The sequence below is a fragment of the Streptomyces sp. NPDC002467 genome, from assembly GCF_042889825.1.
Taxonomy (GTDB): domain Bacteria; phylum Actinomycetota; class Actinomycetes; order Streptomycetales; family Streptomycetaceae; genus Streptomyces.
The window spans coordinates 1-180,892 of record NZ_JBIARJ010000004.1 but is presented as its reverse complement, the minus strand read 5'-3'; the positions used below and the strand labels follow the sequence as shown (position 1 = coordinate 180,892).

The 180,892-nt window shown below is 73.3% G+C and carries 154 protein-coding genes, 3 tRNA genes, 5 pseudogenes and 1 riboswitch; of the genes and pseudogenes, 82 read left to right on the top strand and 80 right to left on the bottom strand.

Translation table 11 applies throughout. The features are described 5' to 3' along the window. The first annotated feature begins 574 nt into the window (after positions 1-574). The 4 genes from shc to ACFYYJ_RS10485 are packed head-to-tail and all read left to right on the top strand — an operon-like array spanning position 575 to position 5,785. On the top strand, positions 575-2,677 hold the full coding sequence (gene shc / locus ACFYYJ_RS10500) for a squalene--hopene cyclase (RefSeq protein ID WP_389131338.1): 2,103 nt from the start codon (positions 575-577) through the stop codon (positions 2,675-2,677). Beyond that, positions 2,677-3,348, top strand: coding sequence for a 1-hydroxy-2-methyl-2-butenyl 4-diphosphate reductase (locus ACFYYJ_RS10495; RefSeq protein ID WP_385126947.1), 672 nt, complete (start codon positions 2,677-2,679; stop codon positions 3,346-3,348). Before shc ends, ACFYYJ_RS10495 begins: the two co-directional genes overlap by 1 nt. A 5-nt stretch (positions 3,349-3,353) precedes the next feature. Next, positions 3,354-4,385 (top strand): adenosyl-hopene transferase HpnH, encoded by a 1,032-nt coding sequence (hpnH, locus tag ACFYYJ_RS10490; protein ID WP_385363542.1) that lies wholly within the window; start codon positions 3,354-3,356, stop codon positions 4,383-4,385. After that, positions 4,382-5,785 carry an aspartate aminotransferase family protein gene (locus ACFYYJ_RS10485; RefSeq protein WP_389130827.1) on the top strand — a complete coding sequence of 468 codons (1,404 nt, stop codon included), beginning with the start codon at positions 4,382-4,384 and terminating at the stop codon, positions 5,783-5,785. Before hpnH ends, ACFYYJ_RS10485 begins: the two co-directional genes overlap by 4 nt. A 78-nt stretch (positions 5,786-5,863) precedes the next feature. Here the strand turns inward: ACFYYJ_RS10485 and ACFYYJ_RS10480 are convergent, their stop codons facing one another. Beyond that, on the bottom strand, positions 5,864-6,655 hold the full coding sequence (locus tag ACFYYJ_RS10480; RefSeq protein WP_389130824.1) for a tyrosine-protein phosphatase: 792 nt from the start codon (positions 6,653-6,655) through the stop codon (positions 5,864-5,866). A gap of 324 nt (positions 6,656-6,979) precedes the next feature. Then, positions 6,980-7,152, top strand: a riboswitch (cyclic di-AMP (ydaO/yuaA leader). Positions 7,153-7,156: 4 nt separating this feature from the next. Here ACFYYJ_RS10480 and ACFYYJ_RS10475 point away from each other — a divergent pair. From ACFYYJ_RS10475 to ACFYYJ_RS10400, 16 genes are all read left to right on the top strand, one after another. Beyond that, positions 7,157-8,149 (top strand): peptidoglycan DD-metalloendopeptidase family protein, encoded by a 993-nt coding sequence (locus ACFYYJ_RS10475; protein ID WP_389130821.1) that lies wholly within the window; start codon positions 7,157-7,159, stop codon positions 8,147-8,149. 163 nt (positions 8,150-8,312) lie between these two features. Next, the gene (locus ACFYYJ_RS10470) at positions 8,313-9,098 is read left to right on the top strand and encodes an SGNH/GDSL hydrolase family protein (RefSeq protein WP_389130818.1); all 786 of its coding nucleotides are present in this window, start codon (positions 8,313-8,315) and stop codon (positions 9,096-9,098) included. 127 nt (positions 9,099-9,225) lie between these two features. After that, entirely contained in the window at positions 9,226-10,419 is a 1,194-nt protein-coding gene (locus tag ACFYYJ_RS10465; RefSeq protein ID WP_389130815.1) for an MBL fold metallo-hydrolase, read from the top strand. 48 nt (positions 10,420-10,467) lie between these two features. Next, a complete protein-coding gene (locus tag ACFYYJ_RS10460; protein WP_389130812.1) occupies positions 10,468-10,776 on the top strand; it encodes a hypothetical protein in 309 nt (102 codons plus the stop codon). A 201-nt stretch (positions 10,777-10,977) separates the two neighbouring features. Beyond that, the gene (locus ACFYYJ_RS10455) at positions 10,978-12,726 is read left to right on the top strand and encodes an ATP-binding protein (protein WP_389130809.1); all 1,749 of its coding nucleotides are present in this window, start codon (positions 10,978-10,980) and stop codon (positions 12,724-12,726) included. Between the two features lie 59 nt (positions 12,727-12,785). After that, the gene (locus ACFYYJ_RS10450) at positions 12,786-13,220 is read left to right on the top strand and encodes a roadblock/LC7 domain-containing protein (protein WP_385126986.1); all 435 of its coding nucleotides are present in this window, start codon (positions 12,786-12,788) and stop codon (positions 13,218-13,220) included. An 80-nt stretch (positions 13,221-13,300) separates the two neighbouring features. After that, positions 13,301-13,684, top strand: coding sequence for a DUF742 domain-containing protein (locus tag ACFYYJ_RS10445; protein WP_385126929.1), 384 nt, complete (start codon positions 13,301-13,303; stop codon positions 13,682-13,684). After that, positions 13,662-14,270 (top strand): ATP/GTP-binding protein, encoded by a 609-nt coding sequence (locus tag ACFYYJ_RS10440; protein WP_389130806.1) that lies wholly within the window; start codon positions 13,662-13,664, stop codon positions 14,268-14,270. Before ACFYYJ_RS10445 ends, ACFYYJ_RS10440 begins: the two co-directional genes overlap by 23 nt. Next, on the top strand, positions 14,267-14,812 hold the full coding sequence (locus ACFYYJ_RS10435) for a GAF domain-containing protein (RefSeq protein ID WP_385126925.1): 546 nt from the start codon (positions 14,267-14,269) through the stop codon (positions 14,810-14,812). The genes ACFYYJ_RS10440 and ACFYYJ_RS10435 overlap by 4 nt, the downstream gene beginning before the upstream one ends. Before the next feature lie 84 nt (positions 14,813-14,896). Beyond that, a complete protein-coding gene (locus tag ACFYYJ_RS10430) occupies positions 14,897-15,262 on the top strand; it encodes an MmcQ/YjbR family DNA-binding protein (protein ID WP_385363530.1) in 366 nt (121 codons plus the stop codon). Between the two features lie 94 nt (positions 15,263-15,356). Beyond that, positions 15,357-15,433: transfer RNA gene (locus ACFYYJ_RS10425), tRNA-Pro, on the top strand. 335 nt (positions 15,434-15,768) lie between these two features. Beyond that, positions 15,769-16,041, top strand: coding sequence for a hypothetical protein (locus ACFYYJ_RS10420; RefSeq protein ID WP_385363528.1), 273 nt, complete (start codon positions 15,769-15,771; stop codon positions 16,039-16,041). A gap of 58 nt (positions 16,042-16,099) precedes the next feature. Continuing rightward, entirely contained in the window at positions 16,100-16,375 is a 276-nt protein-coding gene (locus ACFYYJ_RS10415) for a hypothetical protein (RefSeq protein WP_384751910.1), read from the top strand. Between the two features lie 141 nt (positions 16,376-16,516). Continuing rightward, a complete protein-coding gene (locus tag ACFYYJ_RS10410) occupies positions 16,517-16,723 on the top strand; it encodes a hypothetical protein (protein WP_389130800.1) in 207 nt (68 codons plus the stop codon). Between the two features lie 316 nt (positions 16,724-17,039). Beyond that, entirely contained in the window at positions 17,040-18,512 is a 1,473-nt protein-coding gene (locus ACFYYJ_RS10405; RefSeq protein ID WP_389130797.1) for a sialidase family protein, read from the top strand. 21 nt (positions 18,513-18,533) lie between these two features. After that, a complete protein-coding gene (locus tag ACFYYJ_RS10400) occupies positions 18,534-18,776 on the top strand; it encodes a hypothetical protein (RefSeq protein ID WP_389130794.1) in 243 nt (80 codons plus the stop codon). A 25-nt stretch (positions 18,777-18,801) separates the two neighbouring features. Here ACFYYJ_RS10400 and ACFYYJ_RS10395 read toward each other — a convergent pair whose 3' ends face one another. The 4 genes from ACFYYJ_RS10395 to ACFYYJ_RS10380 form a co-directional block, all read right to left on the bottom strand. Next, positions 18,802-19,512, bottom strand: a complete 711-nt coding sequence (locus tag ACFYYJ_RS10395; RefSeq protein WP_389130791.1) for a M24 family metallopeptidase — start codon at positions 19,510-19,512, stop codon at positions 18,802-18,804. Positions 19,513-19,541: 29 nt separating this feature from the next. Further along, positions 19,542-20,774, bottom strand: coding sequence for a methyltransferase domain-containing protein (locus ACFYYJ_RS10390; protein WP_389130787.1), 1,233 nt, complete (start codon positions 20,772-20,774; stop codon positions 19,542-19,544). A gap of 118 nt (positions 20,775-20,892) precedes the next feature. Further along, on the bottom strand, positions 20,893-21,966 hold the full coding sequence (locus ACFYYJ_RS10385) for an NUDIX domain-containing protein (protein ID WP_389130784.1): 1,074 nt from the start codon (positions 21,964-21,966) through the stop codon (positions 20,893-20,895). Positions 21,967-22,037: 71 nt separating this feature from the next. Then, entirely contained in the window at positions 22,038-22,661 is a 624-nt protein-coding gene (locus tag ACFYYJ_RS10380; protein WP_389130782.1) for a LysE/ArgO family amino acid transporter, read from the bottom strand. Positions 22,662-22,730: 69 nt separating this feature from the next. Here ACFYYJ_RS10380 and ACFYYJ_RS10375 point away from each other — a divergent pair, with 69 nt between their 5' ends. The 7 genes from ACFYYJ_RS10375 (at position 22,731) to ACFYYJ_RS10345 (ending at position 29,735) form a co-directional block, all read left to right on the top strand. Next, entirely contained in the window at positions 22,731-23,648 is a 918-nt protein-coding gene (locus ACFYYJ_RS10375; RefSeq protein ID WP_389130780.1) for a LysR family transcriptional regulator ArgP, read from the top strand. 10 nt (positions 23,649-23,658) lie between these two features. Further along, positions 23,659-24,051, top strand: coding sequence for a molybdopterin-binding protein (locus ACFYYJ_RS10370; RefSeq protein WP_384580467.1), 393 nt, complete (start codon positions 23,659-23,661; stop codon positions 24,049-24,051). Between the two features lie 120 nt (positions 24,052-24,171). After that, entirely contained in the window at positions 24,172-25,254 is a 1,083-nt protein-coding gene (gene corA, locus ACFYYJ_RS10365) for a magnesium/cobalt transporter CorA (protein ID WP_385126911.1), read from the top strand. A gap of 87 nt (positions 25,255-25,341) precedes the next feature. Continuing rightward, positions 25,342-25,944, top strand: coding sequence for a GNAT family N-acetyltransferase (locus ACFYYJ_RS10360; RefSeq protein WP_385126910.1), 603 nt, complete (start codon positions 25,342-25,344; stop codon positions 25,942-25,944). Between the two features lie 69 nt (positions 25,945-26,013). Beyond that, the gene (locus ACFYYJ_RS10355; RefSeq protein ID WP_385363516.1) at positions 26,014-26,859 is read left to right on the top strand and encodes a chitosanase; all 846 of its coding nucleotides are present in this window, start codon (positions 26,014-26,016) and stop codon (positions 26,857-26,859) included. A 98-nt stretch (positions 26,860-26,957) separates the two neighbouring features. Then, complete coding sequence (locus ACFYYJ_RS10350) at positions 26,958-27,317, top strand: DUF805 domain-containing protein (protein ID WP_385126982.1); 360 nt, start codon at positions 26,958-26,960, stop codon at positions 27,315-27,317. 198 nt (positions 27,318-27,515) lie between these two features. After that, a complete protein-coding gene (locus ACFYYJ_RS10345; protein ID WP_385363514.1) occupies positions 27,516-29,735 on the top strand; it encodes an NADP-dependent isocitrate dehydrogenase in 2,220 nt (739 codons plus the stop codon). A 57-nt stretch (positions 29,736-29,792) separates the two neighbouring features. Here ACFYYJ_RS10345 and ACFYYJ_RS10340 read toward each other — a convergent pair whose 3' ends face one another. From ACFYYJ_RS10340 to ACFYYJ_RS10325, 4 genes are all read right to left on the bottom strand, one after another. Continuing rightward, a complete protein-coding gene (locus tag ACFYYJ_RS10340; protein WP_389130773.1) occupies positions 29,793-30,728 on the bottom strand; it encodes a formylglycine-generating enzyme family protein in 936 nt (311 codons plus the stop codon). Between the two features lie 31 nt (positions 30,729-30,759). After that, complete coding sequence (locus ACFYYJ_RS10335) at positions 30,760-32,172, bottom strand: sulfatase (RefSeq protein ID WP_385126904.1); 1,413 nt, start codon at positions 32,170-32,172, stop codon at positions 30,760-30,762. 227 nt (positions 32,173-32,399) lie between these two features. Next, a complete protein-coding gene (locus ACFYYJ_RS10330) occupies positions 32,400-32,816 on the bottom strand; it encodes a hypothetical protein (RefSeq protein ID WP_385363700.1) in 417 nt (138 codons plus the stop codon). A 253-nt stretch (positions 32,817-33,069) separates the two neighbouring features. Then, positions 33,070-34,479 carry an MFS transporter gene (locus ACFYYJ_RS10325; RefSeq protein ID WP_389130769.1) on the bottom strand — a complete coding sequence of 470 codons (1,410 nt, stop codon included), beginning with the start codon at positions 34,477-34,479 and terminating at the stop codon, positions 33,070-33,072. Positions 34,480-34,620: 141 nt separating this feature from the next. Here ACFYYJ_RS10325 and ACFYYJ_RS10320 point away from each other — a divergent pair, with 141 nt between their 5' ends. The 4 genes from ACFYYJ_RS10320 to ACFYYJ_RS10305 all read left to right on the top strand — a co-directional run bounded on the left by ACFYYJ_RS10320 (position 34,621) and on the right by ACFYYJ_RS10305 (position 39,197). Further along, positions 34,621-35,442, top strand: a complete 822-nt coding sequence (locus tag ACFYYJ_RS10320) for a helix-turn-helix transcriptional regulator (RefSeq protein ID WP_389131333.1) — start codon at positions 34,621-34,623, stop codon at positions 35,440-35,442. A 33-nt stretch (positions 35,443-35,475) separates the two neighbouring features. Continuing rightward, positions 35,476-37,473 carry an endo-1,3-alpha-glucanase family glycosylhydrolase gene (locus ACFYYJ_RS10315; RefSeq protein ID WP_389130767.1) on the top strand — a complete coding sequence of 666 codons (1,998 nt, stop codon included), beginning with the start codon at positions 35,476-35,478 and terminating at the stop codon, positions 37,471-37,473. 171 nt (positions 37,474-37,644) lie between these two features. Continuing rightward, the gene (locus tag ACFYYJ_RS10310; RefSeq protein ID WP_389130764.1) at positions 37,645-37,974 is read left to right on the top strand and encodes a LysR substrate-binding domain-containing protein; all 330 of its coding nucleotides are present in this window, start codon (positions 37,645-37,647) and stop codon (positions 37,972-37,974) included. Between the two features lie 38 nt (positions 37,975-38,012). Continuing rightward, positions 38,013-39,197, top strand: coding sequence for an aminotransferase class V-fold PLP-dependent enzyme (locus tag ACFYYJ_RS10305; protein ID WP_389130762.1), 1,185 nt, complete (start codon positions 38,013-38,015; stop codon positions 39,195-39,197). Here the strand turns inward: ACFYYJ_RS10305 and cobF are convergent. Then, a complete protein-coding gene (cobF, locus tag ACFYYJ_RS10300; protein ID WP_384750348.1) occupies positions 39,184-39,936 on the bottom strand; it encodes a precorrin-6A synthase (deacetylating) in 753 nt (250 codons plus the stop codon). The genes ACFYYJ_RS10305 and cobF overlap by 14 nt on opposite strands. 18 nt (positions 39,937-39,954) lie before the next feature. On the opposite strand from cobF, the gene ACFYYJ_RS10295 reads away from it, so the two are divergent. From ACFYYJ_RS10295 to ACFYYJ_RS10280, 4 genes are all read left to right on the top strand, one after another. Further along, positions 39,955-40,710, top strand: a complete 756-nt coding sequence (locus tag ACFYYJ_RS10295) for a (Fe-S)-binding protein (RefSeq protein ID WP_389130758.1) — start codon at positions 39,955-39,957, stop codon at positions 40,708-40,710. Further along, entirely contained in the window at positions 40,707-42,200 is a 1,494-nt protein-coding gene (locus ACFYYJ_RS10290; protein WP_389130756.1) for a lactate utilization protein B, read from the top strand. Before ACFYYJ_RS10295 ends, ACFYYJ_RS10290 begins: the two co-directional genes overlap by 4 nt. 266 nt (positions 42,201-42,466) lie before the next feature. Next, positions 42,467-43,030, top strand: coding sequence for a lactate utilization protein C (locus ACFYYJ_RS10285; RefSeq protein ID WP_389131331.1), 564 nt, complete (start codon positions 42,467-42,469; stop codon positions 43,028-43,030). 4 nt (positions 43,031-43,034) lie between these two features. After that, positions 43,035-43,427, top strand: a complete 393-nt coding sequence (locus tag ACFYYJ_RS10280; protein ID WP_385126891.1) for a VOC family protein — start codon at positions 43,035-43,037, stop codon at positions 43,425-43,427. Positions 43,428-43,432: 5 nt separating this feature from the next. On the opposite strand, the gene ACFYYJ_RS10275 is transcribed toward ACFYYJ_RS10280, so the two are convergent. After that, a complete protein-coding gene (locus ACFYYJ_RS10275) occupies positions 43,433-43,915 on the bottom strand; it encodes a DUF309 domain-containing protein (protein ID WP_389130753.1) in 483 nt (160 codons plus the stop codon). 114 nt (positions 43,916-44,029) lie between these two features. On the opposite strand from ACFYYJ_RS10275, the gene ACFYYJ_RS10270 reads away from it, so the two are divergent. Further along, positions 44,030-44,103 (top strand) — tRNA-Pro (locus tag ACFYYJ_RS10270). Positions 44,104-44,272: 169 nt separating this feature from the next. On the opposite strand, the gene ACFYYJ_RS10265 is transcribed toward ACFYYJ_RS10270, so the two are convergent. The 5 genes from ACFYYJ_RS10265 to ACFYYJ_RS10245 are packed head-to-tail and all read right to left on the bottom strand — an operon-like array spanning position 44,273 to position 49,578. After that, the gene (locus ACFYYJ_RS10265) at positions 44,273-45,079 is read right to left on the bottom strand and encodes an ABC transporter ATP-binding protein (protein WP_389130751.1); all 807 of its coding nucleotides are present in this window, start codon (positions 45,077-45,079) and stop codon (positions 44,273-44,275) included. Continuing rightward, the gene (locus ACFYYJ_RS10260; RefSeq protein WP_389130749.1) at positions 45,076-46,113 is read right to left on the bottom strand and encodes an ABC transporter ATP-binding protein; all 1,038 of its coding nucleotides are present in this window, start codon (positions 46,111-46,113) and stop codon (positions 45,076-45,078) included. Before ACFYYJ_RS10260 ends, ACFYYJ_RS10265 begins: the two co-directional genes overlap by 4 nt. Before the next feature lie 5 nt (positions 46,114-46,118). Continuing rightward, on the bottom strand, positions 46,119-46,997 hold the full coding sequence (locus ACFYYJ_RS10255; protein WP_389130746.1) for an ABC transporter permease: 879 nt from the start codon (positions 46,995-46,997) through the stop codon (positions 46,119-46,121). After that, entirely contained in the window at positions 46,994-47,947 is a 954-nt protein-coding gene (locus tag ACFYYJ_RS10250) for an ABC transporter permease (RefSeq protein WP_385363708.1), read from the bottom strand. The genes ACFYYJ_RS10255 and ACFYYJ_RS10250 overlap by 4 nt, the downstream gene beginning before the upstream one ends. Further along, positions 47,944-49,578: an ABC transporter substrate-binding protein gene (locus ACFYYJ_RS10245; protein WP_389130743.1), complete on the bottom strand. Its 1,635-nt coding sequence runs from the start codon at positions 49,576-49,578 to the stop codon at positions 47,944-47,946. Before ACFYYJ_RS10245 ends, ACFYYJ_RS10250 begins: the two co-directional genes overlap by 4 nt. 131 nt (positions 49,579-49,709) lie before the next feature. Here ACFYYJ_RS10245 and ACFYYJ_RS10240 point away from each other — a divergent pair, with 131 nt between their 5' ends. Next, positions 49,710-50,801 (top strand): LacI family DNA-binding transcriptional regulator, encoded by a 1,092-nt coding sequence (locus ACFYYJ_RS10240; protein WP_385126879.1) that lies wholly within the window; start codon positions 49,710-49,712, stop codon positions 50,799-50,801. Here ACFYYJ_RS10240 and ACFYYJ_RS10235 read toward each other — a convergent pair. After that, entirely contained in the window at positions 50,768-52,402 is a 1,635-nt protein-coding gene (locus tag ACFYYJ_RS10235) for an amidohydrolase (protein WP_389130740.1), read from the bottom strand. The genes ACFYYJ_RS10240 and ACFYYJ_RS10235 overlap by 34 nt on opposite strands. Positions 52,403-52,495: 93 nt before the next feature. Here ACFYYJ_RS10235 and ACFYYJ_RS10230 point away from each other — a divergent pair, with 93 nt between their 5' ends. Beyond that, positions 52,496-53,206, top strand: coding sequence for a TetR/AcrR family transcriptional regulator (locus ACFYYJ_RS10230; protein ID WP_389130737.1), 711 nt, complete (start codon positions 52,496-52,498; stop codon positions 53,204-53,206). A gap of 28 nt (positions 53,207-53,234) precedes the next feature. On the opposite strand, the gene ACFYYJ_RS10225 is transcribed toward ACFYYJ_RS10230, so the two are convergent. After that, complete coding sequence (locus tag ACFYYJ_RS10225; RefSeq protein ID WP_385363714.1) at positions 53,235-53,654, bottom strand: MarR family winged helix-turn-helix transcriptional regulator; 420 nt, start codon at positions 53,652-53,654, stop codon at positions 53,235-53,237. A 216-nt stretch (positions 53,655-53,870) separates the two neighbouring features. Between ACFYYJ_RS10225 and ACFYYJ_RS10220 the strand changes: the two genes are divergently transcribed. The 4 genes from ACFYYJ_RS10220 (at position 53,871) to ACFYYJ_RS10205 (ending at position 57,778) form a co-directional block, all read left to right on the top strand. Then, positions 53,871-54,782 carry an SDR family oxidoreductase gene (locus ACFYYJ_RS10220; protein ID WP_389130734.1) on the top strand — a complete coding sequence of 304 codons (912 nt, stop codon included), beginning with the start codon at positions 53,871-53,873 and terminating at the stop codon, positions 54,780-54,782. 1 nt (position 54,783) lies between these two features. Further along, on the top strand, positions 54,784-55,683 hold the full coding sequence (locus tag ACFYYJ_RS10215; protein WP_385363716.1) for an amidohydrolase family protein: 900 nt from the start codon (positions 54,784-54,786) through the stop codon (positions 55,681-55,683). A gap of 11 nt (positions 55,684-55,694) precedes the next feature. After that, on the top strand, positions 55,695-57,248 hold the full coding sequence (locus ACFYYJ_RS10210; protein WP_389130732.1) for a long-chain fatty acid--CoA ligase: 1,554 nt from the start codon (positions 55,695-55,697) through the stop codon (positions 57,246-57,248). Between the two features lie 68 nt (positions 57,249-57,316). Next, complete coding sequence (locus tag ACFYYJ_RS10205; protein WP_389130729.1) at positions 57,317-57,778, top strand: MaoC family dehydratase; 462 nt, start codon at positions 57,317-57,319, stop codon at positions 57,776-57,778. 197 nt (positions 57,779-57,975) lie between these two features. On the opposite strand, the gene ACFYYJ_RS10200 is transcribed toward ACFYYJ_RS10205, so the two are convergent. From ACFYYJ_RS10200 to ACFYYJ_RS10175, 6 genes are read right to left on the bottom strand one after another with little or no spacing between them, the layout of a single operon-like run. Further along, complete coding sequence (locus ACFYYJ_RS10200) at positions 57,976-58,950, bottom strand: Gfo/Idh/MocA family oxidoreductase (RefSeq protein WP_385364638.1); 975 nt, start codon at positions 58,948-58,950, stop codon at positions 57,976-57,978. A 1-nt stretch (position 58,951) separates the two neighbouring features. Next, positions 58,952-60,262 carry a protocatechuate 4,5-dioxygenase subunit alpha gene (gene ligA, locus ACFYYJ_RS10195; RefSeq protein ID WP_385364639.1) on the bottom strand — a complete coding sequence of 437 codons (1,311 nt, stop codon included), beginning with the start codon at positions 60,260-60,262 and terminating at the stop codon, positions 58,952-58,954. Between the two features lie 25 nt (positions 60,263-60,287). Next, positions 60,288-61,208 carry an amidohydrolase family protein gene (locus ACFYYJ_RS10190; RefSeq protein ID WP_389130726.1) on the bottom strand — a complete coding sequence of 307 codons (921 nt, stop codon included), beginning with the start codon at positions 61,206-61,208 and terminating at the stop codon, positions 60,288-60,290. A 2-nt stretch (positions 61,209-61,210) separates the two neighbouring features. After that, the gene (gene ligK, locus ACFYYJ_RS10185) at positions 61,211-61,900 is read right to left on the bottom strand and encodes a 4-carboxy-4-hydroxy-2-oxoadipate aldolase/oxaloacetate decarboxylase (RefSeq protein WP_385121698.1); all 690 of its coding nucleotides are present in this window, start codon (positions 61,898-61,900) and stop codon (positions 61,211-61,213) included. 14 nt (positions 61,901-61,914) lie between these two features. Beyond that, the gene (locus ACFYYJ_RS10180; RefSeq protein ID WP_389130722.1) at positions 61,915-62,940 is read right to left on the bottom strand and encodes an amidohydrolase family protein; all 1,026 of its coding nucleotides are present in this window, start codon (positions 62,938-62,940) and stop codon (positions 61,915-61,917) included. 30 nt (positions 62,941-62,970) lie between these two features. Beyond that, positions 62,971-64,182 carry a 4-hydroxybenzoate 3-monooxygenase gene (locus tag ACFYYJ_RS10175; protein WP_385364642.1) on the bottom strand — a complete coding sequence of 404 codons (1,212 nt, stop codon included), beginning with the start codon at positions 64,180-64,182 and terminating at the stop codon, positions 62,971-62,973. A gap of 233 nt (positions 64,183-64,415) precedes the next feature. Between ACFYYJ_RS10175 and ACFYYJ_RS10170 the strand changes: the two genes are divergently transcribed. Next, positions 64,416-65,123 (top strand): substrate-binding domain-containing protein, encoded by a 708-nt coding sequence (locus ACFYYJ_RS10170; protein WP_389130719.1) that lies wholly within the window; start codon positions 64,416-64,418, stop codon positions 65,121-65,123. Positions 65,124-65,247: 124 nt separating this feature from the next. Here the strand turns inward: ACFYYJ_RS10170 and ACFYYJ_RS10165 are convergent. From ACFYYJ_RS10165 to ACFYYJ_RS10155, 3 genes and pseudogenes are all read right to left on the bottom strand, one after another. Beyond that, positions 65,248-65,298: pseudogene (locus ACFYYJ_RS10165) on the bottom strand (hypothetical protein); the annotation flags it as partial. Between the two features lie 210 nt (positions 65,299-65,508). After that, positions 65,509-66,453 carry a glycoside hydrolase family 16 protein gene (locus ACFYYJ_RS10160; protein WP_389130716.1) on the bottom strand — a complete coding sequence of 315 codons (945 nt, stop codon included), beginning with the start codon at positions 66,451-66,453 and terminating at the stop codon, positions 65,509-65,511. A 412-nt stretch (positions 66,454-66,865) separates the two neighbouring features. Continuing rightward, positions 66,866-67,384 (bottom strand): hypothetical protein, encoded by a 519-nt coding sequence (locus ACFYYJ_RS10155; protein WP_389130713.1) that lies wholly within the window; start codon positions 67,382-67,384, stop codon positions 66,866-66,868. On the opposite strand from ACFYYJ_RS10155, the gene ACFYYJ_RS10150 reads away from it, so the two are divergent. The 3 genes from ACFYYJ_RS10150 to ACFYYJ_RS10140 all read left to right on the top strand — a co-directional run bounded on the left by ACFYYJ_RS10150 (position 67,384) and on the right by ACFYYJ_RS10140 (position 72,305). Continuing rightward, entirely contained in the window at positions 67,384-69,543 is a 2,160-nt protein-coding gene (locus ACFYYJ_RS10150; protein WP_385121747.1) for a bifunctional polysaccharide deacetylase/glycosyltransferase family 2 protein, read from the top strand. The two genes, ACFYYJ_RS10155 and ACFYYJ_RS10150, sit on opposite strands and share 1 nt — an antisense overlap. Before the next feature lie 2 nt (positions 69,544-69,545). Beyond that, positions 69,546-70,808, top strand: coding sequence for an acyltransferase (locus tag ACFYYJ_RS10145; RefSeq protein ID WP_389130709.1), 1,263 nt, complete (start codon positions 69,546-69,548; stop codon positions 70,806-70,808). A 219-nt stretch (positions 70,809-71,027) separates the two neighbouring features. Further along, positions 71,028-72,305 carry a SpoIIE family protein phosphatase gene (locus ACFYYJ_RS10140; protein WP_389130706.1) on the top strand — a complete coding sequence of 426 codons (1,278 nt, stop codon included), beginning with the start codon at positions 71,028-71,030 and terminating at the stop codon, positions 72,303-72,305. A 13-nt stretch (positions 72,306-72,318) separates the two neighbouring features. Here the strand turns inward: ACFYYJ_RS10140 and ACFYYJ_RS10135 are convergent, their stop codons facing one another. The 3 genes from ACFYYJ_RS10135 to ACFYYJ_RS10125 form a co-directional block, all read right to left on the bottom strand. Next, positions 72,319-72,645 carry a carboxymuconolactone decarboxylase family protein gene (locus ACFYYJ_RS10135; RefSeq protein WP_385121753.1) on the bottom strand — a complete coding sequence of 109 codons (327 nt, stop codon included), beginning with the start codon at positions 72,643-72,645 and terminating at the stop codon, positions 72,319-72,321. A 208-nt stretch (positions 72,646-72,853) separates the two neighbouring features. Beyond that, positions 72,854-74,392, bottom strand: a complete 1,539-nt coding sequence (locus tag ACFYYJ_RS10130) for an amino acid permease (protein ID WP_385357553.1) — start codon at positions 74,390-74,392, stop codon at positions 72,854-72,856. Positions 74,393-74,483: 91 nt separating this feature from the next. Next, on the bottom strand, positions 74,484-75,464 hold the full coding sequence (locus tag ACFYYJ_RS10125) for a hypothetical protein (RefSeq protein ID WP_385121757.1): 981 nt from the start codon (positions 75,462-75,464) through the stop codon (positions 74,484-74,486). A 304-nt stretch (positions 75,465-75,768) separates the two neighbouring features. Between ACFYYJ_RS10125 and ACFYYJ_RS10120 the strand changes: the two genes are divergently transcribed. Genes ACFYYJ_RS10120 through ACFYYJ_RS10110 form a run of 3 tightly spaced genes read left to right on the top strand, consistent with a single transcriptional unit; the run spans position 75,769 to position 79,810 of the window. Continuing rightward, on the top strand, positions 75,769-77,205 hold the full coding sequence (locus ACFYYJ_RS10120) for an FGGY family carbohydrate kinase (RefSeq protein ID WP_389131329.1): 1,437 nt from the start codon (positions 75,769-75,771) through the stop codon (positions 77,203-77,205). Continuing rightward, complete coding sequence (locus ACFYYJ_RS10115) at positions 77,202-78,602, top strand: FAD-dependent oxidoreductase (protein WP_385121759.1); 1,401 nt, start codon at positions 77,202-77,204, stop codon at positions 78,600-78,602. The genes ACFYYJ_RS10120 and ACFYYJ_RS10115 overlap by 4 nt, the downstream gene beginning before the upstream one ends. Further along, positions 78,599-79,810: an NAD(P)/FAD-dependent oxidoreductase gene (locus ACFYYJ_RS10110; protein WP_389130702.1), complete on the top strand. Its 1,212-nt coding sequence runs from the start codon at positions 78,599-78,601 to the stop codon at positions 79,808-79,810. The genes ACFYYJ_RS10115 and ACFYYJ_RS10110 overlap by 4 nt, the downstream gene beginning before the upstream one ends. A 12-nt stretch (positions 79,811-79,822) precedes the next feature. On the opposite strand, the gene hypE is transcribed toward ACFYYJ_RS10110, so the two are convergent. The 15 genes from hypE to ACFYYJ_RS10035 all read right to left on the bottom strand — a co-directional run bounded on the left by hypE (position 79,823) and on the right by ACFYYJ_RS10035 (position 94,868). After that, positions 79,823-80,812: a hydrogenase expression/formation protein HypE gene (hypE, locus tag ACFYYJ_RS10105; RefSeq protein WP_385122052.1), complete on the bottom strand. Its 990-nt coding sequence runs from the start codon at positions 80,810-80,812 to the stop codon at positions 79,823-79,825. 64 nt (positions 80,813-80,876) lie between these two features. Then, positions 80,877-82,010: a hydrogenase formation protein HypD gene (gene hypD, locus ACFYYJ_RS10100; protein ID WP_389130699.1), complete on the bottom strand. Its 1,134-nt coding sequence runs from the start codon at positions 82,008-82,010 to the stop codon at positions 80,877-80,879. Continuing rightward, on the bottom strand, positions 82,007-82,342 hold the full coding sequence (locus ACFYYJ_RS10095) for a HypC/HybG/HupF family hydrogenase formation chaperone (RefSeq protein WP_389130697.1): 336 nt from the start codon (positions 82,340-82,342) through the stop codon (positions 82,007-82,009). Before ACFYYJ_RS10095 ends, hypD begins: the two co-directional genes overlap by 4 nt. Beyond that, positions 82,311-84,731 carry a carbamoyltransferase HypF gene (gene hypF, locus ACFYYJ_RS10090; RefSeq protein ID WP_389130694.1) on the bottom strand — a complete coding sequence of 807 codons (2,421 nt, stop codon included), beginning with the start codon at positions 84,729-84,731 and terminating at the stop codon, positions 82,311-82,313. Before hypF ends, ACFYYJ_RS10095 begins: the two co-directional genes overlap by 32 nt. Beyond that, the gene (hypB, locus tag ACFYYJ_RS10085) at positions 84,731-85,564 is read right to left on the bottom strand and encodes a hydrogenase nickel incorporation protein HypB (RefSeq protein ID WP_385357563.1); all 834 of its coding nucleotides are present in this window, start codon (positions 85,562-85,564) and stop codon (positions 84,731-84,733) included. The genes hypF and hypB overlap by 1 nt, the downstream gene beginning before the upstream one ends. Positions 85,565-85,567: 3 nt before the next feature. Then, positions 85,568-85,963, bottom strand: a complete 396-nt coding sequence (locus ACFYYJ_RS10080) for a hydrogenase maturation nickel metallochaperone HypA (RefSeq protein WP_389130691.1) — start codon at positions 85,961-85,963, stop codon at positions 85,568-85,570. Between the two features lie 154 nt (positions 85,964-86,117). Further along, the gene (locus ACFYYJ_RS10075) at positions 86,118-86,219 is read right to left on the bottom strand and encodes a DUF6893 family small protein (protein WP_384726882.1); all 102 of its coding nucleotides are present in this window, start codon (positions 86,217-86,219) and stop codon (positions 86,118-86,120) included. A gap of 10 nt (positions 86,220-86,229) precedes the next feature. Continuing rightward, positions 86,230-86,736 (bottom strand): hydrogenase maturation protease, encoded by a 507-nt coding sequence (locus ACFYYJ_RS10070; RefSeq protein WP_385121774.1) that lies wholly within the window; start codon positions 86,734-86,736, stop codon positions 86,230-86,232. Next, positions 86,733-88,163, bottom strand: a complete 1,431-nt coding sequence (locus ACFYYJ_RS10065; protein ID WP_389130687.1) for a hypothetical protein — start codon at positions 88,161-88,163, stop codon at positions 86,733-86,735. The genes ACFYYJ_RS10070 and ACFYYJ_RS10065 overlap by 4 nt, the downstream gene beginning before the upstream one ends. Further along, positions 88,160-88,894 carry a DUF6084 family protein gene (locus ACFYYJ_RS10060; RefSeq protein ID WP_389130685.1) on the bottom strand — a complete coding sequence of 245 codons (735 nt, stop codon included), beginning with the start codon at positions 88,892-88,894 and terminating at the stop codon, positions 88,160-88,162. The genes ACFYYJ_RS10065 and ACFYYJ_RS10060 overlap by 4 nt, the downstream gene beginning before the upstream one ends. After that, a complete protein-coding gene (locus ACFYYJ_RS10055; RefSeq protein WP_389130682.1) occupies positions 88,891-89,553 on the bottom strand; it encodes a DUF5947 family protein in 663 nt (220 codons plus the stop codon). The genes ACFYYJ_RS10060 and ACFYYJ_RS10055 overlap by 4 nt, the downstream gene beginning before the upstream one ends. After that, complete coding sequence (locus ACFYYJ_RS10050) at positions 89,550-90,089, bottom strand: hypothetical protein (RefSeq protein ID WP_389130680.1); 540 nt, start codon at positions 90,087-90,089, stop codon at positions 89,550-89,552. The genes ACFYYJ_RS10055 and ACFYYJ_RS10050 overlap by 4 nt, the downstream gene beginning before the upstream one ends. Continuing rightward, positions 90,086-91,870, bottom strand: a complete 1,785-nt coding sequence (locus ACFYYJ_RS10045; RefSeq protein WP_385121784.1) for a nickel-dependent hydrogenase large subunit — start codon at positions 91,868-91,870, stop codon at positions 90,086-90,088. Before ACFYYJ_RS10045 ends, ACFYYJ_RS10050 begins: the two co-directional genes overlap by 4 nt. Before the next feature lie 77 nt (positions 91,871-91,947). Further along, positions 91,948-93,003, bottom strand: a complete 1,056-nt coding sequence (locus ACFYYJ_RS10040; protein WP_389130676.1) for a hydrogenase expression protein HypE — start codon at positions 93,001-93,003, stop codon at positions 91,948-91,950. A gap of 92 nt (positions 93,004-93,095) precedes the next feature. Beyond that, complete coding sequence (locus ACFYYJ_RS10035) at positions 93,096-94,868, bottom strand: hydrogenase maturation protein (RefSeq protein ID WP_389130673.1); 1,773 nt, start codon at positions 94,866-94,868, stop codon at positions 93,096-93,098. A 228-nt stretch (positions 94,869-95,096) separates the two neighbouring features. Here ACFYYJ_RS10035 and ACFYYJ_RS10030 point away from each other — a divergent pair, with 228 nt between their 5' ends. Then, on the top strand, positions 95,097-95,252 hold the full coding sequence (locus tag ACFYYJ_RS10030; protein WP_376656129.1) for a DUF6131 family protein: 156 nt from the start codon (positions 95,097-95,099) through the stop codon (positions 95,250-95,252). A gap of 89 nt (positions 95,253-95,341) precedes the next feature. Here ACFYYJ_RS10030 and ACFYYJ_RS10025 read toward each other — a convergent pair whose 3' ends face one another. Both ACFYYJ_RS10025 and ACFYYJ_RS10020 read right to left on the bottom strand, forming a co-directional pair. Further along, positions 95,342-96,829, bottom strand: a complete 1,488-nt coding sequence (locus tag ACFYYJ_RS10025) for a bifunctional phosphatase PAP2/diacylglycerol kinase family protein (RefSeq protein WP_389130670.1) — start codon at positions 96,827-96,829, stop codon at positions 95,342-95,344. A gap of 156 nt (positions 96,830-96,985) precedes the next feature. Further along, the gene (locus ACFYYJ_RS10020; protein WP_385357583.1) at positions 96,986-97,738 is read right to left on the bottom strand and encodes a BTAD domain-containing putative transcriptional regulator; all 753 of its coding nucleotides are present in this window, start codon (positions 97,736-97,738) and stop codon (positions 96,986-96,988) included. 335 nt (positions 97,739-98,073) lie between these two features. On the opposite strand from ACFYYJ_RS10020, the gene ACFYYJ_RS10015 reads away from it, so the two are divergent. The 5 genes from ACFYYJ_RS10015 to ACFYYJ_RS09995 all read left to right on the top strand — a co-directional run bounded on the left by ACFYYJ_RS10015 (position 98,074) and on the right by ACFYYJ_RS09995 (position 103,477). Further along, positions 98,074-98,340, top strand: coding sequence for a StsA-related sactipeptide RiPP (locus ACFYYJ_RS10015; protein ID WP_384580682.1), 267 nt, complete (start codon positions 98,074-98,076; stop codon positions 98,338-98,340). 75 nt (positions 98,341-98,415) lie between these two features. Continuing rightward, entirely contained in the window at positions 98,416-99,909 is a 1,494-nt protein-coding gene (stsB, locus tag ACFYYJ_RS10010) for a StsB family radical SAM/SPASM domain sactipeptide maturase (RefSeq protein ID WP_385357587.1), read from the top strand. Next, positions 99,890-100,183 carry a PqqD family protein gene (locus ACFYYJ_RS10005; protein WP_385121796.1) on the top strand — a complete coding sequence of 98 codons (294 nt, stop codon included), beginning with the start codon at positions 99,890-99,892 and terminating at the stop codon, positions 100,181-100,183. The genes stsB and ACFYYJ_RS10005 overlap by 20 nt, the downstream gene beginning before the upstream one ends. Continuing rightward, on the top strand, positions 100,180-101,625 hold the full coding sequence (locus ACFYYJ_RS10000; RefSeq protein ID WP_389130664.1) for an NAD(P)/FAD-dependent oxidoreductase: 1,446 nt from the start codon (positions 100,180-100,182) through the stop codon (positions 101,623-101,625). The genes ACFYYJ_RS10005 and ACFYYJ_RS10000 overlap by 4 nt, the downstream gene beginning before the upstream one ends. Next, positions 101,615-103,477, top strand: coding sequence for a S9 family peptidase (locus ACFYYJ_RS09995; RefSeq protein ID WP_389130661.1), 1,863 nt, complete (start codon positions 101,615-101,617; stop codon positions 103,475-103,477). Before ACFYYJ_RS10000 ends, ACFYYJ_RS09995 begins: the two co-directional genes overlap by 11 nt. A gap of 22 nt (positions 103,478-103,499) precedes the next feature. Here the strand turns inward: ACFYYJ_RS09995 and ACFYYJ_RS09990 are convergent, their stop codons facing one another. From ACFYYJ_RS09990 to ACFYYJ_RS09965, 6 genes are all read right to left on the bottom strand, one after another. Next, a complete protein-coding gene (locus ACFYYJ_RS09990; protein ID WP_385121803.1) occupies positions 103,500-104,807 on the bottom strand; it encodes a helix-turn-helix domain-containing protein in 1,308 nt (435 codons plus the stop codon). An 81-nt stretch (positions 104,808-104,888) separates the two neighbouring features. Beyond that, positions 104,889-105,527 carry a GAF domain-containing protein gene (locus tag ACFYYJ_RS09985; protein ID WP_385121805.1) on the bottom strand — a complete coding sequence of 213 codons (639 nt, stop codon included), beginning with the start codon at positions 105,525-105,527 and terminating at the stop codon, positions 104,889-104,891. Beyond that, the gene (locus ACFYYJ_RS09980) at positions 105,524-106,393 is read right to left on the bottom strand and encodes a S8 family serine peptidase (RefSeq protein WP_389130656.1); all 870 of its coding nucleotides are present in this window, start codon (positions 106,391-106,393) and stop codon (positions 105,524-105,526) included. Before ACFYYJ_RS09980 ends, ACFYYJ_RS09985 begins: the two co-directional genes overlap by 4 nt. Then, entirely contained in the window at positions 106,384-109,320 is a 2,937-nt protein-coding gene (locus ACFYYJ_RS09975; protein WP_389130653.1) for an AAA family ATPase, read from the bottom strand. Before ACFYYJ_RS09975 ends, ACFYYJ_RS09980 begins: the two co-directional genes overlap by 10 nt. A gap of 57 nt (positions 109,321-109,377) precedes the next feature. Further along, positions 109,378-109,827: an aroma-sacti cluster domain-containing protein gene (locus ACFYYJ_RS09970; RefSeq protein WP_389130650.1), complete on the bottom strand. Its 450-nt coding sequence runs from the start codon at positions 109,825-109,827 to the stop codon at positions 109,378-109,380. 13 nt (positions 109,828-109,840) lie between these two features. Then, positions 109,841-110,683: a hypothetical protein gene (locus ACFYYJ_RS09965; RefSeq protein ID WP_385121816.1), complete on the bottom strand. Its 843-nt coding sequence runs from the start codon at positions 110,681-110,683 to the stop codon at positions 109,841-109,843. Between the two features lie 302 nt (positions 110,684-110,985). Between ACFYYJ_RS09965 and ACFYYJ_RS09960 the strand changes: the two genes are divergently transcribed. The 5 genes and pseudogenes from ACFYYJ_RS09960 to ACFYYJ_RS09940 all read left to right on the top strand — a co-directional run bounded on the left by ACFYYJ_RS09960 (position 110,986) and on the right by ACFYYJ_RS09940 (position 117,284). Continuing rightward, entirely contained in the window at positions 110,986-111,927 is a 942-nt protein-coding gene (locus ACFYYJ_RS09960) for an ABC transporter ATP-binding protein (RefSeq protein ID WP_385121818.1), read from the top strand. A gap of 4 nt (positions 111,928-111,931) precedes the next feature. Next, the gene (locus ACFYYJ_RS09955; protein ID WP_389130646.1) at positions 111,932-112,741 is read left to right on the top strand and encodes an ABC transporter permease; all 810 of its coding nucleotides are present in this window, start codon (positions 111,932-111,934) and stop codon (positions 112,739-112,741) included. A 20-nt stretch (positions 112,742-112,761) separates the two neighbouring features. Continuing rightward, positions 112,762-113,937: a YcaO-like family protein gene (locus ACFYYJ_RS09950; protein ID WP_385121822.1), complete on the top strand. Its 1,176-nt coding sequence runs from the start codon at positions 112,762-112,764 to the stop codon at positions 113,935-113,937. Then, on the top strand, positions 113,937-115,307 hold the full coding sequence (locus tag ACFYYJ_RS09945; protein WP_389130643.1) for a TfuA-like protein: 1,371 nt from the start codon (positions 113,937-113,939) through the stop codon (positions 115,305-115,307). The genes ACFYYJ_RS09950 and ACFYYJ_RS09945 overlap by 1 nt, the downstream gene beginning before the upstream one ends. Before the next feature lie 137 nt (positions 115,308-115,444). Further along, positions 115,445-117,284: pseudogene (locus tag ACFYYJ_RS09940) on the top strand (ABC transporter ATP-binding protein). A 34-nt stretch (positions 117,285-117,318) separates the two neighbouring features. On the opposite strand, the gene ACFYYJ_RS09935 reads toward ACFYYJ_RS09940, so the two are convergent. Then, positions 117,319-117,633 carry a hypothetical protein gene (locus ACFYYJ_RS09935; protein ID WP_389130641.1) on the bottom strand — a complete coding sequence of 105 codons (315 nt, stop codon included), beginning with the start codon at positions 117,631-117,633 and terminating at the stop codon, positions 117,319-117,321. Positions 117,634-118,043: 410 nt separating this feature from the next. Here ACFYYJ_RS09935 and ACFYYJ_RS09930 point away from each other — a divergent pair, with 410 nt between their 5' ends. The 3 genes from ACFYYJ_RS09930 to ACFYYJ_RS09920 all read left to right on the top strand — a co-directional run bounded on the left by ACFYYJ_RS09930 (position 118,044) and on the right by ACFYYJ_RS09920 (position 119,667). After that, positions 118,044-118,364 carry a hypothetical protein gene (locus tag ACFYYJ_RS09930; RefSeq protein ID WP_389130638.1) on the top strand — a complete coding sequence of 107 codons (321 nt, stop codon included), beginning with the start codon at positions 118,044-118,046 and terminating at the stop codon, positions 118,362-118,364. 147 nt (positions 118,365-118,511) lie between these two features. After that, on the top strand, positions 118,512-119,360 hold the full coding sequence (locus ACFYYJ_RS09925; RefSeq protein ID WP_385122054.1) for an EamA family transporter: 849 nt from the start codon (positions 118,512-118,514) through the stop codon (positions 119,358-119,360). Between the two features lie 49 nt (positions 119,361-119,409). After that, positions 119,410-119,667: a hypothetical protein gene (locus ACFYYJ_RS09920; protein ID WP_389130634.1), complete on the top strand. Its 258-nt coding sequence runs from the start codon at positions 119,410-119,412 to the stop codon at positions 119,665-119,667. 158 nt (positions 119,668-119,825) lie between these two features. On the opposite strand, the gene ACFYYJ_RS09915 is transcribed toward ACFYYJ_RS09920, so the two are convergent. Both ACFYYJ_RS09915 and ACFYYJ_RS09910 read right to left on the bottom strand, forming a co-directional pair. Beyond that, positions 119,826-120,410: a hydrolase gene (locus ACFYYJ_RS09915; protein ID WP_385121836.1), complete on the bottom strand. Its 585-nt coding sequence runs from the start codon at positions 120,408-120,410 to the stop codon at positions 119,826-119,828. Between the two features lie 52 nt (positions 120,411-120,462). Then, on the bottom strand, positions 120,463-120,897 hold the full coding sequence (locus ACFYYJ_RS09910; RefSeq protein WP_389130629.1) for a MarR family winged helix-turn-helix transcriptional regulator: 435 nt from the start codon (positions 120,895-120,897) through the stop codon (positions 120,463-120,465). A gap of 91 nt (positions 120,898-120,988) precedes the next feature. Between ACFYYJ_RS09910 and ACFYYJ_RS09905 the strand changes: the two genes are divergently transcribed. After that, entirely contained in the window at positions 120,989-121,597 is a 609-nt protein-coding gene (locus ACFYYJ_RS09905) for a DUF6434 domain-containing protein (RefSeq protein WP_389130627.1), read from the top strand. A 2-nt stretch (positions 121,598-121,599) separates the two neighbouring features. Here ACFYYJ_RS09905 and ACFYYJ_RS09900 read toward each other — a convergent pair. After that, a pseudogene (locus tag ACFYYJ_RS09900) lies at positions 121,600-121,842 on the bottom strand (MFS transporter); the annotation flags it as partial. 109 nt (positions 121,843-121,951) lie between these two features. On the opposite strand from ACFYYJ_RS09900, the pseudogene ACFYYJ_RS09895 reads away from it, so the two are divergent. After that, a pseudogene (locus ACFYYJ_RS09895) lies at positions 121,952-122,260 on the top strand (helix-turn-helix domain-containing protein); the annotation flags it as partial. Here the strand turns inward: ACFYYJ_RS09895 and ACFYYJ_RS09890 are convergent. Then, a complete protein-coding gene (locus ACFYYJ_RS09890; protein ID WP_389130625.1) occupies positions 122,245-122,811 on the bottom strand; it encodes a dihydrofolate reductase family protein in 567 nt (188 codons plus the stop codon). The pseudogene ACFYYJ_RS09895 and the gene ACFYYJ_RS09890 sit on opposite strands and share 16 nt — an antisense overlap. A 27-nt stretch (positions 122,812-122,838) precedes the next feature. On the opposite strand from ACFYYJ_RS09890, the gene ACFYYJ_RS09885 reads away from it, so the two are divergent. After that, on the top strand, positions 122,839-123,918 hold the full coding sequence (locus tag ACFYYJ_RS09885; RefSeq protein ID WP_389130622.1) for an enoyl-CoA hydratase/isomerase family protein: 1,080 nt from the start codon (positions 122,839-122,841) through the stop codon (positions 123,916-123,918). Here the strand turns inward: ACFYYJ_RS09885 and ACFYYJ_RS09880 are convergent. After that, positions 123,905-124,084 (bottom strand): annotated as a pseudogene (locus ACFYYJ_RS09880) (hypothetical protein); the annotation flags it as partial. The gene ACFYYJ_RS09885 and the pseudogene ACFYYJ_RS09880 overlap by 14 nt on opposite strands. A 33-nt stretch (positions 124,085-124,117) precedes the next feature. On the opposite strand from ACFYYJ_RS09880, the gene ACFYYJ_RS09875 reads away from it, so the two are divergent. Next, the gene (locus ACFYYJ_RS09875) at positions 124,118-124,603 is read left to right on the top strand and encodes a DUF6924 domain-containing protein (RefSeq protein ID WP_389130619.1); all 486 of its coding nucleotides are present in this window, start codon (positions 124,118-124,120) and stop codon (positions 124,601-124,603) included. A 66-nt stretch (positions 124,604-124,669) separates the two neighbouring features. On the opposite strand, the gene ACFYYJ_RS09870 is transcribed toward ACFYYJ_RS09875, so the two are convergent. The 10 genes from ACFYYJ_RS09870 to ACFYYJ_RS09825 form a co-directional block, all read right to left on the bottom strand. After that, on the bottom strand, positions 124,670-125,578 hold the full coding sequence (locus ACFYYJ_RS09870) for an SDR family oxidoreductase (RefSeq protein ID WP_389130616.1): 909 nt from the start codon (positions 125,576-125,578) through the stop codon (positions 124,670-124,672). A 9-nt stretch (positions 125,579-125,587) separates the two neighbouring features. After that, positions 125,588-126,892: an MFS transporter gene (locus ACFYYJ_RS09865; protein WP_389130613.1), complete on the bottom strand. Its 1,305-nt coding sequence runs from the start codon at positions 126,890-126,892 to the stop codon at positions 125,588-125,590. Between the two features lie 11 nt (positions 126,893-126,903). Further along, positions 126,904-128,190, bottom strand: a complete 1,287-nt coding sequence (locus tag ACFYYJ_RS09860; protein WP_389130611.1) for an alkaline phosphatase family protein — start codon at positions 128,188-128,190, stop codon at positions 126,904-126,906. Between the two features lie 73 nt (positions 128,191-128,263). Next, positions 128,264-129,412 (bottom strand): galactokinase, encoded by a 1,149-nt coding sequence (locus ACFYYJ_RS09855; RefSeq protein WP_389130609.1) that lies wholly within the window; start codon positions 129,410-129,412, stop codon positions 128,264-128,266. Then, on the bottom strand, positions 129,409-131,268 hold the full coding sequence (locus ACFYYJ_RS09850; protein WP_389130606.1) for a methyltransferase domain-containing protein: 1,860 nt from the start codon (positions 131,266-131,268) through the stop codon (positions 129,409-129,411). The genes ACFYYJ_RS09855 and ACFYYJ_RS09850 overlap by 4 nt, the downstream gene beginning before the upstream one ends. Then, on the bottom strand, positions 131,265-132,458 hold the full coding sequence (locus tag ACFYYJ_RS09845; RefSeq protein ID WP_389130603.1) for a glycosyltransferase: 1,194 nt from the start codon (positions 132,456-132,458) through the stop codon (positions 131,265-131,267). Before ACFYYJ_RS09845 ends, ACFYYJ_RS09850 begins: the two co-directional genes overlap by 4 nt. Further along, entirely contained in the window at positions 132,455-133,291 is an 837-nt protein-coding gene (locus ACFYYJ_RS09840; protein WP_389130600.1) for an alpha/beta fold hydrolase, read from the bottom strand. The genes ACFYYJ_RS09845 and ACFYYJ_RS09840 overlap by 4 nt, the downstream gene beginning before the upstream one ends. Positions 133,292-133,298: 7 nt before the next feature. Continuing rightward, entirely contained in the window at positions 133,299-133,688 is a 390-nt protein-coding gene (locus tag ACFYYJ_RS09835; protein ID WP_389130597.1) for an acyl carrier protein, read from the bottom strand. Beyond that, on the bottom strand, positions 133,678-138,351 hold the full coding sequence (locus ACFYYJ_RS09830) for a beta-ketoacyl synthase N-terminal-like domain-containing protein (RefSeq protein ID WP_389130594.1): 4,674 nt from the start codon (positions 138,349-138,351) through the stop codon (positions 133,678-133,680). Before ACFYYJ_RS09830 ends, ACFYYJ_RS09835 begins: the two co-directional genes overlap by 11 nt. Further along, entirely contained in the window at positions 138,344-145,750 is a 7,407-nt protein-coding gene (locus ACFYYJ_RS09825) for an SDR family NAD(P)-dependent oxidoreductase (protein ID WP_389130591.1), read from the bottom strand. Before ACFYYJ_RS09825 ends, ACFYYJ_RS09830 begins: the two co-directional genes overlap by 8 nt. 495 nt (positions 145,751-146,245) lie before the next feature. On the opposite strand from ACFYYJ_RS09825, the gene ACFYYJ_RS09820 reads away from it, so the two are divergent. The 3 genes from ACFYYJ_RS09820 (at position 146,246) to ACFYYJ_RS09810 (ending at position 149,822) form a co-directional block, all read left to right on the top strand. After that, on the top strand, positions 146,246-147,139 hold the full coding sequence (locus tag ACFYYJ_RS09820) for a LysR family transcriptional regulator (protein WP_385121877.1): 894 nt from the start codon (positions 146,246-146,248) through the stop codon (positions 147,137-147,139). An 88-nt stretch (positions 147,140-147,227) separates the two neighbouring features. Beyond that, positions 147,228-148,487, top strand: a complete 1,260-nt coding sequence (locus ACFYYJ_RS09815; protein ID WP_389130587.1) for an Ig domain-containing protein — start codon at positions 147,228-147,230, stop codon at positions 148,485-148,487. Between the two features lie 84 nt (positions 148,488-148,571). Continuing rightward, positions 148,572-149,822, top strand: a complete 1,251-nt coding sequence (locus tag ACFYYJ_RS09810) for a cytochrome P450 (protein WP_389130584.1) — start codon at positions 148,572-148,574, stop codon at positions 149,820-149,822. Between the two features lie 49 nt (positions 149,823-149,871). On the opposite strand, the gene ACFYYJ_RS09805 is transcribed toward ACFYYJ_RS09810, so the two are convergent. Both ACFYYJ_RS09805 and ACFYYJ_RS09800 read right to left on the bottom strand, forming a co-directional pair. Next, entirely contained in the window at positions 149,872-151,272 is a 1,401-nt protein-coding gene (locus tag ACFYYJ_RS09805; RefSeq protein WP_389130582.1) for a hypothetical protein, read from the bottom strand. 60 nt (positions 151,273-151,332) lie between these two features. Further along, a complete protein-coding gene (locus ACFYYJ_RS09800; RefSeq protein WP_389130580.1) occupies positions 151,333-152,931 on the bottom strand; it encodes a protein kinase in 1,599 nt (532 codons plus the stop codon). 121 nt (positions 152,932-153,052) lie between these two features. On the opposite strand from ACFYYJ_RS09800, the gene ACFYYJ_RS09795 reads away from it, so the two are divergent. Then, positions 153,053-154,036, top strand: a complete 984-nt coding sequence (locus ACFYYJ_RS09795) for a GlxA family transcriptional regulator (RefSeq protein ID WP_385357660.1) — start codon at positions 153,053-153,055, stop codon at positions 154,034-154,036. 59 nt (positions 154,037-154,095) lie between these two features. Further along, positions 154,096-154,683 carry an isochorismatase family protein gene (locus ACFYYJ_RS09790; protein ID WP_385357663.1) on the top strand — a complete coding sequence of 196 codons (588 nt, stop codon included), beginning with the start codon at positions 154,096-154,098 and terminating at the stop codon, positions 154,681-154,683. On the opposite strand, the gene ACFYYJ_RS09785 is transcribed toward ACFYYJ_RS09790, so the two are convergent. The 5 genes from ACFYYJ_RS09785 to ACFYYJ_RS09765 all read right to left on the bottom strand — a co-directional run bounded on the left by ACFYYJ_RS09785 (position 154,673) and on the right by ACFYYJ_RS09765 (position 161,689). Next, complete coding sequence (locus tag ACFYYJ_RS09785; protein WP_385357666.1) at positions 154,673-155,755, bottom strand: alpha/beta hydrolase; 1,083 nt, start codon at positions 155,753-155,755, stop codon at positions 154,673-154,675. The two genes, ACFYYJ_RS09790 and ACFYYJ_RS09785, sit on opposite strands and share 11 nt — an antisense overlap. Further along, positions 155,746-157,401, bottom strand: a complete 1,656-nt coding sequence (locus ACFYYJ_RS09780) for a molybdopterin-dependent oxidoreductase (RefSeq protein ID WP_385357669.1) — start codon at positions 157,399-157,401, stop codon at positions 155,746-155,748. Before ACFYYJ_RS09780 ends, ACFYYJ_RS09785 begins: the two co-directional genes overlap by 10 nt. Next, positions 157,358-157,546 (bottom strand): hypothetical protein, encoded by a 189-nt coding sequence (locus ACFYYJ_RS09775; protein WP_385121903.1) that lies wholly within the window; start codon positions 157,544-157,546, stop codon positions 157,358-157,360. Before ACFYYJ_RS09775 ends, ACFYYJ_RS09780 begins: the two co-directional genes overlap by 44 nt. A gap of 90 nt (positions 157,547-157,636) precedes the next feature. Beyond that, positions 157,637-159,958: an alpha-N-acetylglucosaminidase gene (locus tag ACFYYJ_RS09770; RefSeq protein ID WP_389130573.1), complete on the bottom strand. Its 2,322-nt coding sequence runs from the start codon at positions 159,956-159,958 to the stop codon at positions 157,637-157,639. Between the two features lie 27 nt (positions 159,959-159,985). Beyond that, entirely contained in the window at positions 159,986-161,689 is a 1,704-nt protein-coding gene (locus ACFYYJ_RS09765; RefSeq protein WP_389130570.1) for a ricin-type beta-trefoil lectin domain protein, read from the bottom strand. Positions 161,690-161,893: 204 nt separating this feature from the next. Here ACFYYJ_RS09765 and ACFYYJ_RS09760 point away from each other — a divergent pair, with 204 nt between their 5' ends. Together ACFYYJ_RS09760 and ACFYYJ_RS09755 are read left to right on the top strand one after the other, a co-directional pair. Further along, positions 161,894-162,553 carry a TetR/AcrR family transcriptional regulator gene (locus ACFYYJ_RS09760; RefSeq protein WP_389130567.1) on the top strand — a complete coding sequence of 220 codons (660 nt, stop codon included), beginning with the start codon at positions 161,894-161,896 and terminating at the stop codon, positions 162,551-162,553. Positions 162,554-162,567: 14 nt separating this feature from the next. Then, the gene (locus tag ACFYYJ_RS09755; RefSeq protein ID WP_385357680.1) at positions 162,568-163,509 is read left to right on the top strand and encodes a serine/threonine dehydratase; all 942 of its coding nucleotides are present in this window, start codon (positions 162,568-162,570) and stop codon (positions 163,507-163,509) included. On the opposite strand, the gene ACFYYJ_RS09750 is transcribed toward ACFYYJ_RS09755, so the two are convergent. Next, positions 163,506-165,311, bottom strand: coding sequence for a hypothetical protein (locus ACFYYJ_RS09750; RefSeq protein WP_389130563.1), 1,806 nt, complete (start codon positions 165,309-165,311; stop codon positions 163,506-163,508). The genes ACFYYJ_RS09755 and ACFYYJ_RS09750 overlap by 4 nt on opposite strands. Then, a tRNA-Ser gene (locus tag ACFYYJ_RS09745) sits at positions 165,311-165,386 on the bottom strand. Before ACFYYJ_RS09745 ends, ACFYYJ_RS09750 begins: the two co-directional genes overlap by 1 nt. Before the next feature lie 123 nt (positions 165,387-165,509). Here ACFYYJ_RS09745 and ACFYYJ_RS09740 point away from each other — a divergent pair. Continuing rightward, on the top strand, positions 165,510-168,536 hold the full coding sequence (locus tag ACFYYJ_RS09740) for an alpha-mannosidase (RefSeq protein WP_389130560.1): 3,027 nt from the start codon (positions 165,510-165,512) through the stop codon (positions 168,534-168,536). A gap of 8 nt (positions 168,537-168,544) precedes the next feature. Here ACFYYJ_RS09740 and ACFYYJ_RS09735 read toward each other — a convergent pair whose 3' ends face one another. Further along, positions 168,545-169,981: an alpha/beta fold hydrolase gene (locus ACFYYJ_RS09735; RefSeq protein ID WP_385357686.1), complete on the bottom strand. Its 1,437-nt coding sequence runs from the start codon at positions 169,979-169,981 to the stop codon at positions 168,545-168,547. Positions 169,982-170,189: 208 nt separating this feature from the next. Here ACFYYJ_RS09735 and ACFYYJ_RS09730 point away from each other — a divergent pair, with 208 nt between their 5' ends. From ACFYYJ_RS09730 to ACFYYJ_RS09720, 3 genes are all read left to right on the top strand, one after another. Continuing rightward, a complete protein-coding gene (locus tag ACFYYJ_RS09730) occupies positions 170,190-172,214 on the top strand; it encodes an FAD-dependent oxidoreductase (protein WP_389130557.1) in 2,025 nt (674 codons plus the stop codon). 56 nt (positions 172,215-172,270) lie between these two features. Continuing rightward, entirely contained in the window at positions 172,271-172,684 is a 414-nt protein-coding gene (locus ACFYYJ_RS09725; RefSeq protein ID WP_385121925.1) for a PaaI family thioesterase, read from the top strand. Positions 172,685-172,769: 85 nt separating this feature from the next. Beyond that, positions 172,770-174,092: an MFS transporter gene (locus tag ACFYYJ_RS09720; protein ID WP_389130554.1), complete on the top strand. Its 1,323-nt coding sequence runs from the start codon at positions 172,770-172,772 to the stop codon at positions 174,090-174,092. Here ACFYYJ_RS09720 and ACFYYJ_RS09715 read toward each other — a convergent pair. Then, the gene (locus ACFYYJ_RS09715; RefSeq protein WP_389131325.1) at positions 174,022-175,608 is read right to left on the bottom strand and encodes an alpha/beta hydrolase; all 1,587 of its coding nucleotides are present in this window, start codon (positions 175,606-175,608) and stop codon (positions 174,022-174,024) included. The genes ACFYYJ_RS09720 and ACFYYJ_RS09715 overlap by 71 nt on opposite strands. A gap of 268 nt (positions 175,609-175,876) precedes the next feature. Between ACFYYJ_RS09715 and ACFYYJ_RS09710 the strand changes: the two genes are divergently transcribed. The 4 genes from ACFYYJ_RS09710 to ACFYYJ_RS09695 all read left to right on the top strand — a co-directional run bounded on the left by ACFYYJ_RS09710 (position 175,877) and on the right by ACFYYJ_RS09695 (position 180,708). Continuing rightward, positions 175,877-177,211, top strand: a complete 1,335-nt coding sequence (locus tag ACFYYJ_RS09710) for a cation:proton antiporter (RefSeq protein ID WP_389130552.1) — start codon at positions 175,877-175,879, stop codon at positions 177,209-177,211. 131 nt (positions 177,212-177,342) lie between these two features. Further along, positions 177,343-177,924, top strand: a complete 582-nt coding sequence (locus tag ACFYYJ_RS09705; protein WP_385121933.1) for a helix-turn-helix transcriptional regulator — start codon at positions 177,343-177,345, stop codon at positions 177,922-177,924. 145 nt (positions 177,925-178,069) lie between these two features. Then, positions 178,070-179,278: an MAB_1171c family putative transporter gene (locus ACFYYJ_RS09700; RefSeq protein ID WP_385357696.1), complete on the top strand. Its 1,209-nt coding sequence runs from the start codon at positions 178,070-178,072 to the stop codon at positions 179,276-179,278. Then, positions 179,275-180,708: an NAD(P)/FAD-dependent oxidoreductase gene (locus ACFYYJ_RS09695; RefSeq protein WP_385121937.1), complete on the top strand. Its 1,434-nt coding sequence runs from the start codon at positions 179,275-179,277 to the stop codon at positions 180,706-180,708. Before ACFYYJ_RS09700 ends, ACFYYJ_RS09695 begins: the two co-directional genes overlap by 4 nt. Positions 180,709-180,892 lie beyond the last annotated feature (184 nt).

The following is a 180,892-nucleotide window of genomic DNA, read 5'->3' as shown; positions in this document are numbered from 1 at the left end:
CGTTGGGGGCCCCCGCCGCGGCGTGGGGGGGGGGGCGCCCGGGCCCCCCCCCCCGGGGGGGGGCCCCGGCGGGGCGGGGGGGGGGGCGCCGGCCCCCCCCCCCCCGACGGCGGACCCCAGCACAGCAGAGGACCGACTGCACGAAGGGGAAGCCATGACAGCGACGACCGACGGCAGCGCGGACAGCGCCGGCGCCGGCAGCGAATACGAACCGGGCCCGGCCGCGCCCGCCGCAGGCGGTGATACGGGGCCGGGCGCCCCGGAACCCGCCCCCACGGGGCCCGGTTCCCCGCGCCCCGGCGCGCTCGCGGACGCCCTGACCGGCCCGAGGCCGGACCGGAGGCAGCAGTCCGACGCGCAGCCCCCGGACACGTCCGGGCCCCCGGCCCGGCCGGCCGGTGTGCCGACGGCGCACCCGCACGCGCCGTCCGCGAGCGCGGAGCCCCCGGTCCAGGCCGGGCCCACGGCTCGCCCGGCGGGCGGCGTCGGCGGAGCGGCTCAGCCGGCCGTCGGCCACGGCCCCGGCACGGATGCGGAGCCGTTCGGCTCGCGGGTGGGGCCGGAGCCCACGGAGGTGACCGGGCACCCGGCCCGTACGCCCGGCGGCGGCGTCGCCGGGCCGGGCGCGACGACGGCGGACGCGCTCGCACCGCACGCGGGCCCACCGGTCACGGACGTCACCGGGGCCGAGGCGGCGGAGCCGGCGCTCGCACCGGGAGCCGGGCGGAGCCCCGCGGGGGCCGGGCCCCGGGCCGCCGGGCCGGGCGAGCCGCAGGACGCGGGCACCGTCGCCGCGCAGGAGGCCGCCGCGCGGGCGACGCGGCACCTGCTGGAGCGGCAGGACCCCGCCGGTTGGTGGAAGGGCGACCTGGAGACCAACGTCACCATGGACGCCGAGGACCTCCTGCTGCGGCAGTTCCTCGGGATCCGCGACGAGGCCACCACGCACGCCGCCGCCCTCTTCATCCGGGGCGAGCAGAACGAGGACGGCACCTGGGCCACCTTCCACGGCGGGCCGCCCGAACTCTCCGCCACCATCGAGGCGTACGTCGCGCTGCGCCTTGCCGGGGACGCCCCCGACGCTCCCCACATGGTCCGGGCCTCCGCCTGGATCCGGGCCCGCGGCGGGATCGCCGCCGCCCGCGTCTTCACCCGGATCTGGCTCGCCCTCTTCGGCTGGTGGAGCTGGGACCACCTGCCCGAACTCCCGCCCGAGCTGGTGTTCCTGCCGTCCTGGGTGCCGCTGAACATCTACGACTTCGGCTGCTGGGCCCGCCAGACCATCGTCCCGCTCACCGTGGTCTCCGCGATGCGCCCGGTCCGCCCGGCCCCCTTCGCGCTGGACGAGCTGCACACCGACGCCCGCGCGCCCTACCCCGCCGAGCGGCTCGCCCCGGCCACGACCTGGGACGGCGCCTTCCAGCGGATGGACAAGGCCCTCCACGTCTACCGGCGCTTCGCCCCCCGCCGACTGCGCAAGGCGGCCATGGCCGCCGCCGGCCGGTGGATCGTCGAACGCCAGGAGAACGACGGCTGTTGGGGCGGCATCCAGCCCCCCGCCGTGTACTCGGTCATCGCCCTCCACCTGCTCGGCTACGACCTCGGCCACCCCGTGATGCGCGCCGGGCTGGAGTCCCTGGACCGCTTCGCGGTGTGGCGCGAGGACGGCGCCCGGATGATCGAGGCCTGCCAGTCCCCGGTCTGGGACACCTGCCTCGCCGCGATCGCGCTGGCCGACGCCGGCCTGCGCCCCGACCACCCGGCGCTGGTGAAGGCCGCCGACTGGATGCTCGACGAGGAGATCGTCCGCAGCGGCGACTGGTCGGTGCGCAGGCCCGGACTGGCCCCGGGAGGCTGGGCGTTCGAGTTCCACAACGACACCTATCCCGACATCGACGACACCGCCGAGGTCGTCCTCGCGCTGCGCCGGATCCACCACCCGGACCCGGCCCGCGTCGAGGCCGCCATCGCCCGGGGCGTCTCCTGGACCCTCGGCATGCAGTCCAGGAACGGCGCCTGGGCCGCCTTCGACGCCGACAACACCAGCGTCCTGCCCAACCGGCTGCCCTTCTGCGACTTCGGCGAGGTCGTCGACCCGCCCTCCGCCGACGTCACCGCGCACGTCGTGGAGATGCTCGCCTTCGAGGGCAAGGCGGGCCTCGCCCGCACCCGGCGCGGCATCGCCTGGCTGCTCGCCGAACAGGAGCCGGAGGGCTGCTGGTTCGGCCGCTGGGGCACGAACTACGTCTACGGGACGGGATCGGTGGTCCCGGCGCTGACCGCCGCCGGCATCGCCCCGTCGCACTCCGCGATCAGGCGGGCCGTGCGCTGGCTGGAATCCGTACAGAACGAGGACGGCGGGTGGGGCGAGGACCAGCGCTCCTACAAGGACCGCGCCTGGGCCGGCAAGGGCGACTCCACCGCCTCGCAGACCGCGTGGGCGCTGATGGCGCTGATGGCGGCCGGCGAGCGGGAGGGCAAGGCCGTGGAGCGCGGCGTCGCCCACCTCGTACGGACGCAGGGCGAGGACGGCTCCTGGGACGAGCCGCACTTCACCGGCACCGGCTTCCCCTGGGACTTCTCCATCAACTACCACCTGTACCGGCAGGTCTTCCCGCTCACCGCGCTCGGCCGCTACCTGCACGGAGAACCGTTCACCGCGGCCGGGGAGCCCTGATGTCCGCCGCCGGAGCGGACCGGGCCGAGAACCCGGACCCGCTGCTCGTCGCCTGCGCGCTGCGCATCGAGCAGACCGCCCTGCGCAGCGCGGGCCGGGGCGCCCCGCAGGCGTACGAACTCCTGCGCACCGGCATGGGCCCGCGCGCCGCAGAGCGGGCCGTCGGCCGGGCCTTGGAGAGACCGGGGATGGACCGGGCGGCCGTCCTCGCGACCGGGTTCTGTGCCGGACTGGTACCCGGCATGCACCCCGGCGACCTGGTCGTCGCCGAGGAGACCCGGGACCCGCAGGGCACCGTCACCTGCACCGGCAGCGCCCTGCTCGCCGAGGCACTGGCCCGGGCCGCCCCCGGCCGGACCGTGCACACCGGCGCACTGACCGGATCGGACCACGTCGTCCGCGGCCAGGAGCGCGCGCAGCTGCGCGCGACCGGCGCGATCGCGGTCGACATGGAGTCGGCGTCCACCCTGTGGACAGCGACCCGCGGCCACGGCCCTCCGTCGGAAGGGGGACGTCCCGTTGCGGCCGTCCGGGTGATCGTGGACGCTCCGGAACACGAGCTCGTCCGTATCGGCACGGTTCGCGGTGGAATATCGGCCTTCCGTGTTCTCCGTGCCGTGCTACCCGCGTTCTACGACTGGCACCGTTCTTTGCTGCTCCCCAGGAGGTGAGCCAGATGGCCATGCCGCTGCGACAGTCCGTCAGGGTCGGGACCTATCTTCTCGAACAGAAGCTCCGCAGGCGTGAGAAGTTCCCGCTGATCGTCGAACTCGAACCGCTCTACGCCTGCAACCTGGCCTGCGAGGGCTGCGGGAAGATCCAGCACCCCGCGGGAGTGCTCAAGCAGCGCATGCCGGTAGCCCAGGCGGTCGGCGCCGTGCTGGAGTCCGGGGCGCCCATGGTGTCCATCGCGGGCGGCGAGCCCTTGATGCACCCGCAGATCCACGAGATCGTCCGACAGTTGGTGGCGAAGCGGAAGTACGTCTTCCTCTGCACCAACGCGATGCTGCTGCGCAAGAAGATCGAGAAGTTCACGCCCTCGCCCTATTTCGCCTTCGCCGTGCACATCGACGGCCTGCGCGAGCGGCACGACGAGTCCGTGGCCAAGGAAGGCGTCTTCGACGAGGCGGTCGCGGCCATCAAGGAGGCGAAGAGGCGCGGATTCCGGGTGACCACGAACTCCACGTTCTTCAACACCGACACCCCGCAGACGATCATCGAGGTCCTGAACTACCTCAATGACGACCTCCAGGTCGACGAGATGATGATCTCGCCCGCCTACGCGTACGAAAAGGCGCCCGACCAGGAGCACTTCCTGGGCGTCGAACAGACCCGCGAACTCTTCAGGAAGGCCTTCGCGGGCGGCAACCGTCGGCGGTGGCGGCTCAACCACTCCCCGCTCTTCCTGGACTTCCTCGAAGGAAAGGCCGATTTCCCCTGCACGGCCTGGGCCATTCCGAATTACTCCCTCTTCGGCTGGCAGCGACCCTGCTATCTGATGAGCGACGGCTACGTTCCCACCTACCGGGAACTGATCGAGGACACCGACTGGAGCAAGTACGGCCGCGGCAAGGACCCGCGCTGCGCCAACTGCATGGCGCACTGCGGTTACGAGCCCACCGCCGTCCTCGCCACCATGGGTTCGCTCAAGGAATCCCTCCGCGCGGCCCGCGAGACGGTCGGCGGCAACCGGGACCGGTCGGCATGACGACGGAGGCGCGAGGGGGGAAGGGCTTCGACCTCGGCGCCCTGCTGGCGGCGCGCGGGGCGGAGCGGTACGAACTGCACGCGAGGCACCTCAACCACCAACTGCCCCGGATGCTGCACACCATCGGCTTCGACAAGGTCTACGAGCGGGCCGAGGGCGCCCACTTCTGGGACGCCGAGGGCAACGACTACCTGGACATGCTGGCGGGCTTCGGGGTGATGGGCCTGGGCCGCCACCACCCCGTCGTGCGGCAGGCCCTGCACGACGTCCTGGACGCCCAGCTCGCCGACCTGACCCGCTTCGACTGCCAGCCGCTGCCCGGGCTGCTGGCCGAGAAGCTGCTCTCGTACAGCCCCCACCTGGACCGGGTCTTCTTCGGCAACAGCGGCACCGAGGCCGTGGAGACCGCCCTGAAGTTCGCCCGGTACGCCACCGGGCGGCCGAGGATCCTCTACTGCGACCACGCCTTCCACGGGCTGACCACGGGCTCGCTGTCGGTCAACGGGGAGAGCGGCTTCCGGGACGGCTTCGCCCCGCTGCTCCCCGACACGAGGATCGCGCTGGGGGACCTGGCCGCCCTGGAGCGCGAGCTCCGCAAGGGCGACGTGGCCGCCCTCGTCGTCGAACCGATCCAGGGCAAGGGGGTCCTCGCGGCCCCGCCCGGCTTCCTGCCCGCCGCGCAGGAACTGCTGCACCGGCACAAGGCGCTGCTGATCGCGGACGAGGTGCAGACCGGGCTGGGGCGCACCGGCGACTTCTACGCCTACCAGCACGAGCCGGGCGTGGAACCGGACCTGGTCTGCGTGGCCAAGGCGCTGTCGGGCGGCTACGTGCCGGTCGGCGCGACCCTGGGCAAGGACTGGATCTTCAAGAAGGTCTACTCCTCCATGGACCGGGTGCTCGTGCACTCCGCGAGCTTCGGCTCGAACGCGCAGGCGATGGCCGCCGGGCTGGCGGTGCTCTCGGTCATGGAGGACGAGGAGGTCGTGGCCAACGCCCGGGCGATGGGCGACCTGCTGCGCGGGCGGCTGGCCGCGCTCGTGGACGAGTACGAACTGCTCCACGAGGTCCGCGGGCGCGGGCTGATGATCGGCATCGAGTTCGGCCGGCCGTCCTCGCTCGGGCTGCGCAGCCGCTGGACGATGCTCCAGGCGGCCCGCAAGGGGCTCTTCGCGCAGATGGTCGTGGTGCCGCTGCTCCAGAAGCACCGGATCCTCACGCAGGTCTCCGGGGACCACCTGGAGGTGATCAAGCTCATCCCGCCGCTGATCGTGGACGAGCACGACGTCGACCGGTTCGTCGGGGCCTTCCGCGCGGTCATGGACGAGGCGCACGGCGGGTCGGGACTCATGTGGGACTTCGGCAGGACCCTGGTCAAGCAGGCGGTCGGCAACCGCTGACCGCGGGACGTGGGGCCGACGGGGAGGGTGACCGACGGGGAGGGGAGCGCGCGGGCGCGCTCCCCTCCGGCCCGCACGTCAGTCGAGCAGCCGCTCGCGCAGCCGGCTCCGGGTCTCGGGCGTGAGTCCGAGCCCCTGCTCCAGGTAGCGGTCCACGCCGCCCCAGGTCTCCTCGATGGTGTCGAAGGCGCCGAGCAGGTACTCGGCGCGGGCGTCGAAGAGCGGGGCGAGCAGCTCCGTCACCTCGGGGGAGCGGGCCTCGGCGGAGTCGTCGCTCCGGCGGACCCGGTAGCGGCGGTGCGGGGCGTTCGACTCCAGGTAGTCCGCGACGATCGCCTCGCGCTCGACGCCCAGGGCGAGCAGGGTGACGGCGATCGACAGACCGGCCCGGTCCTTGCCGGCGGCGCAGTGCATGAGCGCCGGGACGCTGTCCTCGGCGAGGGCGTGCAGGACCCGGCCGTGCTCGGCCGTGCGGCTCTTGATCATCGATCGGTACGAGTTCGCCATCCGGGCCGCCCCCTTCCCGTCGCCCAGGATCCCGCGGAGCTGTTCGAGGTCGCCGTCGCGGACCATCTTCCAGAACTCCCGGCCGTCGGCCGGATCCGAGAGGGGGATGTTCACGTTCCGCACGCCGGGCAGTTCCACGTCCGGGCCCTCCAGCGCGTGGTCGGCGCCGTTGCGGAAGTCGAAGACGGTGTGGAGGCCGAGTGAACCGAGGAACTCTGTATCGGTTTCAGTGGCATGCGCCAGATGTCCGCTTCGGAACAGTCGTCCCGTCCTGACCCTTCGTCCATCAGAAGTCGGCAATCCGCCCACATCGCGGAAATTGCGCACTCCGGACAGTTCCGGCTCCTGTATCTGCTGGGTCAAGGGAACTCCTCCGCTTCGTGATGCTGCTCGTGGGTGCTCTGTCCGAATTACACTACTTGGCGACAACTTGCCATAAGCGGAGGCGAGATCGGGCGCGTCCCCGTGAGCCAGATCATACGGTGACCGTGAGTGCCTGATCGCGAAAGTCGAATGCCTTCGCAGGACCGGTTGTTGACGGACCGGAATGGACGGAGGGTGACCGGCATTCCCCCGGTTTCCCGTCCCTGTGATTCCGTCAGGAAATTCACGGCTTGTTCGGTGCGGCCTTTTGGGATTACGTTCGCGACCGATCCGGGTGGATCGCCGAATCCTGCCGCCGCCCGGAAACCGCACCCGACCATTCACGCGCGGCAGGAGCGGGGGAACCAGGTAAGCCGCTGTCCCGGAACTCGACCCCGGGACGGCTAGGGGTGAAGCCGAACATGTTCCGTTCATGTGCGGCCGGACATCTCCAGTCCGAACCCGACAGCTCACCTCGCAGGCGCCGGAGAGGAATTCGCCATGCCTGCAAAGGGTAAGCACCGCCGCCCCAAGTCCCTTTCGATATCGCGCGGCTTCGCCGTCGCCGGCACCGGTGGCGCGGCCCTCGCGCTGCCGCTGATGGGTGCTGCCGGTGCCCACGCTGCCGGCGCCCCGGCCACCGCGACGACGGCCACGACCACCGTGGCCCCCGCGGCTGCCCCGCAGGTCCCCGCCGCGCTCAGGGCGGAGTCCGCCGCGCCGACCGTCTACACGGTCGTTCCCGGCGACTGCCTCTCCAAGATCGCCGCCGAGAGCCGGCTGTCCGGAGGCTGGCAGCAGCTCTACGCAGACAACCGCGAGGCGGTCGGCGGCGACCCCGATCTGATCCACCCCGGCCTGAAGCTGAACCTCGGCGGTGCGGGCGAGGCGGCGGCTCCGGCGGCTCCGGCGGAATCCGCCCCCGAGGAATCCGCCCCGGAGGAATCCGCTCCGGAGACCGCGCCCCGGACCGCGCACAAGGCCGCCCCCAAGGCCGCCGAGCAGAGCGCTCCGGAGGCGGCCGAGCAGGCCGCTCCGGCGCAGCGCGAGTCCGCGGCCGAGGCCCCCGCGGCCAAGACGTCGGCCTCCGGGTTCGTCGCCCCGCTCGCCAGTACCGGCATCTCCACCCAGTACAAGGTCGCGGGCAGCATGTGGTCCTCCGGCTACCACACCGGTGTCGACTTCGTCGCGAGCTCCGGCACCACGGTCCGCGCGGTCGGCGCGGGCACCGTCGTCTCCGCCGGCTGGGGCGGCGCGTACGGCAACGAGGTCGTCATCCGACACGCGGACGGCAACTACTCGCAGTACGGCCACCTCTCCTCGCTGTCCGTCTCGGTCGGCCAGAGCGTCACCGCCGGCCAGACCATCGGCCTGTCCGGTTCCACCGGCAATTCGACCGGCCCGCACCTGCACTTCGAGATCCGCACGGGCCCGTCCTACGGTTCCGACATCGACCCGCTGGCCTACCTCCGGGCGAAGGGCGTCAGCGTCTGACGGCAGCCGCCGTCGGAGCACGGACACGCGTGAGGCCGGGACCCGAGGGGGGTCCCGGCCTCACGTGTACGTGTTCCTTATCTCCCGGGTGGTAAAGATCACGGCCCGTCAACCCCTCATTACGTTGGCGTAGGTTGGTTACGAGAGTGAAGGATGTCGTCTCGTGGCAGCGACGACGACGAAAATCAAGACCATCGGCTCGTACGCGGCGATCGGGGACAGCTTCACCGAGGGCGTGGGGGACCCGGGACCCGGGGACACTTATCTCGGCTGGGCGGACCGGCTCGCCGTGCTCTTGGCCGACCAGCATCCGGAGGGCGAATTCCGGTACGCGAACCTGGCCGTGCGCGGCAAACTGCTCGACCAGATCGTGGCCGACCAGGTCCCGCGGGCCAAGGCGCTCGCGCCGGACCTCGTGACCTTCTGCGCGGGCGGCAACGACATCATCCGCCCCGGCACCGACCCCGACGACGTGGCGGAGCGCTTCGAGGCGGCCGTCGCCGACCTCACCGGAGCCGTCGGCCGGGTCGTGATCACCACCGGCTTCGACACCCGGGGCGTACCGGTACTCAAGCACCTCCGGGGCAAGGTGGCGACGTACAGCGTCCACGTCCGCGCCATCGCCGACCGGTACGACTGCCCGGTGCTCGACCTCTGGTCCCTGAGGTCCGTACAGGACCGCAGAGCGTGGGACACCGACCGGCTGCACCTGTCGCCCGAGGGGCACACCCGGGTCGCGCTGCGCGCCGCGCAGGTGCTCGGACTGGACGTGCCGGCCGACCCCGACCAGCCCTGGCCGCCGGAGCGCCCGCGCGGCTCGGTCGACGTGACCCGGGACAACATCCACTGGGCGCGCGAGCACCTGGTGCCCTGGATCGGCCGCCGGCTGCGCGGCGAGTCCTCCGGGGACCACGTCGAGGCGAAGCGGCCCGACCTGCTGCCGCTGTAGGAGAGCAGGGGGAACGACACGCAGGGGGAATGCGGAATCCTTCGGGGCCGGTGTGCGTTGGGATGCTCGTAGACCGACGGACGTCCCGACCGCGCCGTCATCCGACCGCACCGCCCCTGGAGGCGCCTTGACCGGCTCTCGTCCCCTGCGTCCCCGGCTGCGCGCCCTGCGGCCCGAAGCCTTCGGCGCGGACCCCTCGGGGGCCCGGCTGGAGCGGATCCGCCGCTCGCCGAACTTCGCCGACGGCGTCTTCCAGAACCCGGTCGGCGCCCGGAACAGGCCCTCCGGGTCGATGGCGGAATTCGCGAAGATCTACTTCCACCGTGAGCAGCGGATCCGGCGGGCGCCCGCCGCCCCGATCCCGGTCTACCCGACCACCCTCGCCGAACTGGCGAAACCGCCGGTCAGCGGGTTGCGCCTGACCTGGATGGGCCATTCCAGCGTGCTCGCCGAGATCGACGGCCGCCGGGTCCTCTTCGACCCCGTGTGGGGCCAGAGGTGCTCCCCCTTCCCCTTCGCCGGTCCCAAGCGGCTGCACCCCGTACCGGTCCCGCCGGCCTCGCTGGGCACCGTCGACGTCGTGGTCATCTCGCACGACCACTACGACCACCTGGACCTGCCGACGATCAAGGCGCTGGCCGGTACGGACACGGTCTTCGCCGTCCCGCTGGGCGTCGGCGCCCACCTGGAGCACTGGGGCGTCCCGGCCGACCGGCTGCGCGAGCTGGACTGGAACGAGAGCACCAAGATCGCGGGCCTCACGCTCACCGCGACCCCCGCCCGGCACTTCTGCGGCCGCGGCCTGCGCAACCAGCAGCACACCCTGTGGGCCTCCTGGGTCGTCGCGGGCGACGAGCACCGGATCTACCACAGCGGCGACACCGGCTACTTCCCCGGCTTCCGGGAGATCGGCGCCGAGCACGGCCCCTTCGACGCCACGATGATCCAGATCGGCGCGTACTCCGAGTACTGGCCCGACATCCACATGACGCCCGAGGAAGGCGTGCGCGCCCACCTCGACCTCCAGGGCGGCGCCCCGCACGGCGTGTTCCTGCCGATCCACTGGGGCACCTTCAACCTGGCCCTGCACCCGTGGGCCGAGCCGGGCGAGTGGACGGTCGACGCCGCGGAGGAGGCCGGCCAGCCGGTGGCACTCCCGCGCCCGGGCGAGCCTTTCGAGCCTGCGGGAACGCTGCCCTCGGATCCCTGGTGGCGCCCGATCGCCCGCCCGATCAGCCGTACGTGGCGCCGCCCGGAGCAGGTGGAACCGGAGGCGAGCGAGCCCAGGGCGGGTGATCTCGACCTGGCGGGAGAGCGCTGACGCCGGATGCGGATCTGATGCGGGCAGCTCGTTCACGGCCGGCCGCAGATGATCGACTCGACTCCGGCGTCCCACGTACTCGCTGATCACGAGCGCCCGGGGCTACGGCACCCGGGCGCTCGGCGTGCGTCGGCGGGTGGCCGCCGCGGCCAGGGCCTCTCGACGAGGCCGGCGTCGGACCCGGTTCCGACAGCGTTCTCCCTCGACAACTCCTGGGACGCGCCGGGCCGGCCCATCGCCCTCGCCATCGCCCTGCTCTTCGGGTTCTCCGGCACCCTCTTCTCACGGCTGGCCCTGACCGCCACCGGTCAGCTCGTCTCCGGTCCCGGGGCTCCGGCCACCGGGCAGCAGCCGTAGGCCGCCCCGGGGCGCGGTCCCGGAGCGCGCGCCGCATATTCGGGCTGTCGTACGAGCGCTCCACCGGGAGCGGGAAGCACCCCCGTGAAGTTCCCCAACTGGCGCTCAGGGGCGGGATGGTGCGGTCTAGCGTGGGTATCCGGTGATCAACACCGGGCCCCGGGAACGCCGGTGGCCGGGCCCCACGTACCGAGGACGCAGATGTCCGGACTCCGCGCAGCCCGCCACGCCCCGTCGAGACACGCCGCCACCGGTCCCGGCCGGCAGATAAGGCCCCAGCTGTTCCGCACCGCCCTGCTGCCCACCCTCGCCGCCGCGCTGAGCGGGGCCGCCGCGGTGATTTTCACGCTGCAGCTCGGCGGGGGAGCGGGGGAGCGGGACGCCCGGCTGTGGCCGGTGCTCACCGGCTGCGCCCTGCTGGTGCTCGGCGCCCTCGCCGCGGCGCTGCTCGGGGCCCAACGCGCCGCCAAGGCGGTCCGGGACCGGTGCGAGGCGCTGCGCCGCTCCAGCGTGCGCGGCCGCCAGGAACTGCGCACCACGGCCGAGCGGCTGGAGCGGGGCGAGAGCGCGCCCCGTCCGCTGCGGGGTGGCGGTGGCGGTGGCGGCCCGACCGGGCCGCGCCCCGGTGCGGACCCCGCGGGCATCGACGAGTTCTGGCTGCTCTCGCAGGAGCTTCGCGGCGCCCGGGAGCACGCGTACACGACCCTCGTACGACTGGCCGGCCCGGTGGCGCCCTCCGACAGCGACCGCAAGGTCGAGGTCTTCGTCAACCTCGCGCGTCGCCTCCAGTCCCTCGTGCACCGGGAGATCTCGCTGCTCGACGACCTGGAGGACACGGTCGAGGATCCTGACCTCCTCAAGGAGCTCTTCCACGTCGACCACCTCGCCACCCGCATCCGCCGGCACGCCGAGAACCTGGCGGTGCTCGGGGGCGCCGCGTCCCGCCGCCAGTGGACACGGCCCATCGACCTGAGCGAGGTGCTGCGCTCCTCCGTCGCGGAGGTCGAGCAGTACACCCGGGTCAAGGTGGTGCCCCCGGCGGGCGGCAGCGTACGCGGCCACGCGGTCGCGGACGTGGTGCACCTGCTGGCCGAACTGGTCGAGAACGCCACGGTGTTCTCCGCCCCCGACACCGATGTGGTGGTGCGGGCGGAGCGGGTCACCGCCGGGATCGCGATCGAGGTGGAGGACCGCGGGCTGGGCATGCCGGCGGAGGAGCAGCACCGGATGAACGCGCTGCTCGACGACCCCGACCAGGTCAGCGTCCGGCACCTGCTCGCCGACGGGCGGATCGGCCTGTACGTGGTCTCGGCGCTGGCCCGCCGGCACGGCATCGCGGTCGAGCTGAAGTCGAACATCTACGGCGGCGTACTCGCGGTGCTGGTGCTCCCGAAGGAACTCCTGGGCGCCCCCGACGCGGCCCCGATCCCCCACCTGGAACCGGCCCGGGTCCCCACCCCGCCCCGGCCGTCCGTCCCCGACCCGCGCACCGTCCCCGACCCGCGCACCGCCCCCGCCGACCACGTCGCGGCCGGCCGCGTGCCGGCTGCCGCACCCACCCTCGCCGACCACGTCCCGGCTGCCGCGCAGGTCCCGGACACCCACCAGGTCCCCGCCGCCGAGCCGGCCCCCACCCCGCTCCTCCGTGTCGACGCCGGGCAGGCCCCGGCCCCCGACCCGGGGGGCGGGCCCGTGGTGCCCTCGCCCCGTACGGAGGTCCCGCCGTTGCCCGTGCGGCGGACCGCCGAGGCGGGGGAGCCCGCCGCGGGCGGGATCGGGCGGCCCGAGCTGCCCCGGCGGCGGGCCCAGGAGCACCTCGCACCGCAGCTCCGCGAAGCCCCCGCGCCCCGGCCGGCGGCCGACGACGCCGAGCGGCCCGTCCACGACCCCGGCCTGATGGCCGCCTTCCAGCGCGGCTTCGGCCTCGCGCAGTCGGAGAACCAGGCATGACCCCGATCACCCCGAGCACCCCGATCCCCACCCCTCGCAACGGCAAGGAGCACACCCCCATGGGCGGCGAAGTGGCGACCAAGACCGGCAGCCGGCTCTCGGACCTCGACTGGCTGCTCAGCGGCCTGGTGCAGCGCGTGCCCTACACGCGCAGTGCCGTACTGCTCACCGCCGACGGGCTCGTGACCTGCGTACACGGCCTGGACGCGGACAGCGCCGACCACCTGGCCGCCCTCGCCTCCGGGCTGTACTCGCTCGGCCGCAGCGCCGGCGCCCGCTTCGGCGAGGGCGCGGAGGTGCGGCAGGTCGTGGTCGAGCTCGACACCGCACTCGTCTTCGTCTCGGCGGCCGGCTCCGGCACCTGCCTGGCCGTGCTCGCCGACCGTGAGGCCGACGCCGGCGTACTCGGCTACGAGATGGCGATGCTCGTCAAGAGCGTACGACCGTACCTGGCGGCCCCGCCGCGTCGGCCCGTCGCCGACCCGGAGCGATGAGGGCCGGCGCGAGGGGGGCGTACGGAAACGGAACGTCGTACCGGGACACACCCTGGCTCGACGACTCGGCGGGCCGGGTGATGCGCCCGTACACCGCCAGCGGCGGCCGCACCCGGCCGGGCGTCGCGCTCGACCTGCTCTCCATGGTCACGGCGACCGGGGTGCGGCCCCGCGTCCCGCTCGGGGCCGAGCACATCCTCGCCCTGCGGACCTGCGCCGGCGCGGGGGCCGCCACGGTCACGGTCGCCGAGGTGGCCGGGCAGCTGCGGCTGCCCGCGGCAGTGGTGAAGGTGCTGCTGGCCGACCTGATGGAACACGGGGCCGTCGTGGCGCAGGCCCCCCGCTTCCCCGGCACCGGCACCGCGACCCGCGCCGGGACCGGCGGCGACCCCTTCGGCGCGTTCGCCGCAGCCGACCAGGACCTGCTCAGGGCGGTGCTCGATGGCCTACGCGCACGACTGTGACGCCGACGCGGCGGCCCGGTCGGCCGTCCCGGCGACCCTGAAGGTCCTGGTCGCGGGCGGCTTTGGCGCGGGCAAGACCACCTTCGTCGGCGCGGTGAGCGAGATCGAGCCGCTGAGCACCGAGGAGCTGCTCAGCGACCTCGGCGCGGCCGACGACCCGCTGGACGGCGTCGAGGCCAAGGCCACGACCACCGTCGCGCTCGACTTCGGCCGGATCACCCTGGACGGTCGCCACGTCCTGTACCTGTTCGGCATGCCCGGCCAGCACCGCTTCTGGTTCCTGTGGGAGGAGCTGTGCGCGGGCGCGCTCGGGGCGGTGGTGCTCGCCGACACCCGCCGGCTCGCCGACTGCTTCCCCGCCGTGGACTTCTTCGAGCGGCGCGGGATCGCCTTCGTCGTCGCCGTCAACGAGTTCGACGAGGCCCACCGCTACGCGCCCGACGAGGTTCGCGCGGCGGTGGGCCTCGGGCCGGAGGTGCCCGTCGTACGGTGCGACGCGCGCCTGACCGGTTCCGGGACGGGCGCGCTCGCCGCCCTCGTCCGCCATCTGCTGTGCCTGTCCAACGAGTCGGGGGGACTGCCATGACGTACTACGAATCGACCGGACACCTGCTGCTGACGCCCGTGGACCGGGAGGCCCCGGCACGCGCCGTCCGGCTGCGCGAGCTGGGGCTCGGGGAGCGCACGGATCCCGAACTGGACGCCTTCGCCCGCCGCGTGGCCGACGCGCTCGAAGCGCCGTACTCGGGCGTCAACTTCGTCGGCGAGGAGCGGCAGTTCTTCGCCGGTCTGCACCACGCGGCGGACGCCCCGGCGAGCGGTTACCCGGACCGGGTCCTGCCCCGCGACCACGGGTACTGCCCGCACGTGGTCGTCCGCAGGCGGGCACTGGTGCTGGAGGACGTGCGCGACTTCGCGCGCTTCGCCGGCAACGCGGTCGTGGACGGGAGCGGGGTGCGCTCCTACGTGGGCGCGCCGTTGACGGACCGGCGCGGGATCGTCCTGGGCACGGTGTGCGCGGTGGACGTGGTCCCGCGGCGATGGGGCACGGAGGGCCTGGTCACGGCGAAGGAGCTGGCGGCCGAGCTGGTGGGGCTGCTGCACGAGAGGGAGGACCGGGGCGCGTGAGCCCCGTACGGGACGCGACTGTCAGTGGTGGGTCCTACGGTCGGGGGACGAGGGTTCGCCGGTGGCTGGAGAGGAGCCGCGAAGATGGCCACAACCGCGCGGGACGTCCGCATGATCGCGCTGTCGCTCCCGGACAGCACCGAAAAGCTCGCCTGGGGCATGCCGACCTTCCGGGTCGGCGGGAAGATCTTCGTGTCGCTGGCCGACGACGACACCTCGATCGGGGTGAAGTGCCCGAAGGAGGACCGGGCCGAGCTGATCGCCGCGGAGCCGGAGAAGTTCTTCGTGCGCGAGGGCCACGACGACAACTACGCCTGGCTCCGGGTCCGCCTCTCGGCGGTGCAGGACGTGGAGGAGCTGCGCGCCATCCTGACCGACTCGTGGCTCCAGGCGGCCCCGAAACGGCTGGCCGCCGCCCACCCGGAACTGGCCGCCGAAGACACCGTCTGACCGGACGGACGGAAAGGTGCGCGCGACGACCCTGGGAAGTGCGGTATTGTTCTCCTGCGCCTGCAACCGGGGGAAACCCCAGGTCAGCGGGTATCGGGACGTGGCGCAGCTTGGTAGCGCACTTGACTGGGGGTCAAGGGGTCGCAGGTTCAAATCCTGTCGTCCCGACCATGCGGAAACGCAGGTCGGAGGCCGTTCTCTCATCCGTGGGAGGGCGGCCTTTCGTGCGTCCCGGATTCCCTGCCCGTCGCCGTGGGGGCACACGCCCGAGCCGGGCACGGCGCCCCCGGTGCCCAGGACGGGCGGGGGAGAGGGTGCGACGCTGGAGTGAGGGCCCGCGAGTGGAGGTCCGAGTGCGTCCCATTCGGTCCGGTCAAAGGGCAAGGACAAGGGCGAAAGCAGGGGCAGGGGCATCACTCGTCGGGCGTCGCCAGGAGGCGTTACCGCGTGGATCCGGTCCACCGGGGACAGGACCGCGCGACCGACCCGGAAGGCAGGTGCGTCCCATGCGCACGTCGAACCGTATCGCCGGTGTCCTCACCGGCCTGACCCTCGCCCTCGGCGGTGTGGCCTTCCTCGCGCCGGCCGCCCACGCGGACGTCACGGCCTGCATCAACCAGGTCGAGCGCGAGCTGCGGGGCGGTGAGGCCCCGGACTACGTCCGCACGGCGTGCTACGTCGGCCTGACCGGCGACAACGCACAGTGCGTGTCCGGCCTGACCGGTGGCGGTGTGACCAACGGGACGGCCGTGAGCGCCTGCCGGGTGGCCCCCGACTAGCAGGCGGGGCGAATTCCGTTCCCTGACCGAGCGAACATCTGGAGAGCAGGTGTCTGCCATGCGCAGTCCGATCCGTACAGCCGGCGTCCTCAGCGCGCTGGCCCTCACCCTCGGCGGTGCGGTGATCGCCGCCCCCACGGTCCGGGCGGACATTCCCGCCTGTACGCAGATGGCCATGCAGGCCGGTGCCACCGACTCCGGCTCCGTCTCGGCCGCCTGCAGCCGTGGCGTGGTCGGAGACCTGGACAGCTGTGTGAGCGGGCTGTCCGCGGCCGGAGTGGCGGGCGGCGCCGCCACCGGCGCCTGCCGGATGGCGGCCTACGAGCCGCGCTAGGCCCCTGGGGGGACCGCGCGGCCCCCGGGCCCGCCTCGCGGGCCCCGCGCGAAGCGCCCATCCTGAGAAGGAGGGCGCGGTCGTCCTGAGACTTGTCCTTCCCGAGGGCCGAACGAAGGCGCCCGAGAGGAGGAGGAAGTCATGCGCGTCCGAAGAATCCTGGGCCTCGCCCTGGCCGCGGCAACCCTGGCCGGCATGAGCGCCGTCGGCGCCGTCAGCGCCCAGGCCGCCTCGTCTCCGAACATCAGCAGGGACGACTGCACGGCCGCCGGCGGACAGATCACGGCACGCCCCTACGCCGGCTACTCGTGCGTGCTGCCCGACGGGACCTTGCAGCCGATCACTTGACCACCGTTCGGGCACGGCCGGGCAGCCGGTCCGGCCGGAGCCCCCGTCCCGTCGCCGCCGTGATTTCCCGCTGAGTCCGCGACAAGCGCCACGACCGCGCAACCGCACGACCGCACGACCACACGACCGAGGAGCCGGCCGTCACGACGCACCGTGACGGCCGGCTCCGTCGTGCTGCCCGACGCCCCCGGGGGGACTCCGTCGTTCGGCCCATCAAGGGCACCGGGCACCACGCCGAAGAGGATCAGGCGGAGTCGCCCCACCCCCCGTTCCGGTACTCCTCCGCGCCCCAGGCCGCCCCGGAGGAGATTCCCGCATGCGCGTCGTCCTGCCCCTGACCGCCGTCACCGGTGCAGCGCTCCTGCTCGTCGCGTTCACCGGTGCGACCCCGGCCGCGGCCGACCGGAACCCCGACGGCGGAGCGCTGGTCAGGGTGTCCGAGGGCGACCCGTACGCGAACTGCACCATCGGCGCCAGATCCCCCGACAGCGTCGTCTATCCGGGTACCGAGGTCGAGCCGTACCTGGCCGTGGATCCGCGCGACCCCCAGCGCGTGGTCACCGTGTTCCAGCAGGACCGCTGGAACGACGGCGCCGCCCGCGGCCTGGCCGCCTCCTGGAGCGAGGACGGTCGCACCTTCCACCGGAGCACGCTCCCGTTCAGCCTGTGCGCCTCCGGCGGCGCGGACTTCGAACGGGCCTCCGACCCCTGGGTGAGCACCGGACCGGACGGCACCGTCTACGCGAGCGGGGAGGGCGTCGACTTCACGAAGAGCACGCGCAGCGCCCTCCTGGCCGTCACCTCCCGCGACGGCGGCCGTACCTGGCGGAACCTCACCACCACGCACGTCGACGAGCAGCCGTTCTTCAACGACAAGCCCTCCCTCACCGCCGACCCGATCCGCGAGGGCACCGCCTACCAGGTCTGGGACCGCCTCGACAACGACCCGCCCGGCCCGAGCTCCCTCGACGGTCCGGGCTACATCTCGATCACCCGGGACGGCGGCCGCACCTGGAGCAAGGCCAGGCCGTTCGTCGAGACCGGCTCCGTGCCCAACACCCAGACCATCGGCCACCTGATCGTCGTCGACCGTCGCACCGGCACCCTGTACGACTTCTACGACCGGATCACCGCCTCCCCGGACCTCGGCACCGTCGTCGAGGCCCGGTACGAGATGGTCACCTCGACCGATGCCGGAGAGACCTGGAGCGCCCCGGTCGTCGTGGCCCGGGACACCTCCGTACCGGAGGTCGATCCGAACGACCCCGCCAAACCGCTGCGCTCCGCGGCCACCCTGCCCAGCCCCGCCGTCGACCCGAAGACGGGCGCGCTGTACATGGCCTACGAGGGCTCGGACTTCTCCGGCGGCGCCTTCGACTCCGTCCAGCTCGTGCGCTCCACCGACGGCGGACGCACCTGGGGGAACCCCGAGCTGATCAGCCCGGAGGGGGTGCCGGCCTTCTCGCCGTCGATCGCGGTCGACGAGCGCGGCACGGTCGCGCTCACCTACAACGACCTGCGCCACCTCGAACCGGGCGACACCACCACGCTGCCCACCGCCTGGCAGCTGACCACCCTGCCGCACGGAGACCTGGAGCACCGGACCGAACGACGGATCTCACGGGTCTTCGACTGGCTGGAGGCGCCGTTCGCGGGGGGCTACTTCCTCGGCGACTACCAGGGCCTGGTGGCCGACGGCAAGGGAGTGCGGGCGGTGGTCACCGAGACCCACTCCGACGCGCCCCGGAACCGTACGGACGTGTACACGGGCCGTTTCCGCACCGGATGACCGGTCTCCCGCCGTGTTCGGGTGAATCTCGGCCCGGTCGGCGGCGCGGGGGCGGACCGACGGGCGTGCCGTGATCCCGGCCACGGAATACAAGGCGCACCCCTCCCCCACGGAGAGGAGACCGCCGTCCCCAATGACGGCTACCTGTTCGACGCCTGGGCGGTCGACGGCATCGAGCAGGAGGGCAACGACCCGAGCTGCCGGCTCACCATGGACGCCAACCGCGCCATCAACGCCATCTTCGCGCGGATCGAGCAGCCGTAGGCACAGGCTCGACACCACCCGCGGGTCAGATCAGGGCGAGGAGCTGCTTGAACGAGCCGCCGAACCCGCGGTGTTCGTCGACCAGGTGGACCTCCAGGAGCCAGTGCGCCTGCCACCCTCCCTGGACGGTGCGGCGCAGCGGCCGGCCGTTGTCCGGGCCGATGTACGCCTCGGCCCGCGCGCCGCGCGGATGTGGGGCGGGCACCTCTCCCACGAGGTGCCCGGCCTGCCAACCGCCCAACGACCAGCCCGCCTTGGCGGCGAGTGCCCGGAGCACCTCGTGCAGCTCCCGGCCGCTGATGCCGGCGTCCGCCTGGTACGCCTCGCGCGCGGCGGCGAAGACCTTCGGCAGGTCCTCGTGGAGCCGCAGCCTGTCCGGGTCGTCGCCCAGGACCAGGGTGCGGGCGAAGTCGGTGCCGTGGCCGCCCAGGAGGAGCGGGCCGAGGCGGGCTATGACGATGTCGTCCACGTCGATGACCCGGTCCGCGCGGGGCTCCTGCCCGCACGGGAGCAGCGTGTGCCGGCCGGAGAGCACGAGACGCCCCGGCCACGGAGCCCCCGCCACGGACGACTCCCTGTGCAGGGCCCCGATCCGGTCGGTCACCTCGTACTCGCTGCGCCCGGGAGCGATCAGACCGCGGGCCGTGACCCCGGCGAACAGCGCCTCGGCCGTCCGCTGGGCCTCCACCAGCCCGAGGGCGCGCAGCCGTTCGTCCATCCGGTCGGGTGCCGGCATCGTGCCGTTCCTCTCCCTCGTGTGTCGTTCTACCGGGTCGCGCGCGGGCTCCGCAGTGTGGCGAGGGCGATGAAGGAGTGCGGGTCGTCCTCGTACTCGGTCAGCCGCCAGCCCGCGGAGCGCAGGGCCGGTCGGAGGTTGGGCTCAGCCAGGAGGTCGTCCGGGCTCGGCGCCAAGCCGTGCCGCGCGGCCCGTTCGGCGCGGCTGGAGGGGTGGAACAGGAGCAGCTCCCCGTCGGGCGCGCTGACGCGGGCCCATTCCCGCAGGGCCGCGCGGGGTGCCGGGAGGTGGTCGAGGAGCCCGGCGGAGAAGATCCCGTGGATCGAAGCCGTCGGCAGGGGCAGCCGTGTGCAGTCTGCGGTGAGGAGACCTCCGTGGCGGGTCCGGCCGTGGCGGGCGGCCGCGACCAGCATCGCGTGCGTGACGTCGACGCCGAGGACGCTCCCCGTCGGGCCGACCAGGGCCCGCAGCGCCGGCATGGCCCGTCCGGTGCCGCAGCCGAGGTCGAGGGCGCGCCGTCCCGGCCCGAGCCGCATCCGGGCGACGGCCGCCTCGTACGCGGGGGTCTGGTAGGCGAAGCGCTCCTCCCAGGCATCGGCCCGCCGGGTGAAGAAGGTGCGGGTGGCGGTGCGTTCGGCGCGAGCCGCGACCAGTGCCGCGAAACGCCCCAGTACGTGCTCCTGCCAGGCGTCGGCGCGGAACCGGATCCCCCACGCGCTGCCGCCGACCCGGAACGCCCGCACCGGATCGCGGTCGCACGAAGCCAGGACCACCGCACCGTCCGGCAGTCGCAGGGAGGCCAGGGGGGTGCGCGGAACCCGCTGCCGCCCGGCGGCCCCCGCGAACAGCGGGTCGGAGTCGGCGGCCGGGGTCACGCCGACATCGTCCCAGCCGGAGCCCTCCTCCGGGCCGGGCGCGGCGGAGCCGCCGGCGGCCACCGCCAGCAGCTCCGCGCCCTCGCGGACACCGAGTACGGGCACCTCGGCGACGAGCGCCGCCCGCAGCAGCCCGACCTCGGCACCCCGCACACCCACGTCCGGGCCGGAGAGGCCGGAGAGGCCGGAAGGTCCGGAGGGGCCGGAAGAGCCGCCCTCCGGGGCGCCGCCGATGACGACCAGCCCGTCGACGCCGCTGAGATCACCGGGGACGCAGCCCCCGTCCGAGGCCGTCACGGCCCGCGTGACCAGCCCTTCCGCGGCGAACGCGGCTTCGGCCCCGGAGAGGTCCTCTCCTCGTGCGTGCCGCAGGATGAAGACCGCCATCGCCGCCCCCTTGGGATTCGAGCCATCAGGCTCGCTTGAGCCGCGTCTGCGTAAGAATGCATCCAATCTTGCCGCATATGCCAGGCCTGGTCAGTGCTTGAGACGGCAGACGCGGCGTTCAGTCCGCCGGACGGCCCGCGTGGAGTTCCAGGGGGCCCGTGCGTGTGGTGCGGGCCGTGAGGGAGGCATCGATCTGGCGGCGCAGGGCACCCTTGACGAGGTCGCGGAGTTCCGTGCGGGGGACGGTGCGCCACGCGAGGAGTTCGGCGGGGTCCAGTCGGATCCGCGCGAGGGTCCGGGCGTCGAGGACGCCGCCGTCGTAGAGGAAGCGGATGCGGGCCGGGCGGCCCGCCTTGTGGGACCAGTTCACGGCGAGCAGGCGGCCCGGCGGGAGGTCGAGGCCGAGTTCTTCCTGGACCTCCCGGCGGGCGGCGGCGCGCGGGGTTTCGCCCAGGTCGCTGTCGATGCCGCCGCCGGGGAGCTGCCAGCGGCGGGTGCTGCCGTAGGAGGGGCGGACGAGCAGGATCCGGTCCTCGGCGTCCGTGAAGAGCACGCTCGCGGCCGTCAGGGCCTTGGGGCGGTTGGCCCGGTGGCTGGCGGCGTCCAGGACACCCGAGTGGCCCAGCGCGGCCCGGCGGGCCGGGTCCAGGCCGGCCGGGGAGCCGGGCTGGGGCACGCCGTCCACGAGGTGGGCGAACGAGCCGGCGTGCAGGGCTGCCAGGCCGGCGCGCAGCCGGGGCGCGATCCGGGCCGGGAGGGCCTCGCAGGCCTCCTCGGGCGGCAGCCAGCGGGCCTCGGTGATCTCCCCGTCGGGGAAGGAGAACCCGGAGGCCTGCTCGGCCGTCAGCGGTCCCACGAGGTGCACGTGGACGATGAGGGAGCGGCCGAGCGTCCCCGGGGGCCGGGAGTCCACGGCCAGCAGCCGCCCGACGGGCGCGTGGAGATCCAGCTCCTCCCCCAGCTCACGGGCCAGACCCTGTTCCGGGGTCTCGGTGTCCTCGACCGTGCCGCCGGGGAGTTCGAGATCGGGCTTGTAGGAGGTGGTCAGTACGAGGACCCGTCCGCGGCTGTCGAGGACGATCCCGGTGGCGGCCACGAGCGGGGCCGGCTGGGCGGCGTAGTACGCGCGCACCTCGTCGGGGGAGGGGCGGTCGGGCACGGCGGGCTCCAGCTCCACGGGGGCGGTCTCCACGGGGTCGGTCCACCGCACTATGCCACGAGGGGTGCCGGGGCCCGGCGGACCCCGGCCGGGCCGCGCGGAACTCAGGCGCGGGCCAGGAGCAGACCGCCCATGGTGACCATCGTCGCGGCCACCAGGCCGTCCAGGACCCGCCAGGCCGAGGGGCGGGAGAGCAGGCCGCTCAGCAGCCGGGCCCCGTACCCCAGGGTGGAGAACCAGGTCAGGCTGGCCAAGCCCGCGCCGATGCCGAAGGCCCAGCGCAGGTCGCCGCGGTCGGCGGCGAGGGAGCCGAGCAGCAGGACGGTGTCCAGGTAGACGTGCGGGTTGAGCCAGGTCATGGCCAGGCAGGTCAGCACGGCGGCTCGGCGACCGGTACGGGTGCCGCCCTCCGTGGTGAGCGCGGCGCCCGGGACGGGGCGCAGGACACGGCGGGCCGCGAGGATCCCGTAGCAGATCAGGAAGCCGCCGCCGGCGATCCCGACGGCCGTGAGGGCGGCCGGCCAGGTGGTGACGAAGGCACCGACCCCGGCGACTCCGAGGGCGATGAGCGCCGCGTCGGAGACGGCGCAGATGGCGACCACGGCGAGGACCGCGTGCCGGCGCGCGCCCTGGCGGAGGACGAAGGCGTTCTGCGCGCCGATGGCGACGATGAGGGAGAGACCGGTGCCGAAGCCGGCGAGGGCCGCCGTGATGATGCCGTGTGTCATGCCCTCGACCGTAGGCAGTCGGATCGGTTCAGTACAGCTAAAGATTTTTACGTATCATTAGCGTTCGTGATGGACGAGCTTCCCCTGGACCAGGTACGGACCCTGCTCGCCGTGGTGGACGAGGGCACCTTCGACGCCGCGGCGGCGGCCCTGCACGTGACGCCCTCGGCGGTCAGCCAGCGGGTCAAGGCCCTGGAGCAGCGGACCGGGCGGGTCCTGCTGATGCGCACGAAACCGGTGCGGGCGACCGCGTCCGGGGAGGTCGTGGTCCGCTTCGCCCGCCGGCTGGCCCGCCTGGAGCGGGACGCGCGGGCCGAGCTGGGCATGGCCGACGGGACGGGCCCGGCGCGGCTGCCGATCGCGGTGAACGCGGACTCGCTGGCGACCTGGTTCCTGCCGGCGCTGGCGCGGCTGCCGCAGGACCCGCCGATCTGCGTCGAGCTGCACCGCGAGGACGAGGCGCACACGACGGAACTGCTGCGGGAGGGGCAGGTGATGGCGTCCGTGACCTCCTCGCCCGACCCGGTGGCCGGGTGCGCGTCCCGATTGCTGGGACTGGCTCGGTACCTGCCGGTGGCGAGCCCGGATTTCGTGGCCCGGCACCTGACGGGGGCGCCGGAGCGGGACCTGGCGGTGGCGCCGACCATCGTGTTCGACCGCAAGGACGAGCTCCAGGACGTGTTCGTGCGCGAGCTGACCGGCGACCCGGAGGCCGCCGCGGGGACGGTGCGGCACTACATCCCGACCTCGGAGGGGTTCCGCGACGCGGTGGTAGCCGGGCTCGGCTGGGGATTGGTGACGGAGCAGCAGTCGGGGCCGCTGGTGCGGGCGGGGCGGCTGGTGCTGCTGGCGCCCGGCCGGCCGATGGACGTACCGCTGTACTGGCAGCAGTGGAAGCTGGACTCCCCGGCGCTGTCGGCGGTGGCCGGGGTGGTCGCGGCCGCTGCCCGCGAGGCCCTGCGTCGTCCGCCTGCCGGCGGGTCGTAGGCTGCGGGTCATGGAGTCCTACACGATCGGTCAGGCGGCACGACTGCTTGGCGTCAGCGTCGACACGGCGCGGCGCTGGGCGGATGCGGAACGGTTCCCCACCCGCAGGGAAGGCACACGGCGGATGGTGGACGGGCCGGACCTGGCCGCGTTCTGCGTGGAGGCCGCGCAGGAGGGCGCCGACGGCGAGGAGGCTCCGTACAGCTCGGTGCGCAACTCCTTCCCCGGGATCGTCACCGGGGTGAAGCTCGGGTCGGTCACCGCGCAGGTGGAGATCCAGGCCGGCCCGCACCGCATCGTCTCGCTGCTGACGCGGGAGGCGGTGGAGGAGCTCGGGCTGGAGGTGGGCGCGAGGGCCACGGCGCGGGTGAAGTCGACGAGCGTGTTCGTGGACCGCACCTGACCGGTGGGTCGGGGGCCGGTGGGTCGCCGGCCGGCGAGGTGGCGGGGCAGGCGGTTCGGTGCGGCGGCGGGCGGTGGCAGACTGGCCGGTGATCCGCCGAAGGGGAGTACGACGTTGTCCATGTTCAGCAACCTGCGAAGGGCCGTGCGCCGTGGCTACCGGCGGGCCGTCGACCTCAGTCACCCCGCCCGCTCCCCGCTCGGCAGCGCCGTCGTCAACTGCGTGGTCTACCAGGACGGCGTACGGCAGGACGGCTGCGCCGAGGTCGAGGAGGCGCTGCGCCGGGTCCGCAAGACGGGCGAGAGCTTCGTCTGGATCGGCCTGCACGAGCCCTCACAGGAGGAACTCGCCGGGCTCGCCCAGCTCTTCGACCTGCACCCGCTCGCCGTCGCGGACGCGGTCAACGCGCACCAGCGCCCCAAGATCGAGCGCTACGACGACACCCTCTTCGCCGTCTTCAAGACGGTGCGCTACGTCGAGCACGAGGAGCTGACCGCGACCAGCGAGGTGGTGGAGACCGGCGAGCTGATGGCCTTCACCGGCCAGGACTTCGTCATCACCATCCGGCACGGCGGCCGGGGCACCCTCGGCCCGGTCCGCGAGGCCTTGGAGGCCGACCCGGAGCAGCTGGCCAAGGGTCCGGCGACGGTCCTGCACGCCATGGCCGACCACGTCGTCGACGACTACGTGGCCGTCACGGACGCCGTGCAGAACGACATCGACGCCGTGGAGACGGCGGTGTTCAGCGAGCACGGGGGCCGCGGCGACGCCGGCCGCATCTACCAGCTCAAGCGCGAACTCCTGGAGCTGCGGCGGGCGGTGGGCCCGCTGAGCCGGCCGCTCCAGCAGCTGGCCACGCAGCCGATACCGGTCATCCCGCCGGAGATCCGCGCCTACTTCCGGGACGTCGCGGACCATCTGACCCGGGCCACCGAGCAGATCGGCGCCTACGACAACCTGCTCGACTCCATCCTCCAGGCGCACCTCGCCCAGGTGACCGTCGCCCAGAACGAGGACATGCGCAAGATCACCGCGTGGGCGGCGATCGTCGCCGTCCCGACGATGGTCTGCGGGGTCTACGGCATGAACTTCGACCACATGCCCGAACTGCACTGGACCTACGGATACCCGGTCGTGATCGGTGTCATGGCGGTCGCCTGCCTCGTCATCCACCGGGGCTTCCGCCGCAACGGCTGGCTCTGAGTCCGTCCGAATCCGGATGAGTCCGACCGGGGCCGCCGCATAGGGTCCGCCTGTCACCGATGATCACAGGGAACGGGCAGGTCGGACATGCGGCAGACAACGGGGCAGTCCCACGACGGCGCGCCGGCGGGTGAGCGCGTACGGCTGGAGCCGCTCGGGCACCACCACCACGACGGGCTGTGCGAGGCGATCCGGGACGGGAAGCTCTGGGAGCTCCCGGTGACGATCGTCCCGCACCCGGACCAGGTGCCCGCCTTCATCGACGACGCGCTCGCGGCGCGCGAGGAGGGCACCCAACTCCCTTACGCGACGGTGGACCTCGCCACCGGCCGGATCGCCGGGTCCACCCGGCTCATGGCGATCGACACCCGGTTCCGGCGGCTGGAGATCGGCTTCACCTTCCTCGGCGCGTCCTGGCAGGGCGCGGGGATCAACACCGAGGCCAAGCTGCTCATGCTGACCCACGCCTTCGAGGCGATGGAGATGAACCGGGTCGAGATCCTCACCGACGTGCGCAACGCCCGCTCCAGGGCGGCGATCGAGCGGCTCGGCGCCACGCACGAGGGGGTGCTGCGCCACCACATGCCGATGCGGGACGGCTGGATCCGCGACACCGCCGTCTACAGCGTCATCCGGCCCGAATGGCCGGAGGTGAAGCGCGCGCTCGCCGCCCGTGTGCAGAGGTCTTGAGAAGCCGCGAAGGCTGGTAGTAAAGTTTCCTAACCAACCAGGAAGCCTCAACTACCCCACGGAGGCCTTGTGTTCACCCCCCACCGCAAGACGCTGGTGGTCGGCGCACTGCTCGGCAGCGCGCTGATCGCCTTACCGGTCACGGCCCACGCCACCGCCCCGGCCGCCCCCGCGGCCGGCCTCGCGGCCCCCGCCGCCGCGGCGGCGACCGGGCTCGACGATCCGGCGAAGAAGGAGATCGCCATGAAGATCGTCTCCAGCGCGGAGAACTCCTCGCTGGACTGGCGGGCGCAGTACAAGTACATAGAGGACATAGACGACGGCCGCGGCTACACGGCCGGGATCATCGGATTCTGCTCCGGCACCGGCGACATGCTCGACCTCGTCGAGTACTACACCCAGGTCAAGCCGGGCAACGTCCTCGCCAAGTACCTGCCCGCGCTGCGCAAGGTCGACGGCACGGACTCGCACTCCGGTCTCGACCCGAACTTCACCAAGGACTGGGCCAAGGCCGCCCAGGACGCCGAGTTCAAGAAGGCCCAGGACCACGAGCGCGACCGGGTCTACTTCGACCCGGCCGTCAAGCAGGGCAAGGCCGACGGGGTCGGCGTGCTCGGGCAGTTCATCTACTACGACGCCATCGTGATGCACGGCGACGGAAGCGACTCCACCAGCTTCCGCAACATCCGCAAGCGCGCCCTCGCCAAGGCCAAGCCGCCGTCGCAGGGCGGCAACGAGACCACGTACCTGAACGCCTTCCTCGACGCCCGGGTGTGGGCGATGAAGCAGGAGGAGGCGCACAGCGACACCAGTCGCGTCGACACGGCCCAGCGGGTCTTCCTCAAGAAGGGCAACCTGAACCTGAACACCCCCCTCGACTGGAAGGTCTACGGCGACCCCTTCCACATCGGCTGACGAGGGAAGAGACCTTGACCGGGCAGTAACATCGGCATAAATTCTGCCCCGGCTTGCTCCAGCAGGACTGGCCCACCACCCGTCCTCTGGGGGGACTCGTGCACTACTACACCGACGTCCTGAAGAAGTACGTCGTCTTCTCCGGCCGTGCGCGACGGCAGGAGGTGTGGATGTTCATCCTGTGCAACTGGCTCGTCGAGGCGGTCGTCCTGACCGTGGACCTGGTCATCGGGCTGAACTTCATCCTCTACGGGGTCTACACCCTGGCGATCCTCCTGCCCGTCGTCGGCCTCGCGGTGCGCCGCCTGCACGACCTCGGCAAGTCCGGCTGGTGGTACCTGATCAACTTCGTCCCGATCATCGGCTGGATCTGGATGATCGTCCTGATGGCCACGGAGGGCGACCGCGGGACCAACGCCTACGGCCCCAGCCCCAAGGCGGCCCACGCCCACCTGTAACCACCCCGCGCCCGTGCGCGCGTACCCGAGCGCCGCCGTCGACGGAACCCGTCGGCGGCGGCGCTCCCGCGTGACATGTGCGACACGCCTCACCCGGACCTTGGGGCAGGGGGCTGTCCTGAGCGGCCCGATCACGAGATATCTTGATGTCGAGCAATGTTGCAGACGAGAGACGCAGACTGTGGAGCGGAGCAACCGGTGACTGACTCGACCATCATCTACACGCACACTGACGAGGCCCCGGCCCTCGCGACGTATTCCTTCCTGCCTGTGATCCAGGCCTACGCGTCGACCGCCGGTGTGAATGTCGAGACCCGTGACATCTCCCTGGCCGGTCGCATCATCGCCACCTTCCCCGAGCACCTGGAAGAGGGCCAGCGCATCGCCGACGCCCTCGCCGAGCTCGGCGAGCTGGCGAAGACGCCGGAAGCCAACATCATCAAGCTGCCCAACGTCTCGGCCTCGATCCCGCAGCTGAAGGCCGCGATCGCCGAGCTCCAGGGCCAGGGCTACGCCCTCCCGGACTACCCGGACGACCCGAAGTCGGACGAGGAGCGCGAGATCCGCGCCCGCTACGACAAGATCAAGGGCAGCGCCGTCAACCCGGTCCTGCGCGAGGGCAACTCCGACCGCCGCGCCCCCGGCTCGGTCAAGAACTACGCCAAGACCCACCCGCACCGCATGGGCGCCTGGACCCCCGAGTCCAAGACGAACGTCGCCACCATGGGTCAGAACGACTTCCGCTCCACCGAGAAGTCCGCCACGATCGCCGAGGCCGGCACCCTGCGCATCGAGTACGTGGACGCCGACGGCGCCACCACCGTGCTGCGCGAGTCCGTACCGGTCCTCGCCGGCGAGGTCGTGGACGCGTCCGTCATGCACGTCGACGCGCTGCGCACCTTCCTCAACGACCAGATCGAGCGTGCCAAGGCCGAGGACGTCCTGTTCTCCGTGCACCTCAAGGCCACGATGATGAAGGTCTCCGACCCGATCGTCTTCGGCCACGTGGTCCGCGCCTTCCTCCCGAAGACCTTCGCCCGCTACGGCGAGACCCTCGCCACCGCCGGCCTGTCGCCCAACGACGGCCTCGGCACCATCCTGAACGGCCTGGGCGCCCTGCCCGACGGCGACGCGATCAAGGCCTCCATCGACGCCGAGATCGCCGAGGGCCCGGCCCTCGCGATGGTCGACTCCGACAAGGGCATCACCAACCTGCACGTGCCGTCCGACGTCATCGTCGACGCCTCGATGCCGGCCATGATCCGCACCTCCGGCCACATGTGGGGCCCGGACGGCAACGAGGCCGACACCCTCGCCGTCCTCCCGGACAGCAGCTACGCGGGCGTCTACCAGGCCGTCATCGACGACTGCCGCGCGCACGGCGCGTTCGACCCGTCCACCATGGGCTCGGTGCCGAACGTCGGCCTGATGGCCCAGAAGGCCGAGGAGTACGGCAGCCACGACAAGACCTTCGAGATCGCCGCCGCGGGCACCGTCCGCGTCGTCGACGCCGAGGGCAACGTGGTCATCGAGCAGGAGGTCGCCGCCGGCGACATCTTCCGCGCCTGCCAGACCAAGGACCTGCCGATCCAGGACTGGGTCAAGCTCGCCGTCACCCGCGCCCGCGCCACCGGATCCCCGGCCGTCTTCTGGCTCGACGAGACCCGCGCCCACGACGCGCAGCTGATCGCCAAGGTCAAGACGTACCTGGCCGACCACGACACCGAGGGCCTGGACATCCGCATCCTCGCCCCGGTCGAGGCCACGAAGTTCTCCCTGGAGCGCATCCGCCGCGGCGAGGACACCATCTCGGTGACCGGCAACGTGCTGCGCGACTACCTGACCGACCTCTTCCCGATCCTGGAGCTGGGCACCAGCGCCAAGATGCTGTCGGTCGTCCCGCTGATGGCGGGCGGCGGCCTCTTCGAGACCGGCGCCGGCGGCTCCGCCCCGAAGCACGTCCAGCAGCTGGTCAAGGAGAACTACCTGCGCTGGGACAGCCTCGGCGAGTTCTTCGCCCTGGCCGCGAGCTTCGAGCACCTCGCCGTCACCACCGGCAACGCCCGCGCCCAGGTCCTGGCCGACACCCTGGACCGCGCGACCGGCACCTTCCTCAACGAGGACAAGTCGCCGAGCCGCAAGCTGGGCGGCATCGACAACCGCGGCAGCCACTTCTACCTCGCCCTGTACTGGGCGCAGGAGCTGTCCCGGCAGATCGACGACCCGAAGCTGGCCGCGGCCTTCGAGCCGCTCGCCAAGACCCTCGCCGAGCAGGAGCAGGCCATCGTCGGCGAGCTCATCGCGGTGCAGGGCTCCCCGGCGGAGATCGGCGGCTACTACCAGCCCGACCCCGCCAAGTGCGCTGCGATCATGCGTCCGTCCGCGAGCTTCAACAAGGCGCTGACCCTCCTCGGCTGAGTCCGCGGAGCATGAGTGATCCGCCCCGGTCGGCCGTGCGCCGACCGGGGCGGACCCCTATGCGGGGTCGGCCGCCACGCGGAAGCCGATGTTCCCCGCCGAGCTGTCCGGGGTGTTGCGGGTCCGGGCCGCGACCCGGTAGCGGTTGCAGTACGAGTCGTGGCACATGTGGGAGCCGCCGCGCATGGCCCGCTCCGGGCCGCCCGAGGGCGAGAAGCGGTCCGCGGACCACTCCCACACGTTGCCGACCGCGTTGTACAGCCCGTACCCGTTGGGCCGGAAGGACTTGGCGGGCGCGGTCCCCGCGTACCCGTCGGCCCGGGTGTTGTGGACCGGGAAGTCACCGTTCCAGATGTTGCACATGTGCCGCCCGCCCGGCCGCAGTTCGTCACCCCAGGGATAGCGCTTCCGCTCCAGCCCGCCGCGCGCCGCGAACTCCCACTCGGGCTCGGTGGGCAGCCGCGTCCCGGACCAGGCGCAGTACGCCTGGGCGTCGTTCCAGGAGACGTGGACCACCGGGTGGTCCTGCCGCGCGGCGAAGGAGGAGCCGGGCCCTTCCGGGTGGCGCCAGTCCGCCCCGGACACCGCCCGCCACCACGGCGTGCCGGCCACCGCCGGTGACACGTCCGCGAGTCCGGGCTCCAGGAACCCCGCGAAGACGAAGCTGAAGCCGAAGGACTCCGCCTCCGTGACATGACCGGTGGCCTTCACGAACGACGCGAACCGCGCGTTGGTGACGGTGGTCGGGGCGACACGGAACGCCCCGACCACCGCCTCCCGTACCGGGCCCTCGCCGTCCGCCGCGAACCCGTCCGGGTCTTCCGTCCCCATCAGGAACCTGCCGCCCGCGAGCGGGACGAGGTCCCGGACGGCCCGCGCGGCGGCGGGGTCGGCCGCCCGGACCGCGGCTTCCGGTGCCTCCGGCCGCCGGACCAGGGTCAGCGGACTGTCGGACGGCTCGCGGCCAGGGGTGCAGCAGGGCTTGGGCGGCATGGGGGTTCTCCAGGGGGGGACGGTCGGGGGATCAGGCCGTGCGGTCGGCGGCGAGCGCGGCGGCCAGGGCGGGTATGCCGAGGGCCTGCTCCTGCGCCGGGGTGGCCTGGTGCAGGAGGTTCCGCAGCTGGTACGGGTCGCTCACCAGGTCGTAGTACTCGCGGAAGGTGACCTGCCCGGTACCGGAGACGGCGCCCGTGGCATCGGTGTGCAGGTCGTAGTACTCCACGTACTGCTTGTCCTTGGCCACGTACGAGGCCCAGGTCTTGGGGCCGGCGCCGGCCGTGCCCTGCTTCCACCACTCCACCAGCAGGTGGTCACGGCTCTGGCCGGAGAGCAGCGAACGCCCGTCCTGGGGGGTGTTCGGGGTGATCCCCGCGGCGTCGAGGATGGTCGGCGCGATGTCGATGTTGGCGACGACGCGGTCGTCGACCGTACCCGAACCCAGGCCGCCGGCCGGCCAGGAGAGGTAGAACGGCACCTCGTGCGCGGGGGAGTACGGCACACCCTTCTTGGTCCAGCCGTGGTCGCCCCAGCCGAAGCCGTTGTCCCCGATGTAGATCACCAGGGTGTTGTCCAGCTGCCCGAGGGCGGCCAGCTTGTCGCGGAAGGCCTGCACCGCGTCGTCCACGGTGAGCAGGGTCCGCAGCTGCTCGGCGCGGATCTGCTGCCCGTCGGCCAGGGTCCCGGTCGCGTTCTGGATGTAGGCCGGCTTGTCGCTCCGGTCGGCCTCGGGAACGGAGGGACGCCCGTTCCAGGCCGGGACGGCCACGTTCGCGTACTTGGCCTCGGGGGTGCGAGGCCCGTGCGAGGCGTAGGGGGTGACGTAGGCGAACCAGGGGCGGCTGTCGGTGGCGGCCTTGTCCAGGAAGCTCAGCGTCTTGTTCTTGATGATGTTGGTGGTGTAGCCGTTGATCGTCTGGACGGTGCCGTTCACGTTCCAGTCGGCGTTGGTGTACGCGGGCTGGAGCAGCGCGAACTCCTCGAAGTGCGGCGGGTTGTCGGCAAGCGTCCAGGAGTTGAGGTACTTGCCGAACAGGCCCGTGCGGTAGCCGGCCTGCTTGAGGTAGCGCTGCACGGTGGTGTGCTGATCGAGGCTGTGGGACGCGGCGTTGTTGCGCACGCCGTGGTTGTGGGCGTAGCGGCCGGAGAACACCGACGACCGGGACGGCGCGCACAGCGGGGTGGCGACGTGGCCGTTGGTGAACTTCACACCCTGGTCGGCGATCCAGCCGATGGTCTTCTGGAGGGCCCAGTCGGTGTGCTTGGGCTGGTCGTCCGTGACGATCAGCAGGATGTTCGGGCGGGCGGCGGAAGCGGTGCTCGCCGAGGCCGACCCGGCGAGGGCCGGGGTCGCCGCGGCCGCCGCCACCGCGGCGGCGCCGGCGAGGAAGCCGCGTCGGCCGACGGCGCCGGTCCGGGGCGTGCTGATGTGCTCGCTCACGAGGGTCTCCTGTACGTGCGGGGGAGTGTGACGTACGAACCGGGGGCTCCCGGCAGCGCTTGCGCGCAACCGGAACCTGCAGGTCAGACCCTAGGTTTGAGCGAGCGGCCACTCAATGACCGGGGCATGGCAGTGCTGTTCCATTGCCGTGCCGGGGACGTGCCGGGTGTGTTCCGCGGATGTGGCGCCGTCATGAAGGCGACACGGAAGCGGATGCGGCGGGTCGTTCAGAGCCGGTGGACGCGTTCCCCGTCGAAGCCGAGCGGCGACCGCCCGGCGGCCAGGATCCGCAGTCCCGGGGCCACGGCGAGCAGGTCCCGCAGCCAGGCCAGGGCGTCCGGGGCGAGCTGCTCCGCGCCGTCCACCACGAGCAGCATGTCCCGCTCGGCCAGCCAGGAGGCGACGCCCGCCGTCCGCCCGCACGGCGTCGACGGCATCCCGGGTACGTCGCCCAGTTCGGCCGTCAGCTCGCGCACCCCGAGGAGGCCGCGGACCGGCTCCGCGACGACCACGGCGACCCCGTCGTAGAAGTTCGACACGAGTCGCCGCGCGATCTCCCGTACCAGCACGCTCCGCGGCCCGCGTAATCCGCCGGCCACGGTCAACACCCGCCCCCGCCGGACCGTGGAGAGCAGGCGGGACATCTCGATGGACGTCGCTGGCAGTGTTCCGGACGGCGACCCTGAATCCCTCATCGGCACGATGCCCCCCATTGCATGCGTGACCAAGCGCGGCAACAGGGTTCATTCGAGCCGCGTGACGACGATTATCCGCCACGTGCGGCAGAAGACCAGGGGAATGTCGTATTCCGCTGCCCGCCCCCGGGGCCGCTCGGCATGAGCGGCTCACCGGGGGCCGGGGCGGTGCCTGGGTGGAGCAGGGGCGGTGCGGGGGACGCTACGCGCGGCGGCGCAGGCCGAGGGCGACGAGCAGGGCCGCCGCCAGCACGATCGCGGCGTCGATCGCCAGGACCGTGCGCACCCCGCCGAAGAGCGAGGCCTGCGTGGTGGCCAGCACGCCCAGCAGCGGGATGCCGATGGTCAGACCGACCTGCTGCGTCGTGGTGACCAGGCCGGTCGCCAGTCCCTGCTCCGAGTCGGGCACGCCGCTCGTGACCACCAGTCCGTACGAGATGATCGCGCCGAGGTGGAACATGCTCGCCAGCGACACCAGCACGGTCGCGAGCAGGGCCCCCGACGACGAGCCCGCGGTGAGCAGGGCGCCGGTGAACACGCCCTGACCGGCCAGGGAAACGGCCAGGGTCCGGCGGGCGCCGAGGCGGCCGATGACCCGGGGCGCGTACGAACCGGCGAGGATCGAGGCGACGCCCTGGACGCCGAAGACCAGACCGGTGCGGAAGGCGGACAGCTCCAGCGTCTCCTGGAGGTAGAGGGTCAGCACGAAGACGACCGTGGACATCATCGCGAAGGTGATCAGACCGCCGAGGTTGCCCCAGGCGACCGTGCGCCGCTTCAGCATCGCCGGAGAGACCAGCGGGGCGGGCGACTTGGACTCCACGACCACGAACGCGACGAGCAGTGCCAGGCCGACCACCAACGTGCCCCAGACGTCCACGCCGCCGAAGCCGCGCTGGGCGGCCGTCGTCAGGGCGTAGATCAGCGCCAGCAGTGCGCCGGTGACGGTGATCGCTCCGGGCGTGTCCAGGCGCGGCCGCTCGGTCGTGCGGGACTCCTTCAGCAGTCCCGGGGCGAGGACGAGGACCACCACGGCGGCGACCGCGAGCAGGCCCATCGTCGAACGCCAGCCCAGGGTGTCGGTCAGGACACCGCCGAGCACCATCCCGACGGTGAAGCCCAGGGACAGCAGGGTGCCGGAGATGCCGAGCGCCCTGTCGCGCAGCGGGCCCTCGGGGAAGGTCGTGGTGAGCAGGGACATGCCGGTGGGCACGATCACGGCCGCACCCAACCCCTGCAACGCGCGCCCGGTCAGGAAGGAAGCCGGGTCCCAGGCCAGGGTCGCCAGCACCGAGGCCGCGCCGAAGACCGTGAGACCGGTCAGGAACAGCTTCTTGCGGCCGTACAGGTCCGCGATGCGGCCGAAGAGGAGCAGGAAGCCGCCGGACGGCAGCGCGAACGCGGTGACCGCCCACTGGAGGCCGGCCCGGCTCAGCCCGAGGTCCTCGCCGAGCACGGGGAGGGCCACGTTCAGTACGGAGAAGTCCAGCGCCACCATGAACTGGGCGGCGCAGAGGACGAAGAGGACGAGCAGGGCCCGGCCGGAGAGCCGGCCGTCCTCGGGGGCCGCCGCACGGGGCGGATGGGTCGTGGAGTGAGTGTCTATCGCCATGGCCACTACCTTCGTGGCGCGGGAATGGGCGTGGAGAGTGGGAACTTATCCTGTTGGCGGCACCACCAGGCAGCCGAACAGGGGGACTCCGTGGCGACACCGATCGAAGAGCACCGACGGACCGAGCTGCGCGGGTTCCTGATGAGCAGACGGGCCAGGATCAGCCCGACCGAGGCGGGCCTGCCGGACGGCGGGGCCCGCCGCCGCACGCCGGGCCTGCGCCGCGAGGAGGTCGCCGTGCTCGCCGGCGTCGGGGTCTCCTGGTACCAGTGGCTGGAGCAGGGCCGCGACATCACGGTGTCCTCGCAGGTCCTGGACTCGGTCGGCCGGGTGCTGAAGCTGAGCAGCGCCGAACGCCGGCACCTGTACGTGCTGGCCGGGCTCAACCCGCCCGCCCTGGAAGTCGCCCCGGCCGACCAGGACATGTGCGACGGCCTGCAGCGGCTGATCGACGCGTGGATGCCGTTCCCCGCGCACATCATGGACGCGTACTGGAACACCGTCCTCTACAACGACGCGGCCGCGCTGGTGCTGGGCATGCGTCCGGCGATCGTGCAGAACTGCCTGATCGCCTTCTTCACCGACCCCGTCTACCGGTCCCGTTCCGCGCGCTGGGAGGAGAACGCCGAATCGGTGGTGGCCCAGTTCCGCGCGGCCTGCTCGGAGCACCCGAACGACGAGGGGTTCCGGGCGGTCGTCGACGAAGCGCGGGAACTGAGCCCGGAGTTCGCCGCGTTGTGGGAGCGGAGGGACATCCGTCCCGCCGGGCAGACCAAGAAGCAGCTGGAGCACCCGCTCGTCGGCACCCTGTCCGTGGAGTCGACCCAGCTGCGCGTACCGGCCCGCCCCGACCTGGCGATCGTGCTGCACAACCCGTTGCCGGGCACGGACACCGCCGCGAAGCTGGAGTGGCTGACATCGCCCGAGGGCCGGCGTGGCTCGATGTACCCGATAGCGGGCTGAGCGGGCACACACGGGGTGTGTGGGGAGGCCGGGATGACGGAGCGTCGGAACGCGGACGACAGCACGGGCGGCGGCACGGGCGGGCGGTCCGGGGGCGAAGCCGACCGGGGCACGGAGGCGGGCGCGGACCGCAAGGCGGACCGGCGGCCCGGGCGCGCGGCCCATCGGGCCGGCCGGGGGACCGGCGGCGCCCGGCGGACGGAGATGCCAGGCACCCACGGCGTGGACGGCACCGTCAGGGGGGCCCGGCGAGCGGACGAGCCGGCCAACCGCGATGTGGACGGCACCGCCGGCCGGGGTCGTCGGGAGGAGGTGCCGGGCGACGGTGGCGTGGACGGCGCCACGGGCCGGGCTCGGCGGGGGCATGACGTGCCCTCGCGGCCCCTGCCGCATCGGCACCGGCGCCGGAGCGGGTTCCGGGGGCGTCGGCCGCTGTTGCTGCTGGTCTGCGGTTTCCTCCTCGTCGGCGTGTGCGCCGCCACCGGGATCGCCTGGGATCCCTTCGCCGGCGGCTCCGAGGGCAAGGCACCGGCGGCCGCCATCGGCACCCCCTGGTACGTCGGGCCCGCCGACGGCACGACCGGGACCCCCGAGCAGCCGGCCGGGAGCACACCGCCCACCGGCGACGCGACCCCCACGACCGAGTCCGCGACCGCCGCCCCCGGCGCGGGGCCCCTGCCCTTCGACCTGCCCGGGCCGGCGGCCCTGCGCTCCGGTGCGGCGGGCCGGAAGCTGGTCTTCGCGCACTACTTCACCCCGTACCCGCTCTCCCTCGACAACGAGAGCGCGGACAAGGACTACTACACCCGCAACTACCTCGACCCGGCGGGCGAGAACGGCAAGCACGGGGCGTACGGCGGACTGCTCCGCGACCGACCGCTGCCCGTGCCGCCCCGGGGCGGCGACTGGGAGTACGCCAACCTCCAGCAGGAGGTCCGCACGGCCGCCGCGGCCGGCATCGACGGGTTCACCCTCGACCTGCTCTCACTCACCGGCAAGAACCGGGAACGCGCCGAGAAGCTGATGGCCGCCGCCCACGCGACCGACCCCGGATTCAAGATCATGCTGATGCCGGACATGACCTCGCTCGGGACCGACGACCCCGCCGTGCTGGCCGGGGCGATCGCCGAACTGGGCGCGGCCCCCGCCGCCCACCGGCTCCCGGACGGCAGGCTCGTGGTGTCCCCCTTCAAAGCCGAGGCCAAGAGCGTCGGTTGGTGGAGCCGGACCCTGGAGATCCTGCGCACCCGGCACGGCATCCGCGCCGCCTTCGTCCCGCTCTTCCTCGACTTCGGCGCGCACGGCGCGGAGTTCGCCCCGATCAGCCACGGGTTCTCCGAGTGGGGCAGCCGCAGCTACGTCGGCCAGGAGAGCTCCACCCGCGACGTACGGCGCGCCCACGACATGGGCAAGGTCTGGATGCAGCCGGTGTCCGTGCAGGACGCCCGCCCCAACCAGGGCGTCTACGACGAGGCCGGCAACACCGCCACCCTGCGCGCCACGTGGACGCGGGCCATCGAGGACGGCGCGGACTGGGTGCAGCTCACCACCTGGAACGACTACTCCGAGGGCAGCCAGTTCGCGCCCTCGCTGCACAACGGGCACACCTACCTGGACCTGAGCTCGTACTACCTCACCCGGTTCAAGACCGGAGGCTGGCCGAAGATCGTGCGGGACACGCTCTACCTGACCGCCCGCACCCAGTTCGCCGCCGCCGGCCCGACCGGCCCGCAGTCGCTCGTCATGTCCCTGCGCAAGGGGAGCGCCGCGCCGCGCGACACGGTGGAGGTGCTCAGCTTCCTCGCCGGGCCCGCCTCCGTCCGTACGACCGTCGGTTCCGCGCAGGACACCCACGAGGCCCCCGCCGGGCTCCACTCCGAACTGCTGCCGCTGAAGCCGGGCACCAGTGCGGCGCAGGTGGTGCGGGACGGGAAGCCGGGGGCGGCGGTGGAGCTGCCGTACCGGGCCGACCGCTCGGCCGCGGTGCAGGACCTCCAGTACTACGGGGCGACCAGCGGCCGGAACGACTAGGCCGCCTCTTTCGGATCTCGCCGGTCAGGCCCGCGTCGTCCGGTGCCGTGCCTCGGCGCGTCGGCGGGGCGCCCTTGTGCCGGCCGTACTCGGGTGTCCCGCCAGGGCGGCGAGGCGCGGTGCCGGGCGGCAGGGGGCACCTCCCAGCCCCCTGGGGGCAGGGTCGTGTGCATGCCGCCCGGCACGGGGCTGCGTACGGTGTTCGACCAGGCCTGCGCCGCCCGGGGGATCGATCCGGTGATCGCGCTGCAGGCCGGGGCCGCGGACGCCGTCGCCGACCTCGCCGCCCGCGGGCTCGGCGTCGGCATCCTCAGCGAGTCCATGGCCGCCGGCTACCGGGACCGGCTGACCGCCCGCCTCATCGAGGACGTCGACACCCCGGCCCTGCTCTCCCCCGTCTGGCGCCCCGGGCAGGCCCCCGCCGTACGCGAGCTCGTGGCCCACGCCCGCCGGGCCTTCGGCGGACAAACGCCTGGCGGCGCCGACGGCAGCGGGAGATGATCCGCACGACACACCGTGCCGCAACCACGGAGGAACCCGTGACCGAGCCGATACGACCCGCCGGCACCCCAGCCGGGTCGCCCACCGACCCCCCGGGGGAGTTCCCCGGCGGGCCGGCCCTGTTCCGCCTCGCGCCCAGCGTCTCCCACCTGAACCACGGCTCCTTCGGCGCCGTGCCGGTGCCGGTCCAGGAGGCCCAGGAGGCGCTGCGCGCCGAGGCCCACGCCGACCCCGACGCCTTCTTCATCGGGGTCTCGGACCGGCTGGCCGCCGCCCGAGGCCGGATCGCCGAGCACCTCGGCGCCGACCCCGACCACCTGTCCTTCGTCTCCAACGCCACCGAGGGCGCCAATCTCGCACTCGACGCGATCGGCTTCGCGGACGGCGACGAGATCCTGGTCAGCGACCACGGCTACGGCACCGTCGTCGCGGCCGCCGCCCGCCGCGCCCCGGTCACCACCGTCGCCCTCGACTCCCGGCTGCCCGACGAGGACGCCGTACGGGAGACCGTGCTGGCCGCGCTGACCCCGCGCACCAAGGTGGCCGTCCTCGACCACGTCAGCTCGCCCACCGCCCGGATCATCGCCTCGCCCCGGCTCCTCGCGGACCTGCGCGAGCGCGGGGTCACCACGGTCGTCGACGGCGCCCACGCCCCGGGCATGCTCGCCGACCCGCTCGCCGGCGGCGCCGACTTCTACTTCGGAAACCTGCACAAATGGGGCTACGCCCCCTCCGGCACGGCCTTCCTCACCGTCGCCCCGCAGCACCGCCGCGGCGTCCGTGCCCTCGTCCCCTCCTGGGAGGACGAGCACGGCTTCCCGCGCTCCGTGGAGAACCGCGCCACCGTCGACTACACCGGCTGGCTCGCCGCCCCCGAGGGGCTCGACCTCCTGCACCGGCTCGACGCGACCAAGGTACGGGCCCACAACAGCGCACTCGCCGCCCACGGGGCGGCGCTGCTCGCCGAGATCCCCGGGATCACCCCGCTCCCGTACGACGACGCCCTCGCCATGCGCGCCCTGCGGCTGCCGCCCGGGGTCGCGGAGACCAGGGACGAGGCAGCCTCGCTGCGCGAGCGGATCGCGGCCGAGCAGGGCATCAGGGTGCTGATCTGGCCCTGGCCGGGTGGCGGAGGCATCCGCGTCTGCGGGCAGATCTACAACCGCCCCGCCGAGTACGAACGCCTCGCCGCCGTCCTGCCGTCGTACCTCAGGCGCGCCTGAGCAGGTACGTGTCCATGATCCAGCCCTTGCGGGCCCGGGCCTCGGTGCGCAGTTCCTCGATGCGCCCGGCGACCTCGGCCAGCTTGCCCGAGACCAGGATCTCGTCCGGGGTGCCCACGTAGGCGCCCCAGTAGATGAAGAGGTCCTGGTCCAGGTGGGCCGTGAAGGCGTGCCGCGCGTCCAGCATCACCACCACGTCGTCCACGTCGTCGGGCCAGCCCTCGGCGAGCCGGCGCCCGGTGGTGATCTGGACCGGCCGGCCGACCCGGTTCAGGTTCGTGCGGTGCCTGGCCAGCAGGGCGGAGATGCTGCTGATGCCGGGTACGACCTCGTGCTCGAAGGCCACCCGGCCGCGCTCCAGCACCTCGTCGAGGATCGCGAGCGTCGAGTCGTACAGGGACGGGTCGCCCCACACCAGGAACGCCCCGGTCTCGCCGTCCGCCAGGTCCTCGTCGATGAACCGCTCGAAGAGCTCGGCCCGCGCGCTGCGCCAGCCGTCCACCGTCGGGGTGTAGTCGGAGGGGGTCCGGTCCCGGTCCGGGTCGCGGCCCTCCACCAGACGGTGGCCGGGACGGGCGTGCTCTTCGAGCATCGCGCGCCGCAGCCCGGTCAGGTCCGCCTTCTCCTCGCCCTTCTCCAGGATGAGGAATGCGTCCGCCGCGCCGATCGCCCTGACCGCCTGGAGGGTCAGGTGGTCCGGGTCGCCCGCGCCTATGCCGATCACTGAGAACTTCTTCACCCGGCTATTGTGCCCATCATGCGCGCCGCCCTGTTCGTCACCTGCGTCAACGACGTGCTGTACCCCCGGACCGGCATCGCCGTCGTACGCCTTCTGGAGCGGCTCGGCGTGGAAGTCGACTTCCCGGCCGCCCAGACCTGCTGCGGCCAGCCGCAGTACAACACGGGCTATCGGCACGAAACGGAACCGCTGCTGCGGCGTACGGCCCGGGCCTTCGCCGGACACGAGTACGTGGTCACCCCCTCCGGGTCCTGCGCCGCGATGATCCGCGAGCACTACCCGCGCATCGGCCGCAAGGCCGCGGGGGAGGGGCGCGGCACCGAACTCGCCGAGGCGGCCGACTCCCTCGCCCCGCGCGTGTACGAACTCACCGAGTTCCTCGTCGACGTGCTCGGGGTGACGGACGTCGGCGCGTACTTCCCGCACACCGTCACCTACCACCCCTCCTGCCACGGCCTGCGCGGCCTCGGACTCGGCGACCGGCCCCGCCGCCTGCTGACCGCCGTCAAGGGGCTGGAGCTGGTCGAACTGCCCGGCGCCGAGGAGTGCTGCGGCTTCGGCGGCACCTTCGCCGTCAAGAACCCGGCCGTCTCCACCGCCATGGGCACCGACAAGATCGCGAACGCGGCCGCGAGCGGGGCCGAGGTGCTGTGCGGCGCCGACAACTCCTGCCTCGCCCACCTCGACGGCCTGCTGCGCCGCGCGGACGCCCCGCTGCGGGCCCTGCACCTCGCCGAGATCCTGGCCGCGACCGAGGAGGAACCCCTCTCATGACGCGCACGCACCTCGGCATGCCGGCGTTCCCGCCGACCTTCCCCGCCTTCCCGGAAGCGGCCGGTGAAGCCGTCCGGGACCGGGTGCTGCGCGCCAACCTCCGGCACGCCACCCACACGATCCGCGACAAGCGGGCCCGGGCCGTGGCCGAACTGGAGGACTGGGACCGGCTGCGGGCCGCCGGAAAGGCGATCAAGGACCACACGCTGCGTCACCTCGACCACTACCTCATCCGGTTGGAGGAATCGGTGACGGCCGCCGGCGGCACCGTCCACTGGGCGGCCGACGCCGACGAGGCCAACCGCATCGTGACCGACCTGGTGCGGGCGACCGGGCAGCGGGAGGTCGTCAAGGTCAAGTCCATGGCCACCCAGGAGATCGGCCTCAACGAGGCCCTGGAGGCGGCCGGGATCGCCGCCTACGAGACCGACCTCGCCGAGCTGATCGTGCAGCTCGGCCACGACCGCCCCTCGCACATCCTGGTCCCGGCCATCCATCGCAACCGCGGCGAGATCCGCGACATCTTCCGCGCGGAGATGGGGGAGTGGGGTCGCCCGGCGCCCGAAGGGCTCGGCGACGACCCGCGCGAACTCGCCGAAGCCGCCCGCCTGCACCTGCGCGAGAAGTTCCTGCGCGCCGAAGTCGCCGTCTCCGGCGCCAACTTCATGGTGGCCGAGACCGGCACGATGGTCGTCTTCGAATCAGAGGGAAACGGCCGCATGTGCCTGACCCTGCCCCGGACCCTGATCTCGGTCGTCGGCATCGAGAAGGTCGTCCCGACCTTCCGCGACCTGGAGGTCTTCCTCCAGACGCTGCCGCGCTCCTCGACGGCCGAGCGGATGAACCCGTACACGACGATGTGGACCGGGACCACCGACGGCGACGGACCCTCCGCCTTCCACCTCGTGCTCCTCGACAACGGCCGCACCGACACCCTCGCCGACGAGACCGGCCGCCAGGCCCTGCGGTGCATCCGCTGCTCCGCCTGCCTCAACGTGTGCCCCGTCTACGAACGCGCGGGCGGCCACGCCTACGGCTCCGTCTACCCCGGGCCCATCGGCGCCATCCTCAGCCCCCAACTCCGCGGCACCGCGAGCGAGATCGACGCCACGCTGCCCTACGCCTCCACCCTGTGCGGGGCCTGCTACGAGGTCTGCCCCGTCGCCATCGACATCCCCGAGGTGCTCGTCCACCTGCGCGAGCGGGTGGCCCAGGGCGGCCCCGTGACCCGGGAGGGGATCCGGGTGACCGTCCGCCCCGCGCACGGCCACGCCGCCGAACGGGCCGCCATGCGCGCCGCCCGGCTGCTCCTGGACCGCCCGGCCGCCCTGCGCGCGGGCGAACGGCTGCTGGCCCGGGCCCGCCGACTGGCGCCGCGCCGCCTCCCGGGACCCGGACGGGCCTGGACCGACACGCGCGAACTGCCCGACCTTCCCGCCGAGTCCTTCCGTGACTGGTGGACCAACCGCGAACGGGAGACCCCGCAGTGAGCAGCAGGGACCGCATCCTGGCCCGCATCCGCCGGGCGACCGCCGGCCCGGAGGCCCCGGCCCCGGAGGCCCCGGCCCCGGAGGCCCCGGCCCCGGAGGCCCCGGCCCCGGACGCCCCGGCCCCGGATGCCCCGGCCCCGGATGCCCCGACCCCGGATGCCCCGACCCCGGACGCCCCGGCCCCAGACGCCCCGGCCCCAGACGCCCCGGCCCCGGACGCCCCGGCCCCGGACGCCCGGCCGTTCGCCCCCGGCCCGGACACCGGCATCCCCCGGGACTACCTGCGGGTCCACGGCACCCGCACCCCGTCCGAAAGCGCCGACCTGCTCGCCGCCAACCTCGCCGAGTACCGCGCGAAGGTCCACCGCACCGACGAGGACGGCATCGCCCGGCTGCTGACGCGCCTCCTGGCCGTGCACGGGTCGAGCACGGTCCTCGTACCGCCCGCCCTGCCCCCGCACTGGCTCAAGGAGGCCGACCCGGTCCGCATCCACGACCGGGCCGCGTCGACCCCGGCCGAACTGGACAGGATCGACAGCGTGGTCACCGGCTGCGCCCTGGCCATCGCCGAGACGGGCACGATCGTCCTCGACGGCGGACCCGACCAGGGCCGACGCCGCATCACCCTGATCCCCGACCACCACATCTGCGTGGTCCGCGTCCCCGAGCAGCTCGTGGACTCCGTACCGCAGGCCCTCGAACGCCTCGACCCCGCCCGCCCGATGACCTGGATCTCGGGCCCGTCCGCCACCAGCGACATCGAACTCGACCGGGTGGAGGGCGTACACGGCCCGCGCATCCTGGAAGTGGTCCTCCTCGGCGCACAATGAGGGCATGCCCTCCCACATCGCCCTCACCGCCCTCGTCGTCCACGACTACGACGAGGCCATCGACTTCTACACCCGCGCCGTCGGCTTCGACCTCGCCGAGGACACCGCCCGCCCGGACGGTTCGCGGTGGGTCGTGGTCCGCCCGCCAGGCGCCACCGAATCGGCCCTCCTGCTGGCCCGGGCCAAGGACGACGCCCAGCGCTCCCGCGTCGGGGACCAGACGGGCGGGCGCGTCGGCTTCTTCCTGTACACCGACGACTTCACGCGCGACCACGCCCGGATGACCGCCGAGGGCGTCCGCTTCCTGGAGGAGCCTCGACACGAGCCGTACGGCTCCGTCGCCGTCTTCGAGGACCTGTACGGCAACCGCTGGGACCTCCTCCAGCCGGCCGGATAGCCCCCTCAGCCGAGACCGGGCGCACCGGTGAGCCGGGGCGCCTCGCGGGCCGGGTCGACGGGCCCGCCCGCCTCGACCCGGCCCGCCAGCTCCAGCGCCCACCCGGCCAGCCCCGCCACGTCCATCCCGTACGCCTCCTCCAGCCCGGCCAGCGAGCCGGCCCCGCGGCGCAGCAGCCGTGCCCCGCCTACCGCGTTCCCGCGCGCGGCGTGCGTCAGCCCGACGGCGAGCTGGGCGAGCCCCCGCCACAGCGGGGCCTCCGCCTCGGGCCCCGACTTCCACGCGTCCTCGAACACCTCGTGCGCGTGGAACGGCATCCCGGCGTCCAGCAGCCGCTGCGCCTCGCGCACGGTCTCCGCGGGCGAGCGCACCACCCCCTCGGGCTGCCGCTCCACCCCCGGCGCCCCGTAGGGCAGCGGCCGCCCCAGCCCGTCCCTCGGCCGCGCACTCCGCGCCCGCCCGTCGCCATCCCGATCCCGTACGTTCACCGGCCCATCCTCTCCCGGGGCGATTACCGGTGCATGCACACCCCTCGGCGTGGGGTAATGTTCTGCATGTGCCGCCGGTCAGGGGAAACCCGGAAAGACCGGACAAAGGTGCAACGGGACGTGGCGCAGCTTGGTAGCGCACTTGACTGGGGGTCAAGGGGTCGCAGGTTCAAATCCTGTCGTCCCGACTTCGTTGTTCGAAGTCGGAGGCCGTTCTCTCATTTTGAGAGGACGGCCTTTCGTGCGTCCGCGGGCCACGACGAGGACCCAGGGGCACAACCCGGCCGGGCCCGCGTCGAAAGGCCTCGCGCCGGCATCGGCGGAGGCCCTGGCGCGGGCCCGGGGTGCGGGTGGTGGTCAGCGGTCCGCGGGGGACCGCCTGCGACGGGGGACCGAGTCCAGGAGGAGCCGCGTGTACGGGTGTTCCGGGGCCTCCAGGACCCGTGAGGTCGGGCCCGTCTCCACGACCTGGCCGGACTTGAGCACGAGGACCTCGTCGGCGATGTGCCGGACCACCGCCAGGTCGTGGGTGACGAAGAGGTAGCCGATCCCCGATGCGCTGCGGATCTGCCCGAGGAGTTCGAGTATCTGCGCCTGGATCGACACGTCGAGCGCGGCGACGGCCTCGTCGAGGACGAGGACCCGGGGCTCCACGGCGAGGGCACGGGCGATCGCCACGCGCTGCCGCTGGCCGCCCGAGAGGTCGCGGGGGAGGGCGGCGGCCTCGCGCGGGCCGAGGCCGACCTGGTCCAGGAGTTGGGTGACCCGGGTGCCGCGGCCGGCCGCGTCGAGATCCGTGTGGAGGCGCAACACCTCGTCCAGGCATCCGGAGACGCTCACCCGGGGATCGAGCGAGAGGTACGGATCCTGGAAGACCATCTGGATCTCCCGAGCCCTGGCCAGCCGTTCCGCCCGCCGCCGGGGCAGCGCGGAGCGGTCCCGGCCGTCCAGGCGGACGGTCCCGCCGTCCGGGCGCTCCAGGCCGACCAGCATCCGGACCGTGGTGGTCTTGCCGCTTCCGGACTCCCCGACGATCGCGAGGCAGGCCCCGGGAGCCAGGGAGAAGGAGACGCCGTCGACCGCGGTGTGGTCCCCGTACTGCTTGCGCAGACCTTCGACGACCAGTCCCTCGGCGACCGGTGCCTCTTTCGCTGAGGCGGTCACAGCGTGATCCCTTCGTCCGCGCGGTGGCAGGCGGCGAATCCGTCGCCGTGCCGGGTGAGTACGGGCTTCTCCTCGGAGCAGCGCGCCACCGCGTGCGCGCAGCGCGCGGCGAAGGCGCAGCCCGACGGGGCCTCGGCCAGCGAGACCGGGCGCCCGGGGATGGGGCGCGGCGCGGGGGCGCCGGCTTCGATGCTCGGCGTGCAGGCGAGCAGCCCCGCGGTGTACGGGTGCCGGGGCCGGTCGAACAGTTCGTCGGTGCCCCGCGTTTCCACGATCCGGCCCGCGTACATCACGTACACCCGGTCACAAACGGTGGCCGCCAGTTCGAGGTCGTGGGTGACGAAGAGCAGACCCGTGCCGCGCTCGGCGCGCAGCCGGGCGAGGAGTTCGACGATCTCCGCCTGGGTCGTGACGTCCAGGGCGGTGGTCGGCTCGTCGGCGACGATCAGCGCGGGTTCGGCCGCGAGCGCCGCGGCGATGACCACCCGTTGGAGCATGCCGCCGGAGAACTCGTGGGGACGGCGGCGCAGGGCGCCGCGCGGGTCCCGGATACCGACCGCGTCGAGGAGTTCGAGGGCCCGCGCGTCCGCCGTGGCGGCCGGGGTCCCGGCCGCGCGCAGGCCCTCCGTCAGGAAGTCGCCCACGCGGCGCAGCGGGTTCACGGAGGCACGCGGGTCCTGGAAGACCATCGCGACCTGCCGGGCCCGCAGCTCGGCCAGTTCCGTGCGGTTCATGGTCAGTACGTCCCGGCCCGCGACCCGGACCTCGCCGCTGGTGCTCGCGCCCCCGGGCAGCAGCCCGAGAACGCTGCGGCACGCCACCGACTTCCCGGAGCCGGACTCGCCGACGAGGCCGACGCTCTCCCCGGGGCCCACCCGCAGGTCGACCCCGTCCAGGATCGGGCGTCCGGCCCGGTCGTCGGGCAGCCGGACCCCGAGCCCGTCGATCTCCAGGATCGGACGCCGGCCGCCGGCCGGGACCGGAGTCGCGTCCCGCTGTTCCCGCTGTTCCCGCTGTTCCCGCTGTTCGTTCATGCGGTTCACCGCTTCCGCCTCGCGATCCGGTCGGCGAGGCCCTCGCCGACGATGCCGAACGCCACCACGGCGAGCACGATGCACACGGAAGGCGCGAGGGCGGGCAGCATCGCCCCTTGCTGGACGGCCGCTTGGCCTTCGTTGATCATCGCGCCCCAGTCGGCGGTCGGCGGCTGCACTCCGAAGCCGAGGTAGGAGAGCGCCGCCAGGTCCATCAGCGCGTACCCGAAGTTCATGGCGGACTGGGCGAAGACGGTGGCGGCGATGTTGGGCAGCAGGTGGCGCAGGCAGACGGTCCAGCCGGACCAGCCCTGCACCCGGTAGGACTCGATGTACGGGCGGGCCTTCTCCTGGCGTGCGATGCCGCGTACCAGCCGGCCCACGTACGGGGTGTAGGCCACCGCCATCGCGATCACGGGCGCGGTCATCCCAGCGCCGACGACCGAGACGAGCAGGATGGCGAGCAACAGCCCGGGAATCGCGAAGACCATGTCCATCGAGCGGGACAGGACGGAGTCCGCCCAACCGCCGCGCCAGGCCGCCACCACGCCGAGCAGGGTGCCGAGCAGGGTGGAGACGCCGACGACGAGCAGCGGGCCGAGCAGCCCGGTGCGGGCCCCGTACATCAGCCGGGACAGGACGTCCCGCCCGGACTGGTCGGTGCCGAGCAGGTGCTCGCCGGTGGTTCCGGCCAGGCTCGCCGAGAGGTCGAGGGCCTCGGGGTCGTACGGTGCGAGGACGGGGGCGAGCGCGGCGACCAGGACGAGGACGGCGAGCACCGCGACCGAGGCGGTGAACAACGGCCCCTGGGCGAGGAGGCGCAGGGGGCGCAGGCCGGGCCGGCGGCGCAGGACGGCGGGCTCCGGAGGAGCGGTGGTGGTCATGAGGAGCCTTCCCCGTGGAGCGACAGCCGGGGGTCGATGAGCGGTGCGAGCAGGTCGACCGCGAGGTTGACGAGGACGAACGCGCCGACGCTGAGCAGGGTGATGGCCTGCACGACGGCGAAGTCCTTGGCGGTGACCGACTGCACGAGCAGGGAGCCGAGACCGGGCACGTCGAAGGCGGTCTCGACGATCGAGGTGCTGATGAGGAGTCCTGCGAGCATCGTGCCGCCGACGGTGACGACCGGGCCGAGCGCGTTGCGCAGGACGTGCCGGCGGACCACCGTCCGCCCCTGGACTCCGCGGGCGTGCGCCACCTCGACGTGTTCCCGGCCGAGTTCGTCGAGCATCGCCGAGCGGGTCACCCGGGCGAGCAGACCCGCGAAGGTCAGCGCCAGGGCGAAGGCCGGCAGGGTCAGGTGGTGCAGCCTTTCGGAGAATCCGACGGGCGTGCCGCCCGGGCCGGGGAACCAGCCCAGGCGGACGGAGAAGAGGGACACGAGCGCGATCGCGGTCACGAAGGACGGTGTGGCCGTGGCGACACCGCTGCCGAGCAGCACCGCCCGGTCCAGCGGCCCGGGCCGCAGCGCGGCGAGGACCCCGGCCGCCACGCCGATGACGGCGACGAGCAGCGCCGCGTACCCGACGAGCAGGGCCGTGCCGGGCAGGCGCGATCCGATGAGCGCGGAGACGTCCTGGTGGAACTGGGCGGAGGTGCCGAAGTCGCCCTGGAGGACGCCGCCGAGCCACTTCGCGTACTGCACGGGCAGCGGGTCGTCCAGGTGGTACTGGGAGCGCAGGGCCGCCACCGCCTCGGGGGTCGCGGGCCGGCCGTGGAGCAGGAACGACACCGGGTCGCCGGGCGCCAGGTGGACGCTGCCGAAGACCACGAGGGAGGTCACGAACAGCACTGCCACCAGGCCGATGATGCGTCCGATGAGGTAGCGCGTCATTTCGCCGCGGCCCCGATCGTCGCGGCCCACGGGTAGTACAGCTGGGCGATCCCGGTGGGGGCACCGGTCACGCGCTTGCCGAGGAAGACCATGTAGGGCGCCTCGTAGAGGGGGATGATCGGCAGTTCGCGCATCGCGATCTTCTGGAGTTCGGCGGTCAGGTCGGCGCGCTTGGCGGCGTCGGGTTCCGCGTTGGCCCGGTCGAAGGCGGCGTCGTACTCGGCGTTCGACCAGTTGCCGTAGTTGCCGAAGTCGCCGGTGCGCAGGTACTGGTAGAACTCCAGCGGGTCGGGCGTGTTGTCGTACCCGTTGGTGATGACCAGGTCCAGGCCGGCGCGTGCGGCGGGGTCGACGAAGATGCTGCTGTACGCCTCGGGGGCCACCGACTTCAGCTCGACGTCCAGGCCGATCTCACGGCCGGCGGCCTGCACGGCGTTGGCGACGACGCTGATCTCGGGAGCGAGCGTGCTGGTGACCAGGGTGATCTTGCGGCCGGTGGCACCGGCCTCCTGGACGAGCTTCTTCGCGGCGCCGACGTCGTGACCGGGCTCGGGCAGCGTGTCGTGGAGCGCGGCGGTCTTCTCCGGCGCCAGCGCCCACGCGCCGCGCGCGGCGGGGGCCTTGGCGGGGACGCCGATGCCGCCGGCCGCGGCCTTGATGATGTTCTTCCGGTCGAGAGCCAGGGAGAGGGCCTGGCGCACCTTCGCGTCGCCGAGCGGGCCCTTGAAGTCGAGCACGGCGAGGTTCGACGCGGCGGTGTTGGGGCCGAAGAGGACGGTCCCCTTGGCGCCGGACCGCAGCTGTCCGATCGTCGCGGGGGCCACCATGTAGCCGCCGTCGGCGGTGCCGGACAGGAAGGCGTTGGTGCGGGCCGCCACGTCCTCGATGAAGGTGAACTTCACGGTGTCGGCCTTGGGGACGAGCCGGGAGTCCCAGTACGCGCCGTGCTTCTTCAGGGTGATCTCGGTGCCCTGGGACCAGGTGTCGAGGGAGTACGGACCGGTGCAGTTGACCTTGCCCGAGGGGGTTCCGTAGTCCTTGCCGGCCTTGGCGAGGGTGGCGGCGCTCTCGATGGTGCCGGGAGAGGCGGCCATCAGCTCGTGCAGCAGGACGTCGGGCTTGGTGAGCCGGAGCGTCACCTCCAGCGGGCCGGTCTTCTCGACGGCCTTGACGTTCTTGAACGCCGAGCCCCAGGGGGAGCCGGTCGCCGGGTCCATCTGGCGCTGGAGGGAGGCGACCACGTCGTCGGCGGTCATGGTCGTGCCGTCGTGGAACTTCACGTCGGGGCGCAGGGTGTAGACCAGCGTGAGCGGGTCGGGGCGGTCGTACTTCACCGCGAGGCCCGGCTCGATCTTCATGTCGGGGGTGACCCGCATGAGCTGCTCGCACACGTTGGCGAGCACGGTGTTCGGCGGGTAGTCGTACGCGAGGGCGTAGTCGAGCGTGTACGGCTCGGCGTACAGGGACCAGGTGAAGGAGTCCAGGGGGCCCTGGGCGGGCGGCGAGAGCGGAGTGACCTCGAAGTCCGGGCCGCCGGCGGTCTTGGGCGGGGTGGCGCCGGAACAGGCACCGGTGGCGGCCGCGACGGCGGCGGTACAGACGAGGAGCGCGATGGTTCGGGGCATGCGCATGCAGACCCACCCCTTTACGGGTGTAGTGACGGGCGCTGGGGGATGGAGCGAGTATTGATGCGGGAACGTTCCCGCACAAGGTTGTGCGGGAACGGTTTTGCAAAGGTCACGAGGGTGGCAGCATCAGTCGCATGACCGACGTCCCACCGCATGGCGGGCAGCCCTCGCCGCCCCTCCCGCGCGTCCGCCTCGTCGACGTGGCCCGCGAGGCGGGCCTGTCCAAGACGACCGTCTCGGCGGCGCTGAACGGCACCGGAAGGCTCTCTCCCGAGGTCCGGGAGAAGGCCCGCGAGACCGCGCGCAGAATGGGCTACCGGCCCAACGCCGCCGCGCGCCGGCTGCGCGCGGGACGGGCCAGATTGATCGGATACGTGGTCGGGGAGTTCGCCGACGCCCCCTGGACCTTCCTGGAGTCGCCGTACTTCGCCCGGCTGACCGCGGCCACCGCGGCGACGTCGCTGAAGCGCGGTTACGCCGTGGTGCTGCTGCCCGCCGGGTCCCTGCAGAGCGAGTGGGCCGACCTGTCGCTCGACGCGGTGGTCGTCGCCGACCCGGTCGCCGACGACCCGATCGTCGAGGACCTCCTCGCCGCCCGCATCCCCGTGTTCAGCGACCGCTCCGTCGAGGGGCGGCCCGGGGCGTACTGGGTGGACGTGGACACCGGCCGCGCCGTGCGGGGCGCCCTCGACCACGTCCGCGAGCAGGGAGCCCGCCGGCCCGTCCTCCTGGTGCCGGACAGCACCACCCGCTTCCACACCGAGGTGCTGGCCGCGCACCACGAGTGGTGTGCGGTCCACGGCGTGCCGGAACGGGTCGTACGGGCCGGGAGTCCGGGCAACGGTCCCGTCATCCGTGCCGTCGAGACCGCCCTCGCGGGCGACCCGGCGGCCGGCCCGGGACGGCCCGACGCCCTCCTCGTCGTGGCCGAGGCGAGTCCGCCGCTCGTCCTGGACGCGGCGCGCCGGCTCGGCTACGAGGTCCCCGGCGACCTGCTCCTCGTCTGCGTGAGCGAGGACGTCACCGCCGAGCACACCGAGCCGCCCGTGACCACCCTGAGCCTGCGGCCCGAGGCGATCGCGGAGGCGGGCATCGAGATGCTGGTGGCGGTCCTGGAACACGGCGAACGGGAGACGGCGGGGGTGCTCGTCCCGACCCGACTCGACGTACGGGCGTCATCGGTCCGGTCCGCTCAGACCGAGTGCACGAGCCGGCCGCCGACATAGGTCCGCTCCACCCGGGCCTCCGCTATCTCCTCCGCGGGCGCCGTGAGGATGTCGCGGTCCAGGACGACCAGGTCGGCGAGGTTGCCGACGCGCAGGCTGCCCGCGTCGTCGTGACCGTTCACGTGGGCGGCCCCGGCGGTGTAGGAGGCCAGCGCGGTCGGCAGGTCGAGCCGCTGCTCGGGGTAGAAGATCCGGTCGTGGTCGGCTTCGGGATCCCGGCGGTTCACGGCCACGTGGAGGCCCGCGAGCGGATCGGGGCTGCTCACCGGCCAGTCGCTGCCCGCGACGAGGGTCGCGCCCGCGCGCACCAGGTCGCCGAACGGGTACTGCCAGGCGGCGCGCTCCGGACCCAGGAACGGGATGGTCAGGTCGTCCATCTGGGGCTCGTGGGCCGCCCACAGGGGCTGGATGTTGGCCAGGGCGCCCAGCGCGGCGAAGCGGGTGAGGTCCTCGGGGTGGACGACCTGGAGATGGGCGAGGTGGTGGCGGTTGCCGCGGTGTCCGTTGGCCGCCACCGCCGCCTCGATCGCGTCGAGGGCCTCGCGCACGGCACGGTCGCCGAGGGCGTGGAAGTGCACCTGGAAGCCGAGGGCGTCGAGCTCCGTCACGTATCCGCGCAGCGCCCCGGGCTCGATGAAACTCAGGCCGCTGTTGGCGGTGGCGCAGCCGCAGCCGTCCAGATAGGGGGAGGTCATGGCGGCGGTGAAGTTCTCCGCGATGCCGTCCTGCATGACCTTCACCGAGGTCGCGTGGAACCGCCCGGCCCGCATCTTCTCGCGCCGGGCCACCAGTTCGGGGATCTGCTCGGCGCCCCGCGCCCGGTCCCACCAGAGCGCCCCGGTCACCCGGGCCGTGAGGGTGCCGTCCCCGGCCGCGGTCAGGTAGGCGTCCGAGGGATCGGGTCGGCCGCCGAGCTCGCCGAGCATCGCGTCCTGCCACCCCGTGATGCCGAGGGAGTGCAGCAGCTTCTGGGCCCGCAGCAGCCCGGCGAGGAGCTCGGCCTGCGTGCTCGGCGGCAGCAGCCTGCCGACCAGCGAGGTGGCCCCCTCCTGGAGCACGCCGCTCGGAGTGCCGTCCGGCTCGCGCTCGATCCGGCCGTCGGCGGGATCGGGGGTGGCGGCGGTGATCCCGGCGAGTTCGAGCGCCCGGGTGTTGGCCCAGGCACCGTGGTGGTCCCGGTTGGCCAGGAAGACCGGGCGGTCCGGGACGACGGAGTCGATGAGCTGCCGGGTCGGCAGTCCGCCCTCGAAGCTCTCCATCGACCAGCCGCCACCGGTGATCCACTCGCGGTCGGGGTGCGCGTCGGCGTACGCACGGATCCGGGCCAGGTAGTCGTCCACCGTGACGGTCTCGGTCAGATCGCACTCGGCCATCTCCACCCCGGCGAAGACCGGGTGCACGTGGGAGTCCTGGAAGCCGGGGAGCAGCAGCTTCCCCGTCAGGTCGACCACCTCGGTGCCGGGCCCCACGAGTTCGCGCACCTCGTCGTGGCCGACGGCCGCGATCCGGTCGCCGACGACGGCGAGCGAGGTCGCCCGGGTACGGGCCGGGTCCACCGTGAAGACGGGGCCGCGGGTGAAGACCAGATCGGCCTTGGCCATTCGAAAGCTCCAGAGCGTGAGGCGACGGGGGGTGGCGCCATGGAATCGGCAAGGCCGTTTACACGTCAATGGTGTTGACGTAAGGTCCCGGCCATGTCCGAACGTGTCATCCCCGAAGGCGGGCGCAAGCGCCGCAGACCCACCAAGCAGGGCGCCGTCCTCTCGGAGGAGCTCATCGTCGAGACGGCGCTGCGACTGGTCGCCCAGCACGGTGCCGAGGCGCTCTCCGTACGAAGACTGGGCGCCGCACTCGGCGCCGACCCCAGCGCGCTCTACCGCTACTTCCACAACACCGACGCCCTCCTCCTCGCCCTCGCGGACGAAATGATCGGCAGGGCGCAGGAGGGCTGGCGGGCGACCGGGGACTGGCGGGAGGACCTGCGCTCGATGGGGCTGCGGATCCACGCCTGCTACCTGTCCCACCCGCAGGCGGCCGTCCTCGGGGCGTACCGCACGACGGGACGCCCCCACGAGACCCGGGCCGTCGAGCGGATCCTCGGAATCCTCCGCTCGGCGGGCTTCCCGGACGCCTTCGCCGTCCGCGCCTACCACGCGTTCGTCGACCAGGCCCTGGCCTTCGCCGCCCAGGACGCCGCAGCGCTCGCCCTGCCGAAGACCGCCCGGGAGGCGGACGAGGCGGTCTGGAACTCGGTCTACGGCCGACTGTCGGCCGACACCCATCCGAACATCGCCGCGACCTTCCCGCTGCTCGCCGCCGACATGCGCGACAGCGGCTACCCCTTCGCCCTGGAACTGATGCTCAGCGCGATGGCGGTGGTGCTCCAGACGGCGGCCGAGAGCTGAGCAACGGCCGCTCCGCGGGTGCGCCGGGTCAGGACAGGGCGCGCCAGGACTCGTTCAGCGCGGCTCGGAACGCCTCGGTCTGCTCGGGGCTCAGGCCGGCGGTCATGCGTTCCTCGATGCGGCGCGCGGGCTCGGCGTACTCGGCGAGCAGTCGCCGCCCGGGGTCGGCGAGCAGGATGAGGCGTTCGCGGCGGTTGGCCGGATTGGGCTCGCGTCGGATCAGGCCGCGGGCCTCCAGCGTGCGGACCATGTCGGCCATCGACTGGGCGGTGACGAAGGAGTCGCGGGCGAGCTGCGCCGCGGAGATGCCGTCGTGCCGCTCCAGCACCGTCAGGGCGGTGTACTGCAACGCCGTGACCCCGGCGGGCTTGAGCAGCTCGTCCAGGCGGGCGCGCACCACCAGCTCCGTTCTCTTGACCAGGTAGAGCAGCGACGTGCTCACGTCCATCCTCCCGTCGTGGCGGCCCGCGTGGGGCGGCTCGTACCGCTCCCGGTGCCGTGTGACCGGTACGCGGTGCCGCCTCACCCTAGGGCATTGACAGGAATCCTGCCGATTGCTCAGACTGCATTCATCAGGATTCCTGTCGATCGCGGCTCGGCCGTTGCTTCCGGGATTCCCTCATCGCTCCTTTCACCCCCTTCATCCCTTTCGGGAGGCACCCTCATGGATCTTCAGGGCAAGGTCGCCGTAGTCACCGGCAGCGGACGCGGTCTCGGCCTGGCATACGCCCAGGCCCTCGCCGCCGCGGGTGCCGCCGTCGTCGTCAACGACGTCGACAAGGACACGGTGGACGCCGCCGTCGCATCGATCACGTCCCGCGGAGGCACCGCGACCGGCGTCGCGGCCGCCGTGGGCGACAGCGAAGCGGCCCAGCGGCTCGTGGACGCGGCGGTCGCGGCGTTCGGCCGCCTGGACGTGCTCGTCACCAACGCCGGCATCCTGCGCGACCGCGTGCTGTGGAAGATGACCGACGAGGACTTCGACGACGTCGTACGGGTCCACCTGCGCGGCACGTTCACCTGCGCCCGAGCCGCCGCCGTCCGCATGCGCGAGCAGGGCACCGGCGGTCGCCTCGTCCTGATCTCCTCGCCCGCCGGCCAGCGCGGCAACTTCGGCCAGGGCAACTACGCCGCCGCCAAGGCCGGCATCGTCGCCATGGCCCGCACCTGGGCCATGGAACTGGGCCGCGCCGGCATCACCGTCAACGCCGTCGTGCCCGTCGCCGCCACGGAGATGACCAGGACCATCCCGGCGTTCGCCCCGGTCATCGAGGAGTCCGAGCGCACCGGCGAGCCACTGCCGGACTGGCTGCGCAAGGACGAGGGCCTCGGCACCGTCGAGGACGTCGCCGGTCTGATCACCTTCCTGGCCTCGGACGCCTCCGACGGAGTGACCGGGCAGGCCATCGGCATCGGTGGCGACCGTCTCGCCCTGTGGGCCCACCCGAAGGAGAAGGCGGTCGCCTTCGCCGACGGGGGCTGGAGCGGCGACACCATCGCCGCGTTGTGGCCGGACGGCGTCGGCGCCGAGCCCGAGACCTACGGCATCCCCGCGCCCCAGGCCCCGGAGGCATGAGATGACCGAGCGCCCCCGCACGCCCGCGCTCGACCTCGACGCGCTGACCGCCATCGACGTGCACACCCACGCCGAGGTCTCCAAGGACGGCCACGGGGCCCTCAGCCCCGAGCTGTTCGGCGCCTCCGAGAACTACTTCAAGGCCCACGGCCACCGGCAGCCCACCATCGACGAGATGGCCGCGCACTACCGCGAACGCCGCATGGCGGCCGTCGTCTTCACCGTCGACGCCGAGCACGCCACCGGCCACCCGCGGATCTCCAACGAGGAGATCGCCGAGAGCTGCGCCGCCCATGCCGACGCCCTGATCCCGTTCGCCAGCGTCGACCCGCACAAGGGCCGCGCCGGGGTCCGCGAGGCCCGGCGCCTGGTGGAGGAGTACGGGGTGCGCGGGTTCAAGTTCCACCCCAGCATCCAGGCCTTCTCCCCGGACGACCGCCTCGCCTACCCGCTGTACGAGGCCATCGAGGAACTCGGCGTACCCGCCCTCTTCCACACCGGCCAGACCGGGATCGGCGCAGGTGTCCCGGGCGGCGGCGGCATCCGGCTGAAGTACTCGAACCCCATGGCGGTCGACGACGTCGCCGTCGACTTCCCCGAGCTGAGGATCGTCCTCGCACACCCGTCCTTCCCCTGGCAGGACGAGGCGCTCGCGGTCGCCACCCACAAGCCCCACGTCCACATCGACTTGTCCGGCTGGTCGCCGAAGTACTTCCCGCCGCAGCTCGTGCGCTACGCCAACACCCTGCTCAAGGACAAGGTCCTCTTCGGCTCCGACTATCCGGTCATCACCCCCGACCGGTGGCTCGCCGACTTCGCCGCGCTCGACATCAAGCCCGAGGTCCGGCCGAAGATCCTCAAGGAGAACGCCGCCCGGCTGCTCGGCCTGTCCACCGACTGAAGGAAACGCTCGTGCTGAACCAAGGCATCGGCTCCTGGCCGGCGCGCCGGGCCCGCAAGACACCCGACCGGACCGCCGTCGTCCACGGCGACCGCACCCTGACCTATCGGGAACTCCACCGCCGCGTCCTGCGGCTGGCCCACGGCCTGCGGGCCCTGGGCGTGGTGAGCGGTGACCGGATCGCCTACCTGGGCCCCAACCACCCGGCCCTCCTGGAGACGCTGTTCGCCGCCGGAGCGCTCGGCGCGGTCTTCGTCCCCCTCAACACCCGCCTGACCGCCCCGGAACTGGCGTACAACCTCTCCGACTCGGGCAGCGTCGTCCTCTTCCACGCCCCCGAGCAGGCCGAGGTCGCACGCGCCGCCGCCGACGAGGCCGGGGTGCGCCACCGGATCGCACTCGACGGGCCGGAGGGACCCGGCGACGACGCCCTCGCCTACGAGGAGTTGCCGGCCGGCGCCACGGACGGGCTTCTGGACGTGGCCGTGCGCCCCGAGGACCCGTGCATGATCATGTACACCTCCGGGACCACCGGCCGTCCCAAGGGAGCCGTCCTCTCCCACGCCAACATCACCTGGAACAGCGTCAACGTCCTCGTCGACACCGACCTCACCGCCGACGAGGTCACCCTGGTCGTGGCCCCGCTGTTCCACACCGGCGCCCTCAACATGACGTGCCTGCCCACCCTCCTCAAGGGCGGCCGGGTGGTCCTGCACGCCGCCTTCGACGCCGACCTGGTCCTGGACACCGTCGAACGCCTGAGGGTCACCTACCTGTTCGGCGTCCCCACGATGTACGACGCCATGGCCGCCCGGCCGCGCTGGGCGAGCACCGACCTCTCCAGCCTGCGCACCCTCAACTGCGGCGGAGCACCGGTCCCGGCGCGCACCATCGCCGCGTACACCGACCGCGGCCTCGCCTTCAGTCAGGGCTACGGCATGACGGAGGCCTCTCCCGGCGTCCTCTTCCTCGACAGGGAGCGGACGGTGGACAAGGCGGGCTCCGCCGGAGTCCCGCACTTCTTCACCGACACCCGCATCGTCCGCCCCGACGGCAGCGACACCGCGCCCGGCGAACGCGGCGAGGTCCTCGTCCAGGGACCCCACACCATGACCGGCTACTGGAACCGGCCCGAGGACACCGCCGCGGCCTTCGCCGACGGCGACTGGCTGCGCACCGGCGACATCGCCCGAACCGACGCCGACGGCTACGCCTACATCGTCGACCGGGTCAAGGACATGTACGTTTCCGGCGGCGAGAACGTCTACCCCGCCGAAGTCGAGGACGCGCTCCTCGACCACCCCGCCGTCGCCGAATGCGCGGTCATCGGCATTCCCGACCCGGTCTGGGGCGAGGTCGGCCGCGCCGTAGTCGTCCTCAAGCCCGAGGCCCGCGCCGGCGAGGACGACATCCTCGGCCACCTCCGGGGCCGGCTCGCCAAGTACAAGATCCCGAAGTCGGTCGTCCTCACGGGCGGCCTGCCGCGCACGGCCTCCGGAAAGATCGTGAAGTCCGCCGTGCGCGACGCCTTCGCCACCGCCCCCTCCGCACGCCCCCAGTCGTGAACGGCGTTCGAGCAGGACGTTCCCCCAGGGCGCGCTCGGCGTCGCCCACCCCATCGAAAGGATTCCTCATGCCCATCGCCATCGCCGACGGCCTCGACGCGCTCACCTCCCTCAGCGGAGCCGACCTCGGCCGCACCGAGTGGCTGGAGATCACCCAGGACCGGGTGGACACCTTCGCCGACGCCACCGACGACCACCAGTGGATCCACACCGACCCGGAGAAGGCCAAGGACGGACCTTTCGGCGGCCCGATCGCCCACGGCTACCTGACCCTCTCCCTGATCATCCCGCTCTTCGGCGAGCTGCTCGGCATCACCGGCACCAAGATGAGCGTCAACTACGGCCTGGAAAAGGTCCGTTTCCCCAGCCCCGTCCGGGTCGGCGCGAAGATCCGTCTCCACGGTGCCGTCGGCACGGTGGAGGAGGTCAAGGGCAACGGCGTGCAGATGCCGATCACCTTCACCGTCGAGGTCGAGGGCGGCGACAAGCCGGCCTGCGTCGCCGAGGCCGTGTACCGCCACTACGCCTGACCGGACCGGACCGGACCGGACCGCCTCGGTCTCGGCTTCGGCAGCCGACCCGGACGGCAGGGCGGACAGGACGACAGGACGGGCTCACCGTGCCGCCGGCACGGTGAGCCCGTCCTGTCGTCCTGTCCGCCCGCGGTGTGCCGTTCAGCCCGCCCGCCCGCAGCGTTCGGTGCCGATCTCCGTCACCGGTGCCGTGCTCACGCGCCCGGGGCGGCGTCGAGCTGCTCCTCCAGGCCCGCCAGAGTCCGGTAGCAGGACATGACCTGGGCGATGGAGGAGTTCGGCTCCCGGCCCTCGCGGATGGCGGCGACGAACTCGCGGTCCTGCAGTTCGATGCCGTCCATCGACACGTCGACCCCGCTCACGTCGATCGGCTCGTCCTTGCCGGTGACCAGGTCGTCGTAGCGGGCGATGTAGGTGCCGGTGTCGCCGATGTAGCGGAAGAAGGTGCCGAGCGGGCCGTCGTTGTTGAACGACAGGGACAGGGTGCAGATGGCGCCGTTCGCCGCGCGCAGCTGGACCGACATGTCCATCGCGATGCCGAGCTCGGGGTGGATCGGGCCCTGGACCGCGTTGGCCTGCACGATCGGCGAGCCGGTCTGGTGGGCGAAGAGGTCGACGGTGTGCGCCGCGTGGTGCCACAGCAGGTGGTCGGTCCAGGAGCGCGGAGCGCCCAGCGCGTTGAGGTTCGTGCGGCGGAAGAAGTACGTCTGCACGTCCATCTGCTGGATGTTGAACCGCCCGGCCTGGATCTGCCGCCGCACCCACTGGTGGCTCGGGTTGAAGCGCCGGGTGTGGCCCACCATGGCGACCAGCCCGGTGCGCTCCTGCGCCGCCAGACAGGCCTCGGCGTCGCCGAGGGAGGCGGCCAGCGGAATCTCGACCTGGACGTGCTTGCCCGCGTCGAGGCAGGCCAGCGTCTGCGCGGCGTGCATCGGGGTGGGGGTGGCGAGGACGACGGCGTCGACGTCGTCCATCGCCAGCACCTCGTCCAGGGAGGCCACGGCACGGCCGATCCCTTGCTCCGCGGCGAACTTCCGCGCACGTTCGAGGGTGCTGCTCACGACGGCGGCCACCTCGACGCCCTCGATCCGCCTGAGCGCGGCCGCGTGCTTGGCGCCGAAGGCGCCACCGCCGGCCAGGGCCACCCGGAGGGTCCGGTCGTCGCTCATGTCACTTCACTCCTTCGGCGGGCTCCTGGGCCCGGGTGTGGTTCTCGAGTATCAGGTGGCCGACGGCGGTGTTGGACGCCGGCACGTGGTAGAAGCGGTGCTTGACCTCGATGTCCCCCGACCCGTCGAGGTCGCTCATCGCGCCGCGGGCGATCAGCCACATCACCAGTTCGATGCCCTCCGAGCCCGCCTCCTCGACGTATTCCAGGTGCGGTACCCGCGACAGGCCGACCGGGTCCTCGACGAGCCTGTCGAGGAAGGCGTTGTCCCACGCGCGGTTGATGAGTCCGGCGCGCGGGCCCTGCAGCTGGTGGCTCATGCCACCGGTGCCCCACACCTGGACCTTCAGCGGCCGGTCGTACGACTCGATCGCCTTGCGCAGCGCCCGGCCGAGTGCGAGGCACCGGGCGCCCGAAGGCACGGGGTACTGCACCACGTTGACGTGGAACGGGATCACCTTGCACGGCCACTTCTCGACGTCCCCGAACATCAGTGACAGCGGGACGGTCAGGCCGTGGTCGACGGTCATGTCATTGGCGAGCGTGAGGTCGAAGTCGTCCCTGATCAGCGAATGCGCGATGTGGGCGGCCAGATCGGGGTCGCCCTCGATGCCGGGGACCGGGCGGGGCCCGTAGCCCTCGTCGGCGGTGGCGCAGGCCGCGCCGGTGCCGAGCACGAACGTCGGGATCAGGGACAGGTCGAACGCGGAGGCGTGGTCGTTGTAGACCAGGAAGACCACATCCGGGCGGTTCTCCTCCTCCCAGGCCTTGGAATACTCGTAGCCCTCGAAGACCGGCCTCCAGTAGGGCTCGTCGGTCTTGCCGTGGTCCATCGCCGCACCGATCGCCGGCACGTGCGAGGTGAAGACCGCACCGGTGATCACGGCGTGTTCGGCCGGGGGAGTCCGATCGGCGTGCGCCGCCTCCAGGACGGCGTGATCGATGCGGTTGCCCTCGACGGAGCGGCCGCCGCCGACCATCATCGCGCGGTACTCCTCCTCGGTCATGCCCGTCATCGAACCGGCCATCTGCTGGAACGAGAATCCCAGCGTCGCGCCCCATTTGGCGAGGAAGTAGATGTTGCCGCCCTCGCGCATCGCGGCGTTGAGGTCACGGTCGAGCAGCGCCTGCTTCTGCTCCTCGCGCAGCGGCCACGCGTCCAGGTAGGCACGCTCGTCGGCGAGGTAGAGGGCGCGGTTCTCCGCCGTCATCAGTGACATGCAGAACTGGTTCAGGTGATATCCCCGGGCGGACTGCTCGGCGTCGAAGACGGTGGTCCCCGGCACCAGTTTGTAGGTCTTGTCCAGCGACAAGGTCGGGCTCCGATCGTGAGACGGGTCAGCCGGCTTCCGGCCAGTACAGGCGCATCGGGTTGTCGACGAGGAGCCGCTGCCGCAGCTCCGGCGTCGGCGCGATGCTCGGGACGAAGTCGACGAGCAGGCCGTCGTCGGGCATGTGGGTGGCCAGGTTCGGGTGCGGCCAGTCCGTCCCCCACAGCACCCGGTCGGGGAACTCCTCGACCACGCGGCGTGCGAACGGGACGACGTCGCGGTACGCCGACCGCTCACCGTCGAGAGCCGGCGGGCCGCTCACGGACAGCCGTTCGGGGCAGGTCACCTTGCACCAGATGTCCGGCCCGGCCCGCATGAAGTCGAGGAACGCCTCGAACTCCGGACCGTGCGGGTCCTTGGTCACATCGGGCCGGCCCATGTGGTCGACGACCAGCGGAACCGGGATCGACAGGAAGAAGTCGCGCAGGCCCGCGAGGTCGGCCGCCTCGAAGTAGACGACCACGTGCCACCCGTAGGGCGCGATCCGCCGGGCGACGTCCCACAGGTCCTGCCGCGGAGCCGCGTCGACGAGCCGCTTGACGAAGTTGAACCGCACACCCCGCACCCCGGCCTCGTGCAGCTCCCGCAGCTCGGCGTCCGAGACGTCCGGCCGTACCGTCGCCACGCCCCGGGCCAGTCCCCCCGAGGACCGCAGGGCATCGACCATGGCGCTGTTGTCGGCGCCGTGACAGGTTGCCTGGACCACGACGTTGCGGCTGAAGCCCAGGTGGTCGCGGAGCCCGAAGAGCTGGTCCTTGGACGCGTCGCACGGGGTGTACTTGCGTTCGGGCGCGAACGGGAACGCGGCTCCCGGGCCGAACACGTGGCAGTGCGCGTCGACGGCCCCCTCGGGCATGGGGAACCGCGGCCGGCTCGGGTCGGCGTACCAGTCCAGCCAGCCGGGGGTCTTCTCGTAGTGCATCGTCATCGTCAGTCCTCGTAGCGCAGGCCGAGCTCGGCCAGCGGGCCGCGCATGCCGTACAGGTCCAGGCCGAGCTCGCCCGCGCGGAACCGTGCCCGCTTGCCCTCCTCGCCGGCCTCGCGCCGGGCCGCGGCCGCGGCGACCTCGGCGGCGCGCTCGCGCGGCACCACCACGACGCCGTCGCGGTCCGCCACGACCACGTCCCCGGGGCGGACCAGGGCATTGGCGCAGACGACCGGGACGTTGACCGAACCGAGGGTGGCCTTGACGGTGCCCTTGGCGTTGACCGCCCTGGCGAAGACCGGGAAGTCCATCTCCTCCAGCTCGGCCACGTCGCGCACGCCGCCGTCGATGACCAGGCCCCGGCCGCCGCGGGCGCGGAACGAGGTGGCGAGCAGTTCGCCGAAGAACCCGTCCTCGCTCTCCGTCGTGCAGGCCGCGACGACCACGTCGCCCTCCTCGATCTGCTCGGCGGCGACGTGGAGCATCCAGTTGTCGCCGGGCTGCAGCAGCACGGTCACCGCCGTGCCGCAGAGCCGGGCCCGGGTGTAGGCGGGGCGCAGGTACGGGCGCATCAGCCCCACCCGGCCCATCGCCTCGTGGATGGTCGCGACGCCGAACGCCGAGAGTGCGGCGACGTCCTCCGGGTCGGCGCGGGTGATCGCGGTGTGGACGACACCGAGCCGCGTGTGTTCCATGGGTCCTTCTCCTGTCAGTGGCCGGAGGCGGTGAGCCGGGCGGCGAGGCGGGGGTAGACGCGCAGGGCGTTGCCGCAATGGACGGCGGCCCGTTCGTCGTCGGTGAGGTGCGCGGTGGCGTCGACGTACCGTCGTGTGTCGTCGAAGTGGTGGCCGGTGCGCGGGTCGATGTCGCGGACGGCGCCGATCATCTCGCTGGCGAACAGCACGGACCGGCTGGGGACGACCTGTGTGAGCAGGTCGATGCCGGGCTGGTGGTACACGCAGGTGTCGAAGAAGACGTTGTCCAGCAGGGTCTCGGGGTCCGGTCGGCCCAGCGCCATCGCCAGGCCGCGGAACCGGCCCCAGTGGTAGGGCACCGCGCCCCCGCCGTGGGGGATCACGAACCGCAGCGACGGGAAGTCGGCGAACAGGTCGCCCTGGAGCAGTTGCATGAACGCCGTGGTGTCCGCGTTCAGGTAGTGGGCTCCGGTCGTGTGGAAGGCCGGGTTGCACGAGGTGCTGACGTGGATCATCGCCGGGATGTCGTACTCGACCATCGCCTCGTAGAGCGGGTACCAGCTCCGGTCCGTCAGCGGCGGCGCGGTCCAACTGCCTCCCGACGGATCGGGGTTGAGGTTCACGGCCACCGCGCCGAGTTCCTCGACCGCGCGGCGCAGTTCGGGCAGGCAGGTGGCCGGGTCGACGTCCGGGGACTGCGGCAGCATGGCAGCCGCCGCGAAGCGGTCGGGGTAGAGCCCGGCGACGCGGTGGACGAGGTCGTTGCAGATCCTTGCCCAGGTCTCGGACACCCGGAAGTCGCCGATGTGGTGGGCCATGAAGCTGGCCCGGGGGGAGAAGATCGTCAGGTCGGTGCCGCGCTCGTCCATGAGGCGCAGTTGGTTGCCCTCGATCGCCTGGCGGAGGTCGTCGTCGGTGATGACGAGCTCGTCCGGGTCCGGGGCGTCGGCGGGGGATCCGACCGCCGCGATCTGCCGGTCGCGCCACCGGGCCAGTTGCGGGGGAGCGGTGGTGAAGTGGCCGTGACAGTCGATGATCATGTCGGGATGTCTCCTGGGGGTCTCGTCGGGTCAGCCGCGGGAGGCGGCGGGCCAGCCCGTGTACTGCTCGGCGAGGTACGCACGGCCGGCGCGCGTGCCCACCACGTTGTCGAGTTCGCCGAGTTGGCGCCGCAGGTCGAACGGCGAGGCGCCGGGCGGGGTGTGCAGCAGCCGGGTCATCCAGTGGGAGAAGTTCTGCGCCCGCCAGATCCGCTGCAGCGCGCGCGGCTCGTACTCCGCCAGGGCCGCCTCGCCCTCGGCGCCGAGGGCCCGCGGGAGGACGTCGGCCAGGACCTTCACGTCGTGCAGTGCGAGGTTGAGTCCGCGGGCGCCGGTCGGCGGCACGGTGTGCGCGGCGTCTCCGGCGAGCAGCATCGAGCCCCAGCGCATGGGCTCCTGTACGAACGAGCGGAACCGCAGCACCGTCTTCTCCAGGACCGGGCCCTCCTCGAGGCGGAAGCCGTCCTCCCCCGCCACCCGCGCCCGCAGCGTCTCCCAGACGCGGTCGTCCGGCCAGGCGTCGACGGACTCGTCGGGGGCGCACTGGAAGTACATCCGCTGCACGGTCTCGGTCCGTTGGCTGATCAGCGCGAAGCCGTGCTCGGAATGGGCGTAGACGAGTTCGGGTGCGCTCGGCGGTGCCTCGGCCATGATGCCGAACCACGCGAACGGGTACTCCTTGCCGTACCGCACCCGCCGGTCCTCGGGGACCATGTTGCGGCACGTGCTGCGCGATCCGTCCGCGCCGACCACGTACCGCGCCCGGATCTCGTGCCGGGCACCGTCGGCCGCGGTGTACCGCACCCGCGGGGCACCGGTGGTGATGTCGAGGACCTCGGTGTCCCGGACGCCGAAGTGGACGGTGCCGCCGTCGCGTTCCCGCGCGTCGGCCAGGTCGGTGAACACGTCGGTCTGCGGATAGAGCCACACCGACGCGCCCACCAGCTCCTTGAAGTCGATCCGGTGCGGCCGTCCGCCGAAGCGGAGCTCGGTGCCCTCGTGTTCGTGGCCCTCGCGCAGGATCCGGTCGCCGACACCCGTCTCGACCAGGTCCCGGGCCGCGTCGGCCTCCAGGATTCCGGCGCGCTGCGTCGTCGCGATCTCGTGACGGGTGCGGGTGTCGATCACGATCGTGTCGACTCCGGCCCGCCCCAGCCGGTGAGCGAGCATCAGACCGGCCGGACCGGCCCCGACGACTGCGACGGGAACCGAGGCAACGGTGTCGACGACGGCGTCTGCCATGGCATCTCCTGGGCAACGGTGGACGTGGGGAACACGTCGAACGTTGGCACCCGGGGCCCCGGCCGGTCACCGGTGTTTCCGTCAGGCGGAAGCCCGCTCGGGCCCCGGGGAGTCGGGCGGTACGTTTTCGTGCTCCGGGCCGCACTCACGCCGCCGGTCTCACAGACCCGCGTCGCGCAGCCCCGACGAGCGCCGTACCGCGCCGTACCCTCTTCCGCACACCAAGGAGCGACGTGAACAGAGCGATCTCCGGGCTGTCCTCGATGGCGACGCGGCCCCTGCTGGCCGAGCTGTCCGAGCGGATCCGGCTCGTGCACGGGCTTTCCGTGCGCTTCGAGGCGGCCGGCGGGGTCGAGGTCGCGCGGCGGGTGCGCGAGGGCGCCGGGGCCGACCTGCTCGTACTCGCCGACGGCGCCGTCACCGCGCTGGCGAAGGAGGGCCACCTCGCGGCGGGCACCGTGCGCCCGCTGTGGATCTCCCAGGTCGTCGCCGCCGTTCCGGAGGGATCACCGGTTCCGGAGCTCGCCTCGGAATCCGACCTGCGGTCCGCCCTGGAAGCGGCGCAGGGCATCGCCTACTCCACCGGTCCCAGCGGAACGGCCCTGGTCGAGCTGATCGGCCGGCTGGGCCTCACCGACGCGCTCACCGACCGGCTCGTCCAGGCACCCCCGGGCGTGCCCGCCGGCAGTCTGCTGTCCTCCGGCCGGGCCGACCTGGCGTTCCAACAGCACAGCGAGTTGATGGACCTGCCGGGCGTCGTCATCGCCGGACCGCTGCCGGGTGACACCGCCATCGGCTCGACGTTCAGCGGAGGCGTACTGGCCTCGGCCTCCCGGCCGGGCCCCGCTCTCGAGGTCCTCGACTTCCTCGGCTCCGACACGGGGTCCGAGATCGCCCGTGCCAGGGGCATGCGGGCTCCGGGGGACGGCGACAGCGCATGACGTACGGAATGCCGGGGTGGGCGTCACGCATTCGCCGACGTGGCGCCACCTGATGAGGTGCGGCCGGCCGGATGTGCACCGACCGGTGCGTGTTGACGTGGTCGAGGAGCGCCGCCAGGCTCGTCGACTTCCCCGACCCGGTCGGCCCGGTGACCAGCACGAACCCGCGCGGCATGCCCGCCCACCCGGTGACGACCGGGGGGGAGCCCGAGCTGCGCGGACGACGGTACGTCGAACGGGATGATCCGCAGCGCCAGAGCCGACGCGCCACGCTGTACGAACGCGTTGCCGCGCAGCCTGGCCTTCTCCCCCCAGCCGAACGCGAAGTCGACCTGCTTCTCGCGGCGGAACGGTTCGGTGAGTTCCGTAGCTCGGTCCTGGCCGGTCAGGCCTTCGGCACCGTGTTCACGTAGTTGGTGCCGGCGCTGTAGAAGCCGTCCACCGTCTTCTGTACGTCCGCCAGGGGAACCGCCTGGTCGGCCTTGTAATAGACCCAGTTGACCTTCATGTCCCAGGTGCGCTGCCCGCCCGTGAAGGGGAGGTCGACGAGCCAGTTGCTGAAGTGGATGTCCATCTTCTCGCGCGGGACGTACTTGCCGGAGCTGGTGAACGTCTCCTTGCCGTCCAGGGAGTAGACGACCTTCCCGTCCATGGCGGTGATCATCAGGGTGTGCCAGCCTTCGAGGCGCAGCTTGGTCGTCTTGTTGACCCGGTCCGGCGGGTCGGCCTTGAACCAGCTGACGTTGTCGAGTCGCGGCCCCGCCGAACCCCAGCCGCCGTTCGGCAGGTACTCGAAGTCGAGTTCGCTGTAGTTCGCCGAGGCGTCCGAGGGGGAGATCGGGAAGAAGGTCTGGACGACGTGGTCGCCGCCCCGGCCGCTGGAGGGCTTGTCGCTGAAGTAGACCCGGGCGGCGTAGGTCCCCGTGAAGAGGTTCTTGCCGGTGGTCAGCACCTCGACCTGCTTGGTGCCCTGCTTGGTGCCGTCGGTGGAGGACTGCAACTGCAGGGCCTTGCCGCCCTGGGCGGTCGTGTCCGCGGGGAAGCCGGCTCCGGCGGTGTTCCAGCTGTCCTGGACCCCGGGGCCGCCCCCGCCGGTACGGACCTCCCAGCCGTGGGCGGCGAGCTGGGGGTCGTCGGCGCCGCTGTAGTGGAAGTTGTCGAACAGGGTTCCCGGCGGTCCGGACGGAGTCGGCGAGGCGCTGGGCCGGCCGCCGCCACCCTTGCCGGATGCGGGGCCGCCCCCGGAACACGCGGCGAGCGCGCACAGGAGGACGGGCAGCGTGAGCGCGGTCCACGCGCGGCGACGAGAGGTGCGGCGGGGCTGGCTCACACGGGCTCCTTGGAGGGCAGAGGCGGTACCTGGACACGCCCTCTGCGTGAGGATGTACGACTGATCTGACGAGGGGGTCATCCTAAGGCGCCGGGCGGGCGTCGGGGATGGCCGCCCGGGTGGCTTTTCGCGCCTCCGGAATCCAGGATTCCGGCAAAAGGGACGTGGCCGAAAGTGTACTGTCCGGTATCCGGAGGCTGTACCGCCGTTTTTACCGGTCGGTACTGCCGATCGATATCTCGATCCGATTACAACACCCGGGCGGATAGCGCTAAATCACGACATGGGCCCCAAGTCGATTGACGTCGGTGCACTAGCGTTCGCCCTGCGATCCCGTGGTCTACGTACCCTGCAATGAAAGGCCTCGCAAGGTGCGCGCAACATTCAATTACTTCGAACGCGGGACGACATATCAGGGCGTGCCCGACATGTCCGAGTCGGACTTCGAAGAGCCCGCTCCAGCGCCGGTGTTCGTCGACCAATCGGGCACGCGCGGCCGCTTGCTGCGCGGTCTCGGATGGCCGGTTTCCGTCGTCGGCGCCATCCTCGCGGTGGCCATGGGCAGCAGCCTGGTCGGCGTGCAGGCGGACGCCCCGGCGATGGGCATACCCGCGCAGCCGTCGCTGGCGCCCGCCCCGTCACCGTCCCCCGTGCCGTCGCTGTCGCCCACCTCGTCGTCCCCGTCGTCCTCGCCCCGGACGGCCGCCACGAAGTCCGCGACACCGAAGTCGGCGGAGACGAAGACCCCTGCCGGAACGCCGAAGCCGTCGGCCGGTACGCAGGGCACCTCGACCGGCACCTCGACCGGTACGTCGAAGACGACGACCGGTACGTCGAAGACCACCAACACCGCACCGCGCGGGGCGACGCCCACCGGCCAGCCGGGCAAGCGCAGCTGATCATCCGCACCACCCATCTCCAGGAGCGTCATTGTCCCGGTCCCGGCACCAGCGCCGCCGGCAGTCCCTGCTGAGGCCACGCCGACTGGCCGCGCCCCCGCTGCGCTTCTTCATGCCGCTGTCCCTGCTGGCCTGTCTGCTCGCGCTGCTCGTCCTGCGCGGACTCGCCAACAACGAGGCGTTCCACGACTCCCGGATCGCCATCTCGGTCGACAAGGACACCGTCCCGCAGAACCTGCTCAAGGGCGGGCCGGTCATCGACGCGCGCGGAGACAAGAACGACCACCCGGTCAGCTACCACATACCCGACCGCACCGTGGTCCTCAGCTTCGACGACGGCCCCTCCCCGGAGTGGACCCCGAAGATCCTGGACCTGCTGGAGTCCCGCAACATCAAGGCGGACTTCTTCGTGACCGGCGCCATGACCACGCGCTACCCGGACCTGATCCGGGACATCGTCGCGGACGGCCACGAACTGGGCGTGCACACCTTCACCCACCCCGACCTGGTGTACCAGTCCCACGCCCGGATCAGCTGGGAGCTGGCGCAGACCCAACTGGCGCTGGCCGGCGTCGCGGGCGTGCACAGCGCGCTGTTCCGCCCGCCGTACTCCTCCGACGCCACCGCGCTCGACGACTGGAACTACCCGGTCCTCAAGTACGTCGGCGCGCGCGGCTACCTGACCGCGTTCATCGACAAGGACACCGACGACTGGAAGCGGCCCGGCGTCGAGGAGATCGTCAAGGCCGCGATGCCGTCCAAGCCCGGTGCGGGCGAGATGATCCTGCTGCACGACGCGGGTGGCGACCGTACCCAGACCATCGCCGCGCTGACGCAGATCATCGACAAGCTCCAGGCGCAGGGCTACCGCTTCACCACCATCTCCGAGGCGCTCGGCGCCTCCAGCGCCACCGTGCCGGTGCACGGCTTCCAGTTGTGGGCGGGCAAGGGGTTCATCTGGGCCACCCAGTTCTCCGTGCACACCCTGCCGGTGCTGGTCGCGCTGCTGGCCCTCGTCGGCTTCCTCAACTTCGGCCGGTTCGCGCTGATGATCGTCCTCGCGCCGATCCACGCCCGTCGCAACAAGCGGCCGGACCGGTGGGGGGAACCCGTCACCGAGCCGGTCACCGTGCTCGTCCCGGCCTACAACGAGATCGAGTGCATCGCCAACACCCTGAACTCCCTGGCCGTCAGTGACTACCCCATCGAAGTGATCGTCATCGACGACGGCTCGACGGACGGCACCGCCGACGCCGTCGAGGCGATGGACCTGCCGTTCGTCCGGCTGATCCGCAAGGTCAACGGCGGCAAGCCCAGCGCGCTCAACGCCGGCGTCGCGGCCGCCTCGCACGACATCGTCGTGATGATGGACGGCGACACCGTCTTCGAGCCGTCCACCGTGCGCGAGCTGGTCCAGCCCTTCGCCGACCCGACGATCGGCGCGGTCGCGGGCAACGCCAAGGTCGGCAACCGGGACAGCCTGATCGGCGCCTGGCAGCACATCGAGTACGTCCTCGGCCACAACCTGGACCGCCGGATGTACGACGTGCTGGGCGTCATCCCCACCATCCCCGGCGCGGTGGGTGCCTTCCGCAAGGAAGCCCTGCGGCAGGTCGGCGGGATGAGCGAGGACACCCTCGCCGAGGACACCGACATCACCATCGCGGTGCTCTGCGAAGGATGGCGGGTCGTCTACGCCGAGGAGGCCCGCGCCTGGACCGAGGCTCCCGCCAGCCTCCAGCAGCTCTGGTCCCAGCGCTACCGCTGGAGCTACGGCAGCATGCAGGCGATGTGGAAGCACCGCCGCGCGGTGACCGCCAAGGGCCCGGCCGGGCGCTTCGGCCGGATCGGACTGCCGCTCATCGTGCTCTTCGGCGTGGTCGCCCCGCTGCTGGCGCCGCTGGTCGACATGTTCCTGTTGTACGGCGTGCTGTTCGGGGACGCTCCGATCACCCTGTCCAGCTGGGGCGGCTTCATCCTGCTCCAGGCCGCGCTGTCCTGGTACGCCTTCCGGCTGGACCGGGAGAAGCCCTGGCACCTGATCAGCCTCCCGATCCAGCAGCTGGTCTACCGGCAGCTGATGTACATCGTCCTGCTGCAGTCCGCGATCACGGCGATGACCGGTGGCCGACTGCGCTGGCAGAAGCTGCGGCGCACCGGCGAGGTCGCAACCGCACCCGTGGAGGCCTGACCATGCCCGCATCCGTCGACCACGTGCGCCACGCGGAAACCATGCAGTTGCGGGTCCCGCCGATCCTCATACCGGAGCCCGAGCCGGAGGTGGAGTCGCCGGCTCAGCGCAAGGGCGGCCGAGACCGCTACCTCGACCTGCTGCGCGCGCTGGCGCTCGGCCGAGTGGTGCTCTACCACAACTTCGGCTGGTTCTGGCTGCCCCTCGTCTTCCCGTCGATGGGCGTCATGTTCGCGCTCGCCGGCTCGCTGATGACCCGCTCGCTCAGCCGCCCCGCCCTCGGCGTGATCCGCGGTCGCCTGCGCCGCCTGCTGCCGCCGATGTGGCTGTTCGGCGGCATCATGATCACCCTCCAGATGCTCGACGGCTGGGGCCCCGATTCCGAGGGCCACCCCAACTGGTGGTGGGGCAAGCTGGCGTTCTGGATCCTGCCGCTGAGCACCCCGCCGTACGGGGACGAGCTGGGAGGTTTCTCCGGCTTCGAGCACCACGTGGAACAGACCTGGGCCGCGCAGGTCATCGTCCCGCTCTGGTACCTCCGCGCCTACCTCTGGTACGTGCTGCTGTCCCCGCTGATGCTCTGGGCGCTGCGCAAGTTCCCGGTGGTGACGCTGTTCACGCCGCTGGCGGTGGTCATCGCCATGAACGCCTTCTTCGTGGACCAGGAGTTCGTCTACGGCCGGGTCTGGGAGACCGCCAACGACTTCGCCGTGTTCGGCTCCTGCTGGATCCTCGGCATGGCGCACCAGGAGGGGCTGCTCAAGAAGATCCCCCAGTACGTGGTGCCGTCCATCGCGCCGCTGGTCATGGTGGCCGGCCTCTGGTACCTGAACACCCGGCCGGTCGACCCGTCCCAGCCGACCGACATCGAGGCCTGGCCGATCGCCCAGGCCCTGTGGTCCCTCGGCTTCGTCGCCATGCTGCTGCACGTCAGCCCGTCCTGGGAACAGTGGCCCAGGCCCCTGGAACGCTGGAACGGTCTCGTCAGCCTGCTCAACTCGCGCGCCGTCAGCGTCTATCTGTGGCACCAGGTCGCGCTCGTGGCCGCCATCCCGCTGATCGACCCCCTGTGGAACATCCCCTTCTTCTACACCAACCTCACGTGGCTGCTGTCCAGCCAGTGGTTCACGCTGCTGGTGGCCATCCCGCTGATCGGTCTGCTGGTGCTGACCTTCGGCTGGGTCGAGGACGTGGCCGCCAAGCGCTCGCCACGGCTCTTCCCGTACCCGCGCCGCCAACGGGGCAAGCGCCGGGCCGCGGAGTGACGCGGTTCCGCGCCCACGCCTGGCAGCAGGGGCCGTTCCGGAGCGATCCGGGGCGGCCCCTCCGCCGTCCCCGAGGTCACGCAGGGGCGCGGCCGTTCACCGTACGTGTCCGACCGGGCGAATTCCGTGCGGTGGGCGGTGGCGGTGCCTACCGTGGAAGCTGAAGGACGCGCCGCGGGCGGCGGCCGTCGTCCGGCAGGGCAACCGAAGGCGGCTGTGATGGCTCCGGCGGACGGGCAGACGGACCAGGTCATCGGACGTCCGCGCGACCCCGACCACTCCCAGCGCCGCTTCCAGGACCTGCTGGACGCCGTGATGGCGGTCGGCAGGGAGCTGGAGCTCCCGGTCGTGCTCCGGCGCGTGATCACCACCGCCATGGGCCTGGTCGACGCCCGGTTCGGCGCGCTCGGCGTGCTGAGCGAGGACGGCGAACAGCTGGAGGAGTTCATCCCCGTCGGATTGAGCGAGCAGCAGACGGCGGACCTGGCCGGAGTCGCGTTCCCACACGGGCGCGGACTCCTCGGGCACCTCATCCGGCACCCCGAGCCGCTGCGCGTCGCCGACATCGGCGCCCACCCGGACTCGGTGGGCTTCCCCTCCGGTCACCCGCCGATGAGCTCACTGCTCGGAGTGGCGATCAGCTCCCGCGGACGCGTCTACGGCAACCTCTACCTGACCGAGCGGCGCGACGGTCTGCCCTTCGACCGCAGTGACCAGGAGGTCGTCGTGGCGCTCGCCGGAGCGGCCGGCCTCGCGATCGAGAACGCCCGCCTCTACCGGCAGGTGCGCACCAATGCCGAGTACTTCCAGCGGCTCCTGCTGCCGCGGCTGCCGGACCTCGCCCCGTTCCGCGCCGCCGCCGTCTACCGGCCCGCCGCCGCCCCGGACCACGTGGGCGGCGACTGGTACGACGCCCTGATGCTCACCGACGGCGCCTGCGCCCTGGTCATCGGCGACGTCGTCGGGCACGACCTCCAGGCGGCCGCCACCATGGCCCAGACCCGCAGCATGCTGCGGGCCCTGCTCTACGACCGCCGCACCCCGCCCAGTGCCGTCCTGACCCGGCTCGACCGCACCCTGGAAGCGATCACCGACAACCCGATCACCACGGCCTGCCTGGTGCGCATCGAGCCCGGTGCCGACGGCTGGAGGCTGCACTGGAGCAACGCCGGGCATCCGCCGCCGCTCCTGCTCACGGCCGACGGCGGCGCCCGGTACCTGCGGGCCGAACCGGGCCTGCCGCTCGGTGTGGACTCGGGGATGCCGCGGCCCGACCACAGGCACCCGTTCCCGGGCGGCGCGACCCTGGTCCTGTTCACGGACGGGCTGGTCGAGCACCCCGACCGCGCCCTGGACGACGGCCTCGCCGCCCTCGCCCGGCTCGCCGCCGCTCACGCCGGGGTGCCGCTCGACGACCTGTGCCGCATCCTGGCCGACGCCCGCCTGGGCGACGGCCGCGACGACCTCGCCGTGCTCGCCCTGAGCGCCCCGGCGTGAAGGACGGGTCCGGCTATCCTTCGGCTTCCGCCTCGGCCTCGGCCACGGCGATGACGAACCCCAGGGCCTCGGCGATGTGGGTCGCGGCGGACATGACGCGGGCGGTGCCCACGATCGGGGCGATGGCGACCAGGACGTCCTGTACCTGGGCGGGGGTCAGGTTGGTCTTGATGGCCGGGTCGATGTGCGCGACGTAGGACATCGCGGGTGCGTCCATCGCGGCGAGCGCGGCGAGGCGCGTGAGTATCAGGGTGTCCGCGGGCAGCCCGCACCGTTCGAGGGAGTCCATGGTCATGGCGGCCAGGGTGTCGAGCACGGGGTGGTCGGATGCAGTGGTCATGGTGAGCCATCTCCTGGGTGTCGGGGCGCCGACGCGTGGGAGGCGGGGAGGGAACCCCCTGGGTCGAACGCCTGTATCGACGGTAGGGACATTCCCACCGGGCTGCATCTCCACCGGACGGCGTCTCCGACGAGCCGCGGCTCCACCGGCCCGCACCACCACTGGGCGAGCGGCGCGCGCACCGGGCGGCCGGTGCGCGCGCGGGTGCTCAGACGATGCCTTCGGCGATCTCGGCCTGCTCGCGGGCGTTCCCGTAGGCGGCCGGGGTCCCGTACGAGCGTCGGGCGGCGTACCACCACGCGCTGGCCAGGACCAGGACGACCGCGAGCGCGATCACCGCGTAGTTCATGGAGTCGATGGTGACCGGGGACTTCTGCGGCAGGCAGAACAGGACGGTGACGACGGCGACCCAGCCCACCGCGATCCAGCCGATCGGCTTGCTCCAGCGGCCCAGGCTCCACGGGCCCGGCTGGAAGCGGTTGCCGGCGCGCAGGCGCAGGTAGATCGGGATGGCGTAGGCCGGGGTGATGCCGATGACGTTGATCGCGGTCACGGCACCGTACGCGGTCGCGGACCAGAGCGAGGGGAGCGCCAGGACGCCCGCGACGGCGACGGCGAGCCACACGGCCGGGACCGGGGTCTGGGTGCGGCTGCTGACCTTGCGCCACACGGCCGAGCCGGGCAGCGCGTTGTCACGGCTGAAGGCGAAGACCATGCGGCTGGCGGCGGCGACCTCGGCGTTGCCGCAGAAGAGCTGCGCGACGATCACGACGAGCAGCAGGGCCTTGGCGCCCCCGGCGCCCAGGGCGTCGAGGAAGATCTGGGCGGGCGGGACACCGGTGGCGGTGCCCGCGACGGCCGCGTAGTCCTGGATGGCGAAGGTGAGGCCCGCGAGCAGCGCGAACCCGGCCAGCCACGAGGCCCAGATGGAGCGGACGATGCCCTTGGCGGCGGCCACGGAGGCGTTCGAGGTCTCCTCCGACAGGTGGGCGGAGGCGTCGTAGCCGGAGAAGGTGTACTGGGCGAGCAGCAGACCGACCGCGGCCACGTAGAACGGGTTGGCCCAGCCGGTGTCGTTGACGAACTCGGTGAAGACGAACGAGGCCGACTGGTGGTGGTCGGGGACGAAGGCCAGGGCGCCGACGATCAGGGCGACGCCGCCCAGGTGCCACCACACGCTGATGGAGTTGAGGACGCTGACCAGGCGGACGCCGAAGAGGTTGAGCACGGCGTGCAGCAGCAGGATGGCCAGGAAGATCAGGAAGGTCGCCCCGGGGGTGGGCACGAAGCCGAACTGGAGGTTGAGGAAGGCGCCGGTGAACAGGGCGGCGCCGTAGTCGATGCCGGCGATGGCGCCGAGCAGGCCGAGCAGGTTGAGCCAGCCCGTGTACCAGCCCCAGCGGCGTCCGCCGAGCCGGTCGGCCATGTAGTAGAGCGCCCCGGAGGTGGGGTAGGCGCTGGTCACCTCGGCCAGGGCGAGACCCACGCAGAGCACGAAGAGACCGACGCCGGCCCAGCCCCACAGCATGACGGCCGGACCGCCGGTGCCCAGGCCGAAGCCGTACAGGGTCATGCAGCCGGACAGCACGGATATGACGGAGAAGCTGATGGCGAAGTTGCCGAAGCCGCCCATCCGGCGGGCGAGGACGGGCTGGTAGCCGAGCTCTCTGAGCCGTTCCTCCTCGTCCTGCGCCTGCCGGGGTGGGGCCACGCTGTCCTGGCGGACGGTCGGCGTGGTTCTGGACATGGCGGGGTACCTCCGGGGGTGGGTGGAACACGGGGACGAGCGGGGGGTGGGGGTTTCGGGGGCCGCGGTGAGCGGGTCGCGGGAAGGCGGATCAGCCGTGGTCGGCGAGGCTGCGGGACCTGGCCCGCAGGAAGACCTCCGCGGCCAGTTCCTGGTCGGCCGGGTCGCGCGTCCGGTACGCCCACGGCAGGGTGGTCCAGTACCGGCCGACCGCGTCGAAGACCTGGGCCGCCTCGTCGAACCGGTTGGCTCCCCACAGGGCGTGGGCGAGATGGTTCAGGTCGAGCGGCGAGGCGCGGCGCAGGTCGGCGTGGCGGAACCAGGTGTCCAGGGCGTGCCCGGCGTCACGGAGCGCGCCGTCGCTCACCCAGTGGAGGTCGAGCGCCTTCTCCTGGCCGCGCTCGCGGCGGTAGCGTTCGACGCTCAGGTAGAGCGGCAGGGCGTGGACGGCGGACCCGGTCGGCGCGGAACCGGCCGCCCACTGAACGAAGTTGCCGGCCTCGGTGAGCGGTCCGGGAGTTCCCGCGAGCACGAACTGGAGCATCCGGTGGTACGCCTCGCGGTTGTGCGGGTCGCGCTTGTCGGCCTGCGCGAGGATGCCCCAGGGGCCGGGCGGCAGCATCAGGACGGGCGGCGCGAGCCGGTGCTCGTCCATCGACCGTTGGTCGTCGAGGAGGGCGAGCGCGAGCAGGCAGACCCACGGCACGGGGTCGTCGGGGTTGAGCTCGGCGGCGTCCCGGCACGCCAACCAGGCCTCCTGCCACAGCTGGTGCGTGCGGGGGTGCCGGGCGCGGTGGGCCCGGACGGCGCGTTCGACGACGACACGGGTGTGCATGACGGAGGCGGCGACGCTGCGGGGCTCCTCGGTACGCCATGCCTGGACCACGTCCGAACCGGCGGCGACGGCGGCGAGCACCTGGGTGCGCTGGGTCCACAGACCCCAGCCGTCCGTCCGGTCCAGCAATTGGGCCATCGACACCCAGCGGCCGGTGCGCAGGTCCTGCACGGCGACACGCAGCTCGTTGTCGTGGCCCGCGGGATGGTAGACGGGCCGGAAGTCGCTGCCCGCCATCACCTCGTCCCGGTCGACGGGTGGCGGGGGTGGGCGCGTCGTGCGTCGGTGGTGGTCATGAGTCCTCGCATCGCAAATGGCCGTCGCGCCGGGTAATCGGCGATCACTATAGAGCGACATTGCGCGTTCGCATCACAGCTCTTTTCGGAATGCAACTATCAAGCCACACACGCCATGTGATATTCAGTCAGTCGATCCGTGGACGGCCCCGGCCGATCTTGACTGCCGGCATCCCCCTGGTGAAGTCTTCCGACCGACGGACGAGCCGGCGGACGAGCCGCGGGACATGAAGGACGGAGCGGAGATGACGGGCCCGGTGCTCGCTGTGGACCAGGGAACGTCGGGAACGAAGGCCCTCGTCATCTGTCCCGTACGCGGGGTCATCGGCTCCGCCTCCGCTCCCGTGCGCCCCGCGTACCTCCCGGGCGGCCGCGTCGAGGTCGACCCCCGTGAGCTGCTGGACTCGGTCGTCGACGCCGGCCGCGCCGCCCTGGCGGCGGCCGGCGAGCCGGTGGTGGCGGTGGGCCTGGCCAACCAGGGCGAGACCGTACTCGCCTGGGACCCGGCGAGCGGCGAGCCGCTGACCGACGCGATCGTCTGGCAGGACCGCCGCGCCGAGGAACTGTGCACCGAACTCGCCCCGCACGCCGCACTGTTGCGGGAGCGGACCGGACTGCCCCTCGACCCGTATTTCGCCGCTCCGAAGATGGCCTGGATACGTCGTGACCTGACCCGGCAGGGCGTCGTGACGACCAGCGACGTGTGGCTGGTGCACCGACTCACCGGTGCCTTCGTCACCGACGCGGCGACCGCGGGCCGCACCCAGCTCCTCGACCTCGACACCGTCGACTGGTCGCCCGCCGCCCTCGACGTCTTCGGCCTCACCGGCGAGCGGCTGCCCGAAGTCGTCGACGCGGACGCGCACATCGGCACCACGACCGCGTTCGGCCCCCCGCTGCCGCTGACCGGCCTGCTCGTCGACCAGCAGGCCGCGCTCCTCGCGCAGCGCGTCACCGAGCCCGGCACCGCCAAGTGCACCTACGGCACGGGGGCGTTCCTCCTCGCGCAGACCGGCCCCCGCCCCCGTCGCAGCACCACCGGACTGGTCGGCTGCGTCGCCTGGCGACTCGGCGGGGAGACCAGCTACTGCCTGGACGGACAGGTCTACACGGCCGCCTCCGCCGTGCGCTGGCTCACCGATCTCGGAGTGATCTCCGGCGCCCACGACATCGACACCGTGGGAGGGACCGCCCCGGACTCCGGCGGCGTCACCTTCGTCCCCGCGCTCGCCGGACTCGCCGCCCCCTGGTGGCGGGGCGACCTGCGCGGTTCCGTCACCGGCCTCGGCCTCGACACGACCGCCGGACACCTCGTACGCGCCCTGTGCGACGGCATCGCCGCGCAGGTCGCCGAACTCGCGGACGCGGTCGCCGCCGACCTGGGCGCGCCGCTCGCCGCCCTGCGCGTCGACGGCGGGCTGACCCGCTCCGCCCTGCTCATGCAGGCACAGGCCGACCTGCTCCGGATCCCCGTCGAGGTGTCGGCGCTGCCGGACGCCACCGCCCTCGGTGTCGGCGCGGTGGCCCGGCTCGGGCTCGACCCCTCGCTCACCGTCGCCGAGGCCGTCCCGGAGTGGAAGCCCTCCGCCGTGTACGAGCCGCGCGCCGGCGCGGGACAGGCCGCGGAGCGCCGCGCCCGGTTCCGCACGGCCGTGTCCGCCCTTCTCGACGGCCCGGCATGACCGTCACCACGCGGGGCCCGCTGCCCGAAGCCGCCACGTACGACGTGACGGTCGTCGGCGCCGGCGTGGTCGGCTCGGCCATCGCCCGCGAACTGGCCCGGCTGCCCCTGCGGATCGCCCTGGTCGACGCCTCCGACGACGTCGGCAACGGCACCTCCAAGGCCAACACCGCCATCCTGCACACCGGTTTCGACGCGGTGCCCGGCTCCCTGGAGTCCCGACTCGTCCGCGAGGGACAACGGCTCCTCGCCTCGTACGCGGCCGAGAGCGGCATCCCGGTCGAGCCGCTCGGCGCCCTGCTCGTCGCCTGGAACGAGCGGCAGCTCGCCGCCCTGCCGGGGCTGGCCGACAAGGCCCTGGCCAACGGCTACGAGTCGGCCCGCATCCTGACGGCCGACGAGGTACGGGCCCGCGAACCGGAGCTCGGCCCCGGCGCGCTGGGGGCCCTCCACGTGCCGGACGAGTCCGTCATCTGCCCCTGGACGACCACCCTCGCCTACGCCACCCAGGCCGTGCGGGCCGGTGTCGACCTGCACCTGAACTGCCCGGTGCGCTCGGTCGAACCCGGCGACCCGCACGTGCTGACCACCGGCCGGGGCACCCTGCGCACCCGCCACCTGGTCAACGCCGCGGGCCTGTACGCCGACGAGATCGACCGGCTCCTCGGTCACGCCGACTTCACCGTCACGCCCCGGCGCGGCCAGCTGATCGTCTTCGACGAGCTCGCCCGCGGCCTCGTGCGCCACATCCTGCTGCCCGTGCCGGACGACCGCGGCAAGGGCGTGCTGGTGTCGCCGACCGTGTACGGGAACGTGATGCTCGGCCCGACCGCCGAGGACCTGGACGACAAGACCGCCACCGGATCGACCGCCGACGGGCTCGCACTCCTGCGGGAGAAGGGCCGGCGGATCCTGCCGGCGCTCCTGGAGGAGGAGGTCACCGCCGTGTACGCGGGGCTGCGGGCGGCCACCGGGCAGGAGGACTACGCCATCCGGGCGCACCCCGCGCAGCGGTACGTGACCGTGGGCGGGATCCGCTCCACCGGGCTGACCGCCTCGATGGCGATCGCCGCCCACGTGGTGGAGCTCCTCGCCGACGGCGGCCTGCCGGTCGCGGGAGCGCGGGAGTTGGAACCGGTGCGTATGCCGAACCTCGGAGAGGCCTTCCCCCGGCCGTACCAGGACGCCGCGCTGATCGCGGCGGACCCGGAGTACGGCCGCATCGTCTGCCACTGCGAACGCGTCACCCGCGGCGAGATCCGCGACGCGCTCGCCTCGACCGTCCCGCCCGGATCGCCGGACGGCCTGCGGCGGCGCACCCGCGCCCGGGGCGGCCGCTGCCAGGGCTTCCACTGCGGGGCCGCCGTCCGCGCGCTGTTCGAGGAGGGACGCGCGTGAACCGCACGGACCGTACCGTCGACGTGCTGATCGTCGGAGCCGGCCCCGCCGGACTCGCCCTCGCGACCCGGCTGGCGCGGGCCGGCGCCGGACGCGTCGAGGTCCTGGAACGCGAGCCGGACGCGGGCGGCATGCCGCGCCACCTCCACCACGGCGGCTTCGGCCGGCCCCCGCGCCCCTGGCTCCGGGGCCCCGAGTACGCGCGCGGGTCCGTGCGGGCCGCCCTCACCGCCGGGGCCGCGCTCCGCACCGGGGTCACCGCCACCGGCTGGGGCGGCCCGCTCGCCCTGGAGACCACGGGTCCGGCGGGCCTGGAGCGGATCGCGGCCCGCGCCGTCGTCCTCGCCACCGGCGCCCGCGAGCGCCCCCGCAGCGCCCGACTGGTGCCGGGCTCCCGCCCGCAGGGGGTGCTGACCACGGGCGAGCTCCTGCAGTCGGTCCACCGCTACGGCCTGCCCGTCGGGAGGCGGGCCGTCGTGGTCGGCGCCGAGCCGGTCGCCCGCCACGCGGTGGCGACGCTGCGCCGGGCCGGCACGGAGGTGGTGGCGATGGTCACCGAGCAGCCGCGCGCCACCGCCGTGCCGGGCATCCCGCTGCTCACCGCGACGACGGTCGGCGAACTGCGTGGCAGGGGGCGGCTCACCGGTGTCGCCGTCCGCCACCGGGACGGCCGTTCCGGGGTCCTCGCCTGCGACACCGTGCTCTTCACCGGCGACTGGATCCCCGACCACGAGCTGGCCCGCCGCGGCGGCGTCCCCCTGAACCCCGGTACGCGGGGCCCCGGCGTGGACGCCTGCTTCCGTACGGCGCAGCCGGGCGTCTTCGCCGTCGGCAACGCCCTCCACGGCGTCGAGAGCGCGGCCACCGCGGAGGCGGAGGGCGCCGCCGCGGCCGGCCCGGTCCTGTCCCACCTGGCAGGTGCCTCCTGGCCGCCACCCGGACCGCGGCTGGAGGTCCGGGCCCCGCTCGTGTGGGTGACACCGAACCGGGTCACCGCCGTCACCGGGCGGCCGCTGCTGCTGCGCTCCGGGTGGCCGGTCACCGTCCCGGTGGTGACGGTGCACCAGGACGGCCGGCCCCTGTGGCAGCGGCGGGTCGCGGGCCGGGTCTCCCCGTCCCGCTCGCTGCGGCTGCCGCCGGAGTGGACGGCCGCGGTCGACCCGGCGGGCGGTCCCGTCGTGGTGGGCGTCGGCCGCTTCGGTCGCTGAGGAAGCGCCGGTTCAGCAGATCCTCGGCAGCTGCTCCCCGATCGGCAGGTCGACCACGCGCGTGCCGCCGAGGCCCGTCCGTGCCACGACCATGCCGGGGTGGGCCTCGACGGCCTCCCCGATCACGGCGGCGTGCCGGCCGAGCGGGTGGGCGCGCATCGCGTCGAGGACGGCGTCCGCGTGCTCGCGCGGCACGAAGGCCACCAGCTTGCCCTCGTTCGCCACGTAGAACGGGTCCAGGCCGAGGATCGCGCAGGCGTTCCGCACGGCCTCGGGGACGGGGACCCGGCCCTCCTGGACGACGACCCCGGTCCCCGAGGCCGCCGCGATCTCGCACAGGGAGGCGGCGAGCCCCCCGCGGGTGGGGTCGCGCAGCACGTGGAGGTCGGGCGTGACCGCGAGCATCGCCTGGACGAGGCCGCCCAGCGGCGCGCAGTCGCTCTCGATCTCCACACCGAAGCCGAGCCCCTCGCGGACGCTCATGATCGCCACACCGTGCAGGCCGATCTCACCGCTGACGATGACGACGTCGCCCGGTACGACGCGCTGCGGGCGCAGGTCCACCCCGTCCGGGATCAGGCCGATGCCCGCGGTGTTGACGTAGATCCCGTCGCCGTGGCCCGCTTCCACGACCTTGGTGTCGCCCGTCGCCACCTCGACGCCCGCGGCGCGGGCGGCGGCGCCCAGCGCCCCGGCCACGCGCGCCACCGTGGCCATCTCCACGCCCTCCTCCAGGATGAACCCGCAGGACAGGTAGGCGGCCCGGGCCCCGCTCATGGCCAGGTCGTTGACCGTGCCGTTGACCGCGAGGTCGCCGATGCTGCCGCCGGGGAAGAACAGCGGCCGCACCACGTACGAATCGGTCGAGAAGGCCAGCCGGGCCCCGCCGAGGGTGAGCGCGGCCGCGTCCCCGAGCCGCCCGAGCACCTCCCCTCCGTAGGCGGGGGCGAAGACGTGCTCGACGAGCTCGGCGGAGAGCACGCCGCCGCCCCCGTGGCCCATCACCACGCGGGGCCGGTCGCGCAGCGGGGCCGGACAGGTCCAGCCGGTGACGTCGAGTGCGGTGTCAGACAACGGGGTTCGCCTCCAGCGGGGCCTTCGCGGCGTTCGGGATGTCCAGGCGCCGGTAGAGGTAGTACGCGGCGCACGCGCCCTCGCTGGAGACCATCGTGGCGCCGAGCGGGGTGCGCGGGGTGCAGGTGGTGCCGAAGGCCTCGCACTCGTGGGGCTTCAGCAGGCCCTGGAGCACCTCGCCGGCGCGGCACTCGGCGGGCTCCAGCGTGGCGATGTCGCCCACCTGGAAGCGGTGTTCGGCGTCGAGGTCCCGGTAGCGGGAGGACAGCCGCCAGCCGCTTGCGGGGATGACGCCGATGCCGCGCCAGGCCCGGTCGGTGACCTCGAAGACGTCCTCCAGCATGGCGAGCGCCGCCGGGTTGCCCTCCGGGCGGACGGCGCGCGCGTACGCGTTGTCGACGGTGTGCTCGCCGCGTTCGAGCTGGAGCACGGCCCGACGCACGCCCTCCAGGATGTCCAGCGGCTCGAAACCGGTCACCACGATCGGGACCCGGTACTTCGCCGCCAGATCGGGATACTCCCCGGTGCCCATCACGCTGCACACGTGGCCGGCGGCGAGGAACCCCTGGACCCGGCAGCTCGGCGAGGTCATGATCGCCTCGATCGCCGGGGGCACCCGTACGTGGGACACCAGCAGGCTGAAGTTGCGGATCCCGAGCTTCTTCGCCTGGTACACGGTCATCGCGTTGGGCGGCGCCGTGGTCTCGAAGCCGATGCCGAAGAACACCACCTCGCGGTCCGGGTTCTGCCGGGCGATCCGCAGGGCGTCGAGCGGGGAGTAGACGACCCGGACGTCGCCGCCCTCGCTGCGCACCTGGAACAGGTCGCGGCCGGTCCCCGGCACGCGGAGCATGTCCCCGAACGAGCAGAAGATCACCTCGGGCCGGGAGGCGATCTCCAGGGCCTTGTCGATGACCTCCAGCGGGGTCACGCACACCGGACAGCCCGGCCCGTGGATCAACTCGATCTTTTCGGGGAGCAGTTGGTCGATCCCGTGCCGGATGATGGTGTGCGTCTGGCCGCCGCAGACCTCCATCAGCGCCCAGGGGCGGGTCACGGTGGCGTGGATCTCGTCGAGCAGCCGCCGGGCGAGGGCGGGGTCCTGGAACTCGTCGATGTACTTCACTGCTGCGCCGCCTCCTGCGGGACGTCGTCCGGGTCGTCGGTGAAGGGCCAGGGGTCACTGCCGGCCTCCGCGGCGGCTCGCTCCCACGGGTCGCCGAACTCCTCCTGGAGCATGCCGAGTTGCGAGAAGAGTTCGAGGGTCTGCTTGGCCGACTCCTCGTCCAGGCGTTGCAGCGCGAAGCCGACGTGGACGATGGCGTACTCGCCCACTTGGAGGTCCGGCAGGTATTCCAGGCACACCTCCTTGACCACGCCCCCGAAGTCGACGGTGGCCATCCGGGTGCCGTCCTGCTCCCCGATGTCAATCACTCTGCCGGGCACCGCCAGGCACATGGGTTCCTCCTCGCTGTGGGTGTCCGTCGGGGCGGCCGGCGGTCGCGGTCGCGGCCGCCACCATGAGCTGGCCGAGCGCCAGCCCCCCGTCGTTCGGGGGGACCCGGTGGTGGCGCAGTACGGTGAAGCCGTGCTCCCGCAGCAGCCGGGAACAGGCCGACGAAAGGGTGGAGTTCGCGAAGACCCCGCCGGTCAGGGCGACGGTGTCCAGACCGTGCCGGCCGCGCGCCGCCAGGCACGACTCGCCGACGAGGGCGGCCACCGCGGCGTGGAACCGGGCCGCGATCACCGTCGGTGGGGTGCCCGCGCGCACGTCGGCCACGACGGCCGCGAGGACGGGCCCCGGGTCGGCGGTCAGCGGGGGAGCGGTGTCCGGGTCGGCCGTGTCCGCTCCCGGGGCGCGGAGCGCGAATCGGTAGGCGGGCCCGGATCCGTCCGCCGCCGCCACCGCGGCCGCCTCCAGTTCGATGGCGGCCTGGGCCTCGTACCCGGCGTGGTGGCAGACCCCCGCAAGGGAGGAGACCGCGTCGTAGAGGCGGCCCATTCCGGAGGTGGGCACGCAGTTCAGGTTCCGCTCCAACTGGCGGCTCAGTACGACCAGTTCGTCGGGCGGGCAGGCCCGAACGGGAGGCAGGTCCGGGGACCATTCGATGCCCGCGGCCCACAGATGGGCCAGCGCCATCCGGTACGGGCGTCGCACGGAGGCGTCGCCGCCCGGCAGGGGGACGTACGCGAGGTGCGCGAAGCGCGCGTACCCGCCGTAGTCGGCGAGCAGGACCTCACCGCCCCACACCGCGCCGTCGTCGCCGTAGCCAGTGCCGTCGAAGGCGATCCCGATCACCCGCCGGGCGCCGTCGAGGCCGTGTTCGGCCATCGCCGAGGCGATGTGCGCGTGGTGGTGCTGTACGCGGACCAGGGGCCGGGCGCCCGCGTTCCGCACGGCCCACTGCGCGGAGCGGTAGCCGGGGTGCCGGTCGGCGGCGAGCAGCCCCGGGCTCACGCCCGTGATCGACTCCAGTTGCCGCCCGGCGCGTTCGAACGCCTGCTGGGTGGCCAGGTCGTCCATGTCGCCGATGTGCGCGGACAGCCACGCCTTGCGGCCCTCACCGAGACAGAAGACGTTCTTGAGGTCCCCTCCCGTGGCCAGGGCGGCCGGTACGGAGGACGGCAGCGCGAGCGGCATCGGGGCGTGGCCGCGCGAGCGGCGCACGGTCAGCGGCTCCCCGTCGCAGATCCGCACCACTGAGTCGTCGCACGGCACGTGGATGGGACGGTCGTGCGTGAGCCAGGCGTCGGCGAGGTGCCCGAGGCGCTCCAGTGCCTCGGCGTCGTCCGTGACGATGGGCTCGCCCGACAGATTGCCGCTGGTCATCACCAGCAGGCGGGGGCCGGGTCGGTCGCCGGGGAGACCGAGCAGCAGGTGGTGCACGGGCGTGTACGGGAGCATCACCCCGAGGTCGGGGGAGCGGGGGGCGACGGCGTCGGCGATCGGGAGCGCCGCGGGACCGTCCGGAGTCGGACGGCGGCGCAACAGCACGATCGGCCGGACGGGACCGGTGAGCAGCGCCCGCTCGGCGGGGCCGAGCTCCACCAGCGCCTCGACGTCGGCGAGGTCCCGGACCATGAGGGCGAACGGCTTGTCCCCGCGCGCCTTGCGGCGCCGCAGCTCGGCGACGGCGCCGGGGAGCGTGGCGTCGCAGGCGAGGTGGTAGCCGCCGAGGCCCTTCACCGCGACGATCGCGCCCTCGGCCAGCAGCCGGCGGGCCCCGGCCACCGGGTCGGCCGCCTCCACCTCGCGCGGCGGCGTCCCGGCGAGCAGGCGTAGCCGGGGCCCGCAGGCGGGGCAGGCCACGGGCTGGGCGTGGAACCGCCGGTCGGCGGGATCCGCGTACTCCCGCGCGCAGTCGGGGCACATCGGGAAACGGGCCATGGTGGTGTGCGCCCGGTCGTACGGCAGCCCGGTGACGATGGTGAAGCGGGGGCCGCAGTGGGTGCAGGTGATGAAGGGGTGCCGGTGGCGTCGGTCGGCGGGGTCCGCCAGCTCGGCCAGGCAGTCGGCGCAGGTGGCCACGTCGGGGGAGACCAGCGTGCGCGCGGGCCCGCCGGAGCGGGAGGCGACGATGGTGAAGCCGGCGCCGCCCGCGACGGGGAGCTCGCAGTGGTCGACGGCGTCGACGACGGCCAGCGGCGGGGCGTCCGAGGCGAGCCGCTCGCAGAACGCGGCCACGGCGGCGGGAGCGCCCTCCACCTCCGCGACGACGCCCTCGGGGGTGTTGGTGACGTGCCCGGCGAGGCCGAGTCCGGTCGCGCGGGTGTACACGTACGGCCGGAAGCCGACGCCCTGCACCACCCCGCGCACCACGACCCGACGCCGCTGCACGGCCTCCATCAGCGGGTCGGCGCCGCGGTCGGACGGGGGTGGAGATGCCCGGGACCGTCCCCGTGGCCGTGGTGGTGATCGTGGCCGTCGTGGCCGTGCCCGTCGTGCCCGTCGTGCCCGTCGATGTCGTGGTGGTCGTGGTGGTGCACGTGGGGCTGCTGTGCCATGACCGGCGCGTGCACCGGGTGGCCGTCGGCGACCGCGAGCGCCCGGTCCAGGAGCAGGCCCGCGCCCTCGCCCGCCTTCGCGGAGGTCAGCACCACCTCCACACCGGGATTGACCTGCCGCACGTTCGCGCGGAAGGCCGCCTCGTCGAACTCCACGGCCCCGGCGATGTCCGTCTTCGTCACCACCACCAGGTGGGCCGTCCCGAACGCCGTCGGGTACTTGAGCGGCTTGTCCTCACCCTCCGTCACCGAGGCCAGGACCACGCGCAGGGACTCGCCCAGGTCGTAGGAGGCGGGACAGACGAGGTTGCCGACGTTCTCCACGAAGAGCAGCCGGGTGTCGGCGGGCAGCCACCCGTCCAGGTGCCGCCCCAGCATCGAGGCCTCCAGGTGGCACAGCCCGTCGGTGAGCACCTGCTTGACGAGCGTCCCCGAACGCGCCAGCCGCACCGCGTCGTTCTCCGTCGCCAGGTCGGCCGTCAGTGCGGCCACCGGCACCCCGCGCTCCCGGGCGAAGCCCAGTTCGCGTTCCAGCAGGGCCGTCTTGCCGCTGCCGGGGCTGGAGAGCAGGTTGACCACCGTCGTGCCGCGGGCGCCGAGTTCCGTGCGCAGGGTCTGCGCGGCGGAGTCGTTCTTGGCGAGGACCGCCGCTTTCAGGTCGACCACACGGCACATGGTTCAGCGCTCCTCGGAGATCGGTTCGCGGACGGGCGGGAGGGCGGGGGAGTCTTCCCAGCGGACGCTCAGGATCTGCAGCTCGCGCCCGGAGCGGAGCTCGACGTCCGTGGCCAGACCGCAGCCGGGGCAGAGCAGCCGCGGCGGCATTCCGACGGCCCAGTCGGCCGTACAGGATCCACAGTGGGCGCGGGCCTCCACGGACTCGGTCACCAGCTCGGCGCCCTCCAGGAGCGTTCCGGCGCAGGCCAGTTCGAAACAGAAGGCGAGCGCGTCGGGTACCACTCCGGCCAGTTCGCCGACCTGGAGCCGGACCGACGTGACCGCGCTCGCGCCGCCGGCCAGCGCGGCTTCCTCGACCTGGCCGACCACGGCCACGGCGATCGACATCTCGTGCATGGGACTCCGTCCTGCCGGGCCTCATTAGACCGGCAGGCGGCGTACGGACCGGACGGGCACGCCGACGCGCCGCGCGGCCCGTACACCGTTCGGGTGCGGGCGGGTGCGCGACGCGCCACGGGCGTCCCGCCCGGCGGGCGCCGGGCCGGCGCGGTCACATCCGGCTGATGTCGATGTACCGCTTGAGGTCGGGCAGGACCGAGACGAGCACGGCGGCGAGGGCCGCGGCCACGCCGAAGACGATGACCTTCTTCATGGGGTTCTCCTCAGTTGGCGACGGCATTGCGGTCGTCCTCCAGCAGGTCCAGCACCATCCGTACGGCCTCCGGCACCGCGGCGGCCACCGGGTCGCTCAGGCCCATCCCCTCCTCCAGGCTGGAGGGTTCGCAGCCGACGACCAGGATGCGCCGCGGCCGGGTGCCGCCGGTGCCCGCGCACAGGGTGTCGAGCAGGGCCAGTACCGCGTCGGGCGACATCTGGTGTCCGTCGAGCGCCGGGGCCCGGGGGGCGACCGAGCCGGGTTCGGAGGCCTCGATCAGGTACAGCGTCCCGGGGGCGCCGCCGCGGGAGGTGGCGTCCACCAGGACCAGCGTGTCGTAGCCGTCCAGGAGCTGGTAGGCGAGGTGGACACCGCGCACGCCGATGTCCACCACCTCCACGTGCTCCGGCAGCCGGCTCCCGGGCACGGACAGCCGCCGCACGGTCTCGACGCCGAAGCCGTCGTCGCCGAGGAAGACGTTGCCGATGCCCGCCACCAGGATCCGGGCGCTCACGCGTCCTCCAGGGGGGTGACCTCGTCGGGCTGGAAGTACAGGAACCGGCCCTGCTCCCGGCGGATGTCGGCGCCCGGATCGCCCTCGACGGTGACCGCGAGGTGCACGCCCCCGTCGACGTCGTGCAGGACGGCCTCCACCAGGGCGGCCCGGCCCTGGAGGAACAGGTCCTGGGCGTCGGTGCGCCTCAGGCCGGGCCGCAGGATCACGCGGCTGCCCGGTCCCACCGACGTCCCGTCGACCAGGATCCGATCGGGGGCCGGGCCCGCGGCGTCGGAGTGCTCCGGATCCCACCAGGGGGTGTCCGGCCTGAACACGGCGTCGTCCTCGAAGGGTTCGGGGACGAGGTCGGGCCCGGGCGGCCGCGGACCGGTGATCTCCCGCAGCGCCCGGACCGCGCCGTGCAGGCGCTCCAGCACCTCGGCGGGCATGTTGTCGGCCAGGTCGATCACGGCGGCCGCGCGGGCGTCCGTGCCGCGGGCCTCGCGCTTCTCCTGATCGGTCAGGGCGGCGGTCCGCAGGGCGAGGATCTCGTCGATCTCCGTGGCGTCGTACATGGCCCCGACGCTCTCGGGGGCGATCGCGGGATGGTCCTCCAGGATGATCGGGGAGGAGAGGACCACGTCGGCGCGGCCTGACTCCCCGGCGAGCACCGGCCAGGTGTGGCGGTTCCCACAGGCCGCGACGGCCGCCTTGGCCCACTCGGGCGGGTCGGTCATCGACAGGAAGGAACCGGCGCTCAGCCCCAGCAGCAGGTGGGACGCCACGAGCGAGCGGGGCAGGGCGCAGTCGCGGTCGGCGCCGGACTCCGGAGTCCAGGAGCTGGTGTTCTCCACCACGGCGGTGAGCTTCAACGCCCGGTAGGGGCCGTCCAGTTCGACGGCACGCAGCCGCACCACCCCGTCGACCGGTTCGGTCCGCCGGACCAGGCGGCCGCGCTCGCGGCCGTCGGCGTCGAGGACGGGCTCGGTCTCCGTGCGGGCGGGCCGGGCGAAGCCGAGGGTGACCTCGCCCGCCGTCAACTCGTCCACGGAGAGCGTCATTTCGACGCGTTCCTCGGTGCCCTCGTCCCAGGGGACCAGGACCCGGTCGGGCAGGTGCAGCTCGGGCACGGCCGCGAACGAACCGTCCCCGAGGGCCTCCTCGACCGTGCGGCGCTGCGCGTGCAGGAAGCGCAGTTCGACGCAGAGGGTGGCCGCCCCTCGGGGCTCCATGATCAGCTCGGTGCGCTGGAACGAGTGCTCGTCGTGCGCCGGACCCCACGAGGGCGGCACCAGCACCCCGAACTGCCAGCGCAGCCGGTTCTTGGCCGCCGAGGCCCGGTACGGGTACAGCACGTACCCCTCGAACAGGACCGCGTCGGCGACCTGTCGGGCGACGGCGAAGCGGGATTCGGACAGGGACGTGGACGTGGACGTGGTGGTCACGGCGCGGCCCTCCCGATGACGCGGTGCAGTACCCCTCCGCCGCCCCGGACCGGGTCCGGTACGACGGCGGCGGGATCCGGGGAGCCCTCCGCGAGCGGCCCCGCGTCCGCCGCCGAGTCCAGCAGCGCCCGTACGGTCGCCTCCCAGGAGGACAGCGCGTGGCGCGAGCGGAAGGCGAGCAGGTCCGCCATGGTGTCGCGGGGCAGCCGCAGCCAGCCGCAGCCGGGGAAGTGCTGCTCGATCATCTCCCGCCACACGGCCACGGGCATCCGGCAGGAGGCCTCGCGGTCCCACGGCACCGGCTCGACGTGGAAGCCGCCCGAGCCGGTGAACGCCGTCCCGGAGAACAGCATCAGCAACGGGGCCTCGCCGTCCTCCAGGGCGTCGAAGTAGCGGGTGGCCGCGATGTCCATGTCGTACGTGCACGGCACGGCCACCTCGGTCTCGGTCTCCCCGGTGAAGCTCGGGACCATGACCGGAACCTGCGCGAACTGGACGGGCTGGAGCGAGCTGCCCCACCGGGAGCGCTCGCCGAACAGGTCGTGGAGCGCGGCGGCCTCGCCCGGTCCGTAGTCGCGCCGCGCCGGTTCGATGCGCAGCTGACAGCGCAGCGCCAGGGCGTGGACACGGGTCTCGGGGGAGGCCGTGACGCGCAGCCGGAACACCAGGGTGGGGCCGGCCGCGTACGGGTCGGCGCGGACCCCGGTGCAGGTGAAGGCGAAGTCGGTCACGGCCGTCCCTCCCCCGCCTCGGCCGGGACCTTGGCCCGGAGTTCCACCTGTGAGAAGAACGCGGCCAACGCGGCACGGGCCTCGGCCCCGCCGTCGAAGCCCTGCCACAGCAGCCTCATCCGTCCCACCAGCTCGTAACAGACGTCGATCGGCACCAGGTAGCACTCGGTGCGGCCCTCCGAGCGGCGCAGCAGGAGGGCCTCCACGTCGGGTTCGAGGAGTCCGGCCAGCCGGCCGGCGCCCAGGACGCGCTGCCAGGTCTCCGGGTCGAGTTCGCTCTCGGTGGCCCCGGCCGGGCTCGGGTAGAGGGCGACGAGCCGGTCGAGGGCGGCGTTGCGGAAGAAGAACGCGACGCCGACCGGGATCTGCAGGACCTCCCACGCGCCGTCGTCCAACGGGTGGTCGGGGTCGGCCAGATAGCGGTCCGGGACGGCCCGGTACCGGCCGGTGGCGGTACCCGGCCGGTCGAACAGCAGGGCGCAGGCCGTGCAGGCGCAGAGCAGGGCCCGCTGTTCGGTCTGCACCAGGTGGCGGTGGGCGTCCTCGGCCACCGCCACCCCGCACAGTTCACAGGTCTCCGGGCGCGGCGCCCGGGGTGCGGTGAAGCGCCGCAGGCCGCGCGCCGGTGGGGGTGCGGCCTGCGGGTGGACCGGGCTCACGGAACGCGCGCCGGGGTCTGCGGGCGGGTGCCGATCTGCAGCAGGGCGGGCTGCGGGGCGGCGGGCTCCAGCTGCACCGAGGTCACCTCGGGCGCGAAGGCGGCCAGGGCGTCCTCGATCCGCTGCCGCACCGCGTCGGCCGTGTCGCCGCAGCCGCAGCCCCCGCCCGTGGCGGTGGACCGCAGCCGCAGGAGGCCCGTGTCCTCGTCGAAGCCGGCCTGCTCCACCGGTTCCCGTACGGAGTCCAGGGCGCGGGCGATCCGGGTGGGCACGTCCTCGGGGTGCAGGTCGTGGAGGGTCAGCAGGCCGGCGACGAGTTCGTCGCCGAGCAGCCCGGCCAGGGCGGCGGTGCCGCCCGGGTCCTCGTCGAGACGTCCCACGATCCGGGCCAGCCCGGACCCGTAGAACTCCATGAGCACGCGCACCAGTTCCTCGGCCGCCGCGGCGGCCTCCCGGTCGCCGGAGGCCGCCATCCGGTCGAGGACCTCCTCGACCCGCAGGCCCGTCTCCCGGGCCCCTGCCGTCGCCGCGCTCATCCGCCCAGTCCGCTCAGGCCGGTGGGCACGTGCATGGACTTCACCGTCTTGCCGCCGCCCACGTACATGTGGACGCCGCAGGGCAGACAGGGGTCGAAGCTGCGCACGGCGCGCATGATGTCGATGCCCTTGAAGTTCTCCGGGGAGTTCTCCTCGAAGATCGGGGTGTTCTGGACGGCGTCCTCGTACGGTCCGGGGGTGCCGAAGGTGTCACGGGTGCTGGCGTTCCACGGGGTCGGCGGGTACGGGTGGTAGTTGGCGATCTTGCCGTCCCGGATCACCATGTGGTGCGACAGGACCCCGCGCACGGCCTCGGTGAAGCCGACGCCGATCGACTCGCTCGGCACCTCGAACTTCTCCCAGGTCTGGGTGCGTCCGGCGCGGACCTCCGCCAGCCCCTTCTCGGCGCAGTGCAGGGCGACGGCGGCCGCGTACGCCTGGAAGTACGTGCGGGCGCGGTTGCGCTCCAGCGCGTTGCTCCACTTCGGGATCTTCCACTCGAAGGTGGTCTCCGGCTTGGTCATCGTGCGCGGCAGGTTGATGACCACGCTGTGCCCGGTGGCCTTGACGTAGCCGATGTCCACGAGCCCGGACAGGGCGGTGGACCACAGGCGGGCGATGGGGCCGCCGCCGGTGTCGAGCGCGAGGTGGTCCTTGCCGTCGAACCAGCGCGGCGACATCACCCAGCTGTACTTGTCGTCGAAGTTCCGCTTCTGCGGGGCGGGGATGGTGTGCTGGTTCCACGGGTGGCGGGCGTCGACCGGGTTGCCGAGCGGGTCGTGGGTGACGAACTTCTCCTGGCCGGCCCAGTCGTCGTAGTAGGAACTGCCCAGCAGGATGCGGATGCCGAGGTTGATGTCGGTGAGGTCGTTGGTGACCAGCTTGCCGTCCACGACGACACCCGGGGTGACGAACATCTTCCGTCCCCAGCTGCTCATGTTGGCGTACGTGAAGTCGCAGTACTCGGGGTCGTTCAGCGCGCCCCAGCAGCCGAGCAGCACGCGCCGCCGGCCGACCTCCTCGTAGCCGGGCAGGGCCTCGTAGAAGAAGTCGAAGAGGTCGTCGTGCAGCGGGACGACCCGCTTCATGAACTCCACGTACCGCATGAGGCGGCTCGTGTAGTCCGTGAACAGCTGGACGGAGGCGATGGTGCCGACGCCGCCCGCGTAGAGGGTGGAGGGGTGCACGTGGCGGCCCTCCATCAGGCAGAACATCTCCCGCGTGTAGCGGGAGACCTGGAGGGCCTCGCGGTAGAACTCGCCCTCGATGGGGTTGAGGGAGCGCATGATGTCGGCGATGGTGCGGTAGCCGTGCTCGCCGGCGTGCGGGGCCTCGGTGCGCTCGGCCAGTTCGAGGACGCCCGGGTTGGTCTCGCGGACCATCTTCTCGCAGTAGTCGACCCCGACCAGGTTCTCCTGGAAGATGTTGTGGTCGAACATGTACTCCGCCGCCTCGCCGAGGTTGATGATCCACTCGGCGAGGTGGGGAGGCTTCACCCCGTAGGCCATGTTCTGCGCGTAGACGGAGCAGGTGGCGTGGTTGTCACCGCAGATGCCGCAGATGCGGCTGGTGATGAAGTGCGCGTCACGGGGGTCCTTGCCGCGCATGAAGACGCTGTAGCCGCGGAAGACGGAGGAGGTGCTGTAGCACTCCGCGACCCGCTTCTGCTTGAAGTCGATCTTCGTGTGGATGCCGAGACTGCCCACGATCCGGGTGATCGGATCCCAGGCCATCTCCACCAGGCCGCTGCCGTCGCCGCCGGCGTTCGTCTTCGGTGCCATCTTGTCTGCCGTGACCCTTCTTGCTGCTGTGCTGCGCGGAGTTCATGGGCGGGGGTGGTGAGGACGGTCGGGGCCGGTCACCAGGGCGGGCGGTAGCCCGTCGTCAGCTTCCGGCCGGTGCGGCGCCACTTCGGCTCCTGGTCCACGGTGTGCGCCGTGATCGAACGGAGCCTGCGGATCACCGCCCCGTACGCGCCGCTGGCCGCGCTGGACACCTTGGCGCCGGGGGGTTCGTCCATGAACGGCATGAACTTGTCGGGGAAGCCGGGCATCGTGCAGGCGATGCAGATGCCGCCGACGTTGGGACAGCCGCCGATGCCGTTCATCCAGCCGCGCTTGGGGACGTTGCACTTGACGACGGGGCCCCAGCAGCCCAGCTTGACCAGGCACTTGGGCGAGTCGTAGGTGTGGGCGAACTCGCCCTGCTCGTAGTACCCGGCGCGGTCGCAGCCCTCGTGCACGGTGGCGCCGAACAGCCAGGTCGGGCGCAGCTTGTCGTCGAGCGGGATCATCGGCGCGGAGCCCGCCGCCTGGTAGAGCAGGTAGGTGAGGGTCTCCGAGAAGTTGTCCGGCTGGATCGGGCAGCCCGGCACGCACACGATCGGGATGCCGGCCTTCGACTTCCAGTTCCACCCGAGGTAGTCGGGCACGCCCATGGCGCCGGTGGGGTTGCCCTCCATCGCGTGGATGCCGCCGTAGGTGGCGCACGTGCCGATCGCCACCACGGCGAGGGCCTTGGGCGCCAGCCGGTCGATCCACTCGCTGGTGGTGATGGGCTGACCGGTCTCCGGGTCGTCGCCGAACCCGCACCAGTAACCCTCGGGCTTGATCTTCTCGTTGGGGATGGACCCCTCGACGACGAGCACGAACGGGTCGATCTCGCCGCGCTCGCCCTTGAAGAACCACTCGATGAAGGTGTCCGCGCCGCCCACCGGGCCGCATTCGAAGTCGATCAGGGGCCAGTGCACCGCGATCTTGGGCAGGCCGGGGAGCACGCCCGTGACGATCTCCTCGATGCTGGGCTGCATCGCCGCCGTCAGGGACACCGAGTCGCCGTCGCAGCTCAGCCCGGCGTTGATCCAGAGGATGTGGATCGGCGGGTCCTCTACCGTGCTCGGGGTTGTTGCATCCATGAGGAGCGCTCCTTGGGGACGGATGCGGGGATGGTCGGGGCCCGGACCGGGGCGGCCGGGGGAAGCTCGCGCGGGTGGGCCCACCCTTCTTGCTAGCAGTCCGCGGGGTCCGGTGCCCTGTCTTGCAGGGCCGGTCCAGTGACGCGCCCGTCCCGCCGCGCGGCCCGGGGGGCCGTGTGCCGGCCGGGCACGGGACGGGCCAGGTGCGGCGGGGTGCGGTCCGCGGCCTCCTTGCGGGCGAAGGCGCGGCGCAGCGCGTGGTACGGGGCCCCCGGGTCGAGGAACGTCTCCCGCATCCGGGCCAGCTCCGCCTCCCGGTGGGCGGCGAGGGGACGTACGTCCTCGTCCCGGTCGCGCCGCGCCTTCTTCCCGGCGATGGCGGACCGGGTGGCCGGCGAGGCCGCCAGCCGGACCGCGAGCCGGACGGTCTCCGCCGTGAACTCCTGCGGGCCGCACGGGACCGTCCGGTCGATCAGCCCCAGCCGCAGGGCGGCATCGGCGCTCAGCGGCAGGGCCTCGGCCGTCAGCCGCTCGGCGGCGGCTTCGCCGACCCGGCGCGGCAGGGTGTGCGTCCAGTACTCGGATCCGTACAGCCCCATCAGCCGGTAGTGCGGATTGAGCACCACTCCCGCCCTGCACCAGACCTCGTCGGCGGCCAGGGCGAGCATCGCCCCGCCGGCGGCCGCGTTGCCGCCGAGCGCGGCCACCACGAGCCGGTCGGTGGTGGTCAGCACGGCCTCCACCAGGTCGTCCATGGCGGTGATGTTGGCCCAGGACTCCGCGGCCGGATCGGCGGCCGCCTCGATGACGCCGAGGTGGATGCCGTTCGAGAAGAAGCCCCGGCCGCCCCCGAGGACGAGCACCGAGGTCGGGCGGGAACAGGCCGCCCGGTAGGCGGCCAGCAGGCGGCGGCACTGCTCGGTGCTCATCGCGCCGCCGGGGAAGGAGAACGACAGGAATCCGGCCCCGCCCCGCTCCCGGTAGCCGATGTCCGACCACGCGCGCTCCTCCGGGCCGGCGTCCGCGGGCGCGGGGAGCTCGGGCAGCGGGGGCAGGGCGTCGCCCAGGGCGAGGACGGCGGGCAGCTTGACGGGAGCGGGCCCCGTCGGCGTGCGCCGGGCCCGCAGTTCGGGGATCCAGACGGCGCCGTCGGTCGTGGCCCGGCAGACGGCCCCCGCCCTGGTCGCCAGCAGCTCCCCGGGACGGCCGCGGAGCCCGTCCTCCCGGTGGCCGCCGTGCAGGAACCACCGGCCGCCCAGCAGGTCGTCCAGGACGCCCGGCTGCGAGTCGGCGGCGCGCAGGGCGCGGAGCACCTGCTCCGTGGTGTCGTGGGCCCAGTCGATCCGGCGCTGCTCCTGGCGCAGGTAGGGCCGCGCCCGGCCGGTGCCCTGCCGTTGCGGGACGTACGTGCCGGAGGCGAAGCGCTCGACGGCCAGGAGGACGGCGGCCAGCGCGGCGTCGGCGATCTCACCGCGGTAGGCGTCGCTCTTGCCGACGGGCGGGAGCGGGCAGTCGACGGACGCCCATACGTCGCCGGCGTCCATCTCCTCGTCGGCCTGGAGGACGGTGACGCCCCACCGGTCCGCTTCCTCGGTGACGGCCCAGTCGAGCGAGGAGGGTCCGCGGTCGCCGACGGGGCCCGGATGGACGATCAGGCAGGTGTGCGCGGACCAGACGTCACGGGGGACCGCCGTCTTCAGCATCGGTGCCACGACGAGGTCCGGCCGGTGGAGGCGGACGGCCTCGGACAGGGAGGAGCCGGGCAGCACGAGCTCGACCGTCACAGTGTGGCCGTGGTCCCTCAGCTCGGCGTGGACACGTTGAGTGAGGCTGTTGAAGGCACTGGCGGCGAGCAGGATGTGCACGTGATCTCCCAAGCGTCCGGACCCCGGCGACCGGCAGCCGAAGTACGGCCGCCGGCCATCGTCGACCCCGGGCGTCCGCCGGCTGGCGAGACCTACGGGGCGTGTCCCTCGGACGGAGGCGCATCCGCCGCCACATGGTGGATGCGCGTCGTGCGTCGCCTCATGCGTCGCCTCATGCATCCCCTCGCCGAAACGGGGCAGGAGCGGTGTGCGAGACGGGAGTACGACATGATCATCCTTGGAATCATCCTGCTGATCGTCGGCTGGCTCCTCGGCATCTCGATCCTGTGGACCATCGGGCTCATCCTCGTGGTGATCGGGCTCATCCTCTGGGTCCTGGGTGCCGTCGGACACGCGGTGGGCGGCCGCCGCCATTACTACTAGCCGCACAACCAGTCGCACGATGCCCGGAGCCGAGCCGGCGGTCCACCGCCGGCTCGTCCGTTTGAGGGCGGGTCACACGTGCGGGCGGGTCACACGTGCGGGCGGTAGACGGTCAGGGCGTCCGGGAGGGAATCGAGCACCAGCTCGCGGGGGGCCTCGGCGTACTCGCCGTCGTGGGCGAACGCGGTGCCCTCCGGGATCTCCGTGATCCGCAACGAGCGCAGCCGGGTGGCCGTGTGGACGGGGGAGCGGGTCAGCGGGCCCGCCAGGGCGGCGGCGAGCAACCGGGGCCCGGGACGGCCGCCTCCGTAGGCGAGCCGGAGGTCGAGCAGGCCCTCGTCCAGACGGTCACGCCTGCGCGGGGCCGGACCGGAGCCGTGGTAGGTGCCGTTGCCCGCGAACAGCAGCCACACGCTCCGGGTCCGACCGGCGAGCCGGAGCCGTACGGGGTGCTCCTCGCGCAGCACCCGCCAGGCCGCGAGCAGCCCGGCGGGCACGCTCCCGATGCGCGGCGCCCACGTCAGACGGTGCTTCAGCAGGGCCGGGTACGAACCCATGCTGAAGGTGTTGACGAAGTACCCCGGAGCGCCCCCCGAAGCGCCCGGGCCCGGGGTGAAACGGCCCAGGCCCACCCGCACCGCCTCGCCGGCGGCCAGGGCGCGGCAGGTGTCCTCGGCGCCGGCGAGGCCGAAGTCCTGGGCGAAGTGGTTGAGCGTGCCGCCGGGGAACACCGCCAACGGAATCCCCGCCCGCAGCGCGGCCGCGGCGGCCGCGCCGATGGTCCCGTCGCCGCCGCACACCCCGAGCACGGTGGAGCGGGAGGCGGCCTCCGCCAGCGCCGCGGGCAGCTCCGTGCCCTCACAATGGACCAGTTCGGCCTTGGGGAGCCGGGCGCGCACCACGTCGAGCCCCGCATCGGCGGCGGTGCCCGACCCGGCGTTGACCACCACCGTGAGCCCGCTCCCGTCCGGCAGCGCGGGAGCCTCCGCGGCGGCCCGCTCGTTGCCCGGAACGACGCGGGCCCCTTCCGCGTCGCGCGCGAGCCGTCGTACGAGGAATCCCGAAGCGACCCCCAGGGCCGCGCCCGCGACCACGTCGGAGGGGTAGTGCACCCCGGTGTACACACGGGAGAACGCCACGGCCGCGGCGACGGGGGCGAGCACCGCCCCCCAGCCGGGGGACTCCAGCGCCAGCCCGGCGGTGAACGCGAACGCGGACGCCGAGTGCCCGGACGGGAACGAGGTGGTCCGGGGCTGGGTCGCGAGCTGCCGCACGGCGGGCACCCCCTCCAGCAGCGGCCGCGGCCGGCGCACGGTCCACTTGCCGATGCTGTTGATGGTCGCCGAGGCCAGCGCCAGCGAGGCGGCTCCGCGCAGCGCGGCCCGGCGGGCCCGGGGCGAGCCGACCACGGCGATGACCGCGGCGGACGCGCCCCACAGCACCCCGTGGTTCGCGGCCCGCCCGAGCCTCGGCAGCACCCGGTCGGCTCCCGGCCAGTGCCGCCGGGCCACCCGGTCGAACAGCTGCCGGTCCCACTGTGCGGCGGCACCCTGCCAGGTCAGTTCCTGATCGGTCATCTCTCGTCCCTACTCGCGGACAGGGGTGACGAGTCCCCGGGGCCTGTCGTCGGATCCCCGTCTACCCCGCGACGCCGATCCGACCACAAGTCCGGGGCCACTGGCTCCAGGGTGCGCTCCGATCGGTGCCGCCGCCCGGCCGGCGGGCCGCCCGGGTCAGTACTCCGCGGTCAGGGCGAGCTGGCGTTCGCGGTCCTGCTTCAGCAGCTGCGGGATCGCGCCGCTCGGTGCCACGCCCAGCTCGGAGAAGAGGAGCTCCCGGTAGTGGCGGTAGCGCCGGTGCGCGTCGGCGACTTCGCCGACGTGCAGGCACGACTGGACCGCGATGCGACGGGGGCCCTCCCGCAGCGGGTCGGCCTGGGCCGCGGCGTCGGCCAGTTCGAGCACGGTGGCGTGCTGCCGGCGCTGAAGGAACGTCTCCGCGAGCCGTTCGAGCGCTTGGACGCGCTGGAGCTTCCACTTCTCCTGGAACGGCACGAGCCAGTCGTGGTCCCATCCGTACAACAGGGGGTGGCGCAGCGCGCCCCACAGCTGAGGCTGTCGGTCCTCGTCGACCTCCGCTCCGCCGGTTCCCGACATCGCCGCGACCAGTCGTGTGGCGGTCCTGTAGTCCACCTCCACCTGTTCGGCCAGGGAGATGGTGGTGTGCGTGGTGTGCAGGAGCGCCCCGGAAGTGGCTTGATTCAGCCGCCACACGGTCTGCCGTAATCGGGCCGCCGCGCGCGCCGGCGGGGCGTCGGGCCACAGTCGCGCGGCCAGGTCTCCACGCCGTATCGGGTGGTCGCCCAGCACCAGGGCCGCGACGAGCCGCTGCTGGATGTCGCTGAGGTCCGCGACCCCCTGATCCGTGCGGCATACGAAGCCTGGCAGCAGCGATACGTGCACGATGCCGAAGCCTGTGGGGTTCATCGCACCTCTCGGGTCGTCCGACGGACCGTTGGCCCGCCGACTGGGCGTGTCGGTGATCTCCGGTGCCGACTTCCACGGTCGCTTCACATGAGCTTCACAACAGCTGTGGTATGAGCGTGAGGCACGGCATGGAGATCGTCAACACCCTCGCGTGGCCGGTTCCGGAGGTCCGAATCCGGCCCCGGAACCCGCCGCCGGGAGCGGCGCCGCCCGCGCGCGTATGTCCTCGTTCATGCCTCTGACACAACCCACATTCGTGGGGTTGTTTCACCGAACTCCCACGCGCAGTCTCGGTGGCGTCCCCGTACCGAACGTCATAGCGAAGGGTGGGAATCATGAGCTTCAACTCCCTGGAGGCGCTCCGTTCCGCCGGTGTCATCGGCGGCACGATGGCCCCCGCACTCGAGGAGTTCTACTCCAGCCTGACCCAGGAGGAGACCACCGTCCTCATCTCGACCAAGAACCGCCTCGCGGCGATCCTGCCCGACGTGGTGGCCCACTCCCAGGAGTGGTCCTCGCCCGAGTCCTCGAAGGAGGGCTGGGACGCCGCGATGCTGTGTGCCTGCGGCGTCTGGTCCGGTTCCGGTCACGCGCAGCAGTAGTCCGACAGTTCACAGGCGTGGCCCGGCGGCCACTCGCGTCGGGCCGCGCCTGTGCCGGTTCAGAGAGGAGGCGGGATGCGAGGGAACCTGGTCCGGAACCTGGCGCTATTCGACGTGCCGATGGATCTGACCTACTTCGTGAACGAAGACGACCACCTCGTGGTCAACCCGGAGGCGGCCGCCCGGTGCCTCCTGAACGGGCGTGAATTCCGGGTGCTCCAAGCCCTGTCCGTCGCGCAGGCCCGCGGGGAGCAGCCGGCGCTGGAGCCGAACGCCGAGACGGAGCGCGCCCTGGCCAAACTCATCCTGAACTGGATCGTCTACTTCAACGGCAACAAGCCGCAGATCAAGCTCGGCGAACCGCCCCTGAGCATCGCCTACTACGCCATCACCGACGGCTGCAACCTGCGCTGCCCGTACTGCTACGCCTCGTCCGAGAAGTGCCTGCCGGGCGAACTCGACACCGCCGAATCGATGGACCTGGTCTCGCAGATCGCCGGCCTCGGCACCGGCACCCTCGTCTTCACCGGCGGCGAACCGATGCTCCGCAAGGACCTCTTCCAGGTCGTCGAGCACGCCAACAACAGCGGTATGAAGGCCAACATCATCACCAACGCCACGATGATCCGGAACGAGGCGACGGCGAAACGCTTCGCCGAGCTGTTCAACGTGGTCACGATCAGCCTCGACGGCGGCACGGCCGAGACGCACGACCGCACCCGCGGCAAGGGATCGTTCGCCAGGACCCGCAAGGCGATCGAGCTGCTCAACGCCGAGGGCGTCACGCCGGCCATCAACCACATCGTCACCTCGGACAAGGTCGACGAGCTGGAGGACTTCGCAGCCTTCCTCGACGGCATCGAGATCCACAGCGTCCGCCTGATGAACCACAACGACCTCGGCCGGGGCGCCGACGACGCCGACGGCTTCGGCTGGGAGGACCACCTGCGGGTGCAGCAGCTCGTCTGGACCTCCCCGGTCGCCGGCAAGTTCAGGCCGGACGGACCGAGGCCCGTCAGCCCGTGCTCGGTCAAGGGCAACTGCGGCATGGGCGGCAACGAGATCTACGTCAACTCCCTCGGCGACGTCTACCCCTGCAAGCTCACCACCGGCAAGGGCGAGTACGCGGGCAACATCCGCAAGCAGCCGCTCTCCGAGATCTTCGCCAGTCCGGTCCTCACCACGATGCGCCGGAGCACCGTGTTCGGCGGGGAGTTCCACGCGGACTGCGAGAAGTGCTACATCAAGGCCAACTGCGGCGGCGGCTGCCGGGCCGCCCACATGTCGGAATCCGGCGACCTGCGTCGCAACAGCCGGCACCTGTGCCGGATCCTGCGACACGGCGTCACCACGCAGCTGTGGCAGGAGACCGGGGTGACGCGCGAACAACTCGCCCGCAACGACATCGAGATGACGGTCCCCCGCCTGGTCTCCACCGGCGAGGTGCACGCGGTCCACGAACAGTGGAAGACCTACGTCCCCACGCCCCGCCCCGCGATCAAGGTCGGCGAACTCATACCCATCATGCCGGTGAACAGGAGGCTGGGCGATGTCCCTGCACATCAGTGACGCGGTCATCTGGCAGGAGACCGCGGACGGGGTCTCGCTCTACCACACGGAGTCCGGCGAGTTCCGCACGCTGAACGCGACCGCCGCACAGATCTGGGTGCTCGTGGAGGACGACTGCGACCGCGAGGAGGTCGGCGAGAAGCTGTCCCTCGTCTTCGCCGGGAACAACGCCGTCATGACGGCCCGGATCCGCGCGGAGGTCGACGCCTTCATCACCTCCATGGTCGAGGCCGAACTGATCCTGGAGACGGACCAGCCCGTCGCGCGGACATGACCAGGGCGGTCGTCCTCGGCGGAGGCTTCGCGGGCGTACTGACGGCCGAGGTGCTCTCCCGTCACGTCGACGAGGTCACCGTGATCGAAGGCGGCCGGTACCCGCGGGGCCCGGAGGTACGGACGGGCGTGCCGCAGGCGCACCACAGCCACGTGCTCGTCACGGCCGGCGCAGAGGCGCTGGAAACCCTGCTCCCGGGAACCCTGGAGGAGCTCCGGGACCGTGGCGCGCACCGGCGCGGGCTGCCGGACGGCGCGCTGATACTGAGCGCGGACGGCTGGTTCCGGCGGCACGAGACCGGCGCCCACCTGGTCTCGTGCAGCCGGTGGCTCATGGACCACGTCATCCGGCAACGGGTGCTGGCCGGCGGCGCGGTGGAGGTACGGGAGGGCACCCGGGTCCTCGGGCTCGTCGGAGACGCCTCGCACGTGACGGGTGTCGTGGTCGCGGGCGAGGACGGCGCCGCCGAGCGCCTCGACGCCGACGTCGTCGTGGACGCCACGGGCCGGCGCTCGCGGGCGGACCGGTGGCTTGCCGCGATCGGCGGACCCGGCGTCGAGGAAGAGGTGGTCGACCCGGGACTCGCCTACTCCACCCGGATCTACCGGGCGCCGGCCGGCCTCGCCGCCGGGATCCCGGCGGTCATGCTGCACCCGAGCCCGGAGGGCGGCGGGCCGGGCCACGGCGCGACGCTGTTCCCCATCGAGGACGGCCGGTGGATCGTCACGCTTACCGGCACGCGCGAGGCGACGCCGCCGACCGACGAGCGGGGGTTCACCGACTGCGTGCGCGCGCTGCGCTCACCGGTCGTGGCGGAACTGCTTGCCGCGGCCGAACCCCTCGGCGGGGTGAGGCCGTTCCGCGCGACCGCGAACCGCAGACGCTTCTACGAACGGCGGCCGCGGACCGAGGGATTCCTGGTCGTCGGCGACGCGCTGACGGCCGTGAACCCCGTCCACTCGCACGGGATGTCCATCGCGCTGCTCAGCGCCCTGAGGCTGGACCGGGCATGGGCGGAGCACGGCGCGAAGCCCTCCGGTCTGCCCGCGCTCCAGGCCGCCGTCGCGGAAGTGGCCGACACCTCGTGGCGGATGGCGACCGAGCAGGACCGCCCGCGGGACGCCGCGGCCGCCACCCCTGCCACTGCTCCTGCCCCCGCGCCCGCCGCACCCCCCGTGCCCGCTGCCGGGCGGCAGATGCGGGCCAGGATGGCGCGGGCCCTGCTGACCAGTCCGGTGCTGATGAGCCGCCTCTTCCGCGCCCAGACGCTGGTCCCCGCACAGGCCACAGAGGAGCCGCCCTCCCACCCGCAGCGGCCCACCCACCCGCACCCGCCGCTCGACACCGACGAGGCGGTCGCGCAGTTCCCCGAGCTTTCCGAGTGGTGGTTCTCGGGGCGCCCAAGCCGGCAAGCCACCTGGGAAGAGAACCGTGACGACTGAAGCCGTACCGCTGATCCCGCACTCCGTCCTGTTCGGAAACCCCTCCCGCCTCGTGCCCGAGATCTCCCCGGACGGGACCCGCCTCCTCTACCTGGCGCCGGACGAAGGCGTGCTGAACGTGTGGGTGGCGCCGGTGGACCGGCCGGAGGAGGCCGGGGTCGTCACGCGCGACCGGGGCCGCGGCATCCGCACGTACGGTCTCTGCCACGACGACCGCACGCTGTTCTACCTGCGCGACGAGAACGGCGACGAGAGCTGGCGGGTGCACCTCGTCGACCTCGTGACCGGCGAGGAGCGCTGCGCGACCCCGTTCGACGGGGTGCAGGCACGCGTGCTGGCGCACAACCGGTGGCACCCGACGACCATGCTGATCGGGCTGAACAAGGACCGGCCGGGCCTGCACGACGTCTACCGCCTGGACCTGGTGACGGGCGGGCTCACCAAGGTCGCGGAGAACCCCGGCTACCTGAGCTGGATCATCGACACCGACCTGAAGGTCCGCGGCGGCACGAGGATGAAGCCCGACGGCGGCACCGCCGTCTTCCTGGACCCGCCGGACGGGCCGGACGGGCGGCCGGACTGTACGACGCCGCCCTGGCTCGACGTTCCCTACGAGGACGCCATGGGCACGCGCGTCATCGGATTCACACGCGACGGCGCCACCTGCCACCTGCTGTCCTCCATCGGGGCCAACGCCTGCCGGCTGTTCGAGGTCGACGTCGCGACCGGGGAGCGGACCCTGCTCGCCGAGGATCCGGTGTACGACGTCAAACAGGTCGAGACGGACCCGCTGACCCGCAGGCCGCAGGCGGTGCTCTTCGCCAAGGACCGCGACGAACGCGTCTTCCTCGACGAGGAGTTCGGCAAGGACATCGGACGGATCCGCGGCGAGCTCGCGCTGCTGGACATCGACGGCGAGGTCTACGTCGACCGAACCGACCGCTCCGGACGGCTGTGGACCGTCTCGGTCGTGACCGGCGCGGGCCCCGTCCTCTACTACGTGTACGACCGGGAGGCCGGACGGCTGCGCCGGCTCTTCAGCCACCAGCCGGAACTGGAGGGGTACCGGCTGTCCAGGATGGAGCCCTTCGCGTTCACCGCGCGCGACGGGGTCACGGTGCACGGCTACGTGACCTGGCCGCCCGGCGCCGAGCGCCGCGACCTGCCCGCGGTGCTGAACGTGCACGGCGGACCCTGGGCCCGGCACACCTTCGCCTTCGACGAGGAGGCCCAGCTGCTGGCCAATCGCGGATACGCCTGCGTCCAGGTCAACTTCCGCGGCTCGACCGGCTACGGCAAGCACTTCCGCAACCTGGGCGCCAAGCAGTGGGGCGCCGCCATGCAGACCGATCTGCTCGACGCGCTCGACCACCTCGTGGCGGAGGGCGGGATCGACCCCGCCCGGGTCGCGATCATGGGCTGCTCGTACGGCGGGTACGCCGCGCTCGCCGGCGCGGCGTTCACACCGGACGTGTTCACCTGCGCCATCACCCAGTGCGGTCCGTCGAACCTGCTGACCATGCTGGCGGCCGGCGCGCCCACGCGCACTCCGCTCCAGGCCTTCATGCACGCCCACGTCGGCGATCCCGAGACCGAGCGCGACATGCTGTGGGAGCGCTCGCCCCTGTCACGGGTCGACGACATCCGCATCCCCGTCCTGGTGGTCCAGGGCGCGAACGACGTACGGGTGCCGCGGGCGGAGGCCGAGCAGATCGTCGCGGCGCTCGCCGAGAAGGGGCTCGCGCACGAGTACCTGCTGTTCCCCGACGAAGGACACGGTCTTGCCAGGCCCGCCAACCGCCAGGCCTACTACACCGCGGTCGAACGGTTCCTCGCCGCCCACCTGGGATGACGCACCCGTGCCCGCCCGGCCGTCACCGCCGGGCCAAGGCCGCCCTCAGCAGGTCGGGCAGGTGCAGGCGCGTCTCCGCCTCCTCGTGGGAGGCCCGGACGAACCCGCAGCCCATCAGCGTGCCCAGATCCTCCACCACCTGGTTGAGCGGTCTGCGCAGTGCCTCGGCGGCCTCGGAGACCGTGGGCGCCGCGTCGAAGGCGACGAGTTCCCGCAGGACCGTGCGCAACTCGGCGTCCAGTTGCTCGAAACCGGCCAGGACCAGGTCCCCGATCGTCTCCGGGCCCGTCGTCTTCGGAGCGGCGCCGGACCGCGTCGCCGCAGGCAGGTCGAGCAGGTACGCGTCGGGCAGGTCCGCGAGCTGCCGCAGGCTCAGCACCCGGGATCCGGCGGCCGCCGCCTCCAGCGCGACCGGCAGTCCGTCGAGCCTCCGGCACAGCCGTACCACCGCCTCAGCCTCGGCCCGGCCGAGCGCGAACCCCGGCCGCACCTCCGAGAGCCGGTCCACCAGCAGCCGTACGGAGGGCACCCCGGCGAGGACGTCCAACGACCGGGACGCCTCCCAGTCCGGGCCCGGCACGGCCAGCGGCGGGACCACGGTCCCCTGGACGCCCGTGACCCGCCACGGCGTACGGGACGTGCTGACCACGCGCAGCCCCGGACAGTAGGCCAGCAGGTCCCGCACGCCGGCGACCGGGCTGCCCGCGTCGGCGACCCCGTCCAGCACGAGCAGCACCTCGCTGCGGCCGATGAGCCGGCACACCGCGGACACGTCCTGCGCCCGCGATTCGACGAGCAGGCGCAACGCCTTCAGCAGCGAACCGGCTGCCGCGCCGTGGCCGTCGACCTCCACCGGGCCGGACCCGATCCACAGCACGGGCCAGCCGCGGCGCGCGCTCAGCCGGACCGCGACCTCCGTCGCCACCCTCGACTTGCCCACCCCCGGAAGCCCGGACATGGAGATCATGCGGCGGTGGTCCGAGGCCAGCGCGCCCACCATCGCCCGTACCTCGACGTCCCGGCCGAGCAGGGCGTTCACCGACCGGGGCACCGACGGCCACGGATCCGTTCCGGCCGGACCCGGCCGGCCGCTGCCCAGGCCCGCGTTGACGAACAACTCCCGGGACAGCCCCTCCAGCCGCAGGGCGTCCGCGAGCAGGCGGACGGTCTGCATCCGCGCGTTCACCCTCCCCGACTCCAGGGCCCGGATCGTGCGCGGACTGATCGTCGACAGGTCGGCGAGCGTCCGCTGGGTCAGCCCGGCCTGCACGCGCTTGTGGCGCAGCATCTCGGGGAACGACGGCGCTTCGACCTCGGCTGTGGGGACCATGCGCGGGAGCGTAGGCGGGCCCCGTTCCGCAAGCGTCTCCGCCGCGTCGCCGGGACGTCTGCGATCCGTCTCCGGCGGCCGTCAGACCCCCTTCTGGGCGGGGTGGGACCGCCGGTCCAACAGGTCCAGCGAGATGCCCAGCAGCGACAGGGCCAGCGGATCGGAGGAGTCCAGCACCGCGTGCTCCGACAGCCGGGCCACCAGATCGCCCATGCGCGGCACCGCGCTCGCGGCCTGCTCGCTGCGCCGCAGCAGGGCGAGGCTGAGCGCGGCCTGCGTCGCGAGCAGACCCAGCAGTTCGATGTCGTCGAGTTCCCGGCCGGGGGAGCCCGTGTCGTGGACGTGCCGGTCCAACACCTCGATCACGCCGATGCATTCCCCGTCGGCGATGAGCGGGGCGGCCATGATGCTCGCCGGCACGTACCCGGTGGAGGCCGCCGCGTCGCCGGCGAACTGCTCGGTCCCGGCCACGTTGTCGGTGATCAGCGGCTGCCCGCTGGCCGCGACCCAGCCGGCGATGCCGGTGCCGGGCTCGAAGCGCCTGCCGACCAGGCCCTCCTCGCCCTCGCCGGCGACCGCCGCGAAGATCAGCTCGCCGGTGTCGGGACTCACCATGAAGACCGAGGACGCGGCGGCCCCGTAGATGTACCGGGCCACCGCCACCACGGACTGCAGCAGTTGGCGCTCGGTGGCCATGAGCTCGTGCGACCAGGGTTTCATTCTCGGCCTCCTTGGACCGGTATGTTCGCGGCGCAGTGATAGAGGACGCTCTTGAGCTGGAACGGAGTGAGCCACGGATGCTTGCTCAGGACGAGCGCGGCGATCCCGGCCATGTGCGGTGCGGCGAAGCTGTTGCCGGTGCCCCGCACGGTTCCGCCGCCGCGGCCCGCCACCGGGACGCGCACCCCCCGGGCCCGGAACTCGACCGGCGGAGCGGGGTTGTAGTAGAAGCGCATGCCGTCCGGCTCGGCGTGGCTGGCGACCGAGATCACCGAGGAGAAGTTCCACGGGAAGCTCTCGATGGGCAGGTTGTGCGCCGCCGCCACCACGGTCGTCCGACGGAAGTAGGCGCGGTCGCACAGCTCGGTGAGCCGGTCGCGGAACTCGACCCGGGTCGTCGACAGGCTCATGCTGATCACGTCGAACCCCTCCTCGATCGCGAACGCGAGCCCGGAGATCAGCGCCGCGGCGCTGCCGGACCTCCCGTCGCCGAGGACCTTCAGCGAGCTGATCGAGACCCGGGGGGCGATGCCGCGGATGATCCCCGCGCACGCCGTCCCGTGGCCGGCGGCGTCGACGGGCTCGCACTCCTCCACGCGCGGCGACCGGCCCTCGACCGTCACCACCTGCCACGCCCGGTCGAGGGAGCCGACCAGCGGGTGCGTCGGGTCGACACCGCTGTCGAGCACACAGACCCGTACGCCCTCCCCGTCGGCGCCCTCCCAGGCCCAGCGCGCGTCGATCCCCTCGAACAGGGCCGTCGGCACCGGCTCCCCGGGATCGCCGTCGGGCGACATGCTCCACGCGGGCATCCCCAGCAGGTGCGGCATCCGTTCGCGCCGCCAGGGGACGTCGTTCACATCCATTCGCGCACCGCCTCCAGAGGGCTCGTGGCGCCGACAGCCAGGTAGCTGTCGGCGGCCAGCCCGGCCAGGACCCCGGCCTCGGACGTCTCGCCCAGACACCGGTGGGCCCGGGCCAGGTCGAAGCAGACCTCGCCCCGCAGACAGGGGTCGTCGATGTCCTTCAGCAAGGTCAACACCTCGCCCCGCGCCGGGTCGGCGCGGCCTTCCCCGGCGGCGGCCAGCACCACGGCCGACAGGCACAGGATCCGCCCCCGGACGTCCATCTCCTCGCGCCGCTCCAGGAGCCGGGAGATCCGCTCCGCGGACTCCTCGGCCCGGCCGCACCGGGAGAGCTCACGGGCCGCCTGCACCCGCATGGTCAGCGCGACCGGTACGTAGCCGGCCTGTTCGAGGGCGTCGGCCGCGCGGCGGAACCGTTCCTCGGCCTCCTCGTGCCCGCCCTCCAGCGAAGCGGCCAGCCCGGCCACCTGGTCGACCAGGACCCGACCCATGGTCAAGCGGAGCTGTTCGACGACGGATCCGGCGTCGGCCAGGGCCGAGCGCGCACCCGGCCGGTCCCCGGTCAGGGCCAGGCAGCGGGCGCGGGCGGCCAGCGCGGGCAACGCCAGGAACCGGTCGGCGGCGAACCGTTCGAGGAGTTCCGCACAGCCCGACAGCTTCTCCGCCATCGGCGTCGGCGACCACTGCCGGATCTCGCACAGCGCGACGAGCAGCCGGTCCTCCTCGTACGCGTCACCGATCAGCCGCGCGTGCCCGAGCGCCGCGCACGCCGCCTCCTCGGCCGCGCCGAACCGGCCCTGGTCCAGGTGGAGCAGCATCCGCACCTGCTCGAACCGGCACCAGGCGAACCGGTCGGGCTCACCGCCGGCCAGCGCGGCCCGCAGCTTCCCGAGGTCGTCCGCGGTGACCCGGCCCAGCCGCGCCGCCAGCAGGTACCGCTGCACCAGGCAGGGCATCTGGCCCTCGCCGTCCGGACCCGGCCGGGCGCCGTCGGCGGCCACGTCCAGCGCCCGCCGGGTGTCGCCGGAGAGCATCAGGGCGTCGCTGAGCCGGATCGCCGTGACCGACCGGCACCCGTCGGGCCCGTTCGGCGCCAGCATCAGCGCCCGCTCCAGCAGCCCGATCGCCGTCGGCACGTCACGCTGCCGCAGCGCCACCGTGCCCTCGCCCAGCAGCGCCTCGGCCGCCTGCCGGGCCAGCTCCGGCAGCTCCGTGTCGTCCGGGCGCAGCCCCCCGAGCAGCCGGGTCGCGGCCTCCAGGTGGAAGCCCGGGTTGAAACCGCGCTCGGCCAGCCGCCGGTGCCAGGTGATGCGCTGCTCCTTCTCCAGCCTGCCGTAGGCGACCTCGTGCACGGGCTGCTGCACGAAGCGGTATCCGCCCTCCTCCGCCGTCGCGTGGAACAGCCGGTGGCCCGCCAGGGCGTTCACGTTGGCGGCCGGCACCTCCTCGCCCAGCAGCGCGAGCTGCTCCAGCGTGAACGCCGGGCCGATCACGGAGGCAGCGCCCAGCAGCCGCCGGGCGGGCGCGGGCAGTCGGTCGATCATCGCGCCCACCATGGCCGTGATCGTCGGAGGTACCTCGTCGAGGGTCCGGCCGTCCCGCAGCCAGTCCATCATCAGGCGGATGTACAGCGGGTTGCCCGCGCTGTAGAGCGCCACCCGGTCGACCAGGTCCAGGTCGTGGAGCTCCACCTCGTCGCCGTGGCTCCGACCGGCCAGCGACATCGCGAGGCGCGCGCTGTCGATCGGGACCAGCGCACCCACGTCGATCACCGCGTCCTGCGGGAACCAGGGGCCGTCCGGTCCCGCGAGCTCCGGCCTCGACACGCAGACCATCAGCAGCGGCACGTCCCGCAGGCCGTCCATCAGCTCGCCGATGAGCCGGAGCAGCGACTGCCCCGCCCAGGCGAGGTTGTCCCACACCACGACCAGCGGCCGTGAGGCGGAGGCGGTGAGCAGTTCGCGCGCCGCCCAGGACACCTCCTCCACACCGGGGCCCGGGACCGACTCGTCCAGGCGGGAGAGCGAGGCGTCGCGCAGGCTCGTCAGCACCCCGGCGACGCGTTCGTCGGCCCGCAGCAGCTCCGCGCCGGCCGGCGCCTGCCGGGTCAGCGCGTCCAGCACCTCGACGAGCGCCGCGTAGTTCCCGTTCGTGCCGTACGAGGGGCAACTGCCGAAGACGGCGATCGGTCCGGCCCCGGCCGCCACGAGGTCGTCGACGGCCTCCTTGACGAGGCGGGTCTTGCCGATGCCCGGCGGCCCGAGCACGGTGACCAGTTCCGGCCGCCGTTCCCTGGCGACCCGGTGGTAGGCCTGGCGCAGCCGGTGGCGTTCGGCCCTGCGGTCCACCATGGGCGAGCCGTCACCGGCCGGGTCGTCGTCGGCCTCTCCGGTCACCACCAGCACGGGCACCGGCTCGGCCTTGCCCTTCAGCATCACCGGCAGCACCGGCGCCATGGTGAAGTGCGGGCGGGCCAGGTGCGCCACGGTCTCGTTGACGACGATCTCCCCGGCGACCGCCACCGACTGCAGGCGCGCGGCGAGGTTGACCACGTCGCCGACGACACGGATCCCGGCCCGTGGCGAGCGCGTCACCAGGGCCTCGCCGGCCGCGATCCCGCAGTGGATCTCGACCGGCGTCGCGTCGGCGGCCGGGGTGCGCAGCGCGCGGACGGCGGTGCGGATGTGCGTGGCGGCCCGCAGGGCGCGCAGGGCGTCGTCCTCCTGGGAGGTGTCCGCGCCGAAGACCGCCATGACGGCGTCGCCGATGAACTTCTCGACCACACCGCCGTGTTCCTCGATCGCGACCGAGCAGATCTCGTAGTACTCCTCCAACAGCTGTTGCAGGGGTTCCGGATCGACCCGCTCGGCGAGCCGGGTCCATCCGACGAGGTCGAGGAAGAGGACGACCACCAGTCTGCGGCTCACGCGGGTCCTTCCTCCGGGGGTTTCGGTCGTGTCGTGGTACGGGCAAGTGGCGTGCGGTCAGAGCAACTTGAGGTTGTGGGCCCACACCTCGGCGTCCGGCCCGGCGTCCGCCTCGTTCAGCCGGTGCTGCACGGACACGACGACGGCGGTCTCCTCCTCGGTCAGGCGTGCCAGCACGTCGCGCTGCGCGATGCTCAGCTGGTCGACGGGAAGTCCCGCTTCGCGCAGGGCGGACAGGGGGTCGAACACGTCACTCACCTCTTTCACGGGGCCGCACGGCGGCGGCCAGATACCGACCGGCAGGATCCGGTGGACGTAGCAGTAGGCCACCAGTTCCGCCCTGTTCCTGCAGTTGAACCGGTCGAGGAGAACGCTGATCTCCTCGCCCACCGTGTGTCTGCTCAGGCCCAGAGCACGGGCCACGCGGTCGGTCGTATGACCCTGAGCGACCATGGCCACGAGCACCAGGCCCCGAGTGGAGATCTCGGGGCCCCGTAACGACGTCATCAACGCGAGCTCCTCACGACGTACTCCGTACGAACAACTCACGGACCATGACGGCGGCCATGAACGAGACGCCGTGCCAGCGCGCCTTGCGTTCGAACCAGAGCCAGTCGCCGTCCGGGTTTGCCTCCAGGAACACCGGTTCCCCGGTGTCCGGAACGAGCAGGTCGAACGCCCCGTAGCGCAGGTCCCACGCGGCGCAGAGGGTGCGCACCGCGTCGGCCGCGCGCGGCGGACACTCGACCCGTGTCACGGTGACGCTGTCGGGATCCGTCACGGGGCTCGACGGATCGGGCTTGCGGACCTCGAAGGCGCAGATCCCGCCGTCGAGGTGGTAGACGCGCAGCTCACGGGCGTGAGCCACGTACTCCTGGACGACGACGGGACGTCCGTCGCCCGCCGGGACGCCGCCGGCCGCCTCGCGGCCGACCACCGCCGGCTGGCACTGCGGCCAGTTGGCCCGGTCCGGCTCGAACAGCCGGAAGTCCGGCGTCTTGACCAGCAGGGTCGGCGCCGCCACCGCGCGCGCCGCCGCCGCGACGTCGTTGGTGATCACCGTCCGGGGCGTCCGCACGCCCAGGCTCCGGGCCTGGGTCAGCTGGCCCGGACCGACGACCGTGCCACCGGGCAGGGCCGTGGACGCCGTCGACGCAACCTGCCTCAGGAACCCGGACCACGACTCCGCCTGCAACGGGGTCACCGAGCCCGCCGGCCGCGCCTGCGCCAGCAGGGCGCAGGCCGAGGCGTGTCGCACCCACACCACGGCCGGTCTGACCCGGCGCCCCGCGATGTCCAGCAGACCGGTGTCCACGTCCAGCGCCATGGGCGTCGAAAGGAGTTCGCCCGGCCGGATCAGCACCGCCGGAGTGTTCAACGGTCCCGTCAGAGCATTGCGGACGATCTCCAATTCGGGGCCGCCCGCACAATTCACGAGAACCACGACGGGTTTTCCGTCGTGGTCTTCGGTATTTCCCGAACGGCTCATGCTGCGAATGCTAGCAACGGGACCGCGAACGGGGCGGAAGTACGGAGGCAGTTCGAAGGCAGCTTGGGCAGCTGCCGCTTCCCCAGTGGCCAACAGGCGTAACGTCCACCCGCAGCGACTCGATCGGTATTCCTGATTCCTGATGAACCATCAAGAGCATTGTGGAAGGAGGGATCGTGGCGAATCACGTGGTGAACGCCGAAGAACTGACAAAGCGCTACCGCGGAAAAGAGACGCCGGCGGTCGACGGTATTTCATTCGACATCGCCAGAGGCGAGACCATCGGACTGCTGGGACCCAATGGTGCCGGCAAGACGACCCTGATGAAGATGATCTGCGGCGTCACCCCTCCCACCACCGGGACGATCCGGGTGTTCGGCGCGGACCCCGCCCGTGACCCGGTCGCCGCCAAGACCGGCATCGGCGCGATGCACCAGTCCGCCCCGTACGACGAGATGCTGTCGGCACTCGACAACCTGCTGATCGCCACCCGCTTCAAGGGCCTGTCCTGGCGGACCACCCGGCCCTGGGCGATGGAGGTGGCCGAGTACCTCGGCCTGAAGGACGCCCTGTCACAGCTCGTCTTCCAGCTGTCCGGCGGTCAGCGTCAGCGCCTGCAACTCGTCCGGGCGCTCCTGACCATCCCCGAACTCCTGATCCTCGACGAGCCCTCGGCCGGCCTGGACGTCGCCGGCCGGCACCAGATCGAGCGGTTCGTGCGGTGGCTCCGCGAGGAGAACGGCATGACCGTCATCTGGACCAGCCACATCATCGAGGAACTGGAGCGCAACGCCCAGCGCGTCCTCGTCATCAACAAGGGCAAGGTGGTCCGCTTCGCCCAACCGAGCGAGCTGCTGCAGGAGTTCGGCGGCGCCCATCTGCGGGTGAAGGTGGACGACGCGGTCGCGGCCAAGGTCGTCAAGGAGTGGGCGGACACCGCCGGACTCGGCGCGAGCATCCAGGACACCGACGTGCGCATCGAGAACGCGCAGGTCCGCGACGTGCTGCCGCAGCTGTCACGGCACTGCCACGACGCCGGAGTCGCGATCTCGGACATCTCCACCGTCACCGACTCGTTGGAGCAGGTCTTCCTGCGCATGACCGGGAACGGGGGCTGACACCGTGGCCGAACTGGACTTCAAGACCAAGGCGCCGGTCGGAACGGGCAAACCGGCCGACCTCACCGCCGTGTTCTACCGCGAGTACGCGCTCCTCGCCCGCAACCGGGTCAACCTCATCCTCGGCCTGACCCCCATGCTCGTGTACCTGCTGCTGGTGAACACCTCCCTCGGCAACGTCGTCGGGAACATCGTCTACCGGGGCGAGACCCTGCCGTTCTCGGTCTTCCTCCTCCCCATGGTGCTCTCGATGTCCGTGGTCAGCGCCTCCGGGACGACCGGCATGGCGATGTTCCAGGAGGAGATGAGCGGCGTGTCGACCCAGCTGTGGAGCTGGCCGCTGCGCAGGTCCCGCTTCCTCGCCGGCAAACTGCTCGCCGGGGTCACGCTCGTCCTGGCCCAGAGCCTGCTGGCCATGGCCGTCGCCGCGCTCATCTTCGACTACCCGTTCCAGGCGTCCCACTGGATCTGGCTGCTGCTCGCACTGGTCCTGTCGTCGGTGGCCTTCAACGGGCTGTATCTCGCCGCGGCCGTCCTCATCAAGGACTACCGCACCTTCATGGTGCTGACCAGCATCTCGGTGCCCGTCCTCGTCTTCGCCGCGCCCTCGATGTCCACGTCGCAGCAACTGCCCACCGTGCTGCGGTGGATCTCGACGGTGAACCCGGTCTCGTACGCGGTCACCGGGATGCGCGACGCCGCGATCTTCGGCCTGGAGCAGGCGTGGCCCTCCCTGGTGGTCCTGGCCGCCGTCGCCCTCGTCGCCAACTTCGTCGCCGGCCGCGCGATGCTGCGGCGCACCCGGAACCTCTGACCCCCAGGGAGTCCCTCACCGTGCAGACCGAAGACCAGACCCTGTCCTGGCTCGCCTCGCCCCAGGACCGCTCCGTGCTCCGCCTGCCGGGGACGAACAGAGCCAGGACCCCGGAGGCCACCTGGGAGATGGTGAGCCGTGCGGCGGCGAAGGTGGGCGTCACCCGGGTCGCCGACATCACCCGGCTCGACACCATCGGCATCCCGACCTTCCAGGCCGTGCGCCCCCTGTCCCGGACCCTCGCCGTATCCCAGGGCAAGGGGATGACCCCCGAGCTGGCGAAACTGTCCGCGGTCATGGAGTCGGTCGAGACCTGGCACGTGGAACAGCCCGTCACCCCCGTCATGACGGCCGCCCCCCGCGACCTCGGCCCGGAACTGGGGTACGACGTCGGCGCCCTGGCCCCCTGCGTACCGAGCCTCCTGCACGACGGGCTCCCGCTGGACTGGGTCGGGGCCAGGTCGCTCGTCGACGGGGCGGGGACGTTCGTCCCCGTGAACCTCGCCCGGCTGTCGCTGGAGGAGAAGACCGACTGGAACCCGCCGGTGTTCTTCGAGTCGACGAACGGGCTGGCCGGCGGCAACACCCTGGTGGAGGCCACCCTCCACGCCCTCTGCGAGATCATCGAGCGGGACGCGATGACCGCGGCCGTCAAACGGGGCGGCGAGATGGGCGTGCGCGTCGACCCGCGGACCGCCGGGTCGGCGGTGGCCGACGACATGTGCACGCTCATCGAGAAGGCCGACGTCACCCTCGAAGTGCGGTTCGTGCCCTCGCCCACCGGGCTGCCGTGCTTCCTGGCCTGGGTCGCCTGCCACGACTACCCGGCTCCGATGTTCGGGTTCGGATGCCACCTCAGCACGGAGATCGCCCTCACCCGGGCCGTCTCCGAAGCGGCGCAGGCCAGACTCGCGTACATAGCGGGGGCGCGGGACGACCTGCGCGACGACTTCGGTCAGGCCGACGTCGGCCGCCTGAAGGAGGCCCGGTCCGCCCCGGCGGCCGACATCGCCGGCCTGGTGCCCGAGCCCGCCCGGCACGACAGCCTCGTCGGGGACCTCGCGCACGTGGTCCGGCAGGCGGCCGATGCCTTTTCCCACCCGCCCCTCGTGGTCGACCTGACACGGGACGAGATCGGAGTCCCCGTCGTCAAGGTCGTCGCACCGGGGAGCCGCGTATGTCCGGAGGTGTTGTAGTGAGCACGCCCAAGGTGGTCGTCTACGCGGGGCCGACGCTTTCCGCGGCCGACGTCCGGGCCGTCCTCCCGGACGCCGAGGTCCGGCCACCCGCCGGCCGCGGCGATCTCCTGGCGGACCGGTGGCACCCGGGGGACGTAGCCGTCGTCATCGACGGCTACTTCCGGGAGCGGCGGTCCGTCGGCCACAAGGAGATCCTCCAGGTGCTCACCGAAGGCGTGGACGTCGTCGGCGCCGCGAGCATGGGGGCGCTGCGCGCCGCGGAACTGGCCCCGTGCGGCATGCGGGGCCTCGGCACCGTCTACGGGATGTACGCCTCGGGCGAGATCGACGGCGACGACGAGGTCGGCGTCCTGCACGGCCCCGCCGAGATGGGGTACCCCGCACAGACCGTGGCCCTGGTGAACCTGCGCCACGGCTGCAAGGAGGGAGCCGAGCAGGACCTGGTCCCGGCGGAGGCCGGGCGGCGGATCGTGGCGGCGGCAGCGGCCATGCCCTTCACCCACCGGGGCTGGAAGGACATCGAGCGGGCCCTGGACGAGTGCGACCACGAGGCCCTGTGGACGCTGGAGGAGATGATCGGCTCCGGCGTCTGGGACCTCAAACGGCTCGACGCGACGGCGGCCCTCCGGGCGGTCGCGGACCGTCCCGCGACGGCACCCGCCCCTGCCGCCTCCAGCCCCGACGCCTCCACCCCTGCCGCCTCCACCCCCGAGGTCCCCGTCACCGGGATCAGCCGCACCCAGGCCCTGGTCCGAGGGACCCGCCGGGAGCACGCCCCGGGCCGGTGGATGTCGGACCTCGACGTCCTGAACGCGGCCCGGCTGTACGACCCGGACTACCCGGCGCTGCACGAGGACGTCCTGACCGGCATGCTGCGGGAGTTCGCCGCCGACCGGGGCATGACCCTGGAGCAGTACGGGACGGCCAAGCTCGGGCTCGACGACCGCTCCCCGCTGCCGCCGTCCCTCGCCCCCTGGTTGACGGAGGCGGAGGCCGCCGACGGGGCCGGCGCCTCCGACCGGCCCCGCCTCCTCATGGTGCGGGTGTGGCCGGTGTGGCAGTCGATGGACTGGAGACCGGCGGTCCTGGACCGGCTGCGCACATCCGAGCGCTGGGACGAGTGGTGCGCCCTCGTCGCCCGCGCCGACGAGGCCGCGGACGAGGCCGGCCCCCGGCTCGCCGTGCCACCGCCCGTGATGTGCGCGAACCTCTTCATGCGCCACTGGCAGGGCAGCGGCACCTCACCGGTGGCAGAAATGGCCCGCCGGGGCTTCACCGGCCCCGAGGAACTCGGCGGCGCGGTCAGGAGGTTCTTCGCCTACGACATCCGCCGCGCCCGCGAACGCCGCAACACCCCCGCGGACTGAGACCGGGCCCCGAACCCCCGCCCTCGTCGGACAGCGGCAGGGCGGGGGAGACCGTCCGAAAAAGGCTTGGACTGCGCGGGCGCCCTTGCGGGACACTCCGACTCCTGTCCTGTTGGTACCTCAACACAGGGTTTGGGATGGGATCAGCCGAATCTCACGGAACATCACCGCGCAGGGGCCCCGTGCTCCTCGCGCTCCGCTACTACGGGCGGGAGCTGGCACGGCTGCGCCTGCTGACGGTCCCCGCCATGCTGCTGCCCGCCCTGGGCAACATCGGAATCTTCTACATCGCGCCGCTGATCGTCGCGAAGCTCGTCGGCCGGATCGTCGGGGACGACGGTCAAGGCGGCGGGGGCGGCGCGGCCTTGGGGTCGGCGCTGCCCTACGTCCTCGTCTTCGCCGGGGTCCTGCTGCTGGCCGAGACGCTGTGGCGCGTCGGACTCCACTGCCTGAACCGCCTCGACGCCCGCGGCATCGAGCAGCTGTACGTGATCGGCATGGACGAACTCTTCGCGAAGGACGCGGCGTTCTTCCACGACAACTTCGCCGGATCGCTGACCAAGCGGGTCCTCAGCTTCGCCTCCCGCTTCGAGGAGTTCGTCGACACGCTGACGTTCTCGGTCATGGGCAGCTTCGTGCCGCTGGTCTTCGCGTCGGTGGTGCTGTGGCAGTACGAACCCCTGCTCGTGGCCGGACTCCTGGTGATGATCGCGCTGGCGGCACTGTGCGTCGCCCCCCCTCATCCGCCGCCGTCAGGCCCTCGTCGCCCAGCGCGAGGAGGCGATCGCCCGGGTGTCGGGCCACGTCGCCGACAGCCTGATGAACATGGACACCGTCCGGGCCTTCGCCGCGGAGGACCGCGAGGCCGCCGAACACCGCTCCCGGGTCGCCGAGTCGCGCCGGCTCACGCTGCGCTCGTGGGACTACGGCAACCTGCGCATCGACACCGTGGTCGCGCCGATGTCCGTGCTCACCAACGCGCTCGGCCTGCTCCTCGCGGTTTCCCTCGGCGCGGGGGAGCACGGCGTGGAGGCGATCATCGTCGCCTTCACCTACTACGCCAACGCCACGAGGATCATGTTCGAGTTCAATCAGATCTACCGCCGTCTGGAGAGCTCGATGACGGAGGCCGCGCAGTTCACCGAACTGCTGCTGACGCCGTCGACCGTACGGGATCCGGCCAAGCCGGAACCGCTGCTCCACGGCGGCGCCGACGTGCGGTTCGACGGGGTCACCTTCACCCACGCGGGCGCCGGCAAGGAGCCGCTCTTCGAGGGCCTCGACCTGGCCGTGCCCGGCGGGACGAAGATCGGACTCGTCGGCCGGTCCGGCGGCGGCAAGACCACCCTCACCCGGTTGCTGCTGCGGATGACCGACATCGACGCCGGGCGGATCCTCATCGGCGGGCAGGACATCACCCGACTGTCCCAGGCCGACCTGCGCAGCCTGATCGCGTACGTGCCCCAGGACCCGGCCATGTTCCACCGCACCCTGCGCGAGAACATCGCCTTCGCCCGGCCCGACGCCACCGAGGCCGAGATCCGCCGCGCCGCCGAGGCGGCGCACGTCACGGAGTTCGCCGACGGGCTCCCGGAGGGCTTCGACACCATGGTCGGCGAACGCGGGGTGAAGCTCTCCGGCGGGCAGCGCCAGCGGGTGGCCCTCGCCAGGGCGATCCTGCGCGACGCGCCGATCCTGCTGCTCGACGAGGCGACCAGCGCCCTGGACTCGGAGAGCGAGATCCTCGTCCAGGACGCCCTGTGGCGCCTCATGGAGGGCCGGACCGCGCTGGTGGTGGCGCACCGCCTGAGCACGGTCGCCGGCATGGACCGGCTCGTCGTCCTCGACCGCGGAACGATCGTCGAGCAGGGCACCCACCAGGAACTCCTCGCCGCCGAGGGCGCCTACGCGAAGCTCTGGCAGCACCAGTCCGGCGGCTTCCTCGACGAGACCCCCGCAGGAGCCGACGTGCACTGATCCCTGCTCCTCAGCTCCTGAGCTCCTCACCTCCTCACTCCCGCGCCCCGACGCGGTCCGGCGAGAACGCCCGGACCGGCAGCTCGGTGGCGGCCTCCAGCGCCGGTCGGGCCGCCGCCAAGCCGACGGCGGCGGCGTGCTCGAAGCCGTGTTCGGCCAAACCGCCGCAGACCACGGGGGCGGCGGCCCGGTTCGCCTCCGGGCGGCTCAGCCTGCGCTTCGGGGAGGCGGGCCCGCTGACGCCGACCTTCACCCCGCCGCCGTCGACATCCGGAATGCCCCACCCCTGCCACCCCCTGCTGCGCCGGACGAGCACCGGGAACCGGCCGGGCCCGTGGTCCGGGGCCACCCCCTCCGCCGGTCGGAACCAGGAGAGGACCGAGCGCTACGGCCGGATCGTCAGGGCGATCTCCGGGAGCGACCCCGCGGTCCGACAGCGCGCGGCCACGACCACCCTCCGGGCCGGACATCCCCCGCCGCACCCGGATTCCGGGTCGGCCGGGCGGTTCCGATCGAGTCATCCGGAATTCATCTGGAGTGCACACCCGGAGTCGTCGCAACCGGCAAGATCATCGGGTTGACCCCGACCGGCGGACCGCCCGTGCCTCACCAGGCGCGGGCCCACGGACCCGCCCGCGTCCCCGTTCCTCGCGCACCACCCAGCGCCGCGAAGTACCGGCCGCCGCACACGCGCAGGTACGAGATGCAGGACATGTACGGCACGCACGACGTACATGACAGGGACGGGGGGCCGCGGGGATGTCGCTCGAAGGGCTGGGACCGGACCGGCAGACCGAGGGCGTCTACCGGCTGATGCCGACCAACCACCGTCGGGGAGTCGGCGGTGCCGCTCGGTGCCGGCCCGGAACCCGGCGAGCGGGGTCTGACTCCCCACAGCAGGAACTGCTCCGGCTGCTCGGCGGAGGCCTCACCGACGCGGCGGCGGGCAACCGGCTGGGAATCTCCCCGCGCACCGTCCGCCGGATGATGGCCGAGCTGACGGAACGCCTCGACGCCCAGAGCCGGTTCGTCGCCGGACTCCGCGCCGGACTCCGCGCCGGCCGCCGCGGCCGGCTCTGACGGCCGCAGCCGCAGCCGTCGCCACGAGTTCAGAGGCCGCCACGGCCGCCGCCACCGCCCGCGGGCCGCTCTCCTTTCCCCACCCACCACTCACCGGAGCCATTGATGGACACCCCCATGCCCCTGGCCCTGCCGGCCGCACCAGCGATGACGATGCTCGTCCCCGCAGTCGTCCTGCTCGCCGCGCTCATGCACGCGAGCTGGAACGCCGTGGCGCACGCGATCAAGGACAAGCTGCTCGGCTTCGCCCTGATCAACCTCGCCTACCTGCTCTTCGCCGTCGTCCTGGCCTGCTTCGTCCCGGTGCCGCCCGCCGGGGCCTGGCCCTTCATCGCGGGATCGGCCGCGTTGCAGGTGGTCTACCAACTGATGCTGCTGCAGGCGTACAAGCTCGGCGACTTCGGGCAGATGTACCCGATGGCCCGCGGCACCTCGCCCTGGGTGGTCGCCGTCGTGGCCACCCTGCTGCTCGGCCAGGTGCTGCCGGGTTGGCAGCTGGCGGGCGTCCTGGTCATCTCCGCCGGACTGATCGGCCTGACCCTCGCCAACGGCGTACCGGGCCGCAGCCACCTGCCCGCGCTCGGCGCCGCCGTCGGCACCGGTGTGCTGATCGCCTGCTACACCCTGCTCGACGGGGTGGGCGTCCGCCACTCCGACACCGTGCCCGGCTACGTCGCCTGGACGCTGCTGCTGCAGGCGCCGGTCATCCCGCTCATCGCCTTCGCCGTCCGCCGCCGCTCCCTGCTGAACGACCTGCGGCCCGTCGCCGTCCGCGGGCTGATCGGCGGGGTGCTCTCGCTGTCCGCGTACGGGCTGGTGGTCTGGGCGCAGGCCTACGGAACGCTGGCCGGCGTGTCGGCCCTGCGCGAGACGAGCATCGTCTTCGCCGCCCTGATCGGCAGCGTGGTCTTCCGGGAGCGGCTGGGCCGGGCGAGGCTCGCCGCGAGCGCCACCGTGCTGGCGGGCATCGTGCTGCTCAACCTCGGCCTCGGCTGAGCGGCCGAGCGGGGGCGCGGGTCCGCCCGGGGCGGCCTACGGTCGGGGTATGAGCGAGATTGTCGTCGTGTACGAACTCGACAAGCCGACGGCGGCCGACGCGGAACCGTCCGTGCTGCGCGTCCACGCGGCGCCCGCCGCCCCAGGGACGGTGGGAGTCGCCGGCCCCCGTACGTACTGCGGCCACGACACCTTCGCCATGGAGGTGTCCCCGTGGAAGCCCGCCGACCATCCGGGCGGCCCGTGGTACGGCGGGCAGAACGTGGGCCTGGTCTGTCCGGCCTGCGACGACGCCGTGGGCGGCTGACGCGGACGGGCAACTTCTTCGCGTGCTCGCCGAGCCCGCAGCGCCACGCCGCGCTCCAGCCACCTGGCCTCGGTCCGGGCCCCGGACCCGGACCCGGCCCCGTGCACCTGATGAATCGCAGAACCCCGCGATTCCAGGTGCCGGACGGGACCGGGCCGTCAGGAATCCAGCGCGGCGAGGATCTCGGCGGTGCTGCTGACCTTGCCGATGCGCGGGAAGATCTTGCCGAAGGTGTGGGCGTGGGAATCGGCGTCGATGTCGGCGGTCGCGTCCTCGGCGAAGACCAGGTCGTAGCTGAGCTCCCAGGCCGTACGGGCGGTGGACTCGACGCCCACGCTGGTGGAGATCCCGGCCAGCACGATCCGGTGGATGCCGCGCCGGCGCAGCTGGAGGTCGAGCTCGGTGCCGGTGAAGGCGCCCCAGTGCCGCTTGGTCACGACCACGTCGCCGAGGGCGGCCAGTTCGGCCGGGATCTCGGAGAACGCGGCGGGCGGCGCGGCGGCCGGACCCGGGCGGTCCACGTTGACGGTGGGCAGGTCGCCGCCGTCGGGGGACCAGGCCACCTTGATCAGGACCACGGGCAGCTTGCGGGCGCGGAACGCCCCGGCGAGCTCGACGCCCTTGGCGAGGATCTCGCCGGAGGGCTTGGCGGTGGGCAGGCCGAGGATCCCGGTCTGGAGGTCGATGAGGACCAGTGCGGTGTCGTCGCCGAGGGCGAGGCGGTTGGGGTCGGTGGCGGTCATACGGGCTCCTTCGGGCGGGTGGTCGGTGGCAGGTGGTTCGTTCCTGGCCGGTTCAGTCCTCGGAGAGGCGGCGCAGCAGCGGTACCGCCTCGGCGAGCAGGTGCTGTTCGTCGGGGCTCAGCCGCTCGGCGATCAGCTCGGCGATCCGGCCCTGCCCGGCCTCGCGGCGTTCGCGGACGAGGGCCTCCCCCTCCGGGGTGAGGGCGATGACGAGCCGGCGGCCGTCGGTGGGATGCGGGCTCCGGGTGACGTAGCCGTCGGCCTGGAGGCCGTTCACCGTGGCGATCACCGACTGCGGCCGGATCTTCTCCGCCTGGGCCAGGTCGGTGGCGGTGGAGGGGCCCAGCCGGTCGAGCCGCTTGAGCACGGACATCTGCGACAGGCTCACGCCGCCGCCGGTCGTGGCCCGTATCTGCCGGACCAGCATGCCGATGGCCAGCTGGAGATCTTCCGCGATGTCGCGGGGCTGGGGGGCTTCTGAGGGCATGATCAGAACCTAGAGGACATACAGTCAAACTTACAAGTCCAACTTACGAGTTCCGGGCTCCAGGATCCGCGTTTCTCGCTACGATGCGAACGTGAGTGCGAATATGGAAGAATCCCGTCCGGCCCTGACTCCGCGGCTGACCGGAGCCGAACTGCTGCGCTGGTACTGGACGCTGGCCGAACTGAGCTCGCTGGCACGGGAGATGGGGCTGTCGGCCGGGGGCGGCAAGGTCGCCGTCACCGCCCGGCTCGCCGCAGCGCTCGACGGCCTGCTCGCACCGGCGAAGGCACCGGCGAAGGCGCCGACGACGGGACCGGCGACAGCCCCCGCCGCGCCCGCGCGACCCGCCGCGCGCCGGACCGCACGCCAGCTCGCCGCGCCCGTCGACGGCGCGACCGTGATCCCGCCGGGGCAGCGGTGCAGCCAGGTGCTCCGCGAGTACTTCACGCGGGAGATCGGCCCCGGCTTCCACTTCGACGCCTTCATGCGGGAGTACGTCGCCCGGCACGCGGGACACACCCTGGCCGAGGCCGTCGCCCACTGGCACGCCACGCGGGCCCGGGCGGCCGAACCGCAGGAGGTGGCGGCCCAGTTCGAGTTCAACCGCTTCCTGCGCGCCTGGCACGCCGACCATCCCGGCGGGACCCGGGCCGAGGCCCTGGACGCCTGGAAGGCGCACCGGGCCCGGCCCCGGAACTGACCTCAGCGGGCCGGTTCCGGCTCGGCGGCGGGCTCCGGCAGCCGCCGGGCCGGCGCCCACGCCGGCACCGGGAGCACCGCCGGCGGCAGCAGCGCCGTGCGCGGCGAGGCGGCGTCCGCGGCCGCGCCGATGAGCGGGCTCGCCAGACCGCCCACGCTGACGGTCAGGCCGAGCGTGACCCCGCTCGCCGTGCCCATGCGCGTCGGGAGGTGGTCCTGGCCCAGGGTGACCGACCACCACCAGGGAGAGCCGGAGGAAGGCCCGCCGGCCCTCCTCCAGACCGGCCGCCGGGGCATCCTCCGGCCGGGGGGGCGTGCCGGAGTCGGTCCCGGCGGCCCGGGTCGGGGCCGAGCCCGCGCCTCGCGGCGGTGCGCGCTGCTGCACACCGACCCGGGGGACCCGCGGGGGCCGGCGGCCCTGGCCTCGGCGGCCGGGGCGGGGGCCGGCGAGCGGACGCCGAGCCGGCTGTTCCGCGCCGAACTGGGGAGGACGTTCCCGCAGTGGCGCACCCAGCTGAGGCTGCACCACGCACTGCGGCTGCTCGCGTTCGACACCCCGGTGACGGCGGTCGCGCACCGTTGCGGCCGGTCGTCCGCGAGCGCCTTCATCGACGTCTTCCGGCGGGCCTTCGGGCAGACGCCGGGCGCCTACGGGCGCTCGTAGGTCAGCAGCACCACGCCGTTGCCGAAGGCGCGCGAGCCCGTCAGGCGCAGCGGTACGCGGGCGTCGGCGGGCCGGAAGAGCGGCCGGCCGCGGCCGATGCGCACCGGGTGCACGTAGATCCGGTACGCGTCCACGAGGTCGAGGCGCAGGAAGGTGGCGGCGAGATCGGACCCGCCCAGGAGCAGGTCGCCCCCGGGCGCCGCCTTGAGCGCGGCGACCTCCTCCGGGACCACGTCACGCAGGACGGTCGTGTTCCAGTCGGCCCCGCCCGGCGGGAGGGTGCGCGAGTACACGTACTTCGGCACGGACCGCCAGATCCCGGCGAACTCGGCCACCGCCCCGGCGTTGGCGGGGTCGGCGTCGGCGGTGGGCCAGAAGTCGGTCATCAGCTCGTGCGTGACACGGCCGCTGAGCAGGCCGCCCATCGGGCGGATCGCGTCGTTCATGTGCTGGTGCAGCTCTTCGTCGACGCAGTGCCAGTCGATCTGCCGCTCGGGGCCCTCGAAGAAGCCCTCCAGGGAGATCCCGCTCATCAGGATGATCTTCCGCATACCGCTCCACGCTACATACTGGCCCGTGTGAAGAGCTCAGACGACACCGGGAACACCGGCGACACCGTCCTGTTCGAGGTCCGGGGACGGACGGGGGTGATCACCCTCAACCGCCCCAGGGCCCTCAACGCCCTCACCCACCCCATGGTGCTGCGGATCGACGAGGCCCTCACCGCCTGGGAGGACGACCCGGCCGTCCACCAGGTGCTCATCCGCGGAGCCGGGGAGCGCGGGCTGTGCGCGGGCGGGGACATCCGTGCCATCCACGACGACGCCAAGGCCGGGACCACCGCCTCCGCCGACTTCTGGCGCGACGAGTACCGGCTCAACGCGCACATCGCCCGCTACCCGAAGCCGTACGTCGCCCTCATGGACGGCATCGTCATGGGCGGCGGCGTCGGGGTCTCGGCACACGGCTCCGTCCGCATCGTCACCGAACGCTCCCGCGTCGCGATGCCCGAGACCGGCATCGGCTTCGTGCCCGACGTCGGCGGCACCTGGCTGCTCGGCCGCGCCCCCGGCCGGCTGGGCACCCATCTCGCCCTCACCGGAGCCGCGGTGGGCGCCGCCGACGCGATCCTGTGCGGGCTCGCCGACCACTTCGTACCGGCCGCCGCGCTCCCGGAGCTGACCGCGGAACTCGCCGCCGCCCCGGCCGCGGAGGTCCTCCGGCGCCATGCCGAGGTCCCGCCGCCCGGTGAACTCGCCGAGCGACGGGCCTGGATCGACCGTTGCCACGCGGCGGACACCGTCGAGGAGATCGTCGAGCGGCTGTACGCCGAAGGGGACCCGGCCGCCAAGGAGACCGCCGAGACGATCCTGGCCAAGTCCCCGACCGCCCTCAAGACCACCCTCGCCGCGCTGCGCCGGGCCGCGGAGCTGACGACCCTCCCGCAGGTGCTGGCGCAGGAGTTCCGCGTGTCCTGCAACGCGCTCACCTCGCCCGACCTGGTGGAGGGCATCCGGGCCCAGGTCGTCGACAAGGACCGCAGTCCCCGCTGGTCGCCGGCCCGGCTGGAGGAGGTCGCCGCGGCCGACGTCGACCGGTTCTTCGCCCCGCTCGGCGCAGGCCGCGAGCTCACCTTCCCCGGGCTCAGCACCTGTTGACGTACTCCCGAAGGTGGCGGGCGGTCAGCGTGTCGGCCTCCGCCACCAGCGTGGACGGGGTGCCCTCGAAGACCATCCGGCGGGTGTCGTGGCCGCCGCCCGGGCCGATGTCGATCGGCCAGTCGGCGTGCGCCACCATGGCCTGGTGGTGCTCGATGACGATCACGGACCCTGCCCGATGAACGAAGGAGGGGCCGGAATGCCGTCCGACATCGAGGGACGCGACGAGTTCGCCGCCCTGATCGTCAGGACCGACTACGGCGACGAGGCGGCCTGGCGACGCGTGACGGAGGAGCTGGGCCGGCCGTGGGGTCTCGACGGGGACTTCGAGGCCCGGGTCCACCTCGCCGACGACCCGTCCTGGGCCGGCGCCACGCCGGAGCAGGTCCTCGCAGCCGTCGGCCGGGACGAGGAGCTGAGCGTGGTGTTCGTCGCCGACCGCACCACCATGACGTCGCCCCACCGCGCGCTGCTCGCGCTCCACGTCCGCGCGGAGGACGAGGACGAGCACCTCGACCCCGAGTACTACGGGCAGCTCGTCGATTCCCCGCCCGCCCGCGAGTTCCGCACCGCCCCCGCCGGCGTCCACGACGTCCACGCGAACCTCTCCCTCGCGAACATGGACTTCGAGGACTACGCGGAGGCGGCGGTCGAGGATCCCGAGGGCGTCTTCCGCGGATTCTGATGGCGACGCCAGTGGGCTGGGAGGTGCCCCTGCCGAGCCTGACCCGCAAGATCCGAAAGAGACGGCCTACCGGTAGCCCGTGACGTCCGCCGGGCGGCCTGGGTCCTGGACTTCGACCATGTAGCGCCAGGCGTCCGGGCGGCTGCCGTCGAGGTCCGTGAAGCCGTACACCCCCGCCAGGCCGCCGCTGGAGAGGGACCGGCCGTTCCAGCGGGAGACGTCCGGGTCGGCGGCGAGGGCGGCCACCGCGCGGCCCACGTACGACGGGGTCTCCGAGATGGCGAAGTGCGGGACCGCGGAGAGCGCGTCGCGCCAGTTCGACTCCTTCACGCCGAAGGCGTCCAGCATCATCTCCGACCGCAACCAGCCAGGGGTCAGCGCCACCGCCGTCGCCCCGCGCGGACCGAGCTCGTGCCCCAGGGCGAACGCCATCCGCAGCACCGAGGACTTGGCGATGTCGTAGAAGAAGGAGTTGCGGTAGCGGCTCGCGTTGTAGTCCGCGGTGCCGTCCGTCATCTCCACCACCAGCCCGCCCGGCTCGCGCAGCAACAGCGGGAGCGCGTAGTGGCTGGTGACGGCATGGGTCTCCACGGCGAGGCGCAGCAGCCGCAGGCCGTTGTCCAGGTCGTGTTCCCAGACCGGGCTCTCCCACTCGAAGAGCCGCTCCCCGCCCCAGATGTCGTTGACGAGGATGTTCAGGCGGCCCTGTTCCGCGTCGATGCGCCGCACGAGTGCCTCCACCTCCGCAGGGACCAGATGGTCGGCGACCACCGGGATCCCCACCCCGCCCGCCGCCGTCACCAGCTCCGCGGTCTCCTCGATCGTCTCGGGCCGGTCGTACTCCGAACGCCGCCCGCGGGTACTGCGCCCCGACACGTACACCGTCGCGCCCGCCGCGCCCAGTTGGACCGCGATCCCGCGGCCCGCGCCGCGCGTCGCGCCGGCCACCAGGGCGACCCTGCCTTCGAGCACCATGCCTCGACCCTACGACGACGCGCGTGGTCCGCGCCCGCGGACCACGGCGAGCACGCCGCCCGAGGCCACCGACAGCAGCAGCCCGCCGGCCCCCGCCGCCAGCGCCGGACCCGGCCCCCACACGGTCCAGGCCGCCCCGAACGCCACCGACCCCGCGAAGCGGGCCAGCGCCTGCGCCGTCTGGAGTACCGCGAGCCCGGTGGTCCGCAACTCCGCCGGGAGCACCGCCCCCGCCGCGGCCATCAGCACCCCGTCCGTGGCGGCGTAGAACAGGCCGAGGAACACGAGGACGCCGACGACGAGCGGGAGCCCGGCCGGCACCGGGAGCAGGAGCAGCAGGCACGCGCCGACCAGCGGCACGTGGCCGCAGAGGAAGACCCGGCCGCGACCGAGCCGGTCGGCGACCCGGCCCGCGGGCACGGCGGAGGCCAGGAACACGGCCGCCGTGCCGACCGGCAGCAGCGGGAAGTACGCGGCCGGCAGGTCGAGCCGGCGCTGGAGCAGCAGGTAGAGGAAGGCGTCGCCGACGGTGAACAGGCCGAGCACGGCAGAGGTCAGACACAGTCGGCGGAGCTCCGGGACGCGCAGGAGGGTGCGCACGGGGGCCCCGGAGCGGGGGGAGCCGGGGGAGCGAGCGGGCCGCCCGGCAGCGGGCGCGGGAGCGGCCGCGGGGGACTCCCGTACGAAGAGCGCGAGCAGCGCCACCCCCAACACGGCGACGCAGCACGCGACGGTGAACACGGCGTCGTACCCGTCCACCACCACCCACAGCACCCCGAACGCGGCAAGCGGCCCCAGCAGCGCCCCCGTCGTGTCCAGCGCCCGGTGCACGCCGAAGGCGCGGCCCTGGTCCCGAGGCGGGCAGGACAGCGAGATCAGCGCGTCGCGCGGGGCGGTGCGCAGACCCTTGCCCGCCCGGTCGGCGGCGAGCACCGCCGCCACCGACCAGGGGGTGGCGGCGACGAGCAGCGCCCCCTTGCAGGCGGCGGACAGCGCGTACCCGGCGCCCGCGACGAGTTTGCGGCGCCGAGTACGGTCCGCGATCCGGCCGCCCACGAGGCGGAGCAGCGCGGTGGCGCCCTGGTGGAGTCCGTCCAGGGCGCCGAACGCGAGCGGGGACATGCCCAGTCCGGCCACCAGGTACAGCGGCAGGACCGCGGTCACCATCTCCGCGGAGACGTCCGTGACCAGGCTGACCAGGCCGAGCGCGATCACCGTGCCGGGCACGGCCCGCAGGGGCCCCCGGGGAGCGGGAGCCTCCACGGCAGCGGCGGAGGTGGCGGCGTCGGCGGCCCGGCTGGTCGACAGGTACACGGAGGGTCCTCTCAGAACCAGTTGACGGTGAGCGGGAACGCGGCGGTGACGGTCGCGCCCGTGGAGTCGGTGGCGGTCGCGGTGATCTGGACCGTGGCGACGGACCACGGCTTCCCGCTGATCCGGCCCGTGCCGGCGTCGACGGTCAGTCCGAGGGGCAGGCCCGTGGCCGCGTAGCGGACCGGGGCCTTGCCGCCGGTGGCGGTGAGCTGGATGGTGCATGACTGGTTGAACTTGCAGGTCTGGGGGCCGGGGTTGGCCAGCTTCAGATCACCCGCGGTGGGGGTGGGAGTGGGAGTCGGGGTGGGAGTCGGGGTCGGCGTGGGGGTGGGGGTGGGCGTCGGTGTGGGGGTCGGCGTCGGGGTGGATCCGGTGGTGAACACCTCGCTGATCGGCTGCACGTTCGCCGCGTTCCCCGCGTGCGTCGCCGACCCGAAGAGGTCCTCGAAGGTGCGCAGCAGGTGGTGGTGGTTGAAGGCGGTGGAGTACGTCCCCGTCCTGACGTTCGCGCCGTAGAAGACGGTCGCGATCTGGTTCGAGCCGAGGTAGTTGTCCTCGTCCCAGGTCAGCACCAGCAGGCTGTTGTTGGCCTTGGCCCACTGCGCGTAGGCGTCGATGTTGTTCTTCGTCCACGTGTCACCCGTGTTCACCGAGCACGAGTGCATGTCGTTGCACTGGTTGGGGACGACGAACGACAGGTTCGGCAGGGCCGCGAAGTTGTTCTGCGGGAACTGGGCCCACGTCTTACCTGTGCCCAGCGGCACGTTCTTGAAGGCGAACCAGGGGTTGTGCTTCTGCGCGTACTGGCCGTTCGTGCAGGCCGTGGAACCCTCGCTCGGCAGGTCCTCGTTGTACGTCGCGAAGGTCTTGCCGGCCGCGATCACCTCCTGGCCGAGGTTGGCCGCCGTCATCGACTGCGGGGTGTAGCAGCCGTCCCCGGTGATGCCCTGGGTGGCGCCGGAGAAGAGGTTGAAGTAGTTCGGCTGGCTGGGGTGGGTCAGCGCCTTCATCCCGGTCAGGCTCGCCCCGCCGCCCGCCAGTTGGTTGATGTACGGGGCGTTCGAGCTGCCCATGATCTCGCCGTACTGCTTGTTCTCGTACACGACGACGACCACGTGGTCGTACGAGGGCAGACCCGCGGCGGCGGCCGCAGGCGTGACGGCTCGCGAACCGGTCTCGGCGGCCTGGGAACTGGCCACCGTGAAGGCGCCCAGCAGGCCGAGCGCGCCGAGGGCGGCCACGAACGCGGAGCGCCTGGCCCCGCGTCTCGTGGTCGTTCCGGGTGAGTGGGTGGACATGATGGTGCCTCCTCGGGTCTGGTGCGCGGATGGGGTGCCTCGGGTGGTGCTCGGGTGGTGCTCGGGTGTGGTGCTACTCCTCGCGCCGGGCCGGTCCGGCCACCGCGATGTTCAGGAACCGCGGCACGGGCCGTCCCCGGCCGCGGAAGTCCTCCGCGACCGCGGCCCGCACCGCCGTCAGTCGTGCCTCGGGCAGCAGCACCAGCACGCTCCGGCCCTCCCGCTGCCCGGGCTGCCAGGCGCTCAGCGCCCCGGCCGCGCGGGTGAGGGCCATGGCCCGGGCCAGCTCGGCGGGCCGGTCCGCCGGGTCCCCGCGTACGGCCAGCAGCACGAGCCGCGAGCCCGAGGCGGCCGGGTCGAAGTCGACGTACCGACGGCCGCGACCGGGTTCCGCTGCGAGCAGCAGGGCCTTCCCGGGCCGGGCGAACAGTGCCGCCCGGCGCAGCGTGTCGTCCCCGTCCGGCAGGGCGTCGGCGAGCAGCCGCGCGAGGTGGGCGCGGTCCGGGTCCTCGCCCCGACGGCCGTGCACGTCGGCCACGGCCAGGGCGATCGCGCACTCCGCGGGCTCGGCCGTGGCCAGCCCGGCGGCCGCCGTGAGCGAGCCCTGCACGTGCAGGTCGGTCCCGCCTCGGCCGTGGCCGGCCCGGGCCAGTGCGCGCAGCACCGCGTACGGCCGTGCCGCCCACTCGGGGGCCTCGGGCGGCGGCCCGGCCAGGGTCAGCGGCAGGTCGCAGCTGTCGGCGGGGTGGGCGAGGGAGCTGAGCCGCACCAGCCCGTCGGTACGCGGGGCCGCGGCGGCCGCTGTGGGCCAGCCTGCCGCCGCGACCAGCCCGGGGGAGCCGAGGTGGAAGGCGTACGGGGCACTCCACACGGCGGCCGGCCGCCGCCCGTGCGCGGCCTCCAGGGCGTAGGCGACGAGCCGGAACAACGGATCGACGGTGGCCCTGCGGGCCAGGTCGCCTCCGGCGGGGTCGGCCGGGTCCGGGTTGCGCGTGCGGGCGGCTGCCGGGTCCGTGCCGGGGGCGGGCCCGGGGTCGCCCGGGCGGGCCGTGGCCGGGGCCGGGCGGGCGGTGCGCTGCTCTGCCCCCGGGGCGGTGGCTTGGGTCGAGCCGGGGGCGGTCCGGGCCGCGCGGGTGCCGGATGCGACGGTGCCCGTTCGGGCCGCGGACGGCGGGTCGGGCGGCGTCGAAGGGGACGGGAGTCCCGTGGTGGGGTGGGTCATCGGGTGTCCTTGCGGGCCAGGAGGCGGTAGGCGTTGCCGCCGTCGGAGTGGTGGGCGGCCGTGGTGCGCAGGGCGTCGAGGGCCGCCGCGGCCACGAAGAACGGCAGGGAGGCCACCCGTACGGCGCTCGCCCGGGCCCGCGCGCCCGGTGTCGGCGGGGGTCCCCACGGCCGGTCGGGGTCCGGGGCCAGCCGGGTCGCGGTCAGGGCGACCGCCCCGAAGAAGTCGTTGCCCTGGTGGGCCGGACCGTGCTCCTCGGCCAGGACCGTCAACCCCCGCTCGGACAAAGCCTCCCGCAGGTTCGCGGCCGGGATCAGGTGCTGGTGCTGCGGCTGGAACCACGGCAGCCAGGCCGGGCCGAGCAGCCCCGCCATCCGCGACTGCGGATCGGGCAGCTCGATCGTCAGGAACCCGCCCGGGGCGAGGACCGCGGCCGCCGCGTCCAGTTCGGCGAACGGGTCCCGCGTGTGCTCCAGGTAGTGGTACATGCTGACCACCTCGTACTGGCCGGCCAGCTTCGACGCGAACTCCGGGAACTGGCCCTGGAACCCGGTCTCCACCCACCCCCGGTGCTCCGCCTCGCGGACCCCCTCGCCCATGTCCAGCCCGTCGAACCGGGTCCCCGGCCACACCGCCCGCGCCGCGTTGCAGAAGTGCCCGTGTCCGGTGCCGACATCCAGCCAGGACGCGGGGACGGTGTGCGGGCGGAGCATCTCGGCACGGCTCCGGTAGGCCGCGCCGAGCCTCCCGAAGACCGTGCCCGCGCCCTCGCCGCCGCGCCCGTCGTAGAAGTCGCGGTAGTAGAACTCCAGCCCCTCCGGGCTGAGCCGGGGGTTCTGGAAGACGTGCCCGCAGCCCCCGCAGTGCTCCAGGGTGAAGAGGCCCGGCTTGCCCTGGAGCAGGTCCGGCACCCGCACCCGTACGGACAGCCGGTGCGAGCCGCACCACGGGCAGTCGGGGCGGCGCGGCTCCAGGAACCGGTCGGTGCCGTCGGCGAGATCGGCCCGGTACGCCGCGCCCCTGAGGGGGTCCGCGTCCGCCCGGCGGCGGGCCGCCGCCGAGGCCGTACGCAGGGCGGCACCCAGGGAACGCAACGGCCGGGTGGCGCAGGCCCGGGCCGGATCCGCCGGCCGCAGCGGGGAGCCCGGCCCGCCGAGCGCGAGGTACGGCTGGAGGCAGTACAGCCCGGCGGCGGCCGCACCCCACCGGCCGTCGCGTACGACGGCGGCCGCGAGCAGGGCCAGCCCGCCCAGCTGCGCCGCGGCCAGGGCCCCCGGCGGCAGCCCCTGGGCCCGCAGCTCGGCGGCCCGGGCCGCTCCCCGTACGACCCCCAGCCGCCCCGCCGGCCCACAGCTCAGCGCCGGGGCGATCGCGAGCCCCGTCGCGTCGGGCGCGTACTCCTTCAAACGGCGTGTGAGCGCGAGGAGTTCCGCGGGATCGGAGTACGGCCCGGCCGCGTCCACGCCGGCCCGGGCCGCCACCTCCTCCGCGACCAGCACCGCGAATCCGGCACCCCGTCCCTCCTCGAGCCGGTCCTCCCGGTAGCGCGCCGGATCCACCAGCCGCAGCAGCCCGAGCGCCCGTTCGGCGGGCAGGTCGGCGGGCAGCAGGTCCAGCACCCGCAGCCCCTCCCGCTCGGCGTGCGCACAGGCGGCGAGGAAGGTGGCCGCGTCGGGCTCCACGCCCCGGGCGGTCAGCAGTCGCCACCCCGCGGGGCGCGGCACCGCGGCGGCCGGGGGCGGGACCACGGGCAGCACGTGGACCGCCCGCAGCCGCCGCCGGGTGCGCACGGTGCCCGCGCCGAGCGCGGCCAGCAGCAGCACCGGGACCCAGGGGATGCGGGGGAGGGGTGTCATGTGAGCTTCTCCAACCGGTCGGCCGCGGCGACGGCCCCGCCCGCCGCGGCGAATGAGGCCTGGATCCGCCGGGCGGCCCGGCGGGGGCCGGGGTCGTCCAGCACGGCCGTGAGCGCGTCGCGCAGTTCCTCGGCCCGGGTCCTGCCGAACCGCACCCGGACCCCCGCCCCCGCCTCGACGACCTGCCGGGCCACGATCGGCTGGTCGTCCCGGATCGGGGCGACCACCAGGGGCAGCCCGTGCGCGAGGGACTCGCAGACGGTGTTGTGGCCTCCGTGGCAGACCACCGCGTCCAGGTGCGGCAGCAGCTCCAACTGCGGGACCCGCTCCTGGAGCAGGAGGTGGCGGGGCGGTTCCCCGATCAGGGAGGCGGGGGCCGCCAGGACCAACTGCGCCTCCCCGGCCAGCCGTTCGGCGGCCCCCAGCACCGACCGGTAGAAGCGCTCCCCCGCCTCCTGGTTGAGGGTGCCGAGCGACACCAGGACGCGCTTGCGGGCCGGGTCGAGCCGCTGCCACGGGAATCCGGGTGAGGCGGGGCGGGCCCCGAAGGCCGGCCCGACGAAGGCGTGGTGCGGCGGGAAGTCCCCGGTCCGCCCCACGAGTTCGGGGGTGGAGAAGACCAGCACCAGCCGCTCCGAGAACCGGGGGTCCCAGCCCTCCCCGTCGTCCCCGAACTCGGCGAGCAGCCCGCCGATCCGCCCTGCCACCCACTCCCCGACCTTGGGGAAGTCGGCGAAGGGCCGCGTGAGTTCGGCCGAGGTGCTGGCGGAGGTGACCCAGGGGACACCGAGCCTCCGGGCGACCAGCGGCCCGGCCAGGGCCTGCTGGTCGGCGACCAGTACGTCCGGCTCGAAGGCGTGGACCGCCCGGGTGACCCCCGGAACCATGGCCCGGGCCAGCGGCACGAGGGCCTCTTCCCACAGGAAGCGCAGTGCTCCGACCCCGCGCAGATCGCGCCAGCGTGCGTGCAGACCGGCATAGGCGCCGCCGATCTCCCGGCCGCCGATCTCCCGGCCGTCCTCCCCGTCGCCGGCCGGCAGGATCCGGGCCCGGGCCGGAAGCAGATCGGCCAGGGCGGAGGCCGGTCCGGTCCAGGCGACCTCGTGCCCCCGGGCGACCAGTTCGGCCCCGACGGCCACGGTCGGGTTGACGTGTCCGGCGAGCGGGGGAACCGTGAAGAGCACCCTCATGGGACCAGAGCTCCCGTCGGGGCGCGGTGCCCGGCCGTGGCCGCCGTGGCGTCGAGATGGGCCAGTACGGTCTTGCGCAGCGTCCCGCTGCTCTCCTTCAGCACGTCGTGGCCCAGACCCGGCAGGATCTCGATCGAGGCGACCTCCGGGGCGTGGCGGACCAGTTCCCGCGCCCCCGGCACGAGTTCGGAGTGTTCACCGCAGACGATCAGCACCGGGCAGCGCAGCAGGGCGTAGTCGGCCGGGGTGAAGGTGCGGCTCGCGGCGATGTCGTCGATCAGCGTGGTGCGGTTGAGGAGGGCGTCGGCGATGGCCGTCAGGTTGGCGGCCTTGCGCAGACGCAGGCCGTGCAGCTCGGTCGGGACCGGGCTGTCCTCCAGGCTCAGCGCGGCGGCCGACAGGGTGTCCACCATGTTCTCCACCCAGCCGCCGCTGAGGGGTGGTTCGAGGAGGGTGAGCCCGGTGACGAGGTCGGGCCGGGCCAGGGCGGCGTGCAGCGCGAGCGTCCCCCCGTAGCTGTTGCCGACCAGGTGGACGGGTCGCCCGCCGAGGTCCAGGGCTCCGAGCAGCGCGAACAGGTCGCGTACCGCCGTGCGGCTGTCGTAGCCGGTGGGCGGCCGCTCGGTGCGGCCGTGGCCGCGCAGGTCGTAGAGGACGGTCTCGTGTCCGGCCAAGGCGACGGGCACGGCCAGCGGGCAGTAGAAGGAGGACAGGTTGTCGACGACCAGCCCGTGCAGGAACACGACGACGGGCCGGTCGGGGCCGGCGGCCGCGGCGTCGGCCGGGAGCCGCTGGACGTGGAAGCGGAGCGAGTCCGCGAGGACGACGGCCATGGCGGGCTCAGCCGGCCGATGCCGGTGCGGCCGGGACGGCCTGGGCGGCGGAGACGGCCGGACTGGCCGAGGCGGGCCGCCGGGCGGGACCGGCCGGGTTGGCCGTCGCGGTCCGTGACAGGGAGGCGTGGGTGATCCGGCCGATGTGCGTGACCAGTTCACCGACGGACATCGCCAGGATGGCGTCCATGTCCTTCTCCGCCAGGAACCCCATCAGGTCCACGTCGGCGCCGTAGCGGTGGTGCAGCAACTCGGCGAGGGCGACGAACTCGACGCTCTCCAGCGCGAGATCCTGGTTGAAGGTCGTCTCCATCGTGACCTCCTCCGCGAGCAGGTACTCGTCGCCGACGATCTCCACGAGCATGGAGGTGATCTCGGCGAGGATGTCAGGTGCCATGACGGGTCTCCGTGAGCTGGAAGGGGACGGTGGACGGGGCAGCCGGGTCCGCAGGGCCCGCCGCGTCGGCGGTCCAGGCGACGACGTGGCCCGGGGGCGCGAGGTCGAGCAGGGTGGCGCGGACCGGGTACGGCCGGCCGCCGGGCGAGTGCACCAGCAGGGCGCCGGGATCGGGGTTCCCGGGATCCTCGGCCGTCACCCGCCATGCGCGGGGCCGGCCGCCGAGGCCGCTTCCCTCCGCCTTGGCCGCGGCCTCCTTCGCGCACCACAGGGTGGTCAGAGCGGCCGGCAGGCCGGTGCCGTCGACGGCGGCCAGCCGCTCCGCCAGGCGGATTTCGTCCGGGCCGAGGGCGATGCGCACCAACGCGTCCGGGTCGGCGGTCACCGGTTCCACGTCGATGCCGACCGGCCGGGACGGATGGGCGAGGGCGACCGCGATCCGGTCCTTGTGGGCGATCGACAGTCGGTAGCCGCCGGTCAACGGCCCGAGCGCGAGCGGGCGGCCCGCCGCGTCGTTGCCGATCGGGACCTCCACGGGGAACACCGGCCCCGCCCCGGCGTCCCACAGCAGGCCGCGCAGGGCGTCCTTGGCCGCTATCCGGCCCAGCAGCCACGGCGCCTTCGCGCGGGGTGACAACCCCTCGTAGAGCGCCCGTTCCGCGGCTCCGAGGTAGCGGCGCATCACCAGTTCCTGTGAAGCGGGGTCGGTCCAGCGCCGCCGGGCCAGGCACCAGCCCTCGGGCCGGGGCTCGCCGATGCCGCACACCTCGGGGGTGAACTTCATCGGCCAGACCCGCTCGTCCGCGCCGAAGCGGCGGTACGTCCACCCCTCGATCCGCGCCCACACCGGGCCGGTGGCACGGCCGTCGGCGTCGGCGCGGCGCAGTTCGAGGTCGCCGCGCACGCTGATGTCGCGGACCTCGCGGATGCGGGCCGTCGCGGCGACGAGCTCCCGCCCGGCCGGCGGGGGTCCGTGGAAGTGGATCCTGTCCACGGTCGCGGGGAAGACGAGACGGTCCACCGGCAGCCGCAACTGCATCCAGTGGCCGAACAGTTGCCCGGCCGCGTCGAGGAGCGCACCCGGATCGGGCAGGGCCCGCAACACCCCGTGGACGCCGTCCTCGCCGACGGCCCGCACCTCGTGCACGGCGGCGAACCGCGGGCCGTGGAACATCCACCGGTCCCGGTACAGCGCCTCGGCGCTGACGGGGGCCGGACGCGGGTCGCGCAGGGGCGTCGGGTCGGGCGCGGGCGGCCGCTCGTACCGCGCGCCGAGCAGTACGACCACGCTCGCGTACTCCCCGAGGGTGACGCGCAGCCGACCGGGCCCGGCGTCCCGGACGGTGACCTCGACGTCCACGGCCGGCTCGACGACGAGCCAGCGCAGGGCCCGTACGTCCTCGTACCCGACGACGGCGAGGCCGGGCGGAGCGTGGCGGCGGGCGGCGTCGGCGGCCAGTTCGAGCATGGTCGTCATGGGCACGACGGGGAACCGGTCGGAGTCCTCGGGCCAGCCGTCGGGCTGGAGGTAGACGCAGTGGTCCCGTACGTAGGGCAGCGCGGCGAGGGAGAGGCGGAGGCGTGATTTCCCCGTGGACCTTCCCCAACCGTGGGGACCGTGGAGATCCGGCCCCGCCAGGGTCGCCCAGGCCTCGGTGACGCTCCGGGCGGCGGTGCCGGTGTCGGCGAGTACGGCGTCCAGGGCGGACAGCAGCACCGGCCGGGGTCCGGTCGGCTCCGCCGGCACGCGGGGCGCGGCCGGTGACAGGAACCCGCCGAGTGCCGCCCGCGCTCCCTCCCCGAGCCGCACCAGCGGCGATCCGAGGTCCAGACGCACGCGGCGGTCCCGGCGGGTCCCGTTCCCGGAGCCCGGCGCACCCGTGCCCGTGCCCGTGCCCGAACCCGGGCCCGAGCCGCGGCTCGAACCCGGGCCCGAGCCGGGCCCCGCACCGGGGTCGTCGGCGCGACGAAGGGACCCCGCGTGCGTGTCAGGGAGGCCGACGGCCGTGCCGCCCGCAGGGGACAGGCGGTCCCAGCGCGGGGTGTGCCCCTCGGCCCACAGCGCGGCGCACGCGCGGCGCAGGGCCGCCAGGCCGCCGAGTCGGGGGGAGGAGACGGACACCGACAGGTGGGGGCGGTCGCGCAGGGTGTCCTCGACGAAGCCCGGCAGGCTTCCGGGGCCCAGCGTCACGAAGGACCGCACGCCCTGTTCCTCGTACAGCCGCAGGGTCAGCTCACGGAACCGGACCGGCTCCAGCAGGTGGCGGACCACCAACTCCCGTACCTCGCGCGGGTCGGAGGGGAAGGGGGCGCAGGTCGTCGCCGACCAGACGGGCAGTGTCCCGGACGTCAGCGGCAACCGCCCGAACGCGGCCCGGACCTGCCCCAGGTACGGCTCCCACATCGGCGTGTGGAAGCCCGAACGGAACGGCAGTTCCTGACCGAGCACCCCGTCCCCGCGCAACCGGGCCACGACGGTGGCCACCTGCTCCGGATCGCCGCAGACCACCGACTGGTGGGGACAGTTGTCGTGGCTCACCACCACCCGGTCCAGCCCGTGCAACGCCGCCTCCGCCCGCCGCGCACCGCACCCCAGCGCCGCGTACACGAGGTCCGGGACCAGCAGGTCCCCCGGCCGCAGCGAGCCGAGGAAGGTGTCGGCCGCCTCCTTCGGGTACATGCCGGCGGCCACCATCGCCGCCCACTCGCCCAGGCTGTGTCCGGCCAGTACGTCGGCCTCGATGCCGAGCCCCGGCATCAGCCCGGCGAAGAACCGGCCCGTCGCGATCGCGTCCAGGGCCCGTTCGATGAGCGTGGAACCCCGGGTGAGCGGGGGCCGCGCGGCCCCCAGCCGCTCCGCCACGTCGTCCACCACGGGCGCGAACTCCGGCTCCAGGCCCGGGAACAGGAAGGCCGTCCGGCCGCCCAGCGGCTCCGGCGCGAACCACACGTCCCCCCTGCCGCGCCAGGCCCGGCCGCGCGCCACCGCCTTCGCGGCCAGCGCGAGCCGCTGTGGTGTCGGCCCGACCACCGCCAGTCGGCAGGGCCCGGAGCCCCCGGATTCCGGGGTCCCGGCGGCCAGCAGCGCGGACAGCTCCGCAGGGTCCTCGGCGGCCAGCAGGAGTACGTCCTCCCGGGCGCGGGCCGGCGGCCCCACCGGCGCGGCCGCGGGCCCCAGCGGCAGGAACCGCCGCACCGGAGCCGTCGGGCGGGCCGCCGCCGGAGCCTCCTCCAGCACCACGTGGGCGTTGATCCCGCCGAATCCGAACGCGTTGACCCCGGCGCGGCGCGGCGCCGGCCCGCGCTCCCACGGCTCGGCCGTCGCCACCGGCCGCATCCGGGTCCGTACGAGGTCCGCGTGCGGCTCCTCCAGATGCAGGGTCGGCGGCAGCACCCCCTCGTGCACGGCGAGGGCCGCCTTGATGAGTCCGGCCATGCCGGAGGCCTGCATGGTGTGCCCCAGGTTCGACTTCACCGACCCGAAGCCGATCCCGCGCCCCCCGGCCTCCGGCTCGGGCGGGCCGAACACCCGCGCCAGAGTGTCCAGTTCGGCCGAATCGCCGACCGGGGTGCCCGTGCCGTGGGCTTCCAGCAGCCCCAGCGCGCCCGGCGCCCGCGGATCCAGACCGGCTTCGCGCCAGGCCCGCTCCAGCGCCCGTACCTGACCGGCGACGAGCGGACTCATCAGGCTCGCCGCCCGGCCGTCCCCGGCCACGCCGGTGCCGCGGATCACCGCGTACACCCGGTCGCCGTCGCGTTCCGCGTCCGCCAGCCGCTTCAGCAGCACCACCCCCGTGCCCTCGGACAGCAGGGTTCCGTCCGCCCGCCGGTCGAAGGGTCGGATCCGCTCGCTCGGGCTGAGCGCCCGCAGTTGCGTGAACACGCTCCACAGCGTGGCGATGTGGCAGTGGTGCACGGCGCCCGCGACCACCGCGTCGCACCGCCCGGCCGCCAGCAGCCCGACCGCCTGGTCCACGGCCAGCAGCGAGGAGGCGCAGGCCGCGTCCAGGGTGTAGGCGGGCCCCCGGAAGTCCAGCCGGTTCGCGGTGCGGGCGGCGGTGAAGCTCGGCACCAGCCCGATCGAGGCCTCCGGCCGTTCCGGGCCCAGCGCCTCCTGGAACGCCGACCGCACTTGCGCGATCCGCCGCTCGCCCAGCTCCGGCGCCAGCTCCCGCAACGTCTGGGCCAACTGGTGGGCGGTGCGCACCCGTTGGTCCAGACGTGCGGTGGCCACCCCCATGAAACCACCCCGCCCCAGCACCACCCCGATCCGGGAGCGGTCGGCCGGCAGCCGGTCCTCGCCGCCCGCGTCGGCGATGGCCTCGGCCGTCGCGTGCAGGGCCAGCATCTGGTCCGGCTCGGCACCCTCCACCGCGGCGGGCATGATCCCGAACCGGGTCGGGTCGAAGGCGGCGAGTCCGTCGACGAAGCCGCCGCGCCGACAGTAGAACCGGTCGCCGGAGACGGGCCCGGACGCGCCGTCCGGGTCGTAGTACACCTCCGGATCCCAGCGCCCGGGCGGGACTTCGCCGATGGAGTCCGTACCGGCGAGGAGGTTGCGACGATAGGCGCCCAGGTCGCCGGCCCCGGGGAAGACGGCCCCCATCCCGACGATCGCGGCGTCGGTCGGGCGCGGTCCGCGGCGTGGTTCCCGCTCACTCATCGCCGTCGCCCTCCCCTTCCGCGTCGGCCATCAGGACGACCTGTACCTCGGTGCCGTGCGCGAGCTCGGCGAGGAACGCGGCGGTGCCCGCCTCGGGCGCGATCAGCGGGATCCCGCGCCGTTCGTAGGCGCGCTCCAGCTCCGGGGTGACCATCCCGCCGGCGTCCGAGGCCCAGGGACCCCAGTCGACGGCCAGTACCCGGCCGGGGAAGGACTCCGCCCAGGTGTGCGCGAGACCGTCGAGGGCGTCGTTGGCCGCCGCGTAGTCGCACTGGCCGCGGTTCCCGTACACGCCGGCGACGCTGCCGAACAGGGCGAGGAAGCGGGGCGGGGGCGTCGAACCGTGCTCGGCGGCAGCCGTGGCGAGGTGGCGGGCACCGGCCACCTTGGTGGTGAACACCTCGTCGAAGTCGGCCGGTCGCTTGTCGCGCAGCAGGGCGTCCCGCAGGATCCCGGCGCCGTGCACGATCCCGTCGAGCCGGCCGTGCCGGGCGCGTACGTCGTCCACCACGGCCCGCACGGCGGCCGCGTCGGTGACGTCCGCGCAGTGGTAGCGGACGGAGGCCGCCACGCCGGCGAGTCCGGCGAGGGTGGCCCGTACCTCGCGCTCGGCGAGGATCCGGGAGGCGGCCGCCTCGATCTCGGCCGGTTTGCGGAGCCCGGTGGCGATCAGCGCGGCGCGCAGGGCGACCCGGTCGTGGGCCTGACCGAACGCGTCCCCGGCGGGGTCCGGTGCGGGGGTGCGGCCGATCAACTCGACGTGGCAGCCGGTGGCGCGGGCCAGGGAAAGGGCGGTCCGGGCGGTGATCCCGCGGGCGCCGCCGGTGAGCAGGACGACGGAGCCGGGGCCGAGTGGCGGCTCCCCGTCCCCTTCGGTGAGCCGGGCCGGCACCGGGAGGCGGGCCACCCGTACGCCCTCGGCGGTGTAGCCGACCGAGGCGCGCGCGTCGCCGCCGTCCGGTCCGTTCGCGTCGTCCGCGCCGGTCAGCTCGTCCACGAGCTGTGCGGCGATGCGGTCGGGGTCCTCCTTGGGCTGGACCTCCACCGCGCGGACCAGTGTGCCGGGGTACTCCAGGGCCGCGCTGCGCGCGAAGCCGTGCAGGCCGGCGCCGGGGGTGCCGGGCGCGGTGACGAGGAGCAGCCGCCGGACGCCGCCGGTCAGGGCCTGCCGCAGCCCGGGGAAGGCCGCGGGCAGTACGGGTTCGGCCCCGGGCCGCAGCGCGGACAGGTCGACGACCCCGTCGAACGCGGGCACGGCCGCGCCGCCTTCCTCCGCCTCGGGGAGCACGGTCACCAGCGCGCCGTGCGCGGCCAGGGCCGTGCCGAGGGCCGGCGCGATGCCCTGCCCGTCCTCGACGACCCCGACGCGCAGGCCGCGCAGTTCCGCGGGCCGTCCGTCGGCGGGGGCCACGGGCACGGCGGTGACGACGAGCCGGGCGAGGGGCGCGGGTGCGGGGCCGCCGGGTGCGGGCGCGGCACCGGGCTCCGGCCCGGCGCCCGTCACCCCTGCCGATGCCTCCCCGGGCTCGCCCGCGTGGGAGACGACCCAGTCCACGATCCCGCGCAGGGTCTTGATCCGGGACAGCTCCTCGACCGCGTCCTCGGCGGTCCCGCCGGCGCCCTGCGGGAGCCCGACGCGGTCGGCGAGGGCGCCGATGATCTCGACGCGTTTGATGGAGTCGATCGAGAGGTCGGCCTCCAGGTCCAGCTCGGGGTCGAGCATGTCCCTGGGGTATCCGGTCCGGGCGTGCACGATTTCGAGTACGACGTCCATGACCGCCTCGGCGGTCCGGTCGCCGCCACCGCCGGCCAGGTCGGTGTCGTCGGGCGCGAGGGCACCCCGGCCCGCACCGGGCGCCCCTCCGGGCGCGGTTGCCGTGCCGCCGACCGGGACGGTGCCCCGGTCGGCTCCTGCCGCTCCGTCGGGCCAGGGTCCGGTCGCGACCGCCGCGCCGTTCGCCGCCGGGAGCCACCCGCCCTGTGCCGCCCCGCCCTGTGCGGCTCCGGCCGTGGCCGCGCCCGGCCCGCCCCACCGGTCGTCCAGTACGGGTGCGCCGGGGGCCACGCCACCCGGGCCCCACGCGTACGACCCCGCCTGGGCCGGCACCGCGCCCAGGTAGCCGAGCAGGACGTCCCGCTGTGCCTGCACCAGTTCGCGGGAAGCGCGCAGGTACGCGAGGACGGCCTCCTCGCGCCGCTCGGCGGCGGGAGCCGCCTCCGTCGCCACGCCCGGGTCGGAAGCGTGGCCCGTGCCCGGACCGGTGGTGGTCGGTGTCCACGAGCCTGCGGCCGGGGGTGAACCAGGAGTGGTGGCCGGGGGCGCCCACGGGTCGGTGGTCCGGGTCGCGTCCTGGAGCCCCGTGCCCCCCGGAGGGACCCGGCGGGCCGGTTGGAGGCCACCTCTGACGGGAGTGCCGTCGGCCGTGCGGACCAGGTGGCCGTCCACCAGCCAGCCCGGGCGGCGCGGGGCGCGGTCCGGGAGCGGGGAGGTGCGGCCCCGGAACAGGGCGGCGGGGGTGATCTCCACGCCCGCCGCCGCGAGTTCCGCCAGTGCCGTGACCAGCCGGAGCAGCCCGTGCTCGCCGGGCACGTCCAGCGGGACCACCGTGTGCGGGCGGTCGCCCAGGACGCGGGCGACCAGCCCCGACAACACCCGGCCGGGGCCCGCTTCCACGAAGGTCCGGACACCGGAGTCGTACATCGCCTCCACCTGCTCCACGAACCGCACCGGCAGGCCGAGTTGGCTCGCGAGGAGGCCCCGTACCCCATCGGCGGAAGCCGGGTAGGGCGCGGCCGTCGCGTTCGACCACACCTCGACGTCCAACCCGGACACCGCCGTCGCCGCCAGCTCGGTCGCGAGGGCTTCCTCCGCCCCCGCCACCACCCGGCTGTGGAACGCGCAGGCCACGGGAAGGAGTCGGGCCGACAGCCCCGCCCCGCCCAGCGCCGACACGGCCGCGTCGACGGCCTCCGTCGGGCCCGAGATCACGCACTGCCGGGGCGCGTTGTGGTTCGCCACCACGCATCCGGCGCGCTCGGCGATCTCCCGTACCTCCTCCGGCGCCGCCGACACCGCCGCCATCGACCCCGGATCCGCACCGGCCGCCGCCAGGATCGCCTCGGCCCGCCGGGTGCTGAGCCGCAGCAGGCTCTGCGTGTCGTACGCCCCGGCCGCCCACAGCGCGGCGAGCTCCCCGTACGAGTGCCCGGCCACGCAGTCCGGCCGGACGCCGAGCTCGCCGAGCAGCAGGTGCGCGGCCGCCCCCGCCAGCCCGAGGGCCGGCTGGGCCACCCGGGTGTCCGTGACCGCCGCCCGCCGAGCCGCCCGCTCCTCGGCGGTGAACGCCGCCGGCGGGAACATCGCCGAGACCACCGGCTCCGGCCCTTCGTCCAACAGCCCGCGCAGCCCCGGGAAGGCCATGAACAACTCGCCTAGCATCCCTGGCCGTTGACTGCCCTGCCCGGGGAACAGGAACGCCACCCGCCCCGGCCGCGCCGACTCCTCCCGTACGTGGACCCCCGCGCCCGGAGCGAACGCGCGGGCCTGCTCCAGCCGGGCGGCGAGCTCGTCCGGGCCCGTGGCGACGACCGCCACGTGGACCGGCCCCGCGTCGGCGGCGACCTCCGCCGCGAGGTCGCGCAGCGCCCACGGACGCCCGGCCGCGTCGTTCTCCTCCAGGCGGGCCGCGAGCCGCGCCATCGACCGGCCCGCCGCCCGGCGGTCCTCCCCGCGGAAGAGGAACACCTCGGCGGGCCACTCCTCCAGCCCGTGCCGGGGCTCCTCGGTGCCCGCGTAACCGGCCAGCACCGCGTGGAAGTTGGTACCGCCGAAACCGAACGCGCTCACGCCGGCCACGCGCCGCTCCGGGGGCTCCGCCCAGGGCCGGGCCTCGTCGTCGAAGAAGAAGGGGCTGCTCGCCGCCTCCCAGGCCGGGTTCGGGGCGTCGATGTGCAGGGTCGGCGGGCGCACGCCCGCGTGGACCGCCCGGGCCGCCTTGATCAGCCCGGCCAGGCCCGCCGCGCACTTGGTGTGCCCGAGCTGCGATTTGACGGAGCCCAGCGCGCAGGACCCGGCGTCCGCCCCGGCAGCGGTGAACACCTCGCTCAGCACGGCCAGTTCGGTGCTGTCGCCGACCACGGTGCCGGTCCCGTGCGCCTCGACCAGGCCCACCTGGCCCGGGGTGACCCCGGCGCGTGCGTAGGCCCGTTCCAGAGCCCGCCGCTGGCCCTCGGGGCGGGGGGCGGTCAGGCCGAGCGACCGGCCGTCGCTGGAGGCGCCGACCGCCTTGATCACGGCGTACACCCGGTCGCCGTCCCGCTCGGCGTCCGCGAGCCGCTTCAGGACGAGCGCGCCGACGCCCTCGCCGAGGGCGATCCCGTCGGCGGCCGAGTCGAAGGGCCGGCAGCGGCCGCCGGGGGAGAGCGCGCGGACGGAGGCGAACATCAGGTAGTCGTTGATGCCGTTGTGCACGTCGGCACCCCCGCACAGCACCATGTCGGAATCCCCGTCGCGCAGTTGGCGGCAGGCGAGGTCGAGCGCGGCGAGCGAGGAGGCGCAGGCGGCGTCGACCGTGCAGTTCGCGCCGCCGAGGTCGAGCCGGTTGGCGACCCGGCCGGCGATCACGTTGGCGAGGATCCCGGGGAAGGAGTCCTCGGTGAGGCGGGGCAACTGCTCGTCCAGCGCGGGCGGCAGCTCCCCGAGGTAGGCGGGGTGCAGGGCGCGCAGCCCGTACGCGCCGGCCAGCTCGGTGCCGGCCTCCGCCCCGAACACCACCGAGGTCCGGGAACGGTCGAACTCCCGGCCCTTGCCGTACCCGGCGTCCGCGAGGGCCCGCGCGGAGATCTCCAGGGCCAGCAGCTGTACGGGCTCGATCCCGGTGAGGGAGGCGGGCGGTATGCCGTGCGCGAGGGCGTCGAAGGGCACCGGGCCGAGGAAGCCGCCCCAGCGGGACGGGGTGCGCTCGCCGGCCCGGGCCGGGTCGGGGTCGTAGTAGAGCTCCGGGTCCCAGCGCTCGGCCGGCACCTCGGTCACGGCGTCCGTCCCGGCGAGCACCATGGCCCAGTAGGCGGCGAGGTCGGGGGCGCCGGGGTAGGCGCAGGCCATGCCGACGATGGCGACGTCGAGCGGGTCGCCTGCCGGCAGCGGCTCGGCGGGGGTGGCGAAGTCCTGGGCCCGGCGGGCCAGCAGCTCCGTGGCCCCCTCGGTCACCTGCGCGTGCAGCGCGGCCACGGTGGTGGTCCCGGCCCGCAGGGCGGCGGCCTGCCCGAGCATGAACAGCCCTTCGGCGTACTGCACCTCCTCGGTCACGCCCTCCAGCCGGTCGCCTCCCGGCGCGGGTTCCCGGGCTTCGGGTGTGCCCTGCCCGAGGCCGCTTCCCCGGACCGCCCGGCCCCGGGCGTTCGTCCCGCCTGTCCGGACCTCGTCCTCGGCCGGGGCCGCCCGCTCGGGTGCCGTGAGCCCGGCGGCGTGGTCACTGGGCGCGGCTGCGCCGCCGGGGCTCCGCCCCGGACCCCGCTCCTCAAACGCCGGAGGGGCTGAATCGCCCCCCACCCGGTCCCTGCCCGTTCCGGCCGAGCCCGCCGCAGGTGAAGCCGCCGAGCCCCCAGCAGGGGAACCGGCAGGGGAACGTCGCAGGCCCTTGCTGGCCAGGCGGAGGCGGCCCAGGTTGAGGGACTCCAGTTCCTCCCAGATCCGGCGCGGCTCGGTGCCGCTCTCCGTGAGGCGGCGGCGCGCCGCCTCGAAGGCGTCGGCGTACGGGGTGGCCGCGCAGCGCGTCGCGTGGCCGGGGGCGGTGTGCAGCAGCACCGTACGGTCGCAGTCCAGCGCCGCCCGCTGGAAGCCCGGCACGACCGCGCCCGCCGCCACCGCCTCCTCCGTGAACAGGTACGCCGTACCCATCAGCACGCCCACCCGTGCGCCCCGCTCCGCCAGCGGCGCCGCGGCCGCCGCCACCATCGCCGCGGAGCGCTCGTCGTGGACGCCGCCCGCGAACAGCACGTCCAGCGCCTCCGGTTCCGGGCAGGACAGCAGTCGCTCGATCTGCTCCTCCCACAGCGGGAACGACGCCCGGGGCCCTACGTGGCCCCCGCACTCCAGCCCCTCGAAGACGAACCGCCGCGCCCCCTCGGCGAGATACCGCTCCAGCAGCCCCGGCGACGGCACGTGGAGGTGGGTCCGGATCCCAGCCGCCTCCAGGGGCGCGGCCTGCGCCGGAGTGCCTCCGGCGATGATCGCGTACGGGGGCCGGGCCTCGGCCACGGCGGCCAACTGCTCGCGCCGCAGCTCCGGCGGGGCGAAGCCGAGCAGGCCGACGCCCCAGGGGAGTTCCCCGAGCCGCTCGGTGCTCTCGGCCAGCAGCTCGCGTACGTCAGGGCCCTCCATCACCGCGAGCGCCAGGTAGGGGATCCCGCCCGCGTCGGCCACGGCCCCGGCGAAGGCCGCCCGGTCGCTGACCCGGGTCATCGGGCCCTGCGCGACGGACAGCGGCCGGGCGAGCGGGCGGGCCCGCGCGGCCGCCGCCAGGTGTGCGGAGATCGCGGCCCGTACGGCCTGGAGCACGCCCCCGGTGGTCCGGTACCGCGCGGCCAGCCGGGCCGCCGAGGCCCCGTCCTGTCCCACGGGCAGCAGTTGCGCCCTCAGGTCCCGGGCCCCGAGGAGCGCGGCCACGGGCCCCTCGGGTCGGGGCAGGTCGGGCCGCGTGAACACCCGGTGGCCGCGCTCCAGCCGGGTCTCGGAGCCGTCCATCGCGCTCAGCGCCGAGCAGACCTCCGCAGGCAGCCCGGCCTCCCCCTCGGCGGTCAGGGCGAGTTGTACGTCGAGCAGCACCCCGGCGGCTCCGCCCGCGACGGCCGCGGCCGCCGTGTGCGGGCCGATGCCGCCGAGGGCCCGTACGGGCACGGTGACGCCCGGATCCCCGAGCAGCTGCTGGAGCAGTACGAACGTGGTGGTCCCGCCCACCCGGCCACCGGCCTCGTGCCCCTTGGCCACGAGTCCGCCGGCCCCCGCGGCCACGGCCCGCGCCGCCTCCTCCGGGTCGGTGACCTCGGCCCAGACCCGCGGGCGTCCGGCCGCCGCGGCCCATGCGGACACCTCCGCCGGGGAGTGGTACGCCGGATCCGCGAGCAGCACCGTGTCCACCGCGGCGGGCAGCTCCCCGGGCTGGACGCGGCAGCCGACGGGCACCCGCACTCCGTACCGCCGGGAGGCGTCGCCGCCGAGCCGGCGGGTCAGCTCCGCGAACGCGCGCCGTGCGGCGTCCGGGTCCCGGCCGAGATCGAGCAGTCCGAGGGCCCCGGCACGCTCGGCGGCGGCCACGATCCGCGGGTGCGGCTCCTCGAAGGGGGTGACCGCTACGACGAGGTCGCGGGTGGCGGCTGACTGCGGGGGCTGGGGGATCACGGGCGCTCCTCTTCGAGTGCTGTGTGACATGGCGCAGTACAGGGCGGAAGAACGGGGAACGGGTGGAACGGGGGAGCGGAGGCATGCCGGAACGGGGGTGCTGCGTCTCGCGCACATCGGCCGGGCGACCCGCCGCCGACAAGGCGGGCTTGAACAGTGGTCAAACACCCTCACGCCGCGATGCATCGTGCGGTGGCCTCCCCGCACTGTCAACAGCATTGCGGAATGCGCTGCTTCGCACCGGTGGCCCCCGCGGAGGACCCGGCACGCGCCCCCGACGCACCCCTTGCGCGCCGCCGCCGCGCCGGTGGCCTGGGGCGATTCCCGCCGAGGTCGGGCCGGCCCCGGCTCGCGCGTCCTCGTCACGCAGCCCCAGGGGCATGCCGGACCGGCATGCCAACCCGCGGAACCAGGTATGAACGCCACGCCGGAACAGGGAACTTGTTCACCTCACGAGCCCTTACAGGTACAGCCCCACCCGGTTACCGTCCGTCCATGACCCCCACGCTCGCGCAGCTGCGCTACCTCGTCGCCGTCGCCGACTGTCGGTCCATCACCGGCGCCGCCGCCTCGGTCTTCGTCGCCCAGTCCGCCCTGTCCCGGGCCGTCCAGGCCATGGAGCGCGATCTGGGCGTCGAACTCCTCGCACGCCGGGGAAGGGGGGTGGACCTCACGCCGGAGGGGGCCCGGGTCGTCCGACTGGCCCGCACCGTGCTGAACGCGGTCGAGGCCATCGACGACATAGGCACTCCGCACGGCAAGAACGCCCGGGCCGCGCTGGGCCTCGTCACCACGCCCACCCTGGCCCTCGACCTGGCCACGGATCTGGTCGCCGGTTTCACCGAACGACATCCGACCGTCGACGTCCGGCTCCAGCAGCACGACAGCCGCGAGGCGTTGGTGGAGGAACTCAACCAGGGACGGGCCGAGTTGGCCCTGGTCGACCTGCCCGTCGACAAGGAGCTCTCCACCCACTTCATCCAGGAACGCGAGGTGGTGCTGATCTCGCCGGCGGGCTCCCGGCTGCCGGACCCGATGCCGCTGCGGATGCTCGACGGACTGCCGATGGTGCTGCCCACCCCCGGGACCGGGCGGCGCACCGAGATGGAGGCCATGTTCAGCTGCCTCGGCGTACGGCCCGTGCCCTCCTTGGAGGTCGACGAGCGGCTCGGCTGGGTGACGGGCGTGACCGACGGCCGGGGCTCCCTGATCTGGTACCGGGACGTGGTCTTGAGGGCGTTCGGCAGCCGCGCCGAGGTCCGCTCCTTCACCCCGCCCCTGCTGCGCCCGGTGGGCATCGCGCACGCCCGGCGGCCGCTGAGCCGCGCGGCCCGCGCGTTCATCGCGCACACGGGACGCAAGGCGCCCGTACGGGAGCCGGTGCGCTGAGGCCGCATGCCGCGGCAGCATTGAACGATGCTCGAACGGGCGACGATCGGGTCTGTACCGGGAACTGATGTGCCGTCACATTGTGGGCATGTCCCCACTCCTCACGCCCCACCGGGCCGCCGCCCTCGCGACCGCGGCCCTCGCCACCGTCCTCCCCGTCGTCGCCTGGACGAGCAGTGCCACCGCGTCCGCGTCGGCGCCGCCGGCCGCGAAGGCCGCCGCCGCGCCCCTGGCGCCGGAGAAGAAGTGCACCCTCCCCGGCGGCCTGGTCGAGGAGAGCGGACTCGCCGCGAGCCGCAAGCACCCGGGCGTCCTCTACGTCGTCAACGACAGCGGCAACACCAACCAGGTCTTCGCCGTCGACTGCACCACCGCCACCGGCCGGCTCGCGGCCACCTTCACGCTCTCCGGCGTCGGCAACACCGACTGGGAGGGCCTCGCGATGGGCAAGGACGCCACGGGGGGCCCCGCCATCCTGGTCGGCGACATCGGGGACAACTTCGGCAGCCGCGCCGAGATCGTCGTGCATTCCTTTCCCGAGCCCGACCAACTCGCCAACGCCACCGTGACGCCGGTGACCCACCATTTCGCCTACGCCGACGGCGAGCACGACGCCGAGTCCCTCCTCGTCGACCCCCTCAGCGGCCGGATCCACATCGCGAGCAAGACCGTGGGCACCCCGGGGCAGCTCTACCAGGCGCCGCTGCCGCCGGTGGCCGGGCAGGTCAACACGCTGACGGCGGTCCGGCCCGGCCCGGTGTTCGCCACCGACGGCGCGTTCTCGCCGACGGGGGCCTCCTACACCCTGCGCAGCGGAGGCCCGATCGGGGCCAACGTCGCCACCGTGTACGACACCGCGGGGACCAAGCTCGCCGACGTCGCCCTGCCGGCGCAGTCGCAGGGAGAGACGGTGACGTACGCCGACTGCGCGAACCTGCTCGTCGGTTCGGAGAACGACACCCAGATCTGGCGGGTACCGCTCCCGCCGGAAGCCACCCCGGGCTGCGGCTCCGTGCCGACCCCGACCCCGACGCCCACTGCCACCCCGACGCCCACTCCCACACCCACCCCGACGCCCACCCCGGGTGACCTGCGGTTCACCAACCCCGGCCCGCAGACCTGCAAGTTCAACCAGTCCTGCACCGTCCGGCTCGCCACCACCGGCGGCAACGCGCCCGTCAAGTACGCCGTCGACGCACTGCCCTGGGGGCTGACCCTCGACGCCGGTTCCGGACGCATCACCGGCAGGCCCTGGGCGATCGGCGCCGTCACGGTCACCGCCACCGCGACCGACTCCGTCGGAGCCGCCGCGGGCACGTCCTTCGCGCTGACCGTCAACTGGTTCTGAAACGGCCCCGGGACGGACTTGTACAACACGACCCCGACCCCGCACTGTTGAGCGAGTTTCGGTCATCAGGTCAGGAGAGTCGGCTTGTCCTCCCACATTTCACCGCTCCCGCACGTCATCGACCCCGCCGGCGGCTGCCCGCACGCGCTCAACGCCCGGCTGCGCGCCGAGCAGGGCGCCGTGGCGGAGGTCGTACTCCCCGGCGGGGTGCCGGGGGCGGTCGTCCTGGGACACGAGGCCCTCAAGGAGTTCCTCGCCCACCCCGACGTGGCCAAGGACGCCCGGCACTTCCCCGCCCTGCACGACGGCACCATCCCCGCGGACTGGCCGCTGCGCGTCTTCGCCAACGCCCAGGGCATGCACACGGCCGACGACGCCGACCACCGCCGGCTCCGCTCCCTGGTGGGCAAGGCCTTCACCGCACGCCAGGTGGAGCAACTGCGCCCGCGCGTCGCGGAACTGACCGCCGAACTCCTCGACGACCTCGACCGGGCCGCCGCCGAAGCCCCCGACGGCGTCGCCGACCTGTACGAGCACTTCGCCCTGCCGCTCCCCATGAACGTCATCTGCGAGCTGCTCGGCGTGGACCCCGAGCACCGGGGCCGACTGCACCACCTCACCAACACGGTGATCATCGCGACCGACATCACCCCGGCGGAGAAGATGGCCGCCCTCCAGGAACTCGTCGCGCTGATAGGCACGATCGCGGCCGCCCGGCGGGAGAACCCCGGCGAGGACCTCACCAGTGCCCTCATCGCCGTGCGCGAGGGCGACGGCGACCGGCTCAGCGAAGTCGAACTCATCGGCACGATGCGGCTGATGCTCGTCGCCGGTCACGAGACCACCCTGAACCTCGTCGTCAACGCCGTCCGCGCCCTGTGCGCCCACCGCGATCAGCTCGCGCTCGTCCTGGAGGGCAAGGCGACCTGGTCGGACGTGGTGGACGAGACGCTGCGCTGGGACGGACCGGTCAGCTGGTTCCCCTTCCGCTACCCCACCCGGGACCTGACCGTGGACGGCACGGTGATCCCGCAGGGCACCCCGGTGCTCGCCGGGTACACCGCCGCCGGCCGCGACGAGGCCTTCCACGGTCCGGACGCCGAACGCTTCGACGTCACCCGCCCCACCTCCGCCCGCCACCTCTCCTTCGGCCACGGAGCCCACTACTGCATGGGCGCCCCGCTCGCCCGCCTGGAGGCCACGATCGCGCTGGAGCGGCTCTTCACCCGCTTCCCGGACCTCGACCTCGCGGTCGGCGAGGCCGAACTCCCTTATCAGCGCAGCTTCATCAGCAACAACGTCCAGTCCCTGCCGGTCCGGCTGAGCCAGGACTAGCACGGCCGCCGGGGCCGCCCCCGTGGGCGGCCCCGGCGGTACGGGACGGCTACGGCCGGGCCATGACGTCCGCCACCCGGTGGGCGTAGATCACCCGGCCGCACGGGGAGCCCGTGTCCGTACAGGTCGGGTCCGTGGTATCCACGCGGTGCTCGGCCAGTGACCACAGGTACTGCGTGCCGCCGCCGGCCACGCTCTGTCCATGCTCGAAGGACAGGTCCTCGGGGCCTACCGCGTTGGTGATGTTCGCTCCGTAGTCGGTCAGGCGACCGCCCGAGACGGTGGCCCTGCGCAGGCTGCCGCTGTGGGTGGTCCAGCTGCGGTTGAAGTAGTACATGCCGTCGTAGCGCGCGGCGCCCTGGGTGAGATCGCGAGGCAGGTAGAACGCGCTCGTCGCGCCGACCACCCCGCCCGCCGTCTTCAGCAGCCCGGTGCCGTCGTCGATGGGCAGGGCGCCGACCCGGCCCTTCTCGGGGTGCGCGGCGTCGGAATCGCAGTACTCGCCCATGATCAGGGCCGGCGCGGCGGTGTCGCTGCGGTCGACGGAGACGTAGGACGCCTTGGGCGCCCCGGTGGCGGCACAGGTTCCCGCCGCGGAGTTGCCCTGGGCGCTGACGAACTTGTACGAGGCCACCTGCGGCATCACGTACCGGTAGGTGTGCCCGTAGTAGACGTTGTTCTGCCGGCCGATCCGGGTTTCGTCCCGGACGTTGCTCTTCAGGCCGTCCAGCGTGGTGTCGTCCACCGAGGCGTTCTGGTCCGGATTGAGGTCCAGGACGGAGCGCATGTCGAAGACCCGCAGGCCGTTCAGCGTGTCCGCGACGTAGAGGTGGTACTTGTACCAGGCGATCCCGCCCGCGTGGACGTCGACCGCCTTGTAGGAGGCGTGGCCGTAGCTGTTGTAGTACGGCTCGACGAGCAGGACGTGGCGGTACCGGCGGCCGTCCGGGTCGCCCGGTATCGCGGTCTCCGGGTCGACGAACGACAACCGCACGCCTCTGCCGCCGGACTTGTCGTACCAGGCGGTGACCAGGGGCTTGCGGGAGCCCCAGAGCTCGTCGGCCTGGGCGTCGGAGACGCCGGTGATGCCCTGGGGTATCCACTCCTCCGTGAGGGAGTCGCCGCTGTCCCAGCAGAGCTTGCGGGCGGGGGCCAGCACCTTGCCGTCGTCGCCGGTGCCGAACGGGTCGGTCGTGCAGGACGCGCCCGTCTTCGCGACCCGGTTGCCCTGGTCGAGCAGGTCCTGGACGCCCTGCGTGGGGAGTGCCGCCTTGAGATCGGCGACCTGGGCGCTCAGGTCCGGGCCGGACTTGAGGTTGAAGGAGGACGCGGTCGCCGGATCGCCGGGCGCCGCGAGAGCGGGGGAGCCGAGCAGGGGCACCGTGAGGACCGCCGCGGCCACCACGGATATCCAACCGGCCTGTCGACGGCGGGCGTCATGGGGGGACATGGGTCTCTTCTGCCTTCGCTGTAGGAGAAAGCGAAGATCATACGCATGCCCCCTCCGGCGTCAGCAGGGTGCCGAAGGGCCGCTCTCTCGGCTCAGGTTGTCGTTCGACATCCAGCCCTCGACGTTCGATCCGGGCACGCGGACGTACGTCCACTTGTTGCCGTGCGCGTTGACGACGAAGCAGTGGTACGCGAGCTTCGTGCCCTTCTTGGCGAGCGACACCGCGGGGCAGTTCTGGTACGGCCCGGTCTCGATGCGGAAGTCGCCGTTCATGTAGCCGTAGCCGCCGGGGGACGCGTCGCGGTGACTCCAGCCCGTACAAGCCGTCGACACGGGGCTCGGTTTGGTCGCGGGGCTCGCCGAAGCCTTGGGCGGCGCGCCGGTCTTGGCCGTCGCGCCGGGCTTCGGGGTGGGGGTGCCGGCCGGGGTGGCGGGGGCGGGGGAGGCGCCCGGTTTCCCCGGCCCGGAGGTCGCCGTACCGGGGTGGGCGGCCCGTGCCCCGTGCCCGCCGCCCTTGCCGTCGCCCCCGTTCGTCACCGCGTACGTGATCCCGCCCCCGGCGAGCACGACGGCGGTGGCCGCCACCACGACGGCGACCCGCCCCCGACGCCGGGGCCGGCCGGGAACCGGTCCGCCGCCGTGCTGCGAGGCGACCGTGGGACGCGGGCCGACCGGCGGCCCGAAATGGCCCACGGGCGCGGGGGCGGGAGCCGGAGGGGGAGCCGGAGCGGGGACGGGAGCGAGAGGGCGAGAAGGGGGAACGGGGGCCTGCGGGGCAGGACGCGCATCGGCCGGAATCCCCGCCGCGACCCGCTCCAGCATCGCGCGCGCCCGCTCGGCGGTCGGCCGGTCCTCCGGCCGCTTCGCCATCAGGGCCCCCAGGACCGGCGCCAGCGGTCCGGCCAGCCGCGGCGGGGGCAGCGGCTCGGAGACGATCGCGGACAGGGTGGACCAGACGGAGGTGCGGCGGAAGGGCGAGGTGCCCTCGACGGCCGCGTACAGGGTCATGCCGAGCGACCAGATGTCGGAGGCCGGTCCGGGCTCGCTGCCCTGGGCCCGTTCCGGCGGCAGGTAGTCCAGGGAGCCGATGATCTCGCCCGCGCGGGTCAGCTTGGTCTGGGCCTCCTCCTCGGCGGCGTCCACCGAGGCGATGCCGAAGTCGGTGAGGACCACCCGGCCCCCGTCCTGCTCCAGCAGCACGTTCCCCGGTTTGACGTCCCGGTGCAGCACGCCCACCCGGTGGGCCGCGTCCAGGGCGTCCATCAGCTTCGCGCCGATCGCCGCCGCCTCCCGGGGATCCAGCGTCCCGCGCCGGGCGAGCAGGTCGTCGAGGGAGGGCCCCTCGATCAGCTCCATGACGATGACGGGCAGGCCCCGCTCCTCGGTCACGTCGTGCACCGTGACCACCCCGCCGTGCCGGATGCGCGCCGCGGCCTGCGCCTCGCGCCGCATCCGGGCCCGCAGGTCGGCGAGTTCCGCCGCGGACGCGTCCGTGTGGGCCCGCAGGAGTTTGACGGCCACCTCGCGGCCGAGCAGTTCGTCCACGGCCCGGCCGACGACGCCCATGCCGCCGCGGCCGAGCACCGCGGTCACCCGGTAGCGGCCCCCGAGCACCCTCCCCACGAGTTCCCCGTCGTTCGCCTCTTCCCCCGGCACCACACGCCCCGTTCCTCAACCGACAGCATTCGATCACCTGGCGGCCACCAGGGTAGAGGGCCGTGTCCGGATGTGACAGAACACCGTCATTGCCGCCACCCGGAACGGCTGTGACGATGGACGCATGTCCACGATCCGCCGCGTCGTCATCGCGGTCTTCCCCGACGTCGACCTCCTCGACGTCACCGGCCCGGCCGAGGTGTTCGCGCTGGCCAACGAGGAAACCGGCGGCCGGGCGGGATACCGGGTGCAGCTCGCCGCCCCGACGCCCGGGGTCGTGGCCACGTCGGCGGGCGTGCGCCTGGTCGCGGACCTGTCGTTCGCCGAGGTCGACGGCGTACTGGACACGCTCCTCGTGCCCGGCGCGGTGGACCCGGGCCCCGACGGCCCGATCGCCCGGATCGACGCGGACGTGGTGGCGTGGCTGAAGACGGCCGCGCCGGCGGCCCGCCGCGTGGCGTCGGTGTGCGTGGGCGCGCACCTGCTGGCCGCGGCCGGTCTGCTCGACGGCAGGACGGCCACCACCCACTGGTCGACCGCCGCCCAGCTGGCGGCCGACCACCCGGCGGTGACGGTGGACCCGGATCCGATCTTCGTCCGGTCCGGCAACATCTGGACCGGGGCCGGGATCAGCGCCTGCATGGACCTCGCGCTGGCGCTGGTCACCGAGGACCTGGGGGAGGAGGTGGCGCTGAGCGTGGCCCGGCAGCTGGTGATGTACCTCAAGCGGCAGGGCGGCCAGAGCCAGTTCTCGGTGCCGCTGAGCCGGCCCGCCGCCTCCCGCCGGGACATCGACGAGCTGCGGATGTTCATCGCCGACCACCTGGACGGCGACCTGTCCGCGGCGGCCCTCGCGGCGCGGATGTGCCTGAGCGAGCGGCACTTCGCCCGCGTGTTCCGCCAGGAGACCGGCACCACCCCCGCCGGCTACGTCGAGGCCGCCCGCGTGGAGGCGGCCCGCCGGCTGCTGGAACACACCGACCAGCCGTTGGACGAGGTGGCCGCGGCCTGTGGACTCGGCTCGGTGGAAACCCTCCACCGGGCGCTGCGCAAACAGATCGGCATCACCCCGGCGGCCTACCGCCGCCGCTTCCGCACCACCGGCTGAACCCTTCGGCCGTCCGTTCTCCCTTTTTCTCCCACAACCCCGTCAAGGAGTGCTTCGCCATGCCCGTTTCCACCACCCTGCGCGATGTGATCGGCCTCGACAACGCACTGCCCCGCCTCGCCGACACCACCCTCGTCCTGATCGACTTCCAGAACACGTACCGCACCGGCGTCATGGCCCTGGAAGGCGCCGAAGAGGCCCTCGCGGCCGGCGCCCGGCTGCTGGCCGCCGCCCGGGCCGCGGGCATCCCGGTCGTCCACGTGGCCGACGCGGGCTACGACATCGACTCCGAGCTCGGCGCCATCAGCCCCGAAGTCGCCCCCCTCGAAGGCGAACCGGTCGTCGTCAAGGGGGTCCCCGACGCCTTCCACGGCACGGACCTGGAGAAGACCCTGCGCGAGCTGGGGGCCGGTCAGGATCTGGTGCTGGCCGGGTTCATGACCCACATGTGCGTCGCCTTCACCGCCCAGGGGGCCTTCAACCGCGGCTTCCGGCCCACCGTCGTCGCCGAGGCCACCGCCACCCGGTCCCTGGCCGCCTCCGACGGCACGGCCCTGCCGGCCGCCGCCCTCCAGACCGCGGCCCTGGTCACCATCGGGGACGTCTTCGGTCTCGTCGTCCCCACCGTCGAGGACCTCATCGGGTAGCCGTACGCCCCTGGGCCGGCGGGGTCAGCTGAGTGCTCAGCCAGCCCAGCGCGTCCGGGTACATCCCGCTCCAGGTCTGGAAGTTGTGCCCGCCCGCCGGCCGGACCAGCGTCTTCACCCGGACCCCGCTGCCCGCCGCGGCCCTGACGAACTCGTCCAGTTGCCGCGGCGGGCTGTCCTTGTCCTGCGCCGACGTCGCCAGGAACAGGCCGACGTCCGACTTCTTCGCGTGCTCGACCAGCCACATCGGACTGTTGCGCTCCCGCAGCACCGGATCGGACAGCACCTCCGGATCCCCCGTCAGCGGATCCGGGTCCAGGGCCGCTCCCGCCCGGAACGCCTTCGGGTACTGGAGCGGCAGCTTGGTCGCGCAGAACCCCCCGGTGGAGACCCCCATCAAGCCCCAGCCGCCCGGTGCGGGCAGGGTACGGAAATTCCGCGCGACCAGATCCGGCACGTCCTTGGCCAGCCAGTCGGCGACCTTGCGGTCCGGGGTGTTGCTGCAGTCCGTGTTCACCCCGCCCGGGTAGATCTCCGGGATCACGAGGATGAACGGGTGCGCCGCGCCCAGGTCCACCAAGTCGTTCAGCGCGCCCGGCATCTTCCCGAGGTCGATCCAGGTGCGGGGCGTGCCCGGGTATCCGTGCAGCAGCATCAGTACGGGGAACCGGGTGCGGTCCGCGCCCGGCGCGTCGTACTGAGGCGGAGTCCACACCGTCACCTGCCCGGCGAGCTTCGAGTGCGAGCCCCGGAAGTACGTGGTCCGCGTACCGTCGCCGCCCGGTGTGAACGTGGCCCGTCCCACCGGCGGTCCGGTCATCGAGCCGGAACCCTGCGCCGCGCCGGTGCCCAGCAGATCGTCCCAGGAGGAGTAGAGCCCATAGCTGTCGTTGATCCAGGTGGCCACCACGCAGATCGCGGTGAGCTGGCACAGCCCGATCATCACCAGCCGCGCCGGCCACCGCACCCAACCCGGTCCGGGGATCCGGTTCCACAACAGCAGCGCGGCCAGCACGGCCAGCACCGTCAGGACGATCAGCGCGACGAGGAACGAGGTCGCGGTCAGCTCCACGGCCCCTGCTTCCCCCGTCCGCCATCGCCGCCGAGGGCGCCGAGGCCGCCGACGTCCACCTCCACCGAGTGCCACCCGGTCGCCCCGTCGGGCACGGTCCCCGTCCGTACCCCCGTCTGGACGGCGCCCGTGCCGTCCGTCGCCCGGACCTCCAGGGTGTGCCGACCCGGCTTCGCCTCCCACGGCCACACCCACTGCCGCCAGGTGTCCACCCCGTCCGCCGCCCCGAGCCGTGCCTCCTGCCAGGCGCCGCCGTCCACCCGTACCTCGACCCGGTCGATCCCGCGGTGCTGCGCCCACGCGACCCCGGCCACCGCCACCCGGCCCGGATCCACCCGGGAGCCCGGCCGCGGGGTGTCGATCCGCGACTGCGTCTTGACCGTGGCCTGCTGTGCCCACGACCGGCGCACCCAGTACGCGTCGTACGCGGCGAAGGTGGTCAGCCGCAGCTCGGTGAGCCACTTGCAGGCGGAGACGTATCCGTACAGCCCCGGTACGACCATCCGGACCGGGAACCCGTGCGCGAACGGCAGCGGCCGGCCGTTCATCCCCACGGCCAGCAGCGCCGCCCGGCCGTCCATCACCGCCTCCACGGGCGTGCCGATGGTCATCCCGTCCACCGAGCGCGCCACCAGCTGGTCCGCCGGGCCGCCCCGGGACGGCGGCCGTACGCCCGCCTCGCGGAGCAGGTCGCCCAGGCGCACGCCGAGCCAGCGGGCGTTGCCCACGTACGGTCCGCCGACCTCGTTGGACACGCAGCACAGGGTGATGTCGTGCTCGACGAGCGGGCGGGCCAGCAGCTCGTGCAGACCGAGGGTGAGGGGTCGGGTCACCCCGTCGCCGTGGATGGTCAGCCGCCAGTCGTCGGCGTCCACGCGCGGTACGACCAGCGCGGTGTCCACGCGGTAGAAGCCCCCGTTGGGCGTGATGAAGGGGGAGATCCCGGGGACGGGCAGCTGCGCCCCGGCCGGGACCGGCGGCGCGGGCACCGTGGGCGGGGGGAGGACGAAGTCGGCCCGGGAGGCCGTCGCCCCCGACGAGCCGTACGCGCCGAGCCGCCGGCCCGCGTACCCGATCCCGGCCGAGAGCAGCACGACCGCCCCGGCCAGCCGGCCGAAGCCGCGCCGGTCCATCGGCCACGTCCCGGCCGGAGAACCGTCGGCCGGCCGGGGCCGGGTCGCCGCCGTGACCAGCAGGTACAGCACGGCGGCCGAGGCCAGTGCGCCCAACAGCGAGGGCAGCGAGTCCTTCCAGGAGGCCTCCGGCCGGCTGAGGGCGGCCACCGCGCCCAGCACCCCGATCCCGCCCGTGACCGCGATGCCGGCGGGCAGGCTCCGCAGGGCGAGCATGCCCGTGCCGGCCGCCACCGCGGCAAGGACGAGGACGATGCCGATCCCGAGCGCGGCCTTGTCCGAGGTGCCGAACAGCCGGATCGCCCACTCCCGCACGCCCACCGGCGTGAGGTCGACCAGGGCACCGCCGACGGCGGTGACGGGGGCGGCCTCGGGCCGGACCGCCGCGGCGGCCAGCTCGGCGACGGCCAACCCCGCGATCGCCGCCACCACACCGGTTACGGCCCCGACCAGAGCCCGCCGGCCCGGTCTAGGGCCCGTCGTCGAACGGTTCGTCTCGTTCACTGGGTCCATCCGGTGTCGTCGCCTTCCGAAGGGCTTCCGGGGCTTCCCGGCGCTTGCGCAGCTCCACCACCCCGTAGGGCCAGGGGCAGTGGCCCGAGCGGTCGGGTGCCGACGGCTCCGGCGCCGGAGCGGGCTGCTGTGCGGTCTCGGTCATGCCCCCGATGATTTCCGCGGCCGTCGCGGGCGGCGGAGAGCCGACCGTCCTGTACTCCGGACGGGTGGTGGGATTCCCCCGGGAGAGTGGTCAGTTCGATACCGGCGCGGGCGCCGCCGCGGGCAGCGCCGCGGCGATCCCGGCCGCCAGCCGGTACGGGTCCCCGCTCGGTCGGTCCGGGTGGCGGGTGGTGCGCCGGGCCCACTCCTCCTCGTACGCGTGCCAGTCGATCTCCCGGGGAGCGGCCTGCCGCACCAGCGCCTCCTCCAGCGAGTCGAAGTAGAGCTTCCACCGTCCGGCGTACAACTCCGAGACCAGGCCGCTCCATTCGCGGTTCGCGTAGTCGTGCAGGAAGCCGCCCTCGCTCGTGCCGCGCAGGCCCCATACGCTGAGGATCGAGCGTGCGTCGTACTCGTACCGGTCGCGCTCGGCCTCGTCGGCGCCCCAGGAACGGGCCTTCCCGAGCCAGTCCCCGAGCAGGAAGTGCGGATCGGATCCGATGACCGCGTCCAGCTTCCGCTCGGCATCCGCCCATTGGGCGGTCAGTTCACGGAACCGGGCCAGGTCCTTGGCCTCGTACGCCGCCTTGATCTTCGGCAGCAGCACCCGCGAGTGATTGGCGAGGGCCTGCCGGGCCGTGTCCACCAGGTCGAACCGGTAGGCGCTGGAACCGCGTAGCGCCGGAGCCACCTTGAGCAGGTGGTCCAGGGCCCTGCGGACCGAATCGGCCGGATAGCGCATCGACTTGGGGCTCCAGTGCGCCGCCCCCGCCGCACTCAGCGAGGGCCGCGCGGTGAACAGGCTGTCCTGGGACTCCGACCACAGGCCGGACGAGGTGCTGTACGGGCCCTTGCGCAGCTCCTCCCAGGCCGCGGCCGCCTCCGCGTCCGGCCGGCCGTAGCGGCGGGCCGCGTACTGCGCGAACCAGCGGCGCTGGTCGATCGGCCCCGGCTCCCAGGCCAGGTCGGTGAAGAGGTCGAAGGCCGCCGGATTGGTGCCGGTGCCCTCCGGCAGGTAGGCGATCCCCGCGAGCGCGCTGTCGCCCTTCGCCCGCCAGGCGTCGAACCGGTCGATCCACACCGAGGTGTTGGCGCCGATCGTGGTGTGCCCGCCGAAGTTGTAGATGGAGCCCATCGCGTACGGGACACCGCCCCAACGGGTCTCGCGGTCCAGACGGTTGTACCGGTCGGACAGCCCGTCCAGGATCAGCAGCTTCGAGGTGTCCACCCCGGCGAGCAGCTCGGCCGTCGGATCGTCCTGCCAGCCCAGCACCGCCCACACGGCCCCCGGATGGGCGGCGTGCAGGGCCCGCTGGATGGCGCCGGCCGCCGCCTTCACGTCCACGTCCCCGGTGCGGCCGCCCTCGTGCAGGGGGCTCATCCGGTACATCGTGCTGTCGCCGAACACCGCGCGCTGCGCCGAGTAGTACGCGGCCGCCAGCTTCCCGAAGACGGGCGAGGAGGGGTCGAGCCAGTCGGGGCGGTCGAAGCCCGCCCAGTCGCCCTGCGTCACCGTGACCGCGCCCGCGTTGCGGGCGGCGAACTCCGGGGGCACGGTGCCGAAGTAGCCGGGCAGCACCGGGGTCATCCCCAGCGACCGCAGCTGCTCGGCGAGCCGGCCGCCCAGCTCGGCGCGCTCGCGCAGCAGGTGGTCGGAGACCGGCCCGCCGAATCCGCTGAGGTTCTGCAGCAGCCACCAGCTCTGGTGGCCCGGGGCCGGGATCCACCGGCGCAGTTCCTCGTCGGAGTAGCCGAAGCCCTGGAGCGCCCGGTGGTAGGCGTACTCCGCGCCGACCTGGACGAACACCTCGTTGACCCCGTGCAGGGCGAGCAGGTCGATCTGCCGCCGGTGCTCCTCGAAGGTGCGGTACGGGCCGGAGTACCCGTCGTCGGTGTCGTTGAGCGCGTACCGGTGCGGTACGAGGGCGCTGCGCGTGACCGGCGCGGGCACGGCCGGCAACACGTCGGGCAGCATCCCGATGCTGTCGCCGGGCCAGCCGATGTCGGCTCCCGCGACGTGCTGGAGGTACCAGCCGACGCCGGTGAGCAGGGTGGCGCCGGTGCGCCCGCGCACCGTGACGGCGCCCGCGCCGCCGGAGACGGTGAAGGTGTCGGTGGCCGCGCTCGCGTCGGCGACGAGCGTGAACTGCGCCGCGTGCCGCGGCAGCAGTCGCTCCAGGGAGGCCCGCGCGGCCGCGACGGGGTCGACGGCCCGCGCCCCCGGCCCCCCGGGGTGCGGGTCCGCCCGTACGTCCGCCCGTGCGTCGTGTCGTACGTCGCCGAGCACGTCGGGACGCGCGGGCGCGCCCGCGCCCGGAGCGGTGGCCCCGGGCGCGGGGGCCGCGCAGGTCAGGGCCAGCAGCGCGGCCGGCAGGGCGGCGAGGGCGACGTGGCGGCGCCCGCTTCGTGACATCGGGTTGCTCATCCGTTCGCTGGGTGGTCAGACCGGAAGGGACCAGGCCTGGTCGACCCGGTGGTCGCCGCAGGGGGCCAGGTGCAGCCGTCCGGCCGGGGTGTCCGACGTGGTCACCGGGGCCGGAGCCGTCAGGCACGTCCCGCTCGCCTCGTCCACGAGGGTTCCGTCGCGGCGGTGCGTCCAGCTCTGGCCGGTCGGCTGCTGTGCCTGCGGGGGAGCGCAGTCGACCAGTTCCACCAGGCCGGCCGCGCCCGCGGAGAGGCATTCGCCGGCCAGCCGCACTTCCCCGTCGGTGCCGAGGGACCACCGCTGGTCGGGGGCGCCGGTGCAGGTGCCCAGGACGACCGCGCCGACGCCCGTGGTGTTCGCCCCGTCGGCGCACTTGGCGCCGTCACCGACGATCTGCCCGGTGGGCACGGCCTCGGCGCACCGGTCGTGCGGGGTGAGCCGCCACACGGCGGTGTCGTGCCCGGCCAGTCTCCCGGTCAACGTGTCGGTGATGTCGCGGCGTTCGCCGCTCCACAGGTCCCGCGCGTCGGCCGTGCACGAGGGCAGTCCGATCTCGTCGAGCGGCACGCTGATGTTCCGGGTGGCCGTCGAGCGGTTGAGGACGGCCACCGCCCGGTCGCCGTTGGCGAGGGGGCGGACCAGGATCTCGAAGGTGGAGTTGGAGGAGACCACGGCACCCTGACGGCCCATCGGGTCCTGGTCCAGCGCGATCATCCGGGTGTTGCCGAGGGCGGCGAGCCCCTCGGGGGTCAGTCGGGAGGCGTCGGAGGACAGGATGAACGGGGCCGCCATCATGGCCCACAGCGCGACCTGGCTGCGGCTCTCGGCCGCGGTGAGCCCGGGGGCGCCCGCGATCAGGAAATCGGGGTCGTTCCAGTTGCCGGGGCCCGCGTACCGTCCCAGCCAGCGGTTGTAGCCGTAGTTGCCCATCACCGAACTCCACCGGGAAGTGGCCGGCGCGGCCGGGTCGTGGACCTTGATGTCCCGTCCCTCACGCCACAGTTGGCCGGTCTCGCCGACCCAGCCGAGCACCTTGTGCCAGTCCGCCCCACCCCATTCGCCCTGCTGGAAGTAGGCGGGCGCGGAGGCGGAGAGGACCATGTCCCGGCCGCCGGCGCGCAGGGCCTTCGCGACCGCCGTGTAGGCGTCCCGGTAGGCCTGCTCCTTCGTCTTCCCCTCCGGGACCCAGAGGTTGCAGCCGTCCATCTTGACGTAGTCCACGTTCCAGGAGGCGAACTGCCGTGCGTCCTGGAGGTAGTGGTCCGCGCCGCCGCCCTGGGGGGAACCGCTGCCCGGGTACTTCTCGCAGGTCAGCGAGCCGGCGTCCTGGTAGATGCCGAACTTCAGGCCCTTGGCGTGCAGGTGTTCGCCGAGCCAGGCCATGCCGTGCGGGAACTTCTGCGTGTCGACGACGAGGGCGCCGTTCGCGTCACGGCTCTTGGTCATCCAGCAGTCGTCGACGGTCACCGTGTCGTAGCCCTTGGCGGCGAGCCCGGAGGTCACCAGCGCGTCGGCGTTCGCGACCACCTTGGCCTCGTCGATGTCGCACATGTAGTGCGCCCAGTTGTTCCAGCCCATAGGAGGGGTGAGCGCGAGGGGAGTGTCCGAGGTCGCCTTCGGCTCGGCCGCGGCGGCCGACGAGGGGGCGGCCGGGAGCGCGAGGGCGAACAGGGCGGCCGCGGTCAGACAGGGGAGCGTCGCACGCAGGCGAGGCGGCACGGAGTCTCCTTGACGTGGGGGCAGTCGTGCGCCCAGTGCAGCGAGGCGACTACCCGCTGTCAACGCAAGTCGCGGATTATGACCCGATCACCAGCAATATGGCCGTAGTCGCCGTCACACGAACGTGGTCGCGCGAGCGGGTGTCCCGCCCCCGGAGCGGACCGGGGCGCGGCGGGTGATACGGCGTACGATACGCTGTATCTCATGCCGAGGAGATCAGCCGCCCTGGACCGCGCCACACCCGAGGCGATCGCCGTCGCCGCCCTGCGGATCATCGACGAACAAGGGCCCGGACACCTCAGCTTCCGCGTCCTCGCCGAGCGGCTCGACGTCTCCCACGCCACCGTCCAGCGCCGCTGCACCGACCTCGCCGGGCTCCTCGACCTCTGTACCGAGCACCTGGCCGGGCAGATCCCCGAGGTCCCCGCCGGCACCGACTGGGCCGAGGCCGCCGAGCAGCGCTTCGGCGCCCTCTACCGGCTGCTGGTCGCCCACCCCGGGCTCCTCGTGCTGCGCGGCGGCCGTCCCTGGCTCGGCCGTCGGCTGCTCGCCCGGCTCGTGGAACCGGCCCTCGCCGACAGCGTGGCCGCCGGGATGACCCCCGCCGAGGCGATGACCGTCTACCGCCGCATGTACCTGCTCACCCTCGGCAGCGCCGCCTTCGTGGACCACCGCGACCCGGCGGCCGCCACCGCCGCCTCGCGCGCCGCCCTGGCCGTGCTCGACCCGGCCGAGTTCCCGGTGCTCACGGGCTCGGTGGCCGACGTACTGCCCCCGCTCACCGACCACGAGGTGTACTACGGCGCCCTGCGCCAGCTGATCGAAGCCGCCCGGCCCGCCCGGCCCGGGCAGCCCAACGTCTGATGGGGAGACCGACCATGGAACCGACGCAGCAGCTCGACTACGCCGCCGTGCGCGCCGCCGCGGACCGCATCGCCGACGCGATCCGGCCCGTCGCCGTGGCCCCCGCCGCCGACGGCGTGCGGTACGCGCTGGAATACCTCCAGCACACCGGCTCCTTCAAGGCCCGCGGCGCCCGCAACTTCCTCGCCGCGCACGCCGCGGCCGGCACCCTCCCGGCCGCGGGCGTCACCATCGCCTCCGGCGGCAACGCGGGCCTCGCCTGCGCCTGGGCGGCCCGCGCCCAGGGCGTGCGGGCGACCGTGTTCCTGCCGGGCAACGCCCCGCGCGTGAAGGTGGACCGGTTGCGCGGATACGGCGCCGACGTGCGGCTCGTCGGCGACCGGTACGCCCAAGCCCTCGCCGCCTGTGAGGAGTTCGCCGCCGACAGCGGGGCGCTGAGCAGCCACGCCTACGACCACCCGCTGATCGCGGCCGGCGCGGGCACCCTGCTCGACGAGATCCGGGCCGCCGTGCCCGGGCTGGACACCGTGGTCGTCGCGGTCGGCGGCGGCGGGCTCTTCGCCGGGGTGGCCACCGCCGCCCGCGAGCACGGCGTACGGGTGCTCGCGGCCGAGCCGGAGAACTGCCGGGCCCTGAACGCGGCACTGGAGGCGGGCCGCCCCGTCGACGTGGCCGTGGACTCGGTCGCGGCGGACTCCCTCGGCGCGACCCGGGTCTCCGCCGCCGCGCTGGAGGCCGCGCAAGGGGGCGACGTACGGTCGGTCCTCGTCCCCGACACCGCCATCACCGCGGCTCGGCGCGCCCTGTGGGAGGAGCACCGGATCGTGGTCGAGCCGGGCGCGGCCACCGCGCTGGCGGCCCTGCGCGCCGAAGCCGAGCCGCCCGGCAAGCAGGTCGCCGTCATCCTCTGCGGAGCCAACACGGACCCAGGGGACCTGGTGTCCGGCGTCTCCTAGGCCACGAGCCGGAGCTGGGCCAAGGGCAGGGCGAGCAGGGCCGCCGTGCGGGCGGGGAGCCGGGAGGCCTCCGCGTCGATCCAGGCCAGTACGAGGGTCTGCTCGGCACGGTCGCACAGCGAGAGGTGGAACAGCAGGTGCCGCCAGGCGCGGGCGGCCCGCTTGGCGGTGGCGGCGGGGGCGCGCGCCTCGGTGAAGGCCGCCTTGGCCAGCGCCGCCCAGCCGGGCTCCGGGCTGACGCCCGCTTCGCGGACCAGCGTGGCGAGGTTGAACGTGGTGAGGATGCGGGCCTGTTCGATGACGGCCGGGTCCCGGGTCAGGGCCGGGCGCGCCCGCCAGTGGGCCGGTTGGGGCACGAGCACGGGACGCCCGGCGCGGTCGGCGCACAGGCGGGTGAAGCCCTCCCGGTCGTCCGCCTCGGCCATGTCCCGGACCGCGGCGAAGTCGATGCCGTAATAGCGCTCGTACACGGTGCCGCGCAGCAGTTCTGCGGCGTGCCGCGCCGCGTCGAGCACGAGGCGGGAGGCCGCCCCGCTGAAGTCGTCCGCGAAGGGCTCCAGGAGGAGTTCCGTGGGCAGCTCCGCCCGGCCCGCGATCCGGGACAGCGCGCACAGGAGGAGGACCGGCAGTCCGGTTCCGGGGAAGGCCGCCAGCGAGGTCTCGGCCAGCCGGGTCAGGGTCGCGCGGGCCCGCGCGGCCCGCTCGTGCCGGTGCCACGGGTCGACCGCGCGGATCCAGGGCAGTTCGGACACCACCACGTGGTACTCGGGGATCCAGTAGCCCGTGTACCGGGGCCGGGAGGACCGGTGGGCGGCCGCGATCAGCGTGCGCAGCGAGGCGTCGGCGTAGCCCTGGGCTTCGTACGTCGCGATCACCTGGGACGCCAGCTCGGCCAGCACCTCGGCGGAGGGGATGGCGCCGCGTTCCAGCAGGACCTCCACGGGCGCGTCGAGGACGCTCGCGGCGATCTCGCGTACCGAGGACGGGACGGCGGTCCCGGCCGGAAGGCCGCCGTCCCGGGACTCCTCGGTGGTCACGGGGCCGACGAGCGCCTCGACCGCTTCCTGCGGCAGTCCCCGGTCCACCGGGTGGACGGAGAGCCGGCGCAGCACCAGTGCGGCCAACTCGTGGTGCGCGGGCCGCTCCCGGTACGGCTGCCGTTCCTTCTCCCGCTTGGCGGACATCGAGTCGAGGGCGTGCCGCAGCAGGCCCGCCGCCCGGGGCGAGGGCGCGCGCCCGGCAACGGCCCCTTCCAGGGCTTCGCGCAGGACCGCGGCGTTCGACTTGGGGTCCAGGTGCCTGGTGCAGTGGGTGTGCGCGGCGGCGAGGGACCGGTACCGCTCCAGCAGTACGACACCGTCGGCGGTCCACTCCGGGCCGTGGGCGTCCGCGCGCCGCCAGTGGGCGAGCAGTTCGTCCTCGTACGGCCGCCACACCGTCAGAGCCTCGCGCTGAGCCTCGACGGCGGCGTCGGGCCCCCGGCGCGCCAGCAGGGCGGCGGCCTCGCCGACGGTACGGCGGTGCACGAGTTCCGGTCCGGGGGAGGGGAGGCGAGCGGGCCGCGGGGCGAACCGCACCTCGTGCGCGTGGGGCCGCAACTCCTCGACGAGTCCGGCCGCCGCGTCGGCCTCCCCGGCACGCAGGAGCCAGGCCACGACGAGCAGCGCGGCCTCCTCGGGCGCGCGCATCTCGTACCGTCCGCTGTCCAGCAACGAGCGCAGCCGGGCGAGGCCTTCGTCCGTGAGGCAGTGGGCGAAGACCTCGGCGGGGGGTAGGTCCACGAGGGGATCGACGGTGTCCATGGTCGGCGTGGCAGGTTCCGCCCCTGCGCCCTCCGACTGAGCAAGTCGGTGCTCTGGCTGCTGAGCTACACGCCGTTACCGGGGCAACCTAGACGTTCGAACGCCACTCGCACAACAGGGATCCCGGCGAGGCCCGCCCGCCGGTGCCGCGAACGTGTTCGAGGTATCGGATCGGACCCGGGCGGGAACCGACTTCCCATGCACGATGACCGCGGCATCACCGAACACCGTCTCCGCAGGGTCCTGGGCGAGCGCATCGAACCCGCCGTCCGCTCCCACCGCGTCCCGCTGACCGTCGAGCGGTGGGACGCCCCCGGCGAACCCGTCCCCGTGGCCGAGGGCCTGGCGGCGGTCTACGGGCCCTGCGCCCCCGGTGACCCGTGGGGACCGGCCTGGGGCACCACCTGGTTCAAGGTCACCGGTACCGTCCCCGCCGAGTGGGCCGGCCGCACGGTGGAGGCCGTCCTCGACCTCGGCTTCGACCGGATGATGCCCGGCTTCCAGTGCGAGGGCCTCGTCCACCGGGCCGACGGCAGCGAGGTCAAGGCGCTGAACCCGTACGGCGACTGGGTGCGCGTGGCCGACCGGGCGGTGGGCGGCGAACGGGTCGAGTGGTACGTGGAGGCCGCCTCCAACCCGGTCCTGGTCGACCAGTCGGCCACCTTCGAGGGCGACCGGCTGACCTGCGACGACCGGCCCCTCTACCGGCTCGCGCGGATGGACCTCACCGTCTTCGAGACCGACGTCTGGGAACTGGTCCAGGACCTCGAAGTGCTCTACGACCTGATGACGCAGCTCGACACCAAGGACGCCCGGCGGTACGGGATCCTGCGGGCCATCGGCGCCGCGCTCGACGAGGTGGACCTCGCGGACGTGCCCGGCACGGCGGCCGCCGCGCGCGAACGTCTCGCCGGAGTGCTGGCCGCCCCCGCCGAAGCCTCCGCGCACCGGATCGCCGCGGTCGGCCACGCCCACATCGACTCGGCGTGGCTGTGGCCGCTGCGCGAGACGGTCCGCAAGGTCGCCCGGACCGCCTCCAACGTGGTCGCTCTGATGGACGAACACCCCGGGTTCGTCTTCGCCATGTCGCAGGCGCAGCAACTCGACTGGCTCAAGTCCCACCGGCCGGGGCTCTTCGAACGGGTCAAGAAGAAGATCGCGGAGGGCCGCTTCGTGCCCGTCGGCGGCATGTGGGTGGAGTCCGACACCAACATGGTCGGCGGTGAGGCCATGGTCCGTCAGTTCCTCTACGGCAAGAGGTTCTTCCTGGAGGAGTTCGGCATCGAGACGCGCACCGTCTGGCTGCCCGACTCCTTCGGCTACTCCGCCGCGCTCCCGCAGATCGTCGGGCTCTCCGGGTCGAAGTGGTTCCTGACGCAGAAGATCTCCTGGTCGCAGGTGAACCGGTTCCCCCACCACACCTTCTGGTGGGAGGGCATCGACGGCACCCGCGTCTTCACGCACTTCCCGCCCGTGGACACCTACAACTGCGACCTCGGCCCCGCGCAGATGGCGCACGCCGCGCGCAACTACCGCGAGAAGGGCCGTGGTTCACGCTCGCTGGCGCCCTTCGGGTGGGGCGACGGCGGTGGCGGACCCACCCGTGAGCACCTCGCCCGAGCCGAGCGGCAGCGGAACCTCGAAGGCTCACCGAGGGTGGAGATCGAGCGGCCCGACTCCTTCTTCGAGAAGGCCCGCGCCGAGTACGAGGACGCGCCCGTCTGGGCCGGCGAGCTCTACCTGGAGCTCCACCGCGGCACCTACACCTCCCAGGCCACGACCAAACAGGGCAACCGGCGCAGCGAATCCCTCCTGCGCGAGGCCGAGTTGTGGTCGGCGACGGCCGCGACACGCGTCCCGGGCTTCGCCTACCCGTACGAGGACCTGGAGCGGATCTGGAAGACGGTCCTGCTGCACCAGTTCCACGACATCCTGCCGGGCTCCTCCATCGCCTGGGTGCACCGAGAGGCGCGTGAGACGTACGAGCGGGTACGGGAGGAACTCCGGGCCATCACCCTCGCTTCCCAGCAGGCGCTGGCCGGGCGGGGCACGGAGGAACTGGTCTTCAACTGCGCCCCGCACACCCGGCGCGGCATCCCGGCCGGCGGCGCGGGCCGCCCGACCGGGGACGGGTGGCCACCGGTCACCGTGGGCGAACGGCCCGGCGGCGGGTACGTCCTCGGGAACGGGCGGCTGACCGTGGAGATCGACGGCCGGGGCCTGATCGTCTCGGCGTACGACCTCGCGTCGGACCGGGAGTCGATCGCCCCCGGCGCCGCCGCCAACCTGCTCCAGATCCACCCCGACTTCCCGAACATGTGGGACGCGTGGGACATCGACGAGTTCTACCGCAACAAGGTCACCGACCTCGTGGGCGTGGACTCCCTGGAGCTCGACGACGCGGGCCCCGCCTCCGCGACCGTCACCGCGACCCGCTCCTTCGGCTCCTCCTCGGTGGTGCAGACGGTCACCCTCCAGGCGGGCGCGCGGACGGTGGACGTCGTCACGGACGTGGACTGGCACGAGACGGAGAAGTTCCTGAAGGCCGCCTTCCCCCTGGACGTGAAGGCCGAACGCACTTCCTCCGAGACCCAGTTCGGCCACGTCCACCGGGCCACGCACACCAACACCTCCTGGGAGGCCGCCAAGTTCGAGATCTGCGCCCACCGCTGGATCCACGCGGAGGAGCCCGGCTGGGGCGTGGCCCTGCTCAACGACTCCACCTACGGCCACGACGTCACCCGCGACGTACGGGCCGACGGAGGCCAGACCACCACGATCCGCCTCTCCCTCCTGCGCGCCCCGCGCTACCCGGACCCGGAGACCGACCAGGGCCGGCACACGCTGCGGTTCTCCCTCGCACCCGCCGCCGGCATCGGCGACGCGGTCCGCGAGGGCCACGCGCTGAACCTGCCCGAACGGGTGGTCCGCGGGTCGGGCGTCGTGCCCCCGCTGCTCTCCGTCGACGACGACGCGGTCGTCGTCGAGTCGGTCAAACTGGCCGAGGACCGCGGCGGCGACGTCATCGTCCGCCTCTACGAATCCCTGGGCGGCCGGGCCCGGGCCACCCTGACGGCGGACTTCCCGATCACGGCGGCGGTCGAGAGCGACCTGCTGGAACGGCCCCTGGACGGCACGGCCGTGGGGGACGCGGCTCCGGACGGCACGGTCGCCCTCACCCTGCGCCCGTTCCAGATCGTCACGGTCCGCCTGCGCCGCGCCTGATCCACCGGTCAGGCACCGGACGCGGTCGCCGCGCTCCAGGCCTCGGGGCTGCGGTAGTGGTTGCGGTGCCCCGCGGCGAGCACCCGGCGCAGCGGGGCCAGGTGCTCGGTGTCGGCGGGCAGCCTCAGCCGGTCCAACAGGCCCAGTGCGGGCTCCGGTTCGAGGTTCCCGTAGAGGTCGTGGTAGCTCGCCCGCAGGGCACGGAAGACGGCCGGGTGCAGCTCGGGCACCCGGGCCGCAGCCTCGTAGGTGGCCGCCTTGGCCGTCCACGGCACCGGGCCGGAACACTCCAGGACCCGGCGGGCCCGGCGCAGCAGCGGCTCGGGGGCGCCGGGCAGCAGCCGGTCGCGGTCGTTGCCGAGGACCTCGGCGAAGGCCTCCTCGGAGGTGGGCCAGACCTCGAACCAGTCGTACCAGAGGGAGTCGGTGATCGCGGGGTACTCCCGGACGGCTTCGAGCCTGCGCCGGTAGCCGCCCCAGAGCAGCTCCCCGGGCAGCGGTCCCTCGGGCCCCAGATGGGCCGAGTGGATCTGCCCGGTCACCAGGAAGTGACCGCCGAGCAGGTCCGTCAGCCCGAGCGCCACCCGCAACCTGCCCGCCACGTCGAGCTGTTCGTCGGTGAAGGCCATCGAACCGAGATCGTTGCACAGGTCCTCCCCGGTCAGGTTCCGGGCGGGCGGCTCCGCGTCGAACCAGGCATCGGGCCCGGTCTGGGTGATTCCGTCCTCGGCGAGCCAACGCCGGGCGATCTCGTCGTCCGGTACGTCGGCCAGGAAGGCGGTGACCGCCGCGGTGAACTCCTCGGGTGCGGCGGCGTGCACCAGGTGGCCGACCGGGATCGTGGTGAGCCGGGCGTCCGGGATCCGGCGGGCGAGCTCGGCGATGCCCTCGTGCGGGACGTGACTGTCGGGGCCGCCCGCCACCACCAGGGTCGGGGCCGTGATCCGGGACAGGCCCTCCGTCCAGGACGGGTCGGGGCGGTCGAGCTGCGGCCGTACCGCGAGCACCACCGCCCAGTCGAAGTCGAGTTCGCCCTCGGGCCGCACCGGGGCCACCGGCTCGCGGGGGAGCGGCGCCGGTGCGTCCTCCAGCACCAGCCGGACCACCCGCCACGGGCTGTGCTGGGCGACCAGGTACGCGACCACACCGCCCATCGAGTGGCCGACCAGGTCCACCCGGTCCAGGCCGACGGCGTCCAGGAAGCCGAGCACGTCGTCGCGCATCGGCTCCAGAGCGTACGGGCCGCTCCACTCGCTGCGGCCGTGGCCGCGCAGGTCCAGGGCGTACACCCGGCGGTCCCGCGCGAGCGCGTCGCGCACGAGGGCCCAGTCGTCCGCGGTCTCGCCCAGCGCCGCCAGCAGGAGCAGCGGGTCGCCGCCGGCCGGGCCGGCCACCTGGTACGCCAGCCGGACGCCGTTCACGGTGAGGGTGTGGTGCTCCGTCATCCGGCCGACAGTACGCGCCGCCGTCACACCACCGCGGGCCGCCGTCGGATGGGCAGCGATGCGGGAGGCGTGAACTCCGCCACAGCGGGGCCCCGGCTTCCCGGGGAATCCGGGGGAGGCCGGCCCCACCGGTTTTGCACTTAGTTGCAAAACGGGGCGCCCCTCGCTAGAACAGGTTCATCACCCCCGCGCGAGGAGGCGCCCCCTCATGAGTTCCCAGAGCCGGTACCCGCACCTGCTGAGCCCCCTGGACCTCGGCTTCACCACCCTGCCGAACCGCGTGATCATGGGGTCCATGCACACCGGCCTCGAAGAGCACGAGGGCGGCTTCGAGCGCCTCGCTGCCTTCTACGCCGAGCGCGCCCGAGGCGGCGCCGGGCTCATCGTCACCGGTGGCATCGCGCCCAACGACGCGGGCCGGCCCTTCGAGGGCGGCTCCCGCCTCACCACCGAGGACGAGGCGGCCGAGCACCGGGTGATCACCGACGCCGTGCACGCCGAGGGCGGCCGGATCGCCATGCAGATCCTGCACTTCGGGCGCTACGCCTACCACAAGGACCTGGTCGCGCCGAGCGCGATCCAGGCCCCCATCAGCCCCTTCGTCCCGAACGAGCTCACCGACGTCGAGGTCGAGCGCACGGTGGAGGACTTCGTCCGCGCCGCCCGCCTCGCCAAGCTCGCCGGGTACGACGGCGTCGAGATCATGGGCTCCGAGGGCTACCTGATCAACGAGTTCATCGCGGCCGCGACCAACAAGCGGACCGACCGCTGGGGCGGCGCCTACGAGAACCGCATGCGCTTCCCGCTGGAGATCGTCCGCCGCACCCGCGCGGCCGTCGGCGAGGACTTCATCCTGATCTACCGCCTCTCCATGCTCGACCTGATCCCCGGCGGCTCCACCCTCGAAGAGGTCGTGCGGCTCGCCAAGGAGATCGAGGCGGCCGGCGCCACCATCATCAACACCGGCATCGGCTGGCACGAGGCCCGCATCCCCACCATCGCCACCTCCGTCCCGCGCGGCGCCTACACCTGGGTCACCAAGCGGCTGATGGGCGCGGTGTCCGTCCCCCTCGTCACCAGCAACCGCATCAACACCCCCGAGATCGCCGAGGAACTCCTCGCCGACGGGCGCGCCGACCTGGTGTCGCTGGCCCGGCCCTTCCTCGCCGACGCCGACTTCGTGGCCAAGGCCGCCGCCGGCCGCTCCGAGACCATCAACACCTGCATCGGCTGCAACCAGGCCTGTCTCGACCACACCTTCAGCGGCAAGATCACCAGCTGCCTGGTCAACCCGCGGGCCTGCCACGAGACCGAACTCGTGCTCTCCCCGACGAAGCTGAAGAAGCGCGTCGCCGTCGTCGGCGCCGGCCCGGCCGGTCTGGCCTGCGCCGTCTCGGCCGCCGGCCGCGGCCACGCCGTCACGCTCTTCGAGGCCTCCGGCCACATCGGCGGCCAGCTCGACATCGCCCGACGCGTCCCCGGCAAGGAGGAGTTCGAGGAGACCATCCGCTACTTCGGCACCCAGCTCGCCGAGAGCGGCGTCGAGGTCCGGCTGAACACCCGCGCCGACGTCGAGACCCTCCAGGGCTACGACGAGGTCGTCGTCGCCACCGGAGTCACCCCCCGCACCCCGCAGATCGAGGGCGTGGACCACCCCAAGGTCGTCAGCTACCTCGACGTGCTCCGCGACGGCGCCCCCGTCGGCGAGCACGTGGCCGTCGTCGGCGCCGGCGGCATCGGCTTCGACGTCGCCGAGTACCTCACCGACAGCGGCGAGGGCGCCTCCCAGGACCCCGACGTGTACTTCCGCCACTGGGGCGTGGACACCTCGTACGCCGGACCCGGCGGGCTCGCCAAGGCCGAGCGTCCCGCGCCGCCGCGCAAGGTCCACCTGCTCCAGCGCAAGACCACCAAGGTCGGCGCCGGCCTCGGCACCACCACCGGGTGGATCCACCGCGCCGAGATGAAGCACCGCGGGGTCGTCTCCGTCGCCGGAGCCACGTACGACCGCATCGACGACGAGGGCCTGCACATCACCGTCGGCGAGGAGCAGCACCTCGTACCCGCCGACACGGTGGTCCTGTGCACCGGACAGGAGCCGCGCCGCGACCTGTACGAGGCGCTGCGCGCGGCCGGCGTCGAGGCGCACCTGATCGGCGGCGCCGACGTGGCCGCCGAGCTCGACGCCAAGCGGGCCATCCGCCAGGGCACGGAGCTGGCCGCCACGCTTTGACCCGTGACGGCCGAAAGGGGATTGTGGCGGCCCGGCGGGGCCGCCACAATCGCCCGGTGACGTTCTCCCCCGCTGACGCAGACAAGATCCTCACCGACAACTTCGCCCCCTGGGTGCTCGCCCTCGGGCTCACCGTCCAGGAGACGGGCGAGCGGCACGCCGTACTGCGGCTGCCCTGGTCCGACGAACTGGCCCGGGACGGCGGCGGCCTCTCCGGGCAGGCCATGATGGCCGCCGCCGACACCGCCACCGTCATCGCGATCTCCGCGGCGCGCGGCGCGTACGGGCCGATGACCACCGTCCAGCAGTCGACCAGCTTCCAACGCCCGGTGGTCGGCGCCGACGTGATCGTCCGGGTACGGGTCACCAAGCTCGGCAAGCGGATGGCCTTCGCCGACATCACCCTGACCCCCGAGGGCTCCGACGAGCCGGCCGCCACGGCGTCCACCGTCTACGCGCTGCTCGGGTAGGGCGCTCCTTCCTCCCGCCCGGGGCGGTTCCCGGCGCCGGACAAAAGCAGGTGACAGTCCGGGAACCGGCCACTACCGTCCCGGTGTGCGGGGAAACAGGAACTTCAACGTCTTCTGGCTGGGCCAGGCGCTCTCCGTCCTCGGCGGCTCCATCTCGATGATCGCGCTGCCGCTGCTCGTCCTCGACGCCACCGGGTCCCTCGTCCAGATGGGCCTCGTCACCGTCGTCGCGGGCGCCACCGGCATCGGGACGGGGCTGTTCGCCGGGTACGTGGTGGACCGAGTGGACCGCCGCCGGCTCATGATCGTCTGCGATCTGACGCGTGCGGTGCTGCTCGGCGCGTTGCCGCTCGTCTGGCTGGCGGGGCCCCGGATCTGGGTGCTGTACGTACTGACCGCGGTGGTCGGCGTACTGAAGACGCTCTTCGACGTGGCGTACGTGACGGCGGTGCCCCAACTGGTGCGCCCCGAGGACCTCACCACCGCCAACGGGCGGCTGTTCAGCACCTTCGCCCTCGGGAGCCTGCTCGGGCCGGCCGCGGCCGGGTTCATCGCCGCCGGGGTCGGTCCCGACTGGGCGCTCGCCGTCGACGGGGCCACCTTCCTCGTCTCCGCCGTCAGCCTGGGCTGGGTGACCTTCCACCGGCAGGCCGAGCAGGCCGAGCGGGCCGAGCCGTCCGGGAAGCGGCCGGCGGCCGGCGGGGAGGTGCTCCGGGAGATGTTCGTCGTGGGCTTCCGCTTCCTGTGGAGCCATCCGCTGCTGCGCCCGCTGACCATCCAGCTGACCCTGCTGACCTTCGTCACCATGGGCGCCACCGACCTCCTGATCTTCCACGTCAAGGAGGACCTCGGCCGGGACGCCGTCACCCTCGGCTACGTCATCGCCGCCGGCGGGGTGGGGTCCGCGATCGCGGCCCTCGCCGCCGGGCGGCTGCGCCGGGTCTTCGGCATCGGCGTCTGCTGGCCCGCCTCGCTCGCCCTCGTCGGGGTGTCGGTGGCGGGCATCGGCCTCAGCCGGAGCGTGCCCGTGATCGCCGCGCTGTCCGCGGCGTTCATGTTCGGGATCACCCTCGGCGGGGTCTGCACCATGACCCTGCGTCAGGAGGTCACCCCGGACCACCTGCTGGGACGGGTCACCTCCGCCTTCTGGACGGTGCACAACGCCTCCGGCCCCATCGGCGCGGCCGTGCTCACGGCGCTGGCCGCCCGCCACGGCGTCCCCGCGATCAGCCTGGCCGGCGGCGCGCTGTGCCTGCTGATCCTCGGCGGCGCACTGCTGACCCCGCTGCGCGGCGGCCGGGCCGATGCGCAGCGGGGTCCGTACGGGGCGGGCCCGGTCAGAAGCGGTCGGGTCCTGCGGGGAAGGGCAGCGGAGCCGACGGAACCGGGGAACCGGGCCGGGCTTTAGCGGTCGGCGGCTGCGGGGCGGGGTTCCGGCAGGTCACGTCCCGGTCTGGCAGCCGGCCCGTGGCCAGGTACGCGTTCACGTGCGCGTTGGCGCAGGAGTTCGGGTCCGCCAGGTACACGCCGTGGCCCTCGCCGCCCTCCACCAGCACCATCCGCGAGCCGTTCAGCGCCCGGTGCAGGCCCTGCCCGCTGGCCAGCGGGGTCTGCGAGTCCCACTCGTTCTGCACGGTCAGCACGTTCGCCCGCGTCCGCATCGGGGTCGCGGCCTCGACGGGCCGGTTCCAGAAGGCGCACGGCTTGATGTTGGACGCGAAGTCCCCGTACAGCGGGTACTTCACCTTGTCCCTCGCCGCGTCCCGCTCGTACTGCTCCGGGTAGCGCGGCCAGGTGCCCGTGTCCCCGCACACCACGGACCAGAACACCGAGACGCCGTTGTCCGAGGCCGGTTCGGCGGCGCCGCGCCCGCCCGTGAGCAGCTGCTTCACCTCCGGTGCCGACACGCCCGCGGGGAGCGGCCGACCCTCGGCCGCCGCCTTGAGGGCCGCGACCATCGGGGTGGCCTGGGCCGGGTAGAAGAACACCGCCCGCGCGGCCCGGATGACGTCGCCCGTGACCTTGACGCCCTCGAACTCGATCGGCTCCCGGTCGGCGCGCGCCACCAGCCCCCAGAGGGTGGCGGACACCGCCTCCGGGCTGTCGCCGAGCCCGTACTCGGCCGAACGCTCGGCCGCCCACTTCGTCCACCGGGCGAAGGCGGGCTCGGCCTCCGTCGCCCAGACCTGGAGCATGCCCCGCCATACGCGCTGCGGGTCCACCCCGCTGTCGAGCACGAAACGGTCGGTGCGCTGCGGGAACATCTGCGAGTACACGGCGCCGAGGTAGGTCCCGTACGAGTAGCCCACGTACGAGAGCTTGCGCTCGCCCAGCGCCGCACGGATCACGTCCATGTCGCGGGCCGTGTTGCGGGTGGTGATGTACGGCAGCACGTCACCGGCCTTGTCGCGGCACTTGTCGGCGACCGTCCGCGCCCACGCGACGTCGGAGGAGAAGCTCTCCGGGTGGTAGGGGCGGTTGATGGCCACCTCGTCGTCGGTCAGTCCGCAGGAGACGGGATCGCTCGCGCCGACCCCGCGCGGATCGAAGCCGATGAGGTCGTACCGGTCGCGTACGTCCTTGGGCATCTCCGCGTCCATCATCAGCGGCAGGTCCAGCCCGGAACCGCCCGGGCCACCCGGGTTGATCAGCAGTACGCCGTGCCGTTTGGCGGGGTTCTCGCTCTTGACCCGGGATATCGCGAGGTCGATGGTGCGCCCCTGGGGGCGCCGGTGGTCGAGCGGGACCTTGAGCGTGGCGCACTCGTACGAGGCCGGCTGCTCGGGGCTGCAACGGTGCCATGCGGGCTTCTGCTGCCCGAACTCCTGCGCGGGGGCGGCCGCCCAGGCACCGGTCGCGGAGAGCAGGGGCACGGTGGTGGCGAGGAGGGCGGTGGTGGCGAGCAGTGGTGCGAGGCGTTTCATGCGCACGTGGCCGTTCCTTCCCTTCGGTACGGAGGGTGAAGTCATGAGCCCCACCACCTTGTTGCACTCGCGGGGCGGGCGAATCATCCCGGAGGGCGGGACTTCGTGCTCCTCACGAACGAGCCGAAATCAGGACAACTGGCCGACACGCGGAGGACGGCGACCGCACACAGTCGCGGCCCGTGCGGGCCGGTCCGGAATTTCGCGGACCGGCCCGGGTATCGAAGAGCCGTCGCGCACCGCCCCGACGGACCGCCGAGGAGACCCCGTGGACGCGCTCCGGCCGACCGCGCTCGCACCCGCCCTCGCGGCACCCCTTGCCACACCCCTCGCCGCGCCCCTCGCGTTCGCCCTCGTCCTCGCGGTGACCGCGCTGTGCGCGCTGATCGGCCGGCGCGTGGCCCGAGGCACCGGGCAGCCCGGGATCGTCGGCGAGATCACCTGCTGCCTCCTGCTCGGCGCGGCCCTCTCCGCCTGGGCGGGCTGGGGCGGCCCCGGCGCTCCGGGCCGGGAACCGCTCGCGCGACTGGGCCACTTCGGACTGGCCCTCTTCCTCGTCGGCGCCGCCCACGAGATCCGCTCGGGCGTGGCCCGGCTGCCGGGCAGGGCCGTGGTGTGGCTGTCGGTCGGATCGGTGCTGCCGCCCATGGCCGCCGGAGCGCTGCTCGCCCAGTGGGTGCTGAGCACCGGAGACCCGCGGCTGCGCGGAACCGCGCCCACCCCGGCCCTGGTGCTGATGCTCGCGATCTCCCTCGCCGTCACCGCGGTGCCGGTGCTCGCCGGGATCCTCGCCGACCGGAAGATGCGGCACACCACGACCGGGCGGCTCGCGCTGGCCTCCGCGGTCTCCATCGACGCCGTCACCTGGGTCCTGCTGACCCTGGCGGTCGGCCTGACCACGGGCCGGGGCGGCTTCCTGACGGCACTCGCGGTGCTCGCCGTCGGGGTCCCGGCGGCCGCCGTGCTGCGCCGGACCGTCGGGGGCGCCGTGCTCCGCGCCCCGGCCGCGCGTCACCGGCGCCTGCTGATCCCGGCCGTGGCCGCGGCGGCCTGGGCGGCGGCGGCCGCCACCCAACGGTTCGGACTCACCGACGTGTTCGGAGCGGTCCTCGTCGGACTGGCCCTGCCCGCGGACGGTGAGCGCGGCCCCTGGACCGCCGCCGCCGGAGCCCTCGGCGGGGCCGGGCGCCGACTGCTGCCCGTGCTGTTCGTCGTCACCGGCACCACCCTGGCCGCCGGCCCCGAGGCGGTGCTCTCCTGGCGGGCCCTGCTCTACGCGACCGTGCTCGCCGTCTCCGCGAAACTGGTCGGCAGCTACCTCGGCGCCCGGCTGGGCGGGCTCACCCACACCACCGGGCTGCGGCTCGCCGCCCTGATGAACACCCGGGGCCTGACCGAGATCGTCGTACTCCAGGCCGGATACGCCGCGGGGATCCTCACGCCCGCCCTCTACCTGGCCCTCGTGGTCATGGCCCTGGTCACCACCGCACTGTGCGGGCCGCTGCTGTGGGCCGTCGACCGCAGGGCCGCGACCCCCGCCGACCGGGCCGACCGCGCCCCGGCGCTCCCGAACCACCGGGCGAGGCGGACGAGTCGAGGGTAAACGATCGTTTCAACTGTGGAATCGATCGTCATTCTGATCTAAGGTTTCGCAGGTCCGGGCGGTGTGTCCGGTCCGAGTGCTGTCCTCGAACCGTCTTACGGGGACCGCGGTCACCATCGCCAGGAGGATCCGTGACCGACGAGGGTGCCCCGCACCTGAAGAGCCTGGGGCTCCTCGAAGAGCTGATCGAGAAGGCCGACCTCGACCGCGCCACGGTCCTCGACCCGACCCCGCTGTCGCTGAGCACCGGCCTGCCCGAGAGCGTCGTACGCGCCGGCCTGGGACGCCAGACCCTGTACGAGACCGACTTCCAACAGCAGGTGGCGCAACGGCTCGACTTCCTCCGGGAGACCCGCCGCCGCCCGGACGGCCTCCAGTACTCCCAGGCGGAGATCGCCGACGGCGCGGGCGTGACGCCCCAGTGGGTCGGCGAGCTCCTCAAGGGCCGCAAGGTGCCGAGCCTGGAACTGGCCTCCCGCATAGAGGACTTCTTCAAGGTCCCGCGCGGCTTCCTCACCGCGACGCCGTCCCAGGCGCTCAACCGCGCGCTGGAGGAGCGGCTGGCGAGCGAGCAGGCCCGTCAACTGGAGGACCTGCGGGAGCTCAAGGAGAAGTTCCAGCTCCGGTCGATCGCCTTCCGGGGCGCCCCCGAAACGCTGGCCAAGATGCGGGACCTGCTGGATTTCATCATGAGCGACGAGCAGCAGAAGTGAACGGGAGCGAGGGGGTGGGGACCATGAGGAGCCGGCGAAGCCGCGGGCGGCAGCTGCCGCCCAGTGAGGAAGTCATGCGCATGAACAGCCTTCTGCCCGGACGGCCGGGCACCGGCGCCACCGCCGGAACGCGCGGAGCGGCGGCATGAACGATCCCAATGGCGCGGCCTTCTACATCCCCGGGGCGCTGCTGCTGCTCGCGGGCTTCCTGAAGCTGCCCCCGCTGTGGCGCAATCCCAAGGACGAACTGCTGCGTTCCGTGTGCGTGCTGCTCTTCGCGGCCGCCGGGGTCTTCGCCACGGCCGCGGTCCCGTCCATCGCCGCCATCAACCGGTTCACCGGGATACCGAACGCGGCCGCACCGGTCGTGTACACGATCCTGACCGGATTCTCCGGAGCCAACCTGGTCCTCATCATCCGCTGGAGCAGCGGGCCCGAGGACGCGGAACGGGCCGCCCGCTGGTCCCGCCGCTGCAACTGGGCCACCATCGCGGTCATCGCCGCGATCAACGGGCTCTTCGTCCTGGGCGACGCTCCGCAAGAGCGGCTGGTCGACCTCGACACGTACTACGCGAACACGCCCTACATCCGCGAGATGATCGTCCTGTACCTGGTGGCGCACACCACCGCCGCCGTCACGATGACCGTGCTGTGCGCCCGCTGGGCGCGCGTGGTGCACGGCCCGCTGCGGGCCGGCCTGATCTTCATCGTCGTCGGCTACATCCTCAATCTGGTGTACGACGGGCTGAAGTTCACCGCGCTCGGCGCCCGCTGGACCGGCCACGACCTGGACCGGCTGAGCTGGCCGATCGCCCCGCCGATCGCCGCCGTCTCGGCCCTGCTGATCGGCGTCGGCTTCGTCCTGCCCCTGCTGTCCCAACGCCTCATGGACTACGCCGGGATGTGGCGCCGCTACCACCAGCTGCAGCCCGCCTGGCGCGAGCTGCGGGCCGCGACCCGGCACAGCATCAACCTGGCCGGCGGAATCTCGACGCCCATCGAAGTACGGGTGACGCAGATCGAATCCGACATCTACGACGGGATCCTCAGCGTCCACCCCTTCCTCAGCCCCGAGGTACGGGAACTGTCGCTCGCCGAGGCGCTGAAGACGGCCCCCTCCGACGAGGAGGCGGCCGTGATCGCGGACGCCGCCGTGTTGGCCCACGCCGTGGTCATGTGGAGCAGGCACGCGGCCGGACAGTCCGAAGCGCCCGCCGAGCGCGCCGGCGACGGACCGCTGCTCGCCTCCGCCAACAGCGCCCTCGGGCTCGTGCGCCTGTCCCGGGCCCTGTCGAGGTCCGCCATCGTCCGAGCCACCCGTGAAGCAGCCGTACTAGAGAGCAGTGCACGATGACCCAGAACCCTTCCGGCAGACTCCGAGCCGTCGTCCTCGGCGGCGGACTGGCGGGCACCCTCGCCGCCGCGGCCCTGGCGCCGCACGTGGCGGAGGTCCTCGTCGTCGAACGGGACACCGTGCTTCCCGAGACCGCGTCCCCCCGGCCGAGGCTGCCGCAGGCCGCCCACGCCCACATGCTGTGGTCGGGCGGGGCCGACGCCATCGAGGAACTGCTCCCCGGCACCACCGCCACCTGGCTGGAGGCCGGCGCCCACCGGATCCCGATCCCGAACGGGATGGTCTCGTACTCCCCGGCGGGCTGGTTCCGGCGCTGGACCGAGACGCACTACCTGATCGGCGCCAGCCGCGACCTCGTCGACTGGGGGGTGCGCAACGGACTGCGGGCCGCCCACCCGAACGTACGGATCCGCACCGGCGTGCGCATCGCCGGGCTGGTCGGCGACGGGTCGGCGGTGACGGGCGTCCGGGTCCTCGACGAGGCCCGGGAGGAGGAGGTCGTCGACGCGGACCTCGTGGTCGATGCGACGGGCCGTGACTCCAAGGCCCCGGAGTGGCTGGCCGCGATCGGCGGACCCGCGATCGAGGAGACCGTCGTGGACGCCGGCGTGCGCTACGCCAGCCGCCGCTACCGGGCGCCGGAGGGCGCCGGGTCCGACTGGCCGGTCATCAACATCCAGGCGGACCCGAGGCTGGGCACGCCCGGCCAGGTGGTCTCCGTCATCCCCATCGAGGACGGCCAGTGGCACGTCAGCCTCTCCGGCACCCGCGGTGGGGAGCCGAGCGGTGACGAGCAGCTCTTCGAGGAGTTCGCCCGAGGCGTGCGCCACCCGCTGGCCGCCGACTTCCTGGCCCGTGCCGAGCCGATCGGCGAGGTGGCCGTCTACGGTCGGACGGCCAACCGGCAGCGGCTGTACGAGAAGGCCGCGATGCCCTCGGGGTTCGTCGTCCTCGGCGACGCGGCGACCAGCCTGAACCCGGTCTACGGGCACGGCATGTCCGCGGCGGCGCTCGGCGCGCTGGCCCTGCGCGACACCGCGGTGAAGACCCCGGTCGACGCGCCGAAGTTCGCCCGGCAGGCCCAGAAGGCCATCGCCGGGCCGGCCTCCGCGGCCTGGCTCCTGGCCGTGGGCCAGGACCGCTTCTACCCGGAGGCGGTGGGCAAGGCGCCGACCCTGGGCGACCGGCTCGCGGCCCGGTACGTCCAGCGCCTGAACCGCACCGCGATCGGCAACTTCCTCGTGGTCCGGGCGCTGACGGAAGTGATGGCGATGAAGAAGCCCGCCGCGGTCCTCGGCAGCCCCGACGTCCTCCTCGCGGCGGTCCGCGGACTGCGCCGGCCCCTGCTCGACGGGCCCCAGTTGACGGAGCGGGAGCGGAGCGTCCTGGACCGGGAGCCGCTGCGGGCCGGGGCGGACGGGACCGTCTAGCGGAGCACTGTCCGGCTCCGGATCCGGCTTTGGATGGTGCTCCGGTTCCGGCTCCGGATCGCGGGGGGGGGGGGGGGGGCCCCGCCCCCCCCCCCCCCCCCCCCCCCCCGGCCCGGCGGGGGGGGGGGGGTGGGGGGGGCGGGGGGGGGGGGGGCCCCCCGGCGGGGGGGCCCCGGTGTGACGG

Excerpts from the sequence above, each read along its gene's own strand:
- ACFYYJ_RS10495 (WP_385126947.1), top strand. The coding sequence starts at position 2,677 with ATGTCCGCCGCCGGAGCGGACCGGGCCGAGAACCCGGACCCGCTGCTC.
- hpnH (WP_385363542.1), top strand. The coding sequence starts at position 3,354 with ATGGCCATGCCGCTGCGACAGTCCGTCAGGGTCGGGACCTATCTTCTC.
- ACFYYJ_RS10485 (WP_389130827.1), top strand. The coding sequence starts at position 4,382 with ATGACGACGGAGGCGCGAGGGGGGAAGGGCTTCGACCTCGGCGCCCTG.
- ACFYYJ_RS10475 (WP_389130821.1), top strand. The coding sequence starts at position 7,157 with ATGCCTGCAAAGGGTAAGCACCGCCGCCCCAAGTCCCTTTCGATATCG.
- ACFYYJ_RS10460 (WP_389130812.1), top strand. The coding sequence starts at position 10,468 with ATGATCGACTCGACTCCGGCGTCCCACGTACTCGCTGATCACGAGCGC.
- ACFYYJ_RS10455 (WP_389130809.1), top strand. The coding sequence starts at position 10,978 with ATGTCCGGACTCCGCGCAGCCCGCCACGCCCCGTCGAGACACGCCGCC.
- ACFYYJ_RS10450 (WP_385126986.1), top strand. The coding sequence starts at position 12,786 with ATGGGCGGCGAAGTGGCGACCAAGACCGGCAGCCGGCTCTCGGACCTC.
- ACFYYJ_RS10445 (WP_385126929.1), top strand. The coding sequence starts at position 13,301 with ATGCGCCCGTACACCGCCAGCGGCGGCCGCACCCGGCCGGGCGTCGCG.
- ACFYYJ_RS10440 (WP_389130806.1), top strand. The coding sequence starts at position 13,662 with ATGGCCTACGCGCACGACTGTGACGCCGACGCGGCGGCCCGGTCGGCC.
- ACFYYJ_RS10435 (WP_385126925.1), top strand. The coding sequence starts at position 14,267 with ATGACGTACTACGAATCGACCGGACACCTGCTGCTGACGCCCGTGGAC.
- ACFYYJ_RS10430 (WP_385363530.1), top strand. The coding sequence starts at position 14,897 with ATGGCCACAACCGCGCGGGACGTCCGCATGATCGCGCTGTCGCTCCCG.
- ACFYYJ_RS10420 (WP_385363528.1), top strand. The coding sequence starts at position 15,769 with ATGCGCACGTCGAACCGTATCGCCGGTGTCCTCACCGGCCTGACCCTC.
- ACFYYJ_RS10415 (WP_384751910.1), top strand. The coding sequence starts at position 16,100 with ATGCGCAGTCCGATCCGTACAGCCGGCGTCCTCAGCGCGCTGGCCCTC.
- ACFYYJ_RS10410 (WP_389130800.1), top strand. The coding sequence starts at position 16,517 with ATGCGCGTCCGAAGAATCCTGGGCCTCGCCCTGGCCGCGGCAACCCTG.
- ACFYYJ_RS10405 (WP_389130797.1), top strand. The coding sequence starts at position 17,040 with ATGCGCGTCGTCCTGCCCCTGACCGCCGTCACCGGTGCAGCGCTCCTG.
- ACFYYJ_RS10395 (WP_389130791.1), bottom strand. The coding sequence starts at position 19,512 with ATGCCGGCACCCGACCGGATGGACGAACGGCTGCGCGCCCTCGGGCTG.
- ACFYYJ_RS10390 (WP_389130787.1), bottom strand. The coding sequence starts at position 20,774 with ATGGCGGTCTTCATCCTGCGGCACGCACGAGGAGAGGACCTCTCCGGG.
- ACFYYJ_RS10380 (WP_389130782.1), bottom strand. The coding sequence starts at position 22,661 with ATGACACACGGCATCATCACGGCGGCCCTCGCCGGCTTCGGCACCGGT.
- ACFYYJ_RS10375 (WP_389130780.1), top strand. The coding sequence starts at position 22,731 with ATGGACGAGCTTCCCCTGGACCAGGTACGGACCCTGCTCGCCGTGGTG.
- ACFYYJ_RS10370 (WP_384580467.1), top strand. The coding sequence starts at position 23,659 with ATGGAGTCCTACACGATCGGTCAGGCGGCACGACTGCTTGGCGTCAGC.
- corA (WP_385126911.1), top strand. The coding sequence starts at position 24,172 with ATGTTCAGCAACCTGCGAAGGGCCGTGCGCCGTGGCTACCGGCGGGCC.
- ACFYYJ_RS10360 (WP_385126910.1), top strand. The coding sequence starts at position 25,342 with ATGCGGCAGACAACGGGGCAGTCCCACGACGGCGCGCCGGCGGGTGAG.
- ACFYYJ_RS10340 (WP_389130773.1), bottom strand. The coding sequence starts at position 30,728 with ATGCCGCCCAAGCCCTGCTGCACCCCTGGCCGCGAGCCGTCCGACAGT.
- ACFYYJ_RS10330 (WP_385363700.1), bottom strand. The coding sequence starts at position 32,816 with ATGTCCCGCCTGCTCTCCACGGTCCGGCGGGGGCGGGTGTTGACCGTG.
- ACFYYJ_RS10325 (WP_389130769.1), bottom strand. The coding sequence starts at position 34,479 with ATGGCGATAGACACTCACTCCACGACCCATCCGCCCCGTGCGGCGGCC.
- ACFYYJ_RS10320 (WP_389131333.1), top strand. The coding sequence starts at position 34,621 with ATGAGCAGACGGGCCAGGATCAGCCCGACCGAGGCGGGCCTGCCGGAC.
- ACFYYJ_RS10315 (WP_389130767.1), top strand. The coding sequence starts at position 35,476 with ATGACGGAGCGTCGGAACGCGGACGACAGCACGGGCGGCGGCACGGGC.
- ACFYYJ_RS10310 (WP_389130764.1), top strand. The coding sequence starts at position 37,645 with ATGCCGCCCGGCACGGGGCTGCGTACGGTGTTCGACCAGGCCTGCGCC.
- ACFYYJ_RS10295 (WP_389130758.1), top strand. The coding sequence starts at position 39,955 with ATGCGCGCCGCCCTGTTCGTCACCTGCGTCAACGACGTGCTGTACCCC.
- ACFYYJ_RS10290 (WP_389130756.1), top strand. The coding sequence starts at position 40,707 with ATGACGCGCACGCACCTCGGCATGCCGGCGTTCCCGCCGACCTTCCCC.
- ACFYYJ_RS10280 (WP_385126891.1), top strand. The coding sequence starts at position 43,035 with ATGCCCTCCCACATCGCCCTCACCGCCCTCGTCGTCCACGACTACGAC.
- ACFYYJ_RS10260 (WP_389130749.1), bottom strand. The coding sequence starts at position 46,113 with ATGAACGAACAGCGGGAACAGCGGGAACAGCGGGAACAGCGGGACGCG.
- ACFYYJ_RS10255 (WP_389130746.1), bottom strand. The coding sequence starts at position 46,997 with ATGACCACCACCGCTCCTCCGGAGCCCGCCGTCCTGCGCCGCCGGCCC.
- ACFYYJ_RS10250 (WP_385363708.1), bottom strand. The coding sequence starts at position 47,947 with ATGACGCGCTACCTCATCGGACGCATCATCGGCCTGGTGGCAGTGCTG.
- ACFYYJ_RS10245 (WP_389130743.1), bottom strand. The coding sequence starts at position 49,578 with ATGCGCATGCCCCGAACCATCGCGCTCCTCGTCTGTACCGCCGCCGTC.
- ACFYYJ_RS10240 (WP_385126879.1), top strand. The coding sequence starts at position 49,710 with ATGACCGACGTCCCACCGCATGGCGGGCAGCCCTCGCCGCCCCTCCCG.
- ACFYYJ_RS10235 (WP_389130740.1), bottom strand. The coding sequence starts at position 52,402 with ATGGCCAAGGCCGATCTGGTCTTCACCCGCGGCCCCGTCTTCACGGTG.
- ACFYYJ_RS10230 (WP_389130737.1), top strand. The coding sequence starts at position 52,496 with ATGTCCGAACGTGTCATCCCCGAAGGCGGGCGCAAGCGCCGCAGACCC.
- ACFYYJ_RS10225 (WP_385363714.1), bottom strand. The coding sequence starts at position 53,654 with ATGGACGTGAGCACGTCGCTGCTCTACCTGGTCAAGAGAACGGAGCTG.
- ACFYYJ_RS10220 (WP_389130734.1), top strand. The coding sequence starts at position 53,871 with ATGGATCTTCAGGGCAAGGTCGCCGTAGTCACCGGCAGCGGACGCGGT.
- ACFYYJ_RS10215 (WP_385363716.1), top strand. The coding sequence starts at position 54,784 with ATGACCGAGCGCCCCCGCACGCCCGCGCTCGACCTCGACGCGCTGACC.
- ACFYYJ_RS10205 (WP_389130729.1), top strand. The coding sequence starts at position 57,317 with ATGCCCATCGCCATCGCCGACGGCCTCGACGCGCTCACCTCCCTCAGC.
- ACFYYJ_RS10200 (WP_385364638.1), bottom strand. The coding sequence starts at position 58,950 with ATGAGCGACGACCGGACCCTCCGGGTGGCCCTGGCCGGCGGTGGCGCC.
- ACFYYJ_RS10190 (WP_389130726.1), bottom strand. The coding sequence starts at position 61,208 with ATGACGATGCACTACGAGAAGACCCCCGGCTGGCTGGACTGGTACGCC.
- ligK (WP_385121698.1), bottom strand. The coding sequence starts at position 61,900 with ATGGAACACACGCGGCTCGGTGTCGTCCACACCGCGATCACCCGCGCC.
- ACFYYJ_RS10180 (WP_389130722.1), bottom strand. The coding sequence starts at position 62,940 with ATGATCATCGACTGTCACGGCCACTTCACCACCGCTCCCCCGCAACTG.
- ACFYYJ_RS10175 (WP_385364642.1), bottom strand. The coding sequence starts at position 64,182 with ATGGCAGACGCCGTCGTCGACACCGTTGCCTCGGTTCCCGTCGCAGTC.
- ACFYYJ_RS10155 (WP_389130713.1), bottom strand. The coding sequence starts at position 67,384 with ATGACGCTCCTGGAGATGGGTGGTGCGGATGATCAGCTGCGCTTGCCC.
- ACFYYJ_RS10145 (WP_389130709.1), top strand. The coding sequence starts at position 69,546 with ATGCCCGCATCCGTCGACCACGTGCGCCACGCGGAAACCATGCAGTTG.
- ACFYYJ_RS10140 (WP_389130706.1), top strand. The coding sequence starts at position 71,028 with ATGGCTCCGGCGGACGGGCAGACGGACCAGGTCATCGGACGTCCGCGC.
- ACFYYJ_RS10135 (WP_385121753.1), bottom strand. The coding sequence starts at position 72,645 with ATGACCACTGCATCCGACCACCCCGTGCTCGACACCCTGGCCGCCATG.
- ACFYYJ_RS10130 (WP_385357553.1), bottom strand. The coding sequence starts at position 74,392 with ATGTCCAGAACCACGCCGACCGTCCGCCAGGACAGCGTGGCCCCACCC.
- ACFYYJ_RS10125 (WP_385121757.1), bottom strand. The coding sequence starts at position 75,464 with ATGGCGGGCAGCGACTTCCGGCCCGTCTACCATCCCGCGGGCCACGAC.
- ACFYYJ_RS10120 (WP_389131329.1), top strand. The coding sequence starts at position 75,769 with ATGACGGGCCCGGTGCTCGCTGTGGACCAGGGAACGTCGGGAACGAAG.
- ACFYYJ_RS10115 (WP_385121759.1), top strand. The coding sequence starts at position 77,202 with ATGACCGTCACCACGCGGGGCCCGCTGCCCGAAGCCGCCACGTACGAC.
- hypE (WP_385122052.1), bottom strand. The coding sequence starts at position 80,812 with ATGGGCCACGGGGGCGGCGGCGTGCTCTCCGCCGAGCTCGTCGAGCAC.
- ACFYYJ_RS10095 (WP_389130697.1), bottom strand. The coding sequence starts at position 82,342 with ATGTGCCTGGCGGTGCCCGGCAGAGTGATTGACATCGGGGAGCAGGAC.
- hypF (WP_389130694.1), bottom strand. The coding sequence starts at position 84,731 with ATGGAGGCCGTGCAGCGGCGTCGGGTCGTGGTGCGCGGGGTGGTGCAG.
- hypB (WP_385357563.1), bottom strand. The coding sequence starts at position 85,564 with ATGTGCCGTGTGGTCGACCTGAAAGCGGCGGTCCTCGCCAAGAACGAC.
- ACFYYJ_RS10080 (WP_389130691.1), bottom strand. The coding sequence starts at position 85,963 with ATGCACGAGATGTCGATCGCCGTGGCCGTGGTCGGCCAGGTCGAGGAA.
- ACFYYJ_RS10075 (WP_384726882.1), bottom strand. The coding sequence starts at position 86,219 with ATGAAGAAGGTCATCGTCTTCGGCGTGGCCGCGGCCCTCGCCGCCGTG.
- ACFYYJ_RS10050 (WP_389130680.1), bottom strand. The coding sequence starts at position 90,089 with ATGAGCGCGGCGACGGCAGGGGCCCGGGAGACGGGCCTGCGGGTCGAG.
- ACFYYJ_RS10045 (WP_385121784.1), bottom strand. The coding sequence starts at position 91,870 with ATGGCACCGAAGACGAACGCCGGCGGCGACGGCAGCGGCCTGGTGGAG.
- ACFYYJ_RS10040 (WP_389130676.1), bottom strand. The coding sequence starts at position 93,003 with ATGGATGCAACAACCCCGAGCACGGTAGAGGACCCGCCGATCCACATC.
- ACFYYJ_RS10030 (WP_376656129.1), top strand. The coding sequence starts at position 95,097 with ATGATCATCCTTGGAATCATCCTGCTGATCGTCGGCTGGCTCCTCGGC.
- ACFYYJ_RS10025 (WP_389130670.1), bottom strand. The coding sequence starts at position 96,829 with ATGACCGATCAGGAACTGACCTGGCAGGGTGCCGCCGCACAGTGGGAC.
- ACFYYJ_RS10020 (WP_385357583.1), bottom strand. The coding sequence starts at position 97,738 with ATGAACCCCACAGGCTTCGGCATCGTGCACGTATCGCTGCTGCCAGGC.
- ACFYYJ_RS10015 (WP_384580682.1), top strand. The coding sequence starts at position 98,074 with ATGAGCTTCAACTCCCTGGAGGCGCTCCGTTCCGCCGGTGTCATCGGC.
- stsB (WP_385357587.1), top strand. The coding sequence starts at position 98,416 with ATGCGAGGGAACCTGGTCCGGAACCTGGCGCTATTCGACGTGCCGATG.
- ACFYYJ_RS10005 (WP_385121796.1), top strand. The coding sequence starts at position 99,890 with ATGTCCCTGCACATCAGTGACGCGGTCATCTGGCAGGAGACCGCGGAC.
- ACFYYJ_RS10000 (WP_389130664.1), top strand. The coding sequence starts at position 100,180 with ATGACCAGGGCGGTCGTCCTCGGCGGAGGCTTCGCGGGCGTACTGACG.
- ACFYYJ_RS09990 (WP_385121803.1), bottom strand. The coding sequence starts at position 104,807 with ATGGTCCCCACAGCCGAGGTCGAAGCGCCGTCGTTCCCCGAGATGCTG.
- ACFYYJ_RS09985 (WP_385121805.1), bottom strand. The coding sequence starts at position 105,527 with ATGAAACCCTGGTCGCACGAGCTCATGGCCACCGAGCGCCAACTGCTG.
- ACFYYJ_RS09980 (WP_389130656.1), bottom strand. The coding sequence starts at position 106,393 with ATGGATGTGAACGACGTCCCCTGGCGGCGCGAACGGATGCCGCACCTG.
- ACFYYJ_RS09970 (WP_389130650.1), bottom strand. The coding sequence starts at position 109,827 with ATGACGTCGTTACGGGGCCCCGAGATCTCCACTCGGGGCCTGGTGCTC.
- ACFYYJ_RS09930 (WP_389130638.1), top strand. The coding sequence starts at position 118,044 with ATGTCGCTCGAAGGGCTGGGACCGGACCGGCAGACCGAGGGCGTCTAC.
- ACFYYJ_RS09925 (WP_385122054.1), top strand. The coding sequence starts at position 118,512 with ATGACGATGCTCGTCCCCGCAGTCGTCCTGCTCGCCGCGCTCATGCAC.
- ACFYYJ_RS09920 (WP_389130634.1), top strand. The coding sequence starts at position 119,410 with ATGAGCGAGATTGTCGTCGTGTACGAACTCGACAAGCCGACGGCGGCC.
- ACFYYJ_RS09915 (WP_385121836.1), bottom strand. The coding sequence starts at position 120,410 with ATGACCGCCACCGACCCCAACCGCCTCGCCCTCGGCGACGACACCGCA.
- ACFYYJ_RS09910 (WP_389130629.1), bottom strand. The coding sequence starts at position 120,897 with ATGCCCTCAGAAGCCCCCCAGCCCCGCGACATCGCGGAAGATCTCCAG.
- ACFYYJ_RS09890 (WP_389130625.1), bottom strand. The coding sequence starts at position 122,811 with ATGCGGAAGATCATCCTGATGAGCGGGATCTCCCTGGAGGGCTTCTTC.
- ACFYYJ_RS09875 (WP_389130619.1), top strand. The coding sequence starts at position 124,118 with ATGCCGTCCGACATCGAGGGACGCGACGAGTTCGCCGCCCTGATCGTC.
- ACFYYJ_RS09870 (WP_389130616.1), bottom strand. The coding sequence starts at position 125,578 with ATGGTGCTCGAAGGCAGGGTCGCCCTGGTGGCCGGCGCGACGCGCGGC.
- ACFYYJ_RS09860 (WP_389130611.1), bottom strand. The coding sequence starts at position 128,190 with ATGTCCACCCACTCACCCGGAACGACCACGAGACGCGGGGCCAGGCGC.
- ACFYYJ_RS09855 (WP_389130609.1), bottom strand. The coding sequence starts at position 129,412 with ATGACCCACCCCACCACGGGACTCCCGTCCCCTTCGACGCCGCCCGAC.
- ACFYYJ_RS09850 (WP_389130606.1), bottom strand. The coding sequence starts at position 131,268 with ATGACACCCCTCCCCCGCATCCCCTGGGTCCCGGTGCTGCTGCTGGCC.
- ACFYYJ_RS09845 (WP_389130603.1), bottom strand. The coding sequence starts at position 132,458 with ATGAGGGTGCTCTTCACGGTTCCCCCGCTCGCCGGACACGTCAACCCG.
- ACFYYJ_RS09840 (WP_389130600.1), bottom strand. The coding sequence starts at position 133,291 with ATGGCCGTCGTCCTCGCGGACTCGCTCCGCTTCCACGTCCAGCGGCTC.
- ACFYYJ_RS09835 (WP_389130597.1), bottom strand. The coding sequence starts at position 133,688 with ATGGCACCTGACATCCTCGCCGAGATCACCTCCATGCTCGTGGAGATC.
- ACFYYJ_RS09830 (WP_389130594.1), bottom strand. The coding sequence starts at position 138,351 with ATGAGTGAGCGGGAACCACGCCGCGGACCGCGCCCGACCGACGCCGCG.
- ACFYYJ_RS09820 (WP_385121877.1), top strand. The coding sequence starts at position 146,246 with ATGACCCCCACGCTCGCGCAGCTGCGCTACCTCGTCGCCGTCGCCGAC.
- ACFYYJ_RS09815 (WP_389130587.1), top strand. The coding sequence starts at position 147,228 with ATGTCCCCACTCCTCACGCCCCACCGGGCCGCCGCCCTCGCGACCGCG.
- ACFYYJ_RS09805 (WP_389130582.1), bottom strand. The coding sequence starts at position 151,272 with ATGTCCCCCCATGACGCCCGCCGTCGACAGGCCGGTTGGATATCCGTG.
- ACFYYJ_RS09795 (WP_385357660.1), top strand. The coding sequence starts at position 153,053 with ATGTCCACGATCCGCCGCGTCGTCATCGCGGTCTTCCCCGACGTCGAC.
- ACFYYJ_RS09790 (WP_385357663.1), top strand. The coding sequence starts at position 154,096 with ATGCCCGTTTCCACCACCCTGCGCGATGTGATCGGCCTCGACAACGCA.
- ACFYYJ_RS09780 (WP_385357669.1), bottom strand. The coding sequence starts at position 157,401 with ATGGACCCAGTGAACGAGACGAACCGTTCGACGACGGGCCCTAGACCG.
- ACFYYJ_RS09775 (WP_385121903.1), bottom strand. The coding sequence starts at position 157,546 with ATGACCGAGACCGCACAGCAGCCCGCTCCGGCGCCGGAGCCGTCGGCA.
- ACFYYJ_RS09770 (WP_389130573.1), bottom strand. The coding sequence starts at position 159,958 with ATGTCACGAAGCGGGCGCCGCCACGTCGCCCTCGCCGCCCTGCCGGCC.
- ACFYYJ_RS09760 (WP_389130567.1), top strand. The coding sequence starts at position 161,894 with ATGCCGAGGAGATCAGCCGCCCTGGACCGCGCCACACCCGAGGCGATC.
- ACFYYJ_RS09755 (WP_385357680.1), top strand. The coding sequence starts at position 162,568 with ATGGAACCGACGCAGCAGCTCGACTACGCCGCCGTGCGCGCCGCCGCG.
- ACFYYJ_RS09750 (WP_389130563.1), bottom strand. The coding sequence starts at position 165,311 with ATGGACACCGTCGATCCCCTCGTGGACCTACCCCCCGCCGAGGTCTTC.
- ACFYYJ_RS09740 (WP_389130560.1), top strand. The coding sequence starts at position 165,510 with ATGCACGATGACCGCGGCATCACCGAACACCGTCTCCGCAGGGTCCTG.
- ACFYYJ_RS09735 (WP_385357686.1), bottom strand. The coding sequence starts at position 169,981 with ATGACGGAGCACCACACCCTCACCGTGAACGGCGTCCGGCTGGCGTAC.
- ACFYYJ_RS09730 (WP_389130557.1), top strand. The coding sequence starts at position 170,190 with ATGAGTTCCCAGAGCCGGTACCCGCACCTGCTGAGCCCCCTGGACCTC.
- ACFYYJ_RS09715 (WP_389131325.1), bottom strand. The coding sequence starts at position 175,608 with ATGAAACGCCTCGCACCACTGCTCGCCACCACCGCCCTCCTCGCCACC.
- ACFYYJ_RS09700 (WP_385357696.1), top strand. The coding sequence starts at position 178,070 with ATGAACGATCCCAATGGCGCGGCCTTCTACATCCCCGGGGCGCTGCTG.
- ACFYYJ_RS09695 (WP_385121937.1), top strand. The coding sequence starts at position 179,275 with ATGACCCAGAACCCTTCCGGCAGACTCCGAGCCGTCGTCCTCGGCGGC.